General features: G+C 71.1%; 172 protein-coding genes, 1 tRNA gene and 3 pseudogenes (1 of these 176 cut by a window edge). 80 read left to right on the top strand and 96 right to left on the bottom strand.

Going from position 1 to position 209,078, the window contains the following annotated elements:
- The 3 genes from ACFVYS_RS03120 to ACFVYS_RS03130 all read right to left on the bottom strand — a co-directional run.
- Positions 1–789, bottom strand: the 5' portion of a protein-coding gene (locus tag ACFVYS_RS03120) for an MBL fold metallo-hydrolase (RefSeq protein ID WP_389498302.1). The gene continues 18 nt to the left of window position 1, outside the view; 789 of the gene's 807 nt are visible here — the first part of the coding sequence; the start codon lies at positions 787–789; its stop codon lies beyond the left edge, outside the window.
- 40 nt (positions 790–829) lie between these two features.
- Positions 830–1,447: a DsbA family protein gene (locus ACFVYS_RS03125; RefSeq protein ID WP_389498304.1), complete on the bottom strand. Its 618-nt coding sequence runs from the start codon at positions 1,445–1,447 to the stop codon at positions 830–832.
- A gap of 151 nt (positions 1,448–1,598) precedes the next feature.
- A complete protein-coding gene (locus ACFVYS_RS03130; protein WP_389498305.1) occupies positions 1,599–2,093 on the bottom strand; it encodes a MarR family winged helix-turn-helix transcriptional regulator in 495 nt (164 codons plus the stop codon).
- Positions 2,094–2,697: 604 nt separating this feature from the next.
- On the opposite strand from ACFVYS_RS03130, the gene ACFVYS_RS03135 reads away from it, so the two are divergent.
- From ACFVYS_RS03135 to ACFVYS_RS03145, 3 genes are read left to right on the top strand one after another with little or no spacing between them, the layout of a single operon-like run.
- Positions 2,698–3,765 (top strand): Rieske 2Fe-2S domain-containing protein, encoded by a 1,068-nt coding sequence (locus ACFVYS_RS03135; RefSeq protein ID WP_389498307.1) that lies wholly within the window; start codon positions 2,698–2,700, stop codon positions 3,763–3,765.
- Positions 3,762–3,935, top strand: a complete 174-nt coding sequence (locus tag ACFVYS_RS03140; protein WP_389498309.1) for a hypothetical protein — start codon at positions 3,762–3,764, stop codon at positions 3,933–3,935. Before ACFVYS_RS03135 ends, ACFVYS_RS03140 begins: the two co-directional genes overlap by 4 nt.
- Positions 3,932–4,867 carry a PDR/VanB family oxidoreductase gene (locus tag ACFVYS_RS03145; protein WP_389498311.1) on the top strand — a complete coding sequence of 312 codons (936 nt, stop codon included), beginning with the start codon at positions 3,932–3,934 and terminating at the stop codon, positions 4,865–4,867. The genes ACFVYS_RS03140 and ACFVYS_RS03145 overlap by 4 nt, the downstream gene beginning before the upstream one ends.
- Here ACFVYS_RS03145 and ACFVYS_RS03150 read toward each other — a convergent pair.
- Positions 4,782–5,669: an IclR family transcriptional regulator C-terminal domain-containing protein gene (locus ACFVYS_RS03150; RefSeq protein ID WP_389498313.1), complete on the bottom strand. Its 888-nt coding sequence runs from the start codon at positions 5,667–5,669 to the stop codon at positions 4,782–4,784. The genes ACFVYS_RS03145 and ACFVYS_RS03150 overlap by 86 nt on opposite strands.
- Positions 5,670–5,818: 149 nt before the next feature.
- Between ACFVYS_RS03150 and ACFVYS_RS03155 the strand changes: the two genes are divergently transcribed.
- From ACFVYS_RS03155 to ACFVYS_RS03170, 4 genes are read left to right on the top strand one after another with little or no spacing between them, the layout of a single operon-like run.
- Positions 5,819–6,790: an ABC transporter substrate-binding protein gene (locus ACFVYS_RS03155; RefSeq protein ID WP_389498315.1), complete on the top strand. Its 972-nt coding sequence runs from the start codon at positions 5,819–5,821 to the stop codon at positions 6,788–6,790.
- Entirely contained in the window at positions 6,787–7,560 is a 774-nt protein-coding gene (locus ACFVYS_RS03160; protein WP_389498317.1) for an ABC transporter permease, read from the top strand. Before ACFVYS_RS03155 ends, ACFVYS_RS03160 begins: the two co-directional genes overlap by 4 nt.
- Complete coding sequence (locus ACFVYS_RS03165) at positions 7,557–8,375, top strand: ABC transporter permease (RefSeq protein WP_389498319.1); 819 nt, start codon at positions 7,557–7,559, stop codon at positions 8,373–8,375. Before ACFVYS_RS03160 ends, ACFVYS_RS03165 begins: the two co-directional genes overlap by 4 nt.
- A 20-nt stretch (positions 8,376–8,395) precedes the next feature.
- On the top strand, positions 8,396–9,217 hold the full coding sequence (locus tag ACFVYS_RS03170) for an ABC transporter ATP-binding protein (RefSeq protein ID WP_389498320.1): 822 nt from the start codon (positions 8,396–8,398) through the stop codon (positions 9,215–9,217).
- An 86-nt stretch (positions 9,218–9,303) separates the two neighbouring features.
- Here ACFVYS_RS03170 and ACFVYS_RS03175 read toward each other — a convergent pair whose 3' ends face one another.
- Complete coding sequence (locus ACFVYS_RS03175; protein ID WP_389498321.1) at positions 9,304–9,972, bottom strand: hypothetical protein; 669 nt, start codon at positions 9,970–9,972, stop codon at positions 9,304–9,306.
- A gap of 291 nt (positions 9,973–10,263) precedes the next feature.
- Here ACFVYS_RS03175 and ACFVYS_RS03180 point away from each other — a divergent pair, with 291 nt between their 5' ends.
- Together ACFVYS_RS03180 and ACFVYS_RS03185 are read left to right on the top strand one after the other, a co-directional pair.
- A complete protein-coding gene (locus ACFVYS_RS03180; protein WP_385252560.1) occupies positions 10,264–10,869 on the top strand; it encodes a helix-turn-helix domain-containing protein in 606 nt (201 codons plus the stop codon).
- A gap of 32 nt (positions 10,870–10,901) precedes the next feature.
- Positions 10,902–11,426, top strand: a complete 525-nt coding sequence (locus tag ACFVYS_RS03185; protein WP_389498616.1) for a toxin-antitoxin system, toxin component — start codon at positions 10,902–10,904, stop codon at positions 11,424–11,426.
- Positions 11,427–11,483: 57 nt separating this feature from the next.
- On the opposite strand, the gene ACFVYS_RS03190 is transcribed toward ACFVYS_RS03185, so the two are convergent.
- The gene (locus ACFVYS_RS03190) at positions 11,484–12,515 is read right to left on the bottom strand and encodes an alpha/beta fold hydrolase (RefSeq protein ID WP_389498323.1); all 1,032 of its coding nucleotides are present in this window, start codon (positions 12,513–12,515) and stop codon (positions 11,484–11,486) included.
- Positions 12,516–12,754: 239 nt separating this feature from the next.
- Between ACFVYS_RS03190 and ACFVYS_RS03195 the strand changes: the two genes are divergently transcribed.
- Positions 12,755–13,015 carry a hypothetical protein gene (locus tag ACFVYS_RS03195; protein ID WP_389498324.1) on the top strand — a complete coding sequence of 87 codons (261 nt, stop codon included), beginning with the start codon at positions 12,755–12,757 and terminating at the stop codon, positions 13,013–13,015.
- 21 nt (positions 13,016–13,036) lie between these two features.
- Here the strand turns inward: ACFVYS_RS03195 and ACFVYS_RS03200 are convergent, their stop codons facing one another.
- Positions 13,037–13,756 carry a 4'-phosphopantetheinyl transferase gene (locus tag ACFVYS_RS03200; RefSeq protein WP_389498326.1) on the bottom strand — a complete coding sequence of 240 codons (720 nt, stop codon included), beginning with the start codon at positions 13,754–13,756 and terminating at the stop codon, positions 13,037–13,039.
- Complete coding sequence (locus ACFVYS_RS03205) at positions 13,753–14,613, bottom strand: metallophosphoesterase family protein (protein ID WP_389498328.1); 861 nt, start codon at positions 14,611–14,613, stop codon at positions 13,753–13,755. The genes ACFVYS_RS03200 and ACFVYS_RS03205 overlap by 4 nt, the downstream gene beginning before the upstream one ends.
- Before the next feature lie 345 nt (positions 14,614–14,958).
- Here ACFVYS_RS03205 and ACFVYS_RS03210 point away from each other — a divergent pair, with 345 nt between their 5' ends.
- Together ACFVYS_RS03210 and ACFVYS_RS03215 are read left to right on the top strand one after the other, a co-directional pair.
- Entirely contained in the window at positions 14,959–16,110 is a 1,152-nt protein-coding gene (locus ACFVYS_RS03210; RefSeq protein WP_389498330.1) for an ATP-grasp domain-containing protein, read from the top strand.
- Between the two features lie 196 nt (positions 16,111–16,306).
- On the top strand, positions 16,307–17,995 hold the full coding sequence (locus ACFVYS_RS03215; RefSeq protein WP_389498332.1) for a fibronectin type III domain-containing protein: 1,689 nt from the start codon (positions 16,307–16,309) through the stop codon (positions 17,993–17,995).
- 340 nt (positions 17,996–18,335) lie between these two features.
- On the opposite strand, the gene ACFVYS_RS03220 is transcribed toward ACFVYS_RS03215, so the two are convergent.
- The 4 genes from ACFVYS_RS03220 to ACFVYS_RS03235 all read right to left on the bottom strand — a co-directional run bounded on the left by ACFVYS_RS03220 (position 18,336) and on the right by ACFVYS_RS03235 (position 24,937).
- Positions 18,336–19,586: an alpha-L-fucosidase gene (locus ACFVYS_RS03220; protein WP_389498334.1), complete on the bottom strand. Its 1,251-nt coding sequence runs from the start codon at positions 19,584–19,586 to the stop codon at positions 18,336–18,338.
- Positions 19,587–19,665: 79 nt separating this feature from the next.
- Positions 19,666–22,737, bottom strand: a complete 3,072-nt coding sequence (locus ACFVYS_RS03225; RefSeq protein WP_389498336.1) for an alpha-mannosidase — start codon at positions 22,735–22,737, stop codon at positions 19,666–19,668.
- Between the two features lie 101 nt (positions 22,738–22,838).
- Positions 22,839–24,176 (bottom strand): 6-phospho-beta-glucosidase, encoded by a 1,338-nt coding sequence (locus ACFVYS_RS03230; RefSeq protein WP_389498338.1) that lies wholly within the window; start codon positions 24,174–24,176, stop codon positions 22,839–22,841.
- The gene (locus tag ACFVYS_RS03235; protein WP_385553261.1) at positions 24,173–24,937 is read right to left on the bottom strand and encodes a DeoR/GlpR family DNA-binding transcription regulator; all 765 of its coding nucleotides are present in this window, start codon (positions 24,935–24,937) and stop codon (positions 24,173–24,175) included. The genes ACFVYS_RS03230 and ACFVYS_RS03235 overlap by 4 nt, the downstream gene beginning before the upstream one ends.
- Before the next feature lie 159 nt (positions 24,938–25,096).
- Between ACFVYS_RS03235 and ACFVYS_RS03240 the strand changes: the two genes are divergently transcribed.
- From ACFVYS_RS03240 to ACFVYS_RS03270, 7 genes are all read left to right on the top strand, one after another.
- Positions 25,097–26,116 (top strand): carbohydrate kinase family protein, encoded by a 1,020-nt coding sequence (locus ACFVYS_RS03240; RefSeq protein ID WP_389498340.1) that lies wholly within the window; start codon positions 25,097–25,099, stop codon positions 26,114–26,116.
- Positions 26,117–26,220: 104 nt separating this feature from the next.
- Positions 26,221–27,507, top strand: a complete 1,287-nt coding sequence (locus ACFVYS_RS03245; protein WP_389498342.1) for an ABC transporter substrate-binding protein — start codon at positions 26,221–26,223, stop codon at positions 27,505–27,507.
- Entirely contained in the window at positions 27,507–28,469 is a 963-nt protein-coding gene (locus ACFVYS_RS03250) for a carbohydrate ABC transporter permease (RefSeq protein ID WP_389498344.1), read from the top strand. Before ACFVYS_RS03245 ends, ACFVYS_RS03250 begins: the two co-directional genes overlap by 1 nt.
- Positions 28,470–28,484: 15 nt before the next feature.
- On the top strand, positions 28,485–29,348 hold the full coding sequence (locus ACFVYS_RS03255) for a carbohydrate ABC transporter permease (protein ID WP_389498346.1): 864 nt from the start codon (positions 28,485–28,487) through the stop codon (positions 29,346–29,348).
- Positions 29,345–32,272 (top strand): glycoside hydrolase family 2 TIM barrel-domain containing protein, encoded by a 2,928-nt coding sequence (locus tag ACFVYS_RS03260; RefSeq protein WP_389498348.1) that lies wholly within the window; start codon positions 29,345–29,347, stop codon positions 32,270–32,272. Before ACFVYS_RS03255 ends, ACFVYS_RS03260 begins: the two co-directional genes overlap by 4 nt.
- Positions 32,273–32,312: 40 nt before the next feature.
- Complete coding sequence (locus ACFVYS_RS03265) at positions 32,313–34,166, top strand: LamG-like jellyroll fold domain-containing protein (RefSeq protein WP_389498350.1); 1,854 nt, start codon at positions 32,313–32,315, stop codon at positions 34,164–34,166.
- A gap of 40 nt (positions 34,167–34,206) precedes the next feature.
- A complete protein-coding gene (locus tag ACFVYS_RS03270) occupies positions 34,207–35,874 on the top strand; it encodes a histidinol-phosphatase (RefSeq protein ID WP_389498352.1) in 1,668 nt (555 codons plus the stop codon).
- Between the two features lie 130 nt (positions 35,875–36,004).
- On the opposite strand, the gene ACFVYS_RS03275 is transcribed toward ACFVYS_RS03270, so the two are convergent.
- The 4 genes from ACFVYS_RS03275 to ACFVYS_RS03290 are packed head-to-tail and all read right to left on the bottom strand — an operon-like array spanning position 36,005 to position 39,856.
- Complete coding sequence (locus ACFVYS_RS03275; protein WP_389498354.1) at positions 36,005–36,460, bottom strand: MaoC family dehydratase; 456 nt, start codon at positions 36,458–36,460, stop codon at positions 36,005–36,007.
- A gap of 49 nt (positions 36,461–36,509) precedes the next feature.
- Positions 36,510–38,015: a long-chain fatty acid--CoA ligase gene (locus ACFVYS_RS03280; RefSeq protein WP_389498355.1), complete on the bottom strand. Its 1,506-nt coding sequence runs from the start codon at positions 38,013–38,015 to the stop codon at positions 36,510–36,512.
- Positions 38,016–38,027: 12 nt separating this feature from the next.
- On the bottom strand, positions 38,028–38,903 hold the full coding sequence (locus tag ACFVYS_RS03285) for an amidohydrolase family protein (protein ID WP_389498618.1): 876 nt from the start codon (positions 38,901–38,903) through the stop codon (positions 38,028–38,030).
- A gap of 35 nt (positions 38,904–38,938) precedes the next feature.
- Positions 38,939–39,856 (bottom strand): SDR family NAD(P)-dependent oxidoreductase, encoded by a 918-nt coding sequence (locus tag ACFVYS_RS03290; RefSeq protein WP_389498356.1) that lies wholly within the window; start codon positions 39,854–39,856, stop codon positions 38,939–38,941.
- A gap of 219 nt (positions 39,857–40,075) precedes the next feature.
- On the opposite strand from ACFVYS_RS03290, the gene ACFVYS_RS03295 reads away from it, so the two are divergent.
- From ACFVYS_RS03295 to ACFVYS_RS03315, 5 genes are all read left to right on the top strand, one after another.
- On the top strand, positions 40,076–40,501 hold the full coding sequence (locus ACFVYS_RS03295; RefSeq protein ID WP_362271095.1) for a MarR family transcriptional regulator: 426 nt from the start codon (positions 40,076–40,078) through the stop codon (positions 40,499–40,501).
- 18 nt (positions 40,502–40,519) lie between these two features.
- The gene (locus ACFVYS_RS03300; protein ID WP_389498358.1) at positions 40,520–41,299 is read left to right on the top strand and encodes an IclR family transcriptional regulator; all 780 of its coding nucleotides are present in this window, start codon (positions 40,520–40,522) and stop codon (positions 41,297–41,299) included.
- A 100-nt stretch (positions 41,300–41,399) separates the two neighbouring features.
- Entirely contained in the window at positions 41,400–41,864 is a 465-nt protein-coding gene (locus ACFVYS_RS03305) for a GNAT family N-acetyltransferase (protein ID WP_389498360.1), read from the top strand.
- Between the two features lie 480 nt (positions 41,865–42,344).
- Positions 42,345–43,601: an Ig-like domain-containing protein gene (locus tag ACFVYS_RS03310; protein WP_389498362.1), complete on the top strand. Its 1,257-nt coding sequence runs from the start codon at positions 42,345–42,347 to the stop codon at positions 43,599–43,601.
- Positions 43,602–43,770: 169 nt separating this feature from the next.
- Positions 43,771–45,162: a glycoside hydrolase family 16 protein gene (locus ACFVYS_RS03315; RefSeq protein ID WP_389498364.1), complete on the top strand. Its 1,392-nt coding sequence runs from the start codon at positions 43,771–43,773 to the stop codon at positions 45,160–45,162.
- Between the two features lie 28 nt (positions 45,163–45,190).
- Here the strand turns inward: ACFVYS_RS03315 and ACFVYS_RS03320 are convergent, their stop codons facing one another.
- On the bottom strand, positions 45,191–46,093 hold the full coding sequence (locus ACFVYS_RS03320; RefSeq protein WP_389498366.1) for a helix-turn-helix domain-containing protein: 903 nt from the start codon (positions 46,091–46,093) through the stop codon (positions 45,191–45,193).
- A gap of 168 nt (positions 46,094–46,261) precedes the next feature.
- On the opposite strand from ACFVYS_RS03320, the gene tkt reads away from it, so the two are divergent.
- The 8 genes from tkt to ACFVYS_RS03360 are packed head-to-tail and all read left to right on the top strand — an operon-like array spanning position 46,262 to position 56,631.
- Positions 46,262–48,337, top strand: a complete 2,076-nt coding sequence (tkt, locus tag ACFVYS_RS03325) for a transketolase (protein WP_389498368.1) — start codon at positions 46,262–46,264, stop codon at positions 48,335–48,337.
- A gap of 19 nt (positions 48,338–48,356) precedes the next feature.
- Complete coding sequence (gene tal, locus ACFVYS_RS03330) at positions 48,357–49,502, top strand: transaldolase (RefSeq protein ID WP_389498370.1); 1,146 nt, start codon at positions 48,357–48,359, stop codon at positions 49,500–49,502.
- The gene (gene zwf / locus ACFVYS_RS03335; RefSeq protein ID WP_389498372.1) at positions 49,499–51,043 is read left to right on the top strand and encodes a glucose-6-phosphate dehydrogenase; all 1,545 of its coding nucleotides are present in this window, start codon (positions 49,499–49,501) and stop codon (positions 51,041–51,043) included. Before tal ends, zwf begins: the two co-directional genes overlap by 4 nt.
- Entirely contained in the window at positions 51,040–51,975 is a 936-nt protein-coding gene (gene opcA, locus ACFVYS_RS03340) for a glucose-6-phosphate dehydrogenase assembly protein OpcA (protein WP_385553296.1), read from the top strand. Before zwf ends, opcA begins: the two co-directional genes overlap by 4 nt.
- Positions 51,968–53,644, top strand: a complete 1,677-nt coding sequence (gene pgi, locus ACFVYS_RS03345) for a glucose-6-phosphate isomerase (protein ID WP_389498374.1) — start codon at positions 51,968–51,970, stop codon at positions 53,642–53,644. Before opcA ends, pgi begins: the two co-directional genes overlap by 8 nt.
- A gap of 18 nt (positions 53,645–53,662) precedes the next feature.
- Positions 53,663–54,544, top strand: coding sequence for a phosphogluconate dehydrogenase (NAD(+)-dependent, decarboxylating) (gnd, locus tag ACFVYS_RS03350; protein ID WP_389498620.1), 882 nt, complete (start codon positions 53,663–53,665; stop codon positions 54,542–54,544).
- Between the two features lie 8 nt (positions 54,545–54,552).
- Positions 54,553–55,146, top strand: coding sequence for a histidine phosphatase family protein (locus ACFVYS_RS03355; protein ID WP_389498376.1), 594 nt, complete (start codon positions 54,553–54,555; stop codon positions 55,144–55,146).
- 42 nt (positions 55,147–55,188) lie between these two features.
- On the top strand, positions 55,189–56,631 hold the full coding sequence (locus ACFVYS_RS03360; RefSeq protein WP_389498378.1) for a membrane-associated oxidoreductase: 1,443 nt from the start codon (positions 55,189–55,191) through the stop codon (positions 56,629–56,631).
- Position 56,632: 1 nt separating this feature from the next.
- Here the strand turns inward: ACFVYS_RS03360 and ACFVYS_RS03365 are convergent, their stop codons facing one another.
- Together ACFVYS_RS03365 and ACFVYS_RS03370 are read right to left on the bottom strand one after the other, a co-directional pair.
- Positions 56,633–58,423 (bottom strand): bifunctional sugar phosphate isomerase/epimerase/4-hydroxyphenylpyruvate dioxygenase family protein, encoded by a 1,791-nt coding sequence (locus ACFVYS_RS03365; protein ID WP_389498621.1) that lies wholly within the window; start codon positions 58,421–58,423, stop codon positions 56,633–56,635.
- Positions 58,424–58,574: 151 nt separating this feature from the next.
- Positions 58,575–59,471, bottom strand: coding sequence for a shikimate dehydrogenase (locus ACFVYS_RS03370; protein WP_389498380.1), 897 nt, complete (start codon positions 59,469–59,471; stop codon positions 58,575–58,577).
- Between the two features lie 150 nt (positions 59,472–59,621).
- Between ACFVYS_RS03370 and ACFVYS_RS03375 the strand changes: the two genes are divergently transcribed.
- Complete coding sequence (locus ACFVYS_RS03375) at positions 59,622–60,293, top strand: TetR family transcriptional regulator (RefSeq protein ID WP_389498382.1); 672 nt, start codon at positions 59,622–59,624, stop codon at positions 60,291–60,293.
- Between the two features lie 319 nt (positions 60,294–60,612).
- Positions 60,613–61,953, top strand: a complete 1,341-nt coding sequence (locus tag ACFVYS_RS03380; protein ID WP_389498384.1) for an MFS transporter — start codon at positions 60,613–60,615, stop codon at positions 61,951–61,953.
- Positions 61,954–62,178: 225 nt separating this feature from the next.
- Here ACFVYS_RS03380 and ACFVYS_RS03385 read toward each other — a convergent pair whose 3' ends face one another.
- Positions 62,179–62,802, bottom strand: coding sequence for a TetR/AcrR family transcriptional regulator (locus ACFVYS_RS03385; protein WP_389498386.1), 624 nt, complete (start codon positions 62,800–62,802; stop codon positions 62,179–62,181).
- Between the two features lie 71 nt (positions 62,803–62,873).
- Here ACFVYS_RS03385 and ACFVYS_RS03390 point away from each other — a divergent pair, with 71 nt between their 5' ends.
- The gene (locus ACFVYS_RS03390) at positions 62,874–63,845 is read left to right on the top strand and encodes an NAD(P)-dependent oxidoreductase (RefSeq protein WP_389498622.1); all 972 of its coding nucleotides are present in this window, start codon (positions 62,874–62,876) and stop codon (positions 63,843–63,845) included.
- Here the strand turns inward: ACFVYS_RS03390 and ACFVYS_RS03395 are convergent.
- A complete protein-coding gene (locus tag ACFVYS_RS03395) occupies positions 63,842–64,291 on the bottom strand; it encodes a TIGR03618 family F420-dependent PPOX class oxidoreductase (protein ID WP_389498388.1) in 450 nt (149 codons plus the stop codon). The genes ACFVYS_RS03390 and ACFVYS_RS03395 overlap by 4 nt on opposite strands.
- A 111-nt stretch (positions 64,292–64,402) precedes the next feature.
- Here ACFVYS_RS03395 and ACFVYS_RS03400 point away from each other — a divergent pair, with 111 nt between their 5' ends.
- Genes ACFVYS_RS03400 through ACFVYS_RS03410 form a run of 3 tightly spaced genes read left to right on the top strand, consistent with a single transcriptional unit; the run spans position 64,403 to position 67,790 of the window.
- Positions 64,403–65,053 carry a TetR/AcrR family transcriptional regulator gene (locus ACFVYS_RS03400; protein ID WP_389498390.1) on the top strand — a complete coding sequence of 217 codons (651 nt, stop codon included), beginning with the start codon at positions 64,403–64,405 and terminating at the stop codon, positions 65,051–65,053.
- Between the two features lie 53 nt (positions 65,054–65,106).
- Positions 65,107–66,501, top strand: a complete 1,395-nt coding sequence (locus ACFVYS_RS03405; RefSeq protein WP_389498623.1) for an MFS transporter — start codon at positions 65,107–65,109, stop codon at positions 66,499–66,501.
- Between the two features lie 59 nt (positions 66,502–66,560).
- Positions 66,561–67,790 (top strand): serine hydrolase domain-containing protein, encoded by a 1,230-nt coding sequence (locus tag ACFVYS_RS03410; protein WP_389498392.1) that lies wholly within the window; start codon positions 66,561–66,563, stop codon positions 67,788–67,790.
- An 8-nt stretch (positions 67,791–67,798) separates the two neighbouring features.
- Here ACFVYS_RS03410 and ACFVYS_RS03415 read toward each other — a convergent pair whose 3' ends face one another.
- The 4 genes from ACFVYS_RS03415 to ribA all read right to left on the bottom strand — a co-directional run bounded on the left by ACFVYS_RS03415 (position 67,799) and on the right by ribA (position 71,973).
- Positions 67,799–69,007, bottom strand: a complete 1,209-nt coding sequence (locus ACFVYS_RS03415) for a saccharopine dehydrogenase family protein (RefSeq protein WP_389498394.1) — start codon at positions 69,005–69,007, stop codon at positions 67,799–67,801.
- Complete coding sequence (locus tag ACFVYS_RS03420) at positions 69,000–70,061, bottom strand: saccharopine dehydrogenase (protein WP_389498396.1); 1,062 nt, start codon at positions 70,059–70,061, stop codon at positions 69,000–69,002. Before ACFVYS_RS03420 ends, ACFVYS_RS03415 begins: the two co-directional genes overlap by 8 nt.
- Positions 70,058–71,203 (bottom strand): NAD(P)/FAD-dependent oxidoreductase, encoded by a 1,146-nt coding sequence (locus ACFVYS_RS03425; RefSeq protein ID WP_389498398.1) that lies wholly within the window; start codon positions 71,201–71,203, stop codon positions 70,058–70,060. The genes ACFVYS_RS03420 and ACFVYS_RS03425 overlap by 4 nt, the downstream gene beginning before the upstream one ends.
- A 110-nt stretch (positions 71,204–71,313) precedes the next feature.
- A complete protein-coding gene (ribA, locus tag ACFVYS_RS03430; protein ID WP_267021599.1) occupies positions 71,314–71,973 on the bottom strand; it encodes a GTP cyclohydrolase II in 660 nt (219 codons plus the stop codon).
- Between the two features lie 38 nt (positions 71,974–72,011).
- Here ribA and ACFVYS_RS03435 point away from each other — a divergent pair, with 38 nt between their 5' ends.
- Positions 72,012–72,857, top strand: coding sequence for a creatininase family protein (locus tag ACFVYS_RS03435; RefSeq protein WP_389498400.1), 846 nt, complete (start codon positions 72,012–72,014; stop codon positions 72,855–72,857).
- 143 nt (positions 72,858–73,000) lie between these two features.
- On the opposite strand, the pseudogene ACFVYS_RS03440 reads toward ACFVYS_RS03435, so the two are convergent.
- The 5 genes and pseudogenes from ACFVYS_RS03440 to ACFVYS_RS03460 form a co-directional block, all read right to left on the bottom strand.
- Positions 73,001–74,014: pseudogene (locus ACFVYS_RS03440) on the bottom strand (YbhN family protein); the annotation flags it as partial.
- Entirely contained in the window at positions 74,014–75,078 is a 1,065-nt protein-coding gene (locus ACFVYS_RS03445) for a trans-aconitate methyltransferase (protein ID WP_389498402.1), read from the bottom strand. The gene ACFVYS_RS03445 and the pseudogene ACFVYS_RS03440, both read right to left, overlap by 1 nt.
- On the bottom strand, positions 75,075–76,271 hold the full coding sequence (locus ACFVYS_RS03450; RefSeq protein WP_389498403.1) for a glycosyltransferase family 4 protein: 1,197 nt from the start codon (positions 76,269–76,271) through the stop codon (positions 75,075–75,077). The genes ACFVYS_RS03445 and ACFVYS_RS03450 overlap by 4 nt, the downstream gene beginning before the upstream one ends.
- A complete protein-coding gene (locus ACFVYS_RS03455; protein WP_020125703.1) occupies positions 76,268–76,666 on the bottom strand; it encodes a 6-carboxytetrahydropterin synthase in 399 nt (132 codons plus the stop codon). Before ACFVYS_RS03455 ends, ACFVYS_RS03450 begins: the two co-directional genes overlap by 4 nt.
- A gap of 113 nt (positions 76,667–76,779) precedes the next feature.
- Positions 76,780–77,769: a zinc-binding alcohol dehydrogenase gene (locus tag ACFVYS_RS03460; protein WP_389498405.1), complete on the bottom strand. Its 990-nt coding sequence runs from the start codon at positions 77,767–77,769 to the stop codon at positions 76,780–76,782.
- 108 nt (positions 77,770–77,877) lie between these two features.
- On the opposite strand from ACFVYS_RS03460, the gene ACFVYS_RS03465 reads away from it, so the two are divergent.
- Positions 77,878–78,633, top strand: coding sequence for a CDP-alcohol phosphatidyltransferase family protein (locus ACFVYS_RS03465; RefSeq protein ID WP_314220925.1), 756 nt, complete (start codon positions 77,878–77,880; stop codon positions 78,631–78,633).
- A 73-nt stretch (positions 78,634–78,706) separates the two neighbouring features.
- On the opposite strand, the gene ACFVYS_RS03470 is transcribed toward ACFVYS_RS03465, so the two are convergent.
- The 6 genes and pseudogenes from ACFVYS_RS03470 to ACFVYS_RS03495 form a co-directional block, all read right to left on the bottom strand.
- On the bottom strand, positions 78,707–79,477 hold the full coding sequence (locus ACFVYS_RS03470; RefSeq protein ID WP_389498407.1) for a YcnI family protein: 771 nt from the start codon (positions 79,475–79,477) through the stop codon (positions 78,707–78,709).
- Positions 79,478–79,533: 56 nt separating this feature from the next.
- Entirely contained in the window at positions 79,534–80,166 is a 633-nt protein-coding gene (locus tag ACFVYS_RS03475) for a hypothetical protein (protein WP_389498409.1), read from the bottom strand.
- Between the two features lie 157 nt (positions 80,167–80,323).
- Positions 80,324–81,553 carry an MDR family MFS transporter gene (locus ACFVYS_RS03480; protein ID WP_389498411.1) on the bottom strand — a complete coding sequence of 410 codons (1,230 nt, stop codon included), beginning with the start codon at positions 81,551–81,553 and terminating at the stop codon, positions 80,324–80,326.
- The gene (locus tag ACFVYS_RS03485; RefSeq protein WP_389498413.1) at positions 81,550–83,331 is read right to left on the bottom strand and encodes an ABC transporter permease subunit; all 1,782 of its coding nucleotides are present in this window, start codon (positions 83,329–83,331) and stop codon (positions 81,550–81,552) included. Before ACFVYS_RS03485 ends, ACFVYS_RS03480 begins: the two co-directional genes overlap by 4 nt.
- Before the next feature lie 4 nt (positions 83,332–83,335).
- Positions 83,336–84,865, bottom strand: a complete 1,530-nt coding sequence (locus ACFVYS_RS03490; RefSeq protein ID WP_389498415.1) for an ABC transporter substrate-binding protein — start codon at positions 84,863–84,865, stop codon at positions 83,336–83,338.
- A 136-nt stretch (positions 84,866–85,001) separates the two neighbouring features.
- A pseudogene (locus ACFVYS_RS03495) lies at positions 85,002–85,538 on the bottom strand (GNAT family N-acetyltransferase); the annotation flags it as partial.
- A gap of 124 nt (positions 85,539–85,662) precedes the next feature.
- Between ACFVYS_RS03495 and ACFVYS_RS03500 the strand changes: the two are divergent.
- Both ACFVYS_RS03500 and ACFVYS_RS03505 read left to right on the top strand, forming a co-directional pair.
- Positions 85,663–86,616 carry an ArsA-related P-loop ATPase gene (locus ACFVYS_RS03500; protein WP_389498417.1) on the top strand — a complete coding sequence of 318 codons (954 nt, stop codon included), beginning with the start codon at positions 85,663–85,665 and terminating at the stop codon, positions 86,614–86,616.
- A gap of 71 nt (positions 86,617–86,687) precedes the next feature.
- Positions 86,688–87,080 (top strand): SCO5389 family protein, encoded by a 393-nt coding sequence (locus ACFVYS_RS03505; protein WP_389498419.1) that lies wholly within the window; start codon positions 86,688–86,690, stop codon positions 87,078–87,080.
- 90 nt (positions 87,081–87,170) lie between these two features.
- Here ACFVYS_RS03505 and ACFVYS_RS03510 read toward each other — a convergent pair whose 3' ends face one another.
- Positions 87,171–88,013 carry an alpha/beta fold hydrolase gene (locus ACFVYS_RS03510; protein ID WP_389498421.1) on the bottom strand — a complete coding sequence of 281 codons (843 nt, stop codon included), beginning with the start codon at positions 88,011–88,013 and terminating at the stop codon, positions 87,171–87,173.
- Between the two features lie 248 nt (positions 88,014–88,261).
- Here ACFVYS_RS03510 and ACFVYS_RS03515 point away from each other — a divergent pair, with 248 nt between their 5' ends.
- Entirely contained in the window at positions 88,262–89,758 is a 1,497-nt protein-coding gene (locus ACFVYS_RS03515) for a hypothetical protein (protein WP_389498423.1), read from the top strand.
- Between the two features lie 267 nt (positions 89,759–90,025).
- On the opposite strand, the gene ACFVYS_RS03520 is transcribed toward ACFVYS_RS03515, so the two are convergent.
- The 5 genes from ACFVYS_RS03520 to ACFVYS_RS03540 form a co-directional block, all read right to left on the bottom strand.
- Positions 90,026–91,918, bottom strand: coding sequence for a discoidin domain-containing protein (locus ACFVYS_RS03520; RefSeq protein WP_389498424.1), 1,893 nt, complete (start codon positions 91,916–91,918; stop codon positions 90,026–90,028).
- Between the two features lie 158 nt (positions 91,919–92,076).
- Positions 92,077–93,435, bottom strand: coding sequence for a GH1 family beta-glucosidase (locus tag ACFVYS_RS03525; RefSeq protein WP_389498426.1), 1,359 nt, complete (start codon positions 93,433–93,435; stop codon positions 92,077–92,079).
- A gap of 29 nt (positions 93,436–93,464) precedes the next feature.
- Complete coding sequence (locus ACFVYS_RS03530) at positions 93,465–94,304, bottom strand: carbohydrate ABC transporter permease (protein ID WP_389498624.1); 840 nt, start codon at positions 94,302–94,304, stop codon at positions 93,465–93,467.
- A 7-nt stretch (positions 94,305–94,311) separates the two neighbouring features.
- A complete protein-coding gene (locus ACFVYS_RS03535) occupies positions 94,312–95,298 on the bottom strand; it encodes a carbohydrate ABC transporter permease (protein WP_389498427.1) in 987 nt (328 codons plus the stop codon).
- A gap of 19 nt (positions 95,299–95,317) precedes the next feature.
- On the bottom strand, positions 95,318–96,637 hold the full coding sequence (locus ACFVYS_RS03540; protein ID WP_389498429.1) for an ABC transporter substrate-binding protein: 1,320 nt from the start codon (positions 96,635–96,637) through the stop codon (positions 95,318–95,320).
- Positions 96,638–96,867: 230 nt separating this feature from the next.
- Here ACFVYS_RS03540 and ACFVYS_RS03545 point away from each other — a divergent pair, with 230 nt between their 5' ends.
- On the top strand, positions 96,868–98,664 hold the full coding sequence (locus ACFVYS_RS03545; RefSeq protein ID WP_389498431.1) for a coagulation factor 5/8 type domain-containing protein: 1,797 nt from the start codon (positions 96,868–96,870) through the stop codon (positions 98,662–98,664).
- A 161-nt stretch (positions 98,665–98,825) separates the two neighbouring features.
- Here ACFVYS_RS03545 and ACFVYS_RS03550 read toward each other — a convergent pair whose 3' ends face one another.
- Together ACFVYS_RS03550 and ACFVYS_RS03555 are read right to left on the bottom strand one after the other, a co-directional pair.
- Entirely contained in the window at positions 98,826–101,027 is a 2,202-nt protein-coding gene (locus ACFVYS_RS03550; RefSeq protein WP_389498433.1) for an elongation factor G, read from the bottom strand.
- Positions 101,028–101,455: 428 nt separating this feature from the next.
- The gene (locus ACFVYS_RS03555) at positions 101,456–102,160 is read right to left on the bottom strand and encodes a DNA polymerase beta superfamily protein (protein WP_389498435.1); all 705 of its coding nucleotides are present in this window, start codon (positions 102,158–102,160) and stop codon (positions 101,456–101,458) included.
- Positions 102,161–102,618: 458 nt separating this feature from the next.
- On the opposite strand from ACFVYS_RS03555, the gene ACFVYS_RS03560 reads away from it, so the two are divergent.
- The 8 genes from ACFVYS_RS03560 to ACFVYS_RS03595 all read left to right on the top strand — a co-directional run bounded on the left by ACFVYS_RS03560 (position 102,619) and on the right by ACFVYS_RS03595 (position 110,745).
- Positions 102,619–103,413, top strand: a complete 795-nt coding sequence (locus ACFVYS_RS03560; RefSeq protein ID WP_389498625.1) for a hypothetical protein — start codon at positions 102,619–102,621, stop codon at positions 103,411–103,413.
- 78 nt (positions 103,414–103,491) lie between these two features.
- Positions 103,492–104,682 carry an NAD(P)/FAD-dependent oxidoreductase gene (locus tag ACFVYS_RS03565; protein WP_389498437.1) on the top strand — a complete coding sequence of 397 codons (1,191 nt, stop codon included), beginning with the start codon at positions 103,492–103,494 and terminating at the stop codon, positions 104,680–104,682.
- Complete coding sequence (locus ACFVYS_RS03570) at positions 104,670–104,996, top strand: (2Fe-2S)-binding protein (RefSeq protein WP_389498439.1); 327 nt, start codon at positions 104,670–104,672, stop codon at positions 104,994–104,996. The genes ACFVYS_RS03565 and ACFVYS_RS03570 overlap by 13 nt, the downstream gene beginning before the upstream one ends.
- Complete coding sequence (locus ACFVYS_RS03575) at positions 104,993–106,399, top strand: NAD(P)/FAD-dependent oxidoreductase (protein ID WP_389498441.1); 1,407 nt, start codon at positions 104,993–104,995, stop codon at positions 106,397–106,399. The genes ACFVYS_RS03570 and ACFVYS_RS03575 overlap by 4 nt, the downstream gene beginning before the upstream one ends.
- Positions 106,400–106,437: 38 nt before the next feature.
- Positions 106,438–107,370: a dihydrodipicolinate synthase family protein gene (locus tag ACFVYS_RS03580; protein WP_389498443.1), complete on the top strand. Its 933-nt coding sequence runs from the start codon at positions 106,438–106,440 to the stop codon at positions 107,368–107,370.
- 55 nt (positions 107,371–107,425) lie between these two features.
- Positions 107,426–108,427 (top strand): proline racemase family protein, encoded by a 1,002-nt coding sequence (locus ACFVYS_RS03585; RefSeq protein ID WP_389498445.1) that lies wholly within the window; start codon positions 107,426–107,428, stop codon positions 108,425–108,427.
- 84 nt (positions 108,428–108,511) lie between these two features.
- Positions 108,512–109,270 carry a GntR family transcriptional regulator gene (locus ACFVYS_RS03590; protein WP_389498447.1) on the top strand — a complete coding sequence of 253 codons (759 nt, stop codon included), beginning with the start codon at positions 108,512–108,514 and terminating at the stop codon, positions 109,268–109,270.
- A gap of 188 nt (positions 109,271–109,458) precedes the next feature.
- The gene (locus ACFVYS_RS03595) at positions 109,459–110,745 is read left to right on the top strand and encodes a flavin-containing monooxygenase (RefSeq protein ID WP_389498626.1); all 1,287 of its coding nucleotides are present in this window, start codon (positions 109,459–109,461) and stop codon (positions 110,743–110,745) included.
- A gap of 309 nt (positions 110,746–111,054) precedes the next feature.
- Here ACFVYS_RS03595 and ACFVYS_RS03600 read toward each other — a convergent pair whose 3' ends face one another.
- The 11 genes from ACFVYS_RS03600 to sucC all read right to left on the bottom strand — a co-directional run bounded on the left by ACFVYS_RS03600 (position 111,055) and on the right by sucC (position 121,408).
- Positions 111,055–112,335, bottom strand: coding sequence for a tryptophan dimethylallyltransferase family protein (locus ACFVYS_RS03600; protein ID WP_389498449.1), 1,281 nt, complete (start codon positions 112,333–112,335; stop codon positions 111,055–111,057).
- A 222-nt stretch (positions 112,336–112,557) separates the two neighbouring features.
- Positions 112,558–113,901 carry a cytochrome P450 gene (locus ACFVYS_RS03605; protein WP_389498451.1) on the bottom strand — a complete coding sequence of 448 codons (1,344 nt, stop codon included), beginning with the start codon at positions 113,899–113,901 and terminating at the stop codon, positions 112,558–112,560.
- Between the two features lie 8 nt (positions 113,902–113,909).
- A complete protein-coding gene (locus tag ACFVYS_RS03610) occupies positions 113,910–114,503 on the bottom strand; it encodes an ATP/GTP-binding protein (protein ID WP_389498453.1) in 594 nt (197 codons plus the stop codon).
- Complete coding sequence (locus tag ACFVYS_RS03615) at positions 114,478–114,855, bottom strand: DUF742 domain-containing protein (protein WP_020125672.1); 378 nt, start codon at positions 114,853–114,855, stop codon at positions 114,478–114,480. Before ACFVYS_RS03615 ends, ACFVYS_RS03610 begins: the two co-directional genes overlap by 26 nt.
- On the bottom strand, positions 114,852–115,253 hold the full coding sequence (locus ACFVYS_RS03620; protein WP_057601660.1) for a roadblock/LC7 domain-containing protein: 402 nt from the start codon (positions 115,251–115,253) through the stop codon (positions 114,852–114,854). Before ACFVYS_RS03620 ends, ACFVYS_RS03615 begins: the two co-directional genes overlap by 4 nt.
- Positions 115,250–116,419, bottom strand: coding sequence for an ATP-binding protein (locus tag ACFVYS_RS03625; RefSeq protein ID WP_389498455.1), 1,170 nt, complete (start codon positions 116,417–116,419; stop codon positions 115,250–115,252). Before ACFVYS_RS03625 ends, ACFVYS_RS03620 begins: the two co-directional genes overlap by 4 nt.
- Before the next feature lie 431 nt (positions 116,420–116,850).
- Positions 116,851–116,935 (bottom strand) — tRNA-Leu (locus ACFVYS_RS03630).
- A gap of 143 nt (positions 116,936–117,078) precedes the next feature.
- Positions 117,079–117,534 carry a MarR family winged helix-turn-helix transcriptional regulator gene (locus tag ACFVYS_RS03635; RefSeq protein WP_389498457.1) on the bottom strand — a complete coding sequence of 152 codons (456 nt, stop codon included), beginning with the start codon at positions 117,532–117,534 and terminating at the stop codon, positions 117,079–117,081.
- A 191-nt stretch (positions 117,535–117,725) separates the two neighbouring features.
- The gene (locus tag ACFVYS_RS03640; RefSeq protein WP_389498459.1) at positions 117,726–119,267 is read right to left on the bottom strand and encodes an aldehyde dehydrogenase family protein; all 1,542 of its coding nucleotides are present in this window, start codon (positions 119,265–119,267) and stop codon (positions 117,726–117,728) included.
- Positions 119,268–119,371: 104 nt separating this feature from the next.
- Positions 119,372–120,265, bottom strand: a complete 894-nt coding sequence (gene sucD / locus ACFVYS_RS03645; RefSeq protein ID WP_389498461.1) for a succinate--CoA ligase subunit alpha — start codon at positions 120,263–120,265, stop codon at positions 119,372–119,374.
- A gap of 12 nt (positions 120,266–120,277) precedes the next feature.
- A complete protein-coding gene (sucC, locus tag ACFVYS_RS03650) occupies positions 120,278–121,408 on the bottom strand; it encodes an ADP-forming succinate--CoA ligase subunit beta (RefSeq protein ID WP_389498463.1) in 1,131 nt (376 codons plus the stop codon).
- A gap of 195 nt (positions 121,409–121,603) precedes the next feature.
- Between sucC and ACFVYS_RS03655 the strand changes: the two genes are divergently transcribed.
- From ACFVYS_RS03655 to ACFVYS_RS03670, 4 genes are all read left to right on the top strand, one after another.
- On the top strand, positions 121,604–123,286 hold the full coding sequence (locus ACFVYS_RS03655; protein WP_389498465.1) for a thiamine pyrophosphate-binding protein: 1,683 nt from the start codon (positions 121,604–121,606) through the stop codon (positions 123,284–123,286).
- A gap of 19 nt (positions 123,287–123,305) precedes the next feature.
- On the top strand, positions 123,306–124,547 hold the full coding sequence (gene frc / locus ACFVYS_RS03660; protein ID WP_389498627.1) for a formyl-CoA transferase: 1,242 nt from the start codon (positions 123,306–123,308) through the stop codon (positions 124,545–124,547).
- 4 nt (positions 124,548–124,551) lie between these two features.
- Positions 124,552–126,696: an acetate--CoA ligase family protein gene (locus tag ACFVYS_RS03665; protein ID WP_389498628.1), complete on the top strand. Its 2,145-nt coding sequence runs from the start codon at positions 124,552–124,554 to the stop codon at positions 126,694–126,696.
- 122 nt (positions 126,697–126,818) lie between these two features.
- Entirely contained in the window at positions 126,819–128,210 is a 1,392-nt protein-coding gene (locus ACFVYS_RS03670) for an OFA family MFS transporter (RefSeq protein ID WP_389498467.1), read from the top strand.
- A gap of 229 nt (positions 128,211–128,439) precedes the next feature.
- On the opposite strand, the gene ACFVYS_RS03675 is transcribed toward ACFVYS_RS03670, so the two are convergent.
- The 19 genes and pseudogenes from ACFVYS_RS03675 to ACFVYS_RS03765 all read right to left on the bottom strand — a co-directional run bounded on the left by ACFVYS_RS03675 (position 128,440) and on the right by ACFVYS_RS03765 (position 153,225).
- Positions 128,440–129,486, bottom strand: a complete 1,047-nt coding sequence (locus tag ACFVYS_RS03675) for a sugar phosphate isomerase/epimerase family protein (protein ID WP_389498469.1) — start codon at positions 129,484–129,486, stop codon at positions 128,440–128,442.
- Between the two features lie 70 nt (positions 129,487–129,556).
- On the bottom strand, positions 129,557–131,005 hold the full coding sequence (locus ACFVYS_RS03680; RefSeq protein ID WP_389498471.1) for an alkaline phosphatase family protein: 1,449 nt from the start codon (positions 131,003–131,005) through the stop codon (positions 129,557–129,559).
- Entirely contained in the window at positions 131,002–132,171 is a 1,170-nt protein-coding gene (eboE, locus tag ACFVYS_RS03685) for a metabolite traffic protein EboE (protein WP_389498472.1), read from the bottom strand. Before eboE ends, ACFVYS_RS03680 begins: the two co-directional genes overlap by 4 nt.
- Positions 132,172–132,174: 3 nt before the next feature.
- On the bottom strand, positions 132,175–133,023 hold the full coding sequence (locus ACFVYS_RS03690; protein WP_389498474.1) for a TatD family hydrolase: 849 nt from the start codon (positions 133,021–133,023) through the stop codon (positions 132,175–132,177).
- A 167-nt stretch (positions 133,024–133,190) separates the two neighbouring features.
- Positions 133,191–133,877 (bottom strand): annotated as a pseudogene (locus ACFVYS_RS03695) (EboA domain-containing protein); the annotation flags it as partial.
- The gene (locus ACFVYS_RS03700) at positions 133,874–135,007 is read right to left on the bottom strand and encodes a sugar phosphate isomerase/epimerase family protein (RefSeq protein WP_389498629.1); all 1,134 of its coding nucleotides are present in this window, start codon (positions 135,005–135,007) and stop codon (positions 133,874–133,876) included. The gene ACFVYS_RS03700 and the pseudogene ACFVYS_RS03695, both read right to left, overlap by 4 nt.
- Before the next feature lie 92 nt (positions 135,008–135,099).
- Complete coding sequence (locus ACFVYS_RS03705) at positions 135,100–136,200, bottom strand: SCO3242 family prenyltransferase (protein WP_389498476.1); 1,101 nt, start codon at positions 136,198–136,200, stop codon at positions 135,100–135,102.
- Between the two features lie 224 nt (positions 136,201–136,424).
- Entirely contained in the window at positions 136,425–137,654 is a 1,230-nt protein-coding gene (locus ACFVYS_RS03710) for an inositol-3-phosphate synthase (RefSeq protein ID WP_389498478.1), read from the bottom strand.
- A 182-nt stretch (positions 137,655–137,836) separates the two neighbouring features.
- Positions 137,837–139,222 (bottom strand): ThuA domain-containing protein, encoded by a 1,386-nt coding sequence (locus ACFVYS_RS03715; protein WP_389498480.1) that lies wholly within the window; start codon positions 139,220–139,222, stop codon positions 137,837–137,839.
- A gap of 11 nt (positions 139,223–139,233) precedes the next feature.
- Positions 139,234–141,732, bottom strand: coding sequence for a carbohydrate-binding protein (locus tag ACFVYS_RS03720; protein ID WP_389498481.1), 2,499 nt, complete (start codon positions 141,730–141,732; stop codon positions 139,234–139,236).
- Positions 141,733–141,860: 128 nt separating this feature from the next.
- Positions 141,861–142,859: a sugar phosphate isomerase/epimerase family protein gene (locus ACFVYS_RS03725; protein ID WP_389498483.1), complete on the bottom strand. Its 999-nt coding sequence runs from the start codon at positions 142,857–142,859 to the stop codon at positions 141,861–141,863.
- 21 nt (positions 142,860–142,880) lie between these two features.
- On the bottom strand, positions 142,881–144,089 hold the full coding sequence (locus ACFVYS_RS03730) for a Gfo/Idh/MocA family protein (protein ID WP_389498484.1): 1,209 nt from the start codon (positions 144,087–144,089) through the stop codon (positions 142,881–142,883).
- A gap of 458 nt (positions 144,090–144,547) precedes the next feature.
- Entirely contained in the window at positions 144,548–145,609 is a 1,062-nt protein-coding gene (locus ACFVYS_RS03735) for a substrate-binding domain-containing protein (RefSeq protein WP_389498486.1), read from the bottom strand.
- Positions 145,610–145,626: 17 nt separating this feature from the next.
- The gene (locus tag ACFVYS_RS03740; RefSeq protein WP_389498488.1) at positions 145,627–146,643 is read right to left on the bottom strand and encodes an ABC transporter permease; all 1,017 of its coding nucleotides are present in this window, start codon (positions 146,641–146,643) and stop codon (positions 145,627–145,629) included.
- On the bottom strand, positions 146,640–148,211 hold the full coding sequence (locus ACFVYS_RS03745) for a sugar ABC transporter ATP-binding protein (RefSeq protein WP_389498490.1): 1,572 nt from the start codon (positions 148,209–148,211) through the stop codon (positions 146,640–146,642). The genes ACFVYS_RS03740 and ACFVYS_RS03745 overlap by 4 nt, the downstream gene beginning before the upstream one ends.
- A 152-nt stretch (positions 148,212–148,363) precedes the next feature.
- Positions 148,364–149,545 carry an ROK family protein gene (locus ACFVYS_RS03750; RefSeq protein ID WP_389498630.1) on the bottom strand — a complete coding sequence of 394 codons (1,182 nt, stop codon included), beginning with the start codon at positions 149,543–149,545 and terminating at the stop codon, positions 148,364–148,366.
- Between the two features lie 195 nt (positions 149,546–149,740).
- Positions 149,741–150,418, bottom strand: coding sequence for a GntR family transcriptional regulator (locus tag ACFVYS_RS03755; RefSeq protein ID WP_389498492.1), 678 nt, complete (start codon positions 150,416–150,418; stop codon positions 149,741–149,743).
- 227 nt (positions 150,419–150,645) lie between these two features.
- Positions 150,646–151,593, bottom strand: a complete 948-nt coding sequence (locus tag ACFVYS_RS03760) for a beta-ketoacyl-ACP synthase III (RefSeq protein WP_314220871.1) — start codon at positions 151,591–151,593, stop codon at positions 150,646–150,648.
- A 294-nt stretch (positions 151,594–151,887) separates the two neighbouring features.
- Positions 151,888–153,225, bottom strand: coding sequence for an OFA family MFS transporter (locus ACFVYS_RS03765; protein ID WP_389498495.1), 1,338 nt, complete (start codon positions 153,223–153,225; stop codon positions 151,888–151,890).
- A gap of 289 nt (positions 153,226–153,514) precedes the next feature.
- On the opposite strand from ACFVYS_RS03765, the gene ACFVYS_RS03770 reads away from it, so the two are divergent.
- The 5 genes from ACFVYS_RS03770 to fdhD are packed head-to-tail and all read left to right on the top strand — an operon-like array spanning position 153,515 to position 160,004.
- A complete protein-coding gene (locus tag ACFVYS_RS03770) occupies positions 153,515–154,486 on the top strand; it encodes a 2-dehydropantoate 2-reductase (protein WP_389498496.1) in 972 nt (323 codons plus the stop codon).
- 16 nt (positions 154,487–154,502) lie between these two features.
- Complete coding sequence (locus ACFVYS_RS03775) at positions 154,503–156,428, top strand: molybdopterin oxidoreductase family protein (RefSeq protein WP_389498498.1); 1,926 nt, start codon at positions 154,503–154,505, stop codon at positions 156,426–156,428.
- Between the two features lie 4 nt (positions 156,429–156,432).
- Complete coding sequence (locus ACFVYS_RS03780; RefSeq protein ID WP_389498499.1) at positions 156,433–158,256, top strand: NAD(P)H-dependent oxidoreductase subunit E; 1,824 nt, start codon at positions 156,433–156,435, stop codon at positions 158,254–158,256.
- A 31-nt stretch (positions 158,257–158,287) separates the two neighbouring features.
- The gene (locus ACFVYS_RS03785) at positions 158,288–159,148 is read left to right on the top strand and encodes a 2Fe-2S iron-sulfur cluster-binding protein (RefSeq protein WP_389498501.1); all 861 of its coding nucleotides are present in this window, start codon (positions 158,288–158,290) and stop codon (positions 159,146–159,148) included.
- A gap of 7 nt (positions 159,149–159,155) precedes the next feature.
- Positions 159,156–160,004, top strand: coding sequence for a formate dehydrogenase accessory sulfurtransferase FdhD (gene fdhD / locus ACFVYS_RS03790; RefSeq protein WP_389498503.1), 849 nt, complete (start codon positions 159,156–159,158; stop codon positions 160,002–160,004).
- Positions 160,005–160,075: 71 nt separating this feature from the next.
- Here the strand turns inward: fdhD and ACFVYS_RS03795 are convergent, their stop codons facing one another.
- Both ACFVYS_RS03795 and ACFVYS_RS03800 read right to left on the bottom strand, forming a co-directional pair.
- Positions 160,076–160,603: an isochorismatase family protein gene (locus tag ACFVYS_RS03795; protein WP_389498505.1), complete on the bottom strand. Its 528-nt coding sequence runs from the start codon at positions 160,601–160,603 to the stop codon at positions 160,076–160,078.
- Positions 160,604–160,622: 19 nt separating this feature from the next.
- A complete protein-coding gene (locus ACFVYS_RS03800) occupies positions 160,623–161,060 on the bottom strand; it encodes a MarR family winged helix-turn-helix transcriptional regulator (protein WP_389498507.1) in 438 nt (145 codons plus the stop codon).
- 83 nt (positions 161,061–161,143) lie between these two features.
- On the opposite strand from ACFVYS_RS03800, the gene ACFVYS_RS03805 reads away from it, so the two are divergent.
- On the top strand, positions 161,144–162,058 hold the full coding sequence (locus ACFVYS_RS03805; protein WP_389498509.1) for a zinc-binding alcohol dehydrogenase family protein: 915 nt from the start codon (positions 161,144–161,146) through the stop codon (positions 162,056–162,058).
- 192 nt (positions 162,059–162,250) lie between these two features.
- Here the strand turns inward: ACFVYS_RS03805 and ACFVYS_RS03810 are convergent, their stop codons facing one another.
- A complete protein-coding gene (locus ACFVYS_RS03810) occupies positions 162,251–163,270 on the bottom strand; it encodes a bile acid:sodium symporter family protein (protein WP_389498511.1) in 1,020 nt (339 codons plus the stop codon).
- A 154-nt stretch (positions 163,271–163,424) separates the two neighbouring features.
- On the opposite strand from ACFVYS_RS03810, the gene ACFVYS_RS03815 reads away from it, so the two are divergent.
- Positions 163,425–164,336, top strand: coding sequence for a LysR substrate-binding domain-containing protein (locus ACFVYS_RS03815; RefSeq protein WP_389498513.1), 912 nt, complete (start codon positions 163,425–163,427; stop codon positions 164,334–164,336).
- Between the two features lie 161 nt (positions 164,337–164,497).
- On the opposite strand, the gene ACFVYS_RS03820 is transcribed toward ACFVYS_RS03815, so the two are convergent.
- Complete coding sequence (locus ACFVYS_RS03820; RefSeq protein WP_389498515.1) at positions 164,498–165,529, bottom strand: Lrp/AsnC family transcriptional regulator; 1,032 nt, start codon at positions 165,527–165,529, stop codon at positions 164,498–164,500.
- Positions 165,530–165,649: 120 nt separating this feature from the next.
- Between ACFVYS_RS03820 and ACFVYS_RS03825 the strand changes: the two genes are divergently transcribed.
- The 3 genes from ACFVYS_RS03825 to ACFVYS_RS03835 all read left to right on the top strand — a co-directional run bounded on the left by ACFVYS_RS03825 (position 165,650) and on the right by ACFVYS_RS03835 (position 170,274).
- Positions 165,650–167,155 (top strand): MFS transporter, encoded by a 1,506-nt coding sequence (locus ACFVYS_RS03825; protein WP_389498517.1) that lies wholly within the window; start codon positions 165,650–165,652, stop codon positions 167,153–167,155.
- A 286-nt stretch (positions 167,156–167,441) separates the two neighbouring features.
- Positions 167,442–169,268 (top strand): AMP-dependent synthetase/ligase, encoded by a 1,827-nt coding sequence (locus ACFVYS_RS03830; RefSeq protein WP_389498519.1) that lies wholly within the window; start codon positions 167,442–167,444, stop codon positions 169,266–169,268.
- 169 nt (positions 169,269–169,437) lie between these two features.
- Entirely contained in the window at positions 169,438–170,274 is an 837-nt protein-coding gene (locus tag ACFVYS_RS03835) for an aldo/keto reductase (RefSeq protein WP_389498521.1), read from the top strand.
- 67 nt (positions 170,275–170,341) lie between these two features.
- Here the strand turns inward: ACFVYS_RS03835 and ACFVYS_RS03840 are convergent, their stop codons facing one another.
- The 4 genes from ACFVYS_RS03840 to ACFVYS_RS03855 all read right to left on the bottom strand — a co-directional run bounded on the left by ACFVYS_RS03840 (position 170,342) and on the right by ACFVYS_RS03855 (position 175,906).
- Positions 170,342–171,061, bottom strand: a complete 720-nt coding sequence (locus ACFVYS_RS03840) for an SDR family oxidoreductase (RefSeq protein ID WP_389498523.1) — start codon at positions 171,059–171,061, stop codon at positions 170,342–170,344.
- 194 nt (positions 171,062–171,255) lie between these two features.
- Complete coding sequence (locus ACFVYS_RS03845; protein WP_389498525.1) at positions 171,256–172,209, bottom strand: class I SAM-dependent methyltransferase; 954 nt, start codon at positions 172,207–172,209, stop codon at positions 171,256–171,258.
- 328 nt (positions 172,210–172,537) lie between these two features.
- On the bottom strand, positions 172,538–174,280 hold the full coding sequence (locus ACFVYS_RS03850; protein WP_389498527.1) for a glycoside hydrolase family 6 protein: 1,743 nt from the start codon (positions 174,278–174,280) through the stop codon (positions 172,538–172,540).
- Positions 174,281–174,412: 132 nt separating this feature from the next.
- Positions 174,413–175,906: a cellulase family glycosylhydrolase gene (locus ACFVYS_RS03855; protein ID WP_389498529.1), complete on the bottom strand. Its 1,494-nt coding sequence runs from the start codon at positions 175,904–175,906 to the stop codon at positions 174,413–174,415.
- Positions 175,907–176,172: 266 nt separating this feature from the next.
- Between ACFVYS_RS03855 and ACFVYS_RS03860 the strand changes: the two genes are divergently transcribed.
- Positions 176,173–179,088 carry a glycoside hydrolase family 48 protein gene (locus ACFVYS_RS03860; RefSeq protein WP_389498531.1) on the top strand — a complete coding sequence of 972 codons (2,916 nt, stop codon included), beginning with the start codon at positions 176,173–176,175 and terminating at the stop codon, positions 179,086–179,088.
- A gap of 258 nt (positions 179,089–179,346) precedes the next feature.
- Positions 179,347–182,019, top strand: coding sequence for a cellulose binding domain-containing protein (locus ACFVYS_RS03865; RefSeq protein WP_389498533.1), 2,673 nt, complete (start codon positions 179,347–179,349; stop codon positions 182,017–182,019).
- 49 nt (positions 182,020–182,068) lie between these two features.
- Here ACFVYS_RS03865 and ACFVYS_RS03870 read toward each other — a convergent pair whose 3' ends face one another.
- Both ACFVYS_RS03870 and ACFVYS_RS03875 read right to left on the bottom strand, forming a co-directional pair.
- A complete protein-coding gene (locus ACFVYS_RS03870) occupies positions 182,069–184,000 on the bottom strand; it encodes a rhamnogalacturonan lyase (protein WP_389498535.1) in 1,932 nt (643 codons plus the stop codon).
- A 39-nt stretch (positions 184,001–184,039) separates the two neighbouring features.
- Positions 184,040–185,008, bottom strand: coding sequence for a helix-turn-helix transcriptional regulator (locus tag ACFVYS_RS03875; protein WP_389498537.1), 969 nt, complete (start codon positions 185,006–185,008; stop codon positions 184,040–184,042).
- 40 nt (positions 185,009–185,048) lie between these two features.
- Here ACFVYS_RS03875 and ACFVYS_RS03880 point away from each other — a divergent pair, with 40 nt between their 5' ends.
- Together ACFVYS_RS03880 and ACFVYS_RS03885 are read left to right on the top strand one after the other, a co-directional pair.
- Positions 185,049–185,594: a hypothetical protein gene (locus ACFVYS_RS03880; RefSeq protein ID WP_389498539.1), complete on the top strand. Its 546-nt coding sequence runs from the start codon at positions 185,049–185,051 to the stop codon at positions 185,592–185,594.
- Positions 185,591–186,127 carry a hypothetical protein gene (locus ACFVYS_RS03885; RefSeq protein WP_389498541.1) on the top strand — a complete coding sequence of 179 codons (537 nt, stop codon included), beginning with the start codon at positions 185,591–185,593 and terminating at the stop codon, positions 186,125–186,127. Before ACFVYS_RS03880 ends, ACFVYS_RS03885 begins: the two co-directional genes overlap by 4 nt.
- On the opposite strand, the gene ACFVYS_RS03890 is transcribed toward ACFVYS_RS03885, so the two are convergent.
- The 3 genes from ACFVYS_RS03890 to ACFVYS_RS03900 form a co-directional block, all read right to left on the bottom strand.
- Positions 186,063–186,839, bottom strand: coding sequence for a class I SAM-dependent methyltransferase (locus ACFVYS_RS03890; RefSeq protein WP_389498543.1), 777 nt, complete (start codon positions 186,837–186,839; stop codon positions 186,063–186,065). The two genes, ACFVYS_RS03885 and ACFVYS_RS03890, sit on opposite strands and share 65 nt — an antisense overlap.
- 133 nt (positions 186,840–186,972) lie before the next feature.
- Positions 186,973–187,278 carry a 4a-hydroxytetrahydrobiopterin dehydratase gene (locus ACFVYS_RS03895; protein WP_389498545.1) on the bottom strand — a complete coding sequence of 102 codons (306 nt, stop codon included), beginning with the start codon at positions 187,276–187,278 and terminating at the stop codon, positions 186,973–186,975.
- A gap of 87 nt (positions 187,279–187,365) precedes the next feature.
- Positions 187,366–188,436, bottom strand: a complete 1,071-nt coding sequence (locus tag ACFVYS_RS03900) for an ADP-ribosylglycohydrolase family protein (protein ID WP_389498547.1) — start codon at positions 188,434–188,436, stop codon at positions 187,366–187,368.
- A 29-nt stretch (positions 188,437–188,465) separates the two neighbouring features.
- Between ACFVYS_RS03900 and ACFVYS_RS03905 the strand changes: the two genes are divergently transcribed.
- The 5 genes from ACFVYS_RS03905 to ACFVYS_RS03925 all read left to right on the top strand — a co-directional run bounded on the left by ACFVYS_RS03905 (position 188,466) and on the right by ACFVYS_RS03925 (position 193,544).
- Entirely contained in the window at positions 188,466–189,314 is an 849-nt protein-coding gene (locus ACFVYS_RS03905; RefSeq protein ID WP_389498549.1) for a helix-turn-helix domain-containing protein, read from the top strand.
- A 109-nt stretch (positions 189,315–189,423) separates the two neighbouring features.
- Positions 189,424–190,287, top strand: coding sequence for a helix-turn-helix domain-containing protein (locus tag ACFVYS_RS03910; RefSeq protein WP_389498551.1), 864 nt, complete (start codon positions 189,424–189,426; stop codon positions 190,285–190,287).
- Positions 190,288–190,432: 145 nt separating this feature from the next.
- Positions 190,433–191,254 (top strand): SAM-dependent methyltransferase, encoded by an 822-nt coding sequence (locus tag ACFVYS_RS03915; protein ID WP_389498553.1) that lies wholly within the window; start codon positions 190,433–190,435, stop codon positions 191,252–191,254.
- Between the two features lie 143 nt (positions 191,255–191,397).
- Positions 191,398–193,140 carry a right-handed parallel beta-helix repeat-containing protein gene (locus tag ACFVYS_RS03920; protein ID WP_389498555.1) on the top strand — a complete coding sequence of 581 codons (1,743 nt, stop codon included), beginning with the start codon at positions 191,398–191,400 and terminating at the stop codon, positions 193,138–193,140.
- Positions 193,137–193,544 (top strand): hypothetical protein, encoded by a 408-nt coding sequence (locus ACFVYS_RS03925; RefSeq protein WP_389498557.1) that lies wholly within the window; start codon positions 193,137–193,139, stop codon positions 193,542–193,544. The genes ACFVYS_RS03920 and ACFVYS_RS03925 overlap by 4 nt, the downstream gene beginning before the upstream one ends.
- A gap of 87 nt (positions 193,545–193,631) precedes the next feature.
- Here the strand turns inward: ACFVYS_RS03925 and ACFVYS_RS03930 are convergent, their stop codons facing one another.
- The 5 genes from ACFVYS_RS03930 to ACFVYS_RS03950 form a co-directional block, all read right to left on the bottom strand.
- Positions 193,632–194,057: an OsmC family peroxiredoxin gene (locus ACFVYS_RS03930; protein ID WP_020125610.1), complete on the bottom strand. Its 426-nt coding sequence runs from the start codon at positions 194,055–194,057 to the stop codon at positions 193,632–193,634.
- A 76-nt stretch (positions 194,058–194,133) separates the two neighbouring features.
- Complete coding sequence (locus tag ACFVYS_RS03935) at positions 194,134–195,930, bottom strand: hypothetical protein (protein WP_389498558.1); 1,797 nt, start codon at positions 195,928–195,930, stop codon at positions 194,134–194,136.
- Complete coding sequence (locus ACFVYS_RS03940; protein WP_389498560.1) at positions 195,927–196,988, bottom strand: ATP-binding protein; 1,062 nt, start codon at positions 196,986–196,988, stop codon at positions 195,927–195,929. Before ACFVYS_RS03940 ends, ACFVYS_RS03935 begins: the two co-directional genes overlap by 4 nt.
- Before the next feature lie 107 nt (positions 196,989–197,095).
- Positions 197,096–199,210, bottom strand: a complete 2,115-nt coding sequence (locus ACFVYS_RS03945; RefSeq protein WP_389498561.1) for a phage holin family protein — start codon at positions 199,208–199,210, stop codon at positions 197,096–197,098.
- A gap of 82 nt (positions 199,211–199,292) precedes the next feature.
- The gene (locus ACFVYS_RS03950; protein WP_389498563.1) at positions 199,293–199,694 is read right to left on the bottom strand and encodes a hypothetical protein; all 402 of its coding nucleotides are present in this window, start codon (positions 199,692–199,694) and stop codon (positions 199,293–199,295) included.
- Between the two features lie 83 nt (positions 199,695–199,777).
- Between ACFVYS_RS03950 and ACFVYS_RS03955 the strand changes: the two genes are divergently transcribed.
- Together ACFVYS_RS03955 and ACFVYS_RS03960 are read left to right on the top strand one after the other, a co-directional pair.
- Positions 199,778–200,551 (top strand): MBL fold metallo-hydrolase, encoded by a 774-nt coding sequence (locus ACFVYS_RS03955; protein ID WP_389498565.1) that lies wholly within the window; start codon positions 199,778–199,780, stop codon positions 200,549–200,551.
- Positions 200,548–201,177, top strand: a complete 630-nt coding sequence (locus ACFVYS_RS03960) for a DedA family protein (protein ID WP_389498567.1) — start codon at positions 200,548–200,550, stop codon at positions 201,175–201,177. The genes ACFVYS_RS03955 and ACFVYS_RS03960 overlap by 4 nt, the downstream gene beginning before the upstream one ends.
- 332 nt (positions 201,178–201,509) lie before the next feature.
- On the opposite strand, the gene ACFVYS_RS03965 is transcribed toward ACFVYS_RS03960, so the two are convergent.
- The 4 genes from ACFVYS_RS03965 to ACFVYS_RS03980 form a co-directional block, all read right to left on the bottom strand.
- Positions 201,510–202,571, bottom strand: a complete 1,062-nt coding sequence (locus ACFVYS_RS03965; RefSeq protein ID WP_389498569.1) for an MBL fold metallo-hydrolase — start codon at positions 202,569–202,571, stop codon at positions 201,510–201,512.
- Positions 202,568–203,815 carry an aminotransferase class I/II-fold pyridoxal phosphate-dependent enzyme gene (locus ACFVYS_RS03970; protein WP_389498570.1) on the bottom strand — a complete coding sequence of 416 codons (1,248 nt, stop codon included), beginning with the start codon at positions 203,813–203,815 and terminating at the stop codon, positions 202,568–202,570. Before ACFVYS_RS03970 ends, ACFVYS_RS03965 begins: the two co-directional genes overlap by 4 nt.
- A 293-nt stretch (positions 203,816–204,108) precedes the next feature.
- Positions 204,109–204,855: a hypothetical protein gene (locus ACFVYS_RS03975; RefSeq protein ID WP_389498572.1), complete on the bottom strand. Its 747-nt coding sequence runs from the start codon at positions 204,853–204,855 to the stop codon at positions 204,109–204,111.
- Between the two features lie 158 nt (positions 204,856–205,013).
- Positions 205,014–205,808, bottom strand: coding sequence for an RNA polymerase sigma factor SigF (locus ACFVYS_RS03980; RefSeq protein ID WP_389498573.1), 795 nt, complete (start codon positions 205,806–205,808; stop codon positions 205,014–205,016).
- Positions 205,809–206,068: 260 nt separating this feature from the next.
- Here ACFVYS_RS03980 and ACFVYS_RS03985 point away from each other — a divergent pair, with 260 nt between their 5' ends.
- From ACFVYS_RS03985 to ACFVYS_RS03995, 3 genes are all read left to right on the top strand, one after another.
- Positions 206,069–207,865 carry a thiamine pyrophosphate-requiring protein gene (locus tag ACFVYS_RS03985; protein ID WP_389498575.1) on the top strand — a complete coding sequence of 599 codons (1,797 nt, stop codon included), beginning with the start codon at positions 206,069–206,071 and terminating at the stop codon, positions 207,863–207,865.
- A 78-nt stretch (positions 207,866–207,943) separates the two neighbouring features.
- Positions 207,944–208,324 (top strand): DUF2795 domain-containing protein, encoded by a 381-nt coding sequence (locus ACFVYS_RS03990; protein WP_389498577.1) that lies wholly within the window; start codon positions 207,944–207,946, stop codon positions 208,322–208,324.
- 76 nt (positions 208,325–208,400) lie between these two features.
- Positions 208,401–208,943 (top strand): type 1 glutamine amidotransferase domain-containing protein, encoded by a 543-nt coding sequence (locus ACFVYS_RS03995; protein WP_389498579.1) that lies wholly within the window; start codon positions 208,401–208,403, stop codon positions 208,941–208,943.
- The last annotated feature ends 135 nt before the right edge of the window (positions 208,944–209,078 follow it).

Consider the following 209,078-nt stretch of genomic DNA (forward strand, 5'->3'; position numbering starts at 1 on the left):
GCCCTTGGCGACCTTCGCGCCGATCTGCGCGGCGATCAGCATGCCGTTGTCCGGGTACCGGGCCACGAGCGCCTCGGTCAGCGCGGCACCGTCGGCGGCCTTGTCCAGTTCCTCCTCGAAGGCGAGGAGGTACCCGCGCGTGGCGGAGATGGCGGTCGCGTCGGCCGCGGTGTCGGGCAGACGGTGGCCGGGGACGACCAACTCCGGTTCCAGTGCGGCCATTTCGTCCAGCAGGTCGATCCAGGCCGCGCGGTCGCCGGGGGTGGGGGTGTCGGCGACCCACACGTGCTCCTGCTGGAAGAGCAGGACACCGCCGAGGAGGGCGCGGGACTCGGCCTGCCACAGGTAGTGGCGGTCGGGCAGGCCGGCCGGGCCGCCCCTGAGCTCGAAGCGGTGGCCCTCCAGGGTCAGGTCGCCGGTCAAGGGGGTGAGGTCGACCAGGCGGGTGGGCAGGTTGGGGCCGAGCGCGGCCCAGGCCTTGAGCTTGCCCTCGTAGGAGTGCTGGATGTGCTCGATGACGATCGGGGTGGCGACGAAGACGGCGTCGGGGAAGGCGTCGGCGAGTACCTCGGCGCCGAAGTAGAAGTCCGGGTCCGCGTGGCTCACGAAGACCGTGGTCAGCTTTTTGCCGGAGTCGAGGACGGCGGCGGCCAGGCGGTGGCCGTCGGCGCGGGTGAAGGCTGCGTCCACCAGCAACGCGTCCGTCTCGCCGGTGACGAGAGTGGCGGTCTTGTTCTTGCTGCCTGCCGGGAAGTCCAGGTCGAGAATCTTGAAGGAGAGGGTGCTCATGGATGACTCCTTGCGGGGAGGGGGTGGGGACGGGGGAAGTTCAGCGGGTGCGAAGCGTCGCCAGCCGTCGGTCGATCTCGTCGGCGGTGGCGTGACCGTGGGCCAACGAGATGACGGAGTCTCCGTCGACGGCCAGCAGGGTGGGGAAGCCCGTGACGCCCAGTTCCGCCGCGCGGTGGAAGTCGTCCGCCGCCGTATATGGCGCCTCGGGACCTTCGAAAGCGGCGACCACGGCGTCTGCGTCCAGTCCGGCCGCCTCCGCGGTCTTCCGGTAGGTGGCCGCCTCCGACAGGCTGCGCCCGTCGACGTAGAAGGCGTACTGGAGGGCCGCGGCGAGTTCCGCCGCGTGCTCGGGTGCCACCTGACGCAGGGCCGCGACACCGCGGGCGGCGGCCTCGGAGTCCATCACGAACGTGCCGTCGGCGATCAGCCGCTCGTAGCCCTCGCCGAACTCGGCGCCCGTCAGCTCCGCGATCCGGGCGTTCGCCCCCTGGACGTAGCCGAACTCACGGATCGGCACCCGGCGCGGCCCGGTGAACAGGCCCCCGGAGATCACCTCGACCGGCAGGTCCGGGTGACGGGAGATGATCTCGCGCAGAGTTCCGGAGAACCCGTGCGACCAGCCGCAGTAGGCGTCGAAGACATAGGCGAGCTTCATGAGGGACCTCGGCAGGGTGGGGCGCTCGCCTTCTGCGAGCGATTCACCTGACCAAACAGTAACTGACACCTCAGATATTTCTTGATTACTGTGACCCGGGCCACACCGGGGTGGCTGACGTATGACCTCGACGTTGCTGGCGGACCGCAGGTCAGGGCAGCCGGGGCAGCACGTCCCGGGCCGAGTGGCTGAGGATGCGGAGGTCCTCCGCGAATCGCGCGCGGTCCGCAGCGGGGAGAGGCTCCACGAAGTGCCGCTGGATGTTCTCGAGATGGACCCGCGACGCGCGTACGGCCGTCTCCTCACCCAGCGGTGTCAGGCGCACCAGCCGCCCGCGCCGGTCATCGGGATCCTCCTTACGCTCGACCAGTCCCGCCGCCTCCATCCGGTCCACCAGCCGGGTGGCGCCGCCCGTGGTCAGGACCTGCTCCTGAGCGACGGCCCGCATGGACAGCCCGGGCTCGTCCGCCCGCCCGAGAATCAGCAGGACCTCGAAGACCAGATGGCTGATCCCGCACTCTTCCTCGAGCGCCCGGCCCAGGATGTATTCCAGTCGGTTGGCCGCCCCTTGCAGCCGTCCGAACGCCAGAATGAGCCCATGGTCGGCGGCCTCCTTCGCCGTCCTGATCTCCGCTTCCTCACCCACGACCGCGCCGCCCCCTCTGTTCCGTCCCAGTATCAGCGTACCGATCATGCGGGGGACGGGCAGGGAAGGATCCGGTGGGGCAGCCGGGCGACAGCAAACCCCGACCAGCGGGCTGATCAGGGGGTTCACCGCATCCATCGGTCCGTACGCAAGGCCCTTCGCGGCGTCCCTGCACATTTCCACGGCGTCGTCCTGACCTCCGACGCCGCCCCGCACCACCCCATGCGATCACGGCTGCAGGCAAGGGCAGCCAGGACCTTGCGCCGCGCCGCCCACCCTCAGCCGTGACACGCAGAATCACGTGCGGGCCGGCCTCGCGCCGCCCTTCTCCAACGTCGCCGTACCAGCTGATCAGCAGCTCACACGGCCTGCGGTCCCGCCGTTGCTCCTCCCGACCGCTGCCCGCCGACGACGGGGAGCGCAGCCATGTCGTGTACCCGCGCTGTCGGTCTGTACAGATCCGCGACCGTAGGCATGACGCGTCACCTCACTGCGCTCACCAGGGACTTTCGAAGGACTCTTCCGTGACACGGAAGCCGTGTTGCGCCCCCGTGCAGCCCGTCACGACGATGTCGCCACGACCCAACGACGGGAGCCCGACGCCATGCCGCACACCACCGCATTCGCCAGGAACCAGTGGTACGTCGCCGCCTACAGCACCGAGGTCGGGCGCGAGGAGTTGCTCGGCCGGACGATTCTGGGTGAGCCGCTCGTCTTCTACCGGACCGAGGAGGACGGGACGCCCGTCGCGCTGCACGACCGCTGCGTGCACCGCCGGTTCCCGCTGTCGGAGAGCCGGCTGGACGGCGACCGCATCGTGTGCGGCTATCACGGCTTCACGTACGACACGACCGGCGCCTGTGTGTACGTGCCGGGGCAGAAACGCATCCCGCGCACCGCCCGGGTCACCGCCTACCCGGTCGTCGAGCAGGACTCGCTGGTCTGGGTGTGGATCGGCGACCCGTCGCTCGCCGACCCGCAGACGATCCCGCGCGCCCGGCACCTCGACGCCCCCGGCTGGACCACCGTCCAGGGCATGGAGCCCATCGACGCGGACTACGGGCTGCTCGTCGACAACCTCCTCGACCTCTCCCACGAGACGTATCTGCACGGCGGCTACATCGGCACCCCCGAGGTCGCCGAGACGCCGATCACCACCGAGGTCGACGAGGGCGCGGGGATCGTGCGGGTGAGCCGGCACATGGACGACGCCGAGTGCCCGCCGTTCTACGCCCGTTCGACCGGCATCGAGGGCCGGATCACCCGCTGGCAGGACATCGAGTACCACGCGCCCTGTCTGTACCTGCTGCACAGCCGTATCGCGCCGGTGGGTGTCCTGCCCGAGGCGGACGGCAGCGACCCGAACGGCTTCCACACCGAGATCACCTACGCGATCACGCCGTCCGCCGACGGCAAGGTGTACGACTTCTGGATGGTCTCGCGGGACTGGGCGACGGACGACGAGGAGGTCACCGAGTTCCTGCGGGGCAACAACCACACGGTGGTCATGCAGGACGTCGACGCGCTCAACCTCCTGCAGCGGACGCTCGGTTCGGAACGCACCGGCTACCAGGAGCTGAGCATCAACATCGACACCGGTGGCCTGGCCGCGCGCCGCATCCTCGCCCGGCTGGTGGAGGAGGGCGACAAGCCCGTGGAGAAGGTCCTGTGAGCACCGGCCCCACCGGCGAGATCTACCGCGTCGACTGGCTGCCGGGCACCGATGTGCTGCACGGCACCTGTCACTGCGGCACCGAGCACACCTCGCAGGACCCGATCGAGATGTGGGAGTGGATGCTCGGCCACCCCGAAGGACACCGGCCGCGAGGAAACGACTCATGAGCGTGTACGAAACCGAACTGGTCGTCGCGGGCCGCGAGTTCGCCGCCGAGGGCGTGCTCGCCCTCACCCTGCGCCACCCGCTGGGCGAGCCGCTCCCGGCCTGGGAGCCGGGCGCCCATGTGGACCTCGTCCTCGGCCCGGAGCTGGAGCGCCAGTACTCGCTGTGCGGCGATCCGGCCGACCGTTCCGCTTGGCGGGTCGCGGTGCTGCGCGAGCCGGCCGGACGGGGTGGATCCGCCCATGTGCACGAGCAGTTGGGGCCGGGCGACAAGGTACGGGTGCGCGGGCCGCGCAACCACTTCGCGCTGCGCCCGGCGGCCCGCTACCGCTTCGTCGCGGGCGGCATCGGGATCACCCCCATCCTGCCGATGATCGCGGCGGCCGAGGCGGCGGGCGCCGAGTGGAGCCTTCTCTACGGCGGCCGTACCCGCGGATCCATGGCGTTCGTCGGGGAGTTGGCGCGGTACGGCGACCGGGTCACCGTCGCCCCGCAGGACGAGACGGGTCTGCTCGACCTCGGTTCCGTGCTCGACGCGCTGCCCGAGGGCACCCTCGTCTACTGCTGTGGCCCGGGTCCGCTGCTGGACGCCGTGGAGGAGCGCTGCCCGGCCGACGCGCTCCGGGTCGAGCGGTTCCAGGCGCGGGAGCAACCAAGCGGTCAGGACGGCGAGTTCGAGGTCGAGCTCGCGCGCAGCGGCCGGACGGTGACCGTCGTGGCGGGAGTGTCCGTGCTGGACACCGTGCGGGCGGCGGGGGTCGAGGTCCTCTACTCCTGCACGGAGGGCACCTGCGGCACCTGTGAGACCGATGTGCTCAAGGGCACGCCGGAGCACCGGGACTCGGTCCTCAGTCCGCAGGAGCGGGAGGCCGGGGAGACGATGATGATCTGCGTGTCCCGGTGCCGGGGGAGGAAACTCGTCCTGGATCTGTGACCCCGGGGGCGGCGGCACGTGCCGTCGGGCCGGTGACCCGCAGGTCGGCCTCGATCCGTGCCACGGCCGCCGGCAGCGGTGGCAGCAGATCCCGGCGGACCGCCGCCACCGAGGTGCGGCCGGCGTGGACGGCTATGTTCACGCCGGCCACCACCGTGCCGTCCCGGCCGCGCACCGGGGCGCCCACCGACCGCAGCCCCTCCTCCAGTTCCTGGTCGACGAGTGCGTACCCCTGGCGCCGTACCCGTGCCAGTTCCGCCCGCAGATCCTTGGGCGCGACCAGCGTCCGTGCGGTGAGCGGGCGCAGCTGCGCCCGCTCCAGGCGGAGTTCGAGTTCGTCGTCCGGCAGGGCGGCCAGCATCACCCGGCCCACCGAGGTGACGTGCGCCGGGAAGCGGGTGCCGACGGTGATGACGGCCGCCATGATGCGGGTGGCCGGCACCCGGGCGACATAGACGATGTCGTCGCCGTCCAGGACGCACAGCGACGAGGATTCCTTCACCTGTGCGACGAGGTGTTCCAGATGCGGCTCGGCGACCTGCGGGAGCGTGAGGCCGGCCAGATAGGCGTAGCCGAGTTCCAGCACCCGCGGGGTGAGCCGGAAGAGCCGGTCGTCGCTGTGCACGTATCCCAGGTCCACGAGGGTGAGCAGCAGGCGCCGGGCGGCCGCCCGCGTCAGTCCGCAGGCGCGGGCGACATCGCTGAGGGTGCGTTCGGGGTGCTCGGCGTCGAAGGAGCGGATCACCGCGAGGCCGCGCTCGAACGACCTCACGAAATGCGGTGCTCGGGTCACGGTGGACATGCCGTCCTCCCAGACTGTCAACAATTTCGTCAGCCAAACCCATTGACCCCGTCGGACAGCGGGCTCTACGTTCCCTGCACGCCAATTGAGCACTACTGTGCGGTGTGCGCACAGCCTGTCGGAACACCGTTGTCTGCACAGGAGGAGCCTTGCGTCGTCTGTTCGCCGGTCTCGCGGCCGGCACTTTCCTGCTCGCCACGGCGGCCTGTGGCTCGTCCGACGACTCCGGTACGTCCACCGGGAGTTCGTCGTCGGCAGGCACCACGACCGTCGAACTCGGACTCATCCCCATCGTCGACGTGGCACCCGTCTATCTGGGCGTGAAACAGGGTTTCTACGAGAAGCACGGCCTGAAGCTGTCGATCACCACCGCGCAGGGCGGCGCGGCGATCGTGCCCGGAGTCGTCAGCGGCCAGTTCCAGTTCGGCTTCAGCAACCTGACCTCCCTCATGGTCGCCCAGTCCAACAACGTCCCTGTGCAGGCCGTTTCGAACGGCATCGCCTCAACCGGCGTACAGGGCAAGGACTTCGGGGCGATCACGGTGAAGAAGGACAGCCCGCTCAAGTCCGCGAAGGACCTGGAGGGCAAGAAGGTCGCCATCAACACCCTGAAGAACATCAACGAGACCGCGGTGCGCGAGTCGGTGCGCAAGGCGGGCGGCGACCCGGACCGGGTGAAGTTCGTCGAGCTGGCCTTCGACCAGATGGCCGCCGCCCTGGACAGCGGGCAGATCGACGCGGCGATGGTCGTCGAACCGGCCCTGGCGACCGTCAAGAGCCAGGGCGGTGTGGAGATCGCCTCGCCGCTGGTGGACGTGGCACCGAACCTCACCGTCGCCATGTACTTCACCTCCACGCAGTACGCGCAGAAGAACCCGGACGTGGTGAAGAAGTTCCAGGAGGCCACCGCGGAGTCCCTCGCCTACGCCGACGCGCACCCGGACGAGGTCCGGCAGATCGTCACCACCTACACCAAGATCCCGACGTCGGTGCTGGCCCAGGTGACACTGCCCAAGTGGCCCGCCGAGGCGAACCGTTCGTCGATCGAGGCCCTGGAGAAGCTCGGCGAGCGGGACAAGCTCTTCAAGTCGACCCCGGACCTGGAGAAGCTGCTGCCGTGAGAGGCACGAACCTCGCACTCGGTACGGCCGGGCTCGCGGCCTTCCTCGCCCTGGGCGAGGCGGTGCCGCGGCTCGGGCTGGTCAAGGAGGCCTACTTCCCGCCGACCAGTCGCATCGCCGGTGCGCTGGGCGACGAACTCGCCGACTCCGCCTTCTGGGCGGCGCTCGGCGACACCCTCACCGGCTGGGCCCTCGGGCTGGCGATCGCGGTGGGTGCCGGGATCGTCGCCGGCGTGATCGTCTCGGTCGTCCCGCACCTGCGCGACGCGACGGCGTCGACCATCGAGTTCCTGCGCCCGATCCCGTCGGTCGCCCTGATCCCCCTCGCCGTGCTGCTGTACGGCACCGAACTGCGCTCGGTCCTGCTGCTGGTCGTCTACGCCTCCTTCTGGCAGATCCTGATCCAGGTCCTGTACGGCGTCCAGGACGTCGACCCGGTCGCCGAGGAGACCGCCCGCTCCTACGGTCTCGGCACCTGGGCGCGCATCCGGCACGTCCTGTGGCCGACCGCGCTGCCGTACGTCATGACCGGCGTACGGCTCGCGGCGGCCGTCGCGCTGATCCTCGTCATCACGGCCGAACTGGTCATCGGGGCGCCGGGGTTGGGTGCGCGCATCGCCGTCGCGCAGACCTCGCAGGCGGTGCCGGAGATGTACGCCCTCATCGTGGTCACCGGGGTGCTGGGACTGCTGATCAACGTGGGCGCCCGGACGGTGGAGCGGCGCGCGCTGGCCTGGCACCAGTCGGTGCGCGGGGAGGTGGCGGTGTGACCGGCACATCCCCCGTCCGGGCAAGGTCGGGCGTCTGGCGGCGCGTCCTGCTGCGGCTGCTCTTCACGCTCGCGCTGCCGGCCGTGCTGGTCACCGCGTGGTGGGTGGCGTCCGACGGCAGTACGAACGTGTACTGGCCGCCGCTGCGCACGATCCTGAAGGCCTTTCCCGACGTGTGGACGGCAGAGCGGCTGCGCGCCGATGTCCGGCCGAGCGTGCTGCGGCTGCTCGGCGGCTACGCGACGGCGGCCGTCGTCGGGGTCGCCCTGGGCACGGTCATCGGCTCCTACCGGCGGGTGCGGGCGGTGTGCGAACCGGTCCTGGAGTTCCTGCGGGCGGTGCCGCCGCCCGTGCTGGTGCCGGTCATCATGCTGTTCGCGGGCATCGGCGACACCATGAAGGTCGTCGTCATCGCGAGCGGCTGTGTGTGGCCGGTCCTGCTCAACACGGTGGAGGGCGTGCGGGCAGTGGACCCGGTGATGGCGGAGACGGCGCGGTCGTACGGCGTCTCGGGTCTCGCCCGGTTGCGCAGCGTGGTGCTGCCGTCGGCGAGCCCGCAGATCTTCGCGGGGCTGCGCCAGGCGCTGTCGATCGGCATCATCCTCATGGTCATCAGCGAGATGTTCGCCGCGAGCAACGGGCTCGGCTTCACCATCGTGCAGTTCCAACGGGGTTTCGCCATCCCCGACATGTGGACCGGAATCCTGGTGCTCGGCCTCCTGGGCTTCGTCCTGTCGGTGCTCTTCCAGGTCGTCGAGCGCCGGGTGCTCGGCTGGTACCACGGCCTGCGCGCATCCACCCGGCGGTCCCCGTGACCCTCGCGAAAGGGCGTTCCATGCACCCGCGTCTTGCAGTGTCCGGCCTGCGGAAGGTCTACGAGGGGTCCGGGCGCCGGGTCGAGGCGGTGCGCGACCTCACCTTCACCGTCGAGGCGGGTGAACTCGTGTGTCTCGTCGGCCCGTCGGGCTGCGGCAAGACGACCCTGCTGAAGTGCATGGCGGGGCTGCTCACACCGACCTCGGGCGAAGTGCTCCTGGAGGGACGGCGGGTGACCGGGCCGCCGCCGGACATGGCGTTCGTCTTCCAGGAGTACGGGCGGAGCCTCTTCCCGTGGATGCGGGTGGGCGAGAACGTCGAACTGCCGCTGAAACAGAAGGGGTTGTTCAAGGCGCGACGGCGGGAGCTGGTCGCGGACGCCCTTCGCTCGGTCGGCCTGGAGGACGCGCTCTCCGCGTACCCGTGGCAGCTGTCGGGCGGGATGCAGCAGCGGGTGGCGATCGCCCGGGCCCTCGCCTACGAGCCCCGGGTCCTGCTGATGGACGAGCCGTTCGCCGCCGTGGACGCGCAGACCCGCGCCGACCTGGAGGACCTGGTCCGGGGACTCTGGCGGGAGCGCGGGATCACCATCCTGTTCGTCACGCACGACATCGACGAGGCCGTCTACCTCGGCGAGCGGGTCCTCGTCCTGTCCGCCTCACCGACGGTCGTCCAGGAACAGCTGAAGGTCGATCTCCCGGCGGAGCGCGACCAGTTGCACACACGGGTGGCCCCGCGCTTCGCGGAACTGCGGACCCATGTGTACGAGCAGATCCAGGTGGCGAAGCGGGGCACCCGGGTGGACCGCCTCACGAAGTCGGACGCTCATCCGCCGCACTGAACGCGCACGCGGTAGCGCGCACGCTGCCACGCGCACGCGGTGCCGACCAGGGCGCCGCCGGCGACCTGAACGCCGACGGTGCCCGGTCAGGCCTCGGGGGCCGGGACCACGCTGAGGTGGCTCGCGCCGCGGCGTGCGCCGCGTGTCCTGCGGGGGACGGGCGCCGGGCGGGTGGAGCGCAGCACCATCGTCAGCCGGGTGTACCCCATGTCGTGCAGGGTCCTGGGGGTGTCGCCGACGATGCGGCACTCCGTGGCGCCCCAGCGCGGGTCGGGGTGCAGAAGGGGCCGGACCGCCCCGTCGTGCTCGACGGCCTCCTCGCCGACCGCGCGGATCCAGTGCGGCAGCCCGTGACGGTAGGCGGCCTCCATGATCGGATCCTGGGCGATCTCGCGGCGGATCGCCTGCAGCCCGTGGTCGTGACCGTGGCGCTCCACGGCCGCGGCGAAGCGGGCGAGCATCGGCAGGCACCAGCCGGCCTCGTGGTCACCGAGAACCGAGGGGGCGTCGGGATGGAAGAGGACGAAGCGCAGGAAGTTGTCGCCGGGCAGGGCCGTCGGATGCGGGCCCACCTCCCGGAAAAGTGACGCGAAAGCGTCGTTGGAGAGAACGACGTCCCAGCGGTGGTCGAGGACGACGGACGGAAAGGGGACGGCCTCCAGGTACGTGGCGTAGTCGTGCAGGTACGCCTGGGCCTCGAGACTCTCGGGGACGGGCCGCGGTACGGACCGCTGCCCTCCTGCCTGATATGCCATCGGGAGGTCACCCCTCTTGCCTATGCGGCCTTCACGCGGCGCCCCGATCCTGATGCCCCGACGCGATCGGTGTCAACTATCGTGGCATTCCGTGCTGGTTGACGGCTGAAATTGGCCACAGTTGTGGCGAGACCTGGATGTGAGTTCGAAAGACCGGCTACTCTCCACGCAGTTCACGGCGACCGTCTGTGTGGGTGATCGTGTGCCGGTGAGAGGGACGTGAGAGACCTAGGAGACCTGTCGGTGTCGGATGATGGCTTCGAGGTTCCGGGCGCCGCGGCGACGGTGCTGATGTCGGCCGTCGTCGCCCGTGTCGCCGCGCTCGCCGACCGGCTCGGCGTGCCGCACGCGGAGGTCTTCGGCACCGGGCGGCTGTCCGTCGCCTCCGGTGTGCCGGAGTCGGTGGTCAAGGCCCTGCTGAGCGGCCGGCCCGCCGGTGAGCCCGATGTGCAGGCCCGCTTCCTGCAGCGCCTGGACCTGCTGCGCCGCACCCGGCTCAAGCCGAACGGCCGTAGGTACACCCAGCAGGAGATCGCCGACGGCGCCGGCATGTCGCGCCAGCAGGCGGGCGCCCTCATCAACGGCGACCGGCGGCCCACGATGGAGCACTGCGACGCCCTCCAGCGCTTCTTCCGGGTGCACGCCGGCTTCCTCACGGCCGAGGACCCGGAGGCGCTCGCGGGCGCCCTCCAGCACATCGAGCAGGAGCTGCTCCAGAAGCTCGCCGCGCGGGAGGCGGCCGCGGCCGCCGAGGACCCGCTGGAACGGCTGCTGCAGGACCACGGCGTGCGCGGGATCGCGTGGCGGGCCGCCCAGCTGCCCACCGACCAGCACCGCGACAAGGTCGCCGAGTGGCTGGACATGCTCCTGGAGAGCGTGAAGCGGCCCGAGTCGTGATCCGGGGGAGAACTGTGAGCATCGCCAGGGAAATGCGCCGTCTCAGCGGCGAGTTGGTCGCGGAACTGACCCTGCCGGCGCCTGCCCCGCCGGCCGACCTGTACACCGCCCTGTGCGACGGGATGAGCAGACGGCGCGGCCGCCCCGTGCACTTCCGGATGGCCCCCTTCCCGGCCGACACGGCCAGCGGTCTGTGGCTCGACATGGCCGACCAGGACCTCGTCGTCATCGAGGAACGCACCGCGCCGGAGCACCAGTTGGTGATCCTGGGCCACGAGCTGTGGCACATGAAGGCGGGCCACTGCGGCCACCACGTCGAGGGCACCGCGGTCGCGGCCCGTTTACTCAGCGACGGGGCGGATCTCCGGGCGACGGTGCGCAGCGTCGCCGCGCGCACCCGATTCGACCTGACCGACGAGCGGGAGGCCGAGAGCTTCGGCCTGCTGCTGGCCAGCAAGTGCCGTACCTGGCTGTCGGGTTCGTCGCCGCGGGAGCGGGGCCAGCGGGACCACCTGGCCGGCCGGATCGAGGCCTCGCTGGGCTATCTGGGGCCGTAGGAGCGCGCTCCCGGCCGGATATACGCCCGAACTCCCTCGTGCTCCCGCGTACGGCCGTCAGGTCGCGCTGCGCTCGCTCGCCCCGCGCAGGTCCCGTTGCGTGCCGTCCGGCGCACCCGCCGTCCCCGTTCCGGGCCGGCCCTCGCGCAGCAGCCGGCGCCAGTGGTCGCGGCTCCAGTCGGCCGGGGCCGTGGTGCGGGTGAACTCCTCGACGAGGGCGCGGAACCGGGCGGGGTCGCTGTGGAACGGGAAGTGGCCGGCCCCCTCGAAGATCTCCAGCCGGCTGCCGGGCATCGCCTCGTGGGCGCCGTACGCGTGCCGCACGGGCACCACGCTGTCCCGGTCGCCCCACAGCAGCATCGTCGGCATGCCGGCCGTCAGGTAGCAGCGGTCGAGCATGGTCACGACCTGGCCACGCCAGTCGACGACCGCGCGCAGGGTGCGGATGAAGGCGTTGCGCGCGGTCTCGTCCGGCAGGGCGTCGACGAGGTGGAGCAGATCGGGGGCGTCCTGGCCGAGATCGGTGTCCAGCAGCTTCATCAGACGGACGGCGAGGCCGAACTGGAAGCGGGCGCCCGGCAACCGGAGGGCGGACAGCGCCAGATGGGCGCCGGGCAGTGAGACCAGCCGCAGGGCGGGGTTCACCTCGCGGCCGACTCCGCCCGCGCTGACGAGGATCAGCCGTTCGGTGCGCTCGGGGAACTGGTAGGCGAACTGCATCGCCACTCCCCCGCCCAGCGAGTGTCCGACCAGGGTCGCCGACTCGATGCCGAGCGTGCTGAGCAGATCGCGCAGACCGTTGGCGTACGCGGCCACCGAGTAGTCGGCGCGCGGTTTGTCGGAGGCGCCGTGGCCGAGGAGGTCCGGGGCGATGACGGTGTGGGTGCGGGCGAGATCGGGGATCAGTTCGGCCCAGGTCTGCGAGGAGTCGCCGATGCCGTGGATGAGGACCAGCGCCGGGCCCTCGCCGGCCATGCGGAAGGCGCGCCGGTATCCGTGCACGACCCGGTGGCGCAGCTCCAGTTCTCCGTCGCCCACCGGGCGCAGCCGGGTACCGTGCGCCGGGCGCCGCTGTGGGACGTCGACCACCCGATCACCTCCTGTTCCGCCGGCCGTCGACGGTCCGCCGAAAGCCCTTCTCCACAGCGTAGAACCCCTTTCGGCCAGGGGATTTCAAGGAGGTTTCACCTCCGCTAAGCGGGCGAACCGAGGCCGGGTCGGGCCGGATTGTCAGTGGTGCCCGGCAAGCTGGGGGGTGCGTCGCCGCATGGGGGCGTACGCGCCGTCGGGCGCGGGGGACACGAAGCCGACACGGGGAGAGCCGACCGATGCCCACTGCCGTACTGACCGACCGCGAGCGCACCGCCGTACAGGCCTACCTGCGGCTGCTGCACACCGTACGTGCCGCCTTCGGCGACGAGGGGGACGGCGAGGGCGCGGGCGCCTCCGGTCCGCCGCAGGACCGGCTGCCCCCGGTCGTCCCGCCCGCCGTCCTGGCCGAGGCGGAACAGGCCCTGGCCGCCGCGGGCCTGGCGGGCAACGAGGAGGAGTTCTTCCGGCTGCTGCACCACTGGTGCCCGGGCCGGTGACCCCCGGGGGCGGTCGCCGTCTCAGCCGTGGTGCACGGTGACGGCCGTGGCCAGCAGCCCCCGGCGGACGCTCCAGCGGCCGTCGAAGTGCCCGAGCCGGTGGCCGCCGACCACCGGTCCGGGGACGAGCAGCCGGGCGCGGAAGACGCCCTCCGCGCCCTCGGCGGGACCGGTTGCGAAAGCGGAGGCGGAGGCGGAGGCAGGGGCGAGGTCGATGTCCGCCTCGCTGAAGTCCAGCCACTTACGGGTGAGGGGGAACCACGCCTTGTAGACGGACTCCTTGGCACTGAACAGCAGCCGGTCCCAGTGCACCTCGGGACGCCCCGCGGCCAGCCTGCCGAGCCGCTCGGCCTCGGCGGGCAGGGCGACGGCGGACAGGACGCCCTCGGGAAGGGGCTCGTGGGGTTCGGCGTCGATGCCGAGGGAGGCCAGGTCGGCGGCCCGGACCAGGGCGGCCGCGCAGTAGCCCGCGCAATGGGTCATGCTGCCCGTCAGGCCGTCCGGCCACTGCGGGGCTCCCCGCTCGCCGGGCAGCACGGGCTGGGCGGGCACGCCGAGCTTCTGCATGGCGCGCCGGGCACAGGAGCGTACGACGGTGAACTCGCGGCGGCGTTTGGCGACCGCCCGCGCGATCAGCGCCTCCTCCTGCGGGAACAGAGGCGCGTTCCCGAACTCGCGGACGCCCTCCTCGCCGAAGGCCTCCACCGCCACCACCGACTCGGGCAACAGGTCCTCGATCACTCGGTCCCGGCCTCCCTGGGCAGGATGCGGCGCAGTCGGCCCGGTGGCTGCGTCCGCTTGCGCCATTCGCGCGGGTAGCCCACCGACACCTCCTCGAAGCGCACACCCTCGTGCCAGGTGGTCCGCGGGATGTGGAGGTGGCCGTAGACCATGGTCTCGATCCGGAACCTGCGGTGCCAGTCCGCCGTGAGCCCGGTGCCGCACCACATGGCGAACTCGGGGTGCCACAGCACGTCCATCGGGTGCCGGTGCAGGGGGTAGTGGTTGACGGGGACGACGGGCAGGCCGTCGGGGATCCCGGCGAGCCGCCGCTCGGTCTCGGCGACACGGGCCCGGCACCAGGCCTCGCGGGTGGGATACGGGTCGGGGTGCAGCAGGTACTCGTCGTTGCAGACGATGCCGGTGCCTTCCGCGTACGCCAGACCCTCTTCCTTGGTGGCGCAGCCGGCCGGGAGGAAGGAGTAGTCGTACAGCAGGAACAGTGGCGCGACGACCACCGGGCCGCCGGGGCCCTCCCAGACCGGGTAGGGGTCCTCGGGCGTGGTGACCCCCAGGTCACGGCAGACCTCGACGAGATGCTCGTAGCGGGCGACTCCGCGCAGGGTGACCGGGTCCGAGGGATGGGTCCACAGCTCGTGGTTGCCGGGTACCCAGACGACCTTGCGGAAACGGCCGGCGAGGGTCTTCAGCGCCCAGCTGATGTCGGCCACGTTCTCCGAGACGTCGCCGGCGACCAGCAGCCAGTCCTCGTCCGTCTCCGGGGCCATGGCCTCGACCAGCGCGCGGTTCTCCGGATAACCGATGTGCAGATCGCTGATGGCCAGCAGTTGTCCGGCGCCACCGGTCGTCGACGTCACCTTCCGCCCCCGCTCACGAGCCCACTCTCCGCATTCCCACGAATACACCAGTGCCACCACGAGAACACATTCACGCGTGCCGTACAAGGTCGGACCGGGCCGCCCGCCGGACCCGGCCCCACCTGCGCCGGGGAGCGCGCCTCTACCCGAACTCGCGCCACACGTGAACAAGATCGGAAAATCCGTAACACGGGCGTTGCACGCCGCACCCTCGGGAAGCCGTATGATCGCCCCAACACCACCGCCATGGACGTCCCTTCCGCAGGGCGGTTTGGTGACCCACCAATCCCCCTGCCCGGGCCGGGCCCGCTTTGCCCTGCCCGCGAACCGTGAAAGGCGGCCTGCATGGTCTCTCGCGTACGCGTCTGGCTCAACCGCACGTACGCGGAGAACGTGTTCTTCACGGATCAGCTGCGACGAAATCCCAGCGACCGCGCCGTCGAGATCCACGCCACGCACGGTGACGCCGACTCCCCCGTACTGGCCGCCGCCGACACCGCCGAGCTGGAGCCGGAGGGCCTGTCCCCCGCCGCGTACGTCGAGTACGCCCTCGCGCAGTGCAAGCGCCGCAGCATCGACGTGTTCGTGCCCCGGTTGCACCAGGCGGCCGTCGTGGCGCACCGCGCCGACTTCGACGCGGTCGGCACGGCGCTGCTCGCGCCGCCGCCGGAGGCCGTCGCCGTCTTCCACGACAAGGTGATCGCGTACGAGGCCGTGCAGGCGATCGGCGTGCCCGTGCCGCCGTGGTTCCGGGTCCGCACCGCCGGCGAACTCGTCGCCGCCGTCGAGGAGTTGGAGGAGGCCGGGCACCGCGCGTGCTTCAAGCCGGCGTCCGGTGCGGGCGGGGTGGGCTTCCGGGTGATCACCCGCACCCCCTTCTCCCTGATGCACCTCAGCGGCTTCCCGACCCCGTACGTCCAGCTCGACATGGTGGTCGAGGCGCTGACGCGGGCCGAGGAGCAGGGCGAGGAGCAGATCGACTGGCTGGTCATGCCGCGCCTGGAGCAGCCGGAGGTGTCCGTGGACTGCCTCACCGGCCCGGACAACATCCTGCGGATGGCCATCGGCCGGACGAAGAACGGCCGCCGTCGGGGATTCACCCTGCACGAGCAGTGGCTGGAGCCGGCGCGTCTGATCGCCGAGGGCTTCGGGCTGCACTACCTGTCCAACATCCAGTTCCGGATGTTCGGCGACCGGCCGGTCCTGATGGACGTCAACACCCGCCCGGCCGGCGGACTGCACCAGCTGTCGCTGTGCGGCGTCAACGCCCCTTGGGCAGCGGTGCAGTTGGCGCTCGGCGAGGACCCGGGCGAGATCGTGCCGCCGTTCCTGGGGCAGGACTACACGGTGGTGTCGGGACCGCGTCCGCTGCGCGCGGTCACGCTGCCGCACCAGCGGGTGGAGGAGACCGCCGAGCCGCTGCTGTCGGCCGTGCCCGCGCCCGCCGACTCCGTCGAGGTCACCACGGCGGGTGCCGCACAGGCGCTGCCGCTCTAGGAAGCACCCGGCTCCGCGACCACCCGGCTCCGGGAAGACCGAGGTTCGGGAAGACACAGAAGGACATTTCCCTCACCGGTATGGACCAATTCCGTCTCTCGCCTTGACAGGCGGATTGGTCCATACCAACTTTGTTGCGCACCCCCTTGCACTCCCCCTGCACTCCCGAACACCCCCATTCCTTCAGGGAGATCGCGTGCGCACCAGACCCCTCGGACGCCCATGGCGTCGGCTCCTCGCCCTGCTCGGCACCGCCGGTCTCGCCCTCGCCGGGGCCGTGGCCCTGCCGGGCACCGCTCAGGCGGCCAACATCCTCACCAACCCCGGTCTCGAGTCGGGCGCCCTCTCGCCCTGGTCGTGCACCGGCAACCTCGGCTCGGTCGTCTCCTCGCCCACCCACGGCGGCTCCAAGGCCCTTGCGGGGGCAGTGAGTTCGAGTGACATCGCCAAGTGCAGCCAGAGCGTCACGGTCCAGCCGAACACCACCTACGCGCTCACCGGCTGGGTGCGCGGCTCGTACGTCTACCTCGGTGTCGACGGCGGGGCCTCCACCTGGGCGTCGTCACCGTCGGCCTACAGCAAGCTGTCGGTGTCCTTCACCACCGGGGCCTCGCAGACCAGCGCCACGATCTACGTCCACGGCTGGTACGCCCAGGGCACCTACTACGCCGACGACGTCAGCCTGGACGGGCCGGGCGGCGGGGGCGGCTCGGACACCCAGGCGCCCACCGCGCCGGGCGGGCTGACCTCGACCGGCAAGACGTCCTCCAGCGTGTCGCTGTCCTGGAACGCCGCCACCGACAACGTCGGCGTCACGGGCTACGACGTGTACAGCGGGTCCGCCAGGGTGCTCACCGTCTCCGGTACGTCCGCCACGGTCAGCGGACTGTCCGCGAGCACCGCGTACACCTTCACCGTGCGGGCACGCGACGCGGCCGGGAACACCTCCGGGGCCTCCAACTCCGTGAGTGTCACGACGAACGCGGGCGGCGGGGGCGGGACCGGGTTCAAGCAGGCCGCGCCCTACCTGTTCGAGGGCTGGGGCGACCCGCCGAGCGTATCCACGGTGATGAGCTCGACCGGCATCAAGTGGTTCACGATGGCGTTCATGCTCGACGGGGGCGGGTGCAACCCGATGTGGGACAGCAACCGGCCACTGACCGGCGGGGTCGACCAGAGCGTCATCAACCAGGTCCGCTCGGCGGGCGGTGACATCGTGCCCTCCTTCGGCGGCTGGCAGGGCAGCAAGCTCGGCGCCAACTGCTCCTCGGCGAGCGCGCTGGCGGGCGCCCTGCAGAAGGTGATCGACGCCTACTCCCTCAAGGCGATCGACATGGACATCGAGAACACGGACGAGTTCGAGAACGAGGCCGTGCAGGCGCGGATCCTCACCGCGCTGAAGACGGTCAAGGCCAACAACCCCGGCCTGAAGACCATCGTCACCTTCGGGACGTCCACGACCGGGCCGACCTACTACGGCAACCGTCTCATCGAGCAGGCCAAGTCGCTCGGCGCCGACATCGACGTCTTCACCATCATGCCGTTCGACTTCGCCGGCGGTTCGGACATGTACGGCAACACCGTTAACGCCACGGAGGGGTTGAAGAACAAGCTGAAGTCCACCTTCGGCTGGGACGACGCGACCGCCTACGCCCACATCGGCATCTCCGGCATGAACGGCCTGTCGGACCAGCAGGAGAACACCACCCCGGCGATCTGGACCCAGATCCGTGACTGGGCCAACAGCCACCACATCGCCCGGCTCGCCTACTGGGCCGTCAACCGCGACCGGCCCTGCCCGGGCGGTGGCGTGGTGAGCAACTGCTCCGGCATCAGCCAGAGCACCTGGCAGTTCACCTCGATCACGGCCGGCTTCACCGGCTGAGCGTCCAGGACCCGAGCGAAAGTCCCCCGGACCACGGTCCGGGGGACTTTTTCGGCGAAGGGGTGTATCAGGATCCGGGCGGCTCGCTCTTAAGAGTGAAGGGCCCCACGGGGGAGCAACCGGGGAAGCACGGGGCTCCAGGGGGAAGCACAGGGATCAACGGGGGAAGACCGGGAATCGACGGGGGATTCCCGGCGGTACGGGGGATCGGGTCGGTCGGCCGCTGTCACGGGGAGCGACCGACCGGCCCGCATCGCCTTTTCCGCCCGCAGTGCGGCCGGCTCGGCCGCCCCCCGGCTCACCCGGCCCAGGCCGGGCCAAGCCAGGCCGGCAGGGTGCCTCAGAAGCGTCCCGATCCCCGGTACAGCTCCAGTTCGCCGTCCAGTTCCAGGGCGAGGACCGTGGCGTGCGGGTCGAGGTCGGAGCCGGCGGGCGGGTCGATCCACAGCACACCGACCGCCTCGTGCAGTCCGCCGACGACACGGTGGGCGAGTTCCGTTCCGGTGCCGAGCACGGTGACCCTGCGGACCGGCGTGACCAGACCCCGGACACCGATCTCGGAACGCGGGATGTCGAACAGGGTGAGGTAGAGGGTGCGGCCGTCGGCGGAGAGGGTGCTGGGCCCGTAGTGGTGCCCGGCCGGGAGCCCCCGCACCGTCCCGTACACGGCCTCCGCGTGCTTGCGGATCCACTCCCCCAGGCCTTCGAGGCGCTCGACCTGCGGCTGCGGGATGGTGCCGTCCTCCATCGGGCCGACGTCGAGCAGCAGGTTGCCACCGCCGCCGATGGTCTCGGCGAAGTAGCGGACCAGCTGGTTGAGCGACTTGTGGTGGTGATCGTGGTGCCGATAGCCCCACGAGTCGTTGATCGTCAGGCACAACTCCCATGGCCCGGTGGGGGGTTCGATGGGGGCGCCCTGCTCGGGAGTGGCGTAGTCGCCCTCACTGAGCATGCGGGCGTTGAAGACGACGTCCGGGGAGTACGAGCGGATCAGCGCGGCGAGTTCCTTGATGCGCCACTGCTCCTCGCTGCGGTCCCACTCGCCGTCGAACCACATCAGGTCGGGCCGGTAGCGGGAGGCCAACTCGCGGATCTGACCGTCCCGGTAGGCGAGGAACCGCTCCCAGGCCTGGAGGTCCTCGTCCTCGTCGGAGCACTCGGAGTAGCGGTTGTCCTCCATCTCCGGCGGGCGGCCAGGCTTGCGGGTGGTGGCGTAGTCCGGGTGGTTCCAGTCGGAGTGCGAGTAGTAGAGACCGACCTTGAGGCCCTTCTCGCGCAGGGCTTCGGCGTAGCCGGTGAGATAGTCGCGGCCCAGGTTCAGATCCCCGTAAGCCGTGTCCCACAGCGCGACACCGTCGTGGTGGCGGCTGGTGAGGACGGCGTAACCGGCGCCGGCCCGGGCGAACAGATCGGCCCAGGCCCGGGGATCGTAGTGGGCGCCGGTGAAGCGGTCGAGCTGGGACATGTACCGGTCGTGGGGCACGATGTCGTCGTAGAACGACCAGGACTCCTGGACGCCGTCGACGGCGTAGATGCCCCAGTGGACGAAGATCCCCAACTTGGCTTCGGTGAACCAGGGTTGCATGGGCACGACTGAACTCCTCCGCAGAGCAGGGAACTTCGGGGCGGGGCGGGCGCGTATCGGGTCGCGCCCGCCCCACGGGCCGCGGCTAACGGCCGGTTTCGGCACGCTCCAGACGGAGCGTCAGGATCTGGAACGGCCGCAGTACGACGGCGACCGTGCCGTCCTCGCCGACGACCGCGGGCTCCAGCGGCCGCTCCAGCAGGTCGGTCACCTGGGCGCCCGCGAGCGGGAAGCCGGTGCGCAGGGTGCCGGTGGAGCGGCCGCCGCTGGACTCGTAGAGCCGGACGACGACATCCCCGGACTCGTCGTCGGCGAGCTTGACCGCCTCGACGGTGACCCCGGCGCCGTCCACCGACACGACGGGCTCGGGGGTGGCGTCCGCCGCGTCGGCCACGCGCAGCGGGAGGTTGAGGGAGTAGCCCTCGGCGACCGCGTCCTCGATGCTCGCGCCGGGGAGCAGCGCGTAGCTGAAGCGGTGCCGGCCCTGGTCCGCCTCGGGGTCCGGGATCCGCGGGGCGCGCACCAGGCTGAGACGGACGGTGGTGGTCGTACCGCCGTCCTCGCGGACCGTGCGGGAGACGTCGTGGCCGTAGGTGGAGTCGTTGATGACCGCGACGCCGTAGCCGGGTTCGCCGATGTGCACCCAGCGGTGGCCGGAGACCTCGAACCGGGCCGCCTCCCAGCTGGTGTTGGTGTGGGTGGGGCGCTGGATGTGGCCGAACTGGATCTCGGCGGAGGAGTGCGGTGCCCGGACGTCCACCGGGAAGGCCGCCTTGAGGATCTTCTCCGCCTCGTGCCAGTCGATGTCGGTCTCGAAGTCGACGCGGGGGCTGCCGGCCCGGAGCGTGATGGTCTGGGTGATCGTCGAGCCCTTGCCGAAGGAGCGCGTGACCCGGATCGCGCCGACGAGCGGGTCCTCCTCGACGACCGTCACCGCGTCCGGTTCCAGCAGGTCGGTGTACCGGTTCTGGTAGTGCTTGTCGATGTCCCAGGCGTCCCAGTAGTTCGGGAGGTCGGTGTGCAGACGCAGCAGGTTGCCCTGGTCGGCGAGGACTTCACGGTTGGCCCGCAGATCGTATACGGACGACAGTGTGCCGTCTTCCGCAACCTGTACACGCACCAGCCCGTTGTCCAGGACACGCCCGGAGATGGTCACCGGCCGCGGGGGCTCGGCGCCGGTCAGCGGCGCGCTGCCGCTCGCGGGCACCTCGACGTACGCCGGTGCGCCCTCGGGCGTGCGCACCACCTCGGCACGGCGGTACGGGCTGGTGTTGAACACCCGGAGCGAGCCGCTCTGCCGCCCGCCGCCCAGCGCGGCGACCGCCTCGGCCGTCAGCTCCTCCAGCTCCTCGGCGACCCGCGCGTACTCGGCCTCCGCCTCGCGGTGCACCCAGGCGATCGAGGAACCCGGCAGGATGTCGTGGAACTGGTGCAGCAGCACCGTCTTCCAGAGCCGGTCGAGCTTCGCGTACGGGTAGGCGTAGCCCGGCGCGTGCAGTGCGGCCGTCGTCGCCCACAACTCCGCCTCGCGCAGCTTGTGTTCACTGCGGCGGTTGCCCTGCTTGGTGCGGGCCTGGGTGGTGTATGTGGCCCGGTGCAGCTCCAGGTAGAGCTCGCCGACCCAGACGGGGGCGTCCGGGTACTCCGCGCGGGCCTTCGCGAAGAACGTGTCGGGGTGCTCGACGACGACCTTCGGCGAGCCCTCCAGGTCGGCCAGCCGGCGCGCCCGTTCCATGATCTCGCGGGTGGGGCCGCCACCGCCGTCGCCCCAGCCGAAGGGGGCGAGCGAACGCGTACCGCCGCCCTTCTCGGAGTAGTTGCGCACGGCGCGGTCCATCTCCTCGCCGCTGAACCGCGCGTTGTAGGTGTCGACGGGCGGGAAGTGCGTGAAGATGCGGGTGCCGTCGATGCCCTCCCACCAGAAGGTGTGGTGGGGGAACTTGTTCGTCTGGTTCCAGGAGATCTTCTGGGTGAGGAACCAGTCGTTCCCCGCGAGCTTGGCGAGCTGCGGGTAGGCGGCGTTGTAGCCGAAGGAGTCCGGCAGCCAGACGCCCTTGGTCTCGATGCCGAAGTGCTCGATGAAGAACCGCTTGCCGTGCACCAGTTGGCGGGCGATCGCCTCGCCGCCGGGCAGGTTGCCGTCGGACTCGACCCACATGCCGCCGACCGGCGCCCACTGGCCCTTCTTCACCGACTCCTGGATGCGCGCCCACACCTGGGGGTAGTTGTCGCGCACCCACTCGTACTGCTGGGCCTGCGAGCAGGCGAAGATGAAGTCGTCGTACTCCTCGGCGAGCGAGGTGACGTTGGAGAAGGTGCGGGAGGTCTTGCGCTTGGTCTCACGGATCGGCCACAGCCACGCGGAGTCGATGTGCGCGTGACCGACGCCGGAGATGGTGTGGGCGCTGGCGTGGGCGGGGCTGGCCAGCACCGGTGCGAGGACCTCGCGGACGGCCGCGGCGCTGCCGGAGACGTCGTCCAGGTCGAGGGCGTCCATGGCCCGGTCCAGGGCGTGCATGATCTCGTGCCGGCGCGGCTCGTGCTCGCCGAGGTGGACCATGAGTTCGCGCAGCACCTGGAGGTCGAGGTCGAGGTGCCAGACCTCCTCGTCGAGGACGGCGATGTCGGCGCGGCGGAATGTATACAGTGGACGGTCGCCCGCCGTCAGTACATCGCCCAGCAAGGTCGGGCCCGCGAAGTCGTTCGCCAGGATGTCCGGGTTGGAGGCCGCCTCGACCAGGTAGTCGATGCTCTCCCCGCCCGTCGCCGGGTTGCCGATCGGCACGTACTGGTTGAGCGGGTTGACCGCCTTCAGCGGCGTCCCGTCGGTCAGGTGGACGAGGGCCTCGGCCTGGTTGCCGGGCCAGTCACCCACGAAGCCGAGGTCGACGACGGCCTCGACGCGCTTGCCGGCCCATTCGGCGGGCACCTGCCCGCGCATCCGGAACCAGGTGGTGCCCCAGGGCGGGCCCCACGGGGTGTCCATCGCGAAGGGCTCGTAGGCGGCGGCCGCGGCCTCCGCGAAGGGGACGGGCTCCCCCGGTGCCTGCCAGGCCTCGACCTCGAAGGGCACGCTTGCCGCGTAGATCGCGGGCTTGACGCGCTGGTTGTGGACGCGCTCGACGCGCTCCTCGATGCGGCGGCGTTCGTCATGCATGGGGAATCTCCAGAGAGGGACCACGAGGGGCGGGGAGGCCGTGGGGCCGGGGGACGCGCCGGTCGGAGGGAAGCGCGGGGAAAGCGCTTTCCCTCCGGGGCTCACCTAAGGTACGCCAGCCCGGGATGGACGGCGGTATAGCCCTCGACCAGCTTGCGGGCCACGTTCACCGAGTCGACCAGCGGATGCAGCGCGAACGCCTTCACGGCCGTCGTGCGGGAGCCTGACTCGGCGGCGGCCAGCACCTCGCGCTCGACGCCCTTCACCGCGCAGACCAGCCCGGTGGCGTGGTCGGGCAGCGGGGCGACGGCCACCGGGTGCGCGCCGTTGGCGTCGACCAGACAGGGCACCTCGATGACGGCGTCCGCGTCGAGCACGGAGAGGGTGCCCTGGTTGCGGACGTTGAGGATCAGGGTGGTGCGCTCGTCCCGGGCGATGGCCCGCATCAGGGCGAGGGCCACCTTCTCGTAGCCGCCGGAGAGGTCGTCGGCGTCCCGCTCGCCGGCGCCGGCCGTCTCCCGGTTCTCGGCCATGTAGGTGGCCTCGCGTTCGGCGCGGGTGCGGTCCCAGGCGGTCAGGGCCGCGGCGTCGGGGCGCTTCATCTCCTCGTAGAAGCGGGCCTGCTGGTCGGCCAGGAAGGCGCCGCGGGTCTTCTCCACCTGCTGGTAGGCCCGTACGGCTTCCCGGTTGAAGTAGTAGTAGTGCAGATACTCGTTGGGGATCGCGCCGAGGGACCGGAGCCAGTCGACGCCGAACAGCTTGCCCTCCTCGAAGGAACCGAGCAGGTCGGCGTCGGCGAGCAGCCGCGGGAGTTCGTCACGACCGGCGACCCGCAGCCCGCGGACCCAGCCGAGGTGGTTGAGACCGACGTAGTCGATCCACGCCTGCTTCGGGTCCGCGCCGAGCACGCGGGCGATGCGGCGGCCGAGCCCGACCGGCGAGTCGCAGATGCCGATCACCCGGTCGCCGAGGTGACGGGACATGGCCTCGGTGACCAGGCCCGCCGGGTTGGTGAAGTTGATGACCCAGGCGTCGGGGGCCAGACGGGCCACCCGGCGGGCGATGTCGACGGCGACGGGGACCGTCCGCAGACCGTAGGCGATGCCTCCCGCGCCGACCGTCTCCTGGCCGAGGACGCCCTCGGCCAGGGCCACCCGCTCGTCGTGCGCGCGGCCTTCGAGGCCGCCGACGCGGATCGCGGAGAAGACGAAGTCGGCGCCGCGCAGGGCCTCGTCGAGGTCGGTGGTGGCGGTCACCCGGGGCGCGTCGGGGACGACGGCCGCCTGCTCATTCAGTACACGGGCGACTGCATACAGTCGACTGTCGTCCAGATCATGCAGAACGACTTCCGTGACCCGTCCCTCGGCGCGGTCCGTCAGGAGCGCCCCGTACACGAGCGGTACCCGGAACCCGCCGCCGCCCAGAATCGTCAGCTTCACGCTTGCACCTTTCCTGCCACGACCACCTCGACGCCCGCCTCCTCGAAGGAGGACCGGGTCGCCGGATCGACCGGCGTGTTCGTCACCACCACGTCCAGGTCCTCGGGACCGCAGACCTTCGCCATACCCGTACCCGGGAACTTCGCCGCGTCGGCGAGCAGGACGACCTTGTCACCGGCCTTGATCATGGCCCGCTTCACCGGCACCTCGACGACCGTCGTGTCCATCACCTGCCCACCCGGACGCACTCCACTGGTCCCGAGGAACAGCCAGTCGGCGTGCAGCTGGCGCAGGTTGTCCTCGGTGAGGAATCCGACCAGGGAGCGGTACTCGCGGCGGACCATGCCGCCGAGCAGGACCAGCTCGATGCCCTCGTCGTCGGCGAGCTCCTCGTAGACCACGAGGTTGCTGGTGATGACCGTCAGCCGGCGGCCGTGCAACTGCCGGGCCAGGCGGTAGGCGGTGGTGCCGATGTCGAGGAGGACCGACTGACCGTCGGCGACCATGGCCGCCGCATGGGCGGCTATGGCGTCCTTCTCGCCCACCCGCATCTCGGCGACCTCGGCGAAGGGCTGGTCGCCCTCCTCCGCGACGGCGCCGCCGTGCACCCGGGTGAGCAGGCCGTCCTCCTCGAGTTTCACCAGGTCACGTCTGATCGTGGCGGGGCTCACACCCAGCTGCTCGGAGAGATCGGTCACGGCCGCGGGGCCACCGGAGCGCAGGGCCCGCAGGATGAGTTGATGTCGTCGTTCTGCCAGCACGACGTGAACACTACTCGTCATCTTCAATCAAATCCATGCTCACTTCTGCTGAGGTATTGACCAATGTCGCCGAGGGGCGCACGATTCCGGTCACCGAATTGAAGAGTTTTGACGAGCTCCCCCCGACGGGACGAGCTCCCGCGGCGAGGAGGATGTGCGGTGGACGACGACCGGCCCGAGGTGCTGCTCACCGGGCTGCTCTTCTACGACCTCGTCCTCACGGGGCTCGGCGGACCGCCGACGCCGGGCGAGGAGATCTGGACGGCCGGCATGGGATGCGGCCCCGGCGGCATCGCCAACCTCGCGGTGGCCGCGTCCCGCTTCGGCCTGCGGACCTCGCTGGCCACAGTCTTCGGCGACGACTTCTACGGCGCCCACTGCCATGAGGTGCTCGCCGGCCAGGAGGGCGTCGACCTCGCTCTCTCCCGGGTGGCCGCCGGCTGGCACACGCCGGTCACCGTCGCCCTCGCGCACGGTCACGACCGGGCCCTGGTCACCCATGGCCAGGAACCGCCGTACTCGCAGGACGTACTGATGGGCGACCCGCCCCAGGCGCGCACGGCCCTCGTACACCTCGAGGCCGAACCGCGCGCCTGGCTCGCCAAGGCGGCCGCGAACGGCACCCAGATCTACGCCGACGTCGGCTGGGACCCCACCCGGCAGTGGTCCACCGACCTGCTCGACCAGCTCGCCCTGTGCCACGCCTTCCTGCCCAACGAGACCGAGGCGATGGCCTACACCCGCACCGACAGCGCGATCGCCGCGCTCGGCACGCTCGCGGAACTGGTGCCGGTGGCGGTGGTCACCCGGGGCGCCGACGGCGCGATCGCGGTCGATCAGGCGACCGGCGAGTACGCCGAGGTCTCCGCCCTGGACATCGATGTCCTGGATGCGACGGGCGCCGGTGACGTGTTCGGCGCGAGCTTCGTGACGGCCTCGCTCGGCGGCTGGCCGCTGATCGAGCGGCTGCGGTTCGCCGTCCTCGCCGCCGGGCTGTCGGTGCAGCACCACGGCGGGGCACTGGCGGCCCCCGGCTGGTACGGCGTCGACCGCTGGTGGCGCGCGCTGCGGGACCCCGAGCTCAAGCGGGCGTACGGCTTCCTCGCCGACCGCATCCCGGCCGACGTCGGCCCGCCCGTGCGGTACGCGCCGGTCACCCCGCCCGCCCCGCGGCCCTGACCGCACCCGTATCCGGAAGACCACCCCACGCATTCACCTCGAATTGCACCCCGTCTGCACCCCGTCTGCGAAGACGCGAACAGATCCGAAAGGCGGTGGGAGCTGTGCGGCTCTCACGTAGAGGCCTGCTCCGTGCGGGCCTGGCCGGTTCGGCCGCCACGGCGCTCGGCGGCCTGGCGTCCGGCTGTGCCGTTCCGGCCGGTTCGACCGGCCGGAACATGGTCCTGTGGTACTGGGACGGAGGCCTGGGCGACACGGTCGTCAAGAACGCCAGGGCCCGCTACGACAGCTCGGTCCACCTCCAGGCCATCAAGATCGGCGGCTACTACCGGTCGAAGCTGATCACCACGATGGCCGGCCGCGCCCACGTCCCCGACATCGCGGGCCTGAAGGGCGAGGACATGGCGTCCTACCTGCCCAACGCCGACCAGTTCGTGGACCTGCGCACGCTCGGCGCGGACCGGTACAAGTCCCGGTACCTGACCTGGAAGTGGGAGCAGGGCATCGCGGACGACGGCAGGATGGTCGGCTTCCCGATCGACTGCGGGCCGGTGGCGCACTTCTACCAGTACGCCGTCTTCCGCAAGGCCGGCCTGCCCTACGAGCCAGCCGACGTGTCGAAGGAGCTCGACACCTGGGAGAAGTTCTTCGCCGCGGGCGAGCGGCTCAGGCAGCGGATACCGGGGACCTCGCTGCTCACCGACATCAACAGCGTCTTCGAGAACGTGGTCCAGCAGGGCAGCGCGCGGTACGTCGACAAGGACCGCCACTTCATCGGCGACCAGGAGCATGTGCGCAACGCCTGGGCGCTCGCCGTGGAGGCCAAACAGCGCAAGATCGTGTCGAACCTGGTCACCGGCACCCCGGACCAGCTGTCGGCCGTCGAGGACGGCAAGCTGCCGAGCCAGCTGGGCGCCTCCTGGGCCACCAGCGACCTCAAGAACGGCGTGCCGAAGACCAAGGGCCGTTGGCGGGTGGCCGACATGCCCGTGCGGCCCTCCAACAACGGCGGCTCCTTCCTGTCGGTCACCAAGGCGTGCCGGGAGCCCGAGCGGGCGTTCCAGATCATCAGCTGGATGCTCGACGCGGGCAACCAGGCGCAGGGGTTCGTGGACGCCGGGCTCTTCCCCTCCACCCCCGCCTCGTACGACCTCAAGCAGGTGCGCGAGCCGGACGAGTTCTTCGGCGGTCAGGTCACGATGGACATCTTCGGTCCGGCCGCCCAGAAGATCGTGGTCGCCTACAACAGCCCGTTCGACATCGCGCTCGGGCAGCCCGTCAAGGACGAGATCAAGAACGTCGGCGTCCTCGGCAAGGACCCGGATCAGGCCTGGAGTGACGCCATGAGCAAGTGCCGGCGGATCGCGAAGCACCTGGGGGTGAGCTACTGATGGCCACCCTCCCCGCGCTGGATAACCCCCCGGCGGTCGTGGCGGACGTGCCCGTCACCCGGCCCCGGCAGGGCTTCCGGAAGTACTGGCACCTCTACGCCGCGATCTCCCCCTTCTACCTGCTCTTCCTCTGCTTCGGCCTGATCCCCGTCGGGTTCTCGCTCTACCTCTCCTTCCATCGCTGGGACGGCCTCGGCTCGATGGAGTGGGCGGGACTGTCGCAGTACCAGTACCTGCTGAGCGACTCCGAGTTCTGGAGCTCGATCGGGACCACGATCGTCATCTGGGCGCTGGCCACCTTCCCCATGATCTTCCTGGCGATGGTGACGGCCGTGATGCTCAACTCGGCGGTCCGTTTCAAGAACGTTTACCGCGTCGCCTACTTCCTGCCGAACGTCACCTCCGTCGTGGCGATCGCGATCATCTTCGGCTCGGTCTTCTCCACGAACTTCGGTCTGGTGAACGCGTTTCTCCAGGCAATCGGTTTCGACCAGATCGCCTGGCTGAACACCCCGTGGGGCATCAAGATCGCCATCGCGACGCTGATGACCTGGCAGTGGACCGGTTACAACGCGATCATCTTCCTCGCCGGTCTCCAGACCGTCCCGAGCGAGCTGTACGAGGCGGCGCGCATGGACGGCGCGGGACCGGTGCAGACCTTCTTCCGGATCACGCTGCCGATGATGCGGCCGGTGCTGCTGTTCGTGCTCGTCGTGTCGACGGTCACCGGTCTCCAGAGTTTCTCCGAACCCCAGGTCCTGCTCCAGAACACCTCGAACGACTCGACGTTCTCGGGCGGTCCCGGCCACGCCGGCCGGACGATGGTCCTCTACTTCTTCCAGCAGACCTTCGACAACAACGACTTCGGCTACGGCGCCGCCGTGGCATGGGGCATCTTCCTCGTCGTCGTCCTCTTCTCGATCATCAACTGGCGGCTGGTGCAGCGCCGGGGCGAAGAATAGGGAGGCCCGCACACCATGGCATCCACCCACGAAACACGGCACGCCAAGGGGATCGACGGGTCCCGCCGCAGAGGGATCGGGCTGCACGCGGCTCTCGTCCTCGGCGTCCTGCTCTCGGCCTTCCCGTTCTACTGGGCCGTGATCATGTCGACGCACACGTCGTCGGAGATCTTCTCCTACCCGCCCAAGCTGCTGCCGGGCACGCACTTCCTGGAAAACGTCCGCAGCCTTTTCGACAACATCGACTTCTTCGGTTCGATGTTCAACTCGCTGCTGGTGGCGGGATCGGTGACCTTCCTGGTCCTGTTCTTCGACTCGTTGGCCGCCTTCGTCTTCGCCAAGTTCGACTTTCCGGGCAAGCGGTTGCTGTTCGTGTTGCTCATGTTCATCTTCATGGTCCCGGCGCAGCTGCAGGCCATCCCCCAGTTCGTCATCATGGCGAAGCTCGGCTGGATCGGCTCGATGACGGCGCTGATCGTGCCGGCGGCCGCCAACGCGTTCGGCATCTTCTGGATGCGTCAGTACATGAAGGGCGCGATCCACGACGAACTCCTCGACGCCTCCCGCATCGACGGCGCGAACTTCCTGCGCCAGTACTGGCACGTGGCCCTCCCGGTGGTCCGGCCGGGACTGGCCTTCCTCGGCATCTTCACCTTCATGGGCCAGTGGAACGACTACGCCTGGCCCCTGATCGCCCTCACCGACCCGGACAACGTGACCCTCCAGGTCGCGCTGTCCCAGCTCAACGGCACCCACGGCACCACGGACTACGGAATGGTCATGACCGGCGCGCTGCTCGCCCTGGTCCCTCTGCTCGTCGTCTTCGCGATCGGCGCCCGTCAGATGATCGGCGACCTCGCGAAGGGCGCGATCAAGTGACCTATCCGCTGCTGGCGCTCCGTCCCTGGGAGGCACCCGAGGTGACCTCGTGGGGACGGCTGCCCATGAACGCCGTCGACCGGCGCTCCGGAGCAAACTCCCTGGACGGCGACTGGCGGTTTCAGTTGCTGTCCGCTCCGGACGCGCCGGTCGGCGGTCCCTGGTCGACGGCATCCGTGCCCGGCGTATGGACCATGCAGACCATCGAGGGCACGGACGACCTTCCGCAGTATCTGAACGTCCGTATGCCGTATACAGAATTCCCCCCACTGTCGCCCGCGGACAATCCGACGGGTGTGTACGAGCGGGAGATCGACGTCCCCGCCGAGTGGGCCGGGTGCCGCGTCGTGCTCCAGGTCGGCGCCGCCGAGAGCGTGCTGCTGGTGCATGTGGACGGGCGGCCCGTCGGCATCTCCAAGGACTCGCATCTGGCGGCCGAGTTCGATCTGTCGGGCGTCGTACGCCCCGGCGGCCGATCCGTCCTGCGGCTGACGGTCGTCAAGTGGTCGGACGCCTCGCACATCGAGGACCAGGACCAGTGGTGGCATGCCGGGATCACCCGCTCGGTGCTGCTGTACGCCACCGACCCGCTGCGGCTGGCCGACGTGAGCGTGCGGGCGGCGCGGGACGGCGCGCTGCGGGTCGACTGCCAGGTACGGGACGCGGACGGCGCCCTGCCCCCGGGCTGGTACGTCAGCGGGGAGCTGGACGGTCTGCCGCTGGCGCAGGACGCGGAGTTCGACCTGGCCAACGCCGAGGAGGAGCGGGTCTCCGCCTTCCTCGGCGAGGCACGGCTGCGCGCGCGGGTGCCCGAGGTGCGTACCTGGACGGCCGAGACGCCCGAGCTGTACGACCTCACGGTCCGGCTGCACCGCGCCGACGGCACCGTCGCCGACACCTCCCGCCACCGGGTCGGCTTCCGGGACGTGGCGATCGTCGGCCGGGATCTGCTGGTCAACGGCGAGCGGGTCTTCATCCGGGGGGTGAACCGGCACGACTTCCACCCCCTGACGGGACGGACGGTGTCGTACGACGACATGCGCGCCGACCTGGTACTGCTGAAGCGTTTCGGCTTCAACGCGATCCGTACCGCGCACTACCCGAACGACCCCACGCTGTACGACCTCGCCGACGAAATCGGTTTCTACGTCGTCGACGAGGCGAACATCGAGTCCCACGACCACGCCCACGAGATCGCCGACGACCCGCGCTATCTGAACGCCTTCGTCGACCGGGTCTCGCGGATGGTGCTGCGGGACAAGAACCACCCGTCGGTCATCATCTGGTCGCTGGGCAACGAGTCCGACTACGGCGCCAACCACGACGCCGCCGCGGGCTGGGTGCGCCGGCACGACCCGACCCGGCCGTTGCAGTACGAGGGGGCCGCCAAGCTCGGCTGGGCCGATCCGGAGGTCGCCTCCGACATCGCCTGCCCGATGTACGCGCCCCTGGAGGACTGCGTGGCGCACGCGCTGTCCGGGCGGCAGACCAAGCCGCTCATCCAGTGCGAGTACTCCCACGCGATGGGCAACAGCAACGGCACGCTGGCCAACCACTGGGCCGCCATCGAGGCCACCCCGGGTCTTCAGGGCGGGTTCATCTGGGAGTTCTGGGACCACGGCATTCTCCAGCGTGTGAACGACGGAAGACCGGTCGGGCGTGGGGGCGCCTGGCTCTATGACAACGCTGTCGCCGCGCCCGGACACCGCTGGGCGTACGGCGGCGACTTCGGTGAGAAGGACCACGACGGCGCGTTCATCGCGGACGGCGTCGTCTTCCCCGACCGCACCCCGAAACCGGTGATGTACGAGCACCGGGAACTCTCCGCACCCCTGCGGCTGCAGGGTTTCCGGCACGAAGGGCTGGTCCTCTCCAACCATCAGCACTTCCGCGGCCTGGAGTGGCTCGCGGGCGAGTGGGAGCTGTCGCTCGCCGACGGCAGCACGCTCACCGGGTCGGCCGAACTGCCCGACCTGCGGCCGGGCGAGACGGCCGTGGTGCCGCTGCCGTTCGCGCTGCCGGAGGACGGCGGCGAGGCGTGGCTGACCCTGCGGGTGACCACGGCGGAGGACCTGCCGTGGGCCCCGCGCGGCACCGAGGTCTGCACGCCGCAGGTGCGGTTGCGGGCGCCGGTGCCGGCCGAGGACCCGGTGGGTTCCGGCCGGGTCGAGATCGACGCCGACGGACTCCTCGTCCACCCCCTGCTGACCTCCGCGCCCGCGCTGTCGCTGTGGCGGGCGCCCACCGACAACGACGAGTTGGGCGGCATGGCGCTGCGCTGGCGGACGTGGGGCCTGGACGCCCTCGTGCGCAAGCTGGCGTCCGTGCGCCAGGAGGGCGACGGGGTGACCGTGCTCGCCGAGTACGCGGGCGCCACCGGGGTCGTCCGGCACCGGCAGGTGTTCACACCGGTCGAGGGCGGCATCCGGATCGACGAACAGGCGGAGCTGCCGGAGGATTTCGACGACGTGGCGCGGGTCGGCTCGGTCTTCGAGACCGTCGCGGGGCTCGACCTGCTCGAATGGTTCGGGCAGGGGCCGTGGGAGTCGTACCCGGACCGGAGCGCGGGCGCGCCGGTGGGCCATCACTGCGCCCCTGTCGACGAGTTGTTCACTCCCTATCTGCGTCCGCAGGAGAGCGGCGGCCGGCACGGCGTGCGGCGCTTCACGCTCTCCGCGCCGGACGCCACGGGCCTCTCCGTCACTCTGGACGAGCCGCGCCAGGTCTCCGTCACGCGCTACCGCGCCGAGGACCTGACGGCCGTCACCCACCACGACGAACTCGTCCCACGCGCCGGTTGCGTGGTGCACCTCGACGCGGCGCACCGCGGCCTCGGTACGGCGTCGTGCGGCCCCGACACCTTCCCCTCCTACCTCGTCGCACCGGGCGTCCACCGCTGGAGCTGGACCCTGCGCGTTCTCTGAACTCCCGTTCACAGCAACGGACTTACCTACGGAGCACCACGTGTGTACTTCGCATGCCCACGAACAGGGCGAGGCCGCGCAGGCCGGCGCCGGAAGGCGCGGTTTCCTCCGGGCGACCGCGCTGCTCGGCGCGGCCGCCACGGCCGGACTCGCACTGCCGGCCACGGCGGAGGCGGCTGCCGCCGAGGCGTCCTCCGCCCCGTGGCGCCCGGACCCCGACAGCCGCCGCTTCACGCTCGCCGTCATGCCCGACACGCAGTACCTCTTCGACGGCCCGAACATCGACAAGGCACCGGTCGAGGCGTCCTTGCGCTACCTCCTGGAGCAGGGCAAGCACGAGAACCTCGTGTTCCTGTCCCACCTCGGCGACCTCACCCAGAACGGGGCGAAGGACGAAGTCGCCGCGATCAGCGAGGCGTTCGGGCTGCTCGACCGGCGCGGTGTCGGCTACAGCGTGCTGGCCGGCAACCACGACGTGAAGTCGTCGACGACCGACCAGCGCGGCGCGACCCCGTACCTGGACGCCTTCGGCCCGCGGCGCTTCCAGGGGAAGTCCACGTTCGGCGGGGCCTCCCCCGACGGCTACAACACCTTCCACCTGTTCCGGGCGGGCGGCCGGGAGTGGATGGTGCTGGCACTGGACTGGCGGCTGTCGGAGAAGGGGTATGCCTGGGCGGCCGATGTCCTCGCCCGGCACCCGAGGACACCGGTCGTCCTGACCACGCACGAGCTGGTCGTCGAGGACGACTCGCTGTCGGCGTACGGCCAGCAGCTGTGGGACCGGCTGATCGAGGACCACGACCAGATCTTCCTCACCCTCAACGGGCACTACTGGCCCGCCGGCCGGGCAACACGCAAGAACGCGGCCGGACATGATGTCCAACTGCACCTGACGAACTATCAGAACAGGTACTTCGGCGGCGCCGCGATGATCCGCCTGTACCGCTTCGACCTCGACCGGAACGTCATTGACGTGGAGACGGTCTCCCCGTGGATCCTCGGCCGGGGCGCGAAGGGGCTCAACGAGCTGGAGCGGCAGGAGATCGAACTGAGCGGGGACGCCGACCGGTTCACGGTCGTCATCGACTTCGCCGAGCGCTTCGCGGGCTTCGACCCGGTGCCCGCGCGTCCGGCCCGGCCCGTGTCGAAGGTGCTGGTGCGCGACACGGTCGCCTACTGGCGGTTCGACGGCCACGACGACGGTACGGCGGTCGGCGGCACCGTCCGGGACCTGTCCGGGCGCGGCAACGACCTCGCCCTCGTCACGGTGGGCGGCGGCGCCCTGACCTGGTCCTCCGACCATCACCCCGACCAACCCGGCCACGGCAGCCTGGAGTTCCAGGGGTACAAGTCCCCGCTGAAGGGCGCCTACCTGCGCACGGTCGACGGCGCTCCGCTCAACTCGACTACTTTCAGGAGCGGTTACACCATCGAGGCGTTCTACCGGCTCCCCGCCGACTGGGACCCCTCGCATCACGCCTGGTCGGGACTGGTCAGCCGGACCGGCACGGGCGGCGCCGCGGGCAAGACCGGCGACGACCCCGAAGAGCCGCTCGCCACCCTCTCCCTGTCCAACGACCGGGAACCGCAGTGGGCGATGCGTCCGCTGAACCAGCAGGGCATCGCCACCAACTGGGGTCAGGAGACCCCGCTGGAGACCTGGTGGCACCTCGCGGTCGTCAACGACGGCCGGCACACCACGCTGTACGTCGAGGGCTGCCCGGTGGTGCGCAACCCGAAGGCCGTGTCCGTCGGCGTCACCTCCGTCGGGCTGCCGTGGCTGCTCGGCGGCTACGAGTACGGCGGACAGATCGACCAGATCCTGCACGGCCGCCTCGGCGACGTCCGGATCGTCTCGCGGGCGCTGCCCGTCACCTCCTTCATGAACCACTGACCTCCTTCATGAACCACTGACCTTCTGCACGAGGATCACCGTGACCGAGCAGCAGCTGCCCGCCTGGGCCGATCCGTCCGTCTCGCCCGCCGTTCTCGACGCCCAGGGCGTGTCGAGGCGCGGACTTCTGCGCCGCGCCGGCCTTTTCGGCGCCGCGTTCGCACTCGGCGGTGCGGCCACCCCGGCCGTGGCCGCCACCGGCCGCGGCCACGGCGGCGAGGACCCGCGTCTCGCCTACCTGGTGGGCGACCACCACGTCCACTCCGTCTACAGCCACGACGCGAAGTACACCTTCTCCCAGCAGGCCAGGGCCGCCGCCCGGTACGGTCTCGACTGGATGGTCTTCAACGAGCACTCCAACTTCGGGCACGCCTCCTACGGCGCCGCGCTGGAGCACAAGGAGATCCTCAAGGCCCGCGCCGCGAACCCGCGCCAGCTGATCTTCCAGGGTCTGGAGTGGTACATCCCGGCCGCCGAGCACTGCACGGTGTTCGCCGCCCCCGGCCCGCACGAGGTCGACCTGCTCACCCGGTTCGAGCTCGCCTACGACGGCAAGCTGCTGGGCTACACCGAGGGAGCCGCCGGCGCGGCCGACACCGCCCGCAACGAGGCGCACGCCGTCAAGGCGATCAAGTGGCTGGCCGAGCAGCGCCGCAGCGGCTACGTCGACGACGTCCTCGTCCTCGCCAACCACCCGCTGCGCCTCGGCATCGACTCCCCGCACGAGCTGCGGGCCTGGCGCGACGCGGCGCCCGAGATCATGATCGGCATGGAGGGCGCGCCGGGCGCCCAGGGCGCGGCGATCCCCGGCTGGCGCGGCGCCACGTCCATCCGCGGCGAGTACGAGAACAAGCCGTCCGCCCAGTCCTGGGCGGGCTACCCGGCGGGCGCCTACCTCACCTACGGCGGCTTCGACTGGGCCACCGCGACCGTCGGCGGCCTGTGGGACTCGATGCTGGCCGAGGGCCGGCTGTACTCGGTCACCACCAACTCCGACAACCACCGGACCGTCTTCGACACCTGGAAGAACGGTGACTGGCCCGCCGGACAGAACTTCGACAACACCGGCAGGCTGCCCGATCCGGTGAACACCGACACCCCGCAGGCCGGCAGCGACTTCTGGCCGGGGCAGTTCAGCCGCACCCACGTGGGAGTGACCCGCTACGGCTACCGCGCGGTGATGACGGGCCTGCGCGAGGGCCGGGTCTGGCTGGACCACGGGCATCTGCTCGACGGCCTGGAGGTCCGGCTGCGGCGGGAGCACAGCAACGGGCGGGGCGTCACGCTCGGCGGCCGGCTGCGGGTGCGCAAGGGCGAGAAGCTCACTCTGGAGATCACCGTCACCAGTGCCTCCCGCCCCAACCCCCAGGGGATCCTGCCGCAGTTGGCACACGTGGACGTGATCCGGGGCGCGGTGCGCGGCGCGGTGTCCGACCGCGACACCTGGCGGGCTCCCGACACGAAGGTGGTCCGCACGACGGACGTGAGCGGCCGCAAGGGGACCTACACCCTGCGCGTCCCGGTCGCGGTGGGCGACGAGTCCTGCTACCTCCGTCTGCGCGGCAGCGACGGCAAGCGGAACGGAACCGGTTACCTGGGCGCTTCCGTGGATCCGCACGGCCCGATCCCGCACGAGCCGGGCAACGGCGACCCGTGGGCCGACACCTGGTTCTACTCCAACCCGATCTTCGTGGACGTCGTCGGCTGAGCGGCCCCGAAAGGGACGCGGGGAACCGCGTGGCCGGCCACACCGGTCCCGCGGTTCCCCACAGCGCCGTCCCGGACGGCGGCGACCCGCGGAGTCCTCCGCGCGGAGGAGCCCTGCGCGTGGAGGAGCCCTACGCGTAGAAGCGCGACAGACTCTGCAGCACCGCGGCCGGCTTCGCGCCCCCCTCGATCTCGATCGCCCCGTCGACGGTGATCTGCACACCGCCCGCCACGTCCTCGACGTCGGTCAGCTTGGCGACCAGGCGGATCCGCGAGCCGACCTTGACCGGCGAGGGAAAACGCACCTTGTTCAGGCCGTAGTTGACCTTGGTCGCGACGCCCTGGACGTCCAGCAGCTCGGTGAAGAGCGGGATGAACAGGGAGAGTGTCAGGTACCCATGGGCGATCGGCGCCCCGAAGGGCCCGGCTGCCGCCCGCTCGGGATCCACATGGATCCACTGGTGGTCCCCGGTCGCGTCCGCGAACGTGTCGATGCGCTCCTGGGTGACCTCGATCCACTCGCTGGTGCCCAGGTCGCTGCCGGCCAGCTTCTTCAGCTCGTCGAGACCGTTGACGGTGATGCTCATATTCCGTTCCTCACAGGAGAGTTCACAGGAAGGTTCACAGGGGAGTCGTTCAGGAGTCGGTGCCGAACCGGGAGCGCACCCGGGACTTCAGGAGCTTTCCGGAGGCGGTGCGCGGGAGTTCGTCCGCCACCACCACCGACTTGGGGATCTTGTACTTGGCGAGCCGCCCGGACAGCGAGGCCAGCACCTCGTCGGGGTCGAGCGAGGCGCCCTCGCGGGGCACGACGACCGCGCGCGGCACCTCGCCCCACTTGTCGTCGGACACGCCGATGACGGCGCACTCCACGATGTCGGGGTGGGCGAGGAGCAGGTCCTCGATCTCGGCGGGGTAGATGTTCTCCCCACCGGAGATGATCATGTCCTTGATGCGGTCGACGATATGCACGTACCCGTCTTCGTCGACCCGGGCCGCGTCCCCGCTGCGAAACCAGCCGTCGGCGAAGGAGGCGGCCGTCTCCTCGGGCAGTCCCCAGTAGCCGGGCATGACGTGCGGCCCGCGGACGACGACCTCGCCGGTCTCGCCGACCCCGACGGGTGTGAGGTCGGGGCGCAGGACGCGTACGTCGCTGAAGAAGTGCGGGACGCCGGCCGAGCCCGCCTTGCTGACCGAGTGCTCGGCGTCCAGGAACAGCGTGCCGGGGGACGCCTCGGTCATGCCGTAGCCCTGGAGGAAGGTGAGTCCCCGTTCCTGGTAGGCGGCGATCAGCGGTGTCGACACCGGGGAGCCGCCGCAGGTCAGGATCCGCAGGCTGGACAGATCCGCGTCCGCCCAGCGCGGGTGCCGGGCGACCTGCTCGAACATCGTCGGCACCCCGAACATGAAGGTGATCCGGTGCCGCTCGATCAGGCCGAAGGTGGCCTCCGGGTCGAAGGCCTCGACCAGGACGCAGCAGCCGCCCTTGAGGAGCACCGGCAGGGTCAGCATGTTCAGGCCGGCCGTGTGGAACAACGGCGCGGAGACCAGGGCGCGTTCGTCGGCGATCAGATCGGTGTCGACGAGGACGTTGACCGCGTTCCAGGTGAGGTTGCCGTGCGTGAGCATGGCGCCCTTGGGGCGGCCGGTCGTGCCCGAGGTGTACATGATGATGCAGGTGTCGTCGGGGGTGACCGGCGTGTCGATCGGCTCGTCGGAGGCGGCGGCGAGCTCCCCCTCGTATTCGGCGCCGACCTCGAGGTACGTCCGTACGTCCGTGTTCCCGGGCAGGCCGGCGACCAGGCCGGCGTGCGAGGGGCCGTAGACGAGCGCCTTGGCGCCGGAGTCCGCGAGCTGGTAGGCGATCTCCGGGCCGGCGAGGCGGGTGTTGAGGGGGACGAACACCGCTCCGAGGGTGCCGGCGGCGAACAGGGTCTCCAGGTAGGAGGGGTGGTTGGGGCCGAGGTAGGCGATGCGGTCGCCGCGCCGCACACCCCGGGCGCGCAGGGCGTGGGCCAGGCGCGTGGTGCGTGTATACAGTGTGCGATAGTCCGTCGACTGCTCACCGTGGACCAGCGCGGTGCGGTGCGGGGTCTTGCGGGCCCGGCGTGCGGGCCACGACCCCAGTCCCTCGTTGCGCATCTTCCACGCCCCTTACGGTGTGGTGAGCCCGAGCAGACGGGCGGCGTTCTCCTTGAGGATCTTCGGCTTCACCTCGTCCTTGATCGTCAGCTTGTCGAAGTCGGCGAGCCAGCGGTCGGGGGTGAGGACGGGGAAGTCGGAGCCGAAGAGGACCTTGTCCTTCAGCAGCGTGTTGGCGTACTGCACGAGCTGCGGCGGGAAGTACTTCGGCGACCAGCCGGACAGGTCGATGTGCACGCCCGGCTTGTGGGTGGCGACGGCGAGGGCCTCGTCCTGCCAGGGGAAGGACGGATGCGCCAGGATGATCTTGAGGTGCGGGAAGTCGGCCGCCACGTCGTCCACGTGCAGCGGGTTGGAGTACTTGAGCCTGATCCCGCCGCCGCCCGGGACTCCGGCGCCGATGCCCGTCTGACCGGTGTGGAACAGGGCGATGGTCCCCGTCTCCTCGATCACCTCGTACAGGGCGTACGCCACCGAGCGGTCGTTGGGGAAGAAGCCCTGGATGCTGGGGTGGAACTTGAACCCCTTCACCCCGTACTCCTCGACCAGGCGCCGGGCCTGCTTCACGCCCGCCCTCCCCCGGAAGGGGTCGATGGAGGCGAAGGGGATGAGGACGTCGGCGTTGGCGGCGGCGGCCTCGGCGACCTCCTCGTTCGGGACCGGCGCCGTGCCGGTCGCGGACTCGGCGTCCACCGTGAAGATCACGGCGGCCATCTTCCGCTCACGGTAGTAGCGGGCCGTCTCCTCCAGGGTGGGCTTCCGCTTGCCCTCGACCTTGAAGTAGGCGGACGAGGCGTCGTGCAGGTCGTCGTCCAGCGAGGAATGCCCCTTGGACGACACCTCGGCGTGGGTGTGGACGTCGATCGCGACCAGTTCCTCGACGTTCATGGCGGGGGTCGTGGCGGGGGTCGTGGACGGGCTCATCACGCCTCCGGGAACGTGGGGGCCGGGATGCCGACCGTCTGGAGCTCGGCACCGACCGAGGTGGGGAAGGCGTCGGCCAGGGTCTCGGGCGTCCAGCCGCCGTCGGCGTAGGCCGCGCGGATCTCCTGCGGATGCGACCAGAGTGCCACCTTGTCGCCGCCGATGCCGATGGCCTGGCCGGTGATGCCCCGGGCGGCCTCGGAGGCCAGGAAGGGCACCAGCGCCGCGCAGTCCTCGGGGGTGCCGAAGCCCTCGCCCTTGCGCAGGAAGTCCGGGAACGGCTCGCCGTTCTTCAGGGCCTCGACATAGGGGGCGAAGGCGGGGATCGTCTCGGTCATCGCGGTCGCGGCGACCGGCACGATCGCGTTGACGGTGATGCCCGCGCGGCCCAGCTCCATCGACCAGGTACGGGCGAAGGCGGCGATGCCGGCCTTGGCGGCGGCGTAGTTCGTCTGGCCGAAGTTGCCCCGCTGGCCGGCCGGGGAGCCGACGAGGATGAGCGTGCCGCCCTCGCCCTGCTCGCGCATCCGTACGGCGGCGGCTCGGGCGCAGGTGAAGGTGCCCTTGAGGTGGGTGGCGATCACCGCGTCGAAGTCGTCGTCGGTCATCTTCCACAGCACCTTGTCCCGCAGGATGCCCGCGTTGGTGACCAGGATGTCGAGCCGGCCGAACTCCTCCACGGCCCGGTTCACCAGCCGGTCGGCGGCTTCCGTCGTACCGACCGGGACCACCTCGGCGACCGCCCTGCCGCCGGCCGCTACGAGGGACTTCACGGCCTGCTCGGCCACGGCCTCGTCGACGTCGTTGACGACGACGGACGCGCCGCGGGCGGCCAGGGCATGAGCGTAGGCGAGGCCGAGGCCCCGGCCGCTGCCGGTGACGACGGCGACCTTGCCGGTGAGATCGATGCTGGGCACGACGGTGTCCCTTCACATGGGGTGCGCGGGGTGCTGACTACGAGATCGAAGCTAAGAGCAATAATTGTTGACGTCAATAGTTGTTGTAGTCCTACGGGTGCGTCATGCTGGAATCTGTACCGAGAACCACCCCGGAAGGGGACCGAGCCCAGGGAGTCCGCCATCGCCCGCCAGGACAACGCAAGCAACGCCGCCCCGATCGACGCGGACGAGCCGTGGATGCGCGGGCTGCACGCGGACACGGGTTACCTGCTGTACCGCCTGGGGCTGCGCTCGGGTCAGTTGTTCAACACGTTCCTCCAGGAGTCGGGGGTGCGGCTGCGCCACTACGCGGTGCTGCGCTTCCTCGCCACCTCCGAAGGCGCCCTCCAGCGGGAGCTGAGCGCCCGGCTCGGCTACGACCCCAGCGCGATCGTCGGTCTGGTCGACGATCTGGAGAAGCTGGGCTTCGCCGAGCGCCGCCCGGCACCGGACGACCGCCGCAGCCGGATCGTCGCCCTCACCCAGGACGGCCGCGCGTTCCTGCGCGGCACCGACGAGGCGGGCCTGCGGGTGACGAACGAGCTGCTGGACCCGCTCGACCCGGCCGACCGCGAGACGCTGCACACCCTGCTGCGGCGGATCGCCCAGGACGGACTCGCCTGATGCCGTGAGGAGGACCCGATGGACCAGGGCGTTCTCGCCGTGACCGCCCGCTCCGCGCCCGGCCGGCTGCTGGCCGTGCTCGCCGCGTTCGACCACACGCACCCCGCGCTGTCCCTGACCGACATCAGCCGCCGCGCCGGCCTGACCCTCACCACCGCGCACCGGCTGGTGAGCGCTCTGACCGAGTGGGGCGCCCTGGAGCGGGACCCGTCCGGCGTGTACCACGTGGGGCTGCGACTGTGGGAGGTCGCGGCGCTGGCCCCGCGCGGCCTGGCGCTGCGGCAGGTCGCGCTGCCGTTTCTGGAGGACCTGTACGAAGCCACGCACGAGAACGTGCAGTTGGCGGTGCGGGACGGGTCCGAGGTCGTGTACACCGAGTGGCTGTCGGGGCGTTCGGCGGTCGGGGTGCACATCCGGGTGGGCGCCCGATGGCCGCTGCACGTGACCGGCGTGGGCCTCGCGCTGCTGGCGCACAGCGACTTCGCACTCCAAGAGGAGTACTGCGCGGGGCCGTTGGCCTCCTACACCGCCCACACCATCACCGATCCTGCACGGTTGCGCCGGGTACTGGCCGAAGTCCGGCGGGCGGGCGTCGCGGTGAGCAGCCGTCAGGTCACCGACGACGCCCTGTCGGTGGCCGCCCCGGTGCGCGGGCCGGGCGGCGCGGTGGCGGCCGCCGTGTCGGTCGTCGTCCCGCACGCCGACGCGCAGGTACCGGTGCTGGCCCCGGCCGTACGTCTCGCGGCACGCGGGATCTCCCGCGCCCTGGGCTGGCAGCCCGACGGCCGGCCCGGCTGAGTTGCCGCACCCCGCGGACGGGACATGGGCGGCGGTCCGCTCCGCGCCCACGAAACCCGGTTGGCGACCCGGGGGGGGTCCCCGGCGAGAATGCCCCACCATGACGGAGACGAAGAAGGCGACAGGGACGACGGAGATCGGCCCCCTGGGCCCGGCGGACCGCGCCGCCTGGGAAGTGCTGGCGCGCGGTTACAAGGCGTTCTACCGCACCGAGGTGCCCGCCGACGGCTACGAGGAGATGTGGCGACGCCTTCAAGACGGCAGCGAGGTGCACGCTCTCGGCGCCCGGGCGGAGGGAAGGCTGGTGGGCATCGCCCACTACCTGTTCCACGCCACGGCCTGGTCGGCGGACAGCTGCTATCTCCAGGATCTCTACGTCGACGAGGCCGTGCGTGGCAGGGGGGCGGCACGGGCGCTGATCGAGCGCGTGGCCGAGGCGGCGCGGGAGCGGGGCGCCGCCCGGCTCTACTGGTCCACTCAGGAGGACAACACCACGGCCCGCGCCCTGTACGACAAGGTGGCGGCCTTCAACGGGTTCATCCGCTACGACTACCCGCTCGCGTAGGGCACCACGGGCCGGGACGGGGGCCACCGCCGGGAGCCGACGCCAGGCACGGACGAGGGCAAGACGCGGACGCGGGCCTGGCCTGGACGCGGGCCGAGCGTGGACGCGGCGGTCGGCATAGACACAGGGCCGGCCATGGACGCGGGCGCCAGGCACCGACCCGGGAGCCAGCCCTGGACACGGGAGCCGGCCCTGGACGCGGGCGGTTGCCCCCTCCCCCACGACGGCGAGCCGCGCAGACCCGCCCCCCGCACGAGCGAGCCCTCGCGCCTCCCCCTCCCCCCGGCGATCCGATGAGTCGCCGCAGGGTCGTTGCCGGACGAGTCCCCGGGGTGTCACCCCGGCGGGCGCCGGCGTCTCTCAGGCCGTCCTCGCCGTCCTCACAGGAATCTCAGGTTGCGACCCGGGGATTCAAAGGATCGCCCCATCTATGAGGCGCAGGATGCACGCGCAAAGGTGGACAACTCAGGAAGGCGTGCCGTGGGCGTCTCGCACATATCGAACCGGTCCGAACAGCAGCCGGAGGGCTGGTCCCGGCGCGGGATCCTGGGCGTGCTCGGGGCGGTCCCGGCCGTCGCGCTGACCGGATGCAGCTCCGGATCGGCGGACGCCTCGGAGAACACGACCGGGGCCGGGACCTCGGGTTCCGCGTCCACGAAGGCCTCGCCGGCGGTCAAGCAGCCGGTGATCTCGGTCACCCCCGCCGACGGCACCAAGAAGGCGGCCTTCACCAGCCCCGTCGAGGTCACCGTGACCGACGGCACGCTCGCCTCCGTGACGGTGGCGGGCAACGACGGCTCGACGCTCGCGGGCTCCCTCGACGAGGCCGGGACCACGTGGACGTCCACGGCCCACCCGTACTCCGGGACGAAGTACACCGTCACGGCGCAGGCGGAGGGCGCCGCCGCGCAGACCGCCACCTTCACCACCAGGTCCCCGGGCGAGACCTTCGTCGGCTACTTCACTCCCGAGGCGAACTCCACCTCCGGCGTGGGCATGCCGGTCTCGATCAACTTCTCGCACGCCGTGTCCGACAAGGCCGCCGTGGAGAAGGCGATCACGGTGACCGCCGAGCCGGCCGTGGAGATCGTCGGGCACTGGTTCAGCGCCACCCGGCTGGACTTCCGCCCGAAGACGTACTGGGCGGCCGGGACGACGATCACCCTCGGTCTGCGGTTGAAGGACGTCGAAGGATCGAATGGTGTATACGGTATGCAGTCGAAGGACGTCACGTTCCACATCGGCCGCGCACAGATCAGCACCGTGGACCTGGCCCGCAAGAAGATGACGGTCGAGCGGGACGGGGCGACCCTGGCCACCTACCCCGTCTCCGGCGGCGACTCCGACCACACGACCTGGTCCGGGATCATGGTGATCAGCGAGCGCTTCAAGCAGACCCGGATGGAGTCCTCCACGGTCGGCCTCGGCGACGAGTACGACATCTCCGACGTCCCGCACGCCCAGCGACTGACCACCTCCGGCACCTTCATCCACGGCAACTACTGGGCGTCGACCTCGATATTCGGCAGCCGGAACACCAGCCACGGCTGCGTCGGCCTGCACGACGCCAAGGGCGCGAACGACAGCTCCGTCGCGGGCTACGAGTTCTACGCGAGTTCGATGATCGGCGACGTGGTGGTCGTCAAGAACTCGGGCGAGAAGACCGTCGGCGCGGCCAACGGACTCAACGGCTGGAACCTCTCCTGGGCGGACTGGACGGCGGGCAGCGCGCTTTAGCACGTATGCGTGGTTCAACCCGTGAACTTCCGTGCCACGAAAGGACTTTCCTTGCTTTAAGTCTTGACGGTCTCCAGGACGGAGAGCACATTGGGCCCACTTTGAGAGCGCTCTCAAACGCTCTCGAAGTCACCCGCGCCCATCACTCCGTACCCGAGAGGCACCCCCCATGAGTGCAACCTCCGGCATACCCAGACGGCGACGCGCACTCGTCGCCGTGCTCAGCACCCTCGGTCTGGCGGCCGCCGCCGCGGCGGCCGTCACCCTGCCCGCGAACGCCTCCGCGCCCACGCCCCCGTCCGGCTGGACGCAGGTCTTCCTCGACGACTTCACCGGCGCCGCGGGCACCGGGGTGAACACCTCCAACTGGCAGTACAGCACCGGAACCTCGTATCCGGGCGGGCCTGCCAACTGGGGCACCGGCGAGGTCGAGACGATGACAAACAGCACCGCCAACGTCTCGCTCGACGGCAACGGCAACCTGCGCGTCACCCCGCTGCGCGACTCCGCGGGCCGCTGGACCTCGGGCCGCATCGAGACCAACCGCACCGACTTCCAGCCCCCGTCCGGCGGCAAACTGCGGGTGGAGGCCCGCATCCAGATGCCGAACGTCACCGGCACCGCCGCCGAGGGCTACTGGCCCGCCTTCTGGGCGCTCGGCGCGCCCTACCGCGGCAACTACCAGAACTGGCCGGGCGTCGGCGAGCTGGACATCATGGAGAACGTCCAGGGCCTGAACAAGGTCTGGTCGACGATGCACTGCGGCACCAACCCGGGCGGGCCGTGCAACGAGACCACCGGCATCGGCAACTCCATCGCGTGTCCGAACACCACCTGCCAGTCCGGCTTCCACACCTACAGCATGGAGTGGGACCGCTCGGTGAGCCCCGAGGCGATCCGGTTCTACGTCGACGGCGTCAACTACCACACCGTCACGGCGAACCAGGTCGACGCGACGACGTGGACCAACGCCACGAACCACGGCTACTTCGTGATCCTGAACGTCGCGATGGGCGGCGGCTTCCCGGACGCCTTCGGCGGCGGTCTGGACGGCGACACCCAGCCGGGCCACCCGATGGTGGTGGACTATGTGCAGGTGCTTCAGGCCGCGGGCGGTGGGAGCGGTACCACGCCCCCGCCGACCGGCAGCCGCGACGCCTACGGCACGATCCAGGCCGAGTCGTACGACAGCCACTCCGGCACGGTCACGGAGACGACCACCGACACGGGCGGCGGCCAGGACATCGGCTCCCTCGCGAACGGCGACTACGCGCTCTACAAGGGCGTCACCTTCGGTTCCTCGGCGGCGACCCAGTTCAGCGCGCGGGTCGCCAGCGGTGCGGCCGGCGGGGTCAGCGGACTGGTCGAGGTACGCCTCGACAGCCGTACCGCCACGCCCGTCGGCAGCTTCGCGGTGGCCAACACCGGCGGCTGGCAGTCGTGGCGGACGATCCCGGCGAACATCAGCTCCGTCACCGGTACCCACGACGTCTACCTGACCTTCACCAGCGGCCAGCCGGCGGACTTCGTGAACGTCAACTGGCTGACCTTCGGCCACTGACCCACGGCCGCACCACACCCCGGTCGCCTCAGCGCAGTTCCGCGCGAAAGGCCACCGGGGTGTTTCCCGTGTGCAGTTGGAAGAACTTGGAGAAGTTCGCCGGGTCGGGAAAGCCCACCGCCGCCCCCACCCGGCCGATCGGCAGGTCCGTGTGGGCCAGGAGCCGCTTCGCCTCCAGGACGACCCGCTTGTCGATGAAGCCCTTGGGTGTCTCGCCGGTGGCGGCGCGGACCGCGCGCACGAGGGTGCGGCGGGAGTAACCGAGCGCGTCGGCGTAGGCGCTGACGCTGTGGTTGGTGGCGAAGTCCCGCTCCACGGCGTCCCGGAAGAGGGTGAACGTGGTGTCGGCCCGGCCGCGTGCCGCCTCCGCGCTGCTCGCCGCGAGGTGTGCCAGCCGCAGCAGGAACGCGGTGAGGGAGTGCCGCAGCACCGCCGTGTGCAGACTCAGGGGCAGCGTGCCGTCGGCACCGCCGTCGTCGTACTCCCCGCGCAGATACGTCAGCGCCGCGCGCAGGCCCGCGAGCTGCGGCGCGTCCGGGTGGAGCAGCGGCGGCAGGTCGTAGCGGTACAGCCCCGCGGCCTCGACGGTGGCACGCGGCAGAAATCCGGGCTGCATGGTCAGCACCGTTCCGCGGTACTCGCTCGACTTCGAGAAGCGGTGGACCTGGCCCGGGCGGATCCACAGCACGTCACCGGCCGTCGCCTCGTGCTCGGCGAAGTCGATCATGTGGCGGACCGGACCGTCGTCGAAGAGCATCACCACGTGGAAGTCGATGCGGTGCACACGGTCCAGCGGCGCGTCGGTGTGCCAGGTGCGACCGGTGCCCATGGGGCCCACCTGCATGCCGACGCCGCCGACGCTGAGTTCGACGGGAAAGGGAAAGGTTCTGATGCCGTCACCGGCGCCGTCTTGGGTACTTGTGTCCACCATGTCCTTCTCGTGCCGCCCAGTTGCCGACCCGTGGCGCTCATGTGTCGCCGACGGGTGTCCCACTTTCACCACAGGCTGACACAGGGAGACCTTCCTTCGTAAAAGTCAGACTTTTAGGTTTGAACACAACAGAGCAGATGACCCGCTCCTATCGAGGATTTCTTGAAGATGAGCACGCAGACACCGAACAACTTCGAGTGGACCGAACTTGACCGGCGTGCCGTCGACACCGCACGCCTTCTGGCGGCGGATGCCGTGCAGCAGGTGGGCAACGGGCACCCGGGAACGGCCATGAGCCTGGCGCCGGTCGCGTACACGATCTTTCAGAAGGTGATGCGACACGACCCCGCGGACCCCGAGTGGACGGGCCGTGACCGCTTCGTCCTGTCCCCCGGCCACACCTCGCTGACCCTCTACACCCAGCTCTTCCTCTCCGGCTACGAGCTGGAGCTGGCGGACCTCAAGCGCTTCCGTACGCACGGCTCGAAGACGCCCGGCCATCCCGAGTACGGGCACACCGCCGGTGTGGAGACCACCACCGGACCGCTCGGCCAGGGCGTCGCCAACGCCGTCGGCATGGCGATGGCCGCCCGCTACGAGCGCGGCCTGTTCGACCCCGAAGCGCCGCAGGGCGAGTCGCCGTTCGACCACACCGTCTGGGGCATCGTCTCCGACGGCGACCTGGAGGAGGGCGTCTCCGCCGAGGCCTCCTCGCTCGCCGGCCACCAGAAGCTCGGCAACCTCGTCTTCGTCTACGACGACAACCACATCTCCATCGAGGGCGACACCGCCACCGCCTTCTCCGAGGACGTGCTGAAGCGGTACGAGGCCTACGGCTGGCACACCCAGCGCGTCGAGCCGACCGAGGACGGCGACGTCGACGTCCCCGCCCTGTACGCGGCCCTGAAGACGGCGCAGGCCGAGACCGGGCGCCCCTCGATCATCTCGCTGCGCACGATCATCGCCTGGCCCGCACCGAACGCCCGGAACACCGAGGCCTCCCACGGCTCGGCCCTCGGCGCCGAGGAGATCGCCGCCACCAAGCGTCTCCTCGGCTTCGACCCGGAGCAGAGCTTCGAGGTCTCCGACGATGTCCTCGCGCACACCCGCGCCGCCCTCGACCGGGGCGCCGAGGCCCACGCGGCCTGGGACAAGCAGCTGGAGAAGTGGCGCGGCGCCGACCCCGGGCGTGCCCAGCTGTTCGACCGGGTCCTCGCGGGTCAGCTGCCCGAGGGCTGGGAGGACGCGCTGCCGGTGTTCGAGCCCGGCAAGCCGGTCGCCACCCGCGCCGCCTCCGGCAAGGTGCTCCAGTCGCTCGGGGCGGTCCTGCCCGAGCTGTGGGGCGGCTCCGCCGACCTGGCCGGTTCCAACAACACCACCATCGACAAGACCTCCTCCTTCCTCCCCGAGGGCAACCCGCTGCCCGAGGCGAGCCCGTACGGCCGCACGGTCCACTTCGGTATCCGTGAGTTCTCGATGGCCGCGGAGATGAACGGCATCGCGCTGCACGGCAACACCCGCATCTACGGCGGCACCTTCCTGGTGTTCTCCGACTACATGCGCAACGCCGTCCGGATGTCGGCGCTGATGCAGCTGCCGGTGACCTACGTGTGGACGCACGACTCCGTCGGTCTCGGCGAGGACGGCCCCACCCACCAGCCGGTGGAGCACCTGGCCTCGCTGCGCGCCATCCCGGGCCTGAACGTCGTCCGCCCGGCCGACGCCAACGAGACGGCGATCGCCTGGGCCGAGATCCTGAAGCGGCACGCCACCCGGCCGGCCCCGCACGGTCTGGCCCTCACCCGTCAGGGCGTGCCGACGTACGCGCCGAACCCGGACGCGGCGAAGGGCGGTTACGTCCTGGTGGAGTCCTCGACCGCGACCCCCGAGGTGGTCCTCGTCGCCACCGGCTCCGAGGTGCAGCTCGCCGTCGCCGCGCGCGAGACGCTGGAGGCCGAGGGCATCGGCGTCCGGGTGGTGTCGATGCCGTCCGTGGAGTGGTTCGAGGAGCAGCCGCGCGAGTACCGCGAGCGCGTCCTGCCGCCGTCGGTGCGGGCCCGCGTCGCGGTCGAGGCGGGCATCGGCCTGACCTGGTACCGGTACGTGGGGGACGCCGGACGCATCGTCTCCCTCGAACACTTCGGCGCCTCCGCCGACGCACAGACCCTGTTCGCCGCCTACGGCTTCACCGCCGAGAACGTCGCCGCCGCGGCGAGGGAATCCCTTGCCGCAGCGCGTGGTTGATCCGACCGCCGGAAAGAAGATGATCGAAGTGACCGAAGCAACCGCGACCGCGGGAGCGCTGGACCGCCTGTCGAACGAGGGCGTCTCCATCTGGCTGGACGACCTGTCGCGCAAGCGGATCGCCTCCGGCAACCTCGCCGAACTCGTCGAGACGAAGAACGTCGTCGGCGTCACCACCAACCCGTCCATCTTCCAGGCCGCGATCGGCTCCGGCGAAGGGTACGAGGAGCAGCTCGCCGACCTGGCGGTGCGGGGCGTCACGGTCGACGAGGCCGTACGGATGATGACGACGGCCGACGTGCGGTCCGCAGCCGATATCCTGCACTCTGTATACACGGCGACGGGCGGCCGTGACGGTTGGGTCTCCATCGAGGTCGACCCCCGTCTGGCCCATCACACCGCCGCCACCATCGCCGAGGCCAAGCAGCTCGCCTGGCTCGTCGACCGCCCCAACGTCATGATCAAGATCCCGGCGACACGGGCCGGGCTCCCGGCGATCACCGAGGTCATCGGCCTCGGCATCAGCGTCAACGTCACGCTGATCTTCTCGCTGGAGCGCTACCGCGAGGTCATCGACGCCTATCTGGCCGGCCTGGAGAAGGCCGCCGCCAGGGGCCTGGACCTGTCCACGATCCACTCGGTGGCCTCCTTCTTCGTCTCCCGCGTCGACGCCGAGATCGACAAGCGGCTGACCGTGCTCGGCACCGACGCGGCCCTCGCACTGAAGGGAAGGGCGGCCCTCGCCAACGCGCGGCTGGCCTACGCCGCGTACGAGGAGGTCTTCGCGGGCGACCGCTGGACCGTACTCACCGGCGCCGGGGCGAACAAGCAGCGTCCACTGTGGGCATCCACCGGTGTGAAGGATCCTGCATACAAGGACACGCTGTATGTGGACGATCTGGTCGCACCGGGCACGGTCAACACCATGCCCGAGGCCACGCTGAACGCCACCGCCGACCACGGCGACATCACCGGTGACACGGTCACCGGCGGCTACGCCCGGGCGCGTGCCGACCTCGCCGCCGTCGAGGCGCTCGGCATCTCCTACGACGAGGTCGTCACCCGGTTGGAGGACGAGGGTGTCGCCAAGTTCGCGGTGGCGTGGCAGGACCTTCTGGACGCGGTCACGAAGTCGCTGATGAGCAAGGGAGTTGACGCGGAATGAGCACCAGCAGTCTCGGCGCGGCCTGGGAGAATCCCCTGCGGGACCCTCGCGACCGGCGCCTGCCCCGTATCGCGGGCCCCTCCGGCCTCGTCATCTTCGGCGTCACCGGCGACCTGTCCCGCAAGAAGCTGATGCCGGCGGTCTACGACCTCGCCAACCGCGGTCTGCTCCCGCCGGGCTTCTCGCTCGTCGGCTTCGCCCGCCGCGACTGGGAGGACCAGGACTTCGCACAGGTCGTCCATGACGCGGTGCGCGAGCACTCCCGGACGCCGTTCCGCGAGGAGGTCTGGCAGCAGCTCGCCGAGGGCATGCGGTTCGTCCCCGGCGACTTCGACGACGACACGGCGTTCAAGCAGCTGCGGGACGCCGTCGAGGAGCTGGACTCCTCCCGCGGCACGGGCGGCAACTTCGCCTTCTACCTCTCCGTGCCGCCGAAGTTCTTCCCCAAGGTGGTCGAGCAGCTCAAGAAGCACGGGCTGGCGAAGGGGCCCGAGGGGTCCTGGCGGCGGGCCGTCATCGAGAAGCCCTTCGGGCACGACCTCGCCAGCGCACAGGAACTGAACGCGGTCGTGCACGACGTGTTCGAGCCGGACCAGGTCTTCCGCATCGACCACTACCTGGGCAAGGAGACCGTCCAGAACATCCTGGCGCTGCGCTTCGCCAACACCATGTTCGAGCCGATCTGGAACCGGTCGTACGTCGACCATGTGCAGATCACGATGGCCGAGGACATCGGCATCGGCGGCCGGGCCGGCTACTACGACGGCATCGGCGCCGCCCGTGACGTCATCCAGAACCACCTGCTCCAGCTGATGGCCCTCACGGCCATGGAGGAGCCCGCCGCCTTCGACGCGAACGCGCTGCTCACCGAGAAGCTCAAGGTGCTCAGGGCGGTGAAGCTGCCCGAGGAGCTGGGCAGCCACACCGTGCGGGGCCAGTACGCGGGCGCCTGGCAGGGCGGCGCGAAGGTGCTCGGCTACCTGGAGGAGGACGGCATCGACCCGTCCTCCACGACGGACACGTACGCCGCCGTGAAGCTGAACGTCGACAACCGCCGCTGGGCGGGCGTGCCGTTCTACCTGCGCACCGGCAAGCGCCTCGGCCGCCGGGTCACCGAGATCGCGGTGGTCTTCCAGCGCGCTCCCCACTCCCCCTTCGACTCCACCGCGACCGAGGAGCTCGGCCAGAACGCGATCGTCATCCGCGTCCAGCCGGACGAGGGCATCACGGTCCGCTTCGGCTCCAAGGTGCCGGGCACCTCGATGGAGATCCGGGACGTCACGATGGACTTCGCGTACGGCGAGTCCTTCACGGAGTCCAGCCCGGAGGCGTACGAGCGGCTCATCCTGGACGTGCTGCTCGGCGATGCCAACCTGTTCCCGCGCCACCAGGAAGTGGAAGAGTCCTGGAAGATCCTCGACCCGATCGAGGAGTACTGGGCACGGCACGGCAAGCCCGCGCAGTACGCCTCGGGAAGCTGGGGACCCGAGGAAGCCGACGAGATGCTCGCACGAGACGGACGGAGCTGGCGCAGGCCATGAAGATCGACCTGACCGACACCACGGCAAGCAAGATCAACAAGGCGTTGGTGCGGGGTCGCCGCGCCATCGGCACACCGGCCGTGGGCATGGTCCTGACGATGGTCATCGTCACGGACGAGGAGAACGCCTACGACTCGATCAAGGCGGCCGAGGAGGCCTCGCACGAGCACCCCTCGCGCACCCTGGTCGTCATCAAGCGGCACGCCCGCAGCCCGCGCGACCGCACCACCGCCCGCCTCGACGCCGAGGTACGGGTGGGCGCCGACGCGGGCACCGGCGAGACGGTCATCCTGCGGACGTACGGCGAGGTGTCCGACCACGCCGACTCCGTCGTCCTGCCGCTGCTGCTGCCGGACGCGCCGGTGGTCGTGTGGTGGCCGGTGGACGCGCCGGTGAACCCCGCCAAGGACCCGCTGGGCGCCCTCGCGCAGCGCAGGATCACCGACATGTACGCCGTCGAGCGGCCGCTGGCGGCCCTGGAGGCGCGCGTGAAGTCGTACGCGCCCGGCGACACCGACCTCGCCTGGACCCGGCTCACCCCGTGGCGCTCGATGCTCGCGGCGGCCCTGGACCAGGCCCAGGTGCCGATCACCTCGGCGGCCGTCGAGAGCGAGGCCGACAACCCCAGCGCCGAGCTCCTCGCGCGCTGGCTGGAGGCCCGGCTGAACGTCGTGGTCGACCGGGTCGTCACCGCGGGCCCGGTCGTCACGGCCGTCCGGCTCGGCACCGAGAAGGGCGAGATCGTCATCGACCGCCCCGAGGGCCCGCTCGCCACGCTCACGCTGCCCGGCCAGCCCTCACGCACCCTGGCGCTGAAGGTCCGCGCCACCTCCGAACTCATCGCCGAGGAGCTCAGGCGCCTCGACGCGGACGAGATGTACGCCGTCGCCCTGCGCGGCGAGGGCACCAAGGAGACCCCCTCCCATGTCTGACACCCCCCGGCTCGACCAGCGGCCCGAGTGGACCGCGCTGAAGGACCACCGCGCCCGGTGGCAGACGGACCTGCGGGAGCTGTTCGCGACGGACCCGGAGCGCGCGGAGCGGTACGTGGTGCGCGTCGGCGATCTGCGCATCGACTTCTCCAAGAACCTGGTCACCGACGAGACGCTCGCCCTGCTGCGCGAACTCGCCGCCCCCACCGACGTGTTCGGGCTGCGCGACGCCATGTTCCGCGGTGACAGGATCAACATCACCGAGGACCGCGCGGTGCTGCACACCGCGCTGCGGGCCCCCACGGGCACCGTCGTCGAGGTCGACGGCGAGGACGTCGTCCCCCAGGTCCACGCCGTGCTCGGCAGGATGAGCGGCTTCGCCGAGCGCGTGCGCTCGGGCGAGTGGACCGGTCACACGGGCCGCCGGATCCGCAATGTCGTCAACATCGGCATCGGCGGCTCCGACCTGGGGCCCGCGATGGCGTACGAGGCACTGCGGGCGTACACGGACCGCTCGCTGACCTTCCGGTTCGTCTCCAACGTCGACGGCGCCGATCTCCACGAGGCGCTCCACGGCCTGGATCCCGCCGAGACGCTGTTCATCGTCGCCTCCAAGACCTTCACCACGATCGAGACGATCACCAACGCCACCTCGGCCCGCACCTGGCTCCTGGAGGGGCTGGCGTGTGGGGGCACCTCCCGCTCGAGCGAAGTCGAGAGTGGGGGAGAGAAGGCGGTCGCGAAGCACTTCGTCGCGCTGTCCACGAACGCCGAGAAGGTCGCCGACTTCGGCATCGACACGGCCAACATGTTCGAGTTCTGGGACTGGGTCGGCGGTCGCTACTCCTTCGACTCGGCGATCGGCCTGTCGCTGATGATCGCCATCGGCCCGGCGCGGTTCCGCGAGCTGCTCGACGGGTTCAGGATCGTCGACGACCACTTCCGCACCGCGCCCGCCGAGTCCAACGCCCCGCTGATCCTGGGCCTGTTGGGCATCTGGTACGGCAACTTCTTCGACGCGCAGTCGCACGCCGTGCTCCCCTACAGCCACTACCTTTCGAAGTTCACCGCCTACCTCCAGCAGCTCGACATGGAGTCCAACGGCAAGTCGGTGGACCGCGAGGGCCGGCCCGTGCAGTGGCAGACCGGCCCGGTCGTGTGGGGCACTCCGGGCACCAACGGGCAGCACGCCTACTACCAGTTGATCCACCAGGGCACGAAGCTGATCCCGGCCGACCTGATCGGCTTCGCCCGTCCCCTCGACGAGCTGAGCGACGAACTCAAGGCGCAGCACGACCTGTTGATGGCCAACCTGTTCGCGCAGGGACAGGCCCTCGCCTTCGGCAAGACCGCCGAGGAGGTCCGGTCGGAGGGCGTGCCGGAGGAGCAGGTGCCGCACCGCACCTTCCAGGGCAACCACCCCACCACCACGATCCTCAGCCCCGAGCTGACCCCGTCGGTGCTCGGTCAGCTCATCGCCCTCTATGAGCACAAGGTGTTCGTGCAGGGCGCCGTGTGGGACATCGACTCCTTCGACCAGTGGGGCGTGGAGCTCGGCAAGGTGCTGGCCAAGCGCGTCGAACCCGCCCTCACCGAGGGCGCCGAGGTCCCCGGCCTCGATCCCTCCACCGCCGCTCTCGTCGCCGCCTACCGCGAACTCAGGAAGTAGTGAACTGACATGACATCGATGCAGCTGGGCCTGATCGGTCTCGGCAAGATGGGCGGCAACATGCGCGAGCGCATCCGCCGCGCCGGCCACACCGTCATCGGTTACGACCGCAACCCCGAGGTCTCCGACGTCAGTGGTCTCGCCGAACTCGTCGACAAGCTCGAAGCGCCGCGCACCGTCTGGGTGATGGTCCCGGCCGGCGCGGCCACCCAGTCCGTCATCGACGAGCTCGGCGGCCTTCTCCAGTCCGGCGACACGGTCGTCGACGGCGGCAACTCCCGCTGGACGGACGACGAGAAGCACGCCGAGGAGCTCGGCGCCAAGGGCATCGGCTTCGTCGACGCCGGGGTGTCCGGCGGCGTCTGGGGCCTGCAGAACGGTTACGCCCTGATGGTCGGCGGCGAAGCCGAGCACGTCGCCAGGGTGCAGCCGATCTTCGACGCGCTCAAGCCGGAGGGCCCGTACGGCTATGTCCACGCGGGCAAGGTGGGCGCCGGGCACTTCTCGAAGATGGTCCACAACGGCATCGAGTACGCCATGATGCAGGCGTACGCCGAGGGCTGGGAGCTCCTCGAGAAGGTGGACTCCGTGGAGAACGTGCGCGAGGTCTTCCGGTCCTGGCAGGAGGGCACGGTCATCCGGTCCTGGCTGCTCGACCTGGCCGTCAACGCCCTGGACGAGGACGTGCACCTCGACAAGCTGCGCGGCTACGCGGAGGACTCCGGCGAGGGCCGCTGGACGGTCGAGGCCGCCATCGACAACGCCGTGCCGCTGCCCGCCATCACGGCGTCCCTCTTCGCGCGGTTCGCCTCCCGCCAGGAGGACTCGCCGCAGATGAAGATGATCGCGGCGCTGCGCAACCAGTTCGGCGGCCACGCCGTCGAGTCGGCGAAGAAGTAGGCCCGGCCGTGGGGGATCTGCTGCTGGTCCGCCACGGGGAGACGGAGTGGAGCGTGTCGGGACAGCACACCAGCTTCACCGACCTGCCCCTCACCGAGCACGGTGAGGAACAGGCCAAGGCGCTCGCTCCGCTGCTCTCCGGCCGGACCCTCTCGCTCGCGCTGACCAGCCCGCTGCACCGCGCGATACGCACCGCCGAACTCGCCGGCGTCACCGGCGCCCTGCCCGAACCCGGCCTGCACGAATGGGACTACGGCGGCTACGAGGGCGTCACCACCGACGAGATACACCGCACCCGCCCCACCTGGGACCTGTGGACCGACGGCGTGCCGCCCGGCCCGGACGGCCGCCCCGGCGAGTCGCCCGAGGAGATCGGTCGGCGCGCCGACCGGGTGCTGGCCCGGGTGGACACCGCGCTGGCCCGCGACGACGGCGACGTCGTCCTCGTCGCCCACTCCCATTTCCTGCGGGTGCTGACGGCCCGTCGGCTCGGACTGCCGCCCGCCGAAGGACGTTTGTTCCAGCTGGCCACGGCCACCATGAGCCGTCTGTCGACGGAACACGGGCGGCCCGTGATCGCCGAATGGAACGTACGGGCATAGCCGGTTGACACCGCTCGGCAAGGCCCGCCAGAGTCGCGGCTGATGGAGATCAACGATCTGACACCGGCCGAACAGCGACTTTGGCGGGCCTTCGCCACGGGGGCGGCCGTGGACTTCCGCACCCAGGGCGACGAGGACGGCCCCGAACGCAGCGTACGGGCGGCCGTGTTGCGGGCTCTGCTCCTCAACGGCCCCCGTGAACCGGGGGAGATAGCCGCCCTCAAAGTCGTCGGCGCGCGCGTCACCGGTCTCCTCGACCTGCGGCAAGCGGTCGTCGACAGCATGTTCCGCCTGGTCCACTGCCGCTTCGACGAGGCTCCGCGGCTGGTCGGCGCCCAGCTCAACTACGTCAGCCTGCGCGACTCCGAGCTGCCCGGCCTGGACGCGTCGCACGCTCGGATCGACGGGGGGCTACGGCTGACCCGCTGCCGTATCCGCGGCCCGGTGCATCTCAGCAGAGCGCAGATCTCGGGCGCGTTGTACCTTGACGGGGCCGAGGTCACCGCGACGGACCCCGCACAGCCCGTCCTCCAGCTCAACCAGGTCTCCATCGACGACGACCTCTGCGCCCGCGGGCTGCGCACCCAGGGCCTGATCCGGCTCGACGGCGCCTCCGTCACCGGCTCGATCGACCTGGAGGACGCCGAACTGACCAACCCCGGCGCTCATGTGCTGAACGCGGAGTCCCTCGACGTGGGGGCCAACCTGCTGGGCCGGCGGCTGCGCGCCCACGGCCGGATCGATCTGCGCGGCTCCCGCATCCCCGGCCGGGTGGACCTGCTGCGCACCTCGCTGTCCAACCCGGGCGGCACCGCGCTGCGGGCCAGCAGCTGTGTCATCGGGGAGCTGTGGCTGCGCGAGGGCCCTCCGATCGAGGGCCGGCTCAATCTGCGGCGCGCCGAGGTGGGCCAGCTCCAGCTGGAGCCGGAGATGCTGCCCGACCAGGTCCGGCTGCTGGATCTCACCTACACCTTCCTCACCCCGCACGAGCCCGCCGAACGGCGGCTGCCGATGCTGGAACGCGACGACGGCGCGTTCGACCCGCACGCCTACGAGCAGTTGACCGCCGCCTACCGCCGCACCGGCGACGACCGCGCGGCCCGGGTGGTGCAGCTGGCCAAGCAGCGCCGGCATCGCGGCACCCTGCCCTGGTACGGCCGGGTGTGGGGCCATCTCCAGGACGCGGCCGTCGGCTACGGGTTCCGCCCGCTGCGCGCGGCCGTCTGGCTGCTGTCCCTGCTGGCGGTCGGCTCGATCACGTATGCCGGGCACCACCCGCCCCCGCTGAAGGCGGGTGAGGCACCCGAATTCAACCCGGTCTTCTACACCCTCGACCTGCTGCTGCCCGTGATCTCCTTCGGGCAGGAGAGCGCGTTCGCGCCGAGGGACGGGTACCAGACGCTGTCGTACGTCCTCATCGTGACCGGTTGGATCCTGGCCACGACGGTCGCCGCCGGTGTGACCAGGACGGTCAGCCGGCAGTAGGTCAGCGCGCGGCGTGCTGGGCGGCCAGCCGCACCGGCGCGTTGGCGGCGCCGTACCCCTGGTAGCCGCCGTCGCGCTGGACGAGCTCGAAGAAGACCCGGCCGACGGTGTGCGTGTAGCAGTGCCGGAAGGCGCCGTGCGCGTCGCGGTCGTAGAGGATGCCGAGATCGCGGTAGGTGTCCAGCTCGCCGCTCTCAAACTCGAAGCGGGCCGCGAGGTCGTCGTAGTAGTTCGCCGGGATGGGCAGCAGGCGTCCGCCGGCCTCGGTGAACCGGCGGGCCGCGGCGACCACGTCGTCGGTGGCCAGCGCGATGTGCCGGGCGTGCGCGGTGTCGTCGCCGGGGGCCGCGCCGACGGTGAGCGGGAAGCGGACGCTGCCGTCGGCGTTGGTGACGGCGCGGCTGCGCAGCAGCCCGTAGGGGTCGGCGACGTCGACGCTCTCCTGGGCGTCGAGGCCCAGGACACCGCGGTGGAAGAGCACCGCCTCGTCGAAGTGGTGCCAGGGCTGGGTGAGCGCCACGTGGTCGATACGGACGGCGTCCGAGGCGGCCGGGGGGTGCGGTACGTCCGCGAAGTCGGCGCGCCAGTTGGGGAGTTCGGGACGGTTCGTCGCGCACAGGAAGAGTTCCGTGCCGTCGGGGGCGGCGACGGCGTCGAGCGGGGCGTCCTCGGCGGCGCGACGGCGCGGCAGGACGGGGGCGAGCAGCGCCTCGGCGCGGCGGGCGGCCGCCGCGGGGTCCGGGGACTCCAGGCCGAGCGCGGTGAGGGTGGTGCCGTCGCGCCGGGCCGCCGGACCGGTGTTGACCAGGACGCGGGCCTCGCCCTGCTCCCACAGCTCGACCGGTTTGCCGCGGTGCCGGGCGGTGCGGGCGAAGCCGAGGCCGGTGAGGAGGGCGGCGACGGGTTCGGCGTCGTGGGTGACCAGTTCGGCGAAGGCCACCCCGGTGGGGGCGGCGGGCGCGGGCAGGGCCCGGATGCCGGCCTCCTCCTGGAGGATCAGCAGGGAGCGGCGGGCGTCCACGGCGGTCGGGCCGGCCTCGGCCTGCCGGAAGACGTCGTTGAAGACCTCGAGCGAGAGTGGTCCGTCGTAACCGGTACGCAGAACGTGTTTCACCAGGCCTGCGACGTCGAAGCCGCCCTGCCCGGGGAAGCAGCGGTGGTGGCGGCTCCACTGGAGGACGTCCATGCCGAGCAGCGGGGCGTCGGCCAGCTGGAGGAAGAAGATCTTCTCGCCGGGGATGTCCTCGATGCCTTCGAGGTCCTTCGGATCGGAGTTCCGGGACAGGATGTGGAAACTGTCCAGGCAGGTGCCGAGCGCGGGGTGGCCGGCCGCCTCGACGATCCGCCAGGCGTGGTCGTAGGTGCTGACGTGCCGTCCCCAGGCGAGCGCCTCGTAGGCGACGCGAATGCCGAAGTCCTCCGCCAGGCCCGCCAGTTCGCTCAGCTGCCCGGCGGCGAGCGCGTCGTCGTCGGCCGCGAGCGGGGAGACGCTGGAGCAGACCAGGACGGTGTCCGCGCCGAGCCTGTCCATCAGCTCGAACTTGTGCCGGGCGCGGCGCAGGTTGCGCGCGAACTCCTCGGCCGGCACCGCCTCTACGTCCCGCATCGGCTGGTAGAGGTCGATGCTCAGGCCGAGGTCGGCGCAGCGGGCGCGGATCTCCTCCGGCGTGAGGGGACTCGCGAGCAGGTCGTTCTCGAAGATCTCGACGCCGTCGAAACCGGCCCGAGCGGCGGCCGTGAGCTTCTCGGTGAGGGATCCGCTGAGGGAGACGGTGGCGATCGACGTACGCACGGTCATGCTCCTTCGAGGGCTGTGCCGCGACCCGTCGGGGGCGCGGGGCGGGACATCCTGCGGCCGAGCCGCTTGGGCGCGGCGGCCGCGGACGGCCCGGGGCTGTCATGGGGTGTGGCCCGCGGCCGTCGTACGGAACAGCCCGCGGCCGTCATACCGCATGGCCCGCCGAGTGCTCCGCACCACGGGCCAGCTCCGCGAAGTCGGCCAGCATGCCGACGCTGTCCGGCTCGCGGCCGGTGAACAGCCGGAAGGCGTCCACGGCCTGGAAGACGGCCATGCCGCCCCCGTCCAGAGTGGCGCAGCCGACCGCGCGCGCGGTGCGCAGCAGCTCGGTCTCCAGCGGACGGTAGACGACCTCGGCGACCCACAGGTCGGGGCGCAGCAGCCCGGCCGGGAAGGGCAGGCCGGGGTGGGCGGCCATGCCGGTGGGGGTGGCGTGTACGACGCCGTCGGCCCTGGCGAGCAGATCGGCCAGCAGGTCGGGCCCCGCGGCCGCGGCCCGGCCGGGTCCGAAGTGCCGGTCGAGGGAACCGGCGAGATCCGCGGCCCGGTCGGCCAGCGCGTCCACGACGGTGACCTGGCCGGCGCCCAGCGTGAGGGTGGCGTGCGCGACGGCGGCGCCCGCCCCTCCGGCGCCCACCTGCACCACCCGCTCCAGCGGCACGTCGGGCAGACCACGCGCGAAGGAGGCGGCGAAACCGGTGACGTCGGTGTTGTGGCCGATGGCCCGGCCGTCCTCGAAGACCACGGTGTTGACCGCGCCGAGCGCCTCGGCCTGCGGCGCGAGCGCGTCGAGGTGCGGGATGACCAGCTGCTTGCACGGGTGCGTGATGTTGAGCCCGTCGAAACCGAGGTCACGGGCGGCGCGCACCAGGTCGCCCACCGCCTCGGGCCCCAGACCCAGCACGTCGACGTCGATGAGCCGGTACAGGTACCGCAGACCCTGCCGGTCGGCCTCCCGCTCGTGCAGCGCCGGGCTGAGGGACGGTCCGATGCCGGAGCCGATCAGTCCGACGAGATACGAGTCCTTGAAGACGACGGCCACGGCGGACCTCCTGATCGGCTGGCTAATGTACGAACTGGTGAGTTAGTCATAACACCAAGGCGGACTCCGAGGGAAGCCCTCTCACGTCACGGGACGGGGAGGGGCTTCTAGAATCTCGACACTGCACCCACGCCGCCCGAAGGAACCTGGATGACCAGCGTCGACGAACCGGCACGACCCCACGGCAACGGGCGCCTGCGCGACGCCGCCCGGACCCGCGCCGAGATCCTCGACGTGGCGACGCTGGAGTTCGCCCGGGTCGGCTACGCCGGGGCCCGGGTCGACGACATCGCCGCCCGCACCAGCACGACCAAGCGGATGATCTACTACTACTTCGGCGGCAAGGAACGGCTCTTCACCGCCGTCCTGGAGCGGGCGTACGGGGTGATCCGCGAGGCCGAGCAGCAGCTCGACGTCGAGCACCTCGACCCGGTCGCGGCGATCCGCCGGCTGGCGGAGCTGACCTTCGACCACCACGAGCAGCACCCCGACTTCATCCGCCTGGTGAGCATCGAGAACATCCACGAGGCCGAGCACATCGCCGCCTCCGAGAAGCTCGGGCGGATCGGCTCCCCCGCGCTCGACGTGATCGGCCGCATCCTGGCCTCCGGCCGGGAGTCCGGCCTGTTCACGGCCGAGGTGGACGCCGTGGACCTGCACGCGATGATCAGCTCCTTCTGCTTCTTCCGGGTGGCCAACCGGCACACGTTCGGCGCCCTGTTCGGCCGCGACCTGGTGGACCCGGCCCAGCGGGAGCATTACCGGGCCATGCTCGGCGACATGGTGATCGCCTATCTGACGGCGGAGCGCACGGCGGACTGACCGGGCGGCCGATCGGGCGGGCCGGCTCGAGGGGCCGGCTCGACCGGCGGTGCGGCAGGCCGGCCGGAGGGGCCGAGCGGCGCCGAGCAGGCGGACCGTCCTGGTGGAACGACGCGGCACCTCCGTCGAAGATCCTTCGGCGCCGCCTATTGACAGCGGAGAAACATCAGCGCAACATCCGTAGCCATCCGCTACTAACTACCCAGTGGGTTAATTAGCCGGGCACGCACCCGGCGCAGCCGCCCCGCACCCCAGGGAACCGGCCCTACTCCCCTTGTCTCACTCCACGTACGTTGGAGTTCCCTCGAAGGAGCACGCCGTGTCCGTCCCCGCCGCACCTCCCGGCCAGCCGAGGAAAGCCGCCATGGCGGCCTGGATCGGCAGCGCTCTGGAGTACTACGACTTCTTCATCTACGGCAGCGCGGCAGCACTGATCTTCCCGAAGGTCTTCTTCGACGAGTCCGACCCGGCCACCGCGACCCTGCTGTCGCTGGCCACCTTCGGTGTCGCCTACGCGGCCCGGCCCGTCGGCGCGCTCTTCCTCGGCCACTTCGGCGACCGCGTGGGCCGCAAGAAGATCATGGTCTTCACGCTCATCCTGATGGGCGTCTCGACGTTCCTCATCGGCTGCCTGCCCACCCGCGCGCAGGTCGGCACGCTCGCGCCCGTCCTGCTGGTGCTGTGCCGCGTCCTCCAGGGCATCTCCGCGGCCGGGGAACAGGCCAGCGCGAACTCGATGACGCTGGAACACGCGCCGTCGGAGCGGCGGGGCTTCTTCACCAGTTTCACCCTCAGCGGCACCCAGGGCGGTCAGCTCCTCGCCACGCTCGTCTTCATCCCGATCGCGGCCCTCCCCGAGAAGCAACTGCTGTCCTGGGGCTGGCGGGTCCCGTTCTGGCTGAGCATCGCGGTCGCCGTCGTCGGCTACGTCATCCGCCGCAAGCTGGAGGAGACCCCGGCCTTCGCCGCCCAGCAGGCCACCGGCGAGGTCGTCAAGCTGCCGCTGGCGGTACTGATGCGCGACCACTGGGCGGACGTCCTGCGGGTGGTCGCGGGCGCGCTCGTCGCCTCGGTCAGCACCATCTTCACGGTGTGGGCGTTGGCTTATGCCACCAGCGACTCGGTCGGGATGAGCCGCACCTCCATGCTGTGGGTGGGCGCGCTGGCCAACGTGGTCGCGCTGGCGGCCATCCCGGCCTGGGCCACGCTCTCCGACCGCGTCGGCCGCCGTCCGGTGTTCCTGATCGGCGCGGCCGGCAGCGCGGTGATGATGTTCGCCTACCTGTGGGCGATCTCCACCGGCTCCTACCCGCTGATCATGCTGCTGGGTATCGCCACCTTCGGCGTGGTCTACAGCGCCGCGAACGGCGTGTGGCCCTCCTTCTACGGTGAGATGTTCTCCACCCGTGTCCGCCTGTCCGGCATGGCGATCGGCACCCAGATCGGCTTCGCGGTGGCCGGCTTCGCGGTCACCTTCGCCGCCCAGATCGCGGGCCCGGACGGCGACGGCTGGTCCTCGGTGGCCCTCTTCACGGCGGCGCTGTGCGTCCCGCCGGTGATCGCGGCCCTGTCGGCCCGGGAGACCGCGAAGATCCCGACGGAGCAGCTGGGCGAGCGGGGCGCGCGAAAGGCGTCACAGCCGGAAACGGTTACCGCCTGATCCCGGGTCCGCCCCGGGCCCGCTCCGGGTACTCCGTGACGTCGTAACTCCCCGAAATCCGTGACGGCGCATCTCTGAAACGGGATTTCCGTGGCTCCCGTTTCCGCGCCTCCCGAGCCCCCGGCCGGCTTCTCGGCGCCGGGGGCTCGGCGGCCGTGCGGGCCGGCGGGGCAGGGTGACGGGTGGGGGGGCGGACGGGCAGGAGCGGACGGGCAGGGGTGACGCTCACCCCTGGGAAACGCCGGGAACAGCCCGCTCGACGGCCGCGTCCAGCAGTGGAGCCAGCTCCGTCGCGACCGTCGTCAGCGCCCGGACGTCCCGTTCCGCCCGGGCGATCAGGATCGCCCCCTCCAGGGCGCTGATCATGAGGGTGGCGAGTGCGCCGGCCCGGGCCGCCGGGACGCCCATGCCGGTCAGAGCCTCGGCGACCGGGCCGGTCCAGCTGGCGAACGCGGCGGCCGCGGCCTCCCGGGTGGCGTCGCCGGAGGCCGCGCAGTCGACGGTCGCGGCGGCGACGGGACACCCGGCGGCGAACCCGGACGCCGCGTACTCGTCCGTCCACTGGCGCACCATCGCGGCGAAGAGCCCGGCGGGAGTCGGCGCGCCGGCCCGGGCCGACTCGTCCAGGAATCGGGCCACGCGTCTGCCGGCGTAGCGGCCCGCCCAGTCCACGGCCTCGTTGACGAGCTGCTGCTTGCCACCCGGGAAGTAGTGCTGGAGCGAGCCCCGGGGCGCACCGGCGTGGACGGCGACCTCCCGCATTCCGGTCGCGCCGACTCCGTCGCGGCGGATGAGCTGGGCCGCGCTGAAGACCATCCGCTCACGGGGTCCGCGTTCGGGCACCGGCATGGTCGGCCTCCTCCGGGCTGGCGCACTCGCCGAATCCTGTGAAAGGGGAATCCTATGACCGCCGTCATAGGATTCGCTACTATGACCGCGGTCATAGGACACAGGGAAAGGCGGCCGTCGTGCGGGTCGGATTCATCGGTCTGGGCGTGATGGGCCACCCCATGGCGCTGCGGCTGGCCCGCGCCGGGACACCCCTCGTGGTGTGGAACCGTTCGACGGCCCCCGCCGAGGCGCTGCGGGCGGCCGGCGCCGAAGTCGCGGCGGACCCCGCCGGGGTGTTCGCCCGCGCCGACGTCGTGATCCTCATGCTGGCCGACGAGTCCGCCGTCGACACCGTCCTCGGCCGCGGCACCCCGGACTTCGGCCCGTTGGTCACCGGACGCGTGGTCGTCACCATGGGCACGACCTCGCCCGAGTACTCGGGCGCACTGGAGGCGGACGTGCTCGCGGCGGGTGGCCGCTACGTCGAGGCGCCCGTGTCCGGCTCACGGGTCCCGGCCGAGCAGGGCCGGCTGGTGGCGATGCTCGCCGGTGCGGACGAGGCCGTGGACACCGTACGGCCGCTGCTCGCCCCCCTGTGTCACGAGACGTTCCGCTGCGGCCCGGCGCCCGGCGCGCTGCTGATGAAGCTCGCGGTGAACCTGTTCCTGATCACGCAGGTGACCGGCCTCACCGAGGCATTCCACTTCGCGGAGCGGCAGGGGCTGGACCGGCGGCTGTTCCTGGACGTCGTGGCGGCCGGCCCCCTGGCGAGCGGCGTCTCGCGGATGAAGGCGCCCAAGCTGCTGACGGGCGACTTCGCGGTGCAGGCCGCCGCGCTGGACGTCCTGAAGAACAACCGCCTCATCGCCGACGCCGCACGCGCGTCCGGCCTGGCCTCCCCGCTCCTCGACACCTGTCACACCCTGTTCGAGGAGACCGTGGCGCTGGGCCACGCGGGCGCGGACATGGTCGCCGTCCTGCACGCCCTGGAAGCCCGAAGCGACGCCTACGACGACGGCAACGGCGAAGGCGGCAACGGCGGCAACAGGCCTACCGGCTAACCGTCGTTGGTGCCCTTGGGGATGCCGTACGCCCGCTCCACCCGGAGGCGCAGCACCAGGCGGCGGTCGCGGACCATGGCGGCGCGGTAGTCGTCCCAGTCGGGATGCTCGCCCACCAGGTCGCGGTAGAGGCGGACCAGTTCCTCCACGGTGGCGTCGTAGGGGTCCTTCGCGACCGCCGAGAGGTCGGCGGTGCCCTCGGCGACCGTGTAGGCGCGCCGGTCGGACGCCGTGACGTGGTACGACGCCCGGGGGTCGCGCCGCAGGTTGCGGGTCTTGGCGCGGTCGTCCGTGACGGAGATCCGGATGACGCCCTCGTCCGGGTAGTAGCGGTGGCTGACGTTCGACAACTGGGGGCGGCCGTCGCGCTTGAGGGTGACCAGTACCCCACCGCGGCCCTCGGAGAGCAGTGCGAGCAGCGCGTTCTGCGTCGTGTCCTGAGTCATGTCGACACAACCGGCGGCGCCCCGCACCGCATTCCCCCCGACCGCATTTCCCCCGCCGCGATCCACCGTGAGTGAGTAGACACTGTCTACGTCACCTGGTAGACAGTGTCTATGAGCGACCCCGAAACGCCGCACCCCGAAACGCCGCACCCCGAAGAGTCGGACTCCGCAAGGTCGGCCTCCGAAACGCCGGACCCCGATCTGCGGACCCGTCTCGTCGACGTCGGCGTGGACCTGGTCTCCCAGGAGGGCGCCGGAGCGCTCACCCTGCGGGAGATCGCACGCCGGGCCGGCGTCTCGCACGGTGCGCCGCGCCGCTACTTCCCCACCCATCTGGAGCTGCTGTCGGCCATCGCCCACCGCGGCTTCGCCCAGCTGGGCGCCCGGGTGAGGACGACCCTCGGCGACGGCACCGCCGACCCTCGCGATCAGCTCACCGAACTGGCGGGCACCTACCTGGAGTTCGCGCTGCACAGCCCAGGCATGTACGAGCTGATGTTCCGTCACGACTTGTTGGAGAGCGGTCACTTGCGGCTGCGGGACACCAGCCTGCCCCTGTTCGGCGTCCTGGTGGACCTGGTCGGCCGGGTCCGGCCCGACGGTGACGCCCGGTCGGTCGCCGGCGCGCTGTGGGCGAACCTGCACGGCATCGCCCAGCTCTGGCGCTGGGGAAGTCTCCAACTCGCCACGGGCAGCGATGACTTCGTGCCCCTTCTACGAACGGCCCTGGACGCGCATCTCGGGCCGGAGGCCGACCGGTGAAGCGTTCCCGCCCCTCCCTGCCCCTCACGCTGGCGAGCAGCGTGGCCGGCGCGATGGTGGTCGCCCTGGACGGCACCGTGCTCACCGTCGCCCAGCCCACCCTGCGCCGTGACCTGGGCGCCTCCTTCACCCAGGTCCAGTGGACCAGCACCGGGTATCTCGTCGCGGTGGCGGGCCTGTTGGTGTTCGCCGGGCGGCTCGGGGACCGTTACGGACACCGGCGCACCTTCGCCCTCGGCATGCTCGGCTTCGGCGCCGCCTCGGCGGGCATCGCACTGGCGTCGGACATCGGCTGGGTGATCGGGCTGCGGGTCGTGCAGGGGATCTTCGGAGCGCTGTTGCAGCCGGCCACACTGGGGATGCTGCGGGCCGCCTACCCGCCCGAGCGGCTGCGGACGCCGATCGCCGTGCGCACCGCGTCCATCGGGGTGGCCGCGGCGGCCGGACCTGTGGTGGGCGGCGCGCTGGCCACCGAGTTCGGCTGGCGGGCCGTGTTCCTCCTCAACATCGTGCCCGCGCTGGTGTTCGGCCTGCTGGCCCTCGCCTCCCGGGACCGCCGGGACGGTCGGGGCCGTCCGGGTCCCGCCGCCGGCGTCCCGCTCGACCTGCCCGGCGCCCTGCTGCTCGCCGTGGCCCTGGCCTGCCTGGTGCACACCCTTGTCACCCTCCCCGGCGTGACGTGGTCGGCGCCGGTCGCCCTCCTCGCCGGCGCCGCCTTCCTACGGCACGAGCGCCGGACGGACTCCCCGCTGCTGCCACCGGAGGTCGTGGCCTCCCGGGCGGTGGGCGGGGCGCTCGGCGTGCTCGTCATCGCGTCCGCGGCCCTCAACGGCGGACTGCTGACCTGCGTCTACGTACTCCAGGACGACCTGGGACTGACCCCGCTGCGCAGCGCGCTGCTCAGCCTCCCGCTGGCCGCGCTGCTGGTGGCCGCCGCCCCCACCTCCGCCGTCCTGCTGCGCCGGTCAGGCGCCCGGGCCACGGTCGCCGGAGCGATGGTCGTCCTCGCCGCCGGTCTCCTCGTCCTCGCCCGGGCCTCGGCGCCGGTCGCTCTCTGCGCCGGGTTCGCGCTGGTGGGCGCCGGGTTCGGCACCGTGATGGTCGCGGCGACCCATGTCGTCGTACGGCAGGCCCCCGCGGAGTCGGCCGGGGTGGCCGGCGGACTGCAGCAGACCGCGATGAACGTCGGGCCGGTGCTGGGGGTGGCTTCGGCGACCGTACTCATGGACCTCGGGGCGACGCGCTCACCCCTGGTCGTACTGGCGTTCGTGGCCGCGGCGGCGCTACCGGTCTGCCGGGCGCTGCCGGGCGGTTCGCGGACCGTGCCGGCCACCCCTCCCGTCGGGCCTCCCCCAGGTGCCCCGGCTGGCGGAAGCGACGCAACGCACACCGATCACGGCGCCGAAAGGGGTCCGCACACGCGTTCCCTACGCGACCATGAGGTCTGAGGTCGTCCGGGCGGGGTAGGCCGGGACCGCACCTTGAACAAGCGCACCGGAGGAAAACCATGGCACTGCTGCGGCAAGAGGTCGACCCGAGCGAGGTCGGGCTGGACGCGAAGGCGCTGGACCGGCTCGACCAGCACATCGCGCACTTCGTCGACGAGGGGCGCCTGCCCGGGTTCCTCGTGTCCGTCTCCCGCGGCGGCCGGGTCGCCCACCTCACCGCGCACGGCCACCGTGACATCGCCGCCGGACTGCCGGTCGAGGCCGACACCCTCTACCGGATCTACTCGATGACCAAGCCGGTCACCTCGGTCGCCGCACTGATACTGGTCGAGGAGGGCCGGCTGCGCCTCGACGACCCGGTCGCCGACCACCTCCCGGCCTTCGCCGACCAGCGGGTGTACGTGGAGGGCTCGGGCGCCGGCCTCACCACCCGCCCGGTCGGGCAGCCCCTGCTGGTGAAGCACCTGATGACCCACACCGCGGGCCTGACCTTCGCCTTCTACCACTGCCACCCCGTCGACGCCCTGTACCGCGAGGCCGGTCTGGAGTCGGCGGTGCTGCCGGGCTCGGACCTGGCCGGGACGGTGGAGGCGTACGCGCGGCTGCCGCTCCAGTTCGAGCCGGGCACGCAGTGGAACTACTCGGTGGCGACCAACGTCCTGGGCCGGATCATCGAGGTCGTCTCCGGCCGGCCGCTGGACGAGTTCATCGCCGACCGGATCTTCCGCCCGCTCGGCATGCCGGACGCCGGCTTCCAGGTCACGGACGAACAGGCCGGCCGACTGGCGGAGCTGTACAGCGACGCCGACAGCGGGGGGATCGAGCGGATCCCGGGCCTGCCGCTGTTCGGCCGCCCCCGCTTCCTGTCGGGCAGCGGCGGTATGGTGGCGACCGCATACGATATCCACCGTTTCAGTGAGCTGCTGCGCCGCCGCGGCGAGCTCGACGGCGTACGCCTGCTTCGGCCCGAGACGGTCGACCTGATGACCCGCAACCACCTCCCCGGCGGCGCCGACCTGCGTACCTTCGGCAGCCGCCCCGCCCACGACGAACCCGGCAACGACGGCGTGGGCTTCGGTCTCGGGGTCTCCGTGGTGACCGACCCGAGCCGCACCCAGGCACCCTCCGGGCTCGGTACCTACGGCTGGAGCGGTGTCGCCACGACCACCTTCTGGGTCGACCCGAGCCGCGATCTGAGTGTCCAGTTCCTGACCCAGCTGAGGCCGCGGAAGTCTCTGAAGCTCTACCCCGAGCTCAAGCGGCTGGTGCACGACGCGATCAACGACTGACCGGCCCGTCAGCCCGCGACCCGCAGCGTGAACTCGAGTCCCTGGTCACCGAGTTCACGAAGCCATTCCTCGGAGCGCGATGCCGTCTCGGCCGCGCGGCTCAGCCCGGGTGGCAGGGAGCCGTCCAGGATGCGCCGGACGCCCAGGGCGAGCGGTCGGGAGACGCAGCGTGCCATCGCGCTCTCCTCCTCGTCGCCCTCCAGGTCCAGGAGGTAACTCCCGGACCACACCGTGCCGTCGAGGTCTCCCCCGACCTGATCGCCTGCGGCGCCCGCGTCACCCGTGCCGTTCCCGGGCACCCGCACCTCCAGCGACACTGCGAGGACCACGCGGTCGCGGTCGGTGTCCGTGGTCGGGTAGGTGGCCGCCAACTCCTGGGCCAGCGCGGCGATCCCGGCGTCGTCGTCCGTCCTCAGCCGCTCGAAGACCGTGTCCCAGGCCCGCAGCCAGCCGTCCAGGCGCAGGGTGCCGCGTACGAAGGTCTGCGGCTTCCACGCCCGTGGCAGCTCGTACTGTTCGATGAACGGAACGCTGTCGCGGTTGGGGTAGACCTCGAAGGTCTCGCCGTCGACGAGGTGATCCCGGGTGGCCTCCCAGGGCCGGCCGACCACGGTCTCGGTGCCGTTCTCGACGTAACGCGCGGGCGAGCGCAGGGCGTTGAGGACGCCGAAGGGTGCCCAGCTGAAGCGGTACCTGAAGTCGTTGGGAACGGCCGGGATGCCCCCGCAGTACGAGGTGAGGCGGTACGAGGCCGCCGTGTCGTCGCCGATCACCCGCCGGGCGCGCGCCACCAGGCTGTGCGCGAAGAGGTGGTCGATGCCCGGGTCGAGCCCGGCCTCGGTGAGCACGACGAGTCCAGCTCCGGTGGCCGCGGGCACCTGCTCCAGCACCGCGTCGGAGACATAGCTGGAGCACGCGAAGTGGGCCCGCCGGGACACGCACGCCGCCAGCAGCGCCGGGTGCTCGGACGCGGGCAGCATCGACACCACGACGTCCCCGGGCGCCAGTCGCCCGGTGAGCGCGTCGAGGGTGTAGGCGAGCGGCTCGGCGCGTCCGGTCAGACCCAGCCGGTCGAGGGCCTCGGCCGCCCGCTCCACCGTGCGGTGCCACAGCCGTACGCCGTCGGTGTGCTCGCACAGGGCGGCCAGGCCGCTGCCCGTGGAGAGTCCTGCGCCGATCCAGTGGACGGTGCCGGTCGCCGGAACCAGGTCAGCCACGGCCGAACTCCTCTTCTGTCACATCGAGTTCGCGGGAGGCCAGACGGAAGCGGTCCAGACAGCGGCCCCACGGGCCGCCGGCGCCGAAGTCCATCAGCCGGGGTGTCAGGTCCGCCGAGAAGTCGACGCTGGACTCGCGCGGCAGCAGGGACGGCAGGTTGTCGATGGCGATCAGGTCGAGCGGGGGTTCCTTGCGCAACCGGCGGACCGGGTCCGTCCACTCGGTGGTGCGGTCGTACACCGGCAGGACGTTGAGGGGTGAGCCCACGTCGCAGGTGACGTCGGAGAGGGTGCGCAGTCGGCGGGCCGGGTCGTCGAGGTCCTGCTCGCGGACGAACGGCGGTACCGGGGTCGTGGCGAGGACGCAGTTGACCATCACGTCGTGGGCGAGCAGGGCGGTACGGTCCAGTTCGCCGGTCTCCGCCAGGTCCCAGCGGGTGGGTTCGGCTCCGGCCGTGGCGAACGCGGCCTGCGCACCCCGGCCGCTGCGGCCCAGGGCGCCGACGACGAGGGCGGCGAACTCCTCGTCCCCGGCGGCCGGACGCAGGGTCTCGTCCAACTCGGCCTTGCCGGTGGGACGCAGGGGGGCGGTGAGCCGACCCCGGTGCTGGAGGACCGCGAGTGCGGCGCCCAGGTATCCGGCCCAGAAACCGAAGGCGGCGAGCCGGCGGCCTTCGTCGTCGACCAGGTACTCCAGGTCCAGGAGCGCCCCTCCCCCGGCGGCGAACCGACGCAACAGGGCTGCGGCACCCGGCTGTTGCTTGTACGCGTGCCCGAAGAAGATATGACGGTGGCTCAGCTGTTCGGGCTGGTCCGGGAGTTCCTTCAGGCCGAGGACGACCGTCTTGGACGGCGCGGACGTCCAGGAGCCGGCGGGGACGATCCGGGCGCCGACGGCCTCGTACTCCCGCGCCGGGAAGACGCGCTGCGGGGAGTCCTCGACGGTCAGTTCCACACCGGCCTCGACGAGGCGGCGGGCGTCGTCGGGGACGACCGGGGTGCGCCGTTCGGTGGTACGGACCTCGTGCCGCAGCCACAGGTGCAGTTCGGTCATACGCGATTGGCCTCCGGACGCGGGGCGTCGGCCGCGAAACGGTCGGCGCTCAGGGGGGTGACGTCCACGAAGGGTACGCGGCCCAGACACAGGTCGCGGACGACCTCGCCGACGGCCGGCCCCTGGAGGAAACCATGGCCGGAGAAGCCGGTCGCATACAGAAAACGGGATACCGAAGACGCCTCGCCGATCAGCGCGTTGTGGTCCGGGGTGACCTCGTACAGCCCCGCCCAGCCACCCGTGCGGCGCAGGTCGAGAAGGGCGGGGGCGCGGCGCTCCATGGCCGCGGCGAGGCGGGGGATCCACCGGTCGTGGGTGTCGGTGGCGAAGCCCGGCCGTTCGTCGGGGTCCGACATGCCGACCAGCAGACCGGGGCCCTCGCCGTGGAAGTAGAGGCTGCTGGTGAAGTCGATCGTCATGGGGAGGTCCGGCGGCAGGCCGGGGACCGGTTCGGTGACCGCGATCTGGCGGCGCAGCGGCTGTACCGGCAGCTCCACGCCGGCCATCGCGCCGACGGCCCGGGACCAGGCGCCGGCCGCGCAGACCACCGTGTCGGTGGTGACGCGTCCGAGAGTGGTCTGCACGGCGGTGATCGTGGCGCCCTGCCGTTCGATGCCGGTGACCGCGGTGTGCCGCAGGATGCGCGCCCCGTACCGGCGGGCGGCGGCCGCGTACCCGTGGACGACGGCCTCCGGGGTGCAGTGCCCGTCGTCGGGCGAGAACGCGGCCGCGAGTAACCCGTCGGTGCGGATCAGCGGGGAGAGGCGCCGTGCCTCGGCCGGGTCGATCATGCGGCTGGGCACCCCGAGCGCGTTCTGGAGCCGCACGCCCGCCTCGAAGGAGGCGACCTCCTCGGGCGTGGACAGCAGGAAGAGGTAGCCGACGCGGTGCAGCCCGATGTCGTACCCGGTCTCCTCCTCGAACCGCCCGAAGGTCTCCAGGCTGCGCGCCCCGAGCTGGATGTTCAGCTCGTCGGAGAACTGGGCGCGCACCCCGCCGGCGGCTTTCGAGGTCGAACCCGCGGCGAGTTCGTCGCGCTCCACCAGCAGGACGTCACGGACGCCGGCGGCGGCGAGGTGGTAGGCGATGCTCGTGCCCATCACCCCGCCGCCGATGACGACTACCGAGGCATGCGTGTTCACCCGAGCGGCTCCTTGTCACGGCGGCACCGGCCCGTACGCCGGGACCGGGGCTGTCGTACGCCATGGCCGCCGTGATCCCTACCCGTTCGGGTCGGCGGTTCCACGCGCGGTCAGGACCAGTGCGCCACCGCGTCCAGGTGGGGCAGCCGGTGGTCCAGGCGCTCCCGCTTGGTGCGCAGGTAGGTGATGTTGTTCTCGCACGGCTCGATCAGCAGCGGGACCTCCTCGGCGACCCGGATGCCGTTGTCCACCAGCGCCTCGCGCTTGCGCGGGTTGTTCGACATCAGGCGGACGGAGTCGACGCCCAGGTCGCGCAGGATGTCGGCGGCCACCTTGTAGTCGCGGGCGTCGACCGGGAAGCCGAGCGCGACGTTCGCCTCGACGGTGTCCAGGCCCTCCGCCTGCAGCGCCATCGCCCGCAGCTTGCCGAGCAGCCCGATGCCCCGGCCCTCGTGCCCGCGCAGGTAGACGACCACGCCGCGGCCCTCGGCGACGACCGCCCGCAGCGCGGACGCCAGCTGGTCGCCGCACTCGCAGTGCTGGGAGCCGAACGCGTCGCCGGTCAGGCACTCCGAGTGCAGCCGGGTCAGCACGTCCTCGGTGCCGATCTCGCCGTACACCAGAGCCACTTGCTCGTCACCGCGGTCGTGGTCCATGTATCCGACCGCCTGGAAATTCCCGTACACGGTGGGCAGGGGTGCATTCACCACGCGTTCCACACCGGTGCGCTGCGGGGTCTTCGTGCCGAGTACGCCAATTTTTTCTGTCATGATCTGGTTCCTAAGCAGAGACGAAGGGCCGGGAAGAAATGAGTGGTTCGGAAATACGGTCGGCGGCGTACGGACTGGTGCCGACGGACACGTCCGAGGACGTTCGGACCCGGGGCGCCGGCGTCTCGACACAGGTGGCGGTCCTGCCCGTCGGAAGCTTCGAACAGCACGGACCGTACCTGCCGTTGGCCACCGACACACTGGTCGCCTGTGCCATCGCCCGGGAGATCGCCGGAGCGTACCCGGTGCACCTCCTCCCGCCGGTGACCATCGCCTGCTCGCACGAGCACGCGGCCTGGCCGGGAACCGTCAGCATCTCCTCCGTGACCCTTCACGCGGTGGTACGGGACATAGCGGCGTCGCTGCGCCGCTCGGGCGTCGAGGCCTTGGTGCTGGTCAACGGACACGGCGGGAACTACGTCCTGGGCAACGTCGTCCAGGAGTCCTCCGCCGCAGGTGAGCGGATGGCCCTCTTCCCGGCCCCGGAGGACTGGGAGGCGGCGCTGGAGCGGTCCGGGGTGTCGACCTCGCTGCTCACCGACATGCACGCCGGGGAGATCGAGACCTCGATCCTGTTGCACGCCCACCCCGAACTCGTCCGGCCCGGTTATGAGTCGGCCGATTTCGTCGCGGACGACCGCCGTCATCTGCTCACGCTGGGAATGTCCGCCTATACCGATTCGGGCGTCATCGGCCGTCCTTCCCTGGGGTCCGCGGAAAAGGGGAAGGAACTCCTGGCGAGCCTGGCGGATTCCTTCGGCGCGTATTTCTCCTTGCTGACCACGGGGACTCCGACCGCTTCGGGTACGGAAATCCGTACCGCAGCGGCCGGTGCGTCCGACGCCGGTGACGACTCCGGAGCGGGTGCCGCGACGTCGTCGTGACGCCGCTCGTCGAGCCCGGGGCCCGTCTTCGCGGCGGCCCCGGCCCGCAGCCCCGCGTACCAGCGGGCGACCAGCACGACCGCCCCCGGCAGCGCCGCCACGAAGCTGAGCACGCCGTACACGACGGCGACCGCGAGACCGGTGCTCGCACCGAGCCCGGCGGCGCCGAACGCCCAGGCGGTGACGCCCTCGCGCGGGCCCCAGCCGCCGACGTTCAGCGGCAGGCCCATGGCGAGCAGGGCGAGGACGGCGATCGGCAGCAGCTCGAGGACGGAGGCGTCGGAGCCGGCGACCCGCGCGGCCACGACGAACATCCCGAGGTGCCCGGCCAGGACGACCGCCGACGACACGGCGACGCCCGGCCCGTTGCGCCGCGACAGCAGTGACTCGCGCGCCTCGGCCAGTCCCGCCCGCAGCCGGCCGCCGCGCCGCGGTGCCGAGGAGTTCATCCGGACGGCGAGGACGACGGCGAGCGCGCCCACGCCGGCCAGCAGGACCAGCGGGGCGATCTGCCGTGCGTCCTGCATGACCGGGGAGGGCAGGGTCAGCAGGACCGTTACGCCTGCGACGGCCAGCACGAGCTGTCCCGCGGTGCGCTCCAGGACCACGGCCCGCACGCCGCGTCCGACGTCACCGGCGCTCTGCCCGTGCCGTACCGCGCGGTGCACGTCGCCGAGGACGCCGCCGGGCAGGGCCGCGTTGAGGAACAGCGCCCGGTAGTAGTCGGCGACGGCCGGGCCGAGCGGCAGCCGGATGCGCAGCCCGCGGGCCACCAGCGCCCATCGCCAGGCGCTGAACACCGTGGTGACCGCGCCGATCCCGAGCCCCACCAGCAGTGTCGGCACGTCGATCCGGCGCAGTCCGTCCATGAAGACCCCGGTGCCCAGCCGCCACAGCAGCACGCTGAGGATGGCGACTCCGGCGACCGTCCCGAAGTGTGTGCGGACGGCCCGGTTGCCGAGCAGGGCGCGCAGCCGGGAGGGCTTCCTCGCCCGCGGCCCGGTCACGATGACACCGATCCGGGCCTCGGACACGGCGGCGCCGGTGCGGGCCACCGAGGGGCTGCGCAGGGGCCGGCGCGCGACCGTCCTGGCTCCCTCCGCCCACCCGGCCGGCGGCGTGACCGTCACCCGGGGGCTCACCGTCTCCGCGCTCATCAGACCCCGCCCGTCGGCCGGGCCAGTGCCAGCAGGTCGCTGTGGTGGACGGTGACGTGCAGTTCGCCGGCCGCGCAGGCCGCCAGCCGGGCGGCCAGGTAGGCCTCGGCGCGCTCGGCCAGTGCGGGGCGCTCCTCCACGGCCGCGCCGACCCAGCCGCGCAGCCACTGGGCGGTCAGGCCCACGTTCTCGGGGCCGAGCCGCCACGGGCTCGGGTGCACCTTGACGGTCGCGCCGTGGGCGGCGAACGCCTCGCAGGCGACGGTCACCGAGTCGGGGCCGAGGAGACCGCCGCGCCGCTGGTGGTCGTTGAAGGCGGCGGCGATCTCGTCGTCCAGCGGGTCCGGCGCGCTGAGTTCGACGCGTCCGGCGACCGAGAGGGTCAGCAGCGCCGGGCAGCCGGCGCCGGCACAGGCCGCGGCGAGCGTCTCGATCTCCTCCCGGGTGAGGACGTCGAGCAGCGCGGAAGCGGTGACCAGCGAGGCGCCGAGCAGGGCGTCCGGGGTGAGGCGGGCGACGTCGCCACGCCGGGTCTCGACGGTGACCCGGCTGCCGTCGGCGGCCGCCCGGGGCGAGGCGACGGCCGCGAAGTGCAGAAGGTAGGGGTCCCGGTCGTGCAGGATCCAGTGCTGGGCGCCGTCCAGCCGGGGGGCCAGCCAGCGGCCCATCGAGCCGGTGCCGCACCCCAGGTCGTGGATGGCGAGACCGCCGCGTCCGGGCAGGTTGGCGAGCCGGATCCGCAGCGGGTCCAGCAGCTCCATCGACCGGGCGGCGGCGTCGGCGGGCTCGCGCAGTTCCAGCCACTCGGGGGCGTAACGGGGCTCCTCGTCCGGCCCGACGTCGCGCAGCCGCACGGTGGGCCGCTCCCCGGTCCGGCTCACCGGTCCGGCGCCGGCGATCACGCCGAGCACCTCGTCGCCGGTACCGGAACCCTTGCCGGCCGCCGAGCCGCCGTCGGGGATCAGTGACTCCATCAGGTGACCAGCTTCCTTCCGGACCGGCTGTACCGGAATGCCGCCCACGCGTCGCGCCACGTCGGCCGGGGTCGCCGTCGTCTTCCTCATGCAGCCCTCCGGGGTTCGCTGGGAAGCCGGCCCAGGACGCCGGCCAGGCTCTGGGCGGTCGTCGCCCAGCCGTTCAGTGCCGCCCGGCGGCCCCGCGCGGCGGCCTTGAGACGACGTCGTACGTCGGCCTCGCCGAACCAGCCGCGCAGCTCGGCCGCGAGGGCGGCCGGGTCCTCCGGCGGGACGAGGATGCCGGGGACGCCGCCGTCGGGGGCGCGGCCGACCGCCTCGGGCAGCCCGCCGACGTCCGTCGCGAGGACGGGGATGCCGCGGGCGAGCGCCTCGGTGACGGCCATGCCGTACGTCTCCGCGTAGGAGGTGAGGACCATCAGGTCGGCGGAGGCGTAGGCGGCGTCGAGCTCGGCGCCGGCCTTCGGGCCCGCCAGCTCCAGCCGGTCCTGGAGGCCGTACTCGGCGATCAGAGCGCGCAGATGGGCGACGTACTCCGGGTCCTGCCCGAGTCCGCCCACGCACACGCAGCTCCACGGCAGGTCTCTCGCCGCGGCCAGCGCCTCCACCAGCCGGTGCTGGCCCTTGCGCGGGGTCACGGCGGCCACGCACAGCAGCCGCGACACGCCGTCGGTGCCGGAGGCGAGGGGGGCGATGTCGGCGCCGGGGGCGGCGACATGCACGCGCTCGGGGGCGAGTCCGTGGTGGGAGACGAGCCGGCGCACCGCCCACTCGCTGGTCGCGACGACGGCCGGGACGGCCCGCAGCACGGCCCGCTCCTTGGCGTCGAGTTCGGCCGCCACCTCGGGCGCGAGGCCCCGCTCGTCACCGAGCGGCAGGTGGACGAGGACGACGAGCCGCAGCCGCTCCGCCTCGGGGGCGATGATCTCCGGGACCCCGCAGGCCACCAGCCCGTCGAGGAGGACGACCGTGCCGTCGGGAAACTCCCGCAGCGTCCGCGCCAGTTCCGCGCGGGCGGCCGCCTCCGGGCGGGGCCAGGAACCGGACACCTGGTGCTTGTGCACCTGCCAGCCGAAGCCGGGCAGATCCAGGCAGAGGCGCCGGTCGTAGGCGTTGCCGCCGCTCGGGTTCGCCGGGTCGTCGACACCGCCCGGCATCACGAACTGCACGGAGCGCAGGGACATGGGGATGATCCCGCCGATCTTGGGAAGCGCGGCCTGCGCGGGCACGTACGCGAGCGGGGCCTTGGGCACGGCCGCCTTCTCCAGGGTCACATCGGTCACAGCGCACGCTCGTAACTCGCCCAGGCGACGTGCGACTCGTGCAGGCTGACCGCGATGGCGGCGATGCCCCGGGCGCCCTCGCCGAGCGCGCCCTTGTGGATGCGCTCCGCGAGCCGGTCCGCGACGACCTTGGCCAGGAACTCGGTCGAGGTGTTCACCCCGGCGAAGTCGGGCTCGTTGTCGAGGTTGCGATAGTTCAGCTCGCTGACCACGGCGCCGAGCTCCTGCGTGGCCAGCCCGATGTCGACGACGATGTTGTCGTCGTCCAGCTGCTCGCGGCGGAACGTGGCGTCCACGAGGAACGTCGCTCCGTGCAGGCGCTGCGCGGGTCCGAAGACCTCGCCGCGGAAGCTGTGGGCGATCATGATGTGATCGCGGACGGTGACACTGAACAACGGACGACCCTCCAGGTGCGGCGCCTCTGTTCCCCCCGGCCGTTGGCCGCCCGGGGGATGCCGTGTAGTACGGACCTTCACTTCCCCGTGTTCAGCCCGATCTCACTCTTTTCTCAGGTCAGGCGCTCTTGCCCGTACCCGACGCGGTGACACAGGGCCGGAATCTCGCCCGTCGCGAGCTTCGGCATCACCTCCGGCAACTCCTCGAAAGCGCTGTCTCCGGTGACGAGGGCGTCGAGCGCCGGGTCGGCCAGCAGCTCCAGCGCGAGCGCGAGCCGGTCGGCGTACGTGCGGCTGGCGCGGCGGGCCGGGGAGACGGTGCCGACCTGGCTGCTGCGGATGACCAGCCGCCGGGAGTGGAAGACCTCGCCGAGCGGGAGGGAGACCTTCCGGTCGCCGTACCAGCTCAGTTCGAGGACGGTGCCCTCGGCGGACAGCAGTTCCAGGGAACGGGTCAGGCCCTGTTCGGTGGCGCTGGCGTGCACGACGAGGTCGAGACCGTCGCGGGCGTCCTCGGGGGAGGCGAAGTCGACGCCGAGCGCCTCGGCGACCTTCGCCCGCGCCGGGTCGGCGTCCACCAACTGCACGCGGACGCCGGGGAAGCGGGCCAGCAGCGCGGCCACCGAGCAGCCGACCATGCCGCCGCCGACCACCGCGATCCGGTCGCCGACCAGCGGCGCCGCGTCCCACAGGGCGTTGACGGCCGTCTCGACGGTGCCGGCGAGGACGGCCCGCGGCGCGGGCACCGAGTCCGGTACGACCGTGACCGCCGCCGCCGGGACGACGTACCGCGTCTGGTGCGGGTAGAGGCAGAAGACCGTGCGTCCGACGAGCGCCGCCGGTCCCTTCTCCACCACCCCGACGTTGAGGTAGCCGTACTTCACGGGCGCCGGGAAGTCGCCCTCCTGGAACGGCGCCCGCATCGCCGCGTGCTGGCTCCCGGGCACCCCGCCGCGGAAGACGAGGGTCTCCGTGCCACGGCTCACACCGGACCACAGCGAGCGCACCAGCACCTCGTCCTCGGCCGGGTCGGGAACGACCACCTCGCGGATCTCCCCTTCACCCGGAGAGCTGACCCAGAACGCACGAGCGGTGACAGACATCGGCATCCTCCTGAACGATCGGCAACCGGCCCACGTACCGAGGTGTGCACAGTCCGCGCACAGTACGCGGCACTGATCATCTTTGTCATCTGGCCGGAGGAATGTGCGGTGGCCCTGAACAACACTTACGACGCAAGGCTGGTCCAGCAGGAGACCGCTGTGGGAGCGGGCGTTCAGATCCTGTTGCTGGCTCTGCTCGGCTCGGCGATCGGCCTGGGGCCGGCGGGCTGGGTGACCGGTCTTGTCTTCGCCATCGCCACCTGGGGGGTGCTCTCCCGCGCGCTGCACCGCTCCAGCCTGCGCTCGTTCGGCCCGGCCAACCGGGTGACACTCGGCCGGGCGACCCTGGTCGGCGGGGTGACGGCGCTGGTCGCGGACTCCTTCGAGAGCACGCCGCCGGTGACGCTGCTGGTCGGCCTGACGGCCGTGGCCCTGATCCTGGACGGCGTCGACGGCAAGGTCGCCCGCCGTACCGGCACCTCGACGGCGCTGGGCGCGCGCTTCGACATGGAGGTCGACGCGTTCCTGATCCTGGTGCTCAGCGTGTACGTCTCGATGGCGCTCGGACCGTGGGTCCTCCTGATCGGCGGCATGCGCTACGTGTTCGTCGCGGCGGCCCGCGTCGCCCCGTGGCTCAACGCCCCGCTCCCGCCGAGCACCGCCCGCAAGACGGTCGCCGCTCTCCAGGGCGTCCTGCTGCTGCTGGCGGGCGCGAACCTGCTGCCGTACGCAGCCAACTTCGCCGTCGTCCTGCTGGCGCTGGGCTCGCTGGTGTGGTCCTTCGGCCGGGACGTGCTGTGGCTGCGGCGGACCTCGCGGATCGCCGCGCAGGCGCCGGCGCCGAAGGTCCTGGAGCTCGTGTAGCTCCCCTCTCCCAGGGGGCAGGGCCCGGACCGGGTGCACGGTCCGGGCCCTGCCCCCTGGGCTTTCCGCGTGGTTACGAGCGTGCCGACCGCGTCCGTACGACGGCGAAGCCGGCCGCCGCGAGGCCCAGCACGCCGACGACCAGCCCCGCGCCGCCCAGTCCGCGGGCGGTGGAGTCACCGGCGTCGGCCGAGATGACCTGGACCGTGCCGCTCCTGGTGCCCCCCGCGCCGCTCGCGCCGTCCGTACCGTCCGCGCTCTTCGAGGCGGTGTCGGAGGGGGCGTCGCCGTCGTCCGCCGAAGCCGCTGTCAGCTTCAGCACCGGCGCCGGGTCCTCCGGTTCGTCCGCGCCCGCCTCCGCCTCCTCGATCCACCGGACGGTCTTGCCGTCGGAGTAGGTCTGGAGGGTCTTGAAGGCCAGCTGAGCCGCGTCGTCGGGGAGCCGGCCGAAGGCGACGTCGAAGTCCTCGTACTGGCCGGCGCCGATCTTCCCGCCGGTCCAGGTGATCCGGGAGACGGCCTCGGTGATCGTACCGTCGTCGGTCTTGACCGGCGTCCTGAGCTTCGTGGTCGTCACCTTGGCGGTCCAGCCGTCCTGCGGATGGACCAGCACGCCGAGCACGGGATGGTCGGTGGGCACGAAGACCTGGACCTCGGTGGTGCTCGCGGTGTCCTCCTCGTTGGGGACCCGGAAGCTGAGGACGCCGTCCGTGGCCCCCTTGGCGTAGCTCTCGGGGTGCACGGTGACGTGCGCGGAGGCGACACCGGCGGCGGCGAGGACCGCGGCGGCGGCGAGCACGGTGCCGAGACCGGCGCGGCGCAGGGCGGGGTGTGTCGTGAACATGAGTGGGTGATCTCCGTACCGGAAGGATGGGGGTCCGGCTCGGGGCCGGCTCGGGGTCAGATCGCGTACGGGATCTGGACGGGCGGTCCGCGGCGGCTCACCGCATGGCGCAGCAGCAGTTGCCGGAGCGGGGCGGGAGCCGGGGCGGCGGGGTGGACCGGCGGCACGGCCGGCGGGCCGGGGGTCCCTCGCCACCAGGCCGCGAGACCCGGCAGGACGGCGACCGCCCGGCGCAGCAGCGACCACAGGGCGGCCTCTCCGCGCCGCAGCCACCAGGAGGCGGCGAGCGCGGCCAGGACATGGGCCGCCGTCGCGTGCGCGGTCATCGCCGAGGCGGTGTGGGCGTGCAGTTGCATACCGTGCAGTTGCGTACCGTGCGCGTGCATACCGTGTACGGACGTCATCGGCATGGCGGGCACGGTCTGCGCGGCCGTACGGGAGCGGGCCGCGTCGAAGGCGACGTGCAGGCCTGCCTGGGTGGCCAGCATGGCCGCGCCGATCCCGGGCAGGGCGCGTTCCCGGGCGCCGAGCAGCCACCCGGCGGTGAAGACGGCCAGGAATCCGGCGCCGTCGGCCCACAGCGGCGGCGTGTCACCCGTGGCGAGCCCGTGCCCGGCGGCGGCCAGCAGCACGCACACCGCGGCGAACACCGCGGCGCGCAGACTCCGGACGGCCGGGGACGCGCTCATGGTGAGGGATCCTCCCACGTTCGACTGATACGCCGACCGCCGCTCCGGCGTTCACGTCCTCCCGTCTTCCAGCGCGCCCGCGTGCACGCGTTCTCATGCGCTTCCGCGTTCCCGGGCGCCCGAGTTCCCGGGCGCCCGCGTTCGCGTGCTCCCGGGTTCACGTCCGCCGGGGAAGGAGCGCGACGGCCGCGGCCGGTACGGCGGCCAGGAGAAGCCAGGGGACGGCCGGGGGCAGCCCGGCGTCCAGGAGGGTGCCGGTGGCCGCGCTGCCGAGCAGCACGATCAGCCCGGAGACCGAGGACAGAGCCCCGGTGTACAGGCCGAGCCGGCCCTCCTCGGCGAGGTCGGGCACCCAGGCGCGGGTGGCGGGCACGACGAGCATCTGACCGAGCGTGAGCAGCAGGACGAAGCAGGCCGCGGGCAGCAACCCGGCCGTCCCGGTCCGTCCGGCGGGCCGGGCGACGGCCACCACGGCGAAGCCCGCGGCGATCAGCACGAGCCCGGCCGCCATCGAGCGGCGCAGGTCGATCCGCTCCCCCGCCCACCGGGTGACCGGCAACTGGGCCGTCACGACGAGCAGCGACGACAGCGCGAACAGCCAGGCGAGCGGCGCCTGCGAGGCGGCCGCCCGCTCCACCTCGGCGGGCAGGGCGAGGTAGAGCTGGTTGTAGGCGAGGAGATAGGTGCCGTACGCGCAGCACAGGGCGAGGAAGCGGCGGTTGCGGAGCAACGGGCCCACGCCGCCGCGCACTTGGACCCGGGACCGGCCGGGGATGTGCTGTGGCAGCAGCCGGGCGTGACCGGCCAGGACGAGGACGAAGACGCCGGCTCCGGCCAGGCAGACCGCGCGGAAGTCGACGGCGAGGAGCAGTGCGCCGAGCAGCGGTCCGACGAACGCTCCGGCCTGTCCGGCGACCGTGAACAGGGCGAGCACCCGGGTCCGCGGCCCACCGCCCGACTCCTCGTGCACGACGGCCTGCCGTGCCACCTCGGACTCGACGGCGGGTGAGAACAGCGCCGCCGCGAACCCGATCAGCAGCACCGCCCCGACGACCGTCCAGGCCTGTTCGGCGTATCCGAGCCAGCCGAACCCGGCGATGCGCAGCACGCACCCGGCGAGGACGACCGGCCGGACGCCGTACCGGTCGGCGAGGGCCCCGCCGACCACGAACAGCCCCTGCTGGCTGAAGGTCCGCAGCCCCAGCACGAACCCGACCAGCCAGCCCGCCATACCGACCGCGTCGCCCAGATGCCCGGCGAGGAACGGCAGGACGGCGAAGAAGCCGACGTTGAAGGCGAGTTGGGTGAGGATCAGCAGGCGCAGAAGGGGGGAGAGCGCAGGCGTCCCCCGCGCGCCGCGCCGCGGGGAAAGCCGTGTCGCCGTCATCCGGCACCGACCGACTCCGGTCGCTCGGACGGCTGTTCCCCGACGAGCGGATCCGCCGCACGAGGGCGCCGTGGCCTCGGTCGTCGCAGTCCGCCGGCCGCGGTCACCGCCAGGGCGCCGAGGAGGGCGAGGACGGTCGCCGGGGCGAGGACGGCCCAGGGGGCTCGTTCGGCATAGGGCTGGTTCTCCGCGAGGAGCAGCCCCCACTCGGGGGACGGCGGCTGGGCACCGAGGCCGAGGAAGCCGAGCGAGGCCAGGGCGAGGGCGATGCCGGGCAGCCGGAGGAGGGCGTGCCGGGTCACGGGCGGGAGGACGGCGGGCAGGAGTTCGCTCCTCAGCAGATACCCGGGGCCGGCGCCGAGGGCGCGGGTGGCGGTCAGGTGGAGCGTGGCCCTCTCCTGGCGCAGCAGCGCGGAGGTGTGCGCGGCGAGCGGCGCCCAGGCCACGACGGCCACCGCGAGAACGGGCGTGACGGACCCGCTGCCCCAGACGGCGGCGACGAGGAGTGCCGCGAGCACCGGCGGTACGGCGTTCACGGTGTCGACGAGCGGCCCGGACAACCGGGGCAGCAGCCCGAGCAGCACGCCGGCCGTCAGGGCGAGGGCGCTGATGGCGAGGGCGAGGAGCAGGGTGTCGAGGGCACCGTGCGCGACCCGGGCGAGGACATCGCGGCCGAGCGCGTCGGTGCCGAACGGGTGCGCGGCGGAGGGGGGTCGGAGGCGGGCCGCGGTGTCGAGGGCGAGCGGATCGCGGGGCAGGCCGAGGGAGATGACGACGGTCAGCAGAAGACCGTATACAAAAGGCAGGATCCTGCGGACGGGCGGCGATGGCCGGTGGAGTGTATGCAATGCGCCGTCGCGCAGCGCGGGGCCGATGAGCAGCCGGGCGGCGACGGTGGTGACGGCCGCGAGGGCGACGAGGACGAGGGTGCCGGCCTGGAGGACGGGCAGGTCCTGCGCGATCGCGGCCTGGAGGGTGGTCCGGCCGAGCCCGGGGATGTCGAAGATCTGCTCCACCGCGACGGATCCGCCGGTCAGCCCCACGACGAACAGCCCGAGGTTGGGCAGCAGTCCGGGCACACAGCGGCGCAGCGCCTTGCGGGCGATGCTCCGGCCGGGCAGTCCGCGCGCGGCGGCGGCCAGCGCCCAGGGCTCGACGAAAGCGGCCGGCAGTTGGTCATCGAGAAGGCGCCCGAGCACCGCACCGGCGGGCAGGCCCAGGGCGAGCGCGGGCAGCACCGTCCACTGCGGGCCGTACCAGCCGAGAGCGGGCAGCCAACCCCACTGCACGCCGACGACGGTGGCGAGCACGGAAGCGGTCAGGAACTCGGGCAGCGCGGCGAGCACGGCGGAACCGGAGCCGCCGGCGGGCCGGCCCTCCAACTGCCGCCGGGCACCGAGGTACAGGGTGCGGGCGCACACGCCGGCGGCGGTGACCAGGGCCACGGCCAACGCCACCACCATCAGCAGCAGCGACGCGCCGAGGGCGTCGAGGACGCCGGGCAGGACATCGGCGCCGGAGATCCACGACCGTCCGGCGTCCCCCCGAGGCAACCCCGCGAGCCACTGCCCGAGGAGGCCCAACGGGTCCTCGCCCAGACCGAGTTGAGCCCGGATGTCGGCGAGCACCTCAGGCGTGGCGTCGCGGTCGGCGGATCGCGCCTTCAACACGGTCAGCGCCGGGTCGGTGTGCGACAGCCAGGGCAGCAGCCCGATGCAGCACACCAGCACCGCCGCCAGCACGGCACGCCACAGCAGCGCGCCCAGCCTGCTTCTCATGCCGTCAGCGCCGGGTCCCGGCACCTACGAGCGTGCGCTCGTACGGATCGAGGAGCACCCCGCCGACCTCGGCGCCGACGCCGGTGATGACGCGCTGGTGGACCAGCGGGACGACGGCGTCGGTGCCGAGGATCGCGGCCTCGGCGGCCAGGGCGGCGTCCTGCCGCTCACCGGTGTCGGCCACCGTCTGCGCCTCGGCGACCGCCCGGTCGACGCCCTTGTCGCACAGGAGGGCGAGGTTGTAGCCGCCGTCGCAGGTGAAGTCACTGGCCAGGAGGGAGACGGGGTCGCCGGTGTCGAGGAGACTGTTGCGGGCGCCGAGGAAGGCGTCGAACTTCCCCGCGAGCGCGTCGCTCTCCAGCCTCGAGTACTCGCGCACCTCCAGCTTCACCTTGAAGCCGGCCTTCTCCAACTGCTGCTTCAACACCTGTGCGGCTTCCGGAAGTTCGGGCCGGTTGTCGTAGGTGGCGAGGGTGAGCGAGACACCGCCGGGACTACCGGCCTTCACCCGCCCGGCGGGCTGGACGCGCTTGCCCTCGGCCCAGGTGACGGCGGGGCCGTAGATGCCGGCTCCGGCGTCCGCGTGCCCCTCGTAGACGCCCTCGGCGAGGGCCGAGGTGTCGACGGCCGCCCGCGCGGCGGCCCGCAGGGCCGGATCCTCGAAGACACCCGACTTCGCGTTGAGCAGCAGGCTGGTGGTGCGGGTGGTGGCGGTCTCGCGGCGGGTGTCCGCGTCGAGGGTCGCGGCCTGGGCGACGGGTATCGCCTCGGCGATGTCGACCTGTCCGGTGCGCAGGGCGTTGGCGCGGGCGGTGCCGTCGGCGATGAAGCGCACGTCGACGCCGGAGGCCTGGGCCCGTCCGCCCCAGTAGTCGTCGAAGCGGTCGAGGTCGGCGGCGGTGGCGCCGGTGACCTCGGTAAGTTCGAAGGGTCCGGTGGCGGTGCCGACCGGATCGACGGCGCCCTTCTTCCCGTAGGCCTTCGGAGCGAGGACGGCGAGACCGGGGCTGGACAGGCGCAGGGGCAGGACCGGGTCGGGGGCGGCGGTGGTGACACGTACGCCGGTGGTGCCCTCCGCCTTCGCCGTGAGGGTGACGCCGGAGAGCGCGGCCGGGACCGGCTGGGCCTCGGTGGCGCGGGTGAGGGAGGCGGCGACGGCGGCGGGCGTGACCTCCGTACCGTCCTGGAAGGCGGCCTCGCGCAGGGTGAACAGCCAGTTGCGTTCGTCCACGCGGCGCCAGGACGCGGCGAGTGCGGGGGCGGCGGTGCCGTTGGCGTCGAGGGCGGTCAGCCCCTCGGTGACCCCGAGACGGCTGAGGATCGTCGCGTCGGCGCCGTAGGGGGAGAGGTTCTCGGCGGGCGGGAAGGCGAGGGCGACGCGCAGCCGGAAGCCGTCGTCGGCGCCGGAGGCCGCACCGTCGTCGCCACCGGAGGAGGCGAAGCAGCCGGCGAGCAGCGGGGTGAGAAACACCGCGGCGAGAAGCAGGGGAGGACGGGGACTGCGGGAAGGGCGGGGACGGCGGGGGAAGCGCATGGAGTTACCGGCCTGTGGGACGAGGGCGGGAGGAGGAAGAGGCAACGGGGGCGGAGGGGGCGATCGGGGCGGTGGGGCCGCAAGAGGAGGGGGAAGCGCGGAGGAGGACGGCGCGGGGAACACCGAGGGGGCTCGCGAGGGGGACATCGAAGTGCACGACGCCCTGACCGCCGCTCACTCCTTCCCGCTCGTCGTGCACGACGGTCCCAAGGGACCGCCAGAACCCCTCGGCTCCCTCCACGGCCGGGTCCGTGTGCAGATAGACGGCCCCGTAGCCGCCGTCCGCGGCCGCGAAGGCCAGGAGTTCGGCGACCAGCCGCCGGGCGAGGCCGCGTCGGCGGTGCTCCCGGCGGACGTAGACGCGGCGCAGTTGCGCGGTCGTGCCGGAGGGGTAGCGATCGGCGACATGGCGTGGGTTCGGCGGGTGCGCGGGACCTCGGGAGTCCAGGGCCGCGGTGGCGACGACCTCGCCGTCCTCGCCGTTCTCGCAGTCGAGCGCGACCAGCAGGGTGTGGCGGGCCGGGACGAGGTAGGCGGCGACGGGGTCGATGATGTCGCCGTGCCAGCGGGGCACGTAACCGGTACCGAAATCGCGGTAGACGGTGTCGAGCATGACGGCTCGGGCACCGTCGAGGTCCTCGGGGCCCGCAGGCCTGATGCAGTAGTCACGCACTTGCGCATCATATGCATTAAGCGGAGCAAGTTGATCACTTAACCATCCCTCCCGGATTTGACAGAGATCACAGCGCCCCTAAATCTAGCCACATGACATTCATTTTCAACAAGGGGGTGCTGTGATGCGCGTCGCGTTCGTGGGGAAGGGCGGCAGCGGCAAGACGACCCTGTCGGCCCTGTTCGCCCAGCAGTTGGCGCGGTCCGGCGCACCGGTGCTGGCCGTGGACGGCGACATCAACCAGCACCTGTCCGAGGCCCTGGACCCCGCGGCGGACGCGGCACCCTTCGAGGCCCCGCCCCTGGCCGCGCATCTGGGCGACATCAAGGACCTGCTGCGCGGCACCAACGCGCGGATCCCCTCCCGCGAGGCGATGGTCAAGACGACCCCGCCGGGCCGGGGCTCCCGGCTGCTGCGCCTGCTGGGCGACGACGCACTGCACACGCGGCACGTCCAGCGGGTCGGTGGCGTGCCGTTGATGGTGACGGGCGAGTTCGACGAGAGCGACCTGGGGGTGGCCTGCTACCACTCCAAACTGGGCGCGGTGGAGCTCTATCTGAGCCACCTGGTGGACGGACCGGGCGAATACCTGGTGATGGACATGACGGCCGGCGCGGACGCCTTCGCCTCCGGCCTGTTCACCCGGTTCGACATGACGTTCCTGGTGGCCGAACCCACCCGCAAGGGCGTCTCCGTCTACCGCCAGTACCGCGACCACGCCCGCGAGTTCGGCATCCCCCTCGCCGTGGTCGGCAACAAGGTGACCGGCGAGGACGACCTGCTCTTCCTCAAGGAGGAGGTGGGCGACGACCTCCTCACCCACCTCGTCGCCTCCCCCTGGGTCCGCTCGGCCGAACGGGGCGCTCCCCAGGGTGAGTTGGAGGACGTCAACCGCCACGCCCTCACCCTCCTGCGCGAGACGGTCGACGCCCGCGAGAAGAACTGGCCGGCCCTGCACCGCCACGCAGTGGAGTTCCACCTCCGCAACGCCCGCGCCTGGGCGGACGCGGCGACCGGTCAGGACCTGGCCGCCCAGGTGGACCCGGAGTTCGTCCCGGGCCCGGCCTCACTTCACTGACCTGAGAAGACCCCGCGCGCGTCGAGGCGGGCGCGACCCCTCCCCCACCCCTCCACCAGAACAGGACACCCATGTCTCTCGACGTCTCCCCGAAGCTCCTCTCCGAGGCCGAGGCCGGTGACATCCGCGAGGAGGACTTCGTGGACACGGTCCGCGCGTCCCTCCCCTACGCCTACGGCCTCATCGCCGGCCTCGCCACCGAACTGCACTCGGGTGTCCGCGAGTTCACCGACAACCAGACCCCTCCCCCGTCCGAGCAGGAGCGCGGCCAGCTCCTGCGCGCCCTCGCCAGCGACGCCATCCGCGGCAGCCTGGAACGCCACTTCGGCGTGATCCTGGCCTTCCAGAACTGCCACCGGGTGGCGGCCTTCCGCCCGGCGGCACGGGACGGGTCCACGTACGCCCGGTTCACCTCGACGCGGGCGCAGGTACTGAACCAGTCGGCGGAACTGCGGGACTGCTGATACGCCCCCGTTGATGAGCCCCAACTGATGCGCCTCAACTGATTCCCCGGAGGACGGACCGACCCACCGCACAGCGGCCAGGTCGGCCCGTCAGCGGTCCGTGAACTCCTTCACGATCGCCACGAACCGCGCGGCGTCGTCCCGCCAGGGAAAGTGGCTCGCTCCCGGCTGCACGACGAGCTCCGTTTTCGGGAACAGTTCCGCGAACTCCCTCATCACGCGTGGCGGAGCCGCCAGGTCCGTCTCCCCCGCCAGCAACAGGACCGGCGACGGGAAGGCGGCCAGCGCCGCGCGGGTGGCAGCCGGGGAGAAGGCACCCTCGGCCGTGTACACGGCCGCCGCCTCGTGGTTCTTCGCCCGCTCGCCGGCCTCGTCGAAGGCGCGGGCCGCCTCGTCCCAGCGGGCGTGCCAGAAGGGGGCGACGGCGTTCCAGGAGTCGGCCGTGGCACGCCCGGCGGTAACCGCTTCCAGGGCCGCGTACGCAGGGGCGAACCACGGCTCGTCCCGACGCAGGCGGGCCGTGGCGAGACGGTCCTCCGCGGTGATCTCGAGGTCGACGGCGTAGACGCTCGGGGTGATCAGCAGAAGACGGGCGACGCGGTCGGGGTGACGGGCGGCGTAGAGCACCGCGAGGTTGGCTCCCCCGGAATGGGCGAGCAGGTCCATACGATCGAGGCCGAGGTCCACCCGCAGGGCCTCGACGTCGTCGACCAGGCGATCGCACCGGTACGACGCCGTGTCCCGCGGAATCGCCGACGCTCCCGTGCCCCTGGGATCCAGCCCGATCAGTCGGTGGTGAGACGTGAGCCCGCCCAGGTCGCCCAGATAGGCGGCGGACTGCATGGGCCCGCCGGGCAGACAGACCAGGGGCGGCCCGCCTCCCGACTCACGGTAGGCGAGGCTGGTTCCGTCGTGGGCGGTGAAGGTGACCATGCGCCACAGCGTTTCAGGGCAGTGGACGCGGAACAAGCGGATTCGACGGCTCGGAGCAGGGCCCGCCCCTCACACGCATGCACACGTTTCCTGCACCGTTTCATGCAACCTTTCCCACATCCGGAGAGTCCGCGTTTCTATGTACGCGCACGTCCTGAACCGACAGGCCCATATGGGCCGACTCGCCCCGACCGCACAGCCCGCCGCAGGCCACAGCCTCGGCGCCCCGTCCTCCGAGTGAGCCCCCGTTGATCAACAGCACGCCCTCCCACCACGACCACCGGGAAACGCTCGCTTCCGTCCCTCCCGCCCTGGCGGACGTCCGCGCGGACCGCCGTCGCCTGATCGAAGGCGTACGCGCCCTGCGCCGCCTCCTCGACAAGCGCCGTCCCTTCGAGCTCGCCGACCGTCGCCGTCTCAACCACGAGGCGAGGAAGCGAAGCCGCGCGGAAGCCGCCCACGGCAAGTCGCTGCACCGCATCCACGAGCAGCAGATGCGCCAAGAGCGTTCCCTCGCACGCCGGCTGAACGGCCTCGACGGCAAACGTGACCACCAGGAACGACAGGCCCTCGCCGTCCTGCGCCGGGAGTCCGTCCAGCGCACGCTCAACGGCAGCCGTCTCACAGCGAGCGAGGTGAACGGCATCGGCAGCGGACTCGTACGCGCCCTCGCGGCCCAAGGCATCACCACGGCCGCGGACTTCACCCGCGTCAGCTGGGGCAAGGCGCCCAACGGCAAGGGCGGCGAGGTCCTCTACATCCACCGCTCCCAAGGCCGCAAGGTACACATCAACGGTATCGGCGAGCACCGGGGCCGACCGCTGATGGAGTGGCGCCGAGCCGCTCTCGCCCGCGCCGAGGCCCGCGCCCCGCGCGAGCTCCCGCCGCACGAACGTCACCGCATCGCCGAGATCATCGAGGCCGAACGCACCCGCCTGCAAGGAGAACTGGCCCAGGCGCCCCGTACAGCGGAGGCCGCCCGCGCGGAAGCCGTACAGCTCCACGCCGAGGCCCTCGAACGGCTCACCACCGCCGAACGCGAGGCAGCGCACCTCGCCGCCGAACGCCGAGCCGAGTTCGACGCGATGGCGGAGCAGTTGTTCACCCTCCAGGCCGAACTGTCCGCGCACATGGACCAGCACGGCGACGCCGGCCGTCGCATCCGCCGCGCCCAGACGCGAGCACTGCGCCCCCTTCGGGAGGGCGCGCCCCTCCCCGCCGCGCCCGTCCCCGCCGTGATCCCGGCTCCGCGGATGCCCGTCACCCTCACCAAGGCGGGGACGGAGGCAAAGGCGGACACGAAGGCCAAGGATCCGGCGGCAGCCGCGGCCCCAGCGCGCTCCCCCGGCACCCGGGCAAGCCTCGGCTGGCTGCTGCCTGTCCTCTACTTCGGCTTCACGACCCTCGTCGGCGTGGGCGAACTGGGTGACAACACGGCCCCCTTGGGGCTGATGATCTCCTCCAGGCTCCTCGCCTTCGCGGCGACCGCGGAACTGCTGCGCCGGTGGATTCCCCGCAGGAACTGGCGGACACCGAGCCCGATGCCCTCCGGGACGGGCCCGCAAGCCTTCGGGGTGTTCCTCGCCCTCACCGCCGCCGGCATGTTCGCGGACGAGGAATCCGACGTGTTCCTGGTCGCCTGCGTCACGTCCGTCCTCGCTGCTGCACTCCTCGTGACGGGGTCCTGCCTGCACTGGAGGGCGCGAAAGGGCGAAGAAGGCAGGACGACCACCCCCTTCGGCTGATCCACCACACACCAACTCCCGCCGCTTCCGAAGACGCACGGTCCGGGTCGACGTCGCATGCCCTGTGGGGTATCCGACGGCCCGAACCGAAGCCGAGCCGAAGCGGAACCGAAGTCGAGCCGAAGCCAAGGTCGAGGTCGCAGTCGCCTCCGCCGTCGCGGACGCGGTCGCGGTCGCGGTCGCGGTCGCGGTCGCGGTCGCGGTCGCGGTCGCGGTCGCGGTCGCACAGAAGCGTCCTGTCGACGCCGCGTCCGGTATCGGCCGCGGCTACCCCTTCTGCTCCACCCGCACCCAGTCCACTTCCGCCTGCACTCCCCCGCCGGCGATCCGGTCCACGCTCGACTGCGGCAGGCCCCAGTAGGGGGTCGTGACCTGGTTCCAGCCGGCCGGGTACGCGCCGCCGAGGGCGAGGTTGAGGATCACGTACTGGTCGTGGCCGTAGACCCATTGGCCGCGGGTGGACTCCAGCTTGTTGCGGGTCGTCTCCTGGACGAGGCGGTCGTCGACGTAGAAGCGCATGCCGGTCGGCGTCCACTCCACGGCGTACGTGTGCCAGGCGTCGGCCCGGCCGCCGTTCGGGTACGTCTGGCGGGCGCCGATGTTGCCGTCCGCGGAGTAGCCGGGGCCGTGCAGGGCCGAGCTGGTCCAGTCGGCGTAGCCGATGTTCTCCATGATGTCGGTCTCGCCGGAGGCGGGCCAGGACACGGCAGGGTTGTCGACGTTGCTGCCCAGCAGCCAGAAGGCGGGCCAGAATCCGTCGCCGACAGGCAGCTTCATCCGGGCGCTGACCCGGCCGTAGGTGAAGTCGAACCTGGTGTTGGTGTCCACGCGGCCGGAGGTGAAGTCGTAGCTGCCGCCGTCCGCCTGGATGCAGCCCTTGCAGTACTTGGCCCGCAGGACCAGAGCGCCGTTCTCGGTGCGGAGGTTCTCGGTCGAGTCGACGTACGCCTGCGCCTCTCCGTTGACAGAGCCCATCTCCGTTCCGGTGCGTACGACACGCCACTTGGAGCGGTCGAGGGACGCGGCGGTGAAGTCGTCGAAGAACGTCGTCCGGTAGGTGCCCTGCTGCTCGCCGGGGAGGGCGGGGTAGGCGGCCAAGGCGCTGCCACCGGTGCCCCAGACCTCGAACTCGTAGAGGGAGTAGCCGAACTGCGCGGTGGCGGGCGCCGGGTTGTAGAAGGAGCGGCGTTCCTTGCCGAGCATCCGGACGTAACGGCCGTTGGTGGGCTGGGAGAGGCGCACACTGTCGCGCAGACCCGCCGCCTCCGAGGGGGACTTGACGTTCGCCCGGCGGGCGGCGACCTCCGCCGCCGACGGCTGGTACACGGTACGCCAGGTGCGGTTGTCGTCGGAGACCTGGATTTGGTAGTCGACGGCGTAGGCCGCCTCCCAGTACAGCTCGACCGTGTCGATCGTCGACGTCGCACCGAGGTCGACACCGACCCAGCGGTCCGCGTTCCAGTCGCTCGACCAACGGCTGGCGTCGTCCTTCAGGTTGGCCGGGTGGCCGCCGTCCGTGACGAACGCCGGTGAGTTGCCCGCGTGTTGGTAGTAGTCGGTGTAGGCCGGGTGGTTCAGGGCGAGGTTGGAACGGACGGTGGAGGCGGGGGCCGGCTCGCCGCCGTAGACCTTGAGGGAGTAGAGCGAGTAGCCGTACGGCGTGGCGCGTTCCAGGCCGCGCAGGCGGAGGAATCGGCCCGTCGCCTCCTGAGGATAGGTGTGCGCGGTGACCGTGCCTCCGGTACCCGCGGTCTCCGTGTAGAAGGGCGTCCAGTCGGCGCCGTTCTTCGAGATCTCCAGGAGGTAACGCTTGCCGTAGGCGGCCTCCCAGTCCAGGACGACCCGGTCGACGCGGATCGTCGTACCGAGATCGAGCCGGATCCAGGCGTCGTCGGCGAAGTTGCTGGACCAGCGGGTGGCACCGTTGCCGTCGAAGGCGAGGCCGGGGGCGGTACCGCCGTTCTCACTGCCGGAGGCGGTGACGGCTGCCGGGTTCGCGGCGTACGCGGCCGCGGCGCGGTCGGCGTCCCAGGCGGGTGCGTCGACGGCGGGCGCCGCGGCCGCGACCGGTGCCCCGAGGGCCGGTCCCGCGCCCAGCAGGGCCAGGGCGGCGACGGCGGTCAGGAGGGTGCGGGGAGTGCGAGCGGTGCGTGATGACATGCGGCTCTCCTCGGTGGAAAGACAGGTCTCCTCGGTGGAAAACAGGCGTCAGGAACGATGCACGCTGTACTGCAGATGCTGTCGTGCTCATGACATTCAGGGACCTGGAACGTGGCGGGCGCGCGCTCCCGCACCCGCGCCCGCCGCGCCCCGCGCCCTCAGGCGGCCTTCACCACCCCTTCCCGGTGGCGGCGGATGATCTCCGCGTAGTGGCGTCCGGTGCCCTTGATCGTGCGGGCCTGGGTGCGGTAGTCGACGTGGACGAGTCCGAAGCGCTTGTCGTAGCCGTACGCCCACTCGAAGTTGTCCAGCAGGGACCAGGCGAAGTAGCCGGCCAGCGGGGCGCCCTTGCGGGCGGCGGAGGCACAGGCGGCGAGGTGGCCCGTCAGGTACGCCTGGCGCTCGGGGTCGTCGACGGTGCCGTCCGGGCGGACGATGTCGGGGTACGAGGAACCGTTTTCCGTGACGTACAGCCGTCGCGCGCCGTACTCGTCGGTCAGGCGGAGCAGCAGGGTCTCGATACCGCTCGGGTCGACCTCCCAGTCCATGCCGGTGCGCGGGACGCCGTCCCGGCGCACGGAACGGGCGTGCGGGGCGGGGCCGTCGGGGTCGTCGCTCACCGTGGCCGGGAAGTAGTAGTTCAGGCCCAGCCAGTCCAGCGGCGCGGCGATCGTCGCCAAGTCTTCTGGCTTCTCAGGGAGTTCGACGCCGTACACCTCCCGCATGTCGGCCGGGAAGCCGCGGCCGTGTACCGGGTCGAGCCACCAGCGGTTGGTGTGGCCGTCCATGCGGCGGGCGGCGGCGACGTCCTCGGGGCGGTCCGTGGCGGGGTGGACGGTGGAGAGGTTGTTGACGATGCCGATCTCGGCGCGCGGGACCGCCGCCCGGATGGCCTGGACGGCGAGTCCGTGGCCGAGGAGCAGGTGATACGAGGCGCGGACCGCCGCCGTCAGGTCCGTGAGGCCGGGGGCCATCTTGCCTTCGAGGTGGCCGATCCAGGCCGAGCACAGGGGTTCGTTCAGGGTGGCCCAGTGGGTGACGCGGTCGCCCAGCCGCTCGGCGACCACCGATGCGTACGCGGCGAAGTGCTCCGCGGTCTCCCGCTCGGGCCAGCCGCCGCGGTCCTGGAGTACCTGCGGAAGATCCCAGTGGTAGAGGGTGACGGACGGCGTGATGCCCGCCTCCAGCAGGCCGTCGATCAACTTGTCGTAGAAGCCGAGGCCCTTGGGGTTCACCGGACCGTCGCCGCCCGGCATCACCCGTGGCCATGCGATCGACAACCGGTAGGCGTTCGACCCGAGTTGACGCATCAGGGCGATGTCGTCGCGCCAGCGGTGGTAGTGGTCGCAGGCGACGTCGCCGTGGTCGTCGGCCGCGATCTTTCCGGGAGTGTGCGAGAAGGTGTCCCAGATCGACGGCGAACGGCCGTCCTCCGCCACGGCACCCTCGATCTGGTACGCCGAGGTGGCGGTTCCCCACAGGAAGTCCTGGGGCAGGGCGGCAAAGTCGATGGTCACTGAAGTCCTCTCGGAATCGGGGTGGTTGCTCACTTCACGGCTCCGGCCGTCAGCCCGGCGACGAGATAGCGCTGGAGCAGCAGGAAGCCGGCCACCACCGGCACACTGACGACCAGCGAGGCGGCCATGATCTGGTTCCAGTAGACGTTGTTGAGGGTGGAGTAGCCCTGGAGTCCGACGGCGAGCGTGCGGGTGGTGTCGTTGGTCATGACGGAGGCGAACAGCACCTCGCCCCAGGCGGTCATGAAGGCGTAGACGGCGACCGCCACGATGCCGGGGATCGCGGCCGGTACGACGATGCGGAAGAGCGCGCCGAGCGGACCGCAGCCGTCCACCAGCGCCGCCTCGTCGAGGTCGCGCGGCACCGAGTCGAAGTAGCCGATCAGCATCCAGATGGAGAAGGGGAGGGAGAAGGTCAGATACGTCAGGATCAGGCCGCCGCGCGAGCCGAACAGCGCGATGCCGGTGGCGTTGCCGATGTTGACGTAGAGCAGGAACAGCGGGAGGAGGAAGAGGATGCCGGGGAACATCTGCGTCGACAGCACGGTGACCGTGAAGACGCGTTTCCCACGGAAGTCGTAACGGCTTACCGCGTAGGCGCTGAACACGGCGATCACCACGGAGCAGACCGTCGCCGCGCCCGCCACGACCAGCGAGTTCACGAAGTACCTGGCGAGCGGGATCGTCGACCAGATGTCGATGTACGGGCGGATCGTGAGACCGCTGGGCAGCCAGTGGAACTCGCCGCTGACGTCGGCGAGGGGTTTCAGCGAGCTGGAGACCATCACGTACACCGGGAGCAGCACGAAACCGGTGAGCAGGGTGAGGAAGATCCGTCGCGACCAGAGGAACGAACCCGGTGGTGCCATGGGGGATTTACCGCGCATGCGAAGTCCTCCGTCCGCGCGAGGTGACGGCCAGGTAGACGCCCGTCACGGCCAGCAGGAAGAGCAGCAGCAGGACGGACATCGCGGATCCCGTGCCGAAGTTCCAGGTCACGAAGGAGGCTTGGTAGATGTGGACCGAGATGAGATCCGCGGCCTCCGGAGCGGCCCTGCCGAACAGGACGAACGGCGTGTTGAAGTCGTTGAACGTCCACAGGAACAGGACGAGCACCAGGACCTGGTTGACCGGGCCCAGGGACGGCAGCGTGATGCGGCGGATCTGCTGCCACATGCCCGCGCCGTCCAGCGCGGCCGCCTCGTACAGCTCGCCGGGGATGTTCTGCAGGCCGGCCATCACGATGAGGAAGGCGAACGGCCACCCCTTCCACACCGACACGGTGAGCAACGCGTAGAAACTGTTGTCGCCGATCAGCCAGAAGGAAGGCTTGTCGGTGAGGTGCAGCTGGTCGTGCAGGACATGGTTCACCAGGCCGTTGTCGTGCTGGAACATGAAGACCCAGGTGATCACGGCCGCGTAGACCGGCAGGGCGTACGGCACCAGGAAGAGCGCTCTCAGCAGCCCCCGGCCGCGGAAGGTGTCCTGCATGAAGATCGCCGCGGCGGTGCCGATGAGCCAGCACAGACCCACCGAGAGCAGGGTGAAGCCGACGGTGACGAGGAAGGAGTGCAGCAGCGCCTCGCCGACCGGGGCGTCGAAGTCCACCGACACCCGGTAGTTGTCGACGCCGGACCAGGGAGCCGTGCCCCAGTCACGGATGTAGAACTGGGTGAGCTCCTTGAAGCTCATCACGATGCCGATCACCATCGGCACGAGATGCACGAGGAGTTCGAGGACGAGAGCGGGCAGGAGCAGCAGGTAGGGCAGTCCGATGCGGCGGACCCGACCGGGGCGCGGGCGCGGGGCCCGGTCGGTGCCAGGGTCTGCGCGAGGCTTTTCGACCTCGGCTGTGGTGGTCATCTGGCTCACTTCGTCCGGCTCACTTCGTCGGCATCTGCTGCTGGGCCTTGGCGAGCTTCGCCTTCACCGACTCGGTGGTCACCGGGCGGCCGGCCGCCGCGTCGGCGAACAGTTCCTTGACGGCCGTACCGATCGTCGTCTCGAACTGCGACTCGTCGGCGACCTGAGGCAGCGCTGCGGCGCTCTTGGCGAGGGTGTCCTTCAGGACCGCGTTCGCGGGGGAGTTGAACCCGGCGTCCGACTGGGCGGAGGCGACAGGCGGGATAGTGCTGTAGGCCTTGTTGAGGATCTTCTGCTCCTCGTCGCCGGTCATGAACTTCACGAACTCGGTGGCGCCGTCGAGGTTGTCGGTGTTCTTGAAGACCGCCAGGTTGATGCCCGCGACCATCGAGTTGACCTGAGCGCCGGGGCCGGGGGTGCCGGACTGCACGGGCACCGGGGCGATGCCGTACTTGTCCTCGCTCATGCCCTGGGACTTGAGGTTGGCGGACGCGGTCTGCCAGAGCAGCATCGCCGTCTTCCCCTTGGCGAAGTCGCTCACGGACTGGTTCTGCGCGTACTCGGCGTTGCCCTGCGGGATGGCCTTGTCCTTCGCCATCAGGTCGACGTACTGCTTGACCGCCGAGACCGCGCCGTCGGAAGTGAAGTCGGGCTTTCCGTCGGCGGTGAAGAAGTCGGCACCGTGCTGCTTGGCGAAGACGAAGACGTGATGGACGTTTTCCGAGACGTTCGCGCCCTCGGCGCCCAGGACCTGCTTGCCCTTCGCCTGGATCTTCTTGCCGTCGGCCACCAACTCGGCCCAGGTGGCCGGAGGTTGGGCTATGCCTGCGTCGGCGAAGATCTGCTTGTTGTAGTACAGGGCGTAGGCCATCGAGTACAGCGGCACCGCGGCCGGGTCCTTGCCCTGTGCTCCGGTCGAGCCGAGCGCGGATTCGACGAAACGGTTTCTGCCGCCGATCTTCGCGAGGTTCGCCTCGTCCCAGGGCAGCAGCGCGCCCGTCGCCTGGAGCGAGGCCGACCAGGTGTTGCCGATGTTGAGGATGTCGGGGCCCTGGCCGGACGTGGTCGCCGTGAGGATCCGGTTGAGCAGGTCCGACCAGGGGACGACCTCCAGCTTCACCTTGATCCCGGTCTGCTTCTCGAACTTGTCGAGTTCCGGCTGGAGGACCTTCTTGTCCACCTCGATGCTCGCGCCCTGGTTCGAGGCCCAGTACGTGAGGGTCTTCGGCGAGTCGTTGGAGCCTTCGCCGTCCGTCGAGGTGCCGCCGCCACAGGCCGTGGCCGCGAGGGCGAGTGACATGACGACGGCGCCTGTGGCCGCGGCTCGGATGGTGCGCATGGGTCGGCTCCCGGTGTCATCAGGACTTAATTTAGGACGTGAGTTAAACCTCGGAAAGAGGCCGCGTCAAGTGTTCCGGCACAGTCCGGGGAACTCCGGTCCCACCACTTGACGCGCACGTTCGGGTAGTTGAAGCATTCAGCGCTGAGAGAGCGCTCTCAACCCAGCGACCGTTCACTTCCTTAAATCAGCCGTTCACTTGGAGCGGCCTGGACCGAGGAGAGCCGCCCATGCCCCACACTCCGTCGTCGCAGACGCCCGCCGTGCGCCGCAGGACAGTCCTCGCCGCAGCCGCCACGGCCGCGGCGGCCCCCGCCCTCGCCGGACTCGCCGCCGCGCCGGCCTCCGCAGCCCCGCGCGGAAAGCGTTTGCGCGCCCTTCCGGGCGGTGGCGATCTCGGCCCGAACGTCCTCGTCTTCGACCCGTCGACCCCGGACATCCAGGCCCGGCTGGACGCGGTGTTCCGACAGCAGGAGTCGGCCCAGTTCGGCACCGGCCGCTACGCGTTGCTGTTCCGGCCCGGCACCTACCACGGCCTCAACGCCCAACTCGGCTTCTACACCTCGATCGCCGGCCTCGGCCTCTCCCCCGACGACACGACCATCAACGGGGACGTGACCGTCGACGCCGGCTGGTTCGGCGGCAACGCCACGCAGAACTTCTGGCGTTCGGCGGAGAACCTCGCGCTCGTCCCGGTCAGCGGCACCAACCGGTGGGCCGTCGCGCAGGCGGCCCCCTTCCGCCGGATGCACATCCGCGGCGGCCTCAACCTCGCCCCGTCCGGCTACGGTTGGGCCAGCGGCGGCTACATCGCCGACAGTCGTATCGAAGGCGAGATCGGCCCGTACTCGCAGCAGCAGTGGTACACCCGGGACAGCGCGATCGGCAGCTGGCTCAACGGCGTGTGGAACATGGTGTTCTCGGGGGTCGAGGGCGCTCCCGCCCAGAGCTTCCCCAACCCGCCGTACACCACGCTCGACACGACCCCGGTCTCGCGTGAGAAGCCGTTCCTGTACGTCGACGGCGGCGGCGCCTTCCGCGTCTTCCTGCCCGCCAAGCGCGCCAACGCGCGCGGGGTCACCTGGGGCAACGGCACACCGCGCGGCAGCTCACTGCCCCTGTCGCGGTTCTACGTCGCCAAGCCGGGCGTCTCCGCGGCCACGCTCAACCAGGCGCTCGCGCAGGGCCTGAACCTGCTGCTGACGCCGGGGATCTACCACCTCGACCGGCCGATCCAGGTGAACCGCGCCGACACCGTCGTGCTGGGCCTGGGTTACGCCACGCTGATCCCGGACAACGGCGTCGGCGCGCTGAAGGTGGCAGACGTCGACGGGGTCCGGCTGGCGGGCTTCCTCGTCGACGCCGGACCGGTCAACTCCCCGGTCCTGCTGGAAGTCGGTCCGTCCGGCGCGTCGCGCGACCACTCCGCCAATCCCACCACCGTCCAGGACGTGTTCGTCCGGATCGGCGGGGCGGGTGCCGGCAAGGCCACCACCAGCATGGTGATCAACAACCGTCACACGATCGTCGACCACACCTGGGTCTGGCGCGCCGACCACGGCGAGGGCGTCGGCTGGGAGACCAACCGCGCCGACTACGGCGTCGTCGTCAACGGCCACGACGTGCTGGCCACCGGCCTGTTCGTGGAGCACTTCAACAAGTACGACGTGCAGTGGAACGGCCAGCGCGGCCGCACGATCTTCTTCCAGAACGAGAAGGCCTACGACGCGCCGAACCAGGCGGCGATCCAGAACGGCTCGGTAAAGGGTTACGCCGCCTACAAGGTCGGCAACAACGTCACCGCGCACGAGGCCTGGGGGCTGGGCAGCTACTGCTACTACAACGTCGATCCGACGATCGTCCAGCACCACGGCTTCGCTGCCCCGAACGTACCGGGCGTGAAGTTCCACGACCTGTTGGTGGTCTCCCTGGGCGGACAGGGCCAGTACGAGCACGTCATCAACGACCTCGGGGCACCGACCTCCGGCACGTCGACGGTGCCGTCGACCGTGGTGTCGTATCCCTGACCTGCCCGTGCGGCGTCGACGACCCTGACGGGACACCGTCCTCCGCACCGCACTCACCGGAGGGACGACAGGCGCCTTCGGTTCGTGCCACGAACGTCAGGTGTCCGTGGCACGAACCGCCAGGGCGGCCTACGCCTGCGGCCTCTCGGGAAGGCGTGGGCCTAGCGCGTCGTCGTCACCGCCGGCGCCGGGGCGTACCCCGTCGGCCGGGCCGAGAAGGTGCCTCGGCCCTGGGTCCGGCTGCGCAGCCGGGTCGCGTAGCCGAACAGTTCGGCCAGCGGCACGGTGGCGGTGACCACCGCCGAACCGCCGCGCACGGCCGAGTCGGTGACCCGGCCGCGCCGTGCCGCCAGGTCGCCGAGGACCCCGCCGACGGCGTCCTCCGCAACGGTCACCGTGACCTCGACGACCGGTTCCAGCACGACCATTGCACAGCCGCGCAGGGCTTCCCGCAGCCCGAACCGACCGGCCGTGCGGAAGGCCGTCTCGGAGGAGTCCTTCACATGGGTCGCCCCGTCGGTCAGGGTGACCCGCAGCCCGGTGACCGGATGCCCGCCCACCGGACCCTCGGCGAGGGCGTCCCGGCAGCCGGCCTCGACCGCACGGACGTACTCCTGCGGCACCCGTCCGCCGACAACGGCCGACCGGAACGTGAAACCGGTTTCAGCAACGCCTCCCGCCTCCTCCGCGTCGAGTGGCTCGACGTCGAGCACGATCTGCGCGAACTGCCCGGCACCACCGTCCTGTTTGACATGCCGGAAGACCAGGCCGGACACACCGCGGGCGACCGTCTCGCGGTAGGTCACCCTCGGACGACCCACGTTGACCTCCAGACCGAGGCTGCGCCGGATCTTCTCCACCGCCACCTCCAGGTGCAGCTCCCCCATGCCCGACAGCACCGTCTGGCCGGTCTCCGGGTCGGTCCGGACGACCAGCGAGGGGTCCTCCTCGGCCAGCCGGGCGAGCGCCGAGACCAGCCGGTCGGCGTCGGTGCTCGCGCGTGCCTCGACCGCCACGGAGACGACCGGGTCGGCGACGCCGGGCGGTTCGAGAACGACGGGCGCCCCCGGCGCGCTCAGCGTCGAACCCGCACGGGCCGACTTCAGCCCGATGACGGCCACGATGTCCCCGGCGACCGCGCGCTCCAGCTGTGCGTGCCGGTCGGCCTGCACGCGCAGGATCCGGCCGATCCGCTCGATACGCCGCGCGCCGGACTCCCACACCGCGTCTCCTTTCTCGATCGTGCCCGAGTACACCCGCAGATAGGTGAGCCGGCCCGTGGGGGTCGCGGCCACCTTGAACGCGAGCGCCGCGAACGGTGCGGCGGGGTCGGCGGGTCGTTCTTCGCCCACGGCATTCTGCATACGGTCGACGCTCTCGGGCTGCCGACGGTCGGCGGTTTCGTGCATACCGTGGACCGTGCCGTGCATACCGTCGACGGCATCACGCATACGGCCCTCGGCATGTCGCATACCGGCGGCGCCACCAGGCATACCGCGTACGGGCGGCACGTCCGACGGCGACGGCAGATAGGCGACGACGGCGTCGAGCAGCGGTTCGATCCCGCGGTTGCGGTAGGCCGAGCCGCACAGCACGACCACGGCGTCGCCCGTCCGTGTCAGCTCGCGCAGCGCACCGGAGAGGGTCTCCGCGGAGAGTGTCTCCCGGTCGCAGAACTCCTCCAGCGCGGCCGGGTGCCGCTCCGCCACGGCTTCCTCCAGCAGCCGGCGCCGGCGCAGCGCCTCCTCCCGAAGGTCCTCCGGCACGGTGTCCTCGACCGCCGTCTCGCCGCCGTCGCTCCAGGTCAGCGCCCTCATGCGCAGCAGGTCGACGACGCCGGTGAAGCCGTCCTCCGTGCCGATCGGCAGTTGCACGACCAGCGGGACCGGATGGAGCCGGTCCCGGATCGAGGCCACCGCGGCATCGAGGTCGGCGCCCACCCGGTCCAGCTTGTTGACGAACGCGATCCTCGGTACGCCGTACCGGTCGGCCTGCCGCCACACGGACTCGCTCTGCGGTTCCACGCCCGCGACGGCGTCGAACACCGCCACCGCCCCGTCGAGCACCCGCAGGGATCGCTCCACCTCGTCGGCGAAGTCGATGTGCCCGGGGGTGTCGATCAGGTTGATGCGGTGACCGTCCCAGTCGCAGCTGACGGCCGCGGCGAAGATGGTGATGCCACGGTCGCGCTCCTGGGGGTCGAAGTCGGTGATGGTCGTGCCGTCGTGGACCTCGCCGCGCTTGTGCGTGGTCCCGGTGGCATACAGGATCCGCTCCGTGACGGTGGTCTTGCCGGCGTCGACGTGGGCGAGGATGCCCAGGTTGCGCACAGCGGAGAGGTGACGGTCGAGGTGGTTGCGCACGGCCCTTGGCCTTTCGGGGTGTTTCCGAGAACGGGCAGCGCGATTTCCGGACGCACGTCGGGAACGTGGTGGACGTGTTGATACGCGCAGCTGAACTGAGGTGCCGTCAGATATGGCAAGTCAGCAACGCGTTGTCGGGCTCAGACGTTCGTCAGGACATCCGGTGCCGGCCGCGCAGCGAGCACCGGACGGACGGAGACACGAGGATCACCTCGTAGCGGGAGCGGGGAGCGACGACAGCGGTGTGGTCACGCATGGCCGGGCTCCCCTCGTTCGTCTCGGTACCGCACTGCCCGTGTCGTGGGCCGCGCTCGGTTCTGGGGAGTGTAGGAGTGAACGGGCCGGCCCCGCACGCGATTTACCGCTCCCGTTCCGCGGCCGGGCCGACGCAGCTCCGCCTCCCGGCCTGAGGGGAGCGCGTCCATCGGTCACCCGGGCGTGCTCTGCGTCGCCGTGTAGAACTGCCTGCGCACCCGGCGCAGCCATGCGTCGGCGGCCCTCTCGTCGGGCTGTTCGGGCAGCACGCTGCGCGTGTCGGCGAACGCCTCCTCGAAGCCGCGCAGCAGCGGCAGCGCGGCTTCGGGATCGGCCGCGACCTGCTCACCGAAGGTGTGGTAGCTCTCGGGATCGTCGACGCGGATCGTCAACCGACCGGTGGCATACAGCTCGTAGCCCTGGGTGCACAGTCGCTTGAGGTGACGGGCGTGCTTGGCGGTCCGTTTGCCGGTCTCCGCGGCGAGGGGGCCTTGGCTGCGGTTCTGCAGTTTCCGGAACTGCTGTGTGGCGTAGCCGAGATAGGCGTCCCGGACCCGACCGGCGCTGAGCAACGTCGCACGCAGGCCGATGAGTTCGTCACCGAGGGGAGTCCGCACCTCGTACAACCCGTCCGGCAGCCACACGAGTTCCATCACGGTCGGGTTGCCACCGAGCGCCAGGCGGCACCACTTCGCGGCCTCGTGCAGGGTGCGGTCGGGCGCCGTGCTGACGTGCGACTCCTTCGGCCCGCGCAGGCCGTGCAGGTCTTCGGTGGGGGCGGCGAACATGCCGAGGCGGTCCACGTCGGAGCCTTCGTGGGCGAGCCCGTAGGCGGTCGAGCCGACGATTCCGGACAGCAGGAGGTTGGTGACGGTCACAGGAGCCCCCGGTCGTTCCCTGGTGGTGATCACCTGCCCCCGTGGCCGGGCGGCAGAACCGCCATGATGCCCCGGCCCGGCCCGGCCCACCTCGTATTTTCCGGCCGGACGGCCTGCTCCGCCGCGCCCGCCCCTGTGGCCGACCCCGCCGGCCGCTTCACCCGTACGGATCAGTGCGCTGGTCGAGCGGCCCGGCCGGTGGTGCCGTGTAGGGGCAGAGGTAGCACCACAGGAGCCCACAGGGTGCCCGGGAAGCACCCAGGTCGACGAGAGGAATCCCTCGGGAACCCGCCCGGGGCGCGCCCACGCGGGGACCGGCCCGCCCCGCCCCGTCCCCGAACCGTCCCCAGGAGGTATTCGTGACCAGCCCTCGTCTGTCGTCCCGCCCGTCCACCCCACCCCGTCCCGCCGGGCCGTCCGGTCCGGCCGGGCCGACACGCCCCGGTCGCCCGGTCCGTGTGCTGGCCGTCGCCCTGGCCGTCGGAACGCTGCTGGCCACGGCGGCCTGCTCCGACGACGGGGACGACAGCGCGTCGACCGACTCGAGCACCGCGACCTCGTCCGCCGGCCAACGGACCGCCACCGCGTCGCCCACCATCACGCCGCTCACCTCGGCCGGCGCGCAGACGGCGCTGATCACCTCGGGAGACCTCGAGGACAACTGGACGCAGGTGAAGACCGCGGCCAGCTGGCGGAACCAGCTGCTCATCGGCACGGTCGACGCCGCACAGTTCCTCACCGGCAAGACGCAGGCCGCCGACTGCCAGCGCCTGCTCGACGGGCTCTACGACGAAGACCTCCTGGGGCCCCCGCCCGGCCCGTCGGCGCTCACCGGCTTCACCGAGGGAAACTCCCGGCTGCTCTACCAGGTCGCGGCCTACCAACCGGCCTCCCTGGACCAGTCGTTCGACTGGCTCAAGACCCTGCCGACCGCGTGCGACCAGTTCAACGCGGTCGGCTCCGACGGCTCCACCCGCACCGTGCAGGTCGTCGAGGCCTCCCTGCCCAAGTCGGGCGACGCCCGGCAGGGCCTCACCGTGACGGTGGCGGGCCCCTCCGGCGGCACCCCGGTCACCCTCACCATGGACGTCGCCGTCGTACGGGTCGGGGACGACGCGATCACGGTCACCAACGGCGGTACCGACGGAGCGGACCACGACAGCACCGAGGACGCGGTCAGCCACGGCACCACACGACTCAAGGACGTACGTGAGGGTCGCACACCGGCACCGGAGCCCAGCGAGTTCGACTGAGCGCGTCGGTTCGGTCGAGCGCGCCCTCGCCGCTCCGGCCTTCTTCCCCACCTCTGCACCATGTGACATATTACTGGCGTGACCAAGCGACCGAGCGGTGACGTCGTGGTCGTCGGCGCCGGCATGGTGGGCGCCGCCTGCGCGCTGTACGCGGCCCGCGCCGGACTGGACGTGATCCTGGTCGACCGGGGTCCGGCGGCCGGCGGCACGACCGGCGCGGGCGAGGGCAATCTCCTCGTGTCGGACAAGGAGCCCGGACCCGAGCTCCGACTCGCTCTGCTGTCGGCCCGGTTGTGGGACGAGCTGGCGCAAGAGCTGGGCGCGGCCGTCGAGTACGAGCCCAAGGGCGGTCTCGTCGTCGCCTCCATGCCCGCATCACTCACCGCCCTCGCGGAGCTGGCGGCCGGTCAGCGCGCGGCCGGAGTGTCGACGGTTCAAGTCCAGGCGGACCAACTCCACGACCTGGAACCGTACTTGGCGCGCGGTCTTGCGGGTGGGGTGCTGTATCCGCAGGACGCCCAGGTGATGCCCACCCTGGCCGCGGCCCACCTCGTACGGGCCTCGGGCGCCTGCCTGGAGACGGGTCGCACGGTGATAGGGATACTGCGCGACACCGCCGGTGCCGTGCGGGGCGTACGTACCGACCGGGGTGACGTCCTGGCACCGGCCGTGGTGAACGCGGCCGGGACGTGGGGGTCCGAGGTCGCCGCGCTGGCGGGGGTCCGGCTGCCCGTACTCCCCCGCCGCGGCTTCGTCCTGGTCACCGAGCCGCTGCCGCGTCGGGTACGGCACAAGGTGTACGCCGCCGACTATGTGGCCGACGTGGCGAGCGACTCCGCCGCCCTGCAGACCTCACCGGTCGTCGAGGGGACCGCCGCCGGGCCGATACTGATCGGCGCGAGCCGTGAACGGGTGGGTTTCGACCGGTCCTTCTCGCTGCCGGTCGTACGCGCGCTGGCGGCGGGCGCGACCCGCCTGTTCCCGTTCCTGGAACACGTACGGGCGATGCGCACCTACCTCGGCTTCCGCCCCTACCTGCCCGACCATCTGCCCGCCGTCGGGCCCGACCCCCGTGTGCCCGGGCTGTTCCACGCCTGCGGACACGAGGGCGCGGGCATCGGGCTCGCCACCGGCACCGGCCACCTCATCGCGCAGACGCTCACCGGCCGACGCCCGGAGCTGGACCTGACACCGTTCCGCCCCGACCGCTTCGACCGCCCCGACCACCTTGACCGCTCCGCCGAGGAGGCCGCGCCGTGGATCCCCTGAAGCTGACCCGCGCCCGCCCCGGCGCTCCGTTCACCGTGACCTTCGACGGCCGGGAGATCGAGGCGTTGCCCGGTCAGACGATCGCCGCCGCCCTGTGGGCGTCCGGCGTCACGGCCTGGCGCACCACGCGGGGCGAGGGACGTGCGCGCGGGGTCTTCTGCGGGATCGGCGTGTGCTTCGACTGTCTGGTGACCGTCGACGGCCACCCCGGCCGACGGGCCTGCTTGGTGACGGCGGTGCCGGGCGCGGACGTCCGTACGCAGGTGGGGACAGGCCACGAGGAAGCAGGTCACGACGGGGCGGGGCCACGATGACCGCGCACCGCCCGGTACTGGCGGTGATCGGCGCGGGCCCGGCCGGCCTCGCCGGCGCCCTGGCAGCCGCTGCCCGTGGCGTGCGCGTGGTGCTGATCGACTCCGGCGCCGAGGCGGGCGGACAGTTCTACCGGCAGCCCGCACAGGGGCTCGGTGCCCGGCGCCCACAGGCCCTCCATCACCAGTGGCGCACCTGGGAGCGACTGCGTGCCGGGCTCGACACCCATCTCGCCGCCGACCGGGTCACGCACCTGAGGGATCATCATGTGTGGTGCGTGGAAGGACAATCGGCCGGATTTACCGTGCACGCACTGATCGGTCCGGAGCAGGAGGAGTCCGTAGCGGTCCACGCCGACGGAGTGTTGCTGGCGACCGGCGGCTACGAGAAGGTCCTGCCGTTCCCCGGCTGGACACTGCCCGGCGTGATCACCGCGGGCGGCGCCCAGGCGCTGCTGAAGGGCGGGCTCGTACTGCCCGGCCGTACGGCGGTCGTGGCCGGCACGGGGCCCCTGCTGCTTCCCGTCGCCACCGGCCTCGCCGCCGCGGGCGCCCGGGTCGTCGCCCTGGTGGAGTCGGCCGGACCGGCGGATTTCACACCTCGGGCACGGATCTGGGCCGGCGCCCCCGCGAAGCTCGCCGAGGGAGCCGTCCACGCGGCCCAACTCCTGAGGCATGGTGTTTCGGTGATGACCCGTCATCCCCTGATGGAGGCGCACGGGACCGAGCGGCTGGAGTCCGTCACCGTCGCCGCGCTGGACCCGGAAGGCCGACCGGCGCCCGGTACGCGACGACGCATCGTCTGCGACACCCTCGCCATAGGCCACGGTCTGCTGCCGCACACCGACCTCGCGGAGGGCCTCGGCTGCCGACTCGACGGACCGGGTGTGCGCGTCGACGACGAACAGCGCACCGACGCACCCGGCGTCTGGGCCGCCGGTGAGACCACGGGGATCGGCGGCTCCACGCTGTCGCTCGCCGAGGGCCATATCGCCGGACGGTCGGCGGCGGCCAGGCTGACGGGCACGGTCCCCGACCCGCGGGAGTGGGCCCCCGCCGCGCGGGCCCGTACCAGGCTGCGGTCGTTCTTCGCCGCACTGGACGCCGCGTATGCCGCCCGGCCCGCCCGGTGGACGGAGCAGATCACCGACGCGACGGTCGTGTGCCGCTGCGAGGAGGTCACCGCCGGCGCCGTCCGCGAGGCCGTCGGCACGCTCGGCGCGGGTGACCTGCGCACCGTGAAACTGCTGACCCGGGCCGGTATGGGCTGGTGCCAGGGCCGCATGTGCGAGCCCGGGGTGGCCGGCGTCGCGGGCTGCGCCCTCACTCCGGCACGACGGTTGCTGGCCCGCCCTGTGCCCCTGGGCGTGTTGGCCGCTCCGGCCGATCCCCCGGCACCCCAGTGATATGTCACACGGCACATTCCGAAGGGATGACTCACCATATGCCCGATTCCACCGCCCCCGCCTCTCCCTCTGCTGCCGTCACCTCGCCTCACCGCCCCTGGCGTGGCGTCCTCGTCGCCACCGCGCTCCCGCTCCGCGACGACCTCTCCGTCGACTACGACCGGTACGCCGAGCACTGCGCCTGGCTGGTGGCGAACGGCTGTGACGGTGTCGTACCCAACGGCTCCCTCGGCGAGTACCAGGTACTCACGCCCGAGGAACGCGCCAGGGTGGTGGAGACCGCGGTGGCCGCGATCGGCGGGGACCGGGTGATGCCCGGGGTCGCCGCGTACGGCTCGGCGGAGGCCCGCCGTTGGACCGAGCAGGCGGCCGGGGCGGGCTGCGCGGCGGTGATGCTGCTCCCGCCCAACGCCTACCGGGCGGACGAGCGTGCCGTGGTGGCCCACTACGCGGAGGTCGCCGCGGCGGGCCTGCCGGTCGTGGCGTACAACAACCCGATCGACACCAAGGTCGACCTCGTCCCCGAGCTGCTGGCCCGGCTGCACGGCGAAGGTCACATCCAAGGCGTCAAGGAGTTCTCGGGCGATGTCCGCCGCGCCTACCGCATCGCCGAACTCGCTCCGGATCTGGACCTGTTGATCGGGGCCGACGATGTGCTGCTGGAACTGGCCGTGGCGGGCGCCAAGGGCTGGGTGGCCGGTTACCCCAACGCACTGCCGAAGTCCTCGGTGGAGCTGTACCGGGCGGCCGTCGCCGGTGACCTCACCACCGCGCTCCCCCTCTACCGCCGCCTCCACCCGCTGCTGCGCTGGGACTCGCGGGTGGAGTTCGTTCAAGCGATCAAGCTCTCGATGGACGTCGTGGGGCGCCACGGCGGGGGCTGCCGCCCACCACGGGTCCCGCTGCCGCCGGACCAGGAAGCGGCCGTCCGCGCCGCCACCGAGAAGGCCGTCGCGGCCGGCCTGGCGTAAGGGCCGAGCCGCTCAACGCCGAGACGGAGTACGTCGAGAAAGAGAAGGGGACTTCGTGCGCAGCAAGCTCGTCCTGCACGCCGTCGACTCGCACACCGAGGGCATGCCCACCCGGGTGATCACCGGCGGGATCGGCACCGTCCCCGGCGCGACGATGAACGAGCGGCGGCTCCACTTCCGCGAACACCGCGACGACATCAAGCAGTTGCTGATGAACGAGCCGCGGGGCCACTCCGCCATGAGCGGCGCGATCCTCCAGCCGTCCACCCGACCGGACTGCGACTGGGGCGTCCTCTACATCGAGGTCTCGGGCTATCTGCCGATGTGCGGGCACGGCACCATCGGGGTGGCGACGGTGCTCGTAGAGACGGGCATGGTCGAGGTCGTCGAACCGGTCACCACCATCCGCCTGGACACCCCGGCCGGGCCCGTCGTCGCCGAGGTGACGGTCGAGGACGGCGCGGCCACGTCCGTGACCTTGCGGAACGTCCCCTCCTTCGCGGTCGCGCTGGATCGCAAGGCCACGCTGCCCGACGGCCGTACCGTGACGTACGACCTGGCGTACGGCGGCAACTTCTACGCGATCCTGCCGCTGGAGGAGTTCGGGCTGCCCTTCGACCGCGCCCGCAAGGACGACATCCTGCGCGCCGGCCTGTCCCTCATGGAGGTGATCAACTCCGAGCAGGAGCCGGTACACCCCGAGGACCCCTCCATCCGCGGCTGTCACCACGTCCACCTGCTCGCGCCCGGCGCCACCGCCCGTCATTCCCGGCACGCGATGGCCATCCACCCCGGCTGGTTCGACCGCTCGCCCTGCGGTACGGGGACGAGCGCCCGCATGGCACAGCTGCACGCGCGGGGTGAACTGCCCTTGCACACCGAGTTCGTCAACGAGTCCTTCATCGGCACCCGCTTCACCGGCCGGCTCCTCGGCACGACGGAAGTCGCCGGCCGCCCGGCGGTACTCCCCAGTTTCACCGGCCGCGCCTGGATCACCGGGACGGCCCAGTACCTTCTGGACCCGACGGACCCGTTCCCGGCGGGGTTCGTGCTCTGACACCGCAGACAGCAGTGCGACGTGACATGGCACAGTGCACTGGTTCAGAGTGACATGGCACCGTCCGCACCGAGGAGACCCACCATGGCCGCCGCCCGGCGCACCAGCAGCCAGACACCCACCGCATCCACCACACCCGGCGCACCCGGCGCACGACCACGAGTGCCCGCACCGGCATCGGCGCCCACCCTCCCCGTGCTCGGCGGTCGGCGGAGCAGCTACCGCGAGCGGGTCGCCGATGCCCTGCGGGCGGCACTGATCGCGGGTGAACTGCGCCCCGGCGAGGTGTACTCGGCGCCGGCTCTGGCCGGCCGCTTCGGCGTCTCGGCGACACCCGTGCGCGAGGCGATGCTCGACCTGGCGAAAGAGGGCCTGGTCGATGCCGTACCGAACAAGGGGTTCCGGGTCACCGAGGTCTCCGACCAGCAGTTGGACGAGTACACCCACGTCCGCGCGCTCATCGAGATCCCGACGGTGGTGGCGCTGGCGACGACCGCCGACCCGGTGTCCCTGGAGGCGCTGCGGCCGGCCGCCCGGGAGATCGTCACCGCGGCGGTGGCAGGCGACCTCATCTCCTACGTCGAGGCCGACACCCGGTTCCACCTGGGTCTGCTCGCGCTGGCCGGCAACGCCCATCTCGTCGAGGTCGTCCGCGAACTGCGCGGTCGGGCACGCCTGTACGGCCTGACCGCGCTCTCCGCCTCGGGCCGCCTGCTGGCCTCCGCCGAGGAGCACCTGGAGTTGCTGGACGCCCTGCTGTCCCGCGACGAGCGGGCCGTGCGTGCGGTCATGACGCGCCATCTGGGGCATGTGCGGGGGCTGTGGGCCTCCGCTCGCGACTAGCGACTCGCCCCGGCGTGGGCGGCTCGCCCCACGAAGTCCCCTCTACCCGTCCCGTTCCCTCCCGCCACCTCGGCCCGGCGATCTCGTCTGTGATCCTTGTCGCTGGTGTGCGGCGCGTGGAGCGAGTGCCGCACGGGCATTCAATTGCCGGTGCGCGAAAGGATGGTGTCGATTCCGTGGGGGAACGCGTGAGCCTGTGTCTGATCGGTGCGGGTCTGTCCGGGCTGGCCACGGCGCACGCCCTCAAGTCCGAGGGCCTCGACTTCGTCTGCCTCGAAAAGGCATCCGACGTGGGCGGGCTCTGGCGGCAGCCGGGGGCGGGCGAGCGCGGTCCGGGCTATCTGTCGCTCCACCTCAACACCAACAAGAAGCTCACCGGTTACGCCGACCGCCCGATGCCGGCCGGGTATCCCGTCTACCCCCGGCACAGCCAACTCGCCGACTACCTGCGCTCCTTCGCCGAGTGGGCCGGCCTGCTGGACCACATCGAGTTGGAGACGACCGTCGAGTCGGTGCGCCGGGCGGACGACGGTTCCTGGACGGTCGTCAGCCGCGACGCCCGGGGCACGCTCACCTCTCGGGACTTCACCCACGTGATCGTCGCCTCGGGGCACAACACCGAGCCGGTCCTGCCCGCTCCGGCACCGGGTTCCGAGACCTTCAAAGGAACGATTCTCCACGCGCTGGACTACCGCGACGGCAGCGACTACACGGGACAGCGGGTCGTCGTCGTGGGACTCGGGGCCTCGGCGGTGGACATCGCCGCCGACCTCTCCAGGTACGCCGCGCAGACCGTACTCTCCGTACGCCGAGGCCTGCACATCCTGCCCAAGCAGCTCTTCGGCATACCCTTGGACGACGTCGCCGAGGCACCGTGGTGGACGGCCATGTCCCTCGCGGAGCAACGCCGGTTCATCGAGCAGGCCCTGCTCGTCGCCCGCGGCAAACTCTCGGACTACGGCCTGCCCGAGCCGGACCACCCGGTCTTCGCGTCGGCCGTGACGATCTCCGACGAGATCCTCACCCGCATACGGCACGGTGGGGTCGTCCCCAAGCCCGCGATCGACTTCGTGGACGACGGCCGGGTGGTCTTCACCGACGGCACATCCGTGCCCGCCGACGCGATCGTGTACTGCACCGGTTACCGGATGGCCCATTCCTTCCTGCCGCCGGGCTGCCCGGTCGGCCCGCAGGGCTCGGTAGAGCTGTACAAGCGGGTGGTGGCGCCCGACCATCCCGGTCTGCACTTCATCGGCCTGGTCCGCCCGCACGGCTCCGTCACCCGGCTCGTCGAGGCTCAGGCACGCTGGGTCGCCAGGCTCGTCGCCGGCAAGGCGGCCCTGCCGGAGCCGGACGTCATGCGCAAGGAGATCGGTACGTATCTGGGGGGTATCGCCGGCCAGTACGGCCAGACGCTGGGCGCGTCGATCCAAGTCGATGTGGCGCCCTACCTGGAGGAATTGCGCAACGAGTGATGGGCCGTCGGCGACGTCCGGAGCCAGGCACCGGGTCCGGCGCCGTGCGTCGAGAGGCCGCCCGGGCGGTCTGGGCGGCTCACGTGTGCACTTCTCGTGGGACGAGGGGAGCGGTTCGACAACGTCGGCGTACGGCTCCCCCCGAGGTGCTGTTGCCCGGGTGCTGTGGTACCGCTGGTCCTGCGGATGCCGCTGTTCCACGAGGGCCGGTGTTCTCCAGGTGCTGTTCTCCAGGTGCTGTTCTACACGGGCTGCTCGACGGCCCCCCGGAAGTCCGTGGACGGTACTGATCCGCGGGTTATGCGGCAACTACCGTCCGGTCACGCCCGCGGCAGGCGGAGAGACGGTGGGAGAGTCGGTGGAAGGGTCAGGGGACAGGGCGACGGCGGACAGGGGAACGGCGGGGGGCGGGGCCAGCGGCGGCCGGACCTCGTACGCCTCCGAGGAGAGATAGGTCATGACCCGGGGTGGACGGCCCTGGTGATGGGCCAGGCCCAGGTAAGCGACCAGTCCCACACCGTCCTCCGGCCGCCGCGAGGTGACGGCGGCCGAGGCGCGCAGCACCGGCGCCGGAGCGATGCCGTAGTGGCCGAGCAGTGCCGTCGCCCGGTCCAGGGCCTCACCGTCGTGCCGGGCATAGTCCCGCACCGGGATATAGAGGGTGAATCCGCTCGGCAGACCGGTCCCCGTGTCGGTGAAGGCATGGCAGGTCTGGACGGGTCTGCGCACGAGCCGCGGTTCCCCTCCTCCCCCGGCTCCCTCCCCTGCTCCGGCACCCGCTCCGCCTCCGAAGCCGGCGGCGTCGACATCGGCGTCGGCGTCGGGCCCGGCCACGATGCGGAAGAACTCCTCGATCTCCGCACGGCCGGGTCCGCCGTCCATACGGGACAGCGTGTAGGCCTCGGCGGCCGACAGGTCGTGGTGCGCGAGGTAGACCTTGACCCGTGGCTCCGTCCAGTCGCCCAGATCCAGGGCTAAGAACAGATGGCGGTCGCCTTCGGGCAGCGCGTCGAACGCCTCCCGGTGCCCGAGTCGTCTCAGCGCCTTCCGTACGGTCTTGGCGGCGCGTCTCTCCCCGGATGCCGCGGGGTTCAGATAGGCCTTGACCGCGGGGACCCCCCCGGGACGGAGCTCCAGCGCGCACCAGAGCGCCAGGGGGCCTTCGGGTGAGGACGGGAAGAACAGGTCGGCGAGATCATCGAGCGGGTCGGTGGTGAAGCCCCAGCGCTGCCCCATCTCGCGCAGCACCCGCAGGCCGGTGCGGCCGTTCTCGACCAGGTTGCCGGCACCGGCCCCCGGCTCCAGCAGTACCCGCAGGATCGGCGCCGCGCCCGGTTCGCAGGAGAGGGAGAACTCCACCGGGGTGTGGTCGTCGGAGAGGAAGCTGTGGCTGGGCGGCGGCAGCTCCAGGGGCCGCTGGGCGACGCTGCCCAGGGCCTCGACGAGTGCGCGCGCGTAGATCGTGGAGTCGGCCCCGGACAGCCCCGCGATCTCGCCCAGCCTCAGCAGCTGACGCGCCGCGTGACCGCCGAGCGTCTCCGGACCCCGAGCGAGATGAGTGCCCGAAGCCTCGGGATCGATGGCGGTCATCGGGCCTCTCCTCGGGGGAGGCGGCGGGCAAGAAGATACCCGCCTTGCGAGGCGGGTATCAGGGAGTGCACGACGGTCGGATGGTGTCTGAAATCGGCGTCGGTGGATATGTGGTCCACGACACCTCCTCTGGTGTGTGAGCAACACGGAATGCCGCGTTCCTCACTACCCCTGAGGTTGAATCGTCATGCAGTGGTGAAGAGTTGACGGGTGTTGCGTGAATCACCTCGTCAGCCAGTTGAGGAACTGGCTCCACACACCCCCGCGTTCACCCCTGCCACCCGTCGCGGTCGGCTCCTGACGCTGGGGTGCGTCCTGGCGTGTCGGGGCGGGCCGGTGCGCGATCTGCGCCGGGGTGAACTTGGCGGGCAGCACGGTGAGACCCCGGTTGAAGGGACCGGGCCGCCAGGTCAGGCTCTCCGGCGGTACGGCGAGTTCGACGTCCGGCAGCTTGTTGAGCAGGTTCTCGATGGCCGTCACGGTGATCTGCCGGGCCGGCTCCTTGGACGGGCAGGCGTGCGGGCCCGCGCTCCACGCCAGGTGGGCGCGGTTGCTGCCCGCCTTGCGGGCCGCCGTCAGCGCCGGGCCGGTGTTGGCCGCGGCGAAGCTGACCAGGAGCAGGTCGCCGGCGTGCAGCTTCTGGCCGGCGAACTCCATGTCGGCCGCCGGGTAGTGCGGCGCGAGGTTCTGCATGGGCGGGTTCTCCCACAGCGTGTCGTCGATCGCCTCGTCGATCAGACCGCCTTGATCGGCGTACGCGTCGTGGGTGAGCAACCGGTGCAGGGTGTTGCCGATGAGGTTGCGCAGCGGCTCGTTGCCGGCCACCAGCAGGAGCGCGATCTGGTGGACCAACTCCTCGTCGGTGAGCTTGGCCTGATGTTCCATCAGCCAGGAGGGGACATCGTCGCCGGGCTTGGCACGCTTGAGGGCCACCAGTTCACCGATGGCGCCGAACATGACCCCGACCGCCTGCTCGGCGTTCACCCCGTCGAACATGCCGGTGATGCCGAACACGACACGGTCACCGATGTCGGCGGTGCAGCCGAACAGCTCGTTGAACACGAAGAGCGGCAGCTGCTTGGCGTAGTCGCCCAGCAGGTCCGCCGAGCCGCGCGAACCGAACTGCGAGATCAGGTAGTTGGAGACCTGCTCGGTGGTCCGGCTGAGCTTGCGCGTGTCCACGCGGGCCATGCTGTCCGTAATCGCCTGACGGAGCCTCAGGTGCTCGGCGCCGTCACTGAACATGGCGTTGGGCCGATAGGACAGCAGGGGCGCGACCGGGCTGTCCGGGGGGACCCGTCCTTCGTTGAGGTCACGCCAGCGGCGGGCGTCCTTGCGGAACGCGCCGGAGTCCTGGAGCAGTTGGAGCGCGACGGCGTAGTCCGTGATCAGGGTCGCCTCGACGCCCGGAGCGAGTTCGACCGGCGCGGTCGGCCCGAAGTGGCGCAGGTAGCTGTAGTAGGCCTGCGGGTCGGCGGCGAACTCCATGCCGTGCAAGGGCACTCTGCCGCCGGCCTGGTGCGCCGGGCACCCGGGCGGGGGCACGGGTGCGGTGGGTTGGTCCATGTCTGCTCCTAGTGTGCACGGTCCTGGAGATGGCGGACGAGGGTGATCAGCGCGTCGGCCGACGACCGCTCGTCTCGCGCGTCGCAGGTGACGACGGGGGTGTCGTCGAGGAGGTCCAGTGCGTCGCGCAGGGCCATCTCGTCCCGCAGGGGGGCGCCGTCGAAGTGGTTGACGGCGATGGCGTAGTCGAGTCCGTACTGCTCGATCAGGTCGATCACGGCGAACGAGTCCGCGAGCCGTTCGGGATCCACGAGCACCAGCGCGCCGAGGGCGCCGCGCGCCATGTCCTCCCACATCTGCACGAAACGCTGCTGGCCCGGCGTTCCGAACAGGTAGAGCACGACACGGTCGCTGATGGTCAGACGGCCGAAGTCCATGGCGACCGTGGTGGTGGTCTTGCCCTGGACTCCCTTGAGGTCGTCGACCGACTCGGCTGCCCGCGTCATCGTCTCCTCGGTGGTCAGCGGCTTGATCTCGGAGATCGCTCCGATGAACGTGGTCTTGCCGACCGCGAAGTGACCCACGACGAGGATCTTCACCGCCGTCTGCGTCGCCCCGTCACGGACGTAGGCCTGCTCATCCAAACTTGGCCCTGAGACCATTCAGCACCTCCTCCAGGATGTCCCGGTCGGCGAGCGGAGCCCGCTGTACCGGCGGGCGCGTGATGAGGTAGCCGCCTTCGGTGAGGGCGGCTAGGAGGATCTTCACCACGCCCAGAGGCAGTTGGGTGTGCCCGGCGATCTCGGCGACCGACAGGTAGCCGGCCGAGCACAGGTCCAACAGGTTCTGTTCCTCGGGGGACAGCCGGGTCGGCCGCTGCTCGTGATCGGCGGCTGCCGTGACCAGGGTGATGAGGGACAGCTGCCCCTCGTCGGGCAGCCCGCGTCCCTTGGTGATGACGTACGGACGCACTAACTCCGGCGTCTGCGGCTCCAGTTCGTCGAAGCCGTTCATGACCGCACGCCGAGGTTCTCGCGCGGCGGTGTCGTCAGCGCCTTGCCGAGCTGGCCGACGAGCTGCTGCATCCGGAAGGTGATGTCCGCCATGTCGACGTCCGGCGAGGCGGAGACGCCGAGGTAGGCGCCCTCGCCGGCGGAGATCAGGAAGACCCACCCCCCGTCGAACTCGACCAGCGTCTGCCGCCACCCCATCTGCGGGTCCTCGCAGAAGAAGGCGAGCGAGCGGCTGAGCGACTGCACACCGCTCATCGCGGCGGCCACCCGGTCCGCGTCGTCCTTGTCGAAGTCCTGCGTCCGCGCCATCAGCAGGCCGTCGGCGGAGATCAGGACTGCGTGCAGGGCCCCGGGTATCTCCAAGGCGCTGTCAAGCATCCATGACAGATCGTCGTTCACGAGACCTCATGCCCTTCGCTGCCAGCACCACGGGTGCTGCTCGACTTTTCCGCGGGACTCGCAGGCGTGGCCCGGCCCGACTGGGTGCCTCGCTGGAAGGCGCCCATGATCGCCGCCGTCTCGGCGCCCGAGCGGGCGGGAGTGGATGCGGACGCGCTGCCGGGCACGATGGCCATGGGCCGCTTGCGACGCCGCTTCGGCAGGCCGTCGGCGGTGGTGCTGGTGGAGAGCCCGCCTTCGGGGCCGCTGCGGGCGGCGGTGGTGGCGACAGCGGGAACGACCGGAGCCGGCTCCCTCTGCTCGGGCGCGTTGGTGAGCAGGTCGTGCGGCAGGAGGAGGACCGCCCGGACGCCTCCGTAGGGGGAGGTGGAGTCCACCGACACCTCGAAGCCGAAGCGCTCGCTGAGCACACCGATCACCGCGAACCCGAACTGCGGCGGGTTGCCGAGTGCGGAAACACCCGAGACCCGCTGGCTCGACAGGAGTTTGTCGGCACGGGCACGCTCTTCGTCGTTCATACCGACACCCGCATCGTCGACGACGATGCATATACCCTTGGGCACGGTACGAATGTTGATTTCGACGACGGTGTCGGGGCTGGAATAGCTCGTCGCGTTGTCGAGCAGTTCGGCGAGCGCCAGTGCGACCGGTTCGACCGCACGGCTCGTGATGCCGAAGTCGACCTGCGAGAGAATTTCCACCCGCCGGTAATGGCGAACCCTGCCCTGCGCGCTGCGTACCACATCGTACACGGACGCGACATCACGTGCGCGCCCCAGCCAGCCGTCGCAGAGAACGGCGATGGACTGGGCCCGTCGACCGAACTGCGAGTTCGTGTGGTCGATCTCCAGAAGGTCCTGGAGGATAACCGACTCGCCGTATTTGTTCTGCAGCCGGGAGACAATCAACTGCTGTTCCGCGGCAAGGCCCTGAAGGGTCCGCATCGCGGACTTGAGGACCGTTTTCGTAGCCTCTTCGGCTTGTTCCTGAGCTGCCTCGACGGATTGCGCGTACTCGTTTTCCAAGGCGGAGTAGTGAGACCTGAGTCCCGCGATCTCCTGCCTCAAGACACGCGCCGCCCTGCGCTGGCGAACAATGAGGGCGACGGCGGCGAGTACGGCCACGAGGAGAGCCCAGAGTACCGGGTTCTGTATGTAATGCGTCATAAGACTCTCTTCAGGCGACTGACGGCCAGTTGCTGAATTCCCGTCAACGCGGGTGGACCGGCGGACCGCCCGCATTGACGGGTGACCGCCCGGACTGTCCCCGTAGTCGGAGATGTCGTCTTGCACCCATCCGCCCGCTCTACAAGCGAGCGTGATCGTATCACCACAAGATGGAGTCACAGACCGTCAATAGGCGTACTGAGGTGAACATTGACGGATCGTCAGCAGGGACTGTGAGCAACGGCGGAGTGACCGGGAAGCGCCCTCGCGAGCGAGATGGCGCACAGCCCGACAGGACAACCGATAAACGGGCTTCCGCGACATTCCGGAGGCAACGGATACGGAAACAACAAAACCCGCATCCGGCGGAACGCCGAATGCGGGTAATTGACCGTTCACCGAGCGGAGCCGCTCGATACGGAGAGTGAGAGTGTCCGAGGGGGGACTTGAACCCCCACGCCCGATAAAGGGCACTAGCACCTCAAGCTAGCGCGTCTGCCATTCCGCCACCCGGACCAGGTGTTGCCGCTGCGTGCGTTCTCCCCGCGGCGACAGGCACAACAATACCAAGGTTTCGGAGTGGGTCTCACCTGCATATCCGCTGGCCGCACGGGTGACGGGACCGCCCTACGGACACCTCACACCGGGTGACCGGGTGATCACTTCGCCGTCGGCTCCTCGACGACGAGCATCCGCAGCGCCCGCAGCAGCGCGGCCGCCGCCTGCTCGTCCAGCGGGGCGAGGAACCGGCGCTCCGCGGCGCTGCGCGCCGCCTCGGCCCGCTCCAGGCAGACCAGGCCGGCGTCCGTGAGCCGGACGATGTTCCGGCGGCGGTCTCGAGGGCTGCGCCGCCGTTCCACCAGACCGTGGTCCTCCAGACCGTCGACGAGTACCGCCATCGTGGTGCGATCGACGCCGAGCCGTCCCGCCGCCTCCGCCTGCGACAACGTTTCTTCATCGGCGAGCACGACCAGGACGGCCAGCTCGCGGCCGTCCACCCCGTACGGGACGAGGGCCTCCGCGCACTTCCTGGCCAGTTCGGCCTGTGCGTGCTGGAGGAGGTGGCCGAGCCGGTACTCCTGGGGCCCGGACGGCGCTTCTCGATCACTCACCATGCCCCGGGAGTATCGGTCCGTACCAATCACCGATCGTCTGCTGCACCGATCGTCTGCTGCACCGAGGATCAATCCGACGGGCGACGCTCCCTTGCGCCGAACCTTGCCGGACCACCGTCAGCGCCTCGGCCGGACGGCCGGCCGGCCGAGACACCGTCGCGTCCTCGGGCGGCTGTCCGTCCGGCGGATGGTCAGGGCATCAGCCGGTAGTCCGGGAAGTTCCCGGGCAGCCTCTCCCCCGTAGGCCCCTGTGTCACCGCGCGCACCAGCAGCTCCCCGCCGACGAACGCGCCGCGCCAGGACGCGCCGAAACCTCCGAAGAGCTCGTCACGGTCGCCCCGGGAGCGGGCCGTGCCATGGCCGACCTTGAACGCGCGGATCTGCGGAGCCAGCCGTTCGTAGGCGCTCCGGTCGTCCGTGGACAGGGTGGCGACGAGCGCACCGTTGGACGCGTTCATGGCGGCCAGCAGCTCCGCCTCGGTGTCCACCAGGACGATGGTGTCGACCGGACCGAACGGCTCCGCGTGGTGCAGCGGGGAGGACGGCGGTGGTCCGAGGAGCGTGACGGGCTGGACGTAGGCCGAGGTGTCCTGGCCGGGCAGGAAGCGGGCGTCGGCCGGCCTGCCGCGGTGCAGCGGGACCGCGCCCCGGTCGATGGCCTCGGCGATCTGGTCGTGCAGTTCCTTGGCCTTGGCCGCGTTGATCACCGGTCCGAAGTCCAGCCGGGGATACGGATCGTCCCGCTTCTCCACGGCCAGCGGGTGCCCGAGGGTCAGTGTGCGCACCGCCGGGAGGTAGGCCGCCAGGAACTCGTCGAACAGGGCTCGCTGGACGACGAACCGCGGATACGCCGTGCACCGTTGTTTGCCGTAGTCGAAGAGCTTGGGCACGACCGCGGACAGGGTGTCCCAGTCCGAGTAGTTCCAGATGCCCCAGGTGTTGAGTCCTTCCTGTTCGAGGACATGTCGCTTGCCGAGGTCGGCGACGGCCGTGGCGACCGCGGCGCCGGTGTCGCGGCCGCCGACGAAGGAGACGCAGCCGATCTCGGGCGCCCGGACCAGCGCCTGGGACAGCTCGCCGCCGCTTCCGCTGACGAGGGTGATCGGGACGCCCTCGCGTGCGGCGAGCGCACAGGCCAGCGTCAGACAGGCGACACCGCCGTCGGTCGGGGTCTTGGCGATGACCGCGTTGCCTGCCAGTGCCTGGACCAGCAAGGCGTGAACGAGCACACTCATCGGGTAGTTCCAGCTCGCGATGTTGGACACCGGGCCGTCCAGCGGTGCCCGCCCGTCCAGCATGGGTTCGATGCCGTCGACGTACCAGCGCACGCCGTCGACGGCCCGGTCGACATCGGCCTGCGCGAGCCGCCAGGGCTTGCCTATCTCCCAGACGAGGAGGAGGGCGAGGAGTTCGCGGTGTTCGGCGAGGGCGCCGAGGGTGGCCGCGATGCGGGCGCGCCGCTCCTCCAGCGGGACGTGCCGCCAGGCGCGGTGCTGATCCAGACCGGCGCGCACGGCCCGGTGGGCGGTCACCCCGTCCAGTCGCGGCGGGCCCGCGATCGGGGCGCCGTCGACCGGGCTGGTGGCCGGCAGCGTCCGGCCGTCGGCCTGCCAGGAGGCGTTCCAGAGGTTGAGGACACGGTCGTCACGGAAGGCCTCCGGGGCGACGGCCAGGCACCGCTGCCAGGTGTCGGGCCAGGACGTGCCGGATTTGAGGGTGAGGGTGGTTGCCATGTGGGCTGCTCCGCTCTCGGTGCACAGTCGGGGGCGGGATGGTGCATGGCCACGGAGGACACCGGCCAGGCACGCGGCTCCGTTGAATGACGGGTCGTCATACTTCAGCGGCGGCGGGCCCCTTCGTCGAGGACGGCGAGTGCGAGACGCGCGGTCTCGGTCGGTGTGGCGCCCACCCGTACCCCCGCCGCTTCCAGCGCCGCCTTCTTGGCCTGCGCGGTCCCCGAGGAACCGGAGACGATCGCGCCCGCGTGTCCCATGGTCCTGCCCTCGGGCGCGGTGAAGCCGGCGATGTAGCCGACGACGGGTTTGGTGAGGTGTTCGCGGATGTGGGCGGCCGCTCGCTCTTCCGCGTCACCGCCGATCTCACCGATGAGGACGACGAGTTCGGTGTCGGGGTCCTCCTCGAAGGCGGCCAGGCAGTCGATGTGGCTGGTGCCCACGACCGGGTCGCCGCCGATGCCGACACAGGTCGAGAAGCCGATGTCGCGTAGTTCGTACATGAGTTGGTAGGTGAGCGTGCCGGACTTGGAGACCAGGCCGATGCGGCCGGGTTTGGTGATGTCCGCCGGGATGATGCCCGCGTTGGACTGGCCCGGGGTGATCAGGCCGGGACAGTTCGGGCCGATGACACGCGTTCCGCGGGCCGCGGCATGGGTGGTGAAGGCGACGGAGTCGTGGACCGGGACGCCCTCGGTGATGACGACGGCGAGACCGATCCCCGCGTCGGCTGCCTCGATCACCGCGGCCTTGGTGAAGGCGGGCGGCACGAAGACGGCGGTCACATCGGCGCCGGTCGACTGCATACCGTCGACGACCGACCCGAAGACGGGCACCGCACGGTCGTCGAAGTCGACGGCCCGGCCCGCCTTGCGCGGGTTGACGCCGCCGACGATGTTCGTGCCGGCCGCGAGCATGCGCCGGGTGTGCTTCATGCCCTCGGCGCCGGTCATGCCCTGGACGAGGACCCTGCTCTCCTTGGTGAGGTAGATGGCCATGGCGTCGTCTCCTCAGACCGCGGTGGCGAGTTCGGCGGCACGGCGGGCGGCGCCGTCCATGGTGGTGGCCTGCTGGACCAGCGGATGCCGGTGGGCGTCGAGGATCGCCCGCCCCCGGGCCGCGTTGTTCCCGTCGAGCCGGACGACGAGCGGCCTGGTCAGCCGTACGGTGTCCAGGGCGCGCACGATGCCCTCGGCGACCGCGTCGCACGCGGTGATGCCGCCGAAGACGTTGACGAAGACCGACTTCACGGCCGGGTCGGAGAGGATGACGGACAGCCCGTCCGCCATGATCTCGGCGGACGCGCCGCCGCCGATGTCGAGGAAGTTGGCGGGGCGGGCGCCGCAGCCCGCGACGACGTCGAGGGTCGACATGACGAGTCCGGCGCCGTTGCCGATGATGCCGACCTCGCCGTCCAGTTTCACGTAGTTGAGGGCCTTGGCCGCGGCCGCCGCCTCCAGCGGGTCACCGTGCTCGGGGGTCTCCGCTCCCCAACGCGACTGCCGGAAGGACGCGTTGTCGTCGAGGGTGACCTTGCCGTCGAGGGCGAGGATCTCTCCCTGCCGGGTGCGGACGAGCGGGTTGACCTCGACGAGGAGGGCGTCCTCCCGGACCAGCACCTGCCACAGCCGGACGAGGACGTCCGCGGTCCGCGCGGGCAGTCCGGCCGCGGCGGCGATCTCGCCGGCCTTCGCCGAGGTGACGCCCTCCGCCGGGTCGACGGGGACGCGGGCGACCGCCGCGGGCCGGGTGGCGGCGACCTCCTCGATCTCCATACCCCCCTCGGCGGAGGCGATCGCGAGGAAACGGCCGGCCGCGCGGTCCAGCACATAGGACACGTAGAACTCCGCCTCGACGTCGACGGGTTGGGCCAGCATCACCGTGCCGACCGTGTGTCCCTTGATGTCCATGCCGAGGATCTGCCGTGCCGTCAGTTCGGCCGCAGCAGGGTCGGCGGCGATCCTGACGCCGCCCGCCTTGCCCCGGCCACCCGCCTTGACCTGGGCTTTCACCACCGCTCGTCCGCCGAGCCGACGAGCGATCCCGCGCGCCTCCTTGGGCGAGTCGGTGACCTCGGCCCGGGGGACCGGGATGCCGTGTTCCGCGAAGAGTTCCCTTGCCTGGTGTTCGTACAGGTCCATCTCGGATCCCGTCTGTGAAGTCGAATCCGGAGTCCACCGAGCCGTCGCGAGGCCGAACTCCGATGACCGAAAGTGCCGCACGCCCCTGGACACCACCCATCGGATGCGGGATAACAAGCTTCATACAGTATTCGTCGACTGTATGCAATGTACCGCGAGAGCCTTCCACCCCCTACGAAGGGACGGGACTTCGCCATGCCCGACGACACCCAGGACGTGATCTCCGGTGGTCATCTCGTTGCCAAGGCACTCAAGGCAGAGGGGGTCGACCGCATCTACACCCTGTGCGGCGGCCACATCATCGACATCTACGACGGCTGCGTCGACGAGGGCATAGAAGTCGTCGACGTACGCCACGAACAGGTCGCCGCCCACGCCGCCGACGGCTATGCGCGCATCACCGGCAAGCCCGGCTGTGCGGTCGTCACGGCCGGCCCCGGCACCACCGACGCCGTCACCGGTGTCGCCAACGCCTTCCGCGCGGAGTCCCCGATGCTGCTGATCGGCGGTCAGGGAGCGCTCACCCAGCACAAGATGGGGTCCCTCCAGGACCTGCCGCACGTCGACATGATGACGCCGATCACCAAGTTCGCGGCGGCGGTGCCGGACACGGCGCGGGCGGCGGACATGGTGTCGATGGCGTTCCGCGAGTGCTACCACGGCGCGCCCGGGCCCGCCTTCCTGGAGATCCCGCGCGATGTCCTCGACGCCAAGGTGCCGGTGGCGAAGGCCCGGGTGCCGCGGCCCGGCGCCTACCGTGCCTCGACCCGCTCGGCCGGTGACCCCGAGGCGGTCGAGAAGCTCGCCGACCTGCTCGTGCACGCCGAGAAGCCCGCGATCCTGCTGGGCAGCCAGGTGTGGACGACCCGGGGCACCGAAGCCGCCGTCGAGCTGGTGCGCACCCTGAACATCCCCGCCTACATGAACGGCGCCGGCCGCGGCACCCTGCCCCCCGGCGACCCGCACCACTTCCAGCTGTCCCGCCGCTACGCCTTCTCGGGCGCCGACGTCATCGTGATCGTCGGCACGCCCTTCGACTTCCGCATGGGGTACGGCAAGCGGCTGTCGCCGGACGCGACGGTCGTCCAGATCGACCTCGACTACCGCACCGTCGGCAAGAACCGCGACATCGACCTCGGGATCGTCGGCGACGCCGGACTGGTGCTGAAGTCTGTGACCGAGGCCGCCTCCGGGCGCATCAACGGCGGTGCGTCCCAACGCAAGGAGTGGCTCGACGAGCTGCGCGCGGCCGAACAGAGCGCCCTCGACAAGCGGCTGCCGCACCTGCGCTCGGACGCCTCGCCCATCCACCCCTACCGCCTGGTCAGCGAGATCAACGACTTCCTCACCGAGGACTCGATCTACATCGGCGACGGCGGCGACATCGTCACCTTCTCCGGTCAGGTCGTACAGCCCAAGTCGCCGGGCCACTGGATGGACCCGGGGCCGCTGGGCACCCTCGGCGTCGGCGTCCCGTTCGTGCTGGCGGCCAAGCAGGCACGGCCCGACAAGGAGGTCGTCGCCCTCTTCGGCGACGGCGCGTTCTCGCTCACCGGCTGGGACTTCGAGACCCTCGTGCGCTACGACCTCCCCTTCGTCGGCATCGTCGGCAACAACTCCTCCATGAACCAGATCCGTTACGGCCAGGCCGCCAAGTACGGCCTGGAACGCGAGCGGGTCGGCAACACCCTCGGCGACGTCCACTACGACAAGTTCGCCCAGCTGCTGGGCGGTTACGGCGAGGAGGTGCGCGACCCCGCCGACATCGGCCCCGCCCTGCGGCGCGCCCGTGAGTCCGGGAAGCCCTCGCTGATCAACGTCTGGGTGGACCCCGACGCGTACGCCCCCGGAACGATGAACCAGACGATGTACAAGTGAGGTGCCCCCGATGACAGGGATGACAGGAACGGCGACCAAGGCTCTCGAAGGCGTCCGCGTCCTCGACATGACGCACGTCCAGTCGGGCCCGTCCGCGACCCAACTGCTCGCCTGGCTCGGCGCGGACGTCGTCAAGCTGGAGGCGCCGTCCGGTGACATCACGCGCAAGCAGTTGCGCGACCTCCCGGACGTCGACTCCCTCTACTTCACGATGCTCAACTGCAACAAGCGGAGCATCACCCTCAACACCAAGACCGAACGCGGCAAGGAGATCCTCACCGAGCTGATCCGGCGCTCCGACGTCATGGTCGAGAACTTCGGGCCGGGCGCGGTCGACCGCATGGGGTTCACCTGGGACCGCGTCCAGGAGATCAATCCGCGGATCGTCTATGCCTCCATCAAGGGGTTCGGGGACGGCCCGTACACCAACTTCAAGGCGTACGAGGTCGTCGCGCAGGCCATGGGCGGGTCGATGTCGACCACCGGTTTCGAGGACGGGCCGCCGCTGGCGACGGGGGCCCAGATCGGGGACTCGGGGACGGGTGTGCACGCCGTGGCGGGAATCCTCGCGGCGCTGTACCAGCGGGAGAACACCGGGCGCGGGCAGCGGGTCAACGTGGCCATGCAGCACGCCGTACTGAACCTGTGCCGGGTGAAACTGCGGGACCAGCAACGCCTGGCACACGGACCGCTCGCCGAATATCCCAACGACGACTTCGGCGACGAGGTTCCCCGGTCCGGAAACGCGTCCGGCGGCGGCCAGCCCGGCTGGGCCGTCAAGTGCGCGCCGGGCGGCCCCAACGACTACGTCTACGTCATCGTGCAGCCGGTCGGCTGGCAGCCGCTCAGTGAGCTGATCGGCCGGCCCGAGCTGGCCGGCGACCCCGAGTGGGCGACGCCCGAGGCCCGGCTGCCCAAGCTCGGCAAGATGTTCCAGCTGATCGAGGAATGGTCCTCGGCGCTGCCCAAGTGGGAGGTGCTGGAGAGGCTCAACACCCACAACATCCCGTGCGGGCCGATCCTGTCCACCAAGGAGATCATCGAGGACAAGTCGCTGGTCGCCAACGAGATGGTGGTCCGCGTTCCGCACCCGCGGCGCGGCGAGTTCGTGACCGTGGGCAGCCCCCTCAAGCTGTCCGACTCCCCCGTCGAGGTGACCGGCTCACCGCTGCTCGGCGAGCACAACGAAGAGGTCTACGTCGGCGAACTCGGCCTCGGGGACGAGGAGCTGCGCCTGCTCAAGTCGAACGGGGTGATCTGACGTGCTGGCCGAGGACCGGATGCTCAGGGTGCGGGCGCTGCTCGGCGCGGTGCGGGCCGAAGGACGGACCGCACTGACCGCGCCCGAGGGCAAGGTGATCGCCGACGCGTACGGGATCGCCGTACCCGGCGAGGAACTGGCGAGGGACGTCGAGGAGGCCGTCGCGTACGCGGCGCGCTTCGGGGGCCCCGTCGTGATGAAGATCGTCTCGCCGGACATCCTGCACAAGACCGACGCCGGCGGAGTGATCGTCGGGGTGGAGGGCGCGTCGGACGTACGGGCGGCGTTCCACCGCATCGTCGAGAACGCGCGTGCGTACGACGCGGGGGCCAGGGTCGACGGCGTACAGATCCAGGAACTGCTGCCGAAGGGCCAGGAGGTCATCGTCGGGGCGGTCACGGATCCGACGTTCGGCAAGGTCGTGGCGTTCGGGCTCGGCGGCGTGCTCGTCGAGGTCCTCAAGGACGTCACCTTCCGGCTGGCTCCGGTGGACGCCGACGAGGCGCTGTCCATGCTGGACTCGATCCGGGCGGCGGAGATCCTGCGCGGCGTGCGCGGGCAGGCCGGGGTGGACCGGTGGGCGGTCGCCGAGCAGATCCGCCGGGTGTCCCAGCTGGTCGCGGACTTCCCGGAGATCGCCGAGGTGGACCTCAACCCGGTGATCGCCACGGCCGAGGGCGCGATCGCCGCGGACATCCGCGTGATCCTTTCCGACACGCCGGTCACGGCGCGCCGACGCTACACGCGCGCGGAGATCCTCACCTCGATGGGCCGTCTGATGGAGCCGCGCTCCGTCGCCGTGATCGGTGCCTCCAACGAGCAGGGCAAGATCGGCAACTCGGTGATGCGCAATCTCGTCGACGGCGGTTTCGCCGGGGACATCCATCCGGTGAATCCCCGGACCGATGACATCTTGGGCCGCAAGGCGTACAAGAGTGTCACCGACGTTCCCGGAGAGGTGGATGTGGCGGTCTTCGCGATACCCGCCAAGTTCGTGGCCTCGGCCCTGGAGGAGGTGGGACGCAAGGGGATCCCCAACGCGGTGCTGATCCCCTCCGGCTTCGCGGAGACCGGCGAACACGCCCTCCAGGAAGAGATCGTGGCCATCGGTGAGCGCTACGGCGTCCGGCTGCTCGGGCCGAACATCTACGGCTACTACTCGACCTGGCAGGACCTGTGCGCCACCTTCTGCACGCCGTACGACGTCAAGGGCGGGGTCGCGCTGACCTCGCAGTCCGGTGGCATCGGGATGGCCATCCTGGGCTTCGCACGCACCACGAAGACGGGCGTGTCGGCGATCGTCGGACTCGGCAACAAGTCGGACCTCGACGAGGACGACCTGCTGACCTGGTTCGGCGAGGACCCGCACACCGACTGCATCGCGATGCACCTGGAGGACCTCAAGGACGGCCGCGCCTTCGTCGAGGCCGCGCGGGCGACCGTACCGAAGAAGCCGGTCGTCGTCCTCAAGGCGGGCCGTACGGCGGCAGGCGCGAAGGCGGCCGGCTCGCACACCGGGGCGCTCGCGGGCGACGACGCCGTCTACGACGACATCCTCCGCCAGGCAGGCGTCATCAGGGCGCCGGGGCTGAACGACATGCTGGAATACGCGCGCGGGTTGCCCGTGCTGCCCACCCCCAAGGGCGACAACATCGTGATCATCACGGGCGCGGGCGGCAGCGGTGTGCTGCTGTCGGACGCCGTGACCGACAACGGCCTCACCCTGATGGAGATCCCGCCCGACCTCGACACGGCGTTCCGCGCGTTCATCCCGCCCTTCGGGGCGGCGGGCAACCCGGTCGACATCACCGGGGGCGAGCCGCCGTCGACGTACGAGGCGACCATCCGGCTGGGGCTCGAGGATCCGCGTGTCCACGCGCTGGTGCTCGGCTACTGGCACACGATCGTCACTCCCCCGATGGTCTTCGCGGAGCTCACCGCGCGCGTGGTGCGCGAGTTCCGCGAACGCGGCGTCGAGAAGCCCGTCGTGGCCTCGCTCGCGGGTGACGTCGAGGTCGAGGAGGCCTGCCAGTACCTCTACGAACGGGGCGTCGTCGCCTACCCGTACACGACCGAGCAGCCGGTGGCGGTGCTCGGCGCCAAGTACCGGTGGGCGCGTGCGGCGGGACTGTTGGGGGGCGGTTCATGACGTGACCCGGGCGCGGGGCCGGCCGACGGTGCGCGTCGGCCGGCCCGGGTCCCGAGCGCACACGAAAGGCATTGGACAGGGGGCGCTGGCCAGAACTTTCGACGCAAGGGGTGCTGAGCGACATGACAACCACCGACTACTCCCCGTCCCTCCCCTACCGGGAGGTGACGGACCGCAACGGCAGGGTGTACCGGATCGGCGAGAGCGACCGGAACATCATGGGGCGACCACGCTGGACGATGGTGCTCTTTCCCTGGATGGGCATGCTGGGCATCAGCTCCTCGGAGTACGCGTTCACGTCGGCCGAGGACACACTGCACGACGCCCACCTGTGGAGCAGCGGGCACATCTTCTGGCTGATGGGTGTCTGGGTGTTCTTCCAGGCGGCCGTGGCCTTCCCGGCCGGGCAGCTGCGGGAGAGCGGCAGGCTGCCCGCGCGGTACGCGATGATGCTCGGCGCGCTGGGCACGGTCCTCGGCTATCTGTCCCTCGCGTACGCGCCGCATGTCACCGTCGCCTATCTCGGCTTCGGCATGTGCAGCGGCATCGGCGCCGGCCTCGTCTACGCGACCTGCGTGAACATGGTCGGCAAGTGGTACCCGGAGCGCAAGGGCGGCAAGACCGGCATGGTCAACGGCGGATTCGCCTACGGCTCGGTGCCCTTCGTGTTCCTGTTCACGTCGTACATGGACCTGGGCAACTACAAGGGCGTACTGGTGATGGTGGGCCTCACCTGCTGCGCCGTCGTGGCGTTCGCGGGGTGGTTCTTCAAGGACCCGCCGAAGAACTGGTGGCCCGCGCACGTCGACCCGCTCAAGCTCACCGACGACCCGAAGATCCGCCGGGCACTGCAGAAGAACCCGCCGGCGGTGAAGCAGTACACCCCCAAGGAGGCAGCCCGTACCCCCGTTCTGTGGATGATGTGGTTCTGTCTGCTGTGCACGGCCGGGATCAACATCTTCGGTATCGCCTTCCAGGTGCCGTTCGGCAAGGACATGGGCTTCGCCGGAGGGATCGTGGCCACGGCCATGTCCCTGAAGGCGATCGTCAACGGCACCGGGCGCGGCATCATCGGCTGGATCTCCGACCGTTGCGGGCGCCGCCACACCCTGATCATCGTCTGCCTGGTGCTCGGTACCGCACAGTTCGGTGTGCTGGTCTCCGGCCAGATGGGCAGCATGCCGTTCTTCCTGTTCTGCTCCATGGTCTCCGGCTTCGGCGGCGGCGCGATCTTCCCGCTGTTCGCCGCGATGACGGCGGACTACTTCGGTGAGAACAACAACGCCAGCAACTACGGCATGGTCTACAGCTCCAAGCTCGTCTCGGGCCTCGTGGGCTCCGGTGTCGGCTCGATCGTGGTCGGCGTGTGGGACTACGAGGGCGCGTTCGTCCTGGCGGGCTGCATCGGGCTCGCCTCCTCGGTACTGGCACTCTTCCTGAAGGCACCGGGCAGGCCGGCGGCCGGTCGTCGAATCGTCCCCAACCCGCATCCGCTCGGAGAGGAAACGGCCTGACATGACGACAGATCCCCTCGCGACCGACAGCTCTTCGTCCTCGTCGTCCTGGGGCTCGCGCGGTTCGGCGTGATCCGAGCGGGTGATGTCAGGGGCGAGTGGCCCGGCTGCTCGGCCCCGGCCCGCGGGCTGACGACGCACGCGCGCGTGGAGGCCCACCCCGTCATCTGCCGGGGCGGGCCTCCACGCGCGCGTGCGCCCGGTCAGCGCATGGGCCGCCGCCAGGTGCTCAGCACTTCTCGCGCAACGAGTGCAGGTGCGCGCTCGACTTCCGTGCGAAGGCGAACGACTCGACCGGGTTGTCGTGCTCGGCCTGCCAGTGGTGGGCCGACCGCTCACCGCGCAGCCGGGTCACGGCGGAGATGAACCGCTGGTAGTCGATGTCGCCGTCCCCGACGTCGGTCATCCGGTACCCGAACTCGTTCGAGGGATCGCTGACGCCGTCCTTGACGTGGAAGAGCGGATAGCGATGCGGCTGCCTCAGTACGTAGTCCAGCGGCTCGAAGGGCGCGGCCGTACCGTCGGCCCGCTTCGAGAAGCGGAACTGGCCGGCGTACGCCCAGAAGATGTCCATCTCCAGGAACACCAGGTCGGGGTCGGTCTCGGCGAGCAGTACGTCGTAGAGACGGACCTTGGGGTTGTCGGTCGCGAAGCCGAACTCGTCGGAGTGGTTGTGCTGGTAGAACTTCATGCCGCGGGCCCGCGCCGCCGCTCCGTACGTGTTGAACTCCTCGGCCGCGCGCTTCCACGCGTCGACGGTGGAGCCGTAGCGGAAGGGCCCGGAGGCGGTGCCGATGTGCTTGAGGCCGAGGGCCTGGGCGTCGTCGAGGACCTTGGTGAGGTTCTGGGCGAAGGTGTAGGCGTTCGGGTCGTTGGCGTAGTAGCCGACGTGGCTGCCGATCGGGGACAGTCCGTGGTTGCGTGCCAGCCGCTTCAGCTGGGCAAGGGTGATGGGGCCCGCGGAGCCCTGGGTGTAGCCGGCGAACTCGACCTCGTCGTACCCGTACTTCTTCAACTCGGCGAAGACGGGGGCGAAGCCCAGCGTGGAGACCTTGTCGCGCAGGCTGTAGAGCTGGATGCCGAGCCGGCCGGGGGGCAGGACGGGACGGCCGCGCCCGGTGGTGGAGGCACCGGTGCCGGTGGCGGGCGCCGCGCCGGCGGGCGAGGCTGCGGCCCCCAGCAGTGCGGCCGCGGTGGCTCCCGCGGCGACGCCGAGCATGCCTCGTCTGGTCAGGCGGTGGGTGAGTTCGGGGTCGATGTCGGAGATGCGGCTCATGTCTGGAACTCCTCGGGATCGGAGGGCGTTGTCAGTGGTGAGTGCTTCACTTGTGACAGTCGGCAACCGGTCAGCACAGACCGGCCAGTTGGAGCAGCAGTGCTTTCACGTCGGTGGCCGCGACGCGGTCGCCGAGCGAACGGGGGGTGGAGCAGATGAGGAGCGGACCGTCGTCGTCGCTCGCGGTAAGGCGGCCGTGGCTGCCCCGAATAGGTGACGGATCGAGGGGCACCACCGCCATGCGGTACCGCAGGCCGAGCTTCTTGCGGGCCAGGGCGGTCGCCGCCTTGACCTTCACATAGGGGTCGTGCGGATCCATGAACAGCTCGGCCGGGTCGTAGCCGGGTTTGCGGTGGATCTCCACCAGCTGCGCGAAGTCGGGCGCGCGGGCGTCGTCGAGCCAGTAGTAGTACGTGAACCAGGCGTCCGGCTCCGCCACGGCGACGAGTTCACCGGAGCGCGGATGGTCGAGACCGTGCTTCTTCTTGCCCTCGTCGCCGAGGAGTTCACCGACCCCCGGCAGTTCCTCCAGCACCTCCCACACACGGGGCAGGTCCTCGGGACGGCGCACATAGACATGGGCGAGCTGGTGATCGGCGACCGCGAAGGCACGCGACGTCATCGGGTCGAGGTACTCCATGCCGTCCTGGGTGTGCACCTCGAGCAGACCCGCGCGGCGCAGGGCACGGTTGATGTCGACGGGCCTGCTCACCCGGGTGATGCCGTACTCGGAGAGCGCGACGACGGTACGGCCCTGGGCCCGGGCCTCGTCCAGAAGGGGGGCCATGGCCGTGTCCAGGGCGGTGGCCGCCCCGAGGGAGCGGGGGTCCTCGGGGCCGAAACGCTGGAGGTCGTAGTCGAGGTGAGGGAGGTAGCACAGGGCCAGGTCGGGGCTGCGGGTGCGCAGGATGTGGCGGGTCGCGTCGATGATCCACCGGCTGGAGACCAGGTCCGCGCCGGGTCCCCAGAAGTGGAAGAGGGGGAAGGTGCCGAGTTTCTCGGTGAGTTCGTCGTGCAGGGCCGGGGGCCGGGTGTAGCAGTCGGGTTCCTTGCGGCCGTCGGCGTAGTAGATCGGACGGGGGGTGACGGTGTAGTCGGTGTCGGCGCCCATCGCGTACCACCAGCAGATGTTGGCGACCGTGTAACCGGGATACGCCCGCCGGGCGGCGTCCCACAGCTTGTCACCGGCCACCAGACCGTTGTGCTGACGCCACAGCAGGACATCGCCCAGCTCACGGAAGTACCAGCCGTTGCCGACGATGCCGTGCTCCGCGGGAAGCGTCCCGGTGAGGAAGGTGGACTGCGCGGCACAGGTGACAGCCGGCAGGACGGTCCCGAGCGGCGCGCGGGAGCCCGCCTGGGCGAGGGTCTTGAGGTGGGGCATGTGATCGAGCAGCCGGGGGGTGAGGCCGACGACGTCGAGGACGAGCAGGGGCACGGGGGACTTGGGGGCAGGGGCGTGGGTGTGGGGTCCGGGCCGGTTCCGGGGCCCGGTGTCGCCGGATGCCGGGCTGCTCATGGGAGCTCCTTGAGGCCGAGGTCGGTCAAGAGGTCACGTGCCAGGCCGAGTTCGGCGGCGATTCCGTCGGTGAGCTGGGCTCGGGCGCGGGGCCGCAGTTCGGAGGGGAGGGCCTGCCAGGTGTAGGTCTCGACCTCCAGGTGACGGGTCAGCGGGTGCGGGCCGCCGACCAGGCGGGTCAGCGCGGCTTTGAGTACGGGGAGGGTGGAGGTGAGAGGCGGGGCGGGGGCCGCGTGCAGGGGGACGTGGAAGTGGGCGCGCCAGGGTCCGGTGTCGGGCAGAGCGGTGCCGCCGAGTGCCTCGCCGAGGTCGTCGGTGCCGCGCAGGCCGGAGGCGGCGAGGGTGCGGGTCTGGTGCAGGAAGCGGGGTTCGTCGAACGCGGCGAGGGCTTCGCGGACGGCGGGAAGACGGGGGCGTTCGGCGTGCAGGGCGGCGGACAGCTGAGATTTGACGACGGGGACGCCGGCTTCGGCGAGCGCGTCCAGGGCGGTGTCCGGGTCTTCGAAGGAGGTGGCGAGATGGCAGGTGTCGACGCAGACACCGATGCGGGGATGGCCGACGGCCGCGAGCGGGGCGAGGGTGTCGGCGGTGGTCTCGACGGCGCAGCCGGGTTCCGGTTCCAGGCCGACCCGGACGGAGCGGCCGGTCAGCTCCTCCAGCGCGTCCAGGCGCTCGGCGAGGGTACGCAGGGCGGAGCGGGCCGTCGCGGCGCGGGCCGCGTTCCAGGCGGTGCGCCAGCCGAGCGGGAGGGTGGAGATGGTGCCCTCGGTGACATCGTCGGGGAGAAGTCCGGCAAGGACACGGGCCAGTGCGGTGGTGTGCTCCAGGCGTTCGGTGTCAGCCCAATCGGGCTTGTACACGCGGTACTTGACTTCCTCGGCGCCGAACCCCTCGTACGGGAATCCATTGAGGGTGACGACCTCGAGGCCCCGCCGGTCGAGTGCGGTGCGCAGGCCGCGCAGGGCCGCCGGGTCGGTGTCGAGGGCTCGGGCGGCATCCCTGGCGAGCCACAGCCCGACACCGAGCCGGTCGCGGCCGAGGCGGCGCCGGACGGGTTCGCAGTGGTCGCGGAGCTGCGTGAGGACTCCGTCGAGGGTCTCGGCAGGGTGGACGTTGGTGCAGTAGGCGAGGTGGACGGTGGTGCCGTCTGGGTGACGGAAGCGCATCGTTCACTCCCCGCCGCGCAGGATGGAATTGCCCTCGTGGGTGGGGTCGGGGGCGGTCACCTCGAGGGCGAGACGGCCGCTGAGGCCGTAGAAGGCGACGGGGTTGCGCCACAGGACGAGATCGACGTCGTCCTCGGTGAAGCCCGAGGCGAGCATGAGGTCGGCGACCCTTCGGGTCTTGAGCGGGTCGCTCCTGCCCCAGTCCGCGGCGCTGTTCACGAGGACCTTCTCCGGCCCGTACAGGCGGAGGATCCCGATCATGCGGGTCTCGTCCATCTTGGTGTCGGGATAGACGGAGAAGCCCAGCCAGTAGTCGGCGTCCTTCGCCTCCTTCACGGTGGTCTCGTTGAGGTGGTCGAGCAGGACCCGGTCCGGCGGCAGGGCGGATTCACGGACGACGTCGAGGGTGCGGCGCAGTCCGGCGAGCTTGTCGCGGTGCGGGGTGTGCACCAGGGCGGGCAGGCCGTGTTCGGCGGCCAGCTGGAGCTGGGCGGCGAGGGCGGTGTCCTCGGCGGGGGTCATCGAGTCGTAGCCGATCTCGCCGACGGCCACGACGTGGTCCTTGACGAGATAACGCGGCAGCTCCTCCAGGACGGCGGCGCAGCGCGGGTCGTTGGCCTCCTTGGGGTTCAGGGCGAGCGCGCAGTGATGGGCGATGCCGTACTGCGCGGCCCGGAACGGTTCCCAGCCGAGAAGGGAGTCGAAGTAGTCGAGGAAGGAGGCGGTCGAGGTACGGGGCTGTCCCAGCCAGAAGGAGGGCTCGACGACGGCGCGGACGCCGGCCCCGTGCATCGCCTCGTAGTCGTCGGTGGTACGCGAGGTCATGTGGATGTGGGGGTCGAAGATGCGCATCAGGACTCCTTGCCGTGGGGGTGGTCCGGGCGGTGGGGACTGCCCGAGCCAGGGGGGTCCGTGCGGTGGAGGTCCGCGGTGGGTGCGCCCGAATCGGTCGAGGTGAGAGCGTTCGGATCGGTCAGAACCGTCGGATCGGTCAGAACCGTCGGATCGGTCAGAGCCGTCGGATCGGTCAGAGCCGTCGGGTCGGGCGGACCGGTCAGCGTCAGGACGCGGTGCAGATCGCGGGGTACGGGGCGGCCCGCGGCGGTGCGTTCGGTGGCGTAGGCGTCGAGCATGCGGGCGAGTTCGGCGTCTGCGCGGGCGCGCTGTTCGAGGCCCGCCACCTCGTCGACGGGCACTCCGGCGAAGAGGCACTTCAGGACGGCATGGCGCCAGGCGTGGGCGTCGAGGTGACGGGCGGCGTAGGGGCCGACGGCGGCCGCGACGAGCCGGGTGTCATGGGTGCGCAGGGCGTCCTCGACGAGCGGGAGGGCGTCGGGCCCGGACACGAGGTGGGGCAGCGCGTGCAGGACCGCGCGACGTTCTTCGGCGGTGCCCTGGAAGTACACGCGGGCCAGGCACTCCGGGTCGGCGCGGGCCGCGCGGAGGATCAGGACGCGGGCTGTGTCGGCGTGACGACCCCCGCAGCGGCGTCCGGCCTCGGCGAGGCGTAACTCCCACACCGAGATGGGGCCATGGGTGCCCGGGTGGGCGGCGGCCTCGTCGAGAGCCCGGCGGAGCCAGACGCGGGCGGGCGCCTCGAGATGGGTGTCGAGGTGGCGGTGCAGGACGTCGAGGGGCGTGCGGGCCGGGGTGGCGCCCGCGTGTTCCGCTTCCGGGATCGCCGGGGCGGCGTGGGGGCGGCTCATTGAGTACTCCCTTCTGGGGTGGCGGAGGGCTCGCCGGATGGCGCGACGAGCAGGTTCGCCACCCGGGACGGGCGGCTCGGCGGTGATGCGACGACAGACGGCCGCTGCCGGTCGGTAGGACCGTCGGCAAGGCCGTCGGCAGGGACGGCGGTCGGGACGGCGGTGGCGCGGGCGGTCGGGTCGGCGGTCGGGACCGGGGAGCAGGGCGCCTTCGGATCGGCGTGGTCGGTGACGGTGGCTTGAGCGGACGCCGCCGCGTGGTGGAGGAACGGGAGGGAGGCTTCGGCGTGGTGGGGGCCGGCGTGGGAGTGGCGGGGCAGTTCGACCACCGTCAGCCCGCGGTAGCCGGTGTCGGCGAGAGCGGCCAGGACGGGCGGGAAGTCGATCTCGCCCTCCCCGAAGGGAAGGTGTTCGTGGACATCACGGCGCATGTCCTCGATCTGGACGTGGCGCAGCCATGGGGCCGCTGCGCGTACGCAGTCGGCAGGCGGCAGTGGCTCGAGGCACTGACAGTGGCCGATGTCGAGCGTGAGGCCGAGGGACGCCGGATCGTCCAGAGCTCGGCGGAGCCGGTGGAAGTCGGCGAGGGTCGCCAGGAGGTGACCGGGTTCGGGTTCGATGGCGAGGGGGATTCCGGCGGACGCGGCGGCGTCCAGGACGGGGGCGAGAGCCTCGGCGAGGCGCTGCCACGCGGTCTCCGCCGCCGTGCCTGGCGGGAGGGTTCCGCTGAAGCAGTGGACGGCGTGCGCACCGAGGTCACCGGCTGTCTGGACGGCGCGGAGCAGCAGGTCGACGCGGCGGGCGCGATCGTCCGGCTCCGGGTCCAGGAGGGAGGGGCCGTGCTTGCGACGCGCGTCCAGGACATAGCGGGCGCCGGTCTCGATGGTGACGTCCAGCCCGAGGGCGTCCAGTCGGTGCGCGAGGTGCCGGACGCGGACGGCGAGGTCCGGGGCGAACGGGTCCAGGTGCATGTGGTCGAGCGTCAGTCCGACACCGTCGTAGCCGAGGTCGGAGAGCAGGGCGAGGGCGTCGTCGAGGCGGACATCGGCGAGGCCGTTCGTGCCGTAGCCGAAGCGGAGCGGGAGCGAAGGAGGGGGCGAGGGTGAAGGTGGGGGCGAGGGCGAGGGCAGTGACGCCAGGGGTCGCGGCGAGGGCGGGTGCGGGGTGATCGCGTTCGGGGCCTTCTCCTCGGGACCGCTCTCGCGGCTCGTGGGTCCGAGGTTCACGTGATGCTCACCCGCCTCGCGAGCCTCCGGGCGACCGGTGCCAGGGCGGCCGTGAGCAGCGCGGTGGCCGTGGCAGTGGTGGCTCCCGAGCGGGCGATGAGAGCGGCCTGGAGGGGAATGGTGCCGCGGATGCCGGCGCCGACGGCTCGTTGGGTGAGAGGAGGGGACGGGTTGAGGGAGGCGTGCAGGTAGGAGCGGGCCGTGGTGGTGGCGTAGGTGGCGGCGAGCGCTGCGGTCAGCGGCGCGGGCGAGCGGGGTGCGGATCCTGGCTCCGGCCTCCCCCGATGACCGTGCACCTGCCCGTCGGGTGACCGGCGGTTCGGTGGCGGGCCGGGTGTCGGCCGACGCCGTACCAGCCAGGTCAGTGCGCCTGTCGTGGCGAGGGCCGCCAGGGCTGCCGTCGGCGTGCCCTCGCGGGTCTCCTGGCGGGACAGGGTCGTGACCGCGAGCGTGTGTGTGGCGAGGAGTGCAGCGGAGGGAAGGGCCGGGCGGGCGCGTCCCCCGGTGGCCGCGGCGCCGAGGAACAGATCCAGGCCACGGGCGGCGGCCATGGCGAACGGGCCTGCCGGCGTGTGCTTCAGGGCCAGGTCGTAGGACCAGACGGTGACCGCGAGCGGAGCCGCGATCGTCAGGGCCGGGCGGCCCGCCCGGGCGGCCAGGGCGAGACCGGCGGCGGTGAAGGCGCAGGCCGCCGTGAAGGCGGCGGCGGGGCTCACGCGGCCGGAGGGGAGAGGGCGGTGGGGGCGATCGGCGGCGTCCTCCGCGCGGTCCGCCCAGTCGTTGAGAACCATTCCGGCCTCGTACAGACAGCAGGAGGAGCCGATGGCGAGCAGGGTCCGGTGGTCGGGACGCCGGGTGAGCGCGGCGGCGCCCGCCAGCGCGTCGCCGGGGACCGTGAACAGGGCCGGCAGTCGCAGCAGTTCGGCCCAGGCCCGCACGCGAGCGCGGTTCCGCTCCGAGGCACCGGCCACCGCATCGGCCGGCCCGCCCGGCGTACCGGTCTCCTCGGCCGCCGGCCCATCCGACGTGCCGACATCGGAAGCCACCGTCCCGTCCGAGATACCGGCGGCCCCCGAAGCCACCCTCCGGACCGGCATACCGGCCTCGGAAGTCACCGTCCCGGCCGACCTACTGGGGGTCCCCGAGGACACCCTCCCGGCCGAGACACCGGCGGCCCCCGAAGCCATCCTCTCGTCCGACTTACCGGCCTCCGAAGCCAGACGACGGCCGGGCGCACCGGCCTCCGCAGGCATCCCCCCGTCCGGCACGGCGGCCGAGGCGTCCGCTCGCCCCTGAACTCCACGAACCCCCTCGCCCCCGCTCATCCGGCCTCCTCGCCCGACCTCGTGGTGTGATCGCGCCGTGTCCCGGGCGTCTGACGTTCGCCGGTCTCGCCACTCCCCTCGCCCGCTCCCCCGGCGCCCGCTCCCCCACCGACGCTCAGCCGTCGGGCGAATCGCTCCAGTTGCGCGTGCTGCTCCGCCAGGGCCGACGGCGCTTCGCCCACAGGGTCCTTGAAGAAGAAGGCGAGTTCGCTGAGCGGGCCGGACAGGCCGGCTTCGTGGGCCCGGGCGGCGAGGCGGGCCAGGTCGAGAACGAGTGGTGCCGCGAGCGCGGAGTCACAGCCCTGCCAGATGGTCTGGAGGATCATGCGGGTGCCCAGGAAGCCGTCGAAGGCGACGTGGTCCCAGGCGGTCTTCCAGTCCCCCAGTGCCGGAACGTCGTCGATATGGACCCCGCCCTCTGGAGTGGTCCCGAGCGTGTCGGCGAGGACGCGTTCCTTGCCCGCGTTCTTCGCCTCGGCGGCGGCCGGGTCGGCCAGGGCGGCTCCGTCACCGCCGCCCAGGAGGTTGGTGCCGGACCAGGCCCGGACCGCCAGTGCCCGCTGGGTGAACATCGGCCCCAGGACGGAACGCAGCAACGTCTGGCCGGTCTTGCCGTCACGGCCGGCGTACGGCAGCCCGCTCGACTCCGCCACGGGGAGCAGCGCAGGGTGGTGCAGTCCCGTGGACGGGGTGAAGTTCACGTACGGGCAGCCGGCTCGCAGGGCCGCGGCCGCGTAGAGGGAGCTCGGCGGCAGCTCGGAGCCGGTCGCGGCCGGTTCGGTCGAGGCCACGTTCACCACCACCGCACGTGCGAGACCGCGCCGCCGTACGAAGTCGCGGATGTCGGCGGCGAACTCGCCGATCAGCCGGTGGTCGCTGCGGGTGTCTCCCGGAGCAGGGCCTCCGGGTCTGATCTCTGCATCGGCATCGCCGAGTTCGGATGCGACTGCCGCGGGAAGGCCCGCCGGGAGGACGCCTCCGGCCGCGAGTTGCTCAGCACGTTTGGGCAGAGGGCAGTCGGTCGTGTCGTGTCCGCCGAAAACGAGGGAGGACAAGGTGGGCAAGCCGCTGTCGGCGAACGCGGGCGTCTCGGTGACCAGGCCCGTCGGCGGGTGCAGTCCGGCCGTGACGGCGGCGCACCCCGCGACCACCGTGGTGGCCACGGAGCCACGGGCCCCGATCAGCCAGACGCCGACGCGCGGGGGACGGGAAAGGGACGCGGACATGGCAGCCTCCTTGTCGTGCGCGAACCCCGGAGTACGAGGCGGGAGGAAGGGAGAAGCAGGGCGAGGAAGGGAGAGGTAGGCCGAGGAGGACGAACGGGCCGGAACGGCCGGCAAGTTGGGCGCGGTGAGAGGCCGGGGTGGTGACGACGGGCGGGGGTACGGCGTCCCCCGCCCGCCGCCGTTCAGTGGCCCTGGCCGGGCAGTTCCCTGATCCGGACGTCACGGAAGGACACCTGGTCGTCGGCTCCGTGGTTCTGGAGGCCGAGGTGTCCGTCGCGCAGACTCCGCGCCGGATCGGTGTTGGTGAAGTCGTTGACCTTCACGCCGTTGAGCCAGACGCGCAGGCGTTCGCCCTCCACCCGGATCTCGTACGTGTTCCACTCCCCCGGCGGGTTCAGCGCGCGGTCCCGCTTCTTCAGGTCGGCGGACCGGAAGCCGTAGACCGACCCGGTGGTCTTCTCCGGGACGTCGGTGGCGTCGATCTGGATCTCGTAGCCGCTGTTCACAGCGGACCACGGGTCGTCCGAAGGCGGGAAGCCCACGAATACACCGGAGTTGTCGTCGCCGGGGCCGCTCGGGCCGGCGGCTGTGGTCCTCCAGTCGAGCTTCAGGGAATACGCCCCGAAGCTACGACCGGCATACCAGAGCAGACCCATTCCGCCCGTGGACGTCAGCGTGCCGTCGTCGGAGAGGGTGAAGGAGCCGGGTCCGGCCTGCTGCCAGCCGTCCAGGGACGTGCCGTCGAAGAGTGGACGGTATCCGTTCTCCGGTCGGCAGTCCGCCTGCACATCGCCGACCGCATACAGTATTCCGCCCAGCAGGTGTCCACGGAATGCGGGATCCGCATAGGACTCCTTCGTATGGCCGCCTCCGGTGTAGAAGGCGCGGCCACCCTGATAGTTCTGGCACCAGGCGATCGGATGGTCGCCGTTCATGGTGCCGCCCGTGTACGACTGCTCGTCCAGCGAGGCCAGGACGTGCGCCCGCTCGCGCGGGTTGGAGCGGTAGTTGTACCACTCGTCGGTGCGGTTCCAGGTGCGGGCGAGTCCCGAGGTCGCCGGGTGGGCCCGGTCCTCGATGTCGACCGTCGCCGGCTGGATCGCCGGATGCGACTGGAAATAAGCACCGGCCAGGCCGCCGTAGAACTCCCAGTCGTACTCGGTGTCGGCCGCCGCGTGGACCCCGACATAGCCGCCGCCGTGCCGGATGTAGCCCTCGAAGGCGGCCTGCTGTGCGGGATCCAGAACGTCCCCGGTCGTCGACAGGAAGACGACGGCCGCGTAGCGCCGCAGGTTCCCCGGCGTGAAGGCGCCCGCGTCCTCGGTGGCGTCGACTCCGAAGCCGCCCGTCGCGCCGAGCTCTCGGACCGCAGCGACCCCGTCCGGGATCGAGTCGTGCCGGAAGCCGGCCGTCTTGGAGAAGACCAGCACCCGTTTCCCGTTGTTTCCGTTCCCCATGACCTTGTTTCCGCTGTCCCCGGAGTGCGCGGCAGCCGGGCCCGAGACACTGCCGAGGAGCAGCGCCGCGCCCACGACGACGGTGGCCAGTCGGCGGGTTGCATACCTCACGTGCCCTCCTCTCAGCCGGTCGTGAAGGTGAAGTCGTCCACGTCGAAGAGCGCGCCGGAGCCGCCCTTGAAGACGAGGTGGAACGTGGTGGTGCCGCGCGGGGTGCGGGACAGGTCGGCGCTGACGTCCTGGAAGGTCTCCCAGCCGCCGGTCACCGGGACGGTGGCCTTGCCGAGCAGGGTGCCGGTCGGCGAGCCGGCGCGGATCTCCAGCGTTCCGCCCGCGCCGCCCGAGGAGACACGTGCCGTGACCTTCTTGGCGTTGCCGAGGACGTACGGCGTGAACGAGATCCAGTCCCCGTTGTCGATGTCGCCGACCGTCTTGCCGCCGTGGGCGACGGCCTTGGTGATGACCGTGACGCCGGACGAGTCGCCGAAGTGCTCGGCCTGGCGGTGGCGGGGCTGAAGGACGTGCTGGTCGTGCGAGGTGAGCGGGGCCTGGCCGCCGCCTCCGCCGTCGGTGTACTCGGCGTCGAGGACTCCGAAGATGTTGGCGTCCTCGTCGTGGCCGCCGTCGGCGCTGGTCTGGAGGGTGCCGCTGCAACCGGTTGCCGACGTTACCGGGTGGCCGTGGCTGTCGTGGCCGAGGACGAACGTGACCTCGACCTTGGAGCAGTCGATCGCCTTGCCGTCCTCCGGGTCGGTGACCTTCACCTTGAACGGGATCGCGTCACCGAAACTGAACAACTGGCCGTCCTTCGGCGTTTCCAGCACCACCTTCGGCGCCGTGTTCCCCACCACGATCTGCACGCTCGCGCTGCCGGTACGGCCGGAGCCGTCCTCGGCGGTCAGGGTCGCGGTGTACGTGCCGTTCCTCTTGTACTTGTGCGTGGGGTCGGCCGCCGTCGAGGTGCTGCCGTCGCCGAAGTCCCACGCATAGGTGAGCGCGTCGCCGTCCTGGTCGGTCGTTCCGGCGAAGGAGAAACGTACCTTCAGAGGGGCCTGTCCCGACGTGCGGTCGGCTGCGGCCTGGGCGACCGGGGAGTGGCCGTCGGTGGCGTTCTCGATGCGGTACAGACCGGAGTGCTCGTCACCGCCGAACCAGGCGGTGCCGTAGTCGAGGACGTACAGCGCCCCGTCGGGCCCGAACGCCATGTCCATCACCTGGGTGCCGGTCCACGGGACGGCGTTGATCGACTGCACGGCGCCGTTCGCGTCGCTGACGACGCGCTTGATCCAGCGCCGGCCGAACTCACCGGCGAAGAAGTTTCCGTCGTAGGCCTCCGGGAACTTCACCGGCGAGTCGAGCGTGGCGTCGTAGTGGTAGACGGGCCCGCCCATCGGGGACTCGGAACCGTCGCCGAACTCGGGTACCGAGGGGCCGTCGTACGGAATCCAGGCGGGCTGGGCCGGGGGCAGGTCGGTGAGGCCGGTGTTGTGCGGCGAGGTGTTCTTCGGGGCGGCGCAGTCGAAGGGCGCGCCGGATACACCCGTCGCAAAATCGTATGCGATATACGGGTCATTGTCGCCCGTGCAGAACGGCCACCCGAAGTTCCCGGGGCCGGTGACACGTGCGAACTCGACCTGACCGGCCGGTCCGCGAGCCGGGTCGGCCGCGCCGGCGTCGGGGCCGTAGTCGCCGACGTAGAGGATGCCGGTGGCCTTGTCGACGCTGAAACGGAACGGGTTGCGGAAACCCATCGCGTAGATCTCGGGCCGTGTCCTGTCCGTACCGGGCGCGAACAGGTTGCCGTCCGGGACGGTGTACGAGCCGTCGGTGTTCACCTTGATACGCAGGATCTTGCCGCGCAGGTCGTTGGTGTTGCCGGAGGAACGGCGGGCGTCGAAGGCGGGGTTGCGGTTGTCACGCTCGTCGATGGGCGTGAAGCCGTCCGACTGGAAGGGGTTGCTGTCGTCGCCGGTGGACAGGTAGAGGTTCCCTGCCGCGTCGAAGTCGATGTCCCCGCCGACGTGGCAGCACAGGCCGCGCGAGGCCGGTACGTCGAGGATCTTCGTCTCGCTCGAGACGTCGAGCGTCCCGTCCGTCCCGAGCACGAAGCGGGAAAGGCGGTTGACCCCGTCGAAGGGGGCGAAGTCGGCAGCCGTTCCGGTCTCGGGCGCATCGCCCGCCGGGGTGTTCAACGGCGGTGCGTAGTAAAGGTAGATGAAGCGATTGGCTGCGAACTCCGGGTCCACGCCGATGCCTTGGAGGCCCTCCTCGTCGTGGGAGTAGACGTCGAGCTTGCCGGCCAGTCGGGTGTTGCCGGCGGCGTCGGTGAGCCGGAGTTCGCCGTCGCGTGAGGTGTGCAGGACGGAGCGGTCGGGCAGCACGGCGAGCGACATGGGCTCGCCTACCTCGGCCTCGCCCTTGGCGAGGGTGACCTGCTGGAAGCCCTCGGCGGCCGCGGCCACCGGGTCGGCGACGGCTGCGCCGACCTGGGGTGCGGTGAGGGTGAGCGACGCGCCGGCCAGCAGGGCGCCGCTCAGGAGGGCTATGGCTCTGCGGAGCGATGGACGTCGTCGGCGGGTCTCGGCTCTGCGGGTGCCGGTGGTGGGGTCGTTCCCGTGCACGGATGCCTCCAGAGTGGGGCTGGTTGTACGGGCGGGTGCGAATGCCGGGATGCGCCGTCATCCCGGTGACGGATGAAGAGTCAGGTGAGCCTGTGGGGGGCTCGGTTGCCGCGCTTCGGTCAGCCGGCTCAGTTGCCGAACGCCGCGTCGAAGGACGCGGAGGGCGGCTCGAAGTCGAAGGCACGCAGGCGTTCGAGGGCCTCGGGGGCGCCCTGGAGCCGGTCCATTCCGGCGTCCTCCCACTCCACGGAGATCGGGCCCCGGTAGTCGATGGAGCGCAGCATGCGGAAGACGTCCTCCCAGGGGACGTCGCCGTGACCTGCGGAGACGAAGTCCCAGCCGCGTCGCGGGTCGCCCCAGGGCAGATGGGATCCGAGGCGCCCGTTGCGGCCGTCCAGACGCTTGCGGGCCTCCTTGCAGTCCACGTGGTAAATGCGATCGCGGAAGTCCCACAGGAAGCCGACCGGGTCGAGGTCCTGCCACACGAAGTGGCTCGGGTCGAAGTTCAGGCCGAAAGCCGGTCGACGGTCGACCGCCTCCAACGTGCGGACGGTCGTCCAGTAGTCGTATGCGATCTCGCTGGGGTGGACCTCGTGCGCGAACCGCACTCCCTCCGCGTCGAAGACGTCGAGGATGGGGTTCCAGCGCTCGGCGAAGTCCTCGTAGCCCCGCTCGATCATCGACTCGGGCGCGGGCGGGAACATGGCGACCAGATGCCAGATGGCGGAGCCGGTGAAGCCGATCACCGTGTCGACGCCGAAGGCGGCCGCGGCCCTGGCGGTGTCGGCGATCTCGGCGGCGGCTCGCCGCCGGACGCCCTCCGGTTCGCCGTCGCCCCAGATACGGGCGGGCAGGATGGCCCGGTGGCGTTCGTCGATGATGGCGTCGCAGACCGCCTGCCCCACCAGGTGGTTGGAGACGGCCCAGCACTTCAGCCCGTACTTGTCCAGGAGTTGGTGGCGGGACTCCACGTAGCCGGGGTCCGCGAGCGCCTTGTCGACCTCGAAGTGGTCGCCCCAGCAAGCGAGTTCCAACCCCTCGTAACCGAAGTCGCGGGCGAGGCGGCAGACCTCCTCCAGGGGCAGGTCGGCCCACTGGCCGGTGAACAGTGTGAACGTACGCGGCATGCTCCAGGCCCTCCTTGGTCCTCAGTCCGCTATCGGGGTGTAGACGGAGTTCTTCTCGGCGCTCTCCTCGACCGCCGCCAGGACACGCTGGACCTGAAGCCCGTCGGCGAAGGAGGGTTCGGGGCGGCTGCCCTCGGCGACGGCGTGCACCAGGTCGCGGACCTGGTGGACGAAGGTGTGTTCGTAGCCGAGCCCATGGCCCGGGGGCCACCAGGCGTTCAGGTAGGGATGGTCGGGTTCGGTGACGAGGATGCGGCGGAAGCCGGCATGTGTGCTCGGTTCGGTGGCGTCGTGGTACCAGAGCTCGTTGAGACGCTCCAGGTCGAAGGCCAGCGAGCCTCGTTCACCGTTGAGTTCGAGACGCAGGGCGTTCTTGCGTCCGGTGGCGAACCGGGTCGCCTCGAAGGAGGCGAGCGCGCCGGAGGTGAAGCGACCGGTGAACAGGGCGGCGTCGTCCACGGTGACCGTGCCGGTGCCGTCGGCGGAGGCCGCGCTCAGGCCGCTCGTCGGACCACCGGGCAACGGCCGCTGCCGTACGAAGGTCTCGGTGATCGCGGAGACTCCGGCGAGCCGCTCCCCCGCCAGATGCTGTGCGAGGTCGACGATGTGCGCGCCCAGGTCGCCGAGCGAGCCGGAACCGGCCAGTTCCCTGCGCAGCCGCCACGTCAGCGGGAACTCGCGGTCGACCAGCCAGTCCTGAAGGTACGTCACACGGACGTGTCGCAGTGTGCCCAGTCGCCCTTCGGCGACTATCCGCCGGGCCAGTGCGGTGGCCGGGACGCGCCGGTAGTTGAAGCCGACCATCGTCAACTGGCCGTTCGTGTAAGCGGCTTCGGCGGCTCGGGCCATGGTCTCGGCCTCTTCGACGGTGTTCGCGAGGGGCTTCTCACACAGGACGTGTTTGCCGGCGGCCAGCGCCGCCACAGCGATTTCGGCGTGGGAGTCGCCGGGGGTGCAGATGTCTACGAGGTCGACGTCGTCCCGGGCGATCAGAGCACGCCAGTCGGTCTCGGTAGCCGCCCAGCCATGCCGGTCCGCCGCCGCCCGCACGGCGGAGGGGTCTCGGCCGCAGATCACGGCGAGGACCGGACGGCGGGGAAGATCGAAGACTCTGCCCGCGGTACGCCAGCCCTGGGAGTGGGCGGCGCCCATGAACGCGTAACCGACCATCCCCACGCGGAGCGGCTGCTTGCCCGCCTCCGGTCCTGCTGAATGCTGCGGCTGTTCCATACGGTTGTCCTCCTTGTCGTCGTGGCACGGTGGGGGGCGGGACGCCGTCGGGCACAGGGGCCCGGGGCCGTCCGGCGGATGCCAGGGGGAGCTGGTTGCCGCCGGACGGGGCTGATGCCGCACGGTTCGGGTTCGGATGGACGGGGTGGACGGGGTGGACGGGGTGGACGGGGCCGATGTGGCGGATGCGACCGGTCGGACGGTGCACCGCCCCCGGACCCCGTGGCCCCCTACGGGGAGAGCCGACGGCTGCGTCGGCGCCGTGCGGGGCCGGGGCGTACCCCACGGAAGTCGGTGGTTCCCGCACCACGTCCGCGGTTCGGGCCGCTCGGCGGAACGCCCCGCGCACGGAGCCTGCGGTCGCTCTCTCGTCGCCCGGATCCCGTATCCCGTAGCCGACTGCCCGTGTACCGCAGCCGGCCCGATGGCGTGCGACCGTCCCCCGGACAGAGCACGCCCTACTTGAAGCCGGTGGACATGTACTGGTCGACGTTGGTCTTGTCGACGACTGCCGAGTAGAGGGTGATCGAGGCGGGGATCTCGTACTCGGCGAGACCGCCGACGCCCTTGCCCTGACCGAGCGCGCGGGCGAGGTCGATGGCGGAGGCAGCCATGGTCGGCGGGTAGAGAACGGTTGCCTTCAGGACACCGCTGTCCTGCTTGATCGCCTGGAAGGCGGCAAGAGCGCCCGCTCCGCCGACCATCAGGAAGTCGTCACGTCCGGCCTGCTCGATGGCGCGCAGCGCGCCCACACCCTGGTCGTCGTCGTGGTTCCACAACGCGTCGAACTTGGACTGCGCCTGCAGCAGTTGGGCCATCTTGGCCTGACCCGACTCGACCGTGAACTCGGCGGCCTGCCGGGCGACCTTCTTGATGTTGGGGTAGTTCTTCAGCGCGTCGTCGAAGCCCTGGGTGCGCTGTTTGGTGAGCTCCAGGTTGTCCAGTCCGGCCAGCTCGATCACCCGGGCGTCGGCCTTTCCCTTGAGCTTCTCCCCGATGTAGTGCCCGGCGTTGAGACCCATTCCGTAGTTGTCGCCGCCGACCCAACACCGGTACGCCTGAGGCGTGTTGAAGATCCGGTCGAGGTTGACCACGGGAATGCCCGCTCGCATCGCCTTCAGGCCGACCTGGGTGAGGGCCTTGCCGTCGGCGGGCAGCACGACCAGGACGTCGACCTTCTTGTTGATGAGCGTCTCGATCTGGCCGATCTGCTGGGCGGTGTCGTTCGAGCCCTCGGTGATCTCCAGCGTCACGTCGGAGTACTTCTTCGCGCGACTCTCCGCGTTGTCGTTGATGGCGTTGAGCCAGCCGTGGTCGGCCTGCGGTCCGGCGAAGCCGATGGTGACCTGCTTGCCGGGCTTGTCGTCGGCGGCCGGCTGGTCGTTCGCGGCCGGTTCCTCGTCCTTGGAATCGTTGCTGGTGCAACCCACGAGGAGGGTCCCGGCCGAGACCGCGGCAGCCCCGAAGAGCATTCCTCTACGGCTGGTGAAGCGGTTCGTGAACGGTGTCGGTTCTGGCATGACGGTGAACCCTTTCCTCAGGTCGTGCTCGCGGTACGGCGCTGGACCAGCACGGCGGCGACGATGATCGCGCCCTTGGCGATCTGCTGGACGTCGCTCTGCAGGTTGTTCAGGGCGAAGATGTTGGTGATCGTGGTGAAGATCAGTACACCGAGCACGGAGCCGGTGATGGTGCCACGCCCCCCGGTGAGCAGGGTGCCGCCGATGATCGCGGCCGCGATGGCATCGAGCTCGTAGAGGTTGCCGTTGGTGTTCTGACCCGAGCCGGACAGGATGATCAGCAGGAAGGCGGCGATGCCGCAGCAGAGGCCGGACAGCAGGTAGAGGTACAGCCGCTGGCGGCGTACGTCGATGCCGGCGAGCCGCGCGGCCTCCGCGTTACCGCCGACGGCCACCGTGCGGCGACCGAACGTGGTGCGATTCAGCACCAACCAGCCGCTGACCGTCACGATCGCGAAGACGATCACGAGCGGCGGGACACCGAGCACATAGGCGTCGCGCTCGCCCAGGTCGAGGACGCCGTCCACGGTCACGATCTGCGTCCGGCCGTCCGTGAGCTGGAGGGCCAGTCCGCGGGCGGAGGCCAGCATGGCGAGCGTCGCGATGAACGGCACCATCCCGCCGTACGCGATGAGCAGACCGTTGACCAGGCCGCAGCCCAGTCCGACGATCACCGCCGTGAAGAGAATGCCCGCGAAACCGTATTCCTGGGTGGCGACCGTGGTCGCCCACACCGAGGCCAGCGCGACGATCGCACCGACCGAGAGATCGATGCCCCCGGAGGTGATGACGAAGGTCATCCCGACGGTGACGACGCCGATCACGGACCCCTGGGTGAGGACCAGTTGCAGGTTGCGGGTGTCGAGGAACTCGTCCGGTTTGGTGATCCCGCCGATCATGACGAGCGCGGCGAGCACGCCGAGCAGGGAGAGGGTGCGGACGTCCGCGCGGGCCACTGCGGTGCGCCAGGCGGGGAGCGGGATCTGTGGCACCTTGTCGGTGCTGTCCCGCGGTGGGGAGACGGGCTGCGTCATGACGCCGGGCTTCCTTCCATGACGAGATCGAGTACGCGGTGTTCGTCCAGCTCCCAGGCGGGCGCCGTGTGGACGACGCGGCCTTCGCGGAGCACCAGCACGCGGTCGGCGAGGCCGAGCACCTCGGGCACCTCACTGGAGACCAGCAGCACGGCGAGGCCTTCGTCAGCCAGTCGACGGACGACTGCATACAGTTCGGCGCGGGCACCGACGTCGACACCGCGCGTGGGCTCGTCGAGGAGCAGGACCCGGCAGCCGCGCAGCAGCCAGCGGGCCAGGACCGCCTTCTGCTGGTTGCCGCCGGACAGGGTGCGCACGGGGACGGACGGATTGTCGGGGCGCAGCGACAGCTCACGCGTCGCGGCCCGCGCCGCCCCCCGCTCGGCTCGCCGGTCGATCCAACCCCCGCGCGAGAAGCGGGACATGGAGGAGACGGAGACATTGCGGGTGACGGACTCCAGCATCAGCAGGGCCTGCGCCTTGCGTTCCTCGGGGGCCAGCCCGAGCCCGGCCCGTACCGCCGCCCGCACACTGCCTGGACGCAACGGCGAGCCGTCGATAAGGACTTGACCGGCACTCGGCTTCCGCGCCCCGTAGATCGTCTCCAGGATCTCCGACCGCCCCGAGCCGACCAGACCGGCGAGCCCGACAATCTCCCCGGGCCGCACGGTCAGGTCGAGGGACGCGAACTCACCGTCCCGGGCGAGCCCTCGTACTTCCAGCACGGGTGTCCCGGCGGGGGACCCGGCACCGATCCCGGCCGCTCCTCCGGCACTGTCCGTGGCGGCGCCCCCGTCACCCGACCGCCGCTCGGGAAAGACGTACTCGACGTTGCGCCCCGTCATCAACGCGACGACCTCACGGGTCGGCGTCGTCTTCGCCGGGAGCCCGCCCGCCACCGCGCGGCCGTCCTTCAGTACGGTCACGCGGTCGCCGATGCGGCGGATCTCCTCGAGCCGGTGCGAGATGTAGACGACGGCCACTCCGTCGGCGGTCAGGTCGCCGACGATACGGAACAGGTTGTCGACCTCGTCGGGGTCGAGCGCGGCGGACGGTTCGTCCATCACGATCAGCCGCACGTCGTGGGAGAGCGCACGCGCCATGGAGACGATCTGCTGTTGCGCCGCCGACAACTCCCCGACCGACCGGGCAGGATCGATCTCGGCATGCCCGAGTCGCTTCAGCAGGGCGCTCGTCGAGGCGCGCGCCACCTTGCCCCGTACGACGAATCCGGCGGCCGTGGGCTCATGTCCCAGGTGGACGTTCTCGGCCACCGACAGGTGCTCCACCAGGTCGAGTTCCTGGTAGATGGTGGCGATGCCGAGACGCATGGCGGCGATCGGGGAGCGCAGGGTGACGGGGTCGCCCTGCCAGCGGATGACGCCGTCGTCGGGCTGATGGGCGCCGGCCAGAACCTTGATGAGGGTGGACTTGCCGGCACCGTTCTGGCCGAGCAGACAGTGCACCTCACCGGCTTGGACGGCGAGGTCGACGCCGTCCAACGCCCGTACTCCGGGGAAGGACTTGGTGATGCCGGACATGCTGAGCAGGGGTGGTTCTGTTGCCATGTGGGTTCCCCTCGGCGGACGTGCGGGCCGGAGTCAGGGCACAACAAAGTCGTTGTTCTCAGGGCAGAGCAGGACAGAGCAGGGTTGGACAGGACGGGTCAGGGCAGGGCGGAGCGACACGCTGTGCTGGTGAGACCGTGCCGGGTAGCGGCTCAGGCGGGTGAGAAGAGGTGGTCGCTGATCAGCCGGGCCGCGCCGATGACACCGGCGGTGGGGCCCAACTCCCCCAGAACAATGGGTAGGTTGCCGGTCGCCAGGGGCAGCGACTGGCGGTACACCTGGGTGCGGATCGCGGCGAGCAGGGTGTGGCCGAGGCCGGTCACACCGCCACCGATCACCACCAGGCCGGGATTGAAGAACGAGACGAGTCCGGCGATGACCTGGCCGACACGGTTGCCGCCCTCGCGGATCATCTCCAGGGAGGTGACGTCTCCCGCGGCCGCCGCGGCGGCGACATCGACGGCGGTGAGGCCGCCGTTCGCCGCCAGCCGTGCCGCGAGTTCCGCCGAGAGACCCTGCTGGGCCGCCTCCAGTGCGTCCCGGGCCAGGGCCGCACCGCTGAAGTAGGCCTCCAGGCAACCCCGGTTGCCACAGGCGCACGGCCGGCCGTCGGGCACGGCCTGGATGTGCCCGATGTCGCCCGCGCTGCCGGTCGTACCGCGGTAGACATGGCCGCCGACGACGATGCCGCAGCCGATCCCGGTGCCGATCTTGACGCAGAGGAAGTCGGCGACGGTGCGGGCGACGCCCGCGTGCTGCTCCCCCATCGCCATGAGGTTCACGTCGTTGTCGACCATGACCGGGCAGCCGAGTTCCTGACTGAGCGCCTCCCGCACGGGGAAGCCGTCCCAGCCGGGCATGATCGGCGGCGCCACCGGCACGCCTTCGGGGAAACGAACCGGCCCGGGTACGCCGATGCCGGCGCCGTCGAAGCCCTCGGCGAGTCCCGTCGCCCTCAACTTCGCGGCCATGGACAGGACTTGCTCGAAGACCGCGACCGGACCCTCACGTACGTCGAGGGGCTGGTTGAGATGTCCGAGGGTCTCCAGTTCGGCGTTGGTGACGGCGACGTCGACCGAGGTCGCGCCGATGTCGACGCCGAGGAAGCGCAGCCCGGGGTGGAGCCGGACGTTGTGTGAGCGGCGGCCGCCGCGCGAGGCGGCGAGTCCGTCGGCCACGACCAGCCCCGTCTCCAGCAGCCGGTCCACCTCCACGGCCAGCTTGGACCGCGACAGGTCGACCTGATCACCCAGTTGGGCTCGGGAGTTGGGGCCGCCGTCCCGCAACAGCTTGAGCAGACGGGCCTGATGGGCGTTCGCGGGCCGTGCCGTCATACGTCTCACGAGCCCCTCCCCGCCTCAGTTCGGCCACCAGTGTCGGGCTTTCGAAGGGAACGTAGCAGCGCCTGCCGAACCTGGGAAGAAGCTGTGCACGGATTGCCGTCAACTTTCTCCACTCACAGGACAAAGAGCGAAGCCGGCGCACCCGAAACCGGTCGAAGGCCGGTGAGACACGTGTCCCGAGCAGGCTCAGGGCTTGGGACGGTCGTGATACGAACGCCGGGTGTGCTCCGTGTGCTCACGCATCAGCCGGGTGGCCAACTGCTCGTCGTGGGCGGCGATCGCCGCGATCAGATCACGGTGCTCGATCCAGGACTGATGGCCGCGCTGCCGGGCGATCGGCGTGTAGTACCAGCGCACCCGGCGGTCCACCTGGGCCGCCAGTTCGGCGAGCACCGCGTTGCCCGCGAGCTCGATGACCTTCGCGTGGAAGCGGGCGTTCAGGGCGACTGCGGTGTCCACGTCGTCACCGGCCACGGCCAGCATGCCCTGGGCCAGGATCTCGTCCAGGGCCTCGATGCCGGCCTTGTCCGCGTGCGCCGCGGCGAGCCGTGCGGCCTCCGCCTCCAACAGCGTGCGCACGGTGAGGAGTTGATCCGCCTCGTCCTCGGTCGGCTCGTGCACGAACGCGCCCTGGGCGGGCCTCAGGTCCACCCAGCCCTCGGTGTTCAGCCGCTGGAGCGCCTCGCGCACCGGCTGCCGTGAGACGCCGAGGTGCGTGGCGAGTTCGCTCTCGACGAGATGCTGACCGGGCTGGAGGGCGCGGGTGGTGATGAGTTCGAGAAGTGCCTCGTAGACGCGGTCGCGCAGCGGGCCGGGGCGTTCGAGTTTGGGCACCGCGCCCTGCGGCAGTCCTGTCGACAACATCGGTCGGTCCCCCTCCTGGGCAACACCGGGCAACTGCAACCGGAAAGCCACATATCGATTGACGTACTCGGCTGTCCGTAGCCGATCGACTGTCTACAGCCGAGTATCGATTGTCTTTCGTCTACAGTCTACGGCGCACAGTAGCCAGAGCCGGGCACAGTCGATCGCGTCACACTACGCCGCGCTCCACCCGCGGGAATCCACCCGCGACCGCGTCCCGCCCCCGCTCACGGGCAGCGCACGACCTGTCCCGCGTACGACAGGTTGCCGCCGAAGCCGAACAGCAGTACCGGGTCCCCCGTGGAGACGGCGCCCTGCTCGACGAGCTTGGAGAAGGCCAGCGGGATGCTGGCGGCGGACGTGTTACCCGATTCGGTGACGTCACGCGCGACCACCGCGTTGACGGCGCCGATCTTCTGCGCGAGGGGTTCGATGATGCGCAGGTTCGCCTGGTGCAGGACGACGGCGGCGAGGTCGGCGGGGGTGAGGCCCGCCCGCTCGCAGGCCTGTCGCGCCAGCGGCGGCAACTGGGTGGTGGCCCAGCGGTAGACGCTCTGCCCCTCCTGCGCGAACCGTGCCGGCTGCCCCTCGATACGCACCGCGTGTCCCATCTCGGGCAGCGAGCCCCACAGCACCGGCGAGATGCCGGGCTCCACGCCGTCGGGACAGGCCTCGATCACGGCGGCGCCCGCTCCGTCGCCCACGAGCACGCAGGTCGTGCGGTCGCTCCAGTCGGTCACCTCGGACATCTTGTCGGCGCCGATGACCAGGGCACGGGTCGCGGCGCCCGCGCGGACCGTGTGGTCGGCGGTGGCCAGCGCGTGGGTGAAACCGGCGCAGACGACGTTGACGTCCATCGCGGCCGGCCGCGGGATGCCGAGGCGGGCGGCGACCCGGGCCGCCATGTTCGGCGAGCGGTCGACGGCCGTGGAGGTCGCGACCAGCACCAGGTCGATGTCGCTCGGCGCGAGGCCGGCCGCCGCGAGCGCCTTGGCCGCGGCGTGCGCGGCCAGCTCGTCCACGGGCTCGTCGGGTCCGGCGATGTGGCGCGTGCGGATGCCCACCCGGCTCCTGATCCACTCGTCACTGGTGTCGACCAGGCCCGCCAGATCCTCGTTGGTGAGCACCTTGGCGGGCTGGTAGTGGCCGACGGCGGCGATGCGCGAGCCGTTCATTGGGGGGTCCCCTCGTTGCCTTGGGTAGCGGGATCCACCAGTCTGATCAGTGACTCACGGGTACGAGGGCGCGTGAAGCGACAGGAAACCGGTTCCCGGGTTGTCGGCTTCCCCATAGCCCTCGGACGCCCGAGCAACCGCCGAACGCATACCTGCCGAACACCCGCCCCCCGAGAAACACCGCTACCCGGTTACTTGGTGAACAGCTGTGTCGCCTTCTGTACCAGCTCATAGAGCCCGTAGGCCAGCGGCGCCCCCACCCACAACCAGGCGAAGGCGATCAGTGGGCGCCTGTCAGGCTGCGGACTCGGGCTGCTGTCGTTCGACATCGGCGGCCTCCCTCTGGGCGGGGACGTGGTGGTGGCGGGCGTGGACGGGCCGGACGAGTTCGTTGGCGACGAAGCCGACGGCCAGCAGCCCGATCATGATGAACAGGGACAGGGTGTAGAGGGAGGAGCCGTGCTTTCCGGCGTCCTCCTGCCGGTCGGCGATCCAGTTCACGATCAGCGGACCGAGCACGCCCGCGGTGGACCAGGCGGTGAGCAGCCGCCCGTGGATCGCGCCGACCTGGTAGGCCCCGAACAGGTCCTTCAGATACGCGGGGATCGTAGCGAAACCGCCGCCGTAGAAGGAGAGGATCACCAGCGCGCACAGCACGAACAGGGGTTTCGACGAGTCGCCGATCAGCGCGATGAGGGCGTACATCAGGGCACCGACGCCCAGATAGACCCGGTAGATGTTCTTGCGTCCGATCAGGTCGGAGGTCGACGACCAGCCGATCCGGCCCGCCATGTTCGCCGCGGACAGCAGGGCCACGAAACCGGCGGCCGCGGACACCGAGACCGGCGTGGAGGTGTCGGCGAAGAAGTCCGTGATCATCGGGGCGGCCTTCTCCAGGATGCCGATACCCGCGGTCACGTTCATGCAGAGCACGACCCACAGGCACCAGAACTGCGGAGTGCGCACCGCCGTGCTGGCCGAGACCTGGACACCCTCGACGACGCTGGGCCCGCCCGCGACCGGTTGCGCAGCGCGCGGTACCCGCACCAGCAGGACACCCAGCGTCATGAATACCGCATACGAAAGCCCATGTACGAGAAACGCGAGGGCGATGCCGGAGCTGTCGGAACCGAACGACTCCAGCATCTGCGCCGACCAGGGCGAGGCGATGAGTGCGCCGCCGCCGAAGCCCATGATCGCGATGCCGGTGGCCATACCGGGCCGATCCGGGAACCACTTGATCAAGGTGGAGACGGGCGATATGTAACCGATACCGAGACCGATTCCACCGACGAAGCCGTAGCCGAGGACGATCAGCCAGTACTGCTCGGTGGCCGCTCCGAGCGCGGAGATCAGGAAACCGGACGAGAAGCAGATCAGGGCGACGGTCATCGCCCAGCGTGGTCCGTTGCGCTCGACCAGCGTGCCGCCGAAGGCGGCGGACAGACCGAGCATGACGATGGCGAGCTGGAACGGGAGCGCGCTCTGGGTGCCGCTGAGGCCGAGCGAGGACTCCAGCGGCGGCTTGAACACGGACCACGCGTAGGCCTGGCCGATGGAGAGATGGACCGAGAGAGCGGCCGGGGGGACGAGCCAGCGGCTCCAGCCGGCCGGTGCGACAGGGGGACTCATGAGTCCTGAACGGTAGGAACCGGCGCGGGCGTTGAAAAGGCAGCGCGTCGACCGTATGCGGTGAACGGTATCCAGGCTGCGCCGAACGGTCAGACCGACCGGTTTCCGTAACCGCTTCCGAGGCCGTTTCCCGGCACCTCACCCTTTCCCGCGCGCTCCCAGACTTGCCGCGAATCACCTCAGGCGCTGCGCCAACCCTTGCCGCCCCATCCTCCATACTGTAGACAATATTTCGTCGACAGGATTCGACAGTTCCTCGGTACCCTCGACCGAACGGAGCTCCCTCGCAATGAAAGTCGCAGTCCTCGGCGCCGGTGCGATCGGCGCCTACGTCGGTGCGGCGCTCCACCGCGCCGGCGCCGACGTGCATCTCGTCGCCCGTGGACCGCATCTCGCGGCCATGAGGCGGGACGGAGTGCGGGTGCTCAGTCCGCGCGGCGACTTCACCGCCCGCGCCCACGCCACCGACGACCCGGGTGAGATCGGCCCGGTCGACTTGGTCTTCCTGGGTCTCAAGGCCCACTCGTACGCGGCGTGCGGGCCCCTGATCGAACCCCTGCTGCACGACTCCACCGCGGTGGTCGCCGCTCAGAACGGCATCCCCTGGTGGTACTTCCACCGCCACGGCGGGCCTTATGACGGACTGCGCATCGAGAGTGTGGACCCGGACGGCGCGGTCAGTGCGGTGCTCGCGCCCGAACGGGCCGTCGGCTGTGTGGTCTACGCGGCCACCGAGCTCGAAGGGCCCGGCGTCGTACGCCACTTGGAAGGAACTCGGTTCTCCGTCGGCGAGCCCGACCGCGGCGTCTCGACCCGTTGTCTGGCCTTCAGCGAGGCCATGCAGGCCGGCGGGCTGAAGTGCCCGGTGGAACCGGCCCTGCGCAACGACATCTGGCTCAAGCTGCTGGGCAACATCTCCTTCAATCCGATCAGCGCGCTGGCCCGCGCCACCATGCGGCAGATGTGCCTGCACGGCGGCACCCGCCAGGTCATCGAGACGATGATGCGCGAGACGCTCGCCGTCGCCGAGGCCCTGGGCTGTGAGGTGGGCGTCTCCATCGAGCGTCGGCTCGCGGGGGCGGAGAAGGTCGGCGACCACCGCACCTCCACGCTCCAGGACCTGGAGCGCGGCAAGCCGCTCGAACTCGACGTACTCCTGGCGGCCGTCGTCGAGTTGGCGGAGATCACCGGCGTGGACGTGCCCACCCTGCGCACCGTGCACGCCATCTCGGACCTGCTCGCGCTGAGGAGCGCCGCATGATCGCTGGGGAGCACGCATGAGGAAACGCGACCGGACCCCGAAGACCTACACCCGGCTCACCCGACCACTCATCAGGGACTCCCGCAACGAACCCTTTCGCGAGGCGAGTTGGGAAGAGGCGCTGGAGCGCACCGCACGGGGCCTGGAGCGCAACCGCGAAGCGTTCGGCATGTTCTCCTGCGCCCGCGCGACCAACGAGATGAACTACGTGGCCCAGAAGTTCGCCCGGGTCGTCATGGGCACCAACAACGTCGACTCGTGCAACCGGACCTGCCACGCGCCGAGCGTCGCCGGCCTGTCGGCCGCCTTCGGCTCCGGTGGCGGGACGTCGTCGTACGAGGAGATCGAGCACACCGACGTCATCGTGATGTGGGGGTCCAACGCGCGTTTCGCGCATCCGATCTTCTTCCAGCATGTGCTGAAGGGGGTCAGGAACGGCGCCCGGATGTACGCGGTCGACCCGCGCCGGACGTCGACCGCCGAGTGGGCGGACAGTTGGCTCGGCCTCAACGTCGGCACGGACATCCCGATGGCCCACGCGATCGGCCGCGAGATCATCCACGCGGGTCTCGCCAACGAGGCGTTCGTCGAACGCGCGACCAGCGACTTCGAGGCCTACAGGGCAGTCGTGGAGCCCTGGACACTGTCCCTCGCGGAAAAGATGACAGGCGTACCGGCGCCCGCCATAGGGGAGTTGGCGCATGCCTACGCCCGCGCCGAGCGCGCCCAACTGTGCTGGACTCTCGGCATCACCGAGCACCACAACGGCACGGACAACGTGCGCGCGCTCATCAACCTCTCGCTGCTGACCGGGCACGTTGGCCGCTACGGCTCCGGGCTTCAGCCGCTGCGTGGACAGAACAACGTCCAGGGCGGTGGCGACATGGGCGCGATCCCCAACCGCCTCCCCGGGTTCCAGGACATCCTCGACCCCGATGCCCGGCTGAGGTTCGAGTCCGCCTGGGACACCGTCATCCAGCCGCACTACGGACTCACCCTCACGGAGATGTTCGAGGCGATGGAGGAGGGCTCGCTGAAGGCCGTCTACTGCATCGGCGAGAACCCCGCCCAGTCCGAGGCGGACAGCGAGCAGGCCGTACGCCGTATGCGGTCCCTCGACTTCCTCGTCGTGCAGGACATCTTCCTCACGAAGACCGCCGAGCTGGCGGACGTGGTGCTGCCCGCCACGGCCGGCTGGGCAGAGACCGACGGCACAACGACCAACAGCGAGCGCAGAGTTCAGCGGGTACGGCGCGCCGTGACGCCGCCCGGCGAGGCGCGTGAGGACATCGGCATCCTCTGCGACCTGGCGACACGGCTCGGTCACGAGTGGAAGTACGCGGACGCGGAGGCCGTCTGGAACGAGCTCAGGTCGGTGTCCCCGGACCACTACGGGATGACGTACGACCGACTGGAGAAGCACCAGGGCATCCAGTGGCCGTGCCCGAGCACCGAGGAGTTCGAACCCGCCCATCTGCACGGGCGGTTGTGGGAGAGGAGTCCCGAACGGCGAGGCAGGCTGGCACCGTTCGGAATCGTCCAGCACGATCCGCCGGTCGACCTCACGGACGAGGAGTACCCGATCCGGCTGACGACCGGGCGGCGACTCGACTCCTACAACACCGGTGTTCAGAGCGGGAGTTACGCGTCCCCATTGCGCCGCGGCGAATACGTGGAGCTGTGCCCGGAGGACGCGGAGCACTACGGGATCGTCGTCGGCGAGGAGGTCCGGGTGAGCTCGCGGCGCGGATCCGTGGTCGCGCCGGTCTGGATCGACACCGCCCTGCGGCCCGGCCTCGCCTTCATGACCATGCACTTTCCCGACGAGGTGGACACCAACCAGCTGACGATCGAGGCCAACTGCCCGATCGCGGGGACGGCGGAGTTCAAGGCGTCGGCGATCCGGATCGAGAAGCTCCCGGCCCCGACCTACGTGAGGTGATGTCGTGGACCTGCACTTCGGTGACAGCAAACCGACGGACGACGAACGGGCCGCCGTGGACGCCGTGTTCGGCCCACCGCAGTCCTCGTGGGAAGGCGCCGACCGTTGCGACGCGGACCTGCGGTGGGCGCGGGGCGGACGTGAGGCCCGGGACCGCCGCGACCTGCTGCTGCCGGGGCTGCACGCGATCAACGACCGAATCGGCTGGATCAGCGAGGGCGCCCTCGACTATCTGTGCCGCCGCCTGACCGTGCCTCCGGCGGAGGCCTACGGCGTCGCCACCTTCTATGCGATGTTCTCGGTCACACCGCGGTCGGCCACCGTGCTCCACGTGTGCACGGACCTCGCCTGCGCCGCCGCGGGCGCCTCCGCGCTGTGTGCCGGGATCGAGTCCCGCCTGGGCAGGGGCAGCGGGGTGTCCGTCGAGCGCAGCCCCTGTCTCGGCCTGTGCGAGCGCGCCCCGGCCGCACTCGTCGTGAAGTCCGGCGATCCGGTGCGTACGGCGGTTTCGGCGCCAGCGAGCGTCGAGGCGGCGGTACTCGCCGCGAGCGCCCCCGACTCGGCTCCCGAGGAGGAGCCGGCGGCGGACGCGGTGCCCCAGGCAGGGCAACCGTCGCTGATCCTGCTCAGCCGAATCGGCGTGGTCGATCCGTCGTCGCTCGACGACTACCGAGCTCACGGCGGCTACACGGCCCTGCGCCACGCCTTCGCGCTCGGCCCCTCCGGGGTCATCCGCGAGGTCACCGACTCCGGCCTGCTCGGTCGCGGCGGCGCCGCCTTCCCCACCGGCCGCAAGTGGCAGGCCACGGCATCCCAGCCCGACCATCCGCACTACCTGGTGTGCAACGCGGACGAGTCCGAGCCGGGCACCTTCAAGGACCGCGTACTCATGGAGGGCGACCCGTACGCGCTGGTGGAGGCGATGACGGTCGCGGCGTATGCGGTCGGCGCGCACAAGGGGTACCTGTACCTGCGCGGCGAGTATCCGCGCGCCCTGCACCGTATGCAATATGCGGTCGACCGTGCACGCGCTCGCGGTCTGCTCGGCGACGACATCCTCGGCCAGGGCTTCGCCTTCGACATCGAGATCCGGCGAGGCGCCGGCGCGTACATCTGCGGCGAGGAGACAGCCCTGTTCAACTCCATCGAGGGCTACCGGGGCGAGCCGCGCTCGAAACCGCCGTTCCCCGTGGAGAAGGGCCTGTTCGGCAAGCCGACGGTCGAGAACAACGTGGAGACGCTGGTGAACGTCCTGCCGATCCTCACCATGGGCGCTCCGGCCTATGCGGCGATCGGCACGCCCAGGTCCACCGGTCCCAAGCTGTTCTGCGTGTCGGGCAGCGTCGAGCACCCCGGCGTGTACGAACTCCCCTTCGGGGCGACGCTGGGCGAACTCCTCACCCTCGCCGGGGTGCGCAAGAGCCTGCGCGCCGTGCTCCTCGGCGGCGCGGCCGGCGGTTTCGTACGTCCCGACGAACTGGACATCCCGCTGACCTTCGAGGGCACCCGGGAGGCGGGCACGACGCTCGGTTCCGGGGTCGTGATGGCCTTCGACGACACCGTCCCGCTGCCCCGACTGCTGTTGCGCATCGCCGAGTTCTTCCGGGACGAGTCGTGCGGGCAGTGCGTGCCCTGCCGGGTCGGAACCGTACGGCAGGAGGAGGCGTTGCACCGGATCGTGGAACGGACCGGCTCCGACGCCGCCCCCGACATCGCCCTCCTGCGCGAGGTCGGCCGCGCCATGCGGGACGCCTCGATCTGCGGCCTGGGCCAGACCGCGTGGAACGCCGTGGAATCCGCCATCGACCGTCTGGGGGCGTACGAATGACCGCGACCGTCCGCACAGGAGGAGCCGCTCCGTGACCGCGATACCGCTGGGAGTGCCGCGACGGCTGGTGGAGTTCACCATCGACGGGCAGGAGGCCAGGGTTCCCGAGGGCTCCACGCTCCTCGACGCCTGCCGGGCCGCCGGGAAGGACGTCCCGACCCTGTGCCAGGGCGACACACTCACCCCGAAGAACGCCTGCCGGGTCTGCGTCGTGGAGGTCGAGGGGTCCCGGACCCTGGTGCCGGCGTGCTCCCGCAGGGCGGAGTCCGGCATGGACGTCCGTACCGACACCGAGCGCGCCCGGCACAGCCGCAAGATCGTTCTCGAGCTGCTCGCATCCTCGGTCGACCTGTCCACGACACCGATGGTTGCGGAATGGATCAAGGAGTACGACGCGAAGCCGGATCGCTTCGGCCCCGACGCGGCCCGGCTGAACGAGGAACCGAAGATCGACAACGATCTCTATGTACGCGATTACGACAAGTGCATCCTCTGCTACAAGTGCGTGGACGCCTGCGGTGACCAGTGGCAGAACACCTTCGCGATCTCTGTTGCGGGACGCGGTTTCGACGCCCGGATCGCCGTCGAGCACGACGCCCCGCTGACCGACTCGGCGTGCGTGTACTGCGGAAACTGCATCGAGGTGTGCCCGACCGGAGCGCTGTCGTTCAAGTCCGAGTACGACCGGCGAGCGGCCGGAAACTGGGACGAGTCGGCACAGACCCGGACCACGACCGTCTGCGCCTACTGCGGGGTGGGCTGCAACCTCACGCTCCATGTGCAGGACAATGAGATCGTGAAGGTCACCTCACCGCACGACAACCCCGTGACCCACGGGAATCTCTGCATCAAGGGCCGCTTCGGCTACCAGCACGTACAGAACCGGGGCTGATCACGACATGGGACGAGTCACCGAACGACGCAAGGTGATCCGCATCAGGGACGGCGCGGTCTCCGCCCGGCCGGACACCCTGGTCGCCGAGGAGCCGCTGGAGATCCGGCTCAACGGCAAGCCGCTGGCCATCACCATGCGCACGCCCGGTGACGACTTCGCGCTGGCGGCCGGTTTCCTGGTCAGCGAGGGCGTACTGGCCGCCGCATCCGATCTACTGAATATTGTCTACTGTGCGGGTGCGACGGTCGACGGATCCAACACCTACAACGTGGTGGACGTCCGGACGGCCCCCGACGTGACGATGCCCGACATCACTCTCGAGCGGAACGTCTACACCACCTCCTCCTGCGGCCTGTGCGGCAAAGCGAGCCTGGACGCGGTCCGTACGACAGCCCGCTGGCCCATCGCCGACACTCCCCCGCTCCGGATCGAATCCGAACTGCTCGCGAGCCTCCCCGACCGGCTTCGCGCGGCCCAGCGGGTCTTCGACCGGACCGGGGGTCTGCACGCGGCCGCCCTGTTCTCCGAGGACGGCGAGCTGCTGGACGTACGCGAGGACGTGGGACGGCACAACGCGGTCGACAAGCTGGTCGGCCGCGCCCTCCAGAACGGGGACCTGCCCTTGTCGCGGACGATCCTGCTGGTGTCGGGCCGGGCCTCCTTCGAGCTGGCGCAGAAGGCCGTGATGGCGGGCATCCCGATGCTCGCGGCGGTCTCGGCGCCCTCCTCCCTGGCCGTGGATCTGGCCGCGGAGACCGGGCTGACACTGGTGGGCTTCCTGCGGGGCAGTTCCATGAACGTGTACGCGGGTGAGAACCGCATCACCCTGCGGACCGCGGCCGCCCAGGGCTGACCCGGTTCCCCGCGACACGGCGGCGGGGCCCCGGCCGGCGGGGAGCGCCCCCTGCGCCGCGGGGCCCCGCCTCAGCCGCTCGTGAACCGCACGTCGGTCGAGCGTGCCACGGTCCCCAGTCGAGGGAAGTCGAGCTTTACCGAAGCCTCGTGTTCGGCCCCGGTGAGAGCGGACATCGCGTCCTCGACGAAGACCAGGTCGTAACCGAGGTCACCGGCGGCACGGGCGGTGGACTCGACGCCGAGGTTGGTGGCGATGCCGCCGAACACGAGGGTCGTCACGCCGTGTTCGCGGAGTCGATCGTCCAGTGCGGTCCCATGGAAGGCACCGATCGTCCGCTTGACGATCTCCAAGTCGCCGTCCTGGTACAACCCTTGGACCAACCCGCTGCCGGGTGGCTGCTCGGTGACGCCGGGACGTTCGACGCGGACGAGGACGACGAGCGCGCCGGCCGAGCGGAACGCCGCCGCCAACTCCTCGGCGACAGAGAGTACTTCGGTTCCCTTGTGGGGCTCCAGGGGCAACGCGACGATGCGATCCATCAGGTCGACGAGGACGAGGGCGCTGCGCGCGGGGACGAGTGGAAGAGCTGCGGTCATGACGGAACGTTATCCGCCGTCAGCCCTCCGTACCGGAAATCCGGATCAACATGCCCATGAAGTGGTCACGTTCGGCAGCGGAAAGCGGGGCGAGCAACGCGTCGTTCGCCTCCCCGGCGGCCTTCTCGCAGCGCCGCAGCATCCGTCGCCCCTCCTCGGTGAGGGACACCGCGTTCTTCCGGCGGTCGTTCGGATCCGGTTCACGCACGGCGAGCCCCGCGAGCTGCAGGTCGTTGAGGATACCGACCAGGTCCTTGGGGTCGAGTCCGACACTACGGCCGAGGTCGGCCTGGGCGACGGGGGCGAGGTCGCGAACGGCGGAGAGCACGACGTGGTGCCACATCTTGAGACCCTCGACAGCGAGGGCCTCGGCCACCAGGGCGCGACCCCGGGCGGCGGCCCGGCCCAGGAGCCAGCTGGGCAGCGAGCGGATGACGGAGAGGGGCGCTTCGGACATGGTCACATCCTACCGGTAATTCATTGGACTCCCCAACGAATTCCCGGATACCGTTGGGGCTCCCCATGAGTCCTGGAGGTGTGATGCGCCGCGTCCGATACGGCTCCACCGGTGGCCCTCTGTTCCTGGAGGAGGCGCCTGTCCCCGAACCGGGCCCCGAGGAACTCCTCGTGCGCTGCGAGGCGATCGGCGCCACCCTCCCCGTCGTCCGCAAGGTCGCGAAGGCCGCGGACCCGATTCCGCTCGGGGGCGAGATCGCCGGAGAGGTCGTGGCCGTCGGGGGCGGGGTCAGCCGATTCCGGGTGGGTGATCGCGTGACCGGCCTGTGCTTCGGCCACGGCTACGCCGACTTCGCGCTCCTGCAGGAGGTCATGGCCTCCCCCGTCCCGGACGACGCCGGCGCGGTCGACGCGGTCGCCCTGGTACGCAGCGGCCTGGTCGCGCTGGGCGCCCTCAGCGCCGCCCGGCCCGAACCGGGCGAGGCGGCCCTCGTCACCGCCGCGGCGAGCGGGGTCGGCCACCTCGCCGTACAGCTCGCACGAACGCGCGGCGCGACCCGCGTCGTGGGCGCCGTGTCCGACCCCGCGAAGTCCGACTTCGTGAGGGCGCTGGGCGCCGACGACGTCATCACCTACAACCAGGACGACTGGGGCCGCGTCGACTACGCGCTCGACGCGGTCGGCGGCGAGCTGCTCACGCCCGCCATCGCGTCCCTCGCGCCCGGCGGACGACTCGTGGCGTACAGCTCCGGGGGCGGAACGGTCCAGGCATACGACCTGCTGGTCGGCGCCAAGTCCCTCATCGGCTTCCAGATGGCCCATATCGCGCGCGGGAATCCGGAGTTGTACGAACGGTGGCGCCGAGAGCTGTGGCAGCTGTTCGAGGAGCGGGCGCTGACGCCCGTCGTGCACAAGAAGTTCGCCCTGGAGGACGCCGCCGAGGCACACGCGACCATCGAGTCACGCGCCAATTCGGGCAAGGTCGTACTGGTGCCGTGAGCTGGAGTCGACGAAAGCCCGGATGCGGTCGACCGCACATTGCATACTGTCGCCCCACAGGCGCCCCGCCGGCCGCTGCCGACTGCCGACTGCCTACCGGCGTCCGGCGTCCGGCGTCCGGCGTCCGGCGTCCGGCGTCCGGCGTCCGGCGTCCGGCGTCCGGCGTCCGGCGTCCGGCGTCCGGCGAGAATCTCATGTCGCAGCCGCCGGTGCCCTCTCGTCGACAGATTCCTGGGACGCTTCCACCGGATCCCTCGCCCGGCGTTTGGCGATGACCGCGCACACCATCAGCTGCATCTGGTGGAAGAGCATCAGCGGCAGCACCGCCAGGGACGCATGCGCGCCGAACAGGACGCTTGCCATCGGCAGCCCGGAGGCGAGGGACTTCTTGGAGCCCGCGAACTGGATGGCGATGCGATCTTCGCGGTTGAACCTCAGCGCCTTGCTGCCGTACCAGGTCAGGACGAGCATCACGGCGAGGAGAACGGCCTCGACGATGAGCAGCCCACCCAGCCGTACGGCGCTGACCTGGTGCCAGATGCCCTGGACCATGCCCTCACTGAACGCCGTGTAGACGACCAGCAGGATCGAGCCTCGGTCGACGAGTCCGAGCACCTTCTTGTGCCGCGTGACGAACCCGCCGATCCAACGGCGCAGCAGCTGCCCCGCGACGAACGGCACGAGCAGCTGCACCACGATCTCGACCAGCGAGTCCGCGGAGAAGCCACCGCCGCTGCTGCCGAGCAGGGCCGCCGCGAGCAGCGGGGTGACGACGATGCCGACCAGCGAGGAGAAGGAGCCCGCGCAGATCGCGGCGGGCACGTTGCCCCGGGCGATGGAGGTGAAGGCGATCGACGACTGGATGGTCGACGGCACGAGGGTGAGGAAGAGCAGCCCCTGGTAGAGCGGGTGGGTCAGGAACACCGGAACGAGGCCGCGCGCGGCCAGGCCGAGCAGCGGGAAGATCAGGAAGGTGCAGGCCAGCACGGTCACGTGGAGCCGCCAGTGCTTCAGCCCGTCCAGCGCCTCACGGGTGGACAGTCGGGCGCCGTAGAGGAAGAAGAGGAAGGCGATCGCGGCCGTGGAAGCACCCGAGGCCACATCGGCGGCGGCGCCACGCGCCGGGAGCAGCGCCGCGACCCCGACGGTGCCCAGCAACAGCAGGATGTAGGGGTCGACCGGCATCCAACTCGGCCAGTGCAGGCGTTTCACGATGCTCCACGTGCGGTTCGATGGGCGTGCGTCCGGGCTCGAAGAGCCCCTCCCCATCGTCCTCCTCCGCGTCGTGATCGGGAATCCGGTATACCGCTCTCACTGTCATCATGCATCGCGATAGCAAGACCCCCGACGGGCTACTGTGGCGCTCGTGTACGAGCCCTCCCATCTGCGTACTTTCCTCGCCGTCGCCCAGACCCTGAGCTTCACGCAGGCCGCGCGGCGGCTCGGGCTGCGTCAGTCCACGGTCAGCCAGCACGTACGACGCCTCGAGGACGCGACCGGGCGAGCCCTGTTCACCCGGGACACGCACTCCGTGGAGCTGACGGAGGACGGCGAGGCGATGCTCGGGTTCGCGCGCCGGATCCAGGACGTCCACGAGCAGGCCTCGGCGTTCTTCACCGGTACCCGGCTGCGTGGCCGGCTGCGCTTCGGCGCCTCCGAGGACTTCGTCCTGACCCGGCTGCCGGAGATCCTGGAGGGCTTCCGCCACGACCATCCCGAGGTCGACCTCGAACTGACGGTGGAACTGTCGGGCACCCTGCACGAACAACTCGCCGCCGGAAAGCTGGACCTGGTGCTCGCCAAGAGACGCCCCGAGGATCCTCGCGGGGAGTTGGTGTGGCACGACGGGCTGGTGTGGATCGGCGCGGAGAGGCTGCGTCTGGACGTGGACCGCCCGGTCCCGCTCATCGTGTTCCCGCCTCCTGGCATCACCCGCGCCCTGGCCCTGGAGGCGCTGGAGCGGCAGGGGCGGGCCTGGCGGATCGTATGCACGAGCGGCAGTCTCAACGGCCTCATCGCGGCGGCCCGGGCCGGTCTCGGCGTGATGGCCCACTCGCGGGGCCTGATCCCGCCGGGCCTGGTGCGGATCCCGGAGCGGGCTGGGCTGCCGGAGCTGGGGCAGGTCGACTTCGTGCTGGTGCACGGACGCAGGCGCACCTCGGCCCAGGGCGCTGCGGATGCGCTGGCGGCGGCGATCCTCGCGGGCGGCGACCGACTGCACCGACGGGCGGCAGGGTCCGGTCGACGGCTTGACCCGCCGGGAGGCGGCGCCGGCTGAACGGTCGGCATGAAGCCGCATGCGAAATGCAGTATCCGGTATGCATGCAGCGCGCCCGACTGGGCAACATGCCGCATATTGCATACCGAATGCCCACATACCGCCTACGGCAGGCCCGCCGCCCGTCTAACGCCTACCGCCTACCGCCTACCGCCTACCGCCTACCGCCCAGCATGCTGATACGTCAGCTGCTTCACCCGCCGCATGAACGGCGTCGCCTCCACGTGTTGGACGCCCTCCAGGCGCCCCAGCGGCCCGCTGAGGTAGGCGTAGAGCCCCGCCGTGCCCCGGACCACCGCCGTGACCACGATGTGCGACGGTCCGGCTGTGGCCGAGGCGAAGGCGATCTCGTCGTGGGTGGCGAGCGCCTGGCCCACCGCGTGCATGGCGGAGGGCGCCGTGGTGATCCAGAGGACGGCGGCGAGGGGGTAGCCGAGCAACTCGGAGTGGTACTCGACGTCGATGTACACGGCGCCCGAGGCGAGCAGGGCGGCCAGGCGGCGTTTGACGGCGGACTCGGAGCGACCGGTGGCGCGCTGGAGTTCGGGATAGGTGGCCCGGCCGTCGCGTTCCAGGACGGCGAGCAGAGGCTCGTCCTCAGGTTCGATCCGGGCCGGCCCGGTCAGCCCCGCCGGAACCGTCAGCCCCACCGACCCCGCCGCCGCGTTCGCGTCATAGCGCGGCGTGAGAGCGGCGATCTGGCCCTCGTCCAGCGCACCGAACTTCCGCAACCAGCCGGTCGGCCCGCCGTAGAAGCGGTGGAGGAGTTGCTGGGCGCGGATCTCCACGACGCTCGGGGTGCGCGGGAGCTTGCCGAGGAGCAGGTCGTCGTGGTCGCCGGGGTGGCGGGGCCGGGTCATGCAGACGATCTCGGTGCCGCCGGAGCCCAGCCCGATCCAGTACGTGTCGGGGCGTTTCGCGAGCGCGTCGGCGATGACCGTGGCGCTGTCGGGTACGCAGCGCAGCCGCAGCATCCACTGGTCCTGGCCGAGGCGTTCCGCGTCCCGGACAGCGACGACCCTCAGGCCGGCCTCGGCGCTGAGCCGGCGGAAGCGGCGCGCGACCGTCTGGTCGGAGACGCCCAGGACCCCGCCGAGTCTGCTGAAGGAAGCCCGCCCGTCCACCTCCAGCGCCGAGAGCAATCGGAGATCCAGTCCGTCCAGCTTGCCCTGGACGTGGCATTCCATCTCCATCGCACACTCCCCCGTCGGATTCCGTCGGCAGGACACCTGATTCCGCGGTGATCGGCCGCGTCTCGTCCATCGTACGGAGCGCTTCATATCCGTCGCAGAGAAAATATCGAGGAGTGGGACATGCGCACATGGGGGCCGCTGACAGCGGTGTGCCTGGGCACGTTCATGTTGTTGCTGGACGTGACGATCGTGATCGTGGCGCTGCCGGACATGGCGCGGGCGCTGCACGCGTCGCTGAGCGATCTGCAGTGGGTCGTCGACGGGTACGCGCTGGCGCTGGCCGCGCTGCTGCTGGGAGCCGGGGCCACCGCCGACATCCTGGGGCGCCGCCGGGTGCACGTGGTGGGCGTGGTGGTGTTCGCGACGGCGTCGCTGCTGTGCGGGCTGGCGAGCGGGCCGGACACCCTCGTCGCCGCTCGGGCCCTCCAAGGGGTGGGGGCGGCCGCGATGCTGGCGACGACGTTGCCGCTGCTCGGCTCGGTCTACCAGGGCCGGCAGCGGTCGGCCGCGCTCGGGGTGTGGGGCGCGGTGAGCGGCGCGGCCGCGGCGGTCGGGCCGGTGCTGGGCGGGCTGCTGACCGAGGGGCCCGGCTGGCGATGGATCTTCTACGTGAACCTGCCGGTGAGCGTGGTCGCGGTGTGGCTGACTCTGAAGGCGGTGCCGGAGTCCAGGGGGCCGCGCGGGATGCGGGTCGACTGGGCGGGCACGGCGACCTTCGCGGTCTTCGCGGGCGGAACGGCGTACGCCGTCGTACGGGCCGGCGAGGACGGCTGGACGGCGTCGGCGACGCTCATCTCCTTCGGGCTCGCCGCGCTCGCGCTGGTGTGCTTCGTGCTGGCGGAGCGGCGGGCGGCGCATCCGCTGCTCGACCTGGCGCTGCTGCGTCGGCCCGCGTTCGTGGGGGTGATGGTGGGCGCGCTCGCCTTCAACGGGGTGGCGTTCGGCGTGACGCCGTACCTGTCCATCTGGATGCAGACGCTCCTGGGGATGAGTCCGGTGCGCGGTGGACTCACGCTGCTGCCGATGACGGTGGCTGCCATGGTCACGGCGGTCGTGGTGGGTAAGCGGTTCCACGGCGTTTCTGCCCGGCTGACCATCGGTGGGGGACTCCTGCTGATCGGCGCGGGCTGTTTCTGCCAGGCGGTGCTCGGCGCCGGTTCGGACTGGACGGCGCTGGTGCCCGGGTTCGTGTTGGTGGGCATAGGAACCGGTTTCGTCGCGCCTACCGTGGCCGGCGCCGCGCTGGCCGCGGTGGAACCGGCGCGGGCCGGGATGGCGGGCGGAGCCGTGAACACCGTACGGCAGCTCGGGTACGCGCTCGGGGTCGCGGTATTCGGCACCGTGGTGACCTCCCGGATGACCGACACCCTCCCGCACGACGCGTCCCACGCGTTGGCGGGCGGTGGCGCCGGCGCGCTGCGGGGCACGTTCTCCGAGCACACCCTGCGGTCCGCGTTCGCCTCCGGGCTCGACGCGGCGCTGGTGACGGCCGGCTGCGCGGGCCTGGTCGCCGCGGCCCTCGTCCTCGTCCTGGTCAGGACACCGCGCGCGATCGTGGCCGGCACGGCGGAGGCGAAGGCGGATGCGCCCGCGCCATCGAAGAAAGGGGCGACGCCCCGGCCGTGACGACGCCCCCGCCCGTGGTCTCGACAGCAGGGGTTGAGGGGCACGGGCCGGGACCACCGTGGGAAGGGGCGGCAGAGTAAGCGGTACGGGCAGATTCGGTGGAGATTACGGTGCCGAAACTTACTCTTCCGTCAGTTTTCTGTCCGACCCTTCCCCATGTGAGCCCATTTTCCGGCACTGACCAGCGCAGACGAGAGCATCACTCGTTTTCCGCCCCCCTCCCCTCCCGCCGTCGGGTGGGGTAGCTTTCACGGCGCTGTGCGGCCAGGAGAAGCGGGGTGCGGGTTTGCGCGAGTTCACCAACCCTCCCTTGGCGTTGGCACCGCCGGTGGGCGGTCTGGCCGACGTCGTGTTCCGGCATGCCCAGGAGGACCCGCACTACGTCGCTCTCGGCCGCAAGGACGAGGGGGGCGAGTGGCGGGACGTGACCGCCGGTGAGTTCCGCGACGAGGTTCTCGCCCTGGCCAAGGGTCTCCTCGCGCAGGGCATCCGCTTCGGCGACCGCGTCGCGATCATGTCCCGCACCCGCTACGAGTGGACGCTCTTCGACTTCGCCCTGTGGACGATCGGCGCCCAGGTGGTGCCGGTCTACTCGACCTCCTCGGCCGAGCAGTGTTTCTGGATGCTCTATGACGCCGAGTGCACGGCCGCGATCGTCGAGCACGAGGACCACGCGATGACGATCGCCACCGTCATCGACCGCCTCCCCCGGCTGCGGCAGCTGTGGCAGCTCGACTCGGGCTGCGTGCAGGAGCTGTACGACGCCGGCGCCGCCATCGAGGACGACGTGGTGCACCGGCACCGGGAAGCGGTTACCCCCGACTCGACCGCGACGATCATCTACACCTCGGGTACGACCGGCCGGCCCAAGGGCTGTGTCATCTCGCACGGCAACTTCATGTTCGAGGCGGACACGGTCATCGAACGCTGGGAGCCGGTGTTCCACTCGAAGAAGGGCGACGAGGCGGCGACCCTGCTGTTTCTGCCGCTCGCGCACGTCTTCGGGCGGATGGTGCAGATCGCCGCGATCCGCGGCAAGGTCCGTTTCGGCCACCAACCCCAGCTGCACGCTGCCGCTCTGCTCCCCGACCTGGCCGCTTTCAGACCTTCGTTCTTCCTGGCCGTGCCGTACATCTTCGAGAAGGTGTTCAACGCGGCCCGCCGCAAGGCGGAGCGGGAAGGCAAGGCGGGACCGTTCGCGAAGGCCGTCGACGTGGCCGTGAACTACGCCGAGGCGGTCGAGGCGAAGGCCTGGGGCATCGGGCCCGGCCCCTCGGCGGGTCTGCGGATGCAGCACCAACTGTTCGACAAGCTCGTCTACTCCAAGGTGCGCGCGGCGATGGGCGGCCGGGTGCGGCACGCCATGTCCGGCGGCTCGGCCATGGACCGCAAGCTCGGCCTGTTCTTCGCCGGCGCGGGTGTGCAGATCTACGAGGGCTACGGCCTGACCGAGACGACCGCGGCCGCGACCGCGAACCCGCCCGGACGCACCAGATACGGCACGGTCGGCCAGGCGATCCCCGGCATGACCGTGCACATCGCGGACGACAGCGAGATCTGGCTGCGCGGCGGAAACGTGTTCCAGGGCTATCTCAACAACCCCAAGGCCACCGACGAGACCCTGCACGACGGCTGGCTGGCCACCGGTGACCTGGGATCACTCGACGAAGACGGTTACCTCACCATTACCGGCCGCAAGAAGGAGATCCTGGTGACCTCCGGCGGCAAGAGCGTCTCGCCGGGGGTGCTGGAGGAGCGGGTGCGTGATCATCCGCTGGTCAACCAGTGCATCGTCGTCGGCAACGACCGGCCGTTCGTGGCCGCTCTGGTCACCCTCGACCAGGAGGCCGTCGAGCACTGGCTCCAGATGCGCAACAAACCGCAGCTGACCCCGGTCGAGCTGGTGAGCGACCCGGATCTGGAGGCGGAGGTGCGCCGATCCGTCGTAGCGGCCAACACGCTGGTCTCGAAGGCCGAGTCGATCCGCACCTTCCGTATCCTCGCCCAGCCCTTCACGGAGGAGCACGGGCTGCTGACCCCGTCTCTGAAGCTGAAGCGCAAGGCGATCGAAAACGCTTACGCGAACGAGGTCGACGCGCTGTACCGCTCGTAAGGTGTCCGGCGGCGGGCGTGAAACACGTTTCCGACGGCTCCCGCGACGGGCAGGGCGAGCTTCCGGAACCGGCCCCCGAGACGAATTCGGGGGTCAGGAATGCATCACTCGCCGTGATCGTTGACGATGGGAGTACCACTTTGACGGACAACCGAAGGATCAAGAGCTCGTGAGCAGCAAGGTCCCCCCGATCATCCTCAACAACGGCGTGGAGATGCCCCAGCTGGGCTTCGGTGTCTGGCAGGTGCCGGACGACGAGGCGGAGCAGGCGGTCTCCACCGCGCTGGAGGCCGGGTACCGCAGCATCGACACAGCGGCGATCTACGGCAACGAGGAGGGCACCGGCAAGGCCATCACCTCCTCCGGCGTGCCCCGCGACGACATCTTCGTCACCACCAAGCTCTGGAACAGCGACCAGGGATACGACTCGACGCTCCGCGCGTTCGACACCTCGCTGGAGAAGCTCGGCCTGGACTATCTGGACCTGTACCTCATCCACTGGCCGCTGCCCTCCCGCGACGGTTACGTGGACACGTACAAGGCGTTCGAGAAGCTCCTCGCGGACGGCCGGGTGCGTGCCATCGGCGTGTCCAACTTCCTGCCGGAACACCTGGAGCGGCTGATCGGCGAGACGACGGTCATCCCGGCCGTCAACCAGATCGAGCTGCACCCGCACCTCCAGCAGCACGCCTCGCGCGAGTTCCACGCGGAGCAGGGCATCGCCACCGAGGCGTGGTCCCCGCTCGGTCAGGGCAAGGGCCTCCTCGAGGTCCCGGCGATCGTGGCCATCGCCCAGAAGCACAACCGCACCCCGGCACAGGTCGTGCTGCGCTGGCACCTCCAGCTCGGCAACGTCGTGATCCCGAAGTCCGTGACGCCGTCGCGGATCAAGGAGAACATCGACGTGTTCGACTTCAGCCTGGACACCGAGGACCTGGCGGCGATCAGCGCCCTTAACGAGGACCGGCGCATCGGTCCGGACCCGGCGACGTTCGACGTCGGCTAGGTTCCCCCGCACGTGTCGAGGGCGCCCCCCGGTTCGGGGGGGCGCCCTCGACACGTCGGCGGACTGGTCAGTTGGGCTGGCCGATCGGCCGTACGACGACGGTGTTGATGTCGACGCCCGCCGGCTGCCCGATGGCCCACACGACGGAGTCGGCGATCTGGTCGGCGGTCAGCAGCTGCCCGGGCGGCAGGCTGCCGTAGCTGTCCCAGAAGGGGGTCTCCACCCGGCCGGGCGCGATCAGCGTCACGCCGACCCCCCACTCGGTGACCTGGCGGCGGGTGTTCTCCGCGAGGCCGGTCACCGCCCACTTCGTCGCCCCGTAGATGTTGCCCGGGGTGGGCACGAAGCCGGCGACACTCCCGATCAGCACGATCCGTCCCCGGGTCTCCTTCAGGGCGTCGATCGACGCCCTGATGAGGAGCGCGGGTCCGAGTACGTTCGTCAGGACCATATCGGTCCACCCGGCCGGGTCACCCTCGGCGACCGAGTCGTGGGTGGCGGTCCCCGCGTTGGCGACGACTGTATCCAGTCGCCCGAATGCATCGAGCGTACGGTCGACCGCCGACTGTACACAGTCGTAGTCGGCGGCATTCCCGGCCACCGTCAGCAGCCCCTTCGGCTCACCGAGTTCCGCGGCGAAGGCACGCAGTCGCTCCTCACCGAGGCCGGTGACCGTGACCCGGTAGCCGGCGTCCAGCAGCTGCCGTGCGACCGCGGCACCGATGCCGCTGCCGCCGCCGGTGATGAGTGCGACCGGAGAATCCGAAGTGCCCGAGACGTTGCTCATGGTGTGCCCCCCATTGCGTCGGCTGTGCGTCTGGCCGCGTACGTCGGACGCGCTGGGTTGCCCGTCGTCCGTAGCCCGTTGCCCGTAGCTCGTAGCTCGTAGCCGTAGCTCGGCGTACGTCGCGCGGCACGCAGTCCATCACTTGGAGCGCTCTCCAAGTCAAGCCCTCTCAGGCGGACTTGGCCCTTTGACGTCTACGGGACCGGCTTCACCGCCGTGTGCACGGTGTGCGCGGCGAGCACGAACACGTCCGCCCTGCGGTGCACGCCCGCCTCGTCCCGCGGGTCGAGCAGCCGGTCCAGCATGGCGCGGTCGTCAGCGCCCAGGCTGTCACCGAAGACGTCCCGCAGCCGCGACAGGGACGCGGCGATGTAGGCGCGAGCCCGGTCGGAGGCGGGCGCGGGCAGGTCGAGCAGGAAGCTCCGGGCACGGGCGTGCTTCAGACCGGCCGCGGAGAGGAGCGCCGCCCAGTCCTCGGCCTCCTCGACGGCGCCGGGCAGATCGGCCCTCATCCGGGCGAACCACTCCTCCTGCAGCGCGTCGAGCCGTGCCTCCAGGCCGGGTCGCCCGAAACCGAGGTCTCGCGGCAGGAACCGGGCCGGCAGACCGCCCTCCATGATCGCCAGTGTCCCGCCGGGCGCGAGGCACTCCGCGAAGGCGGCCAGAGCGGCGCGCTGGTCGCCCAAGTGATGCAGACTGCGGCCGGCCCAGAGCAGATCGGCCGGGTAGTCCAACTCGGCCAGTACATCAGGGAGTTCACCGGCCAGGGTGTCGAATCGGTCGCCGTACCCGAGCCGGTCGGCTCGCTGCTGCGCCCGCTCCAGCAGCGGCGCGGAACCGTCCACCGCCGTGATCCGCGCACCGGAGAACGTCTCGGCGAACAGACAGGAGACCACCCCGGGACCACTGCCCACGTCCACGATCAGCCCCGGCTCGGTCACCTCCTTCCCGAGCCAGGACAGGGCCCGCTCGTACAGGGGCGTGAACAGTTCGGCCTGGGCCTCGAGATGCGGGGCCATCTCGGCCCAGTCGATATCGGTGTCATGGCCGTGACCATGACCATGACCATGGCCGTGCGTAGATCCCGGGGCGTGGCCTTGGCCCGGGGTGGGCCGGTCGTCGCGGGTCTCGTGTGGGTGGGGCGCCATGGCGTCAGCCTCTCGTCCGGTGTGCTGTCAGCGTGCGCCGACGCACCGGTCCGGGGCCACCTTTGTTGCCGGTGTGGCAACAAAATGGATGCCACCAGCAAACCGGATCGCGCCTGTCCGGCCGCTCCCGACGAGCTGGAGCGACCGGACAGGAACTGCTCACCTGTGGAGTTGGCGGCCGCCGGGGCTGGCCGGCCCGGGTGGGCTGTCCACCGACCCCGACGGATCACCGTCGTCTCACCTCATCGTGGTCTCACCGCACTGTCGTGAAACCGCACTGTCGTCTCACCTCACTGCCGTGCGGAGTGACTCGCGTTTCGGCACCGACCTACAGCGGCGGGTACGCGTTCTGCATCAGCTGCTGGAACTGGGCCGAGAACCAGTGTCCGGACAGCGGCGCGTTCGGCAGGGCGCCCGACAGGTTGTTGTTGTTGCGGGGGTTACCCGTGTAGGTCGGGTCGCACATCCGGTCGAAGCCCTTGCCCTCGTCGTTCGCGATGGCGGAGCTGGAGCCGTCGGACTCACCCGGCGGCTTCATCCACACGTACGCGTCGATCCCGGCGGCCGGTGCGGCCTTCGGGCGCTCGCCGAGACCGGCGCCGGACTGGTTGCACCAGTTGCCGGTGTTGAAGCGGCGGTCGTAGCGGCCGCCGTCGACGTAGGTGTCCACACTGGTCGTGGCGCCCGGTCCGGCGGGCCGGGCGGTGCCGCCCCAGCCGTTGCGGGAGGTGTCGATCAGCATGCCGATGTTCGACCGGAAGCCGGCGGTGACCAGCTGGTTCCGGAAGGCCTGGGCGTACGACTGCTCGTCGACGTACCGGTTCCAGTCCACCCACTTGGACTCACGGACCGACTTGCCGGCCACGGAGTCGTTGATGGTGAAGTTGTTCTCCTTCAGGGCGCTGTAGTTCGCCGTGTTGGTGATGAAGCCGTGCACGTCGTCGACGGTCGCGCCCTCGGCGGTCGCCGCCTGGTAGAAGAGCTGGGCGGACGGGGCGAAGTTGTCGTCCCAGCCGAGCCAGCCGTGGTGACCGGCGTCGATGTAGTTGTAGACGTTGGGGATCGCGCCGAGCTTGTTCAGCGCGTACCCGACGCCCTTCACGTAGTTGCCGTTGGCCTTCATGGTGTCGCAGGCCGCGGTGGCGGTAACCCGGCTGCCGGTGTTGGTCACCAGGTTGGGCAGCGAGTCGATCTCGATGGTGGTGACGATCCGCAGGCCGGCGTACTTGCTGTCCGCGAGGATCGTCGCGATCGGGTCGATGAACTGCGTCTTGTACTTGTCGATCTCCGTCGGGCCGAGCTCGCCGTTGGAGGCGAGAGCGGCGCAGTCACGTCCGGGCAGGTCGTAGACGACCAGCTGGACGACTTCTTCTCCGCTGCCCTTCTGGGCGAGGGCCGCGTCGAGGTGGGCGCGCAGACCCATGCCGCCGCTGACTCCGTTGATGGCGGCGATACGGTCGAGCCACACTCCGGTCGGCTGGCTGGAGATGCGGCTGCCGCCCGTCTCGGCGGCGGCCTTCGCCGACCATTCGGGGTTCACGTACACCTTGGCGCCGACGTAGGGGTTGTCGACCTTGGTGGACGGGGTGCCGGGGTCCGTCGGGGTGCCGGGGTCCGTCGGGGTGCCGGGGTCGGTCGGGGTGCCGGTACCGCTGTCGACGTTGCAGGTCACGCCGTCGAGGGTGAACGTGGTCGGGATCGCGTTGGTGCCGCTGTAGGTGCCCTGGAATCCGAAGCTGACCGAACCGCCGGTCGCCAGCGTCCCGTTGTAGGTCTCGTTGTTGGCGGTGACCGCCGTGCCGGCTTGGGTGATCTTCGCGTTCCACCCGTTGGTGACCTTCTGGGTACCGGCGTACGCCCACTTCACCGCCCAACTCGACTTAGCGGCCGAGTTGTTGGTGACGGTGACGGCGGCGGTGAAGCCGCTGCCCCAGTCGTTCTGCACTTTGTAGTCGACGCTGCACGGGATGGCGGCGATGCCCGGATCGCCGGGGACGACGGCGAGCGCCGTCCCGGAGGCGCCGGCGACCAGCGCCAGCGCGGCGAGTACCGCTGTTCTGCTACGGCTCATGAGTGCGGGTTTCCTTCTCGGTTGCGGGTGATGTCCGTTTCTTCGGTGGTGCTGATCGGCCGTCGATCGCGTTCGAACAGACCGGGTTTTTCGGCCCGGCTCGACCGACCTGGTTGATGGGGCAGGTGGCGCCTATCCGTCGAGTGCGCGCAGATGGTCACGCAGGCCGGCCCCGTACGCCGTGGGCGTCCCGTCGTAGCCGGAGATCAGGGACGGACCGGTGGAGCAGTCCCAGGTGTTCCAGGTCCAGCCCAGGTACGACAGGCCGCGGTCGTCGAACCACTTCATGACCTGATCGACGAAACCGTGCGAGCAGGTGTTCTCCCCGATCTCCCCTGCCACGAGCGGCACTTGGGCCGCGACGGGGGCGAGAGTGGAGTTCCAGCAGCTCTCGTTCGCGCAGGTGTTGAAGTTGTAGACGTGGTACGCGGCGGCGAGATTGCCGGTCGGGTCGGTGGGCTTGTACGTCAGCCACTGGCTCAGGTCGTTGGAGTACGCGAGCCCGCCGGCCAGGATCACGTTCCTGGCTCCGGTCGCCCGTATGGAGTCGACGAGATCCTGCATACCGGCGACCTCGTACCCGATGCCGGGACACGTCCCGCCGTCCCGCCAGCACTGCCACGCCTGGGTGGTCGTGGAGGTGGCGCGGTCCGGGTAGGGCTCGTTGAACAGGTCGAACACGACGGCCTGGTCGTTCTTGAAGGTGTTGGCCACCGCGGTCCAGAACGACGGGGTGTACTGCATGTCGGGCATCGGCTTCTGGCAGCTGGCGTGCACATCCGAGCAGCCGGCCGAATTACCCGTGTACTGACCGTAGTTCCAGTGCAGTTCGACGATCGGCGTCATGCCGTGCGCCTCGACGCGGGTCACCAGCTCCTTGACGGCGTTGACGTAGTTCGTGCCGCCATAGGCGGAGTTGATGTTCGAAAGGCCCAGCCAGCACTCCTCGTTGAGCGGGATGCGCACGGTGTCGACGTTCCAGTCGGCGATCGCCTTGACGGAGGCGTCGTCGACCGGTCCGTCCCAGATGCCGCGTCCCTGTACGCACATGAACTCGCCGCCGGAACGGTTCACCCCGAGCAGACGGCGGGTGTTTCCGTCGGCGTCCACGAGCTTGTTTCCCGAGACGTGCAGTGCGGGCGGCTCGTCGCCGGTGTCCGGCGGGTCCGTCGTGGGGGGTGTGGTAGGGGTGGGCGTGGGGGTCGGATCGGAGTCGGCGTTGCAGGTCGTGCCGTTGAGCTTGAACGTCGTCGGTGCGGCGTTCGTCTTCGAGGTGGACGCGATGAACCCCGCGCTGACGCTTGCGCCGGTGCCCAGGGAACCGTTCCAGCTCTCGTTCGCGGCGGTGACGGCGGTGCCGGACTGGGACCACTTGGCGCTCCAGCCCTGGGTCACCTTCTGGCCGTCCGCGAAGTCGAACGTGAGGTTCCAACTGGTCAGGGCTGCCGCATTGTTGGTGAACTTCACGGCGCCCTGGAAGCCGGCGTCCCACTGGCCGGTGACCGAGTACTCGACCGTGCACGCGGGCACGGCTCCCTGCGCCGTGACGACCGGTAACAGGGCGCCCGCAACGAGGGCGACCATGCCGGCCACGGCTAAAAGTACTGAACGCGGGGGGTGTCGCATGAGCGACTCCTTGCAGCTCAGGCGCGTCGTGAACAGACGCGTCGACTGAATGGAACCGCTCCCACTGGTGTCTCGAAGCTAGCGCCAAGTGCTGGCAAAGAACAGAGGCGTCACTGACTTTCCCTCAACATCCCTCGTCGAATCTTTTCGACTCTTCAAGCACCTTGACCGCTCACACCCCCATACCCACTATGGGAGCGCTCCCACTGGTTCAAGGCTTGTTGCTCCTCCCCCACTTCTCCGAGCCGCAAGGAGGAACCAGCACCATGGATCCCTCACGCAGACGCCGCGGGGCGCGGCGCCTGTGGACCGCCGCTCTGGCGGCCCTCGCGCTTCCCCTCGCCATGCTGAGCACGAGCACAACTCCCGCCCAGGCTGCCGCACTTCAGTGCAGCGTGGACTACAAGACCAATGACTGGGGTTCAGGCTTCACCGCCGACCTCACCCTCACCAACCGGGGCACCGACCCGATCAGCGGCTGGGCCCTGACGTACTCCTACGCGGGCAACCAGAAGCTGACCAACGGGTGGAACGGCAGCTGGTCGCAGTCCGGTCAGCAGATCACGGTGAACAACGCCTCCTACAACGGCACGATCGCCGCCGGCGCCGCGGTCAGCACGGGCGGGCAGTTCACCTACAGCGGGACGAACGCCGCTCCCGCGAGCTTCGCGGTCAACGGCACCACGTGTGTCGGCGCGCACCAGCCGCCGGTCACCGTGCTGACCAGCCCGACCGCGGGCGCGGTCTACACGCAGGGGGACGCGGTGCCGCTCGCGGCGACCGCCGCGGCCGCCGACAACGCGACCATCAGCAAGATCGAATTCTATGACGACACGACCCTGCTGGGGACGGACACGAGCTCGCCGTACACGCTGTCCGCCTCCGGGTTGTCCGTGGGCAGTCACTCCCTGGTGGCGAAGGCGTACGACAGCCTGGGCGCTTCGGCGTCGTCGACCCCGGTCGGCATCAGGATCGCCTCGGGACCGGCCGTGGTCGCCTCGACCAACCAACTCGCCGTGCAGCAGGGCAAGACGGGCACCTACTCGCTGAAGCTGTCGACCCAGCCGTCGGCCAACGTGACCGTCACGACCGCTCGCACCACCGGCAACACGGGCCTGACGGTGACGGGCGGCGCGAGCCTGACCTTCACGCCGTCCAACTGGAGCGCCGCCCAGAACGTGACCATCACGGCCAACGCCTCGGGCACGGGCGCCGCGACCTTCGAGTCGACGGCCACCGGGCACGCGAAGGCCTCGGTCACGGCCACCGAGATCGCGGGCACCAAGGCGTACGACGCCCGGTTCCTCGACCTCTACGGCAAGATCACCAACCCGGCAAACGGTTACTTCTCCCCCGAGGGCATCCCGTACCACTCGGTCGAGACGCTGATCGTCGAGGCCCCGGACCAGGGGCACGAGACCACCTCCGAGGCCTACAGCTACCTTCTCTGGCTGCAGGCGATGTACGGGAAGATCACCGGCGACTGGACCAAGTTCAACGGCGCCTGGGACATCATGGAGAAGTACATGATCCCCACGCACGCCGACCAGCCGACCAACTCGTTCTACAACGCCGCCAAACCGGCGACGTACGCGCCCGAGCTGGACACTCCGAACGAGTATCCGGCGAAGCTGGACACCGGTGTGTCCGTGGGATCGGATCCCATAGCCGGTGAACTGAAGACCGCATACGGTACGGACGACGTCTACGGTATGCACTGGCTTCAGGACGTCGACAACACCTACGGCTACGGCAACGCGCCCGGTAAGTGCGAGGCCGGCCCGACCGACACCGGCCCGTCGTACATCAACACCTTCCAGCGCGGCTCGCAGGAGTCCGTGTGGGAGACGGTGCCGCAGCCGACCTGCGACGCCTTCAAGTACGGCGGCACGAACGGGTATCTGGACCTGTTCACCGGCGATGCCTCCTACGCCAAGCAGTGGAAGTTCACCAACGCCCCGGACGCCGACGCGCGGGCCGTGCAGGCCGCGTACTGGGCGGACATCTGGGCCGAGGCACAGGGCAAGGGCAGTGACGTCTCCGCGACCGTCGGCAAGGCCGCGAAGATGGGCGACTACCTGCGCTACTCGATGTACGACAAGTACTTCAAGAAGATCGGCAACTGTGTCGGACCGACCGCCTGCGCGGCCGGCACCGGCAAGGACGCCTCGCACTACCTGATGTCCTGGTACTACGCCTGGGGCGGCGCCACGGACACCAGCGCCGGCTGGGCCTGGCGCATCGGCTCCAGTCACACCCACGGCGGTTACCAGAACCCGCTGGCCGCCTACGCGCTCAGCAGTTACGCCGACCTGAAGCCCAAGTCGGCGACGGGCCAGGCGGACTGGGCGAAGTCGTTGTCCCGGCAGCTGGAGTTCTACCGCTGGCTGCAGTCCAGCGAGGGCGCCATCGCGGGCGGGGCGACGAACAGTTGGGCGGGCCGCTACGCGACTCCCCCGACCGGCACGTCGACCTTCTACGGCATGTACTACGACCAGCAGCCCGTCTACCACGACCCGCCGTCCAACCAGTGGTTCGGCTTCCAGGCGTGGTCGATGGAGCGGGTCGCCGAGTACTACCAGCAGACGGGGAACGCGAGCGCCAAGGCGGTCCTCGACAAGTGGGTCGACTGGGCGCTGTCCAAGACCACGATCAACCCGGACGGCAGCTTCCTGATCCCCTCCACGCTCCAGTGGTCGGGCCAGCCCGACACCTGGAACGCGTCAAGTCCCGGTGCCAACACGGGACTTCATGTCACCGTCGCCGACTACACCAACGACGTCGGCGTGGCCGCCGCGTACGCCAAGACCCTGACGTACTACGCCGCCAAGTCCGGTGACACCGAGGCGAAGACGACCGCGAAGGCCCTCCTGGACGGTATGTGGGCCAACAACCAGGACGCCCTCGGCATCGCGGTGCCGGAGACCCGCGCCGACTACAACCGCTTCGACGACGGCGTGTACGTCCCGAGCACCTTCAGCGGCAAGATGCCGAACGGCGACGCGATCAACTCCTCCTCGACCTTCGCCTCACTGCGGTCCTTCTACAAGAACGACCCGGCCTGGTCGAAGATCGAGAGCTATCTCGCGGGCGGAGCCGCGCCCGTGTTCACGTACCACCGCTTCTGGGCCCAGGCGGACATCGCCCTGGCCATGGGCTCGTACGCGGAGCTTCTCGAATAGTCCCCCGCTGAGCGCTCCGCGGGTCGGACGGTGTTCGTCTGCGGGCCGGATGTGGCCGGTCACGCAGCTCCCCGTGCCCCCCTCTCGCCCCTTCGGGGCTCGGGGGCCCGGGGTGGCACCGCCCCCCGGCGGACCGCTTGAAGGCTCCGCGTGCGCGGCCTCGTCACCTGACGACGAGGCCACCCGGCCGGGCGGCCCCCACCCGCACAGGGGGCCGCCCGGCCCTCGCGCGCTCCTCTTCACGGAAGGACCCCCACCGTGCGAAGAACCCGTATCCTCACCGCCGTTCTGGCGCTCGCCGCCGGCCTGATCGCGGGCAGTCCGCCCGTACTGGCGGCGGACGGCAGCCCCCAGCCGACGCTGGCCGCAGAGTCGTACACCTGGAAGAACGCCCGGATCGACGGCGGCGGCTTCGTGCCCGGCATCGTCTTCAACCGCAAGGAGAAGAACCTCGCCTACGCCCGCACCGACATCGGCGGCGCGTACCGCTGGCAGGAGTCGAGCAAGACCTGGACACCGCTGCTGGACTCGGTCGGCTGGGCGGACTGGGGCCACACGGGCGTGGTGAGCCTGGCCTCCGACTCCGTCGACCCGAACAAGGTGTACGCGGCGGTCGGCACGTACACCAACAGCTGGGATCCGGGCAACGGGGCCGTGCTGCGCTCGGCCGACCGGGGCGCGAGCTGGCAGAAGACGGACCTGCCCTACAAGCTGGGCGGCAACATGCCCGGCCGCGGCATGGGGGAGCGCCTGGCGGTCGACCCGAACAGGAACAGCGTGCTGTATCTGGGTGCGCCGAGCGGCAAGGGCCTGTGGCGGTCGACCGACTCGGGAGTCACCTGGTCGCAGGTGGCGAACTTCCCCAATGTCGGCAACTACCAGCAGGATCCGACCGACTCCAGCGGGTACGCCTCCGACAACCAGGGCATCGTCTGGGTCACCTTCGACGAGTCCACGGGGACGTCCGGCACCGCGACGAAGACGGTCTACGTCGGCGTGGCGGACAAGGACAACGCCGTGTACCGGTCGACGGACGCGGGCGCGACCTGGACACGGCTGGCCGGGCAGCCGACGGGATACCTGGCCCACAAGGGTGTACTGGATACCGTCAACGGCTATCTGTATATCGCATACAGCGACAAGGGCGGCCCGTACGACGGCGGCAAGGGCCGGCTGTGGAGATACGCGACGGCGACCGGGACCTGGACGGACATCAGTCCGGTGGCGGAGGCCGACACGTACTACGGCTTCAGCGGGCTGACGATCGACCGGCAGAAGCCCGGCACCGTCATGGCCACCGCCTACAGTTCCTGGTGGCCGGACACCCAGATCTTCCGCTCGACGGACAGCGGTGGCACCTGGACGAAGGCGTGGGACTACACGTCGTACCCCAACCGTGCGAACCGGTACACGATGGATGTCTCGTCGTCGCCGTGGCTGACCTGGGGCGCCAACCCGTCGCCGCCGGAGCAGGCGCCCAAACTCGGCTGGATGACCGAGGCGTTGGAGATCGACCCGTTCAACTCCAGCCGCATGATGTACGGCACGGGGGCGACGGTCTACGGCACGGAGAACCTGGCCAACTGGGACAGCGGGGGCCAGTTCACCATCAAGCCGATGGTGCAGGGACTGGAGGAGACGGCGGTTCTGGACATCGCCTCGCCGCCGTCCGGCGCGCCGCTGCTCAGCGCGCTCGGCGACATCGGCGGCTTCCGCCACACGGACCTGACGAAGGTGCCGTCGATGATGTTCACCTCCCCGAACTTCACGTCGACGACGAGCCTGGACTACGCCGAGACGAACCCGAACACCGTGGTGCGCGTCGGCAACCTGGACTCGGGGCCGCACGTGGCGTTCTCGACAGACAACGGCGCCAACTGGTTCGCGGGGACGGACCCTTCGGGGGTCAGTGGTGGCGGAACGGTCGCCGCGGCGGCGGACGGCAGCCGCTTCGTCTGGAGCCCGGCGGGCGCCGGTGTGCAGTACACCACCGGTTTCGGTACCTCGTGGCAGGCGTCGAGCGGGATCCCGGCCGGCGCGATCGTCGAGTCCGACCGGGTCGACCCCAAGACCTTCTACGGGTTCAAGTCGGGCAAGTTCTACGTGAGTTCGGACGGCGGAGCCACCTTCACCGGGTCCGCTGCGACCGGTCTGCCCAGTGGGGACAGCGTGCGATTCAAGGCGCTGCCGGGCACGAAGGGCGATGTCTGGCTGGCGGGCGGGGCGAGCGACGGGGCATACGGGCTGTGGCACTCCACGGACGCCGGCGCGACCTTCACCAAGCTGTCGGGGGTCGAGCAGGCCGACACGATCGGGTTCGGCAAGGCGGCGACGGGAGCGTCGTACCAGACCCTCTACACCAGCGCGAAGATCGCCGGAGTGCGGGGCATCTTCCGCTCGACGGACAAGGGCGTGACCTGGACCCGGATCAACGACGATGTCCATCAGTGGGGTTGGACGGGCGACGCGATCACGGGTGACCCGAGGGTGTACGGGCGGGTCTACGTCTCGACGAACGGCCGGGGTGTCATCTACGGCGACACCTCCGACACCGGCGGCGGGGGCACGGACCCCACCGATCCGACGGATCCCACCGACCCCACGCCGACCGGCGCCTGCGCGGTGACGTACACCATCACCAACCAGTGGTCGGGGGGCTTCCAGGCGGACGTCAGGCTCGCCAACACGGGCACGAGCACCTGGTCCGGCTGGAACCTCAACTGGGCGTTCCCGAGTGGCCAGACAGTCTCGCAACTGTGGAACGCCGGCTACACGCAGTCGGGTTCGACGGTGACGGCGAAGAACGTGAGCTGGAACGCCAACGTCGCGGCCGGTTCGTCCGTGAACTTCGGCTTCACGGGCAGCTGGTCGGGATCGAACACGAAACCGACGGCTTTCAAGCTGGGTGAGCAGAGCTGCACGGTGAGCTGACGACGGTGGGTGCGCGCCCCGGGGACCGGGACGCGCACCCTTCGCTCGCTCAGGGCGTGTAGACCGTCGGGCGGGGTGCGGTCGGCATTCCGTTGCCGAGGAAGTAGCTCGGGTGCGGGGGCTGGTTGTAGGCGGTGTTCTGCCAGGCCAGGCCGGTGCGGTACATCGTGTCGTGGAGCAGGGTCGTGATGCGTGTCGTCGTCTCGTACGGCGTCGAGTAGATGCGCAGGGCCGTGTTGTCGTTGGTCGGCCAGACGACCTCCTCACGCCAGTCGCCGAGGAGGTCGCCGGACAGCGACGGGGTCGCCTTGGTGCTGTTGTTGGAGTGGACGCCCGAGCCGGTCAGCAGGCGGGTGTCCGAGGACGTGCCGTACTTGTCGATGTGGGTGCCGTCCAGGAGTTCGCGGACGGGGTCGGCGTCCCACCAGGAGAGGAAGTTGACGGAGGACGGTTCCCGGCCCTTGGTCGCGCCCGCCTCGTCGCGGATCGAGGTGTCGGAGGCCGACCAGACCTCGGCACCGTCGTTGCCCGCCCAGATGTCACCGGCGACTCCGCGGCCGTTGTCGCAGCAGGCGGCCAGTTTCCAGTTGACGGTGCCGTTCGCCGGGTTGATGTACAGCTCGGCGGGCTGGCCGGTCGACTCCGAGACCTTGAAGTACTCGAGGCCGGCGTGCGAGGGGTCGAGGTCACCGAGATGCTGGGCGTCGCCGTGCCCCGTCTTCGTGGTCCACAGGCCGTTTCCGTTGTCGTCCACCGCCATCGCGCCGTAGACGATCTCGTCCTTGCCGTCGCCGTCGACGTCCCCGACGGAGAGGCTGTGCGAGCCCTGGCCGTCGTAGCCCTTGCCGGTGTTGCTGGAGGAGTTGGTGTCGAAGGTCCAGCGGCGGGTGAAGGCCCCGTTCCGCCAGTCCCAGGCGGCGATCACGGTACGCGTGTAGTAACCGCGTGCCATGATCAGCGAGGGGCGGGAACCGTCCAGGTAAGCGGTTCCCGCGAGGAACCGGTCGACGCGGTTCCCGTACGAGTCGCCCCAGGACGAGACCGTGCCGCGGGCCGGGACGTAGTCGACGGAACTCATCGCCTTGCCGGTCTGGCCGTTGAACATGGTCAGGTATTCGGGCCCGGACAGCACATAGCCGCTGGAGTTGCGGTAGTCGGCGGAGGAACTGCCGATCACCGCGCCCGTGCCGTCCACCGTCGCGTCGGCGGTCTTCATGGCGATCTCGGCCTTGCCGTCGCCGTCGTAGTCGTACACCTGGAACTGTGTGTAGTGGGCGCCGGAGCGGATGTTGCGGCCGAGGTCGACGCGCCACAGGCGGGTGCCGTCGAGCTTGACGCCGTCGACGATCGTGTTGCCGGTGTAGCCCGACTGGGAGTTGTCCTTGGCGTTGGTCGGCTGCCACTTCAGGACGATGTCCAGGGCGCCGTCGCCGTCCAGGTCTCCGACGGAGGCGTCGTTGGCCTCGTAGGTGTAGGCGACGCCGTCGCGGGTCGTGCCGCCGGCCGGCGGGGTGATGGGGACGTCCTTGTAGCCGGTGCGGAACTGGATCGCGTGGACGGAGTCGGCCTGTTCGACACCGTTCACGATCGCGCGGACCGTGTAGTCGGCCTGAGACGGGGCGCCGGAGTGGAAGTAGTTCGTGGAGCCGGTGACCGGGGCCGGGTTGACCTTGGTGCCGGCCCGGTAGACGTTGAAGGAGACGCTGTCGGGGTCGGTGCCGAGCCAGCGCCAGCTGACCAGGTTGCCGCTGTCGGTGTGCACGCTGACGACGCCCCGGTCGAGGGCCTCCACCTGACGGGCCGTGGCGGCCTCGGCCGTGCCGGCGCCGAGCGTGGTCAGCCCGGCGCCGACCAGGGCCGTGGTGGCGACCAGCGCGGAGAGGACGACCCTTCGTCTGCGGTGGCTGCGCGTAGGGGGATCCGCGTATGGACGAGGCTCCGGGTGCGGAGGGGAAGGCGGGTGCGGATGCGGGTGCTGCACGAGACGTACCTCCAGGGAGGGACGGACGGGTTCCGTCTCTCAGTTGCCGCCGTCCACAAGGGAGTTGCCGTACACCGCGGCCAGTTCTGTCACCGTCCGGGCGATCCGCTCACGCAGTTCCGGCGGCTGGAGCACCTCGATGTCCGCTCCCAGCCGCAGGAAGTCGGCGTGGGCGTGCTCGACGGACTCGATGGGGACCCTGGCCACCGTCCAGCCGTCCGCCCCGGCGGGTGCGTCGAGTCGCACCGCACGGGCGAGGGTCGCCCCCGGCGCCAGTCGCACCACCGCCTCCGCCCTGTCCTGGTACAGCCGCTCGTGGAAGCCCTGCTGGTACGCCGTCCAGTGGGCCGCCAGGTCGAAGTCGTCCGGCCGGGTGAACACCTCGCCGGAGACGCTGAGTTCGAGGATCTGGTCGACACGGAAGGTGCGTGGTCCCGGGCCGGCGACGACGTACCAGCGTCCCGCCTTCAGGACCAGGCCGTAGGGCTCGAGCCGCCGTTCGACGTCGGTGGGCTCACGCCAGCGACGGTATACGGTATGCAGAATCCTGTTGTTCCACACCGCGTCGGCGACCGCCGCCAGATACGGCGTCTCGTCCGCCCCCGCGTCCGTGTACCAGCCGGGAGCGTCCAGATGGAAGCGGCCGCTGATCCGGTCCGCGTGCGCCCGCAGTTCCGGCGGCAGCGCGGCGCGGACCTTCAGCTGGGCGGCGGCCAGGACCGGACCGAGGCCCAACTGGGCGGCGGGACCGGGGACACCGGCCAGGAAGAGGGCCTCCGCCTCGTCGGCGGTCAGTCCCGTCAGACGGGTGCGGTAACCGTCGAGCAGACGGTAGCCGCCGGCGTGACCGGCGTCGCCGTACAGCGGGACACCCGCCGTGCCCAGTGCCTCCACATCCCGGTAGACGGTACGCACCGACACCTCCAGCTCCTCCGCGAGCTGGGCGGCGGTCATCCGGCCCCGGGTCTGGAGCAGCAGCAGGATCGACACGAGTCGGCTGGACTTCACTGACACATGGTGTCAGTGAAGCGGGCCTAGCGTCCCGCCCATGAACTCCGTTTCCCATGTTTCCCCCGATCTCCGCCTCCTCGCCCCCTCCCCCACGCTCCCCTTCGCGGAGAAGCTGCTCACGGTGCACCCGCCGATCGAGGTGGCGGGGCGGTGGATCAAGCGTTACCACGTCACCTCCGACCCGGCGGGCATCGCGCCCGAGGTGGAGCGGGCGGCGTACGCGATCCTTCCCGAGCTGCTGCCGGCGCCGGACGGGACGCCGCCCGGCACCTTCGTCGTGCTGCACCGGGGCGGCGACGACGGCGCCTACCTCAACGTCTACAGCTGGGTGTGGGACAACGTCCTGCACTTCCGGGGCGCGGCCGCGGGCCAGCCGGTGCTCGGTTGCCCGGACGACGACCCGGGCCACTTCGTGACGACCGACCGGCCCTGGATCGGCTGCGTCTGGGAACTGCCGCCGATCCTGCACGAACGGGACGCGTGGGTACGGCACATGCTTGCCCGCCGCGCACCCGAAGTCCCCGACCTCGACGCCTACTTGGCCGATTCCCTGCCCGAGGGAACGACGGGAGACCGCTCATGAGCAGCCCGCGCGACTTCGACTTCCTCCACGGCGCGTGGGAGGTCCGGCACCGCCGGCGCACCGACTTCCTCGACCCCGCCGGCGACTGGGAGGAGTTCTCGTCCACAGCCCACTGCCGGCCGCTGTTCGACGGGGCCGCGAACATCGACGAGATCGACATGCCGCACCTCGGAGCGAAGGGGCTGACGCTGAGGCTCTTCGACCGGGAGAGCGGCCAGTGGTCGCTGAACTGGTCGTCCAGCCGGAGCGGCAGGCTGTTCCCGCCGATGATCGGCGGTTTCGGCGACGCCGACGAACACCGCGGCGGTCGTCGCGACCGCGGTGAGTTCTACGGCGACGACACGCACGACGGCAAGGACGTGCGGGCCCGCTTCGTCTGGTCCGGGGTGTGCGACACGTCCGCCCGCTGGGAGCAGGCCTTCTCGCTGGACGGCGGGGAGACCTGGCTGACCAACTGGGTCATGGACTTCACTCGTCCGGAAGCGGACCGGGAAGCGGACCGGGAACCGGTTTCCGAAACGCCCTCAGGGTGAACGCGGGGTCCGGGCGGGGCCGGTCCTGGTCGGGCAGCGCCGCGAGGTGGGCGGCGAACCCGTCGGCCAGGGGGTGACCGGGTGGCAGGGTGACGAACCAGCCGCGGCGCAGGTCCGCGATGGCCCGGCGTGGGCTGCGACCCTGCCCCCGCCCGGCGAAACGGGCCTGCCCCGCCGGGGCCAGGCCTGCTTCGGCGGCGTACGACGCCACCAGCGCCGCGGTGTCGGAGGCCGGGCGTTGCGGGCGCGAGGACAGCACGGCATCGATGTCGCTGCCCACGTTGTGGGAGGCACCCTTGTCGACGGTGGTGACGTACACCCCGCCGGGCCGCAGCACCCGGGCGCACTCGGCGACGATCCGCCGCGCGTCCGTGGCGTCCTCGACGAGGTGCAGCAGCCACACGCTGCTCACGGCGTCGAACTCCCCGTTCCGGAAGGGGAGTCGGCGGCCGTCGGCGAGGACGACCGCTCCGGGCAACCGGGCGGCGGCGTGACTGACCATGGCCGGCGCCCGGTCCAGGCCCGTCACCCGCAGGCCCGGGCGCCCGGCCGTGAGGCGCCGGGTGACGATGCCCGTCCCACAGGCCACGTCCAGCAGGCTGCGCGCCCGGTCCGGTACCAGACCGAGGACGCCCTCCGCGGCGGCCGCCGCCCTGGGCTCACCGCCGCGCCAGGCGTCATAACGTTCGGCTTCCTCGTCGTAGTCCAGCACCCGCGCTCCCCCGTTCCGTGACCACCGACCACCGACCACCGCACCCCTGCTCGTACGGTCCCGCGCCGCCCGCCCCGCCTGCAGCGTCCCGTCCGTCGCACGGGTCAACGCGGGTCGGCGCCGTCGGTGCAGGTCAGCGTGCTCCGTGCGCGGGGGCCACGGCCTCCACCCGGCGGGCGAGTTCGACGTCGAGGTCGGTGACGGAGCCGCCCGCGCTGTGGGTGTTCACGGCGAGGGACACGGTGTTGTAGCCGAGGGTGAGGTCGGAGTGATGGTTGAGCTCGTCCTGGATCCGCGCGACATGGACGACCAGGGCGGTCGCGGCGGCGTGGGAGCCGAGCCGGTAGGCGCGGGTGAGGCGGTCGCCGTCCAGGGACCAGCCGGGCAGCTCGGACAGCCGGTCCTCGATCTCCTGCTGCGACAGCGGTTCGACGGCCATGGCACGGCTCCCTTCCTGATGTCGCGTACCTGTCCAGCGTGCCACAGGAAAGCCGTTACGGCCCTGGTCACCAGCGCGGCGCCCGGCTCAATCGCGCAGGCACTCGGCTGCCAGATCGTCCGCCAGCGCGGCGATCACGGCCCGGCCCTCCACCTGCTCCAGCCATTCGTGCGGCAGCCCGCCGTCGCCGTGCCGCGTACCCAGGATGTTGCCGCAGATCGAACCCGTCGAGTCGCTGTCGCCGGAGTGGTTCACGGACAGGAGCAGGGCGTCCTCCACCCCGTGCGTGACCAGCGCCGCGTAGACGCCGATGGCGAGGGCCTCCTCGGCGACCCAGCCGGCGCCGAGCCGCTCCACCTTCTCGGGGCTCGGATCGCCCTCGGCGGCCAGGTCGAGGGCCTGGTTCAGGGCGGCGGAGGTCTCCTCGTGGCCGGGGTGGCGGCCGAGCAGCCGCAGGGCGCGCAGGGTGGCCCCCTCGACGGACTCCCCCCGCGTCAGATACGCCACGATCGCGGCCAGCGCGCCTGCCGCGTAGTAGCCGGTCGGGTGGCCGTGGGTGGTCTGGGCGCAGCGGGCGGCCATGCCGAAGGCGTGCTCGGCGGAGGAGTGGGCGAGACCGAAGGGTGCCGAGCGCATCACGGTGCCGCAGCCCTTGGAGCCGGGGTTGACCGGCCCGGGCGCACCGCTCAGCTCGGCCCACGGGTCGGGAACGTGGCTCTGGGCGAGCCCGGACAGACAGGCGTTGCCGGGGGCGCGGCGAGCGTACAGCCAGCGCTCGGCGAGGAGGCCGCCCGTGACCCCGTCGGCCGGCCCCGGCCGCTGCTGGGTCTCGAGCCAGTGTCCGTACGCCTGGCGCACCAGGGCGGTCTCCGCCCCGGCGATCCCCTTGAGCCGGGCCCTCCTGACCGCGGTACGGAGGCCCTCGACGGTGAACAGGGTCATCTGGGTGTCGTCGCTGACGTGGCCGACCACACCCTCGCCGTCGGGCACGAGCCGGGTCAGGCCCCTGGGTCCGTGGGCCGCGCGGATCCGGTCGAGGGAGGAGAACTCGACCGCGTAGCCGAGGGCGTCGCCGAGCGCCCCGCCGAGGAGGCAGCCCCGTACCCGGGCGCGGTACACCGCCGTCGACTCCAGGGAAGACTTCCGCCAGTCGTTCATCCAAGCGCTCCTCAACTACGGTCGTACGTATGACCATTGTCTCGACCGGTACGCACGCCGCCTCCGCCGCCCCCGCCGGCCAGGGCGTCGGTCCGCTGCTGCGGGGCTGGCGGGAGCGGCGGCGGATGAGCCAGCTGGAGCTGGCGTTGCGCGCCGACTCCTCGGCCCGGCACATCAGCTTCGTCGAGACGGGCCGGTCCCGGCCCAGCGAGGAGATGGTGCTGCGGCTCGCCGAGCACCTCGACGTGCCGGTGCGTGAGCGCAACGCGCTGCTCCTGGCGGCCGGTTACGCCCCGCACTACCCGCAGACCCCGCTGGACGACCCGGCACTGGACGCGCTGCGCGCGGGTCTTGAGCGGCTGCTCCAGGGCTACGAGCCGTATCCGGCGCTGGTGATGGACGCGCGGTACGACGTGGTGGCGGCCAACCGGGGGATCACGATGCTGCTGGAGGGCGTCCCGGAGTCGTTGCTCGCGCCGCCGCTCAACGCGATGCGTCTCACCCTGCACCCGCGGGGTCTCGCGCCGCGCATCCGCAACCTGCGCGAGTGGCGCGGTCATCTGCTGGCGCAGATGGAGCGGCAGATCGCCCTGTACCGCTCGGCACCGCTGCGGGAGTTGTACGAGGAGGTCGCCGCGTACCCGGTGGCGGAGGACGGGCCGGGGACGGCAGGCGGACCGGTGGACGAACCGGCCGATCCCGTCCATCACTTCGCGCTGCCGATGCTGATCGAGCACGAGGGGCGGGTGCTCTCCTTCATCTCGTCCGTCGCCACGTTCAACACCCCCATGGACGTGACGGTCGCCGAGCTGGCCGTCGAGACGTTCCTGCCGGCGGATCCCGCCACGGTCAAGTACCTCCACTCTCTGATCCACTGACGGCATCTCAGATCAGAACCCAGATGAATGTTCGGCTCCGTTCCCGCGAGAGTGACGCCGGAACGTGGCACACTGGCCCGCGTGCCTCGAGGCGTAGGGGAGACGTGGGGTGAGTGAACGACGGCCCGCACCCACGGTGGGCCAGGTGGTACTGGGCAGGCGGCTCCAGGAGTTGCGTGAGGCGGCAGGTCTCGGCCGCGAGGAGGCGGCCCGCGCCCTGCGCGTGGCTCCGGCGACCGTGCGGCGCATGGAGACGGCCGACGTCGCCCTGAAGGTCCCTTATGTACAGGTGCTGTTGGCGGCCTACGGCGTCGGCGACGAGGAGGCGGAGGCGTTCGTCTCGCTCACCGAGGAGGCGAACCGGCCCGGCTGGTGGCAGCGCTACCACGATGTGCTGCCGGAGTGGTTCAGCCTGTACGTGAGCCTGGAGGGCGCGGCCCGGCTGATCCGCTCGTACGAACCGCACTTCGTGCCCGGCCTGCTCCAGACGGAGGCCTACGCGCGCGCCGTACTGGAGGCCGGGACCGTCGGGCAGACGACCCCGGAGTCGATCGAACGGCATGTGTCGCTGCGCCTCGCCCGCCAGCGTCTGCTGGAGAGCGACGACCCGCCCCATCTGTGGGTGGTGATGGACGAGACGGTGCTGCGCCGGCCGGTGAGCGTGGACGCCGCCGTGATGTCCGAACAGCTCGACAGGCTGATGGCGTTCGCCGAGCGCGACCGGGTCACCCTGCAGGTCTCCGAGTTCGCGGCCGGCCCGCATCCGGGCACGTCCGCGCCGTTCTCGCTCTTCCGTTTCGCCGAGCCCGAACTGCCCGACATGGTCGTCACCGAGTACCTGACCGGCGCGCTGTACCTCGACGATCGCAAGGAGGTCTCCGGGCACCTGGAGGTCCTCGACCACATGACGACCCACGCCGCGTCCGCGCAGCAGACCAAGAAGATCCTGCGGGACGCCCGCGGAAGCCTCTGAGCCCGTCCCGTCGCCCCGGGCCTCTCCCCCACTTCCGGCCCCGGCCCCCTGGCTCCCGTCCCTCGACCCCTGAACCCAGCCCCCTGCCCCCCGACCCCCTGACTTCCGACCCCTGGCTCCTGACTCTCCTGGAGGCGAGACCCGCATGACCGGATCCGAGGCCGAGCAGGCACCCGCCCGCATCGACACCAGCAAGCCGCATCCGGCCCGCGTCTACGACTGGTGGCTGGGCGGCAAGGACAACTACCCCGTCGACGAGGAACTGGCCCGCAGGATCCTCGCCGTGGACGGCACGGTGCTGCGCGGGGCGCGGGCCAACCGACGGTTCATGCAGCGGGCCGTCCGCACGGCCGCCGAGGGCGGGATACGCCAGTTCCTCGACGTCGGCACCGGCATCCCCACCCAGCCCAACCTGCACCAGGTGGCGCAGGGCGTGGCCCCGGAGGCCAAGGTCGTGTACGCGGACAACGACCCGATCGTGCTGCGGCACGCGGAGGCCCTGCTGCACGGTTCGGCGGAGGGCTCCACCCGGTATGCGCACGCCGACGTCCGCGAGGTCGACACGCTGCTGCACCGGGCCGCCGACACCCTGGACTTCACGCGGCCGGTCGCGCTGTCGCTGGTGGCGCTCACCCACTACCTGAGCGATGACCCGGCGGGCGACGACGTGCACGGCCTGCTGAAGAAGTACGTCGCCGCGCTCGCGCCGGGCAGCTGGCTGATCCTCTCCCAGGTGACCCCGGACCTGAACCCCGCGGCCATCGAGAAGGCCGCGGAGAACTTCCGGCGCAGTGGAACGCCTTTCTACCCGCGTTCCCTGGCCGAGTTCGCCCGCTTCTTCGAGGGCCTGGAGCTGCTCGGACCGGGCGTGATCCCCGTCTCCGGCTGGCGCCCGGAGCCGGAGGACGTGGCGGTCCAGGCGGAGGGCATCGTGCCGGTGTACGCGGGGGTCGCCCGGAAGCCCTGAGCCGGTACCGGGGCGCGTGCGCGGCGAGGAGGAGGTCGGGTGAAGGCCACCGCCTGCACCCCCGGCGCCGCAGACCCCTCGGGTAGCATCGGTGACCGGGAGTCGACGATCCGTCACGGACGGGCGCTGCGGGGGACGCGGGCATGGTCAAGAGGTACGTGGTCGCGCCGCACGGGGGTCGTGGCACCCACCCCGACATCGGGTCCGCGCTGCGCGCCGCGACCGCGCGGGGCCGGGCCGCCCGGGTGGAGATCACTCCCGGCCACTACGAGGAACGGCTCTCCGTCCGGGGCGAGATCGAGCTGGCCGCGCTCGGTGCCGCGGGCTCCGTGGTGGTGAGCGTTCCCCGCGGCACCGTGCTCGACGTCTCGGGTGCGGTCGTGGTCCGGGGCCTGGCGCTGGTCGGCCGGGACGCCGACGCCGGCGTCGTCGACTGCCACGCGGGAACCCTCACCCTGGACCGGGTGGCGATCCGGGCGCACAACGGGGTCTGCGCGCACGCCCGGCCGGGCACGTCCGTGACGTTGACGGACAGCGAGTTCCGGTACGGCAGGACCGTCTTCGCCGGCGCCGCCGGGCAGGTCGAGCGGTGCCGGTTCACCGACGCCGCCGACAACGCGATCGCGGTGATCGAGAACGCCCGGGTGCTGGTCCGGGACAGCCGGTTCGACGGCAGCCGGATCCACGGGGTGCGCGTCAGCGACGCCTGGGCCCACCTCGTCGGGTGCGAGATCACCGGCGCCGAGCAGGCGGCCGTCATGGCGGACACGCGGGCGGAGTTGACCGTCGAGGGGTGCACGGTCGTCGCCACGCACCTGGCGGGTCTGGCCTTCATCGAGCAGTCCCGGGGCTCCGTGCGGGGCACCCGCGTCACCGACGCCGAGAACGGGATCCTGGTGGCGAGCGGTGCCGACCCGACGGTGCGCGACTGCGTGTTCACCGACTGCCGCGACACCGGCATCCATGTCCAGGACTCGGGCCGTGGCACGTTCGAGGACTGCGAGATCACCGGCGCGGGAAACGTCGGGGTGCTGTCGACCCGGGGCGGTGCCCCGCGGGTGACTGGCTGCCGCGTCACGGCGGGCAATGTCGGCATCGCCGTCACCGACAAGGCCAGAGGCCACTTCACCCGCGTCGACGTGCACGACCTGACCGGCGTCGCGCTGCGGGTCTGGGACGAGAGCAAGGCCGAGTTCGCGCAGGTCCGCGTCGAGCGCTGCCCGTTCGGCCTGGAGACGCGGGGCAACGGCGGTACGACGGCCGAGCTCACCGACGCGAGGATCCTCGACTTCGACATGGCCGCCGTGGCCGCCGTCGGCCAGTCCCGGGTGACCCTGAGAAGGGTGTCGGCGGAGCGCGGGCTGCTGGGGTTCGGCGCCGGCGAGGAGGCGCAGTTGCACGTGCACGACAGCGAGGTCTGCGCCGTGAGCACCGGCGGGGCCCTGGCCTTCGGCACGGCGCGGCTCGTCGCGCGGAACCTCACCGTCACCGGCGCGGAGTCGTACGGCCTGTGCGGCACGGGCTCCGCGTATCTGGACGTCGCCGACAGCCGTTTCGAGGACTGCGCGGCCACGGGAGTGCGCTGCGACGACGCCTGCGGCGGCCGGCTGGCGGGCTGTGCCGTGACGGGCGCGACGGGGGTGGCCGTGCAGCACAACGGCCGCGTCAAACTGGTCGGGCTCCGGACGTCGCTGCCGGTCAGGGAGATCACGGAGCCGCCCCCGCCGCCGACGATCGTCAACCACTACCACGGGCCGGTCTTCGTCGAGGCGGTGCACAGCGCCCAGTTGGCGTGGAACAACACCAACGTCATCCAGCAGCAGACCATTCAGAACGACCAGAACGACCAGAGCGCCCAGAGCGATCAGGACGGAGTCGGCCGATGAACGAACCGCGGCAGGTGCACCATTACGACGGTCCGGTGTTCAACGGGGGTGTGTCGAATGCCCAGTTCGCCTGGAACAACGAGACGGCCACCCAGAACCAGCAGCTCAACAACACGGTCGCCCCGGGACACGAGGCGCTCGCCACACTGGTGACCGAGCTGCTCCGGCAGCTGCCGGCGGCCGGACTCGGCGATCAGGAACGCGAGGACGCCGAGAGCGCGGCCCAGGAGGTCCTCGCCGAGATCACCGGTCCGGAGTCGCCCGAGCCGGGCAGGCTCCGCCGCTCGGTGACCATGCTCAAGGGAGCCCTGGCACCGGTCGCGACCGGCCTCGCGGCGGGGACGGCGGTCGGGGCGCAGGAGTGGGCGCAGTCCGCCATCAGGGGCCTGACCGGACTCGTCTGAGCCGGGGCGGCCCGGCGAGGGCCGGGACGGCACGACGGGGCGCGGAGGCCCTGTACGGCTCCCGCGCCCCGGACCCGACGCGGCGGCTCAGGCGAGCTTGGCCGACAGGGTGATGGTCGTGCCGGTGAGCGCCTGGCTGACCGGGCAGTTCTTCTTGGCGTCCTCGGCGGCGGCGGCGAACGCGTCGTCGTCGAGGCCGGGGACGGTGCCCTCCACGGTCAGGTGGATGCCGGTGATGCCCTCCCCCGGCTGGAAGGTGACGTCGGCGGACGTGACGAGCTTGGTGGGCGGGGTACCGGCACCGGCCAGGCCGTGCGACAGCGCCATGGAGAAGCAGCTGGAGTGGGCGGCGGCGATCAGCTCCTCCGGGCTGGTCTTGCCGTTCGCCTGCTCGGCGCGCGAAGGCCACGACACCGGCTGCTGACCGATGCCGGAGGAGTCGAAGGTCACGACCCCGTTGCCCTCGAGCAGGTTGCCTTCCCAGACCGTGTGTGCGGAGCGCGTGGTAGCCACGGTTCTTCCTTTCGCATGGGGTTCTGCAGGGGGTCCCGTTGCACGGGATTCCACCCCCATCCGATCACATTCCGCGTCACCGCACCCGGAACACCGGCCCCCGCGCGGTGAACGGCAGTCGACGACCCTGCGGGATCAGGTACGCGTGCTCGCGCCGCACCCGCAGCACGTCGCACCAGCCGTCGGTGATGACGAGCAGCGGCGCGCCCGGCGGGAAGTCGTCGGCGCGGTGCAGCAGGTCGATGCCGGGCTGCAGGACCGTACCGCCGCGGCCGTGCACACGGACCCGGCCGGCGATCTCGGTGACCGGCAGATAGCCCGCGTCGTGCGCGGCCGCGTCGCAGAACACGACCCGGGCGGCCGGGACGTCACGGGCCTCGGCGTACGAGGCGATGGCGCCGAGCGCCTTGCCGAGCAGGGTGCGGTCCATGGAGCCGGAGGTGTCCAGGACGACGCCGAAGGTGCAGCGGGCGACCTCCTCGGGCGGGAACCAGCGGCCGGCGCGCGGGATGTCGGGGGTGGAGGCCTGCCGGCGCGCGGGACGGGCGTAGGTCCGCACCGGCTCGGGGCGCGGCACGAACTCGTCGAACCAGCGCGCCAGTCGGGCGTCCCAGGGCAGCGGCGGGTGACTGAGCGCGCGGATCTCCTCCACCAACCCGCCCGGCAGGAAGCCGCGTTCCTGCCGCTGGTGCAGGTCGAAGCCCTGGGCGAGACCGCGCCGGTAGAAGCCGTCGAGGTCGACGTAGTCGCAGGGCGGGCCGAGCGGGGCGCCGAGAATGTCGCCGAGGCCCTTGCCGCGCAGGGTGGCCAGTCGCCGCATCCGGCGCAGGTCCACGGCGATGCGGTCGTAGACCTCCTCGGCGGACAGGCCCGCCAACTCGGCGTCGTACAGCAGCCCTTCGGGCATGGTGCCGACCTGCATCTCGCGCAGCCAGCCGTTGATGACGTAGTCGCAGGCGACGTTGAAGAGATAGGGGTCGCGGGTGCCGCAGCGGTCGCCGTGACGCAGGGCGGCGTGCAGCATCTCGTGGGCGAGGACGAACCGCCACTCCTCGTCCTCGTAGCGCCGCAGGGGGTTGATGTAGATCTCGCCCGCCTCCGCGTTCACGGCGGCGATCGAGATGCCGTGCGCGCGGGCGAGTTCGGCGTCGGCGACGAGCTTGATACCGGCCGCGAGCCCGCCGAGCAGCGGGTAGGACGACACGAACCAGCTCAGCGCGCGCTCCCAGGGACGCAGGGGGGTCACCGCGCCGTGGAGGGAGACGCGGCGGCCGCCCGCCATGTCCATCGCGGCGGACACGGTCCGGGTCAGGGCGGTGGCGAAGGCCAGCGGCCAGTCCGGCATCTGACGCCCGGACCAGGTCCACCGCACGAGCGCCTGGTCGGCGGCCGTCCCCGCGGTACCGCAGTGCTCGTAGGCGGCCGGCAGCCCGGTGCGCCGCCAGCGGGCGGCGAGCTGCTCCTCGTCACCGCCCGGGTACGACGGCGGCAGCTCGTCGGGGGCGCGGCCGACCGGAAACGTCAGCAGAAAACGGTTGACGACCAGGCAGCGCGCGGCGAGGTCGTACCGGTCGGGCTGGGCGCGCTCGGTCGGGGACGCCGGGAGGTGTCCGAAGCCGAGATGGAGGGCGGCGTGCGCGAGGGACCAGGCCCACAGGTCGGGGTCGGCGAGCCGGGTCGGGTGGGCGTGCAGGGTGCCGTTGGAGTCCGCGCGGACGAGCCCGTCGCGGGGGGCCATGGTGCACTCCTCACGGCGGCAGGTGTCGAAGTCGACGGCGGCCAGCGCCGGGTTGCCGCGCAGCGCCAGCCTCCCGGCCTCGAACGCCTCCGCGGCGAGGTCCCGCTTCTTCTTGTCGCGGTCCTCCCGTTTCACCGGCGCGCCTCCACCAGGCGGGGCATGTCCCGGGCCGCCTCGACCAGGAACCAGGCGGGCAGCACCGGGTTGCCGTCGGCGTCGGAGGCGATCACGGTCTGGGCGACCTCGACGGATATCTCGGCGAGCTGCACGAGCAGCGACTTGGCGCGGTACGCGGTCTGCCGGCCCTTCGCCGACATGTGCTCCCGGACGGCGGGCAGTTCCTTGACGAGCCGGCCGCGGAACGAGTCGGCGAGGTAGTAGAGCAGGTCACGGTCCTCGACCCGGCGCGGCCAGGGGGCCTCGCCCTTGAGGATGGCCTCGATGCCGTACCGGCTGCGCACGATCTTGACGTAGCCGCGGAAGGCGGTGGCGTGCGTGGGCGTCAGCGTGCCGTGCGCCAGCACCGTGAGGGTGTCCTCGTCGAGATCGGGCCCGAAGGAGTGCAGCGCGTCGGAGAGCATGTGCCAGGAACGGGGGGTGGAAAACGGTTCCTCGGTTTTCGGCGGCTTGGACCACAGGTGGTCGGGGCGGTCGGTGAGGTGGTCGAGGATCCACGGGTGGATGTCGTGGTGCGCGGCCCACGCCAGCCAGTCCTTCGCGGACGCCTCGAGGTGGACATGGGTGAGGCGGTTGACGAGCGCGGAGGCGATGGGCCGGGCGAGCGCGTTGTCCGTGGCCCGGTTCCCGGCGCCGATGACGATCGAGCCCGCGGGGAGCTCGTAGTTGCCGATCCGCCGGTCGAGGATGAGGGAGTAGAACGCCTTCTGGACATCGGGCGTCGCCGCGTTCAGCTCGTCCAGGAAGAGGCAGTACGGCTCGTCCCGGGCGATGGCCTCCGGCGGGCAGAACACCGACCGCCCGTCCCGGATCTGGGGGACGCCGATCAGGTCCTCGGGCGCGAGCTGGGTACCGAGCAGGCTCACGCACTCCAGCCCCAGCGACTCGGCGAAGTCCCTGACCAGGGAGGACTTTCCGATGCCGGGGGCGCCCCAGAGGAACACCGGCCGCACGGTGGCGAGACCGAGGAGCAGTTCGGGGATACGGGAAGGCGTGACAGTGACGGCAGCCTGCAAGGCCAAGGCTCCTCGAGGGATGCGGAAGGGGCGCGAACGCGCGGGATCCGGACGACCGGACCGGTACGGACAGTGTGTGCGTACGGCTCCTCCGGCGCAGCCCAATTTCAGGCGGCGCGCTCCTGCGGTGCCGTCTCGACCGGTACCTGGGGCCCGTTGGACTCGCGCAGCCAGCGGCGCAGGACGCGGTGCACCTGCTCCGCGCCGATCAGTTCGTCGTCGTCCTCGACGGGTGCGGACAGCGCGAGCGGGGACAGCAGGAACGGCCTGGCCTGGGCGCCGCCGAGGCCGCCGTGGGAGCCGATCTGCTCCTCGAAGGCGAGGACCTCGCCGTCGGCCGGGTCGTGGAAGGAGTTGACCATGATGTCGGCGGTGTGCGGGAAGGAATGGGTGCGGCGCACGGCGTCGGCGGCTCCGGGCCCGAAGGCGGCCAGCGGGCCGGGCGTCCGGTCGAGTTGGTCCAGCGGTATCTCCGCGCCGTACGCGCCGAGGACGACCCCGCCGTGCTCCTCGCTGCGGACGAGGAGGAAGCCGATGCCGGGGTGGTTGGCGAGGGTGGTCAGCAGCGCGGGGTGGCGGGCGTCGATCTCCTCCTTGCTCATCCGGTGCGGCACGTCCGGGAACGAGATCAGGCCGAGGTTGCCCGAGGCCAGCACGATCGGTTCCGAGCGGCGGCCGGTCGGGCGGTGGCGTTCGCCGCTCTCCTCGACGGGCCGGCGCAGCGCCGCGCGGACGGCCGCCCGGGCCTCGGCGCCGCTGTGGGTGCGTTCGGCCTTGCGTGACACGGCCAGCCCGCAGCCGGCCCGCACCAGGTCGCCGAGGGTGAGGCCGTAGCGGGTGTGAAACGTTTCCCCGGGGCTCTGACCGTGGTCGGACAGGACGACGATCCGATAGGGGCGGGGGGCGTGCTCGGCGACGTTCTCGAGCAGCGCGAGCGCCCGGTCGAGGCGCCCGAGGACCTGCTCGGTGTCCCGGCCGAGCGGCCCGGAGTGGTGCGCGACCTCGTCGTACGCCACCAGGTCGGCGTAGACGGCGGTGCGGCCGGCGAGCATGTCGCCCGTCACGGCGGCCACCACGACGTCCCGTTCGACGACGGTCGCGAAGGCGCGGACCAGCGGGTAGAGGCCGCCGCGTCCGACGCGTGGGCGCTCCTTGCGCAGCCGGGCGCGGGTGGACTGTCCCGTCTCGCGGCCGACCTCGGCGACGAACGACAGCGCGGTGCGCACGGCGTTGGCCGGGTCGGAGAAGTAGGCGAAGTAGCCGGAGCGGGACCTCGTCTCCCGGCTGCGCCGTCGGGTGGCGATGGACAGCACGAGGGCCTGCTCGTCCGCGCCGCCGCTGAAGAGGTTGCCGCGGCTCGCGCCGTCGGCGGACAGCAGTCCGCCGTCACCGGTGTACTCGACCGCGCGGCGCTGGAGTTCGGCGGCGCTGGTGGGACGGTTGCAGACCATCACCTCCCCGGTGTCCTTCTCGTACCAGCGGAAGGCGGGCACGTCGTGGTTGCTGCCGTGCAGGATGCCGAGCTGGCTGGCGCCGGTCTGGCTGGACCAGTCGGTGTGCCACCGGGTGAGCCGGTGGCTGGGGCTCGGGGCGCCGCCGCCCGCGCGGCCCTGCGCACGGCCCTGTCGCGGGACGCTGCCCAGCCATCTGGCGACGGTCGGCATCAGCCCCTTGCGCACCGCCGCGGCCAGCACCTCGTGGCCGACGCCGTCGAGCTGGAGGAAGACGGTGCCGGGCGTGACGGGGCAGGCGGCGCCGCCTCTTCGACGGCGGTCGGCGAGCCGGTACAGGCGGCGGCGGTAGGCCTCGTCGTCGCGTACGGCCAGCGCGCCGCCCGTCGCGGAGGCGACGGCGGACATCACGGCGGCGACGATCACGGCGGTCTCGGGCGCCACCTCGCTCTGTCCGGAGGGGTTCAGGCGCAGGGCGAGGAGCAGCAGCGAGCCGTTGAGGAAGAACACCAGCAGGCCGAGGACCAACGCCGGGACGAGCAGCAGCAGGCGCACCAGCAACGGCCAGGCCAGCGCCGACAGCAGACCGAACGCCCCCGCGCCCACGGCGGCGGTCCTGGCGATGGTGGTGGCACTGTCGCCGTCGGGCGACTGGAGCCGGAAGTCGGGCAGGATCCCCGCGAGCACCAGCATCGTGAGCGTGGAGACGCCCCACACCGCGACGCTCCGACCGGCCTGACTGACGGCCCGCCGCCACCGCACCCCACGCACGCCCCGTACACCTCACGTTCCGGCCCCGACGCCCGGGGGCCGCCTTCCACCCTGTCATACCCCGGTGACGGGCACCCCGCGGCTACCGCCCGTCGTAGCCGGCCGTCGGCATCGACAGACGCCGGTGCACCCGGGCCTTCATCTGCGCGTCGTAGGCGGGCTCGGCGGTACCGACCGTCTCCACCCGCACACCGCGCCGCGCGCACTCCGCGGAGAACTCCTCCACGGAACTCAGCGCGCTCTCCAGCACCCGGCGGCTGGGCGCGACGAACAGGTCGACGCCGGCCCGGATGCCGTCCCACAGCACGCAGTGGTCGGCGCGCAGCCCGCGGACCAGCAGTTCCCGGCTGACGACGTAGCCGCGCTCGGCGGCCCACCGCGCGCACATCGCGTGCTGGCTGCGGGAGTCCACCAGGAAGGGATCGGAGTCCAGTTCCTCGAGCGGCGTCAGACTCGCGATCGCCGTGACCCGCACCGGTCCCATGGCGTCCCCCTCACCTCCGGGTTTCGCCGCCGACCCTACTCCTGCCCGTAGGCTTCGGGGAGTCGCGCGAAGGAGGCAAAGAGGTGGCGGTGGAGATCACGTGGTGGGGGCACGCCACCTGCACGGTCGAGGATTCGGACGTACGTGTCCTCACCGACCCCCTGTTCGCGCGCCGCCTCGCGCATCTGCGCCGCCGCCGGGGCGCGCTGCCCCCGCCCGGCGCCTGGCGCGCGGACGTGGCGCTCGTCTCCCACCTGCACGCCGACCATCTGCATGTGCCCTCGCTGGCGCGCCTTGCGCCGGGCACGCGCCTGCTGGTGCCCCGGGGCGCGCCGCGCGCCGTCCCCGGGCTGCGCCGCCTGCGGCATCTGCGGCTGAGCGAGATGGCGCCGGGGGACGAGACCACCGTCGGCGACGTGCGGATACGGGCCGTGCCCGCGCGCCACGACGGGCGGCGGCTGCCGGTCGGACGGCATCACTCCCCCGCGCTCGGGTACGTCGTCGAGGGCGAGGCCCGGACGTACTTCGCCGGGGACACCGGCCTGTTCGACGACATGGCCAAGGAGGTCGGGCCGGTCGACGTGGCGCTGCTCCCGGTGGGCGGCTGGGGACCGTATCTCGGCGAGGGACACCTGGACGCGGGGCGCGCGGCCGAGGCACTGGTCCGGCTGGCGCCGCGCACCGCGGTGCCGGTGCACTACGGCACCTACTGGCCGATCGGCATGGACGCCGTGCGCCCTCATGAATTCCATGCTCCCGGCGAGGAGTTCGTCCGGCTCGCGGCGGAACGCGCGCCGGGGGTCGTGGTGCACCGGCTCGGGCACGGCCAGAGCGTGCGCCCGGAGGTCTCCCGGTGAAGTGGTGGCTCGCCGCGACCGTGACGGTCGTGCCGACGGAGGCCACGCAGCAGGCGCTCGGCTATCCGTCGCTGTTCCTGCTGGTGCTGATCGGGGCGCTGGTGCCGGTGGTGCCGACGGGGGCGCTGGTGAGTACGGCGGCGGCGGTCGCCGTCCACCAGACGGTGCCGTACGCGCTGGCGATGGTGTTCCTGACGGCGTCGCTCGCGGCGTTCTGCGGGGACGTGGCGCTGTACTGGCTGGGGCGGCGCGGGATGCGGTCGAAGAACGGCTCGCGCTGGCTGGAGGCGATCCGCTCGCGGGCTCCCGAGGAGCGGCTCGAGCAGGCGCAGGACAAGCTCGCCCACCACGGCACGGCCGTACTGGTGCTGTCCCGGCTGGTGCCGGCGGGCCGGATACCGGTCATGCTGGCCTGTCTGATGGCGGAGTGGCCGCTGCGCCGCTTCGCGCGGGGCAACCTCCCGGCGTGTCTGGCCTGGGCGGTGACCTACCAGCTGATCGGGATCCTCGGCGGCTCGCTGTTCCCCGAGCCCTGGGAGGGCGTGGTCGCGGCGATCGTGCTGACCGTGGTGATCGGCGCGGCCCCGAGCCTGTGGCGCCGGGCCCGGGGAACCAGGGCCGCGTAGCCCGGGGGCCAGAGCCGCGTAACCCGGGGAACCAGGGCCGCGTAGGGCGGGAGTCCTGCCGGTCCGGCGTCCCTGCCGGTACTGCGGCCGCGGTGTGCCGGACCGCTGTCACACCAGCGTGCGGGCCACACCGGTGCGCGAGCCACACCGGTGCGCAGGCCCCACCGATATGCGTGCCGCTCCGGCACCCGAGGTGCTCCTGTAGGCGTACCCCTCCGGTACCCGTACGACTTCGGGCCCGAGTACCCGTACGGCTCGGGTCCCGGGGTCACTCCGTACCGGCGTCACTTCATACCGGCGTCACTTCTTACCGGCCTCACTCCGTACCCGTGTCACTCCAGTACCCGTGCGCCTCCCACCGGGAGGTCCCACAGGTCGTCCCGGTCCAGCGCCGCCTTCTCCCAGGCCGCACGCACGCGCGTGAGGGGCTCGAGGACGGGCTCGGCGGACAGCACGAACGTGCCCCAGTGCATCGGCGCCATCCGCCGCGCCCCGAGGTCGAGGGTGGCGCGGACCGCCTCCTCCGGATCGCAGTGGACGTCGCTGAGCCACCAGCGGGGGTCGTAGGCGCCGATGGGCAGCAGGGCCAGGTCGATGCCCGGGTAGCGCTGTCCGATCCGGGAGAACCAGTGGCCGTAGCCGGTGTCACCGGCGAAGTAGACGCGCCGGCCGTCGGGGGCGGTGAGCACCCAGCCGCCCCAGAGGGAATGGCAGGTGTCGGTGAGGGACCGCTTGGACCAGTGGTGGGAGGGCACGAAGTCGAATCGCACGCCGGAGAGTTCGGCAGCCTCCCACCAGTCCAGCTCGGTGACCCGGGTGAACCGGCGGCGCAGGAACCAGCGTCCGAGCCCGGCCGGCACGAACACGGGTGTGTCGCGCGGGAGCCGGCGCAGCGTGGGGGCGTCGAGATGGTCGTAGTGGTTGTGGCTGATGACGACGGCGTCGACGCGCGGGAGCGCCTCCCAAGGGACGCCGACGGGAGTGATCCGGGCCGGGGTGCCGAGGATCCGGCGGGACCAGACCGGGTCGGTCAGGACGGTGAGGCCGCCGACGCTCACCACCCAACTGGCGTGCCCCGCCCAGGAGACGGCGACGGTACGGGCGTCCACCCGGGGCAGCGGGGCGGGTGCGAAGGGCAGCCGGGGAATGTCGGCGAGGCCGTCCCTGCCGGGCCGCACGGAACCCTCGCGGGCGAACCGGGCGAGGGCCTTGAGGTTGGGCAGGGGTGAGGTAAGCCGGTCGTGGAAGGTCCGCGGCCACACGCGCCGCTCTCCCAGGGGGCGGGGCTCGGCGAGCGGCGGGGCGGCGGGCGCGAGCGGGGCCAGGGGGGCCGGGGCTTCGGCGTCCTCGGTGGTCACCGTGCCGGCGGTGGTCGACTCGGACTGCTGCGTCATCGAGGAGGCTCCCATCGCTGAGCGTCGTCACGGAGATCGTCGAAGACCGACCTCAAGAGCGTCAACGCGCGTTGCACGTGAGGCAGTTCCAACGGTGTGGGTGACGTGAGGCATTCCGTGCGCTGCGCGTCCGTACCGTCCAGCAGCATGCCGGTGGACAGCCGGACGCGCAGGGCACCGAGCTCGTCCCCGAAGCGGTGTCCGCCCGGCGCGGGCATCCCGAGCCGGGCGGCGAGGAAGTCCTCCAGGTCCTGTGCGTCGCCGACGCCGTGCGCGGCGAGCGCGGTGCGCAGCGGGCCGAGATCGACGTACAGGTGACGGCCGGCCCGGGGCGGGAGGGCGAGGCCGCCCGCGGCGACCACGGTGGCGTGCACGGCGTCCGCCACACGCGCGTGCAGGTGCACCGCGGCGGCGACGCGCGCGGTGACCGGCTCGGGCTCGGTCAGGGCGTACGCGGCCGCGGCGGCGACCGGAGCGGCCACGCGCGCGCCGAGCGCGGTGAGGACGTCGAGCACCCGCGCGTGCAGATCGTCGCCGACGGCCGTGGCGGGGAACCGGGCGACGGCCGCCGGCCAGCCGGTGGGCAGCAGCGCACCGGCGAGGTCGCTGACGACGGTGACCTGCTCGGGCAGCATCTCGGCGGGGCTGACCAGCACGGTGTCGTGCGGGGCGTGCAGCGTGTCGCGCCAGGTCTCGTCGCTGACCAGGTGCAGGCCCTCGCCCGCGGCGGCCTCCACCGCCTCGTGCAGCACCTCGGGCGGCACGACGGTCCCGGTGGGGTCGTCGGCGACGGACAGCACCAGCAGCCGCGGGTCGCCGCCCTCGGCGCGCACCCGGCGCACGGTCTCCAGCAGGGCGTAGGGGTCCGGGACGCCGCCGCACTCGGCGGGTGTCGCCACATGGAAGACGGGTCTCCCCAGCAGGCGGGCGTAGGGCGCCCACCAGGCCGCGCAGGGCCGGGGCACCAGGACGTCGCCGCCCAGTGCGGCGGTCAGCGCGAGCAGCAGGGCCGGGGCGCCGGGCCCGGCCACGATGCGTCCCGGCTCGGCGGGGGTCCCGCGCCGCTCCCAGTAGCCGTGCGCGGCGTCCAGCAGGGCGCGGCCGCCGCCGACCGGCTCGGCGTCGGCGCGGCCGGCGGCCCCGGCGAGCACCGAGACGAGTTCCGGCAGCACCGGCAGGCCGTCCAGGGGCAGTGGCGGGCCGTAGCGGACGGGCCCGTGGTCCTCCACTGCCGTCCGCCGCATGCCGTCCTCCGCGCAGTCCGTCCCCGATGCCCTGCCTGGTCCTGGTGCCGTGCCCGGTGTGGTGCCGTGCACGGCGTGGTGCCCGCCGCGCTGTGCCGTGCCCGGCCGCCGGACGTCGTCGTGGGCCGGGCGGGGCCTCGCGTCCCGTGCGGGGCCCGGCGGCCCTGCGGGGCCGGGCACTCGTACGGGGCCGGTCGTGCCCCTGCGCTCTGAGTACCCCGTGGGGCCGCACCCCATGGCCGTCGGGCACGTTGCGCCGGTCACAGCGCGGGCCGGACCGGCTCGTCGGCAGGTCAGACGCCGCCCTCGGGGTCCCGGCGGCGCAGCCGGTGCACGGCGGCGCCGAGCGCGCCGGCGATCAGCAGGCCACCGGCGGCGAGCGCGGGGACGGAGTCGGTGAAGGCGCCGCCCTCACCGGCCTGCACCCCGTGCTCGACGGTGGCGGGGGCGCAGCCGGGCTCGTGGGACGCGGCGGCCCGGGGCTGGGGCTCGGCCGGGGCGCACGGCTCGACGGTGCGGCAGATGTCGGTGTGCCCCGGGGAGGTGCCCTGCGCCGGCGGACACGGCCGGTCGGTGGCGCAGGACGCGGCGGACGCCGACCCGCACGGCTGTGGGACGCCACGGGCGACGTCCAGCGTCGCGCTCCACGGCTTGCCCTGTCCGCCGGGCGCCGCCGGACAGCTGCCGTCGACGGTCCAGGCGGCGTCGGGTCCGACCGCCTCCGGGCTCACCTCGAGATCGGCGGCGGGCGCGATACGTGCGGTGCCCCGGTAGGCGGGCCCGGACGGTGCGCCGTCGGCGCCGGGGACCTTGCTCAGTTTGACGGTGCCCTCGGCGAAGGCCTGCGAGGTGGCGTCGAGGCTATCGGGCGCGGCGGCGCCGAGGGGTCCGCAGGAGACGGACACGGTGACGCTGCCGCCCGGGGCGACGCTGCCCGGGCTGACCTCCGCCGCCGGGTCCGCGTACGCCGCCGGACCGACGGCCACCAGGACGGCACCGGCCACGGCGAGGGTGGAGAGGAGGTGAGCGGTGCGACGCATGGGGCGGTTCCTTCGGCCGACGGCTGCGGGCGGGGCGTTGCCGCCCCACAGCCATCAGAGCCCGAGGACCCGCCGGCCGCGCGCGGCCGGACGCCATTGGCGGGACACAGACCACCAACCGGGTGACCGGCGTCGCCCCCGCGCCCCGCGGGTTCCTGCTACGCAGCGTCGTTCAGGACCTGTTCCCGCAACCGGTTGCAGCACCGGTTGATCAGCCGTGACACATGCATCTGCGAGATGCCCAGACGTTCCGCGATCCGACTCTGCGTCATGTCCTCGAAGAACCGCATGTACAAGATCGCCCGCTCCCGCTCGGGAAGCGCGGCGAGCCGTGTCCTGACGGCCTCCCGGTCCACGACCGTGCCCAGCGCCGGGTCCGCCGCCCCCAGCACGTCACTGAGCGAGTAGCCGTCCTCGCCGCCCGCGAACTCCGCGTCCAGCGACAGCGCGGTGAAGCTCTCCAGGGCCCCCATCCCGATGCGCACGTCCTCCTCGCTGAGCTGCGCGCGCTCGGCGATCTCGGCGACGGTGGGCCGCCGCCCGGAGACGGTCTGGGCCAGCTCCTGGTCGGCGAAGCGCACCCGGTTGCGCAGTTCCTGGACGCGGCGCGGCACGTGCAGGGTCCACATGTGGTCGCGGAAGTGCCGCTTGATCTCGCCGGTGACCGTGGGGACGGCGTAGCTCTCGAAAGCGTTTCCGAGTTCGGGGTCGTAGCGGTCCACGGCCTTGACCAGGCCTAGGGCGGCGACCTGACGCAGGTCGTCGAAGGCCTCGCCGCGGCTGCGGAAACGGCCGGCGAGACGGTCGGCCATGGGCAGCCAGGCCTCGACGATCTGGGAGCGGAGCGTGTCGCGCTGGGGCCCCGGGGGCAGGGCGGCGAGCCTGCGGAAGGCGTCGGCGGTGTCGGGGGCGTCGTCGTGCGGATGGCGCTTCGTGTTCGCTCTGTTCGGCATGGGGTGGGGCAGCTCCCTTGGAAGTGCTCTGGGTTGGCCGGTCACCGGGGAGGCGCGACAGCGGCCCGACCGGGCCGCCGCGAGGCGCGAAGTCGCTGCCTCCCACGGACGTGCCTCCGGTCCGAAGCACTGTGGCGCGCCTGCCCCGGACTCCCCCCGCCAAACACCCGCCGAGGTTTTCCGGCGGCCCCAGGGGTCACACGGGACGGGACACGGCCTTCACCTCGTGTCCACGTCCCCTGCCCAGGAGGTCACTTTCCATGAGCGTCAAGGTCTCCGACCATGTCCTTCAGCGGCTGCGGGAGTGGGGGGTGGAGCAGGTCTTCGGTTATCCGGGCGACGGCATCAACGGCCTGCTCGCCGCCTGGGGCCGGGCCGGGGACGAGCCGCGTTTCGTGCAGTCGCGGCACGAGGAGATGTCCGCGTTCCAGGCGGTCGGCTACGCCAAGTTCAGCGGCCGCCTCGGGGTGTGCGTGGCGACCTCGGGGCCGGGGGCGATCCACCTGCTCAACGGCCTGTACGACGCGAAACTCGACCATGTGCCGGTGCTCGCGATCGTCGGCCAGACGCACCGCTCGGCGATGGGCGGCTCGTACCAGCAGGAGGTGGACCTGCACACACTGTTCAAGGACGTCGCCTCGGAGTTCGTGGAGACGGTGACGGTCCCCGAGCAGTTGCCGAACGTGCTGGACCGGGCGATCCGCACCGCCTACGCCCGGCGCTGTCCGACGGCGGTCATCATCCCCGGCGACGTGCAGGAACTGGCCTACTCGGCCCCCACCCACGAGTTCAAGATGGTGCCGTCCAGTCTCGGCCTGAGCGGTGGGACGACGATCCCGTCGGAGGAGTCCCTGCGCTCGGCCGCCGACATCCTCAACTCCGGTGACAAGGTGGCGATCCTGGTCGGTCAGGGCGCCGCCGGGGCCCGGACCGAGGTCGAGCGGATCGCCGAACTGCTCGGCGCCGGCGTCGCCAAGGCGCTGCTCGGCAAGGACGCGCTGAGCGACGAACTCCCCTACGTCACCGGCTCGATCGGCCTGCTGGGCACCCGGCCGTCCTACGAGCTGATGCGCGACTGCGACACCCTGCTGACGATCGGCTCGTCCTTCCCCTACACGCAGTTCCTGCCGGAGTTCGGCAAGGCGCGGGGCGTCCAGATCGACATCGATCCGCACATGATCGGGATGCGCTACCCGTACGAGGTGAACCTCGTCGGCGACGCGCGGGAGACCCTGCGCCGGCTGATCCCGATGATCAGGGGCGAGGAGCGCGGCCGGGAATGGTTCGAAACCGTTTGCGACAACGTACGGCGCTGGGACGACGTGCTGGACCGGCGGGCCGGGCTGTCGGCCGACCCGATCAACCCGGAGTACGTGGCCCGCGCGCTGTCCCCGCTGCTCCCGCCGGACGCGATCGTCACCTCGGACTCGGGCTCGGTGGCGAACTGGTACGCCCGCCACCTGAGGCTGCGCCCCGGCATGCGCGGCTCCCTCTCCGGCACGCTGGCGACGATGGGCTGCGGCGTGCCGTATGCGATCGGCGCGAAGTTCGCTCATCCGGACCGGCCGGTGATCGCGCTGGTCGGGGACGGGGCGATGCAGATGAACGGACTCGCGGAGCTGATCACGGCCGCCAAGTACCAGGACCGCTGGGCCGACCCGCGGCTGGTCGTCGCGGTGTGGAACAACCGCGACCTGAACCAGGTGACATGGGAGATGCGCGCCATGGGCGGCGCCCCGTCGTTCCTGCCCTCGCAGGAGCTGCCGGACGTGCCGTACGCGGCGTTCGCCCGCTCCCTCGGGCTGACCGGGCTGCGGGTGGAGACACCGCAGGACGTGGAGCCGGCCTGGCGTGCGGCCCTGGAGGCGGACGGCCCGGCGGTCGTCGAGTTCCTCACCGACCCGGCCGTGCCTCCGGTCCCGCCGCACGCCACCTGGGAGCAGATCGAGGCCACGGTCGCCTCGGCCCTCAGGGGCGACGCCGACCGGAGCTCCATGATCAAACAGGGTTTCCGGGCGAAGGTGCAGGAGTTCCTGCCGGGGCGGCAGGAGAAGTAGCCCGGCGACCCCGTGTCGGCTCCCTGTCCTCGGGTACGCGGTGGCCACCGACACCGACGAAGACCCGGAGGGAGAGACATGCAGCGAGGCAGCGACCGGCTGAGCGTGCACCGGGACGACGAGATGAAGCACGAATTGCAGGGTCTGCTGAGGTCCGGCCACCCCACGCGGGTGGAGGAGTGGCACGACCCCGAGCCGTCCGCCGAGGACGACCCCGAGGTCTGGGGCGGGCCGGTGGTGCCCGGGAGTCCCCGGGCGACGCTGGAGACCGTGCGGCTGGAGCTGGCACGGACCCTGGGACGGACTTCCTTCCCCGCGGGCGCGGGCGCGCTGGCCGTCGGCCTGCGCCGCAAGAACGCGCCGGACGCGCTGGTGGATGCGGTGCGGCAGCTGCCGGGCAAGGACCGCTACACCAATGTCCAGGAGCTGGCCGAGGCACTGGTCGGGAGCGGCCGGTGACGGCGCGGGACCCGGCCGACGGGACAGGGCCCACCGACGTAAGGGCCGCAAGGACACGGAAAGGACGTTGACCCTCATGCGCATCGCGTTTCTGACGGCACCCGAAGGCGTCGAGCAGGTCGAGCTCACCGACCCCTGGCAGGCCGCGGTGGACGCGGGCCACGAGCCCGTCCTGGTCTCGACCGACTCCGGCGAGATCCAGGCGTTCAATCATCTCGACAAGGCGGACACGTTCCGGGTGGACGAGGTCGTCGGTGAGGCGTCCGCGGAGTCCTTCGGCGGGCTGGTCCTGCCGGGCGGCGTCGCGAACCCCGACTTCCTGCGCACCGACGACAAGGCCGTGGCGTTCGTCAAGGACTTCTTCGAGCAGGGCCGGCCGGTGGCCGCGATCTGCCACGCCCCGTGGACCCTCATCGAGGCGGACGTCGTACGGGGCCGGGTTCTGACCTCATGGCCGAGCCTCGCCACGGATCTGCGCAACGCGGGCGCCACCTGGGTCGACGAGCAGGTGAAGATCTGCGACCACGGCCCCGGCAAGCTCGTCACCAGCCGCAAGCCGGACGACTTGAAGGCCTTCTGCGAGGCGTTCCTGGACGTGTTCACCCAGGAAGCGCGCTGACCGCCGACCGCAACCGTTAGTCGACAACCGGTCGTCTGCGGTCTGCGGTCTGCGGTCTGCGGTCTGCGGTCTGCGGTCTGCGGTCTGCGGTCTGCGGTCTGCGGTCTGCGGTCTGCGGTCTGCGGTCTGCGGTCT

Origin of the sequence: Streptomyces sp. NPDC058295, assembly GCF_042880655.1 — a bacterium.
GTDB classification, from domain to species: Bacteria; Actinomycetota; Actinomycetes; order Streptomycetales; family Streptomycetaceae; genus Streptomyces; species Streptomyces coriariae.

Coding starts and splice junctions, on each gene's coding strand:
- ACFVYS_RS03905 (WP_389498549.1), top strand. CDS start 188,466: ATGACCATTGTCTCGACCGGTACGCACGCCGCCTCCGCCGCCCCCGCC.
- ACFVYS_RS03755 (WP_389498492.1), bottom strand. CDS start 150,418: ATGTTGTCGACAGGACTGCCGCAGGGCGCGGTGCCCAAACTCGAACGC.
- ACFVYS_RS03510 (WP_389498421.1), bottom strand. CDS start 88,013: ATGGTCACCTTCACCGCCCACGACGGAACCAGCCTCGCCTACCGTGAG.
- zwf (WP_389498372.1), top strand. CDS start 49,499: ATGAGCACCAGCAGTCTCGGCGCGGCCTGGGAGAATCCCCTGCGGGAC.
- ACFVYS_RS03920 (WP_389498555.1), top strand. CDS start 191,398: ATGGTCAAGAGGTACGTGGTCGCGCCGCACGGGGGTCGTGGCACCCAC.
- ACFVYS_RS03600 (WP_389498449.1), bottom strand. CDS start 112,335: ATGACCGCCATCGATCCCGAGGCTTCGGGCACTCATCTCGCTCGGGGT.
- ACFVYS_RS03885 (WP_389498541.1), top strand. CDS start 185,591: ATGAGCAGCCCGCGCGACTTCGACTTCCTCCACGGCGCGTGGGAGGTC.
- ACFVYS_RS03195 (WP_389498324.1), top strand. CDS start 12,755: ATGCCCACTGCCGTACTGACCGACCGCGAGCGCACCGCCGTACAGGCC.
- ACFVYS_RS03640 (WP_389498459.1), bottom strand. CDS start 119,267: ATGGCAACCACCCTCACCCTCAAATCCGGCACGTCCTGGCCCGACACC.
- ACFVYS_RS03915 (WP_389498553.1), top strand. CDS start 190,433: ATGACCGGATCCGAGGCCGAGCAGGCACCCGCCCGCATCGACACCAGC.
- ACFVYS_RS03405 (WP_389498623.1), top strand. CDS start 65,107: ATGGTGGTCGCCCTGGACGGCACCGTGCTCACCGTCGCCCAGCCCACC.
- ACFVYS_RS03970 (WP_389498570.1), bottom strand. CDS start 203,815: ATGCGGCGGACGGCAGTGGAGGACCACGGGCCCGTCCGCTACGGCCCG.
- ACFVYS_RS03590 (WP_389498447.1), top strand. CDS start 108,512: ATGGCCGCCGCCCGGCGCACCAGCAGCCAGACACCCACCGCATCCACC.
- ACFVYS_RS03740 (WP_389498488.1), bottom strand. CDS start 146,643: ATGACGCAGCCCGTCTCCCCACCGCGGGACAGCACCGACAAGGTGCCA.
- ACFVYS_RS03775 (WP_389498498.1), top strand. CDS start 154,503: ATGAGGAAACGCGACCGGACCCCGAAGACCTACACCCGGCTCACCCGA.
- ACFVYS_RS03670 (WP_389498467.1), top strand. CDS start 126,819: ATGACAACCACCGACTACTCCCCGTCCCTCCCCTACCGGGAGGTGACG.
- ACFVYS_RS03485 (WP_389498413.1), bottom strand. CDS start 83,331: ATGAGAAGCAGGCTGGGCGCGCTGCTGTGGCGTGCCGTGCTGGCGGCG.
- ACFVYS_RS03170 (WP_389498320.1), top strand. CDS start 8,396: ATGCACCCGCGTCTTGCAGTGTCCGGCCTGCGGAAGGTCTACGAGGGG.
- ACFVYS_RS03690 (WP_389498474.1), bottom strand. CDS start 133,023: ATGCGCATCTTCGACCCCCACATCCACATGACCTCGCGTACCACCGAC.
- ACFVYS_RS03795 (WP_389498505.1), bottom strand. CDS start 160,603: ATGACCGCAGCTCTTCCACTCGTCCCCGCGCGCAGCGCCCTCGTCCTC.
- ACFVYS_RS03705 (WP_389498476.1), bottom strand. CDS start 136,200: ATGCCGGTCCGGAGGGTGGCTTCGGGGGCCGCCGGTATCTCGGACGGG.
- ACFVYS_RS03280 (WP_389498355.1), bottom strand. CDS start 38,015: ATGCGCAACGAGGGACTGGGGTCGTGGCCCGCACGCCGGGCCCGCAAG.
- ACFVYS_RS03305 (WP_389498360.1), top strand. CDS start 41,400: ATGACGGAGACGAAGAAGGCGACAGGGACGACGGAGATCGGCCCCCTG.
- ACFVYS_RS03520 (WP_389498424.1), bottom strand. CDS start 91,918: ATGTCATCACGCACCGCTCGCACTCCCCGCACCCTCCTGACCGCCGTC.
- ACFVYS_RS03980 (WP_389498573.1), bottom strand. CDS start 205,808: ATGCCGAACAGAGCGAACACGAAGCGCCATCCGCACGACGACGCCCCC.
- ACFVYS_RS03800 (WP_389498507.1), bottom strand. CDS start 161,060: ATGTCCGAAGCGCCCCTCTCCGTCATCCGCTCGCTGCCCAGCTGGCTC.
- ACFVYS_RS03460 (WP_389498405.1), bottom strand. CDS start 77,769: ATGTCTGTCACCGCTCGTGCGTTCTGGGTCAGCTCTCCGGGTGAAGGG.
- ACFVYS_RS03710 (WP_389498478.1), bottom strand. CDS start 137,654: ATGTCCGCGTCCCTTTCCCGTCCCCCGCGCGTCGGCGTCTGGCTGATC.
- ACFVYS_RS03975 (WP_389498572.1), bottom strand. CDS start 204,855: ATGCGTCGCACCGCTCACCTCCTCTCCACCCTCGCCGTGGCCGGTGCC.
- ACFVYS_RS03125 (WP_389498304.1), bottom strand. CDS start 1,447: ATGAAGCTCGCCTATGTCTTCGACGCCTACTGCGGCTGGTCGCACGGG.
- ACFVYS_RS03470 (WP_389498407.1), bottom strand. CDS start 79,477: ATGTTCACGACACACCCCGCCCTGCGCCGCGCCGGTCTCGGCACCGTG.
- ACFVYS_RS03360 (WP_389498378.1), top strand. CDS start 55,189: ATGGAGATCAACGATCTGACACCGGCCGAACAGCGACTTTGGCGGGCC.
- ACFVYS_RS03965 (WP_389498569.1), bottom strand. CDS start 202,571: ATGACGCAGCAGTCCGAGTCGACCACCGCCGGCACGGTGACCACCGAG.
- ACFVYS_RS03435 (WP_389498400.1), top strand. CDS start 72,012: ATGAGTGGTTCGGAAATACGGTCGGCGGCGTACGGACTGGTGCCGACG.
- ACFVYS_RS03145 (WP_389498311.1), top strand. CDS start 3,932: ATGAGCGTGTACGAAACCGAACTGGTCGTCGCGGGCCGCGAGTTCGCC.
- ACFVYS_RS03505 (WP_389498419.1), top strand. CDS start 86,688: ATGTCTCTCGACGTCTCCCCGAAGCTCCTCTCCGAGGCCGAGGCCGGT.
- ACFVYS_RS03150 (WP_389498313.1), bottom strand. CDS start 5,669: ATGTCCACCGTGACCCGAGCACCGCATTTCGTGAGGTCGTTCGAGCGC.
- ACFVYS_RS03275 (WP_389498354.1), bottom strand. CDS start 36,460: ATGAGCATCACCGTCAACGGTCTCGACGAGCTGAAGAAGCTGGCCGGC.
- ACFVYS_RS03895 (WP_389498545.1), bottom strand. CDS start 187,278: ATGGCCGTCGAACCGCTGTCGCAGCAGGAGATCGAGGACCGGCTGTCC.
- ACFVYS_RS03300 (WP_389498358.1), top strand. CDS start 40,520: ATGGACCAGGGCGTTCTCGCCGTGACCGCCCGCTCCGCGCCCGGCCGG.
- ACFVYS_RS03540 (WP_389498429.1), bottom strand. CDS start 96,637: ATGCGCACCATCCGAGCCGCGGCCACAGGCGCCGTCGTCATGTCACTC.
- ACFVYS_RS03320 (WP_389498366.1), bottom strand. CDS start 46,093: ATGGTGGACACAAGTACCCAAGACGGCGCCGGTGACGGCATCAGAACC.
- tal (WP_389498370.1), top strand. CDS start 48,357: ATGATCGAAGTGACCGAAGCAACCGCGACCGCGGGAGCGCTGGACCGC.
- ACFVYS_RS03500 (WP_389498417.1), top strand. CDS start 85,663: ATGCGCGTCGCGTTCGTGGGGAAGGGCGGCAGCGGCAAGACGACCCTG.
- ACFVYS_RS03635 (WP_389498457.1), bottom strand. CDS start 117,534: ATGGTGAGTGATCGAGAAGCGCCGTCCGGGCCCCAGGAGTACCGGCTC.
- ACFVYS_RS03860 (WP_389498531.1), top strand. CDS start 176,173: ATGGATCCCTCACGCAGACGCCGCGGGGCGCGGCGCCTGTGGACCGCC.
- ACFVYS_RS03750 (WP_389498630.1), bottom strand. CDS start 149,545: ATGACGGCACGGCCCGCGAACGCCCATCAGGCCCGTCTGCTCAAGCTG.
- ACFVYS_RS03175 (WP_389498321.1), bottom strand. CDS start 9,972: ATGGCATATCAGGCAGGAGGGCAGCGGTCCGTACCGCGGCCCGTCCCC.
- sucD (WP_389498461.1), bottom strand. CDS start 120,265: ATGGCCATCTACCTCACCAAGGAGAGCAGGGTCCTCGTCCAGGGCATG.
- ACFVYS_RS03745 (WP_389498490.1), bottom strand. CDS start 148,211: ATGGCAACAGAACCACCCCTGCTCAGCATGTCCGGCATCACCAAGTCC.
- ACFVYS_RS03375 (WP_389498382.1), top strand. CDS start 59,622: ATGACCAGCGTCGACGAACCGGCACGACCCCACGGCAACGGGCGCCTG.
- ACFVYS_RS03475 (WP_389498409.1), bottom strand. CDS start 80,166: ATGAGCGCGTCCCCGGCCGTCCGGAGTCTGCGCGCCGCGGTGTTCGCC.
- ACFVYS_RS03850 (WP_389498527.1), bottom strand. CDS start 174,280: ATGAGCCGTAGCAGAACAGCGGTACTCGCCGCGCTGGCGCTGGTCGCC.
- ACFVYS_RS03760 (WP_314220871.1), bottom strand. CDS start 151,593: ATGAACGGCTCGCGCATCGCCGCCGTCGGCCACTACCAGCCCGCCAAG.
- ACFVYS_RS03535 (WP_389498427.1), bottom strand. CDS start 95,298: ATGACCACCACAGCCGAGGTCGAAAAGCCTCGCGCAGACCCTGGCACC.
- ACFVYS_RS03995 (WP_389498579.1), top strand. CDS start 208,401: ATGCGCATCGCGTTTCTGACGGCACCCGAAGGCGTCGAGCAGGTCGAG.
- ACFVYS_RS03805 (WP_389498509.1), top strand. CDS start 161,144: ATGCGCCGCGTCCGATACGGCTCCACCGGTGGCCCTCTGTTCCTGGAG.
- ACFVYS_RS03250 (WP_389498344.1), top strand. CDS start 27,507: ATGGCCACCCTCCCCGCGCTGGATAACCCCCCGGCGGTCGTGGCGGAC.
- ACFVYS_RS03655 (WP_389498465.1), top strand. CDS start 121,604: ATGCCCGACGACACCCAGGACGTGATCTCCGGTGGTCATCTCGTTGCC.
- ACFVYS_RS03900 (WP_389498547.1), bottom strand. CDS start 188,436: ATGAACGACTGGCGGAAGTCTTCCCTGGAGTCGACGGCGGTGTACCGC.
- ACFVYS_RS03770 (WP_389498496.1), top strand. CDS start 153,515: ATGAAAGTCGCAGTCCTCGGCGCCGGTGCGATCGGCGCCTACGTCGGT.
- ACFVYS_RS03625 (WP_389498455.1), bottom strand. CDS start 116,419: ATGACGCATTACATACAGAACCCGGTACTCTGGGCTCTCCTCGTGGCC.
- ACFVYS_RS03530 (WP_389498624.1), bottom strand. CDS start 94,304: ATGGCACCACCGGGTTCGTTCCTCTGGTCGCGACGGATCTTCCTCACC.
- ACFVYS_RS03295 (WP_362271095.1), top strand. CDS start 40,076: ATGCGCGGGCTGCACGCGGACACGGGTTACCTGCTGTACCGCCTGGGG.
- ACFVYS_RS03575 (WP_389498441.1), top strand. CDS start 104,993: ATGACCGCGCACCGCCCGGTACTGGCGGTGATCGGCGCGGGCCCGGCC.
- ACFVYS_RS03820 (WP_389498515.1), bottom strand. CDS start 165,529: ATGGAGATGGAATGCCACGTCCAGGGCAAGCTGGACGGACTGGATCTC.
- ACFVYS_RS03315 (WP_389498364.1), top strand. CDS start 43,771: ATGAGTGCAACCTCCGGCATACCCAGACGGCGACGCGCACTCGTCGCC.
- ribA (WP_267021599.1), bottom strand. CDS start 71,973: ATGACAGAAAAAATTGGCGTACTCGGCACGAAGACCCCGCAGCGCACC.
- ACFVYS_RS03225 (WP_389498336.1), bottom strand. CDS start 22,737: ATGCATGACGAACGCCGCCGCATCGAGGAGCGCGTCGAGCGCGTCCAC.
- ACFVYS_RS03730 (WP_389498484.1), bottom strand. CDS start 144,089: ATGGAACAGCCGCAGCATTCAGCAGGACCGGAGGCGGGCAAGCAGCCG.
- ACFVYS_RS03400 (WP_389498390.1), top strand. CDS start 64,403: ATGAGCGACCCCGAAACGCCGCACCCCGAAACGCCGCACCCCGAAGAG.
- ACFVYS_RS03840 (WP_389498523.1), bottom strand. CDS start 171,061: ATGAGCAACGTCTCGGGCACTTCGGATTCTCCGGTCGCACTCATCACC.
- ACFVYS_RS03180 (WP_385252560.1), top strand. CDS start 10,264: ATGTCGGCCGTCGTCGCCCGTGTCGCCGCGCTCGCCGACCGGCTCGGC.
- ACFVYS_RS03880 (WP_389498539.1), top strand. CDS start 185,049: ATGAACTCCGTTTCCCATGTTTCCCCCGATCTCCGCCTCCTCGCCCCC.
- ACFVYS_RS03185 (WP_389498616.1), top strand. CDS start 10,902: ATGCGCCGTCTCAGCGGCGAGTTGGTCGCGGAACTGACCCTGCCGGCG.
- eboE (WP_389498472.1), bottom strand. CDS start 132,171: ATGCGCTTCCGTCACCCAGACGGCACCACCGTCCACCTCGCCTACTGC.
- ACFVYS_RS03855 (WP_389498529.1), bottom strand. CDS start 175,906: ATGCGACACCCCCCGCGTTCAGTACTTTTAGCCGTGGCCGGCATGGTC.
- ACFVYS_RS03680 (WP_389498471.1), bottom strand. CDS start 131,005: ATGAGCAGCCCGGCATCCGGCGACACCGGGCCCCGGAACCGGCCCGGA.
- ACFVYS_RS03675 (WP_389498469.1), bottom strand. CDS start 129,486: ATGAGCCGCATCTCCGACATCGACCCCGAACTCACCCACCGCCTGACC.
- ACFVYS_RS03605 (WP_389498451.1), bottom strand. CDS start 113,901: ATGGACCAACCCACCGCACCCGTGCCCCCGCCCGGGTGCCCGGCGCAC.
- ACFVYS_RS03610 (WP_389498453.1), bottom strand. CDS start 114,503: ATGGTCTCAGGGCCAAGTTTGGATGAGCAGGCCTACGTCCGTGACGGG.
- ACFVYS_RS03135 (WP_389498307.1), top strand. CDS start 2,698: ATGCCGCACACCACCGCATTCGCCAGGAACCAGTGGTACGTCGCCGCC.
- ACFVYS_RS03545 (WP_389498431.1), top strand. CDS start 96,868: ATGCCCCACACTCCGTCGTCGCAGACGCCCGCCGTGCGCCGCAGGACA.
- ACFVYS_RS03210 (WP_389498330.1), top strand. CDS start 14,959: ATGGTCTCTCGCGTACGCGTCTGGCTCAACCGCACGTACGCGGAGAAC.
- ACFVYS_RS03925 (WP_389498557.1), top strand. CDS start 193,137: ATGAACGAACCGCGGCAGGTGCACCATTACGACGGTCCGGTGTTCAAC.
- ACFVYS_RS03725 (WP_389498483.1), bottom strand. CDS start 142,859: ATGCCGCGTACGTTCACACTGTTCACCGGCCAGTGGGCCGACCTGCCC.
- gnd (WP_389498620.1), top strand. CDS start 53,663: ATGCAGCTGGGCCTGATCGGTCTCGGCAAGATGGGCGGCAACATGCGC.
- ACFVYS_RS03285 (WP_389498618.1), bottom strand. CDS start 38,903: ATGAACGTCGAGGAACTGGTCGCGATCGACGTCCACACCCACGCCGAG.
- ACFVYS_RS03985 (WP_389498575.1), top strand. CDS start 206,069: ATGAGCGTCAAGGTCTCCGACCATGTCCTTCAGCGGCTGCGGGAGTGG.
- opcA (WP_385553296.1), top strand. CDS start 51,040: ATGAAGATCGACCTGACCGACACCACGGCAAGCAAGATCAACAAGGCG.
- tkt (WP_389498368.1), top strand. CDS start 46,262: ATGAGCACGCAGACACCGAACAACTTCGAGTGGACCGAACTTGACCGG.
- ACFVYS_RS03950 (WP_389498563.1), bottom strand. CDS start 199,694: ATGGGACCGGTGCGGGTCACGGCGATCGCGAGTCTGACGCCGCTCGAG.
- frc (WP_389498627.1), top strand. CDS start 123,306: ATGACAGGAACGGCGACCAAGGCTCTCGAAGGCGTCCGCGTCCTCGAC.
- ACFVYS_RS03765 (WP_389498495.1), bottom strand. CDS start 153,225: ATGAGTCCCCCTGTCGCACCGGCCGGCTGGAGCCGCTGGCTCGTCCCC.
- ACFVYS_RS03395 (WP_389498388.1), bottom strand. CDS start 64,291: ATGACTCAGGACACGACGCAGAACGCGCTGCTCGCACTGCTCTCCGAG.
- ACFVYS_RS03410 (WP_389498392.1), top strand. CDS start 66,561: ATGGCACTGCTGCGGCAAGAGGTCGACCCGAGCGAGGTCGGGCTGGAC.
- sucC (WP_389498463.1), bottom strand. CDS start 121,408: ATGGACCTGTACGAACACCAGGCAAGGGAACTCTTCGCGGAACACGGC.
- ACFVYS_RS03845 (WP_389498525.1), bottom strand. CDS start 172,209: ATGGCGCCCCACCCACACGAGACCCGCGACGACCGGCCCACCCCGGGC.
- ACFVYS_RS03255 (WP_389498346.1), top strand. CDS start 28,485: ATGGCATCCACCCACGAAACACGGCACGCCAAGGGGATCGACGGGTCC.
- ACFVYS_RS03990 (WP_389498577.1), top strand. CDS start 207,944: ATGCAGCGAGGCAGCGACCGGCTGAGCGTGCACCGGGACGACGAGATG.
- ACFVYS_RS03385 (WP_389498386.1), bottom strand. CDS start 62,802: ATGCCGGTGCCCGAACGCGGACCCCGTGAGCGGATGGTCTTCAGCGCG.
- ACFVYS_RS03420 (WP_389498396.1), bottom strand. CDS start 70,061: ATGACCGAACTGCACCTGTGGCTGCGGCACGAGGTCCGTACCACCGAA.
- ACFVYS_RS03580 (WP_389498443.1), top strand. CDS start 106,438: ATGCCCGATTCCACCGCCCCCGCCTCTCCCTCTGCTGCCGTCACCTCG.
- pgi (WP_389498374.1), top strand. CDS start 51,968: ATGTCTGACACCCCCCGGCTCGACCAGCGGCCCGAGTGGACCGCGCTG.
- ACFVYS_RS03615 (WP_020125672.1), bottom strand. CDS start 114,855: ATGAACGGCTTCGACGAACTGGAGCCGCAGACGCCGGAGTTAGTGCGT.
- fdhD (WP_389498503.1), top strand. CDS start 159,156: ATGGGACGAGTCACCGAACGACGCAAGGTGATCCGCATCAGGGACGGC.
- ACFVYS_RS03735 (WP_389498486.1), bottom strand. CDS start 145,609: ATGCCAGAACCGACACCGTTCACGAACCGCTTCACCAGCCGTAGAGGA.
- ACFVYS_RS03825 (WP_389498517.1), top strand. CDS start 165,650: ATGCGCACATGGGGGCCGCTGACAGCGGTGTGCCTGGGCACGTTCATG.
- ACFVYS_RS03480 (WP_389498411.1), bottom strand. CDS start 81,553: ATGACGGCGACACGGCTTTCCCCGCGGCGCGGCGCGCGGGGGACGCCT.
- ACFVYS_RS03445 (WP_389498402.1), bottom strand. CDS start 75,078: ATGAGGAAGACGACGGCGACCCCGGCCGACGTGGCGCGACGCGTGGGC.
- ACFVYS_RS03490 (WP_389498415.1), bottom strand. CDS start 84,865: ATGCGCTTCCCCCGCCGTCCCCGCCCTTCCCGCAGTCCCCGTCCTCCC.